General features: G+C 66.0%; 209 protein-coding genes, 1 tRNA gene, 3 rRNA genes and 1 pseudogene (2 of these 214 cut by a window edge). 120 read left to right on the forward strand and 94 right to left on the reverse strand.

Going from position 1 to position 229131, the window contains the following annotated elements; translation table 11 throughout:
* A protein-coding gene (locus LMQ14_RS06575; RefSeq protein WP_267735384.1) for a mannosyltransferase crosses the window boundary here: on the forward strand, nt 1-232 show its final stretch. It extends 1058 nt beyond the left edge of the window; only the last 232 of its 1290 coding nucleotides appear in the window; its start codon lies beyond the left edge, outside the window; it ends in the stop codon at nt 230-232.
* Here the strand turns inward: LMQ14_RS06575 and LMQ14_RS06580 are convergent, their stop codons facing one another.
* On the reverse strand, nt 233-517 hold the full coding sequence (locus LMQ14_RS06580; RefSeq protein WP_267733979.1) for a 4a-hydroxytetrahydrobiopterin dehydratase: 285 nt from the start codon (nt 515-517) through the stop codon (nt 233-235).
* Nucleotides 518-677: 160 nt separating this feature from the next.
* On the opposite strand from LMQ14_RS06580, the gene LMQ14_RS06585 reads away from it, so the two are divergent.
* The 7 genes from LMQ14_RS06585 to LMQ14_RS06615 all read left to right on the forward strand — a co-directional run bounded on the left by LMQ14_RS06585 (nt 678) and on the right by LMQ14_RS06615 (nt 8283).
* Nucleotides 678-1544, forward strand: coding sequence for a cyclopropane mycolic acid synthase family methyltransferase (locus LMQ14_RS06585; RefSeq protein WP_267733980.1), 867 nt, complete (start codon nt 678-680; stop codon nt 1542-1544).
* Between the two features lie 85 nt (nt 1545-1629).
* Entirely contained in the window at nt 1630-1827 is a 198-nt protein-coding gene (locus tag LMQ14_RS06590; protein ID WP_267733981.1) for a hypothetical protein, read from the forward strand.
* A gap of 38 nt (nt 1828-1865) precedes the next feature.
* Entirely contained in the window at nt 1866-2795 is a 930-nt protein-coding gene (locus tag LMQ14_RS06595) for a TIGR03619 family F420-dependent LLM class oxidoreductase (protein ID WP_267733982.1), read from the forward strand.
* Nucleotides 2796-2801: 6 nt separating this feature from the next.
* Nucleotides 2802-3206 carry a (deoxy)nucleoside triphosphate pyrophosphohydrolase gene (locus LMQ14_RS06600; protein ID WP_267733983.1) on the forward strand — a complete coding sequence of 135 codons (405 nt, stop codon included), beginning with the start codon at nt 2802-2804 and terminating at the stop codon, nt 3204-3206.
* 113 nt (nt 3207-3319) lie between these two features.
* Nucleotides 3320-4390 (forward strand): GGDEF domain-containing protein, encoded by a 1071-nt coding sequence (locus tag LMQ14_RS06605; RefSeq protein WP_267733984.1) that lies wholly within the window; start codon nt 3320-3322, stop codon nt 4388-4390.
* Nucleotides 4391-4457: 67 nt separating this feature from the next.
* Nucleotides 4458-6347 (forward strand): translational GTPase TypA, encoded by a 1890-nt coding sequence (typA, locus tag LMQ14_RS06610; protein WP_267733985.1) that lies wholly within the window; start codon nt 4458-4460, stop codon nt 6345-6347.
* 97 nt (nt 6348-6444) lie between these two features.
* Nucleotides 6445-8283 (forward strand): ABC transporter substrate-binding protein, encoded by a 1839-nt coding sequence (locus LMQ14_RS06615; protein ID WP_420714665.1) that lies wholly within the window; start codon nt 6445-6447, stop codon nt 8281-8283.
* A gap of 8 nt (nt 8284-8291) precedes the next feature.
* Here the strand turns inward: LMQ14_RS06615 and LMQ14_RS06620 are convergent, their stop codons facing one another.
* Complete coding sequence (locus tag LMQ14_RS06620) at nt 8292-8906, reverse strand: TetR/AcrR family transcriptional regulator (protein WP_267733986.1); 615 nt, start codon at nt 8904-8906, stop codon at nt 8292-8294.
* 93 nt (nt 8907-8999) lie between these two features.
* Here LMQ14_RS06620 and mshB point away from each other — a divergent pair, with 93 nt between their 5' ends.
* The 4 genes from mshB (at nt 9000) to LMQ14_RS06640 (ending at nt 13949) form a co-directional block, all read left to right on the forward strand.
* On the forward strand, nt 9000-9908 hold the full coding sequence (gene mshB, locus LMQ14_RS06625; RefSeq protein WP_267733987.1) for an N-acetyl-1-D-myo-inositol-2-amino-2-deoxy-alpha-D-glucopyranoside deacetylase: 909 nt from the start codon (nt 9000-9002) through the stop codon (nt 9906-9908).
* A 91-nt stretch (nt 9909-9999) separates the two neighbouring features.
* Nucleotides 10000-10464 carry a hypothetical protein gene (locus LMQ14_RS06630; protein ID WP_267733988.1) on the forward strand — a complete coding sequence of 155 codons (465 nt, stop codon included), beginning with the start codon at nt 10000-10002 and terminating at the stop codon, nt 10462-10464.
* Nucleotides 10465-10525: 61 nt separating this feature from the next.
* Nucleotides 10526-13144: a bifunctional FO biosynthesis protein CofGH gene (locus LMQ14_RS06635; protein WP_267735386.1), complete on the forward strand. Its 2619-nt coding sequence runs from the start codon at nt 10526-10528 to the stop codon at nt 13142-13144.
* A gap of 40 nt (nt 13145-13184) precedes the next feature.
* On the forward strand, nt 13185-13949 hold the full coding sequence (locus tag LMQ14_RS06640; RefSeq protein ID WP_267733989.1) for a maleylpyruvate isomerase N-terminal domain-containing protein: 765 nt from the start codon (nt 13185-13187) through the stop codon (nt 13947-13949).
* Nucleotides 13950-13961: 12 nt separating this feature from the next.
* On the opposite strand, the gene LMQ14_RS06645 is transcribed toward LMQ14_RS06640, so the two are convergent.
* A complete protein-coding gene (locus LMQ14_RS06645; protein WP_267735387.1) occupies nt 13962-14294 on the reverse strand; it encodes a hemophore-related protein in 333 nt (110 codons plus the stop codon).
* Nucleotides 14295-14731: 437 nt separating this feature from the next.
* On the opposite strand from LMQ14_RS06645, the gene fdxA reads away from it, so the two are divergent.
* From fdxA to LMQ14_RS06665, 4 genes are all read left to right on the forward strand, one after another.
* Nucleotides 14732-15058: a ferredoxin gene (gene fdxA / locus LMQ14_RS06650; RefSeq protein ID WP_025735298.1), complete on the forward strand. Its 327-nt coding sequence runs from the start codon at nt 14732-14734 to the stop codon at nt 15056-15058.
* Nucleotides 15059-15100: 42 nt separating this feature from the next.
* A complete protein-coding gene (dapC, locus tag LMQ14_RS06655; protein WP_267733990.1) occupies nt 15101-16189 on the forward strand; it encodes a succinyldiaminopimelate transaminase in 1089 nt (362 codons plus the stop codon).
* A gap of 61 nt (nt 16190-16250) precedes the next feature.
* Nucleotides 16251-18662: an amino acid permease gene (locus LMQ14_RS06660; protein ID WP_420714620.1), complete on the forward strand. Its 2412-nt coding sequence runs from the start codon at nt 16251-16253 to the stop codon at nt 18660-18662.
* Between the two features lie 48 nt (nt 18663-18710).
* A complete protein-coding gene (locus tag LMQ14_RS06665) occupies nt 18711-19958 on the forward strand; it encodes an alpha/beta hydrolase (RefSeq protein ID WP_267733992.1) in 1248 nt (415 codons plus the stop codon).
* Between the two features lie 9 nt (nt 19959-19967).
* Here the strand turns inward: LMQ14_RS06665 and LMQ14_RS06670 are convergent, their stop codons facing one another.
* From LMQ14_RS06670 to LMQ14_RS06710, 9 genes are all read right to left on the reverse strand, one after another.
* Complete coding sequence (locus LMQ14_RS06670; protein ID WP_267733993.1) at nt 19968-20660, reverse strand: GAP family protein; 693 nt, start codon at nt 20658-20660, stop codon at nt 19968-19970.
* A gap of 97 nt (nt 20661-20757) precedes the next feature.
* Entirely contained in the window at nt 20758-21906 is a 1149-nt protein-coding gene (locus LMQ14_RS06675; protein ID WP_267733994.1) for a YeiH family protein, read from the reverse strand.
* Nucleotides 21907-22052: 146 nt separating this feature from the next.
* Entirely contained in the window at nt 22053-23972 is a 1920-nt protein-coding gene (gene cysC / locus LMQ14_RS06680) for an adenylyl-sulfate kinase (protein WP_267733995.1), read from the reverse strand.
* A complete protein-coding gene (gene cysD, locus LMQ14_RS06685) occupies nt 23972-24886 on the reverse strand; it encodes a sulfate adenylyltransferase subunit CysD (protein ID WP_267733996.1) in 915 nt (304 codons plus the stop codon). The genes cysC (LMQ14_RS06680) and cysD (LMQ14_RS06685) overlap by 1 nt, the downstream gene beginning before the upstream one ends.
* On the reverse strand, nt 24883-25686 hold the full coding sequence (stf0, locus tag LMQ14_RS06690) for a trehalose 2-sulfotransferase (RefSeq protein ID WP_267733997.1): 804 nt from the start codon (nt 25684-25686) through the stop codon (nt 24883-24885). Before stf0 ends, cysD (LMQ14_RS06685) begins: the two co-directional genes overlap by 4 nt.
* 73 nt (nt 25687-25759) lie before the next feature.
* On the reverse strand, nt 25760-27265 hold the full coding sequence (locus LMQ14_RS06695) for an HNH endonuclease signature motif containing protein (protein WP_267733998.1): 1506 nt from the start codon (nt 27263-27265) through the stop codon (nt 25760-25762).
* Between the two features lie 157 nt (nt 27266-27422).
* On the reverse strand, nt 27423-27881 hold the full coding sequence (locus LMQ14_RS06700) for a DUF2834 domain-containing protein (protein WP_267733999.1): 459 nt from the start codon (nt 27879-27881) through the stop codon (nt 27423-27425).
* A gap of 52 nt (nt 27882-27933) precedes the next feature.
* Nucleotides 27934-28350 (reverse strand): hypothetical protein, encoded by a 417-nt coding sequence (locus tag LMQ14_RS06705; protein WP_267734000.1) that lies wholly within the window; start codon nt 28348-28350, stop codon nt 27934-27936.
* 154 nt (nt 28351-28504) lie between these two features.
* Nucleotides 28505-30100, reverse strand: coding sequence for a PucR family transcriptional regulator (locus LMQ14_RS06710; protein WP_267734001.1), 1596 nt, complete (start codon nt 30098-30100; stop codon nt 28505-28507).
* 84 nt (nt 30101-30184) lie between these two features.
* Between LMQ14_RS06710 and pruA the strand changes: the two genes are divergently transcribed.
* Together pruA and LMQ14_RS06720 are read left to right on the forward strand one after the other, a co-directional pair.
* Nucleotides 30185-31816 carry an L-glutamate gamma-semialdehyde dehydrogenase gene (gene pruA, locus LMQ14_RS06715; protein WP_267734002.1) on the forward strand — a complete coding sequence of 544 codons (1632 nt, stop codon included), beginning with the start codon at nt 30185-30187 and terminating at the stop codon, nt 31814-31816.
* Entirely contained in the window at nt 31816-32784 is a 969-nt protein-coding gene (locus tag LMQ14_RS06720) for a proline dehydrogenase family protein (RefSeq protein ID WP_267734003.1), read from the forward strand. Before pruA ends, LMQ14_RS06720 begins: the two co-directional genes overlap by 1 nt.
* A 95-nt stretch (nt 32785-32879) precedes the next feature.
* Here LMQ14_RS06720 and LMQ14_RS06725 read toward each other — a convergent pair whose 3' ends face one another.
* The 8 genes from LMQ14_RS06725 to LMQ14_RS06760 all read right to left on the reverse strand — a co-directional run bounded on the left by LMQ14_RS06725 (nt 32880) and on the right by LMQ14_RS06760 (nt 39616).
* Entirely contained in the window at nt 32880-33494 is a 615-nt protein-coding gene (locus LMQ14_RS06725) for a TetR/AcrR family transcriptional regulator (RefSeq protein ID WP_267734004.1), read from the reverse strand.
* 23 nt (nt 33495-33517) lie between these two features.
* A complete protein-coding gene (locus tag LMQ14_RS06730) occupies nt 33518-34693 on the reverse strand; it encodes a lipid-transfer protein (protein ID WP_267734005.1) in 1176 nt (391 codons plus the stop codon).
* Nucleotides 34690-35145 carry a MaoC family dehydratase gene (locus LMQ14_RS06735; protein ID WP_267734006.1) on the reverse strand — a complete coding sequence of 152 codons (456 nt, stop codon included), beginning with the start codon at nt 35143-35145 and terminating at the stop codon, nt 34690-34692. Before LMQ14_RS06735 ends, LMQ14_RS06730 begins: the two co-directional genes overlap by 4 nt.
* Before the next feature lie 11 nt (nt 35146-35156).
* Nucleotides 35157-36257 (reverse strand): acyl-CoA dehydrogenase family protein, encoded by a 1101-nt coding sequence (locus tag LMQ14_RS06740; protein ID WP_267734007.1) that lies wholly within the window; start codon nt 36255-36257, stop codon nt 35157-35159.
* Nucleotides 36258-36264: 7 nt separating this feature from the next.
* Nucleotides 36265-36660 carry a Zn-ribbon domain-containing OB-fold protein gene (locus LMQ14_RS06745; RefSeq protein WP_267734008.1) on the reverse strand — a complete coding sequence of 132 codons (396 nt, stop codon included), beginning with the start codon at nt 36658-36660 and terminating at the stop codon, nt 36265-36267.
* Nucleotides 36657-37127, reverse strand: coding sequence for a MaoC family dehydratase (locus tag LMQ14_RS06750; protein ID WP_420714666.1), 471 nt, complete (start codon nt 37125-37127; stop codon nt 36657-36659). The genes LMQ14_RS06745 and LMQ14_RS06750 overlap by 4 nt, the downstream gene beginning before the upstream one ends.
* A 77-nt stretch (nt 37128-37204) precedes the next feature.
* On the reverse strand, nt 37205-38410 hold the full coding sequence (locus LMQ14_RS06755; RefSeq protein ID WP_267734010.1) for an acyl-CoA dehydrogenase family protein: 1206 nt from the start codon (nt 38408-38410) through the stop codon (nt 37205-37207).
* A 3-nt stretch (nt 38411-38413) separates the two neighbouring features.
* Nucleotides 38414-39616, reverse strand: coding sequence for a cytochrome P450 (locus LMQ14_RS06760; protein WP_267734011.1), 1203 nt, complete (start codon nt 39614-39616; stop codon nt 38414-38416).
* Between the two features lie 210 nt (nt 39617-39826).
* Here LMQ14_RS06760 and LMQ14_RS06765 point away from each other — a divergent pair, with 210 nt between their 5' ends.
* Nucleotides 39827-41296, forward strand: a complete 1470-nt coding sequence (locus LMQ14_RS06765) for an aldehyde dehydrogenase family protein (RefSeq protein ID WP_267734012.1) — start codon at nt 39827-39829, stop codon at nt 41294-41296.
* Nucleotides 41293-43527 (forward strand): CaiB/BaiF CoA transferase family protein, encoded by a 2235-nt coding sequence (locus LMQ14_RS06770; RefSeq protein WP_267734013.1) that lies wholly within the window; start codon nt 41293-41295, stop codon nt 43525-43527. Before LMQ14_RS06765 ends, LMQ14_RS06770 begins: the two co-directional genes overlap by 4 nt.
* On the opposite strand, the gene LMQ14_RS06775 is transcribed toward LMQ14_RS06770, so the two are convergent.
* Nucleotides 43524-44699 carry a cytochrome P450 gene (locus tag LMQ14_RS06775; protein WP_267734014.1) on the reverse strand — a complete coding sequence of 392 codons (1176 nt, stop codon included), beginning with the start codon at nt 44697-44699 and terminating at the stop codon, nt 43524-43526. The genes LMQ14_RS06770 and LMQ14_RS06775 overlap by 4 nt on opposite strands.
* Nucleotides 44700-44803: 104 nt before the next feature.
* Here LMQ14_RS06775 and LMQ14_RS06780 point away from each other — a divergent pair, with 104 nt between their 5' ends.
* The 3 genes from LMQ14_RS06780 (at nt 44804) to LMQ14_RS06790 (ending at nt 49004) form a co-directional block, all read left to right on the forward strand.
* Nucleotides 44804-45712: an alpha/beta fold hydrolase gene (locus LMQ14_RS06780; protein ID WP_267734015.1), complete on the forward strand. Its 909-nt coding sequence runs from the start codon at nt 44804-44806 to the stop codon at nt 45710-45712.
* Nucleotides 45713-45748: 36 nt separating this feature from the next.
* Complete coding sequence (locus LMQ14_RS06785) at nt 45749-47167, forward strand: acyl-CoA synthetase (RefSeq protein WP_267734016.1); 1419 nt, start codon at nt 45749-45751, stop codon at nt 47165-47167.
* Nucleotides 47168-47747: 580 nt separating this feature from the next.
* Nucleotides 47748-49004 (forward strand): MFS transporter, encoded by a 1257-nt coding sequence (locus LMQ14_RS06790; RefSeq protein WP_267735388.1) that lies wholly within the window; start codon nt 47748-47750, stop codon nt 49002-49004.
* A 3-nt stretch (nt 49005-49007) separates the two neighbouring features.
* Here the strand turns inward: LMQ14_RS06790 and dapD are convergent, their stop codons facing one another.
* Nucleotides 49008-49961, reverse strand: a complete 954-nt coding sequence (gene dapD, locus LMQ14_RS06795; protein WP_267735389.1) for a 2,3,4,5-tetrahydropyridine-2,6-dicarboxylate N-succinyltransferase — start codon at nt 49959-49961, stop codon at nt 49008-49010.
* 186 nt (nt 49962-50147) lie between these two features.
* On the opposite strand from dapD, the gene dapE reads away from it, so the two are divergent.
* Nucleotides 50148-51224: a succinyl-diaminopimelate desuccinylase gene (gene dapE, locus LMQ14_RS06800; RefSeq protein ID WP_267734017.1), complete on the forward strand. Its 1077-nt coding sequence runs from the start codon at nt 50148-50150 to the stop codon at nt 51222-51224.
* Here dapE and LMQ14_RS06805 read toward each other — a convergent pair.
* Nucleotides 51221-53356 carry an AAA family ATPase gene (locus LMQ14_RS06805; RefSeq protein ID WP_267734018.1) on the reverse strand — a complete coding sequence of 712 codons (2136 nt, stop codon included), beginning with the start codon at nt 53354-53356 and terminating at the stop codon, nt 51221-51223. The two genes, dapE and LMQ14_RS06805, sit on opposite strands and share 4 nt — an antisense overlap.
* 99 nt (nt 53357-53455) lie before the next feature.
* Here LMQ14_RS06805 and LMQ14_RS06810 point away from each other — a divergent pair, with 99 nt between their 5' ends.
* The 7 genes from LMQ14_RS06810 (at nt 53456) to LMQ14_RS06840 (ending at nt 59090) form a co-directional block, all read left to right on the forward strand.
* Nucleotides 53456-54019 carry a TIGR00730 family Rossman fold protein gene (locus LMQ14_RS06810; protein WP_267734019.1) on the forward strand — a complete coding sequence of 188 codons (564 nt, stop codon included), beginning with the start codon at nt 53456-53458 and terminating at the stop codon, nt 54017-54019.
* Nucleotides 54020-54052: 33 nt separating this feature from the next.
* A complete protein-coding gene (fadD6, locus tag LMQ14_RS06815) occupies nt 54053-55837 on the forward strand; it encodes a long-chain-acyl-CoA synthetase FadD6 (protein WP_267734020.1) in 1785 nt (594 codons plus the stop codon).
* Between the two features lie 82 nt (nt 55838-55919).
* Entirely contained in the window at nt 55920-56744 is an 825-nt protein-coding gene (gene folP / locus LMQ14_RS06820) for a dihydropteroate synthase (RefSeq protein ID WP_267735390.1), read from the forward strand.
* Nucleotides 56741-57736 carry a glucosyl-3-phosphoglycerate synthase gene (locus LMQ14_RS06825; protein WP_267734021.1) on the forward strand — a complete coding sequence of 332 codons (996 nt, stop codon included), beginning with the start codon at nt 56741-56743 and terminating at the stop codon, nt 57734-57736. Before folP ends, LMQ14_RS06825 begins: the two co-directional genes overlap by 4 nt.
* A 47-nt stretch (nt 57737-57783) precedes the next feature.
* A complete protein-coding gene (locus tag LMQ14_RS06830) occupies nt 57784-58134 on the forward strand; it encodes a DivIVA domain-containing protein (protein ID WP_267734022.1) in 351 nt (116 codons plus the stop codon).
* The gene (locus LMQ14_RS06835) at nt 58131-58709 is read left to right on the forward strand and encodes a DNA-3-methyladenine glycosylase I (protein WP_267734023.1); all 579 of its coding nucleotides are present in this window, start codon (nt 58131-58133) and stop codon (nt 58707-58709) included. Before LMQ14_RS06830 ends, LMQ14_RS06835 begins: the two co-directional genes overlap by 4 nt.
* A 213-nt stretch (nt 58710-58922) precedes the next feature.
* Nucleotides 58923-59090, forward strand: a complete 168-nt coding sequence (locus tag LMQ14_RS06840) for a DUF3117 domain-containing protein (protein ID WP_003406247.1) — start codon at nt 58923-58925, stop codon at nt 59088-59090.
* A 22-nt stretch (nt 59091-59112) separates the two neighbouring features.
* Here the strand turns inward: LMQ14_RS06840 and glgA are convergent, their stop codons facing one another.
* Nucleotides 59113-60276, reverse strand: a complete 1164-nt coding sequence (gene glgA / locus LMQ14_RS06845) for a glycogen synthase (protein WP_267734024.1) — start codon at nt 60274-60276, stop codon at nt 59113-59115.
* A 216-nt stretch (nt 60277-60492) separates the two neighbouring features.
* Here glgA and glgC point away from each other — a divergent pair, with 216 nt between their 5' ends.
* Nucleotides 60493-61707, forward strand: coding sequence for a glucose-1-phosphate adenylyltransferase (glgC, locus tag LMQ14_RS06850; protein WP_267734025.1), 1215 nt, complete (start codon nt 60493-60495; stop codon nt 61705-61707).
* An 8-nt stretch (nt 61708-61715) separates the two neighbouring features.
* On the opposite strand, the gene LMQ14_RS06855 is transcribed toward glgC, so the two are convergent.
* The 5 genes from LMQ14_RS06855 to LMQ14_RS06875 form a co-directional block, all read right to left on the reverse strand.
* The gene (locus tag LMQ14_RS06855) at nt 61716-62390 is read right to left on the reverse strand and encodes a methyltransferase family protein (RefSeq protein ID WP_267734026.1); all 675 of its coding nucleotides are present in this window, start codon (nt 62388-62390) and stop codon (nt 61716-61718) included.
* On the reverse strand, nt 62387-64018 hold the full coding sequence (locus LMQ14_RS06860; protein WP_267734027.1) for an ABC transporter permease: 1632 nt from the start codon (nt 64016-64018) through the stop codon (nt 62387-62389). Before LMQ14_RS06860 ends, LMQ14_RS06855 begins: the two co-directional genes overlap by 4 nt.
* Complete coding sequence (locus LMQ14_RS06865; protein WP_267734028.1) at nt 64018-64935, reverse strand: ABC transporter ATP-binding protein; 918 nt, start codon at nt 64933-64935, stop codon at nt 64018-64020. The genes LMQ14_RS06860 and LMQ14_RS06865 overlap by 1 nt, the downstream gene beginning before the upstream one ends.
* A complete protein-coding gene (locus tag LMQ14_RS06870; RefSeq protein ID WP_267734029.1) occupies nt 64925-65563 on the reverse strand; it encodes a TetR/AcrR family transcriptional regulator in 639 nt (212 codons plus the stop codon). The genes LMQ14_RS06865 and LMQ14_RS06870 overlap by 11 nt, the downstream gene beginning before the upstream one ends.
* A 120-nt stretch (nt 65564-65683) precedes the next feature.
* Nucleotides 65684-66352, reverse strand: coding sequence for an O-methyltransferase (locus LMQ14_RS06875; RefSeq protein WP_267735391.1), 669 nt, complete (start codon nt 66350-66352; stop codon nt 65684-65686).
* Nucleotides 66353-66554: 202 nt separating this feature from the next.
* On the opposite strand from LMQ14_RS06875, the gene sigE reads away from it, so the two are divergent.
* The 4 genes from sigE to tatB all read left to right on the forward strand — a co-directional run bounded on the left by sigE (nt 66555) and on the right by tatB (nt 69896).
* Nucleotides 66555-67310 (forward strand): RNA polymerase sigma factor SigE, encoded by a 756-nt coding sequence (gene sigE / locus LMQ14_RS06880; protein WP_267734030.1) that lies wholly within the window; start codon nt 66555-66557, stop codon nt 67308-67310.
* Between the two features lie 119 nt (nt 67311-67429).
* A complete protein-coding gene (gene rseA / locus LMQ14_RS06885; protein WP_267734031.1) occupies nt 67430-67825 on the forward strand; it encodes an anti-sigma E factor RseA in 396 nt (131 codons plus the stop codon).
* 146 nt (nt 67826-67971) lie between these two features.
* Complete coding sequence (locus LMQ14_RS06890) at nt 67972-69486, forward strand: S1C family serine protease (RefSeq protein ID WP_267734032.1); 1515 nt, start codon at nt 67972-67974, stop codon at nt 69484-69486.
* Entirely contained in the window at nt 69486-69896 is a 411-nt protein-coding gene (tatB, locus tag LMQ14_RS06895) for a Sec-independent protein translocase protein TatB (protein ID WP_267734033.1), read from the forward strand. The genes LMQ14_RS06890 and tatB overlap by 1 nt, the downstream gene beginning before the upstream one ends.
* Nucleotides 69897-69903: 7 nt before the next feature.
* Here the strand turns inward: tatB and LMQ14_RS06900 are convergent, their stop codons facing one another.
* The 5 genes and pseudogenes from LMQ14_RS06900 to LMQ14_RS06920 form a co-directional block, all read right to left on the reverse strand.
* A complete protein-coding gene (locus LMQ14_RS06900; protein ID WP_267734034.1) occupies nt 69904-71049 on the reverse strand; it encodes an Mrp/NBP35 family ATP-binding protein in 1146 nt (381 codons plus the stop codon).
* Nucleotides 71050-71094: 45 nt separating this feature from the next.
* Nucleotides 71095-72420: a lytic transglycosylase domain-containing protein gene (locus LMQ14_RS06905; protein ID WP_267734035.1), complete on the reverse strand. Its 1326-nt coding sequence runs from the start codon at nt 72418-72420 to the stop codon at nt 71095-71097.
* Nucleotides 72421-72603: 183 nt separating this feature from the next.
* Nucleotides 72604-73113 carry a DUF1003 domain-containing protein gene (locus LMQ14_RS06910; protein WP_324291112.1) on the reverse strand — a complete coding sequence of 170 codons (510 nt, stop codon included), beginning with the start codon at nt 73111-73113 and terminating at the stop codon, nt 72604-72606.
* Nucleotides 73112-74420: pseudogene (locus LMQ14_RS06915) on the reverse strand (magnesium transporter MgtE N-terminal domain-containing protein); the annotation flags it as partial. The pseudogene LMQ14_RS06915 and the gene LMQ14_RS06910, both read right to left, overlap by 2 nt.
* Nucleotides 74421-74479: 59 nt before the next feature.
* The gene (locus LMQ14_RS06920) at nt 74480-75040 is read right to left on the reverse strand and encodes a DUF4190 domain-containing protein (RefSeq protein ID WP_267734036.1); all 561 of its coding nucleotides are present in this window, start codon (nt 75038-75040) and stop codon (nt 74480-74482) included.
* A gap of 86 nt (nt 75041-75126) precedes the next feature.
* On the opposite strand from LMQ14_RS06920, the gene LMQ14_RS06925 reads away from it, so the two are divergent.
* From LMQ14_RS06925 to LMQ14_RS06950, 6 genes are read left to right on the forward strand one after another with little or no spacing between them, the layout of a single operon-like run.
* Complete coding sequence (locus tag LMQ14_RS06925) at nt 75127-75654, forward strand: general stress protein (RefSeq protein ID WP_267734037.1); 528 nt, start codon at nt 75127-75129, stop codon at nt 75652-75654.
* A 12-nt stretch (nt 75655-75666) separates the two neighbouring features.
* Nucleotides 75667-77082, forward strand: a complete 1416-nt coding sequence (locus tag LMQ14_RS06930) for an extracellular solute-binding protein (protein ID WP_267734038.1) — start codon at nt 75667-75669, stop codon at nt 77080-77082.
* A complete protein-coding gene (locus LMQ14_RS06935; RefSeq protein ID WP_267734039.1) occupies nt 77079-77975 on the forward strand; it encodes a carbohydrate ABC transporter permease in 897 nt (298 codons plus the stop codon). Before LMQ14_RS06930 ends, LMQ14_RS06935 begins: the two co-directional genes overlap by 4 nt.
* Entirely contained in the window at nt 77965-78804 is an 840-nt protein-coding gene (locus tag LMQ14_RS06940) for a carbohydrate ABC transporter permease (protein WP_267734040.1), read from the forward strand. Before LMQ14_RS06935 ends, LMQ14_RS06940 begins: the two co-directional genes overlap by 11 nt.
* Before the next feature lie 4 nt (nt 78805-78808).
* Complete coding sequence (locus tag LMQ14_RS06945) at nt 78809-79981, forward strand: ABC transporter ATP-binding protein (RefSeq protein ID WP_267734041.1); 1173 nt, start codon at nt 78809-78811, stop codon at nt 79979-79981.
* On the forward strand, nt 79978-80583 hold the full coding sequence (locus LMQ14_RS06950; protein WP_267734042.1) for a suppressor of fused domain protein: 606 nt from the start codon (nt 79978-79980) through the stop codon (nt 80581-80583). The genes LMQ14_RS06945 and LMQ14_RS06950 overlap by 4 nt, the downstream gene beginning before the upstream one ends.
* A gap of 106 nt (nt 80584-80689) precedes the next feature.
* On the opposite strand, the gene corA is transcribed toward LMQ14_RS06950, so the two are convergent.
* A complete protein-coding gene (corA, locus tag LMQ14_RS06955; RefSeq protein ID WP_267734043.1) occupies nt 80690-81787 on the reverse strand; it encodes a magnesium/cobalt transporter CorA in 1098 nt (365 codons plus the stop codon).
* 228 nt (nt 81788-82015) lie between these two features.
* Here corA and LMQ14_RS06960 point away from each other — a divergent pair, with 228 nt between their 5' ends.
* From LMQ14_RS06960 to LMQ14_RS06970, 3 genes are read left to right on the forward strand one after another with little or no spacing between them, the layout of a single operon-like run.
* Nucleotides 82016-83005: a malate dehydrogenase gene (locus LMQ14_RS06960; RefSeq protein WP_267734044.1), complete on the forward strand. Its 990-nt coding sequence runs from the start codon at nt 82016-82018 to the stop codon at nt 83003-83005.
* A 21-nt stretch (nt 83006-83026) separates the two neighbouring features.
* Complete coding sequence (locus LMQ14_RS06965; RefSeq protein ID WP_420714622.1) at nt 83027-84223, forward strand: NAD(P)-dependent malic enzyme; 1197 nt, start codon at nt 83027-83029, stop codon at nt 84221-84223.
* Nucleotides 84220-85098 (forward strand): glycine betaine ABC transporter substrate-binding protein, encoded by an 879-nt coding sequence (locus tag LMQ14_RS06970; RefSeq protein WP_267734046.1) that lies wholly within the window; start codon nt 84220-84222, stop codon nt 85096-85098. The genes LMQ14_RS06965 and LMQ14_RS06970 overlap by 4 nt, the downstream gene beginning before the upstream one ends.
* Before the next feature lie 4 nt (nt 85099-85102).
* Here LMQ14_RS06970 and LMQ14_RS06975 read toward each other — a convergent pair whose 3' ends face one another.
* From LMQ14_RS06975 to LMQ14_RS06990, 4 genes are all read right to left on the reverse strand, one after another.
* Nucleotides 85103-85936, reverse strand: coding sequence for an SDR family NAD(P)-dependent oxidoreductase (locus tag LMQ14_RS06975; RefSeq protein WP_267734047.1), 834 nt, complete (start codon nt 85934-85936; stop codon nt 85103-85105).
* 79 nt (nt 85937-86015) lie between these two features.
* The gene (locus LMQ14_RS06980) at nt 86016-86882 is read right to left on the reverse strand and encodes an SDR family NAD(P)-dependent oxidoreductase (RefSeq protein WP_267735392.1); all 867 of its coding nucleotides are present in this window, start codon (nt 86880-86882) and stop codon (nt 86016-86018) included.
* Between the two features lie 78 nt (nt 86883-86960).
* Nucleotides 86961-90710, reverse strand: coding sequence for a multifunctional oxoglutarate decarboxylase/oxoglutarate dehydrogenase thiamine pyrophosphate-binding subunit/dihydrolipoyllysine-residue succinyltransferase subunit (locus tag LMQ14_RS06985; protein WP_267734048.1), 3750 nt, complete (start codon nt 90708-90710; stop codon nt 86961-86963).
* Nucleotides 90711-90900: 190 nt separating this feature from the next.
* Nucleotides 90901-91689 (reverse strand): hypothetical protein, encoded by a 789-nt coding sequence (locus LMQ14_RS06990; protein WP_267734049.1) that lies wholly within the window; start codon nt 91687-91689, stop codon nt 90901-90903.
* A gap of 245 nt (nt 91690-91934) precedes the next feature.
* On the opposite strand from LMQ14_RS06990, the gene LMQ14_RS06995 reads away from it, so the two are divergent.
* Nucleotides 91935-93914, forward strand: a complete 1980-nt coding sequence (locus LMQ14_RS06995; protein WP_267734050.1) for an MFS transporter — start codon at nt 91935-91937, stop codon at nt 93912-93914.
* A 16-nt stretch (nt 93915-93930) separates the two neighbouring features.
* Here LMQ14_RS06995 and LMQ14_RS07000 read toward each other — a convergent pair whose 3' ends face one another.
* Both LMQ14_RS07000 and LMQ14_RS07005 read right to left on the reverse strand, forming a co-directional pair.
* Entirely contained in the window at nt 93931-97335 is a 3405-nt protein-coding gene (locus LMQ14_RS07000) for a TM0106 family RecB-like putative nuclease (RefSeq protein ID WP_267734051.1), read from the reverse strand.
* 58 nt (nt 97336-97393) lie between these two features.
* A complete protein-coding gene (locus tag LMQ14_RS07005) occupies nt 97394-97978 on the reverse strand; it encodes an LppP/LprE family lipoprotein (protein WP_267735393.1) in 585 nt (194 codons plus the stop codon).
* Between the two features lie 156 nt (nt 97979-98134).
* Here LMQ14_RS07005 and LMQ14_RS07010 point away from each other — a divergent pair, with 156 nt between their 5' ends.
* Genes LMQ14_RS07010 through LMQ14_RS07020 form a run of 3 tightly spaced genes read left to right on the forward strand, consistent with a single transcriptional unit; the run spans nt 98135 to nt 101760 of the window.
* Nucleotides 98135-99853, forward strand: coding sequence for a DEAD/DEAH box helicase (locus LMQ14_RS07010; protein WP_267734052.1), 1719 nt, complete (start codon nt 98135-98137; stop codon nt 99851-99853).
* Entirely contained in the window at nt 99850-100992 is a 1143-nt protein-coding gene (locus LMQ14_RS07015) for an acyltransferase family protein (RefSeq protein ID WP_267734053.1), read from the forward strand. Before LMQ14_RS07010 ends, LMQ14_RS07015 begins: the two co-directional genes overlap by 4 nt.
* Before the next feature lie 51 nt (nt 100993-101043).
* The gene (locus LMQ14_RS07020; RefSeq protein WP_267734054.1) at nt 101044-101760 is read left to right on the forward strand and encodes a siderophore-interacting protein; all 717 of its coding nucleotides are present in this window, start codon (nt 101044-101046) and stop codon (nt 101758-101760) included.
* Nucleotides 101761-101785: 25 nt separating this feature from the next.
* Here LMQ14_RS07020 and LMQ14_RS07025 read toward each other — a convergent pair whose 3' ends face one another.
* The 4 genes from LMQ14_RS07025 to LMQ14_RS07040 form a co-directional block, all read right to left on the reverse strand.
* Nucleotides 101786-102367: a TetR/AcrR family transcriptional regulator gene (locus LMQ14_RS07025; protein ID WP_267734055.1), complete on the reverse strand. Its 582-nt coding sequence runs from the start codon at nt 102365-102367 to the stop codon at nt 101786-101788.
* Nucleotides 102367-103608, reverse strand: a complete 1242-nt coding sequence (locus tag LMQ14_RS07030) for a cytochrome P450 (protein WP_267734056.1) — start codon at nt 103606-103608, stop codon at nt 102367-102369. Before LMQ14_RS07030 ends, LMQ14_RS07025 begins: the two co-directional genes overlap by 1 nt.
* Nucleotides 103609-103738: 130 nt before the next feature.
* Entirely contained in the window at nt 103739-105094 is a 1356-nt protein-coding gene (locus tag LMQ14_RS07035) for an FAD-binding oxidoreductase (RefSeq protein ID WP_267735394.1), read from the reverse strand.
* A 33-nt stretch (nt 105095-105127) separates the two neighbouring features.
* Nucleotides 105128-106375 (reverse strand): MFS transporter, encoded by a 1248-nt coding sequence (locus LMQ14_RS07040; protein ID WP_267734057.1) that lies wholly within the window; start codon nt 106373-106375, stop codon nt 105128-105130.
* A gap of 72 nt (nt 106376-106447) precedes the next feature.
* Between LMQ14_RS07040 and LMQ14_RS07045 the strand changes: the two genes are divergently transcribed.
* Genes LMQ14_RS07045 through LMQ14_RS07055 form a run of 3 tightly spaced genes read left to right on the forward strand, consistent with a single transcriptional unit; the run spans nt 106448 to nt 109481 of the window.
* Entirely contained in the window at nt 106448-107284 is an 837-nt protein-coding gene (locus tag LMQ14_RS07045; protein ID WP_267734058.1) for a uracil-DNA glycosylase, read from the forward strand.
* Nucleotides 107281-108411, forward strand: coding sequence for an FAD-binding protein (locus LMQ14_RS07050; protein WP_267734059.1), 1131 nt, complete (start codon nt 107281-107283; stop codon nt 108409-108411). Before LMQ14_RS07045 ends, LMQ14_RS07050 begins: the two co-directional genes overlap by 4 nt.
* 38 nt (nt 108412-108449) lie before the next feature.
* On the forward strand, nt 108450-109481 hold the full coding sequence (locus tag LMQ14_RS07055; protein ID WP_267734060.1) for an LLM class flavin-dependent oxidoreductase: 1032 nt from the start codon (nt 108450-108452) through the stop codon (nt 109479-109481).
* A 3-nt stretch (nt 109482-109484) separates the two neighbouring features.
* Here LMQ14_RS07055 and LMQ14_RS07060 read toward each other — a convergent pair whose 3' ends face one another.
* From LMQ14_RS07060 to LMQ14_RS07070, 3 genes are all read right to left on the reverse strand, one after another.
* Nucleotides 109485-113465 (reverse strand): bifunctional diguanylate cyclase/phosphodiesterase, encoded by a 3981-nt coding sequence (locus tag LMQ14_RS07060; protein ID WP_267734061.1) that lies wholly within the window; start codon nt 113463-113465, stop codon nt 109485-109487.
* Nucleotides 113466-113579: 114 nt separating this feature from the next.
* A complete protein-coding gene (locus tag LMQ14_RS07065; RefSeq protein WP_267734062.1) occupies nt 113580-114029 on the reverse strand; it encodes a nitroreductase family deazaflavin-dependent oxidoreductase in 450 nt (149 codons plus the stop codon).
* A 10-nt stretch (nt 114030-114039) separates the two neighbouring features.
* Entirely contained in the window at nt 114040-114468 is a 429-nt protein-coding gene (locus tag LMQ14_RS07070) for an HIT family protein (protein WP_267734063.1), read from the reverse strand.
* Between the two features lie 131 nt (nt 114469-114599).
* Between LMQ14_RS07070 and LMQ14_RS07075 the strand changes: the two genes are divergently transcribed.
* Nucleotides 114600-115988 carry an amidase gene (locus LMQ14_RS07075; RefSeq protein WP_267734064.1) on the forward strand — a complete coding sequence of 463 codons (1389 nt, stop codon included), beginning with the start codon at nt 114600-114602 and terminating at the stop codon, nt 115986-115988.
* Here the strand turns inward: LMQ14_RS07075 and LMQ14_RS07080 are convergent.
* On the reverse strand, nt 115983-116477 hold the full coding sequence (locus LMQ14_RS07080; RefSeq protein ID WP_267734065.1) for a DNA-deoxyinosine glycosylase: 495 nt from the start codon (nt 116475-116477) through the stop codon (nt 115983-115985). The two genes, LMQ14_RS07075 and LMQ14_RS07080, sit on opposite strands and share 6 nt — an antisense overlap.
* Here LMQ14_RS07080 and LMQ14_RS07085 point away from each other — a divergent pair.
* Both LMQ14_RS07085 and LMQ14_RS07090 read left to right on the forward strand, forming a co-directional pair.
* The gene (locus LMQ14_RS07085) at nt 116476-117651 is read left to right on the forward strand and encodes an adenylate cyclase regulatory domain-containing protein (protein ID WP_420714667.1); all 1176 of its coding nucleotides are present in this window, start codon (nt 116476-116478) and stop codon (nt 117649-117651) included. The two genes, LMQ14_RS07080 and LMQ14_RS07085, sit on opposite strands and share 2 nt — an antisense overlap.
* Before the next feature lie 247 nt (nt 117652-117898).
* Complete coding sequence (locus LMQ14_RS07090) at nt 117899-118456, forward strand: hypothetical protein (RefSeq protein WP_267734067.1); 558 nt, start codon at nt 117899-117901, stop codon at nt 118454-118456.
* A gap of 35 nt (nt 118457-118491) precedes the next feature.
* Here LMQ14_RS07090 and LMQ14_RS07095 read toward each other — a convergent pair whose 3' ends face one another.
* Nucleotides 118492-120384, reverse strand: coding sequence for a serine/threonine-protein kinase PknH/PknJ (locus tag LMQ14_RS07095; RefSeq protein ID WP_267734068.1), 1893 nt, complete (start codon nt 120382-120384; stop codon nt 118492-118494).
* Between the two features lie 259 nt (nt 120385-120643).
* Between LMQ14_RS07095 and LMQ14_RS07100 the strand changes: the two genes are divergently transcribed.
* Nucleotides 120644-120805 (forward strand): hypothetical protein, encoded by a 162-nt coding sequence (locus tag LMQ14_RS07100; protein WP_267734069.1) that lies wholly within the window; start codon nt 120644-120646, stop codon nt 120803-120805.
* A gap of 6 nt (nt 120806-120811) precedes the next feature.
* Here the strand turns inward: LMQ14_RS07100 and LMQ14_RS07105 are convergent, their stop codons facing one another.
* The 10 genes from LMQ14_RS07105 to LMQ14_RS07150 all read right to left on the reverse strand — a co-directional run bounded on the left by LMQ14_RS07105 (nt 120812) and on the right by LMQ14_RS07150 (nt 133957).
* Entirely contained in the window at nt 120812-123163 is a 2352-nt protein-coding gene (locus LMQ14_RS07105; RefSeq protein ID WP_267735395.1) for an FHA domain-containing protein, read from the reverse strand.
* Nucleotides 123164-123373: 210 nt separating this feature from the next.
* Nucleotides 123374-125185: a serine/threonine-protein kinase gene (locus LMQ14_RS07110; RefSeq protein WP_267734070.1), complete on the reverse strand. Its 1812-nt coding sequence runs from the start codon at nt 125183-125185 to the stop codon at nt 123374-123376.
* Between the two features lie 266 nt (nt 125186-125451).
* A complete protein-coding gene (locus LMQ14_RS07115; RefSeq protein ID WP_267734071.1) occupies nt 125452-126606 on the reverse strand; it encodes a BTAD domain-containing putative transcriptional regulator in 1155 nt (384 codons plus the stop codon).
* Nucleotides 126607-126889: 283 nt separating this feature from the next.
* Entirely contained in the window at nt 126890-127588 is a 699-nt protein-coding gene (locus tag LMQ14_RS07120) for a C39 family peptidase (RefSeq protein ID WP_267734072.1), read from the reverse strand.
* A gap of 185 nt (nt 127589-127773) precedes the next feature.
* Complete coding sequence (locus LMQ14_RS07125) at nt 127774-128136, reverse strand: DUF4189 domain-containing protein (RefSeq protein ID WP_267735396.1); 363 nt, start codon at nt 128134-128136, stop codon at nt 127774-127776.
* 71 nt (nt 128137-128207) lie between these two features.
* Nucleotides 128208-128942 carry an LppX_LprAFG lipoprotein gene (locus tag LMQ14_RS07130; RefSeq protein ID WP_267734073.1) on the reverse strand — a complete coding sequence of 245 codons (735 nt, stop codon included), beginning with the start codon at nt 128940-128942 and terminating at the stop codon, nt 128208-128210.
* A gap of 359 nt (nt 128943-129301) precedes the next feature.
* Nucleotides 129302-129637 carry a DUF732 domain-containing protein gene (locus LMQ14_RS07135; RefSeq protein WP_267734074.1) on the reverse strand — a complete coding sequence of 112 codons (336 nt, stop codon included), beginning with the start codon at nt 129635-129637 and terminating at the stop codon, nt 129302-129304.
* Nucleotides 129638-129828: 191 nt separating this feature from the next.
* Complete coding sequence (locus tag LMQ14_RS07140; RefSeq protein WP_267734075.1) at nt 129829-130164, reverse strand: DUF732 domain-containing protein; 336 nt, start codon at nt 130162-130164, stop codon at nt 129829-129831.
* A gap of 134 nt (nt 130165-130298) precedes the next feature.
* Entirely contained in the window at nt 130299-132203 is a 1905-nt protein-coding gene (locus LMQ14_RS07145) for an ABC transporter ATP-binding protein (protein WP_267734076.1), read from the reverse strand.
* Nucleotides 132200-133957: an ABC transporter ATP-binding protein gene (locus tag LMQ14_RS07150; RefSeq protein WP_267734077.1), complete on the reverse strand. Its 1758-nt coding sequence runs from the start codon at nt 133955-133957 to the stop codon at nt 132200-132202. The genes LMQ14_RS07145 and LMQ14_RS07150 overlap by 4 nt, the downstream gene beginning before the upstream one ends.
* Nucleotides 133958-134142: 185 nt before the next feature.
* Here LMQ14_RS07150 and LMQ14_RS07155 point away from each other — a divergent pair, with 185 nt between their 5' ends.
* Nucleotides 134143-134694 carry a DUF3558 domain-containing protein gene (locus LMQ14_RS07155; protein ID WP_267734078.1) on the forward strand — a complete coding sequence of 184 codons (552 nt, stop codon included), beginning with the start codon at nt 134143-134145 and terminating at the stop codon, nt 134692-134694.
* Entirely contained in the window at nt 134694-135239 is a 546-nt protein-coding gene (locus LMQ14_RS07160) for a DUF3558 domain-containing protein (protein WP_267734079.1), read from the forward strand. The genes LMQ14_RS07155 and LMQ14_RS07160 overlap by 1 nt, the downstream gene beginning before the upstream one ends.
* A gap of 6 nt (nt 135240-135245) precedes the next feature.
* On the opposite strand, the gene LMQ14_RS07165 is transcribed toward LMQ14_RS07160, so the two are convergent.
* A complete protein-coding gene (locus LMQ14_RS07165; RefSeq protein WP_420714668.1) occupies nt 135246-135722 on the reverse strand; it encodes a SixA phosphatase family protein in 477 nt (158 codons plus the stop codon).
* A gap of 457 nt (nt 135723-136179) precedes the next feature.
* Here LMQ14_RS07165 and LMQ14_RS07170 point away from each other — a divergent pair, with 457 nt between their 5' ends.
* The 5 genes from LMQ14_RS07170 to LMQ14_RS07190 all read left to right on the forward strand — a co-directional run bounded on the left by LMQ14_RS07170 (nt 136180) and on the right by LMQ14_RS07190 (nt 143820).
* On the forward strand, nt 136180-136758 hold the full coding sequence (locus LMQ14_RS07170) for a class I SAM-dependent methyltransferase (RefSeq protein WP_267734081.1): 579 nt from the start codon (nt 136180-136182) through the stop codon (nt 136756-136758).
* 320 nt (nt 136759-137078) lie between these two features.
* Complete coding sequence (locus LMQ14_RS07175; RefSeq protein ID WP_267734082.1) at nt 137079-138245, forward strand: metallophosphoesterase family protein; 1167 nt, start codon at nt 137079-137081, stop codon at nt 138243-138245.
* Complete coding sequence (locus LMQ14_RS07180) at nt 138242-140863, forward strand: AAA family ATPase (protein ID WP_267734083.1); 2622 nt, start codon at nt 138242-138244, stop codon at nt 140861-140863. Before LMQ14_RS07175 ends, LMQ14_RS07180 begins: the two co-directional genes overlap by 4 nt.
* A 47-nt stretch (nt 140864-140910) precedes the next feature.
* On the forward strand, nt 140911-142497 hold the full coding sequence (locus LMQ14_RS07185) for a GMC family oxidoreductase (protein ID WP_267734084.1): 1587 nt from the start codon (nt 140911-140913) through the stop codon (nt 142495-142497).
* A 72-nt stretch (nt 142498-142569) separates the two neighbouring features.
* Nucleotides 142570-143820, forward strand: coding sequence for an alpha/beta fold hydrolase (locus tag LMQ14_RS07190; protein ID WP_267734085.1), 1251 nt, complete (start codon nt 142570-142572; stop codon nt 143818-143820).
* Here the strand turns inward: LMQ14_RS07190 and LMQ14_RS07195 are convergent.
* The 4 genes from LMQ14_RS07195 to LMQ14_RS07210 are packed head-to-tail and all read right to left on the reverse strand — an operon-like array spanning nt 143807 to nt 149250.
* The gene (locus LMQ14_RS07195) at nt 143807-145480 is read right to left on the reverse strand and encodes an ABC transporter family substrate-binding protein (RefSeq protein ID WP_267734086.1); all 1674 of its coding nucleotides are present in this window, start codon (nt 145478-145480) and stop codon (nt 143807-143809) included. The two genes, LMQ14_RS07190 and LMQ14_RS07195, sit on opposite strands and share 14 nt — an antisense overlap.
* Nucleotides 145481-145490: 10 nt before the next feature.
* Nucleotides 145491-147341, reverse strand: a complete 1851-nt coding sequence (locus LMQ14_RS07200) for a dipeptide ABC transporter ATP-binding protein (RefSeq protein WP_267734087.1) — start codon at nt 147339-147341, stop codon at nt 145491-145493.
* Nucleotides 147338-148276, reverse strand: a complete 939-nt coding sequence (locus LMQ14_RS07205; RefSeq protein WP_267734088.1) for an ABC transporter permease — start codon at nt 148274-148276, stop codon at nt 147338-147340. The genes LMQ14_RS07200 and LMQ14_RS07205 overlap by 4 nt, the downstream gene beginning before the upstream one ends.
* Nucleotides 148273-149250 carry an ABC transporter permease gene (locus LMQ14_RS07210; RefSeq protein ID WP_267735397.1) on the reverse strand — a complete coding sequence of 326 codons (978 nt, stop codon included), beginning with the start codon at nt 149248-149250 and terminating at the stop codon, nt 148273-148275. Before LMQ14_RS07210 ends, LMQ14_RS07205 begins: the two co-directional genes overlap by 4 nt.
* A gap of 163 nt (nt 149251-149413) precedes the next feature.
* Between LMQ14_RS07210 and LMQ14_RS07215 the strand changes: the two genes are divergently transcribed.
* The 8 genes from LMQ14_RS07215 (at nt 149414) to LMQ14_RS07250 (ending at nt 157427) form a co-directional block, all read left to right on the forward strand.
* A complete protein-coding gene (locus LMQ14_RS07215; protein ID WP_267734089.1) occupies nt 149414-149758 on the forward strand; it encodes a lsr2/espR transcriptional regulator in 345 nt (114 codons plus the stop codon).
* Nucleotides 149759-149762: 4 nt separating this feature from the next.
* Nucleotides 149763-150242, forward strand: a complete 480-nt coding sequence (locus LMQ14_RS07220) for an NADH-quinone oxidoreductase subunit B family protein (RefSeq protein ID WP_267734090.1) — start codon at nt 149763-149765, stop codon at nt 150240-150242.
* Between the two features lie 38 nt (nt 150243-150280).
* Nucleotides 150281-152215 carry a proton-conducting transporter membrane subunit gene (locus LMQ14_RS07225; protein ID WP_267734091.1) on the forward strand — a complete coding sequence of 645 codons (1935 nt, stop codon included), beginning with the start codon at nt 150281-150283 and terminating at the stop codon, nt 152213-152215.
* A 5-nt stretch (nt 152216-152220) separates the two neighbouring features.
* Nucleotides 152221-153171, forward strand: a complete 951-nt coding sequence (locus LMQ14_RS07230; RefSeq protein ID WP_267734092.1) for a respiratory chain complex I subunit 1 family protein — start codon at nt 152221-152223, stop codon at nt 153169-153171.
* 10 nt (nt 153172-153181) lie between these two features.
* The gene (locus LMQ14_RS07235; RefSeq protein WP_267734093.1) at nt 153182-153844 is read left to right on the forward strand and encodes a hypothetical protein; all 663 of its coding nucleotides are present in this window, start codon (nt 153182-153184) and stop codon (nt 153842-153844) included.
* Nucleotides 153844-155316, forward strand: coding sequence for a proton-conducting transporter membrane subunit (locus tag LMQ14_RS07240; RefSeq protein WP_267734094.1), 1473 nt, complete (start codon nt 153844-153846; stop codon nt 155314-155316). Before LMQ14_RS07235 ends, LMQ14_RS07240 begins: the two co-directional genes overlap by 1 nt.
* 47 nt (nt 155317-155363) lie before the next feature.
* Nucleotides 155364-156788, forward strand: a complete 1425-nt coding sequence (locus LMQ14_RS07245) for an NADH-quinone oxidoreductase subunit C (RefSeq protein ID WP_267735398.1) — start codon at nt 155364-155366, stop codon at nt 156786-156788.
* 147 nt (nt 156789-156935) lie between these two features.
* A complete protein-coding gene (locus LMQ14_RS07250; RefSeq protein ID WP_267734095.1) occupies nt 156936-157427 on the forward strand; it encodes a beta-class carbonic anhydrase in 492 nt (163 codons plus the stop codon).
* Nucleotides 157428-157439: 12 nt separating this feature from the next.
* Here the strand turns inward: LMQ14_RS07250 and LMQ14_RS07255 are convergent, their stop codons facing one another.
* Nucleotides 157440-157829, reverse strand: coding sequence for a PaaI family thioesterase (locus tag LMQ14_RS07255; protein ID WP_267735399.1), 390 nt, complete (start codon nt 157827-157829; stop codon nt 157440-157442).
* Nucleotides 157830-158018: 189 nt separating this feature from the next.
* On the opposite strand from LMQ14_RS07255, the gene cysD (LMQ14_RS07260) reads away from it, so the two are divergent.
* From cysD (LMQ14_RS07260) to LMQ14_RS07270, 3 genes are read left to right on the forward strand one after another with little or no spacing between them, the layout of a single operon-like run.
* The gene (gene cysD, locus LMQ14_RS07260; RefSeq protein WP_267734096.1) at nt 158019-158999 is read left to right on the forward strand and encodes a sulfate adenylyltransferase subunit CysD; all 981 of its coding nucleotides are present in this window, start codon (nt 158019-158021) and stop codon (nt 158997-158999) included.
* Nucleotides 158999-160852 carry an adenylyl-sulfate kinase gene (cysC, locus tag LMQ14_RS07265; RefSeq protein ID WP_267734097.1) on the forward strand — a complete coding sequence of 618 codons (1854 nt, stop codon included), beginning with the start codon at nt 158999-159001 and terminating at the stop codon, nt 160850-160852. The genes cysD (LMQ14_RS07260) and cysC (LMQ14_RS07265) overlap by 1 nt, the downstream gene beginning before the upstream one ends.
* A gap of 56 nt (nt 160853-160908) precedes the next feature.
* The gene (locus LMQ14_RS07270) at nt 160909-161391 is read left to right on the forward strand and encodes an Rrf2 family transcriptional regulator (protein WP_267734098.1); all 483 of its coding nucleotides are present in this window, start codon (nt 160909-160911) and stop codon (nt 161389-161391) included.
* Here LMQ14_RS07270 and LMQ14_RS07275 read toward each other — a convergent pair.
* The gene (locus LMQ14_RS07275) at nt 161388-161777 is read right to left on the reverse strand and encodes a VOC family protein (protein ID WP_267734099.1); all 390 of its coding nucleotides are present in this window, start codon (nt 161775-161777) and stop codon (nt 161388-161390) included. The genes LMQ14_RS07270 and LMQ14_RS07275 overlap by 4 nt on opposite strands.
* A 50-nt stretch (nt 161778-161827) precedes the next feature.
* Nucleotides 161828-162241: a VOC family protein gene (locus LMQ14_RS07280; RefSeq protein WP_267734100.1), complete on the reverse strand. Its 414-nt coding sequence runs from the start codon at nt 162239-162241 to the stop codon at nt 161828-161830.
* A 69-nt stretch (nt 162242-162310) separates the two neighbouring features.
* Here LMQ14_RS07280 and LMQ14_RS07285 point away from each other — a divergent pair, with 69 nt between their 5' ends.
* On the forward strand, nt 162311-163189 hold the full coding sequence (locus LMQ14_RS07285) for an LLM class flavin-dependent oxidoreductase (RefSeq protein WP_267735400.1): 879 nt from the start codon (nt 162311-162313) through the stop codon (nt 163187-163189).
* Here LMQ14_RS07285 and LMQ14_RS07290 read toward each other — a convergent pair.
* Nucleotides 163186-164916, reverse strand: a complete 1731-nt coding sequence (locus LMQ14_RS07290; protein ID WP_267735401.1) for an NAD-binding protein — start codon at nt 164914-164916, stop codon at nt 163186-163188. The two genes, LMQ14_RS07285 and LMQ14_RS07290, sit on opposite strands and share 4 nt — an antisense overlap.
* A 135-nt stretch (nt 164917-165051) precedes the next feature.
* Nucleotides 165052-165423: a nuclear transport factor 2 family protein gene (locus LMQ14_RS07295; protein ID WP_267734101.1), complete on the reverse strand. Its 372-nt coding sequence runs from the start codon at nt 165421-165423 to the stop codon at nt 165052-165054.
* A gap of 65 nt (nt 165424-165488) precedes the next feature.
* Here LMQ14_RS07295 and LMQ14_RS07300 point away from each other — a divergent pair, with 65 nt between their 5' ends.
* The 3 genes from LMQ14_RS07300 to LMQ14_RS07310 all read left to right on the forward strand — a co-directional run bounded on the left by LMQ14_RS07300 (nt 165489) and on the right by LMQ14_RS07310 (nt 167157).
* Nucleotides 165489-166025, forward strand: coding sequence for an NUDIX domain-containing protein (locus tag LMQ14_RS07300; protein ID WP_267734102.1), 537 nt, complete (start codon nt 165489-165491; stop codon nt 166023-166025).
* 30 nt (nt 166026-166055) lie between these two features.
* Nucleotides 166056-166586 carry a pyridoxamine 5'-phosphate oxidase family protein gene (locus tag LMQ14_RS07305; protein ID WP_267734103.1) on the forward strand — a complete coding sequence of 177 codons (531 nt, stop codon included), beginning with the start codon at nt 166056-166058 and terminating at the stop codon, nt 166584-166586.
* A 109-nt stretch (nt 166587-166695) separates the two neighbouring features.
* On the forward strand, nt 166696-167157 hold the full coding sequence (locus LMQ14_RS07310) for a hypothetical protein (protein ID WP_267735402.1): 462 nt from the start codon (nt 166696-166698) through the stop codon (nt 167155-167157).
* Between the two features lie 19 nt (nt 167158-167176).
* Here LMQ14_RS07310 and LMQ14_RS07315 read toward each other — a convergent pair whose 3' ends face one another.
* Nucleotides 167177-167449 (reverse strand): DUF732 domain-containing protein, encoded by a 273-nt coding sequence (locus tag LMQ14_RS07315; protein WP_267734104.1) that lies wholly within the window; start codon nt 167447-167449, stop codon nt 167177-167179.
* Nucleotides 167450-167729: 280 nt separating this feature from the next.
* On the opposite strand from LMQ14_RS07315, the gene LMQ14_RS07320 reads away from it, so the two are divergent.
* On the forward strand, nt 167730-168362 hold the full coding sequence (locus LMQ14_RS07320; protein ID WP_267735403.1) for a DUF1345 domain-containing protein: 633 nt from the start codon (nt 167730-167732) through the stop codon (nt 168360-168362).
* A 99-nt stretch (nt 168363-168461) separates the two neighbouring features.
* Here the strand turns inward: LMQ14_RS07320 and LMQ14_RS07325 are convergent, their stop codons facing one another.
* From LMQ14_RS07325 to LMQ14_RS07340, 4 genes are all read right to left on the reverse strand, one after another.
* Nucleotides 168462-168896 (reverse strand): hypothetical protein, encoded by a 435-nt coding sequence (locus LMQ14_RS07325; RefSeq protein WP_267734105.1) that lies wholly within the window; start codon nt 168894-168896, stop codon nt 168462-168464.
* Between the two features lie 196 nt (nt 168897-169092).
* The gene (locus tag LMQ14_RS07330) at nt 169093-169440 is read right to left on the reverse strand and encodes a DUF732 domain-containing protein (protein WP_420714623.1); all 348 of its coding nucleotides are present in this window, start codon (nt 169438-169440) and stop codon (nt 169093-169095) included.
* An 88-nt stretch (nt 169441-169528) separates the two neighbouring features.
* Nucleotides 169529-170098, reverse strand: a complete 570-nt coding sequence (locus tag LMQ14_RS07335) for a TetR/AcrR family transcriptional regulator (protein ID WP_267734106.1) — start codon at nt 170096-170098, stop codon at nt 169529-169531.
* Nucleotides 170099-170109: 11 nt separating this feature from the next.
* Nucleotides 170110-171099 (reverse strand): NAD-dependent epimerase/dehydratase family protein, encoded by a 990-nt coding sequence (locus LMQ14_RS07340; RefSeq protein WP_267734107.1) that lies wholly within the window; start codon nt 171097-171099, stop codon nt 170110-170112.
* 93 nt (nt 171100-171192) lie between these two features.
* On the opposite strand from LMQ14_RS07340, the gene LMQ14_RS07345 reads away from it, so the two are divergent.
* On the forward strand, nt 171193-172005 hold the full coding sequence (locus tag LMQ14_RS07345) for an SDR family NAD(P)-dependent oxidoreductase (RefSeq protein WP_267734108.1): 813 nt from the start codon (nt 171193-171195) through the stop codon (nt 172003-172005).
* Between the two features lie 72 nt (nt 172006-172077).
* Here the strand turns inward: LMQ14_RS07345 and LMQ14_RS07350 are convergent, their stop codons facing one another.
* On the reverse strand, nt 172078-172866 hold the full coding sequence (locus LMQ14_RS07350) for an SDR family NAD(P)-dependent oxidoreductase (RefSeq protein ID WP_267734109.1): 789 nt from the start codon (nt 172864-172866) through the stop codon (nt 172078-172080).
* 55 nt (nt 172867-172921) lie between these two features.
* Here LMQ14_RS07350 and LMQ14_RS07355 point away from each other — a divergent pair, with 55 nt between their 5' ends.
* Nucleotides 172922-173488, forward strand: a complete 567-nt coding sequence (locus LMQ14_RS07355) for a carboxymuconolactone decarboxylase family protein (RefSeq protein WP_267734110.1) — start codon at nt 172922-172924, stop codon at nt 173486-173488.
* On the opposite strand, the gene LMQ14_RS07360 is transcribed toward LMQ14_RS07355, so the two are convergent.
* Nucleotides 173475-174131, reverse strand: a complete 657-nt coding sequence (locus LMQ14_RS07360) for a hypothetical protein (protein ID WP_267734111.1) — start codon at nt 174129-174131, stop codon at nt 173475-173477. The two genes, LMQ14_RS07355 and LMQ14_RS07360, sit on opposite strands and share 14 nt — an antisense overlap.
* A gap of 100 nt (nt 174132-174231) precedes the next feature.
* On the opposite strand from LMQ14_RS07360, the gene LMQ14_RS07365 reads away from it, so the two are divergent.
* Nucleotides 174232-174876 (forward strand): TetR/AcrR family transcriptional regulator, encoded by a 645-nt coding sequence (locus LMQ14_RS07365; protein WP_267734112.1) that lies wholly within the window; start codon nt 174232-174234, stop codon nt 174874-174876.
* Nucleotides 174873-175349, forward strand: a complete 477-nt coding sequence (locus LMQ14_RS07370) for a Crp/Fnr family transcriptional regulator (RefSeq protein WP_267734113.1) — start codon at nt 174873-174875, stop codon at nt 175347-175349. The genes LMQ14_RS07365 and LMQ14_RS07370 overlap by 4 nt, the downstream gene beginning before the upstream one ends.
* A gap of 9 nt (nt 175350-175358) precedes the next feature.
* Here the strand turns inward: LMQ14_RS07370 and LMQ14_RS07375 are convergent, their stop codons facing one another.
* Nucleotides 175359-176078: a metallophosphoesterase family protein gene (locus LMQ14_RS07375; protein ID WP_267734114.1), complete on the reverse strand. Its 720-nt coding sequence runs from the start codon at nt 176076-176078 to the stop codon at nt 175359-175361.
* Nucleotides 176079-176343: 265 nt separating this feature from the next.
* On the opposite strand from LMQ14_RS07375, the gene LMQ14_RS07380 reads away from it, so the two are divergent.
* Complete coding sequence (locus LMQ14_RS07380; protein ID WP_267734115.1) at nt 176344-176976, forward strand: hypothetical protein; 633 nt, start codon at nt 176344-176346, stop codon at nt 176974-176976.
* 8 nt (nt 176977-176984) lie between these two features.
* Nucleotides 176985-177512 (forward strand): DUF4232 domain-containing protein, encoded by a 528-nt coding sequence (locus LMQ14_RS07385; RefSeq protein WP_267734116.1) that lies wholly within the window; start codon nt 176985-176987, stop codon nt 177510-177512.
* Between the two features lie 19 nt (nt 177513-177531).
* Here LMQ14_RS07385 and LMQ14_RS07390 read toward each other — a convergent pair whose 3' ends face one another.
* Nucleotides 177532-178443: an AraC family transcriptional regulator gene (locus LMQ14_RS07390; protein WP_267734117.1), complete on the reverse strand. Its 912-nt coding sequence runs from the start codon at nt 178441-178443 to the stop codon at nt 177532-177534.
* A gap of 148 nt (nt 178444-178591) precedes the next feature.
* On the opposite strand from LMQ14_RS07390, the gene LMQ14_RS07395 reads away from it, so the two are divergent.
* The gene (locus tag LMQ14_RS07395) at nt 178592-179299 is read left to right on the forward strand and encodes an alpha/beta fold hydrolase (RefSeq protein WP_267734118.1); all 708 of its coding nucleotides are present in this window, start codon (nt 178592-178594) and stop codon (nt 179297-179299) included.
* On the opposite strand, the gene LMQ14_RS07400 is transcribed toward LMQ14_RS07395, so the two are convergent.
* Both LMQ14_RS07400 and LMQ14_RS07405 read right to left on the reverse strand, forming a co-directional pair.
* Nucleotides 179289-179798, reverse strand: coding sequence for a hypothetical protein (locus LMQ14_RS07400; RefSeq protein ID WP_267734119.1), 510 nt, complete (start codon nt 179796-179798; stop codon nt 179289-179291). The two genes, LMQ14_RS07395 and LMQ14_RS07400, sit on opposite strands and share 11 nt — an antisense overlap.
* A gap of 118 nt (nt 179799-179916) precedes the next feature.
* Nucleotides 179917-180567, reverse strand: a complete 651-nt coding sequence (locus LMQ14_RS07405; RefSeq protein ID WP_267734120.1) for a TNT domain-containing protein — start codon at nt 180565-180567, stop codon at nt 179917-179919.
* A gap of 493 nt (nt 180568-181060) precedes the next feature.
* Between LMQ14_RS07405 and LMQ14_RS07410 the strand changes: the two genes are divergently transcribed.
* On the forward strand, nt 181061-182233 hold the full coding sequence (locus tag LMQ14_RS07410) for a hypothetical protein (protein WP_267734121.1): 1173 nt from the start codon (nt 181061-181063) through the stop codon (nt 182231-182233).
* Between the two features lie 259 nt (nt 182234-182492).
* Nucleotides 182493-182870 carry a hypothetical protein gene (locus LMQ14_RS07415; protein WP_267734122.1) on the forward strand — a complete coding sequence of 126 codons (378 nt, stop codon included), beginning with the start codon at nt 182493-182495 and terminating at the stop codon, nt 182868-182870.
* 290 nt (nt 182871-183160) lie between these two features.
* Here LMQ14_RS07415 and LMQ14_RS07420 read toward each other — a convergent pair.
* Nucleotides 183161-183233, reverse strand: a tRNA-Arg gene (locus LMQ14_RS07420).
* 114 nt (nt 183234-183347) lie between these two features.
* On the opposite strand from LMQ14_RS07420, the gene argS reads away from it, so the two are divergent.
* The 22 genes from argS (at nt 183348) to LMQ14_RS07530 (ending at nt 206512) form a co-directional block, all read left to right on the forward strand.
* Nucleotides 183348-185000 carry an arginine--tRNA ligase gene (gene argS, locus LMQ14_RS07425; RefSeq protein WP_267734123.1) on the forward strand — a complete coding sequence of 551 codons (1653 nt, stop codon included), beginning with the start codon at nt 183348-183350 and terminating at the stop codon, nt 184998-185000.
* A complete protein-coding gene (lysA, locus tag LMQ14_RS07430; RefSeq protein ID WP_267734124.1) occupies nt 184997-186415 on the forward strand; it encodes a diaminopimelate decarboxylase in 1419 nt (472 codons plus the stop codon). The genes argS and lysA overlap by 4 nt, the downstream gene beginning before the upstream one ends.
* 3 nt (nt 186416-186418) lie before the next feature.
* A complete protein-coding gene (locus tag LMQ14_RS07435; RefSeq protein WP_267734125.1) occupies nt 186419-187744 on the forward strand; it encodes a homoserine dehydrogenase in 1326 nt (441 codons plus the stop codon).
* On the forward strand, nt 187741-188823 hold the full coding sequence (gene thrC / locus LMQ14_RS07440) for a threonine synthase (protein WP_267734126.1): 1083 nt from the start codon (nt 187741-187743) through the stop codon (nt 188821-188823). Before LMQ14_RS07435 ends, thrC begins: the two co-directional genes overlap by 4 nt.
* A gap of 22 nt (nt 188824-188845) precedes the next feature.
* Nucleotides 188846-189781 (forward strand): homoserine kinase, encoded by a 936-nt coding sequence (gene thrB, locus LMQ14_RS07445; RefSeq protein ID WP_267735405.1) that lies wholly within the window; start codon nt 188846-188848, stop codon nt 189779-189781.
* A 268-nt stretch (nt 189782-190049) separates the two neighbouring features.
* Complete coding sequence (gene rho, locus LMQ14_RS07450) at nt 190050-191987, forward strand: transcription termination factor Rho (protein WP_267734127.1); 1938 nt, start codon at nt 190050-190052, stop codon at nt 191985-191987.
* A gap of 11 nt (nt 191988-191998) precedes the next feature.
* The gene (gene fadD1, locus LMQ14_RS07455; protein WP_267734128.1) at nt 191999-193573 is read left to right on the forward strand and encodes a fatty-acid--CoA ligase FadD1; all 1575 of its coding nucleotides are present in this window, start codon (nt 191999-192001) and stop codon (nt 193571-193573) included.
* Nucleotides 193574-193756: 183 nt separating this feature from the next.
* Nucleotides 193757-193996, forward strand: coding sequence for a 50S ribosomal protein L31 (gene rpmE / locus LMQ14_RS07460; RefSeq protein WP_085220951.1), 240 nt, complete (start codon nt 193757-193759; stop codon nt 193994-193996).
* Nucleotides 193997-194098: 102 nt separating this feature from the next.
* The gene (prfA, locus tag LMQ14_RS07465; protein WP_267734129.1) at nt 194099-195172 is read left to right on the forward strand and encodes a peptide chain release factor 1; all 1074 of its coding nucleotides are present in this window, start codon (nt 194099-194101) and stop codon (nt 195170-195172) included.
* A complete protein-coding gene (prmC, locus tag LMQ14_RS07470) occupies nt 195169-196011 on the forward strand; it encodes a peptide chain release factor N(5)-glutamine methyltransferase (RefSeq protein WP_267734130.1) in 843 nt (280 codons plus the stop codon). The genes prfA and prmC overlap by 4 nt, the downstream gene beginning before the upstream one ends.
* A complete protein-coding gene (locus LMQ14_RS07475; protein WP_267734131.1) occupies nt 196008-196661 on the forward strand; it encodes an L-threonylcarbamoyladenylate synthase in 654 nt (217 codons plus the stop codon). The genes prmC and LMQ14_RS07475 overlap by 4 nt, the downstream gene beginning before the upstream one ends.
* 35 nt (nt 196662-196696) lie before the next feature.
* Nucleotides 196697-197917, forward strand: coding sequence for a glycosyltransferase family 4 protein (locus LMQ14_RS07480; protein WP_420714624.1), 1221 nt, complete (start codon nt 196697-196699; stop codon nt 197915-197917).
* Nucleotides 197918-198141: 224 nt separating this feature from the next.
* Complete coding sequence (locus LMQ14_RS07485) at nt 198142-198606, forward strand: ATP synthase subunit I (RefSeq protein WP_267734133.1); 465 nt, start codon at nt 198142-198144, stop codon at nt 198604-198606.
* On the forward strand, nt 198599-199357 hold the full coding sequence (atpB, locus tag LMQ14_RS07490; protein ID WP_267734134.1) for a F0F1 ATP synthase subunit A: 759 nt from the start codon (nt 198599-198601) through the stop codon (nt 199355-199357). The genes LMQ14_RS07485 and atpB overlap by 8 nt, the downstream gene beginning before the upstream one ends.
* A gap of 83 nt (nt 199358-199440) precedes the next feature.
* Nucleotides 199441-199686, forward strand: coding sequence for a F0F1 ATP synthase subunit C (locus LMQ14_RS07495; RefSeq protein WP_090609504.1), 246 nt, complete (start codon nt 199441-199443; stop codon nt 199684-199686).
* 9 nt (nt 199687-199695) lie between these two features.
* Nucleotides 199696-200205: a F0F1 ATP synthase subunit B gene (locus LMQ14_RS07500; protein ID WP_267734135.1), complete on the forward strand. Its 510-nt coding sequence runs from the start codon at nt 199696-199698 to the stop codon at nt 200203-200205.
* Between the two features lie 6 nt (nt 200206-200211).
* Nucleotides 200212-201552, forward strand: a complete 1341-nt coding sequence (locus LMQ14_RS07505) for a F0F1 ATP synthase subunit B/delta (RefSeq protein ID WP_267734136.1) — start codon at nt 200212-200214, stop codon at nt 201550-201552.
* 44 nt (nt 201553-201596) lie between these two features.
* Nucleotides 201597-203270 carry a F0F1 ATP synthase subunit alpha gene (atpA, locus tag LMQ14_RS07510; RefSeq protein WP_267734137.1) on the forward strand — a complete coding sequence of 558 codons (1674 nt, stop codon included), beginning with the start codon at nt 201597-201599 and terminating at the stop codon, nt 203268-203270.
* Nucleotides 203271-203276: 6 nt separating this feature from the next.
* Nucleotides 203277-204191 (forward strand): F0F1 ATP synthase subunit gamma, encoded by a 915-nt coding sequence (locus LMQ14_RS07515; protein WP_267734138.1) that lies wholly within the window; start codon nt 203277-203279, stop codon nt 204189-204191.
* A gap of 23 nt (nt 204192-204214) precedes the next feature.
* Nucleotides 204215-205666 (forward strand): F0F1 ATP synthase subunit beta, encoded by a 1452-nt coding sequence (atpD, locus tag LMQ14_RS07520; protein ID WP_267734139.1) that lies wholly within the window; start codon nt 204215-204217, stop codon nt 205664-205666.
* A gap of 29 nt (nt 205667-205695) precedes the next feature.
* Complete coding sequence (locus tag LMQ14_RS07525) at nt 205696-206061, forward strand: F0F1 ATP synthase subunit epsilon (RefSeq protein ID WP_267734140.1); 366 nt, start codon at nt 205696-205698, stop codon at nt 206059-206061.
* 7 nt (nt 206062-206068) lie between these two features.
* On the forward strand, nt 206069-206512 hold the full coding sequence (locus LMQ14_RS07530) for a DUF2550 domain-containing protein (protein WP_267734141.1): 444 nt from the start codon (nt 206069-206071) through the stop codon (nt 206510-206512).
* Between the two features lie 25 nt (nt 206513-206537).
* On the opposite strand, the gene LMQ14_RS07535 is transcribed toward LMQ14_RS07530, so the two are convergent.
* Nucleotides 206538-207110, reverse strand: coding sequence for a cob(I)yrinic acid a,c-diamide adenosyltransferase (locus LMQ14_RS07535; RefSeq protein ID WP_267734142.1), 573 nt, complete (start codon nt 207108-207110; stop codon nt 206538-206540).
* Nucleotides 207111-207180: 70 nt separating this feature from the next.
* Here LMQ14_RS07535 and murA point away from each other — a divergent pair, with 70 nt between their 5' ends.
* The 4 genes from murA to rrf all read left to right on the forward strand — a co-directional run bounded on the left by murA (nt 207181) and on the right by rrf (nt 213896).
* Nucleotides 207181-208434 (forward strand): UDP-N-acetylglucosamine 1-carboxyvinyltransferase, encoded by a 1254-nt coding sequence (gene murA / locus LMQ14_RS07540; RefSeq protein WP_267734143.1) that lies wholly within the window; start codon nt 207181-207183, stop codon nt 208432-208434.
* A 384-nt stretch (nt 208435-208818) separates the two neighbouring features.
* Nucleotides 208819-210337 (forward strand): 16S ribosomal RNA (locus LMQ14_RS07545).
* A 275-nt stretch (nt 210338-210612) separates the two neighbouring features.
* Nucleotides 210613-213696 (forward strand): 23S ribosomal RNA (locus LMQ14_RS07550).
* 87 nt (nt 213697-213783) lie between these two features.
* A 5S ribosomal RNA gene (rrf, locus tag LMQ14_RS07555) occupies nt 213784-213896 on the forward strand.
* The 16S, 23S and 5S rRNA genes sit together here, the layout of an rRNA operon.
* 43 nt (nt 213897-213939) lie before the next feature.
* Here rrf and LMQ14_RS07560 read toward each other — a convergent pair.
* From LMQ14_RS07560 to LMQ14_RS07580, 5 genes are all read right to left on the reverse strand, one after another.
* Complete coding sequence (locus tag LMQ14_RS07560; RefSeq protein WP_267734144.1) at nt 213940-214431, reverse strand: methylated-DNA--[protein]-cysteine S-methyltransferase; 492 nt, start codon at nt 214429-214431, stop codon at nt 213940-213942.
* Entirely contained in the window at nt 214428-215915 is a 1488-nt protein-coding gene (locus tag LMQ14_RS07565; protein WP_267735406.1) for a DNA-3-methyladenine glycosylase 2 family protein, read from the reverse strand. Before LMQ14_RS07565 ends, LMQ14_RS07560 begins: the two co-directional genes overlap by 4 nt.
* Before the next feature lie 168 nt (nt 215916-216083).
* Nucleotides 216084-216206, reverse strand: a complete 123-nt coding sequence (locus LMQ14_RS07570; RefSeq protein ID WP_267734145.1) for a hypothetical protein — start codon at nt 216204-216206, stop codon at nt 216084-216086.
* Nucleotides 216191-216403 (reverse strand): hypothetical protein, encoded by a 213-nt coding sequence (locus LMQ14_RS07575; RefSeq protein ID WP_267734146.1) that lies wholly within the window; start codon nt 216401-216403, stop codon nt 216191-216193. Before LMQ14_RS07575 ends, LMQ14_RS07570 begins: the two co-directional genes overlap by 16 nt.
* A 140-nt stretch (nt 216404-216543) precedes the next feature.
* On the reverse strand, nt 216544-217422 hold the full coding sequence (locus LMQ14_RS07580) for a LysR family transcriptional regulator (protein WP_267734147.1): 879 nt from the start codon (nt 217420-217422) through the stop codon (nt 216544-216546).
* Nucleotides 217423-217512: 90 nt separating this feature from the next.
* On the opposite strand from LMQ14_RS07580, the gene LMQ14_RS07585 reads away from it, so the two are divergent.
* A complete protein-coding gene (locus LMQ14_RS07585; RefSeq protein ID WP_267734148.1) occupies nt 217513-218739 on the forward strand; it encodes an MFS transporter in 1227 nt (408 codons plus the stop codon).
* A 186-nt stretch (nt 218740-218925) separates the two neighbouring features.
* Here the strand turns inward: LMQ14_RS07585 and LMQ14_RS07590 are convergent, their stop codons facing one another.
* The gene (locus tag LMQ14_RS07590) at nt 218926-219279 is read right to left on the reverse strand and encodes a hypothetical protein (protein ID WP_267734149.1); all 354 of its coding nucleotides are present in this window, start codon (nt 219277-219279) and stop codon (nt 218926-218928) included.
* Between LMQ14_RS07590 and LMQ14_RS07595 the strand changes: the two genes are divergently transcribed.
* Nucleotides 219256-219939, forward strand: a complete 684-nt coding sequence (locus LMQ14_RS07595) for an alpha/beta hydrolase (RefSeq protein ID WP_267734150.1) — start codon at nt 219256-219258, stop codon at nt 219937-219939. The genes LMQ14_RS07590 and LMQ14_RS07595 overlap by 24 nt on opposite strands.
* Here the strand turns inward: LMQ14_RS07595 and LMQ14_RS07600 are convergent.
* Together LMQ14_RS07600 and LMQ14_RS07605 are read right to left on the reverse strand one after the other, a co-directional pair.
* Entirely contained in the window at nt 219936-220706 is a 771-nt protein-coding gene (locus LMQ14_RS07600; protein WP_267734151.1) for a PIG-L deacetylase family protein, read from the reverse strand. The two genes, LMQ14_RS07595 and LMQ14_RS07600, sit on opposite strands and share 4 nt — an antisense overlap.
* A 2-nt stretch (nt 220707-220708) precedes the next feature.
* A complete protein-coding gene (locus LMQ14_RS07605) occupies nt 220709-222322 on the reverse strand; it encodes an adenylate/guanylate cyclase domain-containing protein (RefSeq protein ID WP_267734152.1) in 1614 nt (537 codons plus the stop codon).
* 45 nt (nt 222323-222367) lie between these two features.
* Between LMQ14_RS07605 and nucS the strand changes: the two genes are divergently transcribed.
* Both nucS and LMQ14_RS07615 read left to right on the forward strand, forming a co-directional pair.
* Complete coding sequence (gene nucS / locus LMQ14_RS07610) at nt 222368-223039, forward strand: endonuclease NucS (RefSeq protein WP_267734153.1); 672 nt, start codon at nt 222368-222370, stop codon at nt 223037-223039.
* A 23-nt stretch (nt 223040-223062) separates the two neighbouring features.
* The gene (locus LMQ14_RS07615; protein WP_267734154.1) at nt 223063-223371 is read left to right on the forward strand and encodes a hypothetical protein; all 309 of its coding nucleotides are present in this window, start codon (nt 223063-223065) and stop codon (nt 223369-223371) included.
* Between the two features lie 65 nt (nt 223372-223436).
* Here the strand turns inward: LMQ14_RS07615 and mce are convergent, their stop codons facing one another.
* Entirely contained in the window at nt 223437-223904 is a 468-nt protein-coding gene (gene mce / locus LMQ14_RS07620) for a methylmalonyl-CoA epimerase (RefSeq protein WP_267734155.1), read from the reverse strand.
* A 77-nt stretch (nt 223905-223981) separates the two neighbouring features.
* On the opposite strand from mce, the gene LMQ14_RS07625 reads away from it, so the two are divergent.
* Together LMQ14_RS07625 and LMQ14_RS07630 are read left to right on the forward strand one after the other, a co-directional pair.
* Nucleotides 223982-225163 (forward strand): acetyl-CoA C-acetyltransferase, encoded by a 1182-nt coding sequence (locus LMQ14_RS07625; RefSeq protein ID WP_267734156.1) that lies wholly within the window; start codon nt 223982-223984, stop codon nt 225161-225163.
* A 178-nt stretch (nt 225164-225341) separates the two neighbouring features.
* Nucleotides 225342-226256 (forward strand): tetratricopeptide repeat protein, encoded by a 915-nt coding sequence (locus LMQ14_RS07630; RefSeq protein ID WP_267734157.1) that lies wholly within the window; start codon nt 225342-225344, stop codon nt 226254-226256.
* Between the two features lies 1 nt (nt 226257).
* On the opposite strand, the gene glgB is transcribed toward LMQ14_RS07630, so the two are convergent.
* Nucleotides 226258-228462 carry a 1,4-alpha-glucan branching protein GlgB gene (gene glgB / locus LMQ14_RS07635; protein WP_267734158.1) on the reverse strand — a complete coding sequence of 735 codons (2205 nt, stop codon included), beginning with the start codon at nt 228460-228462 and terminating at the stop codon, nt 226258-226260.
* Between the two features lie 24 nt (nt 228463-228486).
* Nucleotides 228487-229131: the 3' end of an alpha-1,4-glucan--maltose-1-phosphate maltosyltransferase gene (locus LMQ14_RS07640; protein WP_267734159.1), read on the reverse strand. Its footprint extends 1446 nt past the window's final position; the window shows 645 of its 2091 coding nt (coding positions 1447-2091); its start codon lies beyond the right edge, outside the window; the stop codon is at nt 228487-228489.

Genomic DNA, 229131 nt, shown 5'->3' on the forward strand with positions numbered 1-229131 from the left:
CTGGGGCTGGCTGGCGCTGACCATCGTCGGCGTGCCGTGGTTGCTGCTACTCGCGCAGCCCAACATCTGGCAGATCAGCCGGCCCTGGTATTTGGCGTGGGCGGGGCTGGCCTACACGGTGGCGGCAATGGCAACGTTGGTTGTCATTGCGGCCTCCGGCAAACGGTCCGCCGGGTCGGACTCGACGCCGGCTGCGCAGTCGCAAGCGCGGGCCGCGTCGACGCTGGGCTAGTTAGTCCGCGACGATCCCGTTGATATCGCGGGCCATCTCGACGTCGTTGCGGGTGATACCGCCCTCGGAATGCGTAACCAGCGCGAAAGTTACTGTACGCCAACGAATATCGATGTCGGGATGGTGATCTTTGCTTTCGGCGTGCTCGCCCACCCGGCGCACCGCGTCGATGCCGGCCAGGAAGCTTCCAAACTTGATCGAGCGGCGTAAAACTCCGTCCGCACGCTCCCAACCGTCCAGGTCGGGTAGGGCGGCATCTACTTGTTCATCGGTCAATACGGCCATCTGCAGCAAACCTTTCTATGCGAAAAACCTTGCCGGCTGCCACGTTACGCCCTCACCCCGGGCGTTTGAGTCCGGCATTTTGGGGAAAACGGGGTGAACCAGGTCAGCGGACGCTCCGTGAAGAAGTAGAGGCCCCGAGTTAGGGAGGCACGTGGCCGCCATGTCCGAGAAGCTGACGCCGCACTTCGAAGAAGTCCAGGCGCACTACGACTTGTCCGACGATTTCTTCCGGCTGTTCCTCGATCCCACGATGACCTACAGCTGCGCCTACTTCGATCGGCTCCAACCCATCACCCTCGAAGAGGCGCAGATCCGCAAGGTGGATCTGTCGCTGGGCAAGCTGGGTCTGCGCCCGGGCATGACGCTGCTCGAGGTCGGCTGCGGCTGGGGCAGCACGATCCGCCGCGCGGTCGTCAAGTACGACGTGAACGTCATCGGTTTGACGTTGTCGCAGCACCAGGCCGCCCACGTGCGAAAGCTTCTCGACGAGATGGACACCACGCGCAGCAGGCGGGTGTTGCTGCAAGGCTGGGAGCAGTTCGACGAACCCGTCGACCGGATCGTGTCCATCGGTGCGTTCGAGCACTTCGGCTACGACCGCTACGACGATTTCTTCGAGTTGGCCTACCGCATCCTGCCCGACGACGGGGTGATGATGCTGCACACGATCACCATGCTGACGCCGCAGCAAATGTTCGAACGCGGCCTGCCGATGACCGAAGAGTTGAACAGCTTCACCGACTTCATCGGCACCGAGATCTTCCCCGGTGGCCAGTTGCCGCCGATCGAAATGGTGGAGTTCCACGCCTCGAAGGCGGGTTTCAACCTGAGCCGTCGGCAGTCACTGCAGCTGCACTATGCGAGGACGCTCGACCGCTGGGCCCTGGCCTTGGAAGAACGCCACAGCGAGGCCGTCAGGATTCAGTCCGAAGAGGTCTACCAGCGATACATGAGGTATCTGACCGGCTGCGCCCAGGCATTCCGGGATGGGTACATCGACGTCAATCAATTCACGCTGCGCAAGTGAATACGATTGCAGCGCAACGCGAACTCTGCTGTACGCGACGATGAACAGCGCAGTGGCATGACCTGCTCTGCCCTACCCTGACCGCATGAAACCTGACGACTTCGTTGCGCTGCATCGCGAGTACCTTGAACGATCCGACGCCGTCAAAGTCTTCGCCGACGCGGACGGCGAATGGAGCGTTTACATCGAGATCGGCGGCCCGTACAAATCCCCCGAGCGGGCCGAAGAGGTAGCCAAACTCGTCACCGCCGACCTGAACGACGTGTACCGAAACAAGGTGTGAGGATCCGGCCGGTCGGTATCGATCGGTTAACCTGCCGAATGGCCTCGATACAGCTCTCGATGGGAATCCCCTCCTTCTCCGCCGAGGCGCCGGCGAACTGGGAGCACCTCACCGACTGGGCGCACGTGCTGGAAAGCGCCGGGTTCGACCGCGTGCTGGTCTCCGAGCACATCGCGTTCGGCATGAACATGGACGCATACGCCGATCCCGGCGTGGGGGGAACCGCCGGCGGTCGCCAGCCCACCGGGCCGGACGGGCCCTGGCTGGAACCGCTCACCGTCCTGACCTACCTCGCGGCGCGCACCGAACGCATCCGGCTGGGCACCAACATCCTGCTCGCCGCGCTACGTCCCGCCGCCGTTCTCGCGAAAACCGTTGCAACACTGGATGTTCTGTCGGGTGGCCGGGTCGATCTCGGGGTCGGGGTCGGCTGGCAGCGCGAGGAATACGACGTGGCCGGAGTCGATTTCGCCAAGCGTGGGGCGATCCTGGATCAGACGCTCGAGGTGTGCACCCGGTTGTGGCGGGAGAACGAGGTCAGCTACGCGTCACCGGAGTTGACCTTCGACCGGATTCACCAGATGCCCAAACCCCGGCAGCCCGGCGGGGTACCGATCTGGGTGAGCGGAACGGTCAATCGTGCCGTCGCCCGCAGGCTCGCGCGCTTCGGAAAGTATTGGATCCCTTGGGGTCAGGACGCCCGCGACCTCGCTGACGGAATCGGGCGGATGCGTGCGGCGGTCGACGATGTCGGCGGCGACCCGCACGGCTTCGGTGTCACCGGCTCGCTTCGGGTCAAGGCAGACGACGACCGGCCGGATCTGGCCGCCGTCGCCGCGGACGCGGCCGCGCTGTCGAAAGCCGGCGTCACGGACTTGCGGCTGACGCACTGGCCGCTGCGCTTCGGGAATCGAGAACGCGACTTGCGCGCATTCGTCGAAGCGGTTCGGGGCGCAGTGGTGGGCTGACCGCCCATGCCGACCCAGATCGTCGTCGCCGGCGCCGTCATCCGCGGCTCCGCTGTCCTGATCGCACAACGCGTCCGGCCACCGGAATTGGCCGGCCGCTGGGAACTTCCCGGGGGGAAGGTCGCGCCCGGCGAAACCGAGCCGAAAGCCCTGGCCCGCGAGCTGGCCGAGGAGCTGGGCCTGCAGGTCGGCGACGTCGCCGTGGGAGACCGGCTGGGCGGCGACATCCCGCTGAACGACACCATGACGCTGCGCGCCTATCGAGTGCGCCTGCTGGGCGGCGAACCCCACCCGCATGATCACCGGGCGTTGCGCTGGGTAAGCGCGGCCGACCTGCCCGATGTCGACTGGGTACCGGCGGATCGCGCCTGGCTGGCAGACCTGGCCGACGCGCTTTTGACGGCGTCGTAAGGCTTTCGCGATTCAGTTGTCAGCGCGGAACCGTTTGACCTACCGTTTGCTACGTTGCGAAAACAATTGTCAAGCCTGATGATTCGGGCCGCGATACGAAGGTCGTCTCATCGATGCCGCGGCTGATGTCTTGGTGGAGCCAGCCCGACCAGTTCGACTGGGTGACTTCATTTCTGCGCCAACGCGAGCTGGTTCGATCGGCGCAGGTGATTCTCGCGATCATCTCCGCCTCTGCCGCGTGGGTGCCGCTCACCGTCTTGGCCACGCAACCCAGGTTCAACGCAACAAGCGCGGTCATCGGCGTACTGACCGTCGTGTTCGCCGTCGGTTCGGTCATCTTCTGGCTGACGCGCTGGCCGACGCGCCGGCAATCGCGCATCGCGGCGATCACGGGCATGTTGTCCACCGGCGGCTGGAGTGTTGTCCAGCCGAGTGCGGCGTTCGCCGCGCTCGCGTGTGCGGCCCTGGTGGTCACCGGCGGTTACGTCGCGCTGTTTCACAGCCCACGGTTGCTGATGCTCAACGGCTTGGTCGTCGTCGCGGCCGCGACGATGGCAGCGCTGCGGTTGGCCGAGCAGGCCAATTTCGCCACCGGGGCCGCGGCGTTTTGGCCCATCTGTTATCCGAATTTCTCAGTGCCGCTGATTATTTGGGGCATGACGGGAGCCATGGCGACGTACGTGCAGCGCGCCGGGCAAGATCCGCTCACCGGTTTGTTGAACCGACGCGCCTTCACCGAGTCGGTCACCGACCGCCTGGCCCACCCCGCCGCCGCGCACACCCACCTCGCGGTCATGATGCTCGATCTCGACAATTTCAAGCGGATCAACGACACGAGCGGTCATGCCGCCGGCGATCGCCTGCTGCAAGTGGTGGCCGGGCTGCTGCGCGATCACTCTCCGGGCCAAGCACTCATTTGCCGCGCCGGCGGCGAGGAGTTTCTCGTCGCGCTGACCTGCACCACCGCCGACGTCCCACCGCTGGCCGCGCTGATCTGCAACGCGATCGCCAAACACCCGTCCGGCATCACGGCCAGCATCGGCACCGCCAGCGCCGAACTGCACCGGCTGTGCACGAGCGATCAGGGCCATCTCGTCGACGAACTGGTTATCCTCGCCGACAAAGCGATGTACGCGGCCAAACGCCGCGGCGGGAATCAGGCACTGCAGAGCGCAGGCTCCTAGCAGCGCTCTTCCGCCGATGAGCTGCTCAGTTCGCTATTGGTGGGTCCCCGCTGCCACAATCACCGACGTGCTATTCCGCAATGTCGCCATCGTCGCCCACGTCGACCACGGCAAAACCACACTGGTAGACGCCATGCTGCGGCAATCCGGCGCGCTGACCCATCGCGGCGACGACGCGGTGGAGCGGCTCATGGACTCGGGTGACCTGGAGAAGGAAAAGGGCATCACGATCCTGGCCAAGAACACCGCCGTGCACCGCAAGAATCCGGACGGGTCCATCACGGTGATCAACGTGATCGACACCCCGGGACACGCCGACTTCGGCGGTGAGGTCGAGCGCGGGCTGTCCATGGTGGACGGGGTGCTGCTGCTGGTCGATGCCTCCGAGGGCCCGCTGCCGCAGACCCGGTTTGTGCTGCGCAAGGCTTTGGCGGCGCACCTCCCGGTGATTCTGGTCGTCAACAAGACCGATCGGCCCGACGCCCGGATAGCCGAGGTCGTCTCCGACAGCCATGACCTGCTGCTCGACGTCGCCTCCGACCTCGATGACGAGGCGCAGAAGGCCGCAGAGGACGCGCTCGGACTCCCGACGCTGTACGCGTCGGGGCGTGCCGGCATCGCCAGCACCACCGAACCTGCCAACGGTGAGAACCCTGAGGGCACCAACCTCGACCCACTCTTCGACGTGCTGCTCGACCACATCCCGCCGCCGCAGGGCGACCCGGAGGCGCCGCTGCAGGCGCTCGTCACCAACCTCGACGCGTCCGCGTTCCTCGGCCGCCTGGCGCTGATCCGCATTTACAAGGGTCGGATCCGCAAGGGCCAGCAGGTCGCCTGGATGCGGGAGGTCGACGGCCATCCCGTCATCTCCACCGCGAAGATCACCGAACTGCTCGTCACCGAAGGTGTCGAACGGACCTCGACCGACGAGGCCGTCGCCGGTGACATCGTCGCGGTCGCCGGCATCCCGGAGATCATGATCGGTGACACGCTGGCCGACCAGGACCACGCGCACGCGCTGCCGCGCATCACGGTCGACGAGCCCGCGATCTCGGTGACGGTCGGCACCAACACCTCACCGCTGGCCGGCAAGGTGTCGGGTCACAAGCTGACGGCGCGAATGGTCAAGTCCCGCTTGGATTCCGAGCTGGTCGGCAACGTGTCCATCAAGGTCGTCGACATCGGCCGACCGGACGCGTGGGAGGTGCAGGGCCGCGGCGAGCTCGCGCTGGCCGTGCTCGTCGAGCAGATGCGGCGCGAAGGCTTCGAGCTGACCGTGGGCAAGCCGCAGGTGGTCACCAGGACCGTCGACGGCAAGCTGCACGAGCCCTTCGAGGCCATGACGATCGACTGTCCCGAGGAGTTCGTCGGCGCGATCACCCAGTTGATGGCCGCCCGCAAGGGCCGCATGGAGGAGATGACCAACCACGCGGCCGGGTGGGTGCGGATGGACTTCATCGTGCCCAGCCGTGGCCTGATCGGCTTCCGCACCGACTTCCTGACGCTGACCCGCGGCACCGGCATCGCGAACGCGGTGTTCGACGGCTACCGGCCGTGGGCCGGCGAGATCCGGGCCCGCCACACCGGTTCGCTGGTGTCCGACCGCTCCGGTCAGATCACCCCGTTCGCGATGATCCAGCTCGCCGACCGCGGGCAGTTCTTCGTCGAGCCCGGGCAGGACACCTACGAGGGACAGGTCGTCGGCATCAACCCGCGCGCCGAGGACCTCGATATCAACATCACCCGCGAGAAGAAGCTGACCAACATGCGGTCGTCCACCGCCGATGTGATGGAGACGCTGGCCCGGCCGCTGGAACTGGGCCTCGAGCAGGCGATGGAGTTCTGCGCCGAGGACGAGTGCGTCGAGGTGACCCCGGAGATCGTGCGGGTGCGCAAGCTCGAGCTGGACGCCACCTTGCGGGCGCGCAGCAAGGCGCGGGCAAAGGCTCGGGGCTAGCTTGGTGTTGCCCTTCGCCCGAAGCGTTCAGAAAGCCGCCGGGCAGGCGGTCGATACCCTGATGCTCGTGCTGCACCGAGCCCGCCACGTTTTGCTGATGGCCGCCGTGCTGCTCGCACTGATGGGCCTGACGCTGGCGGCCTGCACCGTCAGCCCGCCGCCGGCGCCGCAAAGCACCGATACGCCGCACAACACACCGCCGCCGCCGCAGCGGGTCACCCAGATCATCATGGGTATCGACTCGATCGGCGCCGGGTTCAACCCGCATCTGGTGTCCGATCTGTCTCCGGTCAACGCGGCGATCAGTGCGCTGGTGTTGCCGAGCGCATTCCGGCCGGTGCCCGATCCCAACACGCCCACGGGTTCGCGGTGGGAGCTGGACCCCACCCTGCTGGTTTCCGCCGAGGTGACCAACCAGAACCCGTTCACGGTGACCTATAAGATCCGGCCCGAGGCCCAGTGGACCGACAACGCCCCGATCGGCGCCGACGACTTCTGGTACCTGTGGCATCAAATGGTCACGCAACCCGGGGTGGTCGACCCGGCCGGCTATGACCTGATCACCGGTGTGCAGTCGCTCGAGGGCGGCAAGCAGGCCGTCGTCACCTTCGGGCAGTCGTATCCGGCCTGGAAAGAACTGTTCAACGATCTGCTGCCGGCGCACATCGTCAAGGACGTGCCGGGCGGTTTCGCCGCCGGATTGGTCCGGTCGCTGACGGTCACCGGCGGCCAGTTCCGGGTGGAGAACATCGATCCGCAGCGCGACGAGATCCTGATCGCCCGCAACGACCGCTATTGGGGGCCGCCCGCCAAACCCGCCCTGATCCAGTTCCGGCGTGCCGGCGCGCCCGCGGCGCTGGCCGACTCGGTACGCAACGGCGACACTCAAGTGGCCCAGGTGCACGGCGGCTCGGCGTCCTTCGCCCAGCTGTCGGCCATCCCCGACGTGCGGACCGCCCGGATCATGACACCGCGCGTCATGCAGCTCACGCTGCGCGCCAACCAGCCCAAGTTGGCCGACACCCAAGTCCGCAAAGGGATTCTGGGATTGCTCGACGTCGACCTGCTCGCCGCCGTGGGCGCCGGCAGCGACAACACCATCTCGCTGGACCAAGCCCAGATCAGGGCGCCCAGCGACCCCGGCTATGAGCCGACCGCGCCGCCCGCGATGACCAAACAGGCTGCGCTGGCACTGTTTTCGGCGGCCGGGTATCAGGTCGACAACAGCGCGCCGACGCCCGATACCACCACCCCGACGCCGACCACCGGGCCGCCGGAAGTGACCCGCGGCCGGATCAGCAAGGACGGCAAGCAGCTGTCGCTGGTGATCGGCGTGGCGGCCAACGACGCGACCTCGGTGGCGGTGGCCAACACCGCCGCCGACCAGTTGCGCAACGTCGGCATCGCCGCATCGGTGTCGGCGCTGGACCCGGTGACGCTGTACCGCGACGCGCTGACCAACAACCAGGTCGACGCGATCGTCGGCTGGCATCAGGCCGGCGGAAACCTGGCGACGCTGCTGGCATCGCGCTACGGTTGCCCCGCCCTGGAGTCCACGGCGGTACCGACCGCCCCCGCGCCGCCGACGACCACGCCCGTCGCCTCGACCTCACCCGCCCCGGCCACCACCGCTCCGACCGCGCCGAGTCGCCCGCCCGAGCCCGGCGCGCTGGTGCAGGCGCCGTCGAACCTCACCGGGATCTGCGATCGCAGCCTTCAATCCAACATCGACGGCGCGCTCAACGGCACCAAGAGCATCAACGACGTGATCACCGCGGTGGAACCCCGGCTGTGGAACATGTCGACGGTATTGCCGATCCTGCAGGACACCACGATCGTCGGGGCGGGCCCGAGCGTGCAAAACGTCAGCCTCTCGGGCGCCGTACCGGTCGGCATCGTCGGCGACGCCGGTCAATGGGTGAAAACCGGGCCCTAGCCGCCTGATCAGTCGTCCGAGGACGCCGAGGCGCGGGGCGGGATCACGGTATCGACGATCAGCGCCAGCTCGCGCCGATTCGGTGGTTCGCCGGTGAGCAGGAAGTGATGATTGATCAGGGCGGGCCCGATGCGCGCGGTCAGCGGGGTCAGCGTGGCCGGATCGATGTCGCCGGCCTCGACGGCGGTTTGCAGGATCGAGTCGACGATCTTGAGCCGCGGGCCCACCACCGCGTCGGCGAAGATGGCGCGCATCTCGGGTTCGTGCAGCAGCTGGTGAATGATGTCCAGGCCGGGAAAAGCCGTCTTGCCGGCCAGCACGTCGCGATGCGCGGTGAACACCGTCAGCAGGGTGTCGCGCGCCGACCGGCCGGATCGTGGTTCGGGCAGCGACGGCAGCGCGAAGACCAGCGCGGCGTGCACCAGGTCGTGCTTGCTGCACCAGCGGCGGTACAGCGCGGCCTTGCCGGTCTGAGCGCGGGCGGCGATGCCTTCCATCGTCAGGCCGCCGTATCCGACCTCGGCCAGCTCGGCCAGCGTCGCCTCGTAGAGCGCACGCTCGAGCACCTCGCCGCGCCGACGGCTGCGGATGCCATGCGACGCTGTTTCGGTGGCTTGCGGCATTTCTCGATAGTAGCCGTCGGCGTTCCTATTTGGCGCGCCTTGGTCCTGCACAACGACCGAGATTACCGGGTCGGCGGCGGGTAGGGTGCGTCCATGCCCGAGAGTCCGCGGCTGTTGTTCGTCCACGCACATCCCGACGACGAGAGTCTGAGCAACGGCGCCACCATCGCGCACTACGCCGCGCAAGGGGCCCAGGTGAACGTCGTGACCTGCACGCTGGGCGAAGAGGGCGAGGTCATCGGGGACCGCTGGGCCGAGCTCGCGTTCGATCGCGCCGACCAACTCGGCGGCTACCGCATCGGCGAACTCACCGCGGCATTGCAGGCGTTGGGCATCGGTGCACCCATCTATCTCGGCGGCGCGGGACGCTGGCGCGACTCCGGAATGGAAGGCACCGAGAAGCGCCGCCGCGAGCGCTTCATCGACGCCGACGAACGCGAGGCCGTCGGGGCGCTGGTCGACATCATTCGCCGGCTGCGCCCGCACGTCGTCGTCACCTACGACCCCAACGGCGGATACGGGCATCCCGACCACATCCGGGCCCACACCGTCACCACCGCCGCGGTCGCGGCGGCTGGGCCCGGGGGCAACGACTACCCCGGCGAGCCGTGGGAGGTGCCGAAGTTCTACTGGACGGTGCTCGCGGTCAATGCGTTCCTGGCCGGCTGGCACGCCCTGGGTCCCGACGACTTCCTGCCCGGCTGGACGGTCCCGCCGCAAGAGGAATTCGACTTCGGGTTCTCCGACGATGCCATCGACGCCGTCGTGGCGACTGGACCGGATGCGTTGGCCGCCAAGGTGGCAGCGCTCGCCGCGCACGCCACGCAGGTGATCGTCGGCCCGACCGGGCGGGCCTGCGCCCTGTCGAACAACATGGCACTGCCGATTATCGGCGACGAGCACTACGTTCTGGTGGCCGGCACCGCCGGGGATCGCGACGAGCGGGGCTGGGAAACCGATCTGCTCGCGGGACTGGATCTCGGCGGGTCCGCTACGCGGTAGGCTGCCAATCAGGCAGCCACGGAAGGAATCGCATGGACCCCGACCTGGACCCTAACCTGCAGCATTGGCAGGACCGGCTGGACAGTTTGCAGTGGGTTATCGGCTCGATCATGTCGAACGTCGACAGCGTCCCGACCTGACCGAAACCAAGCCCCGCGCCGCGGCCGTCGAGGATGCCGGCGCGACAGACCCCGCTATTCGTGTCGTGGTGTTGGCGCTCTTGGCCGTCGATGGGGTCTTATCCGCACTCGCCGGGGCGCTGCTGCTGCCTTTCTATATCGGCACGATTCCGTTTCCGATCAGCGGATTGATCAGTGGTCTGGTCAACGCGGCCCTGGTCTGGGCCGCCGGCCGGTGGACCCGATCGGCGCGGGTGGCGGCGCTACCGCTGTGGACGTGGTTGCTGACGGTGGCCGTGATCAGCATGGGCGGTCCCGCCGACGACATCATCTTGGGAGGTAGCGGGCTGATGGCTTACGGCGCTCTGTTGTTGATCGTGCTGGGGGTGACACCGCCGGTGCTGGTGTTGTGGCGGCGCGGCCACCACTACGGCTGACGCATTCCGGCCTGGCGCTAATGTTGCGCGTATGGCACCCGATATGGTGGCCGAAATTTCGATGTTGGGACGCGCGGATGAAATTCGATCGTGGGGAAGTTACACCAAGGTGCCGCTGACTCCGGGCGAGGAGCCCACCGCCCTGCCTAATCCCGTCGTTCCGCCGAAGGTCAGCGCGTCCGCACTGCGGCGTGTACTGCGCCGGGCGCGCGACGGTGTGGCCCTCAACATCGACGAGGCCGCCGTGGCGATGACCGCCCGCGGTGCCGACCTCGCCGACTTGTGTGCGAGCGCGGCGCGGGTGCGTGACGCGGGTCTGGAGTCCGCGGGCAGACACGGCCCCGACGGTCGGCTGCCGATCACCTATTCGCGCAAGGTGTTCATCCCCATCACTCATCTGTGCCGGGACAACTGCCACTACTGCACGTTTGTCACGGTGCCGGGCAAACTTCGCGCCCAGGGTGCCGGGATGTATCTGGAGCCCGACGAGATCCTCGACATCGCCCGGCGCGGTGCCGAACTCGGTTGCAAGGAAGCACTATTCACCCTCGGCGACCGGCCGGAGGACCGGTGGCCCGAGGCCCGCGAGTGGCTCGATGAGCGCGGCTACAACTCGACGTTGTCCTATGTGCGCGCGATGGCGATCCGCGTGCTGGAGGAAACCGGGCTGTTGCCGCACCTGAATCCGGGCGTGATGAGCTGGTCGGAGATGTCGCTGCTGAAGCCGGTGGCGCCGTCGATGGGCATGATGCTCGAGACGACGTCGCGTCGGCTTTTCGAAACGAAAGGGCTTGCGCACTATGGCAGCCCGGACAAAGACCCGGCGGTGCGGCTGCGGACGCTGACCGACGCGGGTCGGTTGTCGATTCCGTTCACCACCGGCCTGCTGGTCGGCATCGGGGAGACGCTGGTCGAACGTGCCGACACCTTGCATGCGATTCGCAAGTCGCACAAGGAGTTCGGCCATGTCCAAGAAGTGATCGTGCAGAATTTCCGGGCCAAGCAACACACCGCGATGGCCGGGGTTCCCGACGCCGGCATCGACGATTACCTGGCGACGATCGCGGTGGCACGCTTGGTGCTCGGGCCCGGCATGCGTATCCAGGCGCCGCCGAATCTGGTGTCCCGCGAGGAGTGCCTGGCGCTGGTCGGCGCGGGCGTCGACGACTGGGGCGGCGTTTCACCGCTGACGCCCGACCACGTCAACCCGGAACGGCCCTGGCCCGCTCTGGATGAGCTGGCCGCCGTGACCGCCGAAGCGGGATTCGACTTGGTCCAGCGGTTGACCGCGCAGCCCAAATACGTGCAGGCGGGCGCCGCCTGGATCGACCCGCGGGTGTCCGGGCATGTTGCGGCACTGGCCGATCCGGCGACCGGCCTGGCTCGCGACGTCAACCCCGTCGGCATGCCGTGGCAGGAGCCCGACGAGGCACAGTCGAGCGGGCGCGTCGATCTCAACGCCGCGATCGACACCGAGGGGCGTAACAGCGAAGCGCGTAGTGATCTCGACAGTGCGTTCGGGGACTGGGAGTCGATCCGTGCGCACGTGCACGAGCTTTCCGCCGCGGCCCCCGAGCGCATCGACACCGACGTGCTGGCCGCGCTGCGATCGGCCGAACGCAACCCTGCCGGCTGCACCGACGACGAGTACTTGGCGTTGGCCACGGCCGACGGTCCGGCGCTGGAAGCGGTTGCTGCGCTGGCGGATTCGTTGCGCCGTGACACCGTCGGTGATGACGTGACGTTCGTGGTGAACCGCAACATCAACTTCACCAACATCTGCTACACCGGTTGCCGGTTCTGTGCTTTCGCGCAGCGCAAGGGCGACGCCGACGCGTATTCGCTGTCGGCGGCCGAGGTCGCCGATCGCGCCTGGGAGGCGCACGTCGAAGGCGCGACCGAGGTGTGCATGCAGGGCGGGATCGACCCCGAGCTGCCGGTCACCGGCTACGCCGACCTGGTGCGCGCCGTCAAAGCCCGGGTCCCGTCGATGCACGTGCACGCGTTCTCCCCGATGGAGATCGCCAACGGGGTGACCAAGAGCGGGTTGAGCGTTCGCGAGTGGCTGATCAGCCTGCGCGAAGCCGGGCTGGGAACCATCCCGGGCACCGCCGCTGAGATCCTCGACGACGAAGTGCGCTGGGTGCTCACCAAGGGCAAGTTGCCCACGTCGATGTGGATCGACATCGTCAGCACCGCGCATGAGGTGGGTCTGCGGTCGTCGTCGACGATGATGTACGGACACGTCGACAGTCCCCGGCATTGGGTCGGCCACCTCAACGTGTTGCGCGAAATCCAGGACCGCACCGGCGGTTTCACCGAGTTCGTGCCGTTGCCGTTCGTGCATCAGAGTTCGCCGTTGTATCTGGCCGGCGCGGCCCGTCCGGGGCCTACCCATCGCGACAATCGGGCGGTACACGCGTTGGCGCGAATCATGTTGCACGGGCGCATTTCCCAGATTCAGACCAGCTGGGTCAAGCTCGGTACCGAGCGCACCCAGGTGATGCTCAACGGCGGTGCCAACGACCTGGGCGGCACGCTGATGGAGGAGACCATCTCGCGGATGGCCGGCTCCGAGTACGGGTCGGCGAAGACGGCGGCCGAGCTGGCCGCGATCGCCCACGGCATTGGCCGCCCGGCGCGCCAGCGCACCACCGACTACAGCCCGCTGGCCGCGTAACCGAGGTTGTTTGTCAGAGGCCTCGGGTATAGCCGAGGCCGTGCAGCGAGTCATCGACGCCGAACGATTCCCGGAATGGCAGCCCTTCGTCGACGCGGTGCGCCAGCGTCGCCCCGATACCGGTACCTGGTGTGAAGCCTGGACCGTGCGCGACATCGTGATCCATCAAGCCGGCAACGCCGAGGAACTCGCCCGGGTGCTGGGCGCACACCTGGGCGGCGAACCCGTCGGCACGCGCGGCTTCGAGGAGCGAGAGGGCCCGCTGCGCGATCTCGACGACGCGGACCTGTGGGACGCGCTGCTCGATCGGATGGCCACCCTGAACGACGTCGCCGCCGCGGCCGACGAGGTCTCCCCGGACACCGACGTCGCCTGGACCGGACGCACGATGAAGGTGCCCTGGTTCGCCGAGCACATGCGCGAGGAGCTGGTCCTGCACGGCTGGGACATCACCGGTGACGACGAGGCCGCCCGGGCGCGGTTGGCCGAGCCGTGGATGACGACGCACAGCGTCCTTGCGGTGGGGCGACCGCTGCTGGCCAAGGGGGTCAAGCAGCTGCGGGCGGGCGAGCGGATCGCCGCCCGGTTGCGCGTTGCCGGCGCCGACGACGTCGTGCTGGATGCGCAGGCCGACCACACCACGATTGGGTTCGCCGAACCCGAGGGGCCGGCCACACTGGAAACCGATGCCGCCGCGCGCGTGTTGCTGCTGTGGGGGCGTCGCCCCGCCGATCCAGCGCGGATCCGCAGCAGCGTCGGCCCGGAAACCCTGGGCCGACTGCGGCTACTGCTTAGCGGTTACTGAACCGGCCGAGGCTCAGTAGTTGTTACAGACGACCGCGACTTGCTGGATCGTGTTGAAGTACTTCGCGGCCGCCGGCATGCCCTGGATCTGCGCAGCCATCTGCTGGCGCTTCGGCGGCGGGGCGGCGAGGAACTGCCGGATGTAGTTCTGCGCGAACGGAGAACTGTTCAATTCCTGGGCAGTAGCCGGATCGTTCGCGTTCAGCGCGGCCATCACCTGCCCGTAGTTGCAGGTCGTGTTGATGATCGGATCCAGCGGGTCTGCCGAAGCAACCCCCGCCGCGGCGCTGAGCGCCACTGCCGCAGCACCGACCGCGGCTGCCAGTTTGCCTAACGACAGCGTCATCATGCGTGGACACCTTCCCCGGATCTATGAAGCCAACGACGGCTACGTGATCTGCCCTAGCGGCTGCCGTCTCGGACGAGGCTACCAGCCGGTGCGGACGTTCTTTTCTTTCACAGTTATTCGGACGCCCCGCCGGGAATGTAACTATCGGCAGATCACCGTCTGGGTGACGTTCGTCACACGCAGGAAATCGTCTGGCGGATTACCGGTTGGCGATCTCGCCGACACGTTCGAATGGTGAATGCGGCGACCTGCGCGGCTGCGAGACTGACCGTATGAAACCGGGCAATCACCATGGCGTGCCAAGTGGTTGACGTGTATGTGCGACGTCTAGTATCAGTAACCGAAAGCTTTGCTTACCCGGCCGGATGCGCCGCAGCGAGGCAAACAGCAGCCCACACTGAGCAGTACATCGAGAGAACGTTGAGGAGCCGTCCGTGACGTACACGATCGCCCAACCCTGCGTCGACATCAAGGACAAGGCGTGCATCGAAGAATGCCCCGTCGACTGCATTTATGAGGGCGCACGGATGCTGTTCATCCACCCCGACGAATGCGTGGACTGCGGCGCCTGCGAGCCGGTTTGCCCCGTCGAAGCGATCTACTACGAAGACGACGTGCCCGAACAGTGGAGCCAGTACACCCAGATCAACGCCGACTTCTTCGTTGAGCTGGGGTCGCCCGGGGGCGCGGCCAAGGTCGGGATGACCGAGAATGATCCGCAAGCGGTCAAAGATCTGCCGCCGCAGGGCGAAGGAGACTAAGGGGGAGCAGTGGCGCAGGAGCCCAGGGGGGGCCGACCTGCTGTGTCGGCATCTCTGCCGGAGTTTCCCTGGGACACCCTGGCAGAGGCGAAAGCGCTGGCCGGGGCCCATCCGGATGGCATCGTCGACCTGTCTGTCGGGACCCCGGTAGACCCGGTCGCGCCGGTGATCCAAGAGGCGCTGGCGGCGGCTAGCTCCGCGCCCGGGTATCCCGCCACCGCCGGCACCGCCGCGCTGCGCGAATCGGTGGTCACGGCCCTGGGCCGCCGCTTCGGCGTCACCGGGCTCGCCGAGAGGGCCGTGTTGCCCGTGATCGGCACCAAAGAACTCATCGCCTGGCTACCGACCCTGCTGGGGCTTGGCCCCGCGGATGTGGTCGTCGTTCCCGAGCTGGCCTATCCCACCTATGACGTCGGCGCCAAGCTGGCCGGCGCGCAGGTGGTCCGCGCGGACTCGCTCACCCAGCTGGGGCCGCTATCGCCGGCCCTGGTCTACCTCAACTCGCCGAGCAACCCGACCGGGCGCGTGCTGGGCCTCGACCATCTGCGCAAGGTCATCGGGTGGGCACGGGAACGCGGTGTCGTGGTGGCTTCCGACGAGTGCTACCTGGGTCTGGGCTGGGAAGCCGAGCCGCTGTCGGTGTTGCATCCCGCGGTCTGCGACGGTGACCACACCGGATTGCTGGCCGTGCACTCTTTGTCGAAGAGCTCGTCGCTGGCGGGGTACCGGGCCGGCTTTGTCGCCGGTGATCCCGGCCTGGTCGCCGAGCTGCTGGCGGTGCGCAAGCACGCCGGAATGATCGTGCCGACACCGGTGCAGTCCGCCATGGTGGCAGCGCTCGACGACGACGACCACGAGAAGGTGCAGCGCGAGTGCTACGCCCGGCGGCGCGCCATCCTCGCGCCGGCGCTACGGGCGGCGGGTTTCGTCATCGACGATTCCGAAGCCGGGCTGTATCTGTGGGCAACCCGCAATGAGCCGTCCCGCGACAGCCTCGGGTGGTTGGCGGCCCGGGGCATCCTGGTGGCGCCGGGCGTGTTCTACGGCCCGCGCGGCGGGCAGCATGTCCGCGTCGCCCTGACCGCCACCGACGAGCGCATCGAAGCCGCCGTGCAGCGGCTTACCGCATAGCCCGCGCGCTGATTGAGCGAAATCGGGCATCGGTCTGCCGCCAATCAGGCGAACCGGCAGAATGCATCGAAGGCATTACCCAACCGCTCGCTCTCGGGTAAGGAATGTTCTCGTGACAACTTCGGCTAGCAAACTGCGCCTCCCGCTGTCGGTCCAGGACATCGCTAAGCGCATCTTTCTGGGAAAGCCGCTTATCACCGAGGAACTGGCAGGCGAAAAGCTGTCGAATCCGGTTGCACTGGGCGCGCTTTCACCCGACGCGATCTCGTCGACCGCCTATGGCCCCGAGCAGATTCTGATCGAACTGCTGCCGGCCGCGGGCCTGGCGGCGTTTGCCCTCTTGCTTCCCATCACCGGCGTCATTCTGCTGATCCTGGTGCTGGTGACCGCGTCCTATCGGCAGGTCGTCATGGCCTACACCCGCGCGGGCGGGTCCTACATCGTGGCGCGGGAGAATTTCGGGCCGCGGGTCGCTCAGGTCGCGGCCGCGGCGTTGTTGATCGACTATGTGGTGACGGTCGCGGTGCAGGCGGCGGCCGGGACCGTGGCGGTGGTGTCGGCCATCCCGTCGCTGGGGCCGCACAGCCTGCAAATCACGGTCGCCGTGGTGCTGCTCATCTGCTTCTTGAACCTGCGCGGGTTGAAGGAAGCGGGATGGCAGTTCGCGTTCGCCACCTACTTCTTCATCATCATGGTCGGCCTGACGATCGTGGTTGGCGTCACGCGGGTGTTGATGGGTGATTTGCCGGTCTACGACCCGACCCAGATGCCCGGAACGGTGCCGGTTCACAAGGCCGACGGCTTGGTGATGGGCGCGACGATCCTGACTCTGCTGCGCTCCTTCGCCAACGGTGGTTCGTCGCTGACCGGCGTCGAGGCGATCTCCAACACCGTCGACCTCTTTCGAAAGCCGCAGGGCCGCAACGCACGTCGGGTCCTCACCGCGATGGCGACCGTGCTGGGATTCTTGCTCGCCGGTGTCGCCTATCTCGCCTTTGCCACGCACGCGACGCCGTACGAGAGTGAATACCCGTCGGTGCTGTCCCAGATAGCCCGCGCGGTCTTCGGTGGCGGCACGGTCGGCGACATCTTCTACATCCTGGTCCAGACGGCGACGGCCGCCATTCTGTTCACCGGTGCGAACACCAGTTTCAACGGCTTCCCGGCGCTGGCCAGCTTCGTCGCCGAGGATCGCTTCCTGCCCCGCCAGTTGATGAAACGCGGTCACCGCCTGGTGTTTTCGAATGGCATTATCGCGCTCACCGCATTGTCGGTGGTGCTGCTGGCGGTGACCGGCGGCTCGGTCAACGCGCTGGTGCCGTTCTACGCGATCGGTGTGTTCACCGGGTTTTCGATGGCCGGCTACGGCATGACCAAACACCATCTGACCCATCGCGAGCAGGGTTGGCGAACCCGGTTGGTGATCAACCTTTCCGCCGGAATCCTGTCCACGGTCGTGGTCGCCATCTTCGCGGTGGCGAAGTTCACCGAGGGCGCCTGGCTGGTCGTCATCGTCTTCCCGGTGCTGGTGTTCATCCTGATGCGGCTGAATCAGGAATATCGCGCCGAGGCCGCAATTCTCGAGATGTTCCGCACCGACCGGCCCGATTTGGTGAAGTACGCGCGGCACAAAGTTTTCGTGTTCGTGAACTCGGTCGACCTCGCGGTGATCGAGGCGCTGCGCTACGGCAAGGGATTACGGGCCGACGAAATGATCGCGGTGCATTTCATGGTCGACGCGGCCTACGCGGCGCAAATACGAAAGCGCTGGGATCACTTCGAACTCGACACCCGGCTGCGGGTGGTGGACTGCCCGGACCGGCGGATCATCCGCGCCGCGCAACTGTTCATCGCCAAGGCGATTGACGAACAACGGAATACCAATGTGACGGCGCTGCTGCCACGCCGCACCTATAACCCGTTGGTGGGACGGCTCCTGCACGACCGCACCGCCGACAAAATCGCCCGGGCGGTCAGCATGATCCCGGACGCCGCGGCGACGATCGTTCCGTACGACGTCCAAACGCGGATCGAGGAGGCGTACCCGGAACGTGTCGAGCAACGAATCGCGCACGAATTCGAGAAGTTCGGCGAGTGGGTTACCCGCGGCGAGGATCAGGACGTCGAAGCCTACGAGCATCCCGACCCGTCGCGGTCGGTGATCACCGTCGCGAGCTTGATTCCCGGGCGCCGCGCCACCTTCGAAGGGCGCGTCGGCGAGGTGGAGGACAGCAGCAAAGGCAGGCGCACCATTAGGTCGATCGTCGTCGGCGACCACAGCGGCGAGATCACCGTGGTCTTCCCGTCCGGGCATGGGGGAGCCGACATCCAGCCCGGCCAGCTGTTGCGAATCACCGGCAAGCCCAAGCAGGGCGGCAACCGGCCGATGTCGATGGTCGATCCGATGTACCACATCGTGGAGGACCCGGCGCAGGCCGGCAGGCCCGGGGCATCGGAGACCAGCAAGACCTGAGCATTAACGTGGTGGCGGCATAACCGCCGTTGCACGGAAAGGACCGCAGTGAAGCGACTGCGCGCCATATTGGCGTCCATTGTGAGCCTCACATTCACCGCCAACGGTTATCGGCCGTTGAGCAAGGGCGGATACGGCTCGGCGTTCGCATTCGCCTACGGCGTATTCGCCTCCGAGCTGCCGATGCCGATGCTCGGGGTCCAATTCACGACGCTGGCCGCGCTGTCCCACCGGCTGCCTGCGCGGACCCGGCGGGTCAGCTGGCTGCTGACGGCGGTGTCCGCGCTGGGCCTGCTGGGGTTGCGCCATTTCGGGCACCGGGCCAACGAACCGCTGACGGCCGCGCTGGATGCCGGACTGGGAACCGAGCGCCGGACCGAGTCGGGCGACTTGTGGAAACGCCCCGCGCCCGGCGGGGCCACCGCGAAGAAACCCGGCGCGGCACGAATGCTGCGGGTCTACCGCGACTACGCGCACGACGGCGACATCAGTTACGGGGAGTTCGGCTCGCGCAACTATCTCGACATCTGGCGACGGCCCGACCTCGACCGCAATGGGCGCGCCCCGGTGTTGCTGCAGATCCCCGGCGGCGCCTGGATGGTGGGAAACAAACGCGGACAGGCGCATCCGCTGATGAGTCATCTGGCTGAACTCGGCTGGATTTGCGTGGCGATCAACTACCGGCTGAGCCCGCGCTCGACGTGGCCGGACCAGATCGTCGACGTCAAGCGCGCGATCGCGTGGACGAAGGAACACATCGCCGAATACGGCGGTGACCCGGACTGGATTGCGATTACCGGGGGTTCGGCCGGCGGGCATCTGACTTCGCTGGCCGCCCTGACCCCCAACGATCCACGGTTTCAGCCGGGCTTCGAAGACGCCGACACCCGGGTGGACGTGGCCGTGCCGTTTTACGGCGTCTACGACTTCAACGCGACCGGCACCGCGATACATCCGCTGATGGCGGCGATGGTGGCCAAGAACGTTTTCAAGGTAAGTCGCACCGACATCGCCGAGCCGTTCCGTGCGGCATCTCCGATCGCTCACGTTCGCCAAGATGCCCCACCGTTCTTCGTGCTGCACGGAACCAACGACTCGTTGGTTCCGGTCGAACAAGCCCGCAGTTTTGTGGCGCAGTTGGGCGAGGTCAGCAGCCAGCCAGTCGTCTATGCCGAGTTACCTTGGGCGCAGCACGCATTCGATATTTTCGGCTCGGCGCGCGCGGCGCACGCCGCGGTGGCAGTCGAGCAGTTCCTTGCCGAAATGTATGTGCGCCGCGGTCCGCAGTGCGGGTAGCTGCCCGGGTTAGAGACTTCGCATGCCGATGAACACCAGCACACACCCCGCCGCGGCCAGCAGGCTGGCGACCTCGACGCGCCGGCGCGAGCGGATCCAGATTTGCAGCGTGACCATCCAGGCGCGTGTCTGATCGGGCGCCAGCAGATAGGCCAGCAGCGGGATCTCGACGAGCGCGAACGCCACGACATGGAACATCAGTAGCGCGCTGAACTGCGTCATGGCCGCAGTGCCCGAGGCCACGATGGCGGCCAGCGCCGCCAGATAGTCCACGGACGGCAACGCGATCCCAAGACCGGCCATACCCGCCACCCACAGCGAACGCCCGTGCACCAGTCGCCTGGAAAACCGCCCCAAGCCGTGATGCTCGTGCAGGTCCGACTCGTCGGTGGTGCGCCGTTTGAACGCGCCGACCTTGTCTCTGAGCGCGACCTGTGCCGTCAGCACGATGGCGACCAGCAGCGCCGAACCGCCAATCAGAATCTGAAGTTTCGGCAAACTTACGTGCGGAGAACTCAGCAGTCTGCGTTGCAGTCCGAACACGACGGACAGGCCCACGGTCATGCCCATCGCGAAACCGCCGCACAGGAATGCGAACAGCTGCAGCATCGGCCGGGGGCGGTTCAGCATCAACACCGTCATGCCGATCCGGAACGGCTCGACGCTCATTGCGAAGGCCATGACCAGAAGGGTGATCCACATATCAGGATTCGGCTGCCTCGACGGACGAGTGCTGCATGAGTATTACGTTACCGTCTGGCGCGCGGACCGGCGTGTTGCGCCTCGCGACATGCCCTCGCTAGGTGGTTACGCCCCAATGCAATACACGCGATGTCAGCAGCACGATGCCCAGCGAGACCGTCGCGACAACTGTGAGTCCTATCACAGCCACGACCAGCGGGCGCCAGCCGGTGCGCGCGATTTGCCGGAAGTCGGTGTTGAGTCCGACCCCGGCGAAGGTGAGCAGAAACGCCCATTTCGACACGTTGCCGAGGTTGGCAGTTTGCCCTTTGGTCAGCCAGCCCGCGGTCGCGATCGCCGATACCGCCAGGAAGCCCAGCACGAACTTCGGGAATTTCTGCCAGATGAACGCGGCCTTGGCTTTTGCGCCGGGGGCGATCTCATCGGCCTGTCCGCGTGCGGCCCAGTACAGCGCGAAACCGAGGACGACAAATCCGATCAGCGCGTTGCGGGTCGACTTGACCAGCACCGCGATCTTGCCGGCGTGGTCGGAGAACAGGTAGCCGGTGGCGGTGGTCTCCGCGGTGTTGTCCACGGAAAGGCCCGCCCACAGGCCGAATTCGTGGTCGGTGAGCCCGATCGCGTGTCCCAACGGTGGCAACACGAACAGCGACACCGCGCCCAGCGCCAGGATCGCCGCGATGGCGTAGCTGACGTCGGAGTTGCGGGCACGGATCGCACCTTTGGCCGCGATAATTGCCGACACTCCGCAAATCGACGTGCCAATCGCCAGCAGCGAGCCCAGCTTGCCCGATAGTCTGAAAGCCCGCGCCACGAGGATGATGACGGTTCCCGCGATCGTCATGTCCACCAGAATCTGGACCAGGCTGATCGCGCCCAGCTTGGCGATGTCGCCGAGCACGAAACGCGCTCCCAGCACCACGATCCCGACCTTGAGCCAGAACTCGTAGGTCTGCACACCGGGACGAAATATCCGGTGCAGGCCGATGGTGTTGGTGATCAGCAGCCCAATCACGATGGCCCACAACACGTATTCGATGTCGGGCACCCGCCAGTGTTCGTGCTTGGCCAGCGTGTTCCACCAGATCTGGGCGTATTTGCCCAGCAAGCCGACGCCGATCAGCAGCAAGATCCCCGGCACGTAGTCCAGCGGTTGCCTGCTGGTAAACGTTGGTTCGTCCAGCGTTTCGTCCGGTTCGACGCGCGTGGTACTCACGCGATCACCACGGAATCTTCGGGAGGGCATTGGCCACCGCCAACGCCACGATCACCCCGGCGAGCAGTGTCACCCACCAGTCCACCGATATCGAGCCGACCCGCTCGCGCCAATCACTCACGCACGCATACTGGCGTGCCCGGCGTCTCCGACCAAGTGATTGGCTCGCGGTGAATCTAGGAAGCGGGCCGATGCGGACTGCGTTCGTCGAGCAACGCGATGACCCGAGCGGCGAGTTCGTCGATGTCGGCATTGGTGTTTTCGAGCACCAGGTCCGGGTTTTCGGGTGGTTCGTAGGGTGCGTCGACACCGGTCAGGCCTTTGAGCTCGCCCTTGCGGGCGCGCGCGTAAAGGCCTTTGGGGTCCCGTTTTTCGCACTCGGCCAGTGAGGTGGCGACGTGCACCTCGATGAACGGCAGCTTGGCGGCATCGCTGAGGGCGCGTGCGGTTTCGCGGTCCGATTTGAGCGGTGAAACCAGCGAGGCCAGCGCGACCACACCGGCGTCGGCCAGCAGCCGAGTCAAATGTCCGACCCGCCTGATGTTTTCGGTGCGATCGCCGGGGGAGAAGCCCAAGTCGTCGGACAGCCCATGTCGCAGGTTGTCGCCGTCCAGCAGATAGGCCACCCGGCCGGATTCGACGAGTGCCCGCTCCACCGCCACCGCGATCGTTGACTTGCCGGACGCGGGCAGGCCGGTGAACCAGATCGTCGCTCCCGACTGTCCGGTGGCTTGCCAGCGGTGGCTACGGTCCAGCGCCGAGGGGTGCCAGCGGATGTCGGTGCGCGGATGGGTGCCCGGCTTGACTTCCCGCGCCTCGATGATGGTGCCGGCGCCGACGGTGTCGTTGGTGGTCTCGTCGATCAGGATGAACGCGCCGCTGTCGCGATTGTCGGCGTAGCTGTCGGCGATGACGACCGAGCTGGTCCGCAGCGTCACCGTGCCGATGTCATTGAGCGCCAACTCAATTGGTTGATCCAGCTCGTCGAGGGTCTCGGGATCCAGTCGCGAGTGTAGTTCTTGCACGGTGGTCCGCACGGTCTTGGAGGTTTGTTTGAGGGCCAGCCGGTCGCCCGCCCGCAGCGGGGTGTCGACGAACCAGCACACCGTCGCGTCGAGCTCGCGGGCCAGCACCGGCAGCACGGCGTCGTCGACGCCGCTCACCAGTACGTCACCGCGGCCCACGTCGATGTCGTCGGCCAGCTCGATCGAAACCGACAGCGGCGCAACACCTGTGGTGCGGTCATCGTCAAGGGTGTCCAGCGCGGTCACCGTCGAGCGAGTGCCGGCGGGCAGCGAGACCACCGGATCACCGACGGACAGCGTGCCCGCGGCAAGCCGCCCGGTGTAGCGGCGTCGCACGTCGGTGGTGGGTCGCGAAACCCATTGCACGGGCAGCCGTAGCAATGCCGGCTCGGCGTTCGGCGCAGCAAGTTCGACGCCTTCCAAATACTCCAGCAGGGTGGGTCCGCTGTACCACGGCGTGTTCTCGGAGCGATGCACGACGTTGTCGCCGTGCTTGGCCGCGATCGGAATCACCGTGATCTCCACGTTGCCGAGGCGACCCGCCAGTTGGCGGAGCTCGTCTTCCACGCCTGCGAACCCGGCTTGGTCAAAGTCGATCAGGTCGATCTTGTTGACGGCCGCGACGAAGTGTTTGATGCCCAACAGCTTTGCGATCCGGGCGTGTCGGCGGGTCTGCCGCAGCACCCCGGCGCGCGCGTCGACCAGCAGGATGGCCACGTGCGCGTTGGACGCGCCGGTGAACATGTTGCGGGTGTAGCGCTCGTGGCCGGGGGTGTCGGCCAGGATGTAGCTGCGCGCGGCGGTGGAGAAGAAGCGGTAGGCGACGTCGATCGTGATGCCTTGTTCGCGTTCGGCCCGCAGACCATCCGAGAGTGCGGCGAGGTCGGCGATGCCCTCCTCGTCGGTCACGGCTTCCAGGTGATCCAGCGGCAGGCTGTCGGTGTCGTGCAGCAGCCGCCCGATTAGGGTGCTCTTGCCGTCGTCGACCGAACCCGCGGTGGCGATGCGCAGCAGCTGGCGGGTGATGCCCTTGGGCGGCAGAGTTTTCGCGGTGTTTTGCGTGGCGGTCATCAGAAGTAGCCCTCTCGCTTGCGGTCTTCCATCGCCGCAGCCGACGTGCGGTCATCGGCCCGGGTCTCGCCGCGCTCGGACACTGTCGCGGCGGATATTTCGGTGATCACTCCCGAGATCTCGGTGGCCTGTGAACGGACCGCGCCGGTGATGGTCAGGTCGCCGACGGTGCGGTAGCGCACCCATTCCACGGCCGACGATTCGCCGTTCTGCGGGCTGGTGTACTCCGACACCGCCAGCAGAATGCCGTCGCGGGCGAAGACCTCGCGTTCGTGTGCGAAGTAAATCGACGGTATCTCAAGGTCTTCCAGCTCGATGTAGCGCCAGACGTCGATCTCGGTCCAGTTGCTCAGCGGGAACACCCGCACCTGCTCGCCCTTTTTGATCCGGCCGTTGTAGAGCGCCCAGGGCTCGGGGCGCTGCGCCCGGGGATCCCACTGGCCGAACTCGTCGCGAAAACTCAGGATCCGCTCCTTGGCGCGGGCCCGTTCTTCGTCACGGCGGGCACCGCCGAAGGCCGCGTCGAAGCCTCCGGCCTCCAGCGCGTCGAGCAGCGTGCGGGTCTGTGCCCGGTTGCGCGACGCTCCGGGACCGGGATCGGGAACCCGGCCGTTGTCGATGGATTCCTGCACCGACGCGACGATCAGCTTGTGCCCCTCCCCGGTGACTCTGCGGTCGCGGAACTCGATGACCTCGGGGAAGTTGTGCCCGGTGTCGACGTGCAGCACCGGAAACGGCAGCGGCAGCGGGCGAAATGCCTTCTCCGCCAAACGAAGTAGCACGATCGAGTCTTTGCCGGCCGAGAACAGGAGGACGGGCCGCTCCAGCTCGGCGACGACCTCGCGGATGATGTGTACCGCTTCTGCTTCCAGCAGCCGCAATTCGTCGACACGGGTTTCGGTCGCACTGGTCATGTCGGTAGTCCCTCTCGTTCGGCGTCCACCCGGTATCGGTCTACCCATTCGTCGGACCGCTTGTCGGCTTGACGTTCCAGCACCGGCTCGGGCGCAAGGGCGGGATCGAGACCCAACCCATCGAGGATGGTGCCCACCACTTGAGTCAGATTGCGCCACAACACCGGATAGGGAACTTCCATCGGCTTGACGTCTTCTTCGGCGAACCAATTCCGCCAGCCTTGCTCCTGGCCGCGCAGCATCGTGATGACGTGGGCGATCGCGCCCGCGTGATAGGTGGCACGCGCGTCGCGGACCGGATCGGGCCTGCCGCGCCAGACCCGGGTCTGCACCGCCCGCCAGAACGACACCGCCTGCGACACCACATCGGGCCGGTAGATGTAGACGAGCAGCGGGTCCTCGCCGACGACGTCGCGGATCGCGGACAGCAGGCCGGTGCCCGACCTATCGGGCAGGCCGCTGGCGCGCTCTAACAGCAGCGGCGTCTGGTTCCACATCAGCTTGCCGCCCCAAACGCCGTTTGGCGTTCTTCCGACCGTGCGGATGTAGTCGCGCCAGATCTCGGCCGGCGCCAGGTCGGGTTTCCCTTCGTCCAGCGGATCGAGCAGGCTCAGAATCGACTGGTCCTCGACGCCGGCGAACCACTCGCGCGGCTGGGGGGACTGGCTGGTAGTTGGCAGATACTGAAAGAACTCCTGGGGCTCGCCGGCCACGCCGGTCGCGCGCAGCGATTCGACCAGCAGCGTGCTGCCGCTGCGTTGCGAAGCCAGCACCAAATAGGACGACGGATTTTCTGCCACCAGCAAAGCCTAGCTGCACGAAAATCCGCTGCAACATGGGAATTTCGATTCATGCTGAGCATAAGTAATGCCTTTAGAACGGCGGCGGCTGACTGCGCTCGGCGACGTGCGCGGCGTTAAGCGCTCGCTCGGCATCGATGCGCCGGACGCGATCTTGGTGCCGGGTTCGGCGACGGATCGGCATCATCACGCCGCGATTCCTGGTGGGCTGATATTGGCCTGGGGGAGCGGCCAATTCGGCCGTCGGCAGACACAGCGCGGGAAACAGCAGGCGACTGCCCGGATGGGTGGTGTAGGTCTGCCCGGTCGGCGAGGTCCAGACGACAGTTCCGTCGGGCCGTTGTTCGTCATGCCAACCCGTCCAGAAGGTCTTCAGAAGGTGATGCTTTCGGCATAGGCATTTGAGGTTCGACGGGTGCGTCGGTCCCAGCGGGTAGGGGACCGTGTGGTCGACATCGCAGCATTCCGCGGGGCGGTCGCAACCCGGAAAGCGACAGGACATATCCCGGCACCTGACGAAGCGCTCCAGTGCCGCAGACGGGCGATAGGCCGACTCGGGCGGGGCAGCACCGGGGTGCCGTAACGGCCGGACCTTGGCGCCATCGCGGATCAGCTCGACCAGCCGCGGGGCCGGGACTATGCCGCCGCCGATCACCTGGGCGGCGGGCAGCTTGGCGGGCGCGGGCGGTTCGGGATCTGGAGCCAAAGCCTCGGACAGCGTGGTGTCGGAAGTGAGAGGTCGCGGCGCGGGCTCGCCCGATGTGTAGGGATCGGGCGCACTCCCGAGGGTTCCGCTTTCGGCGATGACGTGGACCACTACTGCGCCGGCTCGCGGGTCGGTGTCGATCGCGGCCGGACAATCTACTGCTCCACATGCACACGCCAGTTGCTCGGCACCGGCGGCGAGTGCACCGAGCGCGTCGGCACGGCGTTGTGCCACGGTACGCGGGTCGCTCTCGCAGACCTGGTGGACCATCTGGGCAAGCCGCCGGTCCAACACGGCTGCGTCAGTGGCGAACATGGAACCCCAAAAGGACGCGGTGCCGGATCGGCCATCGGCAGCCGCGATCACCACGTCGCGTCCGCGCGCGTTGGCCCGTGCGCGGCGCACCGCCGCGGGGTCGTGCCGGTCGACGACGGCGTCGATGGCCTGGGCGGTCTTGGTTACCGACAGTGGGCCGAATTTCGTCGCGTCGTCGGCCAGCGCGGCATCGACGGTCTGCACGGTCTCCGGATCTTTGATGAGGTCGGTGTGCCACACGATCGTCGCGGCCACCCTCGCACTGATAGAGCCCTCGGCGAACAGGGCCGCGACCCTTGGCAGTCGGTCGCGCAACGCTACCGCCAAGTACATCTGGCCCGACGCCATGCCGTGGCTAATACCCTGTGCAGCAGCAACTTCGGCGGCGATCGCGTCCCAGTTGTCGCACCACCAGCTGCCGTGGTCCACGAGGCCGTCGGCCTGGCGGTGCACCAACTCGGCGATGGCCTGCAATCGCCGCGCCGTGGCCGCCGCCTCGGCCCGGGCGAATTCGGCGATTGCTGCCACCACCGCGGCGGCGTCCATACCTTCGAACATGCATTCGATTCTAGGGATGACCGCCGGCACCCGCACTGCCGAACCAAGCCGTTGTGGATAGACGCCCGACTGTGGACAAAGCACGACAAACACTCGACAAAATGCGATTGCCCTTGGAGCAGTGCGCAATTCGCTCAGGATTCTCTGGAGCTGCGCGTCAGCCCATGTCGACCCAGGTGGTCAGGGCCAGAGCCCCAGTGCTGGACACGGCCAATAGGATCACATCGAACGGGCGAAAACGCGGAGGCTCTGCGGCGCCGATCCGCATCTCGCGAGCGAGAAGGAAGAGCGGAACGGTCACACTGATGGCGACGAAGAATCCGCCGGCAATGTAGAGCCAGACGAATCGCACTCCGTACTTTCTGGCTTCGACAACCATGAGGATGACGACGGACACGCTGAGCATCAGCGCGTCGGCGGTGATGTTGCGCGAGGCAGCATTGACCTTGGTGTCGTGCCAGAAGGTGCCGAAGAAAGCGGCGCCGCTGTGGGTGTAAGCGACGGTCTGGCTCCATGTCGCAATGAGCGCCAGGAGCGCGATCAGCGCGTAAACGGCACACAACACTTTGCGAGCAAGGGGCATCGATGCGGGTTGAACCGTGTGGGTCGTTGTCATGGAGACACGCTAGGGGAACGCCAACCCGTGGCTGGGGGGATTGACCCGAAAGCTAGATGTGACCGGGCATCCCGCCCATGTCGCCGGGGATGCCGCCACCCGTCGGTGCCATCGGTGGCGGAGCAATCGGCGCCATGGGAGGCGGCGCAATGGGTGGCGGAGCAATCGGCGCCATGGGAGGCGGGGCGATCGGCGGCGGCGGAGCGACGGGTGGCGTGGGCGGCAGGAACGGGCTGCCCACACACGCCGCATCCGCAGGATTGGACATGCATTGGGGATCGAGTGGCCCGGTGGGTGGTCCGGGAGGTGCGGGCGGCGCCACCCAATACGGACCGCCCTGACACGCGGCGTAGCCGGGATTCTGTAAGCATCGGGGATCATCCGGACCGGTGGGCAGATCGGCGGGGAAGAGGGGCGATGCGTTCGCGGGTACCCCCGCGCGGGCTGTTGCCATAATCGCCACGGCCACAGCCAGTTTCGTACACGTGCTGCGGACACCCGAACGATTCATTTCTCCCCTTGGTACGGCGTGCGGCCCCCCAGCCGGCATTCGCGTTACCGCTCATTGGACCTTCGCATCCCGGAGAGCGCGGGTCAAGCTCCGGCGCCGGTCGGTGATCGGGCTATGCCCGTTCCAACACCCGTAGCCCCAGCGAAAAGAGCAGCCGCACTTCGGGATCCCCCAGTGACGTCGACAGCAGCTTTTCGATTCGGCGCACCCGATAGCGGACCGTGTTCGGATGTACTTGCAGACGCCGGGCGGCGATGCCGACATCGCCGAAGCTGTCCAGGTAGACCCGCAGCGTTTCGGCCAGCACCGGGTCCTGCGCCCGCAGATCGCGTACCCGCGGATCGACCAACCGCTCGTCGGCTCCGACCGTCGTGACGATCTCGTCGAGCAAGACGGTGGTGCGCGCTTCGGCCAGCGAGGTCACCTGACCAATCGAAATCGGGTGTCGCTCAGCACTATCGAGCACGCGGTCGACCTCGCTGCGCGCCGCTGCGATCCCGGCCAGGCCGGCAACCGGCGCCGCGATGGCGGCCCGCAGTTCGACACCGAGCTCGGTGCGCAACGCGCCGATCGTGCCGCGGACCCACGACGTGACCGACCGGGCCGTCGACGTTTGGGGCAACAGCACATACACACGCGAGCCCTGCGACGCGATTTGCGCGTCTCGACGAAAAGCGCTGGCACTCAACGCCAAAACGTCGGTCAGCCGCGCGTGACGCGATCCGGTGCCGGTGGTGTCCCAGGCGATCAGCGCGGCGGTGCCGTCGGCGGCCAGGCCCAGCTCGCGGGCGATCCCCGCCACGTCGGACGGGTCGCCGTCGGTCAGGCCGAGCAACTGCTGCACCCGTCGCGAATGCGTGGACGGCCGGGCCGCCAGCCGAAACATGATGCGGGCGGCCAGCACCGCCGCGCCGTGCAGGATCTCCTCGGCGTCGTCGGCCAGCGGCGCCGATCCCTGTTGCACCCAGATGGTGCCGGCGAACACCGGCGGACGCCGCGGCCCGGCCGGGCGCTGATAGATGCCGATCGCGAGCCGCGGACGCAGACCCAACTCCGGGCGCTCGTCGACGCGGACCACCTCGTCACCAGCCCGCAGCGCATCGAAGATGCCCCATTGGCCGATCCACTCCAGGTGTTCGGGCGGCCCGGCCCGGCCCAGGATGGAAAGCCGGCGCAGCTCGTCGGCCTCGTCGTTGGAGGCAGAGTAGGCGAGCACCTGCGACTGCGCGTTCTCGATGCTGACCATGCCGTGGATGCGGTCGGCCAGCGACTGCGCCAAGCCGAACAGATCGGTGCCGGAGTCTTCCGTCGGATCGGCGCGATCCCCGTGGTGCTCCAGGACGTGGTTGACCAATTGGTACAGCCGCTCCCAGCGGGCTTGTGGCTCGACGGCCACCACCGCCGACCCGACCGCGACGGCCTTGGTCACCAGCGCGGTCGACGGCTCCTTGGCGAAGATCGCCACCGGCGCGCGCTCGCGTGCCTGCTTGTCGATCCAGCGCAGCGCCTCGTCGTCGTTGACCCCCAGCAGGAAGAACACATCGGCGGAGCCCGCGGCCGCGGCCAGGCCCAGCCGGACGTCGTCGGAATCGATCAGCGCCGCCGACCCCACCGGCAGGTCCAGGCCACGCGGGGCGTCGACCAGGCTGACTAGCGTCGCATCCAGCGCGAGCAGCAGCTGACCCAGTCCAACCCCAGGCACCCGCATGTTGTCCGATTTTACTACAACGACTGGCATATCTTGTCTGATCAGCCAATAAGACGAGGCGCCGCGCCGAGGATCCTGAGCAGCATGGATGCGATCACCCAGGTGCCGACACCGGTCAACGAGCCGGTCCACGACTACGCCCCGCACTCGCCCGAACGCGCCCGCCTGCATGTCGAACTCGCCAGGCTGGCCGACCATCAGATCGAACTCCCCCATGTCATCGGCGGTAGACACCGGATGGGCGACGGCGAACGCATCGATGTCGTCGCGCCGCACCGGCACGCCGCGACGCTGGGCACCCTGACCAACGCCGGGCACGCGGACGCGACGGCGGCCATCGAGGCCGCGATGGCCGCGAAGCACGAATGGGCGGCACTGCCTTTCGATGAGCGCGCCGCGGTGTTCCTGCGGGCCGCCGACCTGCTGGCCGGCCCATGGCGGGAGAAGATCGCCGCAGCGACGATGCTCGGCCAGTCCAAGTCCGTCTACCAGGCCGAGATCGATTCCCCCTGCGAGCAGATCGACTTCTGGCGCTTCAACGTTGCCTTCGCGCGTCAGCTCATGGCGCAGCAGCCAGTCAGCGGACCGGGGGAGTGGAACCGCAGCGAGTACCGCCCGCTGGACGGATTCGTCTACGCGATCACGCCTTTCAACTTCACCTCGATCGCGGGCAACCTGCCGACGGCGCCCGCGCTGATGGGCAACACCGTGGTGTGGAAGCCGTCGATCACTCAGACACTATCGGCGTACCTGACCATGCAGCTGCTCGAGGCCGCAGGACTACCGCCCGGGGTGATCAACCTGGTCACCGGCGACGGCTTCGCGGTTTCCGATGTGGCACTGGCCGATCCGCGACTGGCCGGCATTCACTTCACCGGGTCGACGGCCACCTTCCAGCAGCTGTGGCAGCAGGTGGGCACCAATATCAGCCGCTACCAGAGCTATCCGCGACTGGTCGGCGAGACCGGCGGTAAGGACTTCGTGGTCGCGCACGCGTCGGCACGCCCGGATGTGTTGTGCACAGCGCTGATTCGCGGAGCGTTCGACTACCAGGGCCAGAAGTGCTCGGCGGCGTCGCGGGCGTTCATCCCGCATTCGGTATGGCAGCACATGGGCGACGACTTCCTGGGCGCGACGGCCGGACTGAGCTACGGCGACATCACCGATTTGACCAACTACGGCGGCGCGCTGATCGACCGGCGCGCGTTCGACAAGAACGTCGCCGCCATCGAACGGGCCAAAGGTGCGGCCGGTGTCACGATCGCGGTGGGTGGCGAATACGACGACAGCGTCGGCTATTTCGTCCGCCCGACCGTGCTGCTGTCCGACAACCCTACCGACGAAGCGTTTTCCACCGAGTACTTCGGCCCGCTGTTGTCGGTCCATGTCTACCCCGACGATTCCTACGAACGCATCCTCGACGTGATCGACACCGGATCGCGCTACGCGTTGACCGGTGCGGTGATCGCCGACGACCGCCAGGCCGTGCTCACCGCACAGGACCGGTTGCGGTATGCGGCCGGCAACTTCTACGTCAACGACAAGCCCACCGGCGCCGTCGTCGGGCGCCAGCCGTTCGGCGGATCGCGCGGCTCGGGGACCAACGACAAGGCCGGGTCGGTGCTGAATCTGTTGCGCTGGACGTCGGCCCGCACGATCAAGGAGACCTTCGTGCCGGCCACGCAGTACACCTACCCACACATGGGGTCCGACTAATGGCCGGCGTCTTCGCCAACACCCTGCGGCCCGCAATCATGGCCGCCAGCCGGCGTCCGGGCTTGCGGCGTGCCGCCGAAGGGCTGCCGGTCACCCGAAAGGTGGTGCACCGCTTCGTTCCCGGCGAGACGATCGGCTCCGCGCTGAATAGCGTTGCCGCCCTGCGTGCGTCGGGCCGCCTGGTCAGCATCGACTATCTGGGCGAGGACGTCTGTGACGCCGACGGCGCCGATACGGCCGTGCGGATCTACCTCGACCTGATCGAGACGCTGGGCCGGCTCGGCGATCCTGCGGGTGACGGCATCCGGCCGCTGGAGGTCTCGGTCAAGCTGTCGGCGCTCGGGCAGTCGCTGGGGCGCGACGGAGGCAAGATCGCCCGGGAGAACGCCTGGTCGATCTGCGATGCCGCCGGACGGGCGGGTGTGTGGGTGACGGTGGATGCCGAGAACCACACCACGACCGATTCGACGCTGTCCATCGTGCGCGACCTGCGGGCCGAATTTCCTTGGCTGGGCACGGTTTTGCAAGCCTACCTGAGGCGCACGCTGGGCGACTGCCGGGAATTCGCCGCGTCCGGGGCCCGGATCCGGCTCTGCAAGGGCGCCTACGACGAGCCGGCGTCGGTGGCCTATCGCGGTCGAGACGACGTCACCGACTCCTATCTGGCCTGCCTGCGGGTGCTGATGGCCGGCTCGGGGTATCCGATGGTCGCCTCGCACGACCCCGCGGTTATCGAGGCGGTTGCGGCCATGCTCAGCGAATCAGGCCGTGGTACAGACGGATTCGAATACCAGATGCTGTACGGCATCCGCGACGACGAGCAGCGCCGACTGGCCGATGCCGGCAACCACGTCCGGGTATACGTGCCCTTCGGCACGCAGTGGTACGGCTACTTCATGCGCCGGCTCGCCGAACGCCCCGCCAACCTGACGTTTTTCCTGCGGGCGCTGGCCGAACGCGGCCACTGAGTGTCGCCGCGGCGTTGAATGTGCACCCAGGGTGGTGAGTGTGCATCCAGGCCGGCGTCAATGCACACTCGATGCGGTTTGCTTGCCCGACGCGGCTATTGGGCGCGGCGCGGTCGCGGGCGCTCGCTGGCGAACCCGCGCACCACGTGCGCGCAGACGAACTCGGTGACGACGTCGGGATCGTCCATATCCCGGATCGGCGACGGAGTACTGAACAGCGAGAACAGGATCCGGGCGAACCATTCGCCCGCGGCTTCGATGTCCAGGTCCTTGCGGACCTCACCGGTCAGCTTGGCCGCCGACAGATAGGGCGAGAGGAAGTCCACGCATTCACGCAGCAGTACGGCCGCGTCCTTGGTCAGCAGCAGGCTGATCGCGTCTTCGTCGAAGTACTCCTCGGAGGCCATGACCCGTCGTGCCTGCGTCACGAATACCGCGGCCGAACAAAGCTTGTCCTCGAGCGTGCCGGCCCCGTCCATCGCCATGGACATCTCGCGATAGAACCACTCCGACGCATGCTCGGCGCACGCCTCGATGATCGCGGCCTTGTCGCTGAAGTATTCGTAGATGGTGCTGCGGGACACCCCGGCCCGCTTGGCGATGTCGACGATCGTCGCCTTCTGCAGGCCCTGCTTGCCGAAACACCAAAACGCGGACTCGACGATGAGCTCGCGGGTATCGGCCGCCTGGGCCAACTCGGAAGCCGTCATTTGCCCTCCCCTCTACGACGCGCTTACCCGGCCGGCGCGAGAATCAAGCCACTCGTCGGCACCCCGGTGCCGGAGGTGACCAATACGTGTTCGACGTTGTCGACCTGGTTGTACGACGTGCCGCGGACTTGGCGCACGCCCTCGGTGATGCCGTTCATCCCGTGGATGTAGGCCTCGCCGAGCAGCCCACCGTTGGTGTTGATCGGGAATTCCCCGCCCAGCGACAGCCGCTCCACGGTGGCGAAGTCTTTGGCTTCGCCACGTCCGCAGAAGCCGAGCTCTTCGAGCTGAGTGAACACGAACGGCGTGAAATGGTCGTAGATGAACGCGGTTTGGATGTCCTGGGGTTTCAGGCCCGAGTCACGCCACAGCCGGTCGGCGACCACGCCCATCTCCGGGAGCCCGGTGATGTCGTCGCGGTAGTAACTGGTCATCATTTCCCCGTTGGCCGCCGCACCCTGCGCGGCGGCGGTGATGATCGCCGGCGGTTGCTTCAGGTCGCGGGCGCGTTCGGCACTGGTCACCACCAGCGCGACACCGCCGTCGCTCTCCTGGCAGCAATCCAGCAGTCGCAGAACGGGTTCGACGATCCAGCGCGATTTCTGGTGGTCTTCCAGTGTGATCGGGCGCTGATAGAACCACGCGTCGGGGTTCGTCGCGGCGTGCTTGCGGTCGACGACGGCGACGCGGCCGAAATCCTCGTTGGTGACCCCATAGGTGGACATGTAGCGCTGAGCGTGCATCGCGACCCACGCTGCGGGAGTGAGCAATCCGAATGGCGCGTAGTGCGCCATGAACAGCGGGGTCTCCCCCATGCTGCGTCCGCTGCCGCCGAACCGGAATCCCGAGCGTTCGTTGAAGGCTCGCCAGCACACCACCACATCGGCGACACCGGTTGCGACGGCCATCGCCGCATGCACGACAGTGCCGGACGCCGCGCCGCCGCCGTGATGCACGCGGGAAAAGAAGCTGAGGTCGCCGATGCCCACATTTCGGGCGATGTCGATCTCGTCGCTGGAGTCCATCGAGAAGGTGACCATGCCGTCGACGTCGCCGGGCGCCAGGCCCGCATCGTCGAGCGCGGCGCTGACCGCTTCGCACGCCAATTGCAGTTCGCTGCGCCCGGATTCCTTGGAGAACTCGGTCTGGCCGATCCCGACGATCGCAGCAGCGCCGGGCAGGAAAGAACTGCGACTCATGCGCCGGCCCCGTCGAGCAGACTGAGGATCGCGGTGCCCGAGACATGGTCGCCGAGGCTGTTGGAGCCCCTGAAGGTGACCTCGACGAAGTTCTCGCTGCCCGTCCCTTCGGTCTTGCCGGTCACGCTGCCGGTGAAGCGCAGCGGGTCGTCGGGGAAGCACGGCACGCCCAGGCGAATCGACAGATTCTTGACCATCGCTTCGGGGCCGGCCCAGTCGGTGAGGAAGCGCACGCAATACCCATTGGTGGTCAGGATGTTCATGAACAGATTGGGCGAGCCCTGCTTCTTGGCGTATTCGACATCGTGGTGCACCGGCATGAAGTCACGCGAGGCGATCGCGCCGGCCACGATCATCGTTGTGGTGATTGGGATTTCGAGCGGGCTGACCTCGTCGCCGACGGTGATGTCGGCCCACTTCAAGGTGGTGGTGCGATTTGCGGTCGTCGTCATCGGTTTCCTTCTCAGTAGGTGCTGCCGATACCGGCCAGCTGCGCGGGGGCGGAGCCAAGAGTGAGCTCGTTGTGCTTGGCCCAGAGGAAATAGCGGTGCAGGGGATAGGTGATGTCGATCCCGATGCCGCCGTGAACGTGCTGCGTGGTGGACGCGACGCGAGCACCGGCGTCGGCTGCCCAGAACTTCGCGATGCGCGCTGCCCGCTCGGCGGGGCGTCCGTTGGCGATCAGCCAGGCCGCGTGCCAGGTGGTCCAACGCATCGCTTCGACATCGATGAAGGCGTCGGCCAGCCGCTGCTGCACGGCCTGGAAGCTGCCGATCGGTCGTCCGAATTGCTCACGCCCGCTGGTGTATTCCGCGGCGATGTGTAAGGCCCGATCCGCGACGCCGAGCTGAATCGCGCACAGCCCGACCAAGGCCCGGGTGTAGAGCGATTCGATTGGGCCGTCGAGCCGGTCGATCGCGGAAACGGTTGCCCCGTCAAGGAATACATCCGCATGCGGTTCGCGGCTGGTCGTCGCTACCGGCCGGATCTCGACGCCGGGGGCATCGCAGGGCAGCAGGAACAGGCTCACCTGCCCGTCGTCGGTGGTGGCGGGCACCAGCACGGTGTCGGCGAGCTGGGCGGCCGGCACCAGCTCTTTGACCCCGCCCAGCCGCCAGTTCTGGCCGTCGCGAACGGCTTTGGTGGCCGGTCTCATCGGGTCCGAGCGGCCAGGTTCTTGCAGCCCGGCGGTCAAGATGCGAGTTCCGGAGATGACGCCGGGCAGGAACCGTTGTTGTTGCTCCGGATTCCCGTGCCGGGCGATCGGGTCCGCGCCCAGCACCAAGGTCGCGTAGGCCGGCACCGGGGCCACGCTCCAGCCCACCTCGGCCAGCAACACGCCGAGTTCCACGAAGCCGTCGCCGGCAGCGCAGGAGCCGCCCAGCGATTCCGGCAATCCGGTGCCCAGCAGGTCGACGGCCGCGAGCTCTTTCCAGAGTGCGGCGTCGTAGCGGGTCGCGCCGGCTTCGAGTTCCGTGAGTCGCTCGGGGGTGGCGCGGCGCTCGAACACCTCGCGGGCCAACTTGCCGATGGTCTCTTGTTCTTCGGTGAAGGTGAAGTCCATGAGGTACCTAGGCGCTGGGCCGGAACTGATGCAGCACAAGGTCTTCGAAGCTCTGGTAGAAGACCTCGACCGGCATTCCGACCGTGACGTCTGCGGGGTCGACCTCGCACAGGTTCGACACCAGCCGCACCCCCTCGGCGAGCTCCACCAGCACCACGATGTAGGGGTACTCGAAGAACGGGAACTTGGGTTCGTGCGGCATCACGTAGCTGTAGACGGTGCCGCGGCCCGACGCTTCGATGGCCTCCCACTCCAGCGAACGGCAGTTGGGGCACATCGGCCGCGCGGGATTGCGCAGCGTCGCGCATCCCTTGCAGCGCTGGATCAGCAGCTTGTGCTCGCGCAGCCCGTTCCAGAAGAACTCGGTGTCCGGACTGATGGCCGGTGCCAGCCGGGTGCTCATGAGTTCGCCGGCTTGAAGCGCAGCACCCGGAATCGCTGCCGCCCCAGCACGTCGCCGTTTTGATCGGAGTAGGTGATCACCCAGGTCAGGAAGAAGCCGGATCCCTTAGCGGTCTTCTTCTCGTCGGAGACTTCCTCGAACACCGACGTCGCGCTGATCACGTCGCCCAGCCGGGGATAGCGTTCGATCTCGAATTCCGAGTTGGTCGCCACCGTGCTGCTGTATCCGGCGTCGTCGAGGAACGCCGTGGGGTTGTCCTTGATTTCCATCGGCGCGCCACCGCGCTCGCCGATCCCCTCCAGCTTCGGCGACGGCATCGTCCAGGTCTGCAACATGACCGGCGGCGACACGATGCCGCCGAACCGCGACGCGGCCGCGAATTCCGGATCGAGGTAAACCGGGTTCATGTCGTCGAGCGCGTAGGCCCAATGCCGGATCATCGGCTGGTTCACCGGATCCGGTGCCACGGTGGGCTTTCCACTACCCCCGGTGGGCTGATTGACGAGCCCCCGCAATTTGGCGAGGAACTCGGGATCTTGGTTGGTCACTTGCTGGATCCTCCTGACTGTTCTGTGGCCCGAAGGTCACGAGGTGCTCGCGGCATGCCCAATCCCGCCATGGCGATGATGTCACGTTGAATCTCGTTGGCCCCGCCGCCGAACGTGTTGATGACCGCGAACCGGTACGCGGACTCCAGCGCCCCGCGCAGCGGCGCGTCGTTGCCCCGACGTAATCCGTTGTGGTCCAGCACTTCCAGCAATTGGCGGGCGACCAGCTGGGTGAGCTCGGTGCCGAACACCTTGGCGGCCGAGGCCTCGCCCATGTTGAGCACGCCCTTCGTCATCGCCGCATTGACCCGCATGTTGACCAGTTTGTACGCGGCGACCTGCGCTTCGACCCGGGCCAGTGTCAGCCGAACCCACGGCTGGTCGATGACGCGCCCATCGTCGAGCTCGGTGTTACGGGCCCAGTCCAGGGTCTTCTCGAACAGTGGCTCGAGCGCACCGAGATTGCCCAGGGCCGCGCGCTCGAAGTTCAGCTGCGTGGTGATCAGCTGCCAGCCTTGGTTCTCGCCGCCGACCAGCGCGCTCGCCGGGACCCGCACGTCGTCGTAGAACGTGTAGAAGGTGGAGATGCCCGGCATGGTGTGCAGCGGCTGCCAGGAGAAGCCCGGCGACGACGTGGGCACGATCAGGATCGAAATCCCCTTGTGCTTCTTGGCATTCGGGTCGGTGCGGGCGGCCAGCCAGATGTAGTCGGCGTACGCGGCGCCGCTGGTGAACATCTTCTGCCCGTTGATCACGTAGTCGTCGCCGTCGCGCACCGCGGTCGTGCGCACCGAAGCCAGGTCGCTGCCGGCCCCGGGCTCGGAATAGCCGATCGCGAATTCGATGCTGCCGTCGAGAATCGACGGCAGAAACCTCTGCTTCTGTTCCTCGGTGCCGCACTGCATCAGGGTCGGCCCGACCGTGTTGAGCGTCACCAGCGGGATCGGAGCGTCGACGCGGCGCGCCTCCTCGGAGAAGATGAACTGCTCTATCGCCGAGAAGCCCCGTCCGCCATACTCTTTGGGCCAGCCGACGCCGAGCAGGTCTGCCGCGGCCAGGGCGCGCACGCACTCCCGCACCGCCGGGCCGCCCTCGATCCGGTCCTTGATCGCGTCGGCGCGCTCGGGTGTCATCACCTGTTCCAGCGTGCTGCGGATCTCGGCGCGTAGCTGTTCCTGCTCGGGTGTGTACTCGAGTTGCATTGCTCAGTGGCCCGTCCCGAGTCGCACCGGCATGCGTTTCACCCCGGGCACCATCGTGGCCCGCATCCGGTCCACCTCACCCGCCAGCTCGATCGTGGGGAAGCGCCGCAGCAGCTCGTCGAACATGACCGTGGCCTCCAGGCGTGCCAATTGCGCACCGATACAGGAATGTTCACCACAACCGAACGCGATGTGCGGGTTCGGATGCCGGGTCACTTTGAATTCTTCGGAGTCGGGACCGAATATGTCCTCGTCCCGGTTCGCCGAGCCGTACAGCATCACCACGACCTCGCCCGCGCGGATCTGCTGACCGCGAATCTCGACGTCCGCCGTGGCGGTGCGTGCCATATGCACCACCGGGCTGTTCCACCGCAACATCTCCTCGACGGCGGCCGGGATCAGCGTCGGGTCCTCGACCAGCAGGCGGCGCTGTTCGGGGTGGGCGATCAGCGCCAGCGTGCCGAGCGCGATCAGATTGCGGGTGGTTTCGTTACCGGCGACCAGCAACAGGAACGCGAAGTTGAGCAGGTCTTCGTCGGTGAGTCGTTCCTCGTCGATCTCGGCGTCGGCCAACACCGACAGCAGATCGTCGCGCGGTTGGCTGCGCCGCGCGGCGATCAGCTGCTGGAAGTACTCGTAGAGTTGCCCGGCCGCCACCGAGGGGTCGAGCTCGATCTCCGGATCGGCCGTCCCGGTGGCCGCATCCGACCAGGCCCGGAATTGCTCCCAGTCGTCGGGCGGGGCGCCGATCAACTCGGCGATCATCCGGGTGGGCAGGGGAGCGGCGATCTGTTCGGCGAACTCGTGCACCGAACCCGGCTCGATGCCGTCGAGAATGCCCGCGACGATCTCGCGGATCTTCGGCTCGAGCACCGACACTCGGCGCCGGGTGAATCCCGCGTTGATCAGCTTGCGCATCTGCCGGTGCCGCGGCGGGTCGGTGAAGATGAGGCTGCCCTGCTGCACCGGGTTGGGCAGATGCGGATCGGGGATCGTGATGCCCTGCGTGGAGGTGAACAGGGCCGGGTTGCTCGACACGAAGCGGACGTCCTCGTACTTCAGCAGTGCCCAGAAGTTGGTGACGTCGTTCCAGCACACCGGCGCGCTCGCGCGCAGTTCCCGGTAGGCCGGGTAGGGATCGCCCGCATAGAAGTCGGGAGAGTGCAGCGGAAAACTCGGCGAGCGCAGCGGCGGATGAGTCTGCACGGCCAGCCTCCTGGAGCTCCGGCGGGATCGCAATCCGACATATTGCCGCAATGTGTCCTGCGACGTTGTGTCTACTCTGAGCTGCCCGACCCTGTCAATACGTCCGCAACGCGGTGTAATAGCCGGGAATTCACGAGATTGGTGATTGACGTCACAGGTGCATGGGTGTACACCAGGTGTTTAGATGACCGACCGTCGGTGAGGATGCAGATGACCGAGCTACAAACTCCGAAAACTCTTGTCGACACCTACCAGCTCTATATCGACGGCAACTGGGTCGATCCCGTCGATGGTCGCTACGACGACATCTCGCCGGCCAGCGAGCAGATCATCGCCACCGCGCCCGACGCGAGTGTCGCGCAGGTCGGCGATGCGATCGCGGCCGCGCGGCGTGCCTTCGACAGCGGACCGTGGGGCACGATGAGTGCCGAGCAGCGCGCCGGCTGTCTCAGCCAGCTGGGCGATGCGCTGATGAAGCACGCCGACGACTTCTTCGCGCTGTCTCAGGCGGAGTGGGGCTGCGTATCGAACGAGCGCATGATGCAGATCGACGGCGCCGGGTTCATGTCGATGTACGCCGCCCAGCTCGCCACCCAGCTGACCGACCAAGAGGTCAGCGGGATGGGCGCGGGAACCACGGTGCTGCGCCACGAACCGCTGGGCGTGGTGTCGGTGCTGACGCCGTGGAATTTCCCGCACTGTCTCAACGTCATGAAGCTAAATCACGCCCTCGCCGCGGGAAACACCGTGGTGCTCAAGCCTTCACCGCTGACGCCGCTGGCCGGGCTTGCCCTCGCGCGGATCATCGACGAATACACCGACATACCACCGGGTGTCGTCAACGTGGTCACACCGTCGGGCGTCGAGGCGGCCAAACTGCTCACCACCGATCCGCGGATCGACATGGTCAGCTTCACCGGCAGCTCGGTGGTCGGTCGTCAGGTCATGTCTGCCGCCGGGGACACGATGAAAAGAATCCTGCTGGAGCTGGGCGGCAAGTCGGCGAGCATCGTCCTCGACGACACCGAGATCACCGACGACATGCTGCAGCAGATGCTGTTCGACGGCTGCTCGCTGCACGCCGGGCAGGCCTGCATCCTGCACAGCCGGCTGCTGCTTCCCGATTCGCTGCACGACGACGTCGTCGATCGGCTCGCCGCATTGGCCCGCGCGGTCAAGGTCGGCGACCCCACCGATCCCGAGGTGCAGATGGGTCCGCTGATCAGCGCGGCGCAACGGGATCGGGTCGAGGCCCACGTCGCCGGCGCCTGCAACGACGGCGCCACGCTGGTGACCGGCGGCCGGCGTCCGTCCGGCCTGGACTCCGGCTTCTACTTCGAGCCGACGATTCTGTCCGGTGTCGAGCCGAATTCGACTATCGCGCAAGAGGAAGTGTTCGGTCCGGTGATGACCGTGCTGCGCTATCGCGACGACGAGGACGCCATCGCGATCGCGAACAATTCGCAGTACGGACTTTCCGGCGCGGTGTGGGGTGGTGACGTGGATCGTGCCGTTCGTGTTGCGCGTCGCATCCGGACCGGGCAGGTCGCCGTCAACGGTGCCAGTCCGGGTGGCGCGCCGTTCGGCGGCTTCAAACTCAGCGGATTGGGCCGTGAGGGCGGTGGCATCGGCGGCATACACCAGTACATGGAACCGATGGCCATCGGTCTTCCCGCGTGACGGGACCCCTTGCCGGGCTGCACGTCGTCGAAATCGCGGAAGAGATCTCAGGTCCGTACGCCGCAAAGCTGTTCGTGGATCTCGGCGCCGAGGTCACCAAGATCGAGTCGCCCGCCGGGGATCCGCTGCGCCGCTGGGGGCCGTTTCCGAACGGCGTGCCCGACCCGCAACGCTGCGGCCTGTTCGAGTACCTCAACGCCGGCAAGCGAATCGCGGCTTTGGCCGACGCCCGCGACCTGATCGCGCGGGCCGACGTGCTCGTCGAGAATCTTCCGCCGGGAACGCTGGACAGCTGGGGATTCGACATCGACAGCCTGACCAGCATCAATCCAAACCTGTTGCTGCTGCGCATTTCTCACTTCGGGCGGTCCGGCCCATGGCGGGATCGGGCCGCTACGCCGCTGACCCTGCAGGCCGCGTCGGGCTGGATCAGTGCGCGGGATCCGGACCGCCCTCCGGTGCAGGTGGGTGCCCGCATCGCGGAGTACGTCGCCGGCGCCTACGGCGCGCTGGGTGCGCTGACCGCGCTGCGACTGCCGCCCGCGGGGCGCGTCAGAGAAGTGGACGTCTCGCAGCTCGAAGCGTTGTTGTCGACACTGCCGTATCCGATGCTGATGGCGCAGAAGATGCGCAGCCTCGGCTTGCCCACCAACGCGCGCGGGGCACCCATGCTGGGCGTGGTCCGCGCCGCCGACGGCTGGGTGGGGATCAACTGCCTGACCGGTCAGCACTGGCTCGACGTGTGCGCGATGCTGGGCCTGCCCGAGTTCGCCGAGCACCAGATCGCGATCATGCTGGGCGGCCCCGAACGCGCGGAGTTCTACGCGCGGGCAGAACCGTTGCTCGCTGAGCAACCCGTTGCCGAGATCGTCGAACTGAGCCAGGCGCTGCGCATTCCGGCCGCCCCGGTCAACGACGGCGCCACGGTGCTGGACTGCCCGCAATACGCCGAGCGCGGCTTCTTTGTCGAAGGCGGTGCGCAGGGCTGGTCATTCCAACGCCCGGGACAGGCTTTTCGGTTCACTAAAAGTGCTGTGGCACAGCCTGATCCGACGCCTTGCCCGCCGCCCGAGGAATTGCCGTTTGCCGGACTGAAGGTGCTCGACCTGAGCACCTTTTGGGCCGGGGCCTATCTGACCTGCTACCTGGGCGCGTTCGGTGCCGACATCGTCAAGGTGGAGTCCATCCAGCGGCCCGACGGTTTTCGTTACTCGGGCGCGTTCCCTTTCGAGGGCGACGACTGGTACGAGCGCAGCGGGCTATGGCAGGCCACCAACCTCAACAAGCGAGACCTCACGCTCGACCTGACTTCGCGGCGCGGGCTGGAGATCGCGCGCCGACTCGCCGCTGCGGCCGACGTCGTGGTGGAGAACTTCTCACCGCGAGTGATGGAGCAGTTCGGCCTGGACTACGAGTCGCTGGTAGCGCTGAGGCCCGACGTGATCGTGGTCCGGATGCCGGGTTTCGGCTTGCACGGCCCTTGGCGCGACTACGTCGGCTGGGCGCTGAACTTCGAGCAGACCGCGGGGATGTCGGCGGCCACCGGCTACGCGGACGGGCCGCCGTGCAATCCGCAGGGACCCGCCGATCCCGTCGTCGGCGTGCACGCCGGCGTCGCGCTGCTGGCCGCACTCCAGCACCGGCGCCGCACCGGGGAGGGCCGACTGATCGAGGTGGCCCAGATCGAGGTTGCCGCATGCGTGACCGCCGAACCGGTGATCGAGTATTCGATGAATGGTGTCGTGCGTCCGCGCGAGGGTAACCGTCAACGCGGCTACCTGCAGGGCGTCTTTCCGACCGCCGAGGACGGTGTCTGGGTGGCGCTGTCGTTGCCCGACGACGGGACCCTCGACCACGACGTGTTCGACGAGCTGGTCGCCGGCTGGACTCGGACGCAGCAGCCCACGGTTGTCTTGAAAACCCTTCGTGATCAAGGCATTCCGGTGGAACGGGTGATCACCAGCGAGCAGATGTATGACCCCGAATTCATCGGGGCCCAGCTCGACGCGCGCGGCTACTACGAAGAGTTCGAACATCCGATCACCGGCTCGCACCGCTATCCCGGCTGGCCGTTTCGCATCGTCCCTGGGCCGGATCGCCACCACCGCGCCGCGACGCCCACCCTCGGACAGCACAACACCGAAATCTTGTGCGGTCTAGGCCTTTCCGACGCTGAGGTGGCCGAACTGCGTGATCAGCGGGTGATCGGCGAGCGGGTGCTGAACGCCTAGCTGCCGAACCGCACCGGCATGCGTGTTATCAGCGGCAACATCGTCGCCGGCATCCGGTCCACTTCGCCGGCCTGTGCCAAATCGGGAAAGCGATCCAGCAGCTCGCCGAAAAACACCGACGCCGTCAGGCGGGCTAATTGCGCGCCGACACAAGCGTGTTCACCGCAGCCGAATGCAATGTGCGGGTTCGGGCTCCGGGTCACCCTGAATTCTTCTGCGTCGGCACCGAATACGTCCTCATCGCGGTTGGCCGATCCGTACAGCAGCACCACCATGTCGCCCGCGGCGATCCGCTGACCGCGAATCTCGACCTCGGCCGTCGCGGTGCGGGCCATGTGGGTCACGGGGCTGGTCCAACGCAACATCTCCTCGACGGCGCCCGGGATCAGCGCCGGATCCTCGACGAGCAGCCGGCGTTGATCGGGGTGCGCGATCAACGCGCACGTGCCGAGCGCGAGCAGACTGCGGGTCGTTTCGCTCCCGGACGCCAGCAGCAGGAACGAAAAGTCAAGCAGCTCATCGTCGCTGAGCCGTCGCCCGTCGGCCTCCGCGCCGGCCAGCACCGACAACACGTCGTCGCGGGCGTCGGTGCGGCTGGCGACGATCAGCCCGCGGATGCAGTGATAGAGCCGGCCGGCGGTCTCGAAGGCGTCGAGATCGCGGTTCGTGCCGGCAGTTCCGATCACCGCGTCCGTCCAGGCCCGGAACTGCTCCCAGTCGTCGCGCCGAACGCCGAGCAGCTCGGCGATCATGCGCGCTGGCAGGGGAGCGGCAATCGTCTCGACGAAGTCGTGCACGGAGCCGGGCTGGATGCCGTCCAGAATCTCGTCGACGATCTCGCGGATTGCCGGTTCCAGCCGGACGCCAAGGCGGCGGGTGAATCCGCAGTTGATCAACTTGCGCAGCTGCCGGTGCCGCGGTGGGTCCATGAAGATGAGGCTGCTCTCCTGCACCGGGTTGGGCATGCCCAGCGCTGGGATGTTGATGCCCTGGCCGGAGGTGAACAGGGCCGGGTTCGTCGACACGAAGCGGATGTCGTCGTAGCGCGTCAGCGCCCAGAACTTGGTGACGTCGTTCCAGCACACCGGTGCGGTCGCGCGCAGCTCTCGGTAGCTGGGGTACGGATCGCCCGCGTAGAAGTCGGGGGAGTGCAATGGAAACGACGTCTGCATGGCAAAGCCTCCCTGGCCCGGTCCAGCAGCACTATAAGTCGAACGCGTCCGGGACGCCCGGGTGAGCCTTTGGTAAACCGCACGTCACATGCCAAGCTGCTGACATGGTCTTCGAAATCGCCCGCCCAAAGCTAGAAGGAAACGTCGCGGTCGGCGAGGACCGCCAAATCGGGTTCGCGGAATTCGGTGACCCGCAGGGACGGGCGGTGTTCTGGCTGCACGGCACACCAGGTGCCCGCCGGCAGATCCCGACCGAGGCCCGCGTCTACGCCGAAGACCACGGCATCCGGTTGATCGGCCTGGACCGCCCCGGAATCGGCTCGTCGACACCGCACCTCTACGAGAACATCGCCGCCTTCGCCGACGACCTGCGCACAATTGCCGACATTCTGGGCATCGACAAGATGGCCGTCATCGGCCTGTCCGGCGGCGGTCCGTACGCCCTCGCGTCAGCCGCGCGGCTGTCCGATCGGGTGGTGGCGGCCGGAATCCTCGGCGGCGTCGCGCCGTTCCTCGGCGACGAAGGCATCACCAGCGGCCTGATGAACCTGGGCAAGCGGGTGGCGCCGCTGTTGCGCCTGGGCGGTGATCCGTTGCGGATCGGCGCCAGCTTGCTGGTCCGGTCGATCCGTCCGGTGGCGAACACCGCGCTGTTTCTGTACGCCGCGATATCGCCCGAAGGTGACCGGCGGCTGCTCACCCGGCCCGAGTTCGGGGCCATGTTCCTCGACGATCTGCTCAACGGCAGCCGCAAGCAGCTGGCGGCGCCGTTCAACGACGTCATCCTGTTCACCCAGGACTGGGGATTCCGGCTCGACGAGGTCAAGGTCCCGGTCCGCTGGTGGCATGGCGACAGCGACCACATCGTGCCCTTTGCCCACGGCGAGCACGTGGTGGCCATGCTGGCGGACTGCGAACTGTTCGTCCTGCCGGGCGAAAGCCACCTCGCCGGGTTGGGCCGCGGCGAAGAGATCCTGGCCACGCTGATGAAAATATGGGATGAGCAGGCCTGACGACACCTTGCCGCCATGTGTCGGTAACCTGCTGAAGTGCTGCTGGAATCGCTGAACCCCGCTGCTGTTACCGCCACCGACATCCCCGATGCGGTCAAGATCGACGGCACGACGTTAAGCCGCAGCGACCTGGTCGGTGGTGCGACGTCGGTAGCCGAACGCGTCGCCGGCGCCCACCGGGTTGCGGTCCTGGCCACCCCGAGCGTGTCGACCGTGCTGGCGATCACCGGCTGCCTGATCGCCGGCGTCCCGTTCGTCCCGGTGCCTTCCGATGTCGGCGCGGCCGAACGCCGGCACATGGTGACCGACTCCGGCGCGCAGGCCTGGTTAGGGGCAGCGCCCTCCGAAGACTCGGCGCTGGAGGGCTTGGCGCACATCCCGGTGCGACTGCACGCCCGGTCCTGGCACCGCTACCCCGAGCCGGCGCCCGAGTCCACCGCCATGGTCATCTACACCTCGGGCACCACGGGGGCGCCCAAGGGCGTGGTCGTCAGCCGCCGGGCGATCGCCGCCGATATCGATGCGCTGGCGCAGGCCTGGCAGTGGACGCCCGACGACGTGCTGGTGCACGGGTTGCCGCTGTTCCACATCCACGGGTTGGTGCTGGGCCTGCTCGGATCGTTGCGGGTCGGAAATCGGTTCGTACACACCGGGAAACCGACCCCGGCCGGCTATGCCCAGGCCCGTGGCACCCTGTACTTCGCGGTGCCGACGGTGTGGTCGCGGGTGGCTGCCGATCAGGCGGCCGCCGAGACACTGCGGTCGGCCCGGCTGCTGGTGTCCGGTAGCGCGGCGTTGCCGGTCCCGGTGTTCGACCGGCTGGAACAGGTGACCGGGCACCGGCCCATCGAACGCTACGGCGCCTCGGAGTCGTTGATCACGGTGTCGACGCGAGCCGACGGTGAGCGCCGCCCGGGCTGGGTCGGCCTGCCGCTGGCCGGGGTCGAGACCAGACTCCTCGACGACGCCGGCAATCCCGTCGTGCAAGACGGGGAAACCGTTGGAAAGCTTCATGTTCGGGGTCCGACCCTGTTCGACGGATACCTGAATCGGCCGGAGGCCACCGCCGAGGTTGTCGATGCCGACGGTTGGTACCACACCGGCGACGTCGCGGTGATCGACGCCGCGGGGATGCATCGCATCGTGGGCCGTGAATCGGTTGACCTGATCAAATCGGGCGGATACCGCATTGGCGCAGGCGAAATCGAGACGTCACTACTCGGGCATCCGGGCGTGCAGGAAGCAGCCGTGGTCGGCATGCCCGACGACGACCTGGGCCAGCGCATCGTCGCGTTCGTCGTCGGTGCGTCGGATCTCAACACCGACGAACTGATTAACTTTGTCGCCCAAGATCTTTCGATACACAAACGACCACGCGAGGTGCGGCTCGTGGACGCCTTGCCGCGCAACGCGATGGGCAAGGTCGTCAAGAAGCAGTTGCTGTCCGAGGGCTGAACTCACGCGTTTGCGGAGGTGACGTTAGGCCGCCCTCAGCGCGCAGACCGAGGACGCACGCGACGAGGACGACGAGATATCCCGGACGCTGGCCACGGTGACCAACCCTGCCGAGACGGTCTCGGTGACGGCGACCACGAGCGGAGATGACCGCCTCGGAGCTCGCGGACGAGATACTTGTCGTCGCGAACCTGGCCGGGCAACAGGCACAGGCGATGCGGTATGCCTTCGCCGCCCGATATGCGGGTGATGTCTGCTGACCGGTTGGGCCGGCGTGTCGACAGTGCGGATGAGGTGCGCGGCCAAAGCCTTTCGCATCCCCAGGTTTTGGCGGGCCACGACACGGCTGTCACATCGGCTTGGTAACCGACACATCACAATGTGCGTTGTCAGCTGGCGCTTTGCGGGACACGCAGGATATTGCCAGGCTAGTCGGGGGGCGAGAATTCGCGCGTTCGCCTACCTTCGTTGGGGAACGACCCCAGGGACCACCGACGCAAAGGGGCACTAACGGATGGGTGAGTCGATGCGCCCAGCTGGCGCTGTGACGACGATCGCGGACCAGCCGCGCGCCACACCGATGGCGCGCGTCGCGATCTCCTGCCTGGTCGGCTCGGCAATCGAGTTCTACGACTTCCTGATCTACGGCACCGCCGCGGCGCTGGTGTTCCCCGCTGTGTTCTTCCCGAACCTCACCCCCGGCGTGGCGATGGTCGCCTCGATGGGCACCTTCGCCACGGCGTTTCTGTCCCGGCCCGTCGGTGCGGCCGTCTTCGGCTACTTCGGCGACCGGCTGGGCCGCAAGAAGACGCTGGTCTCCACGCTGCTGATCATGGCCGTGGCGACCGTGAGCGTCGGCCTGGTGCCCAGCACCGCATCCATCGGGATGGCCGCGCCGTTGATCCTGATGGGACTGCGGCTGCTGCAGGGGTTCGCGGTGGGCGGCGAATGGGCCGGGTCGGCGTTGCTGAGCGCCGAATACGCGCCCGGCGGCCGACGCGGCCGGTACGGCATGTTCACCCTGCTCGGCGGCGGTGTCGCCGGAGTGCTGAGCAGCCTGACCTTCCTGGGCGTGAACGTCACGATCGGCGAATACAGCCCCGAGTTCCTGCAGTGGGGATGGCGGATCCCGTTCCTGATCAGCGCGGTCTTGATCGCACTGGCGTTGTACGTGCGGCTCAACATCGACGAGACTCCGGTGTTCGCCGAGGAAAAGTCGCGCGACCTGGTGCCCAAAGCGCCGCTGTCCGAGGTGTTTCGCCTGCAGGGCCGGGAAATCTTCCTGGCCGCCGGCGCCATGCTGGGCACGATGGCGTTCTGCTACATGGGCAACACCTATCTGGCCATGTACGGCCACACCCACCTGGGCTATACGCGCAGCTTCATCTGGTCGGTCGGCGTGCTCAGCGGCCTGGTCAGCATCGCGTCCGTGGTGGTCTCGGCCACCCTGTGCGATCGAGTCGGCCGGCGCCGGATCATGCTGGTGGGCTGGGCGGCCTCGGTGCCCTGGGCGTTCGTGGTGGTTCCGTTGATCGATACCGGCAATAAGGCGTTGTATGCGGTGGCGATTGTCGGCACCTTCGCGATCACCGGGTTCGGCAGCGGACCCAGCGGAGCCTTCATCCCCGAACTCTTCGCCACCCGCTACCGCTACAGCGGCTCAGCGCTGTCGATAAACCTGGCCGGTGTGATCGGTGGGGCCCTGCCGCCGCTGATCGCCGGGACGCTGCTGGCGACCTACGGCAGCTGGTCGATCGGCGCGATGCTCGGCGGCCTCGCGTTGACCAGCCTGGTCTGCACCTATCTACTGCCGGAAACCCACGGAACAACGCTGTAGCCGTTAGTTGGCGTGCAGGTCCTCGTTGAGGGCGATGCCCTGGCCGCCGCGGGCCACCACTTCCACGGCGCCGCTGACCGAATTGCGGCGGAACAACAGGTTGTTGCCGCCGGAGAGCTCGAGTGCCTTCATCGTTTTGCCCTCGGGCGTAAGCACTTTGGTGCCCGCGGTGACATACAGGCCGGCTTCGACGACGCAGTCGTCGCCCAGTGAGATGCCCAGCCCCGCGTTGGCGCCGAGCAGGCAACGCTTACCGACCGAAATGACTTCCGTGCCACCGCCGGACAGCGTGCCCATGATCGATGCGCCGCCGCCGATATCCGACCCGTCACCGACCACCACGCCGCCGGATATGCGGCCCTCTACCATCGAGGTGCCCAGCGTGCCGGCGTTGAAGTTGACGAAGCCCTCGTGCATCACGGTGGTGCCCGGCGCCAGGTGCGCGCCGAGCCGGACCCGGTCGGCGTCGGCGATGCGGACACCGGTGGGCACCACGTAGTCGACCATTCGCGGGAACTTGTCGACGCCGTAGACGGTGACCTGTCCCTTGCGGCGCAGCCGCGCCCGGACCGCCTCGAAACCCTCGACCGCGCAAGGCCCGTGATTAGTCCACACCACATTGGTCAATACCCCGAACAAGCCGCCGGCGTTCAGCCCATGCGGCGCGACCAGGCGGTGAGATAACAAATGCAGCCGCAGGTAGGCGTCGTAGGCGTCGGCGGCCACATCGTCGAGTGAGCCGATGACCGTGCGCACGGCCACGGTGTCGGTATTGCGGTCGTCGTCGCGTCCGACCAGTGCGGCCAGCTCGGGCGGCACATCGGACAGCGCGAGGCGCGAGGTACCGCTGGTGTCCGACTCCGTCAGTTCCGGTGCGGGAAACCACGTGTCGAGGATCGATCCGTCGGAGGCCAGTGTCGCCAACCCGATACCTGCAGCTCCAGTCACGGCGGTCAGGTTACTTTCCTGCCCGAGCGGACACCACAAGGCCCCCGATCCATTAACTAATGCTTGCGTTACTCAGCTGTCGGTGGTTATCCTGCTAAGTAACGAATCAGTTAGTCAGCAAGGTGTGCCGCAGGCAATGCCATCGATACACGCTGGGCTGATCGTCTTGACCCAACCGCCCATTACGCTGGTTGGGTGCTGGACTTGCATGGCGATCCGATCGAGTTGACCGCGGCGCTGGTCGACATCCCCAGCGAGTCGCGAGCCGAAGCGCGCATCGCCGACGAGGTCGAGGCCGCGCTGCGCGCGCAGACGTCCGGCTTCGAGATCGTGCGCAACGGCAATGCCGTGCTGGCGCGCACCCAGCGAAACCTGCCGTCGCGGGTGCTGCTGGCCGGTCATCTCGACACCGTCCCGGTCGCCGAAAACCTGCCCAGCCATCGCAGTGCCGGCGCAGCAGGCGACGTGCTGCATGGTTGCGGCACCTCGGACATGAAATCCGGCGACGCCGTCTTTCTGCATCTGGCCGCCACGGTGGCCGAGCCGTCGCACGACCTGACGCTGGTGCTCTACGACTGCGAGGAAATCGACGCTGCGGCAAACGGTTTGGGCCGCATCGAGCGCGAGTTGCCGGACTGGTTGACCGCCGACGTCGCGATCCTCGGCGAGCCCACCGCGGGTTACATCGAGGCCGGTTGCCAGGGCACGCTGCGAGTCGTGGTCAGCGCCACCGGAACCCGCGCGCATTCGGCGCGTTCCTGGTTGGGCGACAACGCAATTCACAAACTGGGTACCGTGCTGGATCGGTTGGCCCGGTACCAGGCGCGCACCGTCGACATCGACGGCTGCGAGTACCGCGAAGGCTTGTCGGCCGTGCGGGTCGACGGCGGCGTAGCCGGCAATGTCATTCCCGACGCCGCCTCGGTGACCGTCAATTACCGCTTCGCGCCGGACCGCTCGCTGACCGAGGCGCTGCAACACGTGCACGACGTGTTGGACGGGATCGACGTCCAGATCGAGCAGACCGACGGCGCGGCGGGTGCGCTCCCCGGCCTGTCGCAGCCGGCCGCCAAGGCGCTGGTCGAGGCCGCCGGCGGACAGGTGCGGGCCAAATACGGCTGGACGGATGTGTCCCGATTCGCCGCACTCGGCATCCCGGCGGTCAACTTCGGGCCCGGTGACCCCAACCTGGCGCACACCCGCGACGAGCGGGTGCCCGTCGCCGCGATCACCGCCGCGGTGCAGATGCTGCGGCCCTACCTGGGCGGCTAAGCGCACTGCTGCGCCTGCGCGGCGGCATTGGCGGCCGCCGCATGCATACCAACGGCCGTCAGCTGCTCGGCCACCGCGCGCAGCGCGGCGTCGTCGTTGGTCGCCAGCGCTTTGGCATGCGCCAGCGCGAGCTGCCCCGCCACGCAGTCGACCTCGTCGCACAGCCGGGCCAGCGGATCCACCGCGCGGATATCGCCGAGGCGGACGGCCTCGTGCCAGACCCGCAGCGCCACGGCCGACTGCCCGCGCCGTTCGGCCATCCGGGCCGCGTCGCGGGCCGCGGCGATCGCCCCGTGCGAGTCGCGTTCGGCGGCCAGCCGCCAGGCTCGGGCCACCCCGAGCTCGGGGCTGAACAGAGCCGACTTCGTTCCATGCCGAGATTCGGCTCTGCTCAAGGCTTTTGCGGCCGCGGCGATGTCGCCCTGCTGGGCCAGCGCGGTGGCCAGCAGCATCAGCGACAGCGGGCCCCACGAATAGCCGGTGCGTTCCAGCGCGGCGGCGGCCGGGCCCAGCAGTGCCGCGGCCTCGGCGAATCGGCCGGCGGCGATCAGCGTGTGCGCCAGCAGCACCTCGCCGATCGCCCGGCCCGGCTGCTGCAATTCGGCGAAATCGGTGAACTGCTGCGCCAATTCGGTCGCCGTCTGCACCCGGCCCGCCATCAGCAGGGTCGTCGTCTCGCCCAGCCCAACCGTGAACCGCAGCAGTCCGGGGTGCTCGGCGCCCAGGGCACGCTGCGCCAGCGGCTCGACGTCGGCGAACCGGCCTTGACGCGCCGAACACAGCGTGGCCGCGCTGGCCGCCCAGGCCACCGCCTGGTCGTCGGCGGCCGGTGAATCCAGCACCCGATGCGCGATCTCGACGGCACCCTCGATGTTGCCGGCGTTCATCGCAAACGTTGCGCTCAGCGCGTCGAGCGTGAGCCGCGGGCCGACGTCGGGGACGCGATTGCGGATGGTCAGCAGGAATGCGGTGGCCCGCTCCGGCTCGCTGAGCATGAAGAACTGATTGGCCGCCCGCAGCAGGGTCCAGGTCATCAGGTCTTCTTCGGACAACGCGGCGGAGTCGACCGCGGCCAGCAGCTCCTCTGCCTCTCTGCCGCGGCCCTGAAACGCCAGCGAATTCGCCAGCGGCAGCCGCGCCGCGAGTGCCTGGGAGTCCTCGCAGCGCTGCAGCGCGGAGCGGGCCAGTCGCTCGCCCAGCGTGAGATCCCCCAGCCGCAGCGCCTGCTGCGCCGCGTCGACGACCTCGGCCACCGGCTGCGGGGCGTCGCTGTCCAGCGCCAGCGAGGCCAGCCGCAGCCGGTCGCTGAGGTGATCCGAACGATGTCGGGACCGCAGCTCGACCAATGCGGTGCGCCGCCGTCGGGCACCGTCGGCGCCCAGCGCGGTCCGCGCGCGTTCGGAGAACAGCGGGTGGGCGGTGTACACCACCGGATCTTCGGTGTGCTCGTCGCGCACCCGGGTTTCCGCCGCACCCCAGTCCTGCGCCTCGCTGACCGCGCCGTCGCCGGCCAGCACGGTGAGATCGGCCAGCGACAGCGGCTCTTCGACGGCGAGGTAGTCGAGCACCGCCCGGGCCGCCTCGGGCAGCTCGGCGATGAAGGTGTCGACCTCGGCCGCGCTGGTCGCCTCGCCGGGCGCGTCGACGTCGATCCGTTCCAGCAGACCGTCGGTCCACAGCGCCGCGATGGCTTCGGGTGCGGCGTCCGCGCGGGCGGTGACGATCATCCGGGCGGTCCCGGCCAGCGCCAACTGGTAGACGAGGGTGGCCGACAGGATGTCCAGGTCGTGGGCGTCGTCGACGATCAGCAGCAAATCGCCCTGCCGGTCTCGGCTCAGCGATGCCCGGGCCGCCCGCAACAGCGCGGCCGGCTTGCCGATATCGGCAATGTCCACGATGTGGCTGAAGGCGCCGAACGGGACCACCCGCTCGGTCGGGGTGCCGGTGACCCAGCGGATGAATGTGCCCGGGTTGCGGCTGGAGAACTGTTCGGCGGCCAGCCGCGCCAGGGTGGACTTGCCGATGCCGTCGGGTCCGAGCACCACCGCGCCGCGTCGTGCCCCGTCACTCAGGGCTGAATCCAGCTGTTCCAACGTGGACGCGTGCTGCGGGACGTTCCATCGAATCGGCACCGACAGAGTTTATTGCCGCGCGGTGTCCTGACGGTGACTAGCTAGCGCGATGGCCCCGTACGTGCACGGTTCGAAGGGCTTTGGTCTACCTTGGCGGATATGCGCCCCGACGGCGATACCTCAAGCGAATGGGCGGTCTGCGTTTACTGTGCGTCCGGCCCGACGCACCCCGAATTGCTTGATCTGGCCAGCGAACTCGGCGAAGCGATCGCCGAACGCGGCTGGACCCTGGTGTGGGGCGGCGGCAACCTTTCGGCGATGGGCGCGGTGGCCAGTGCGGCACGCGCCCGCGGCGGGCAGACCGTCGGGGTGATCCCGCAACAGCTGATGCGCCGCGAGCTTGCCGACAAGGACGCCGGCGAGCTGATCGTCACTGACACGATGCGCGACCGGAAGCGGATCATGGAGGACCGCTCCAATGCATTCATCGTGTTGCCGGGCGGGATCGGCACGCTCGACGAGCTGTTCGAGGCGTGGACGACGGGCTATCTGGGTATGCACGACAAACCGGTGGTGATGCTGGATACCTGGGGTCACTACGAGGGCTTGTTGGTGTGGTTGAACGACTTGCTTGACCGCGGGTACATCTCGCAGGTGGCGATGGATGCGCTGGTGCTGGTCGATAAGGTGAATGCCGCAATCGAGGCGTGTGCCCCTGTCTGAGGTCGGCTGCGTCAAGGGGAATCGAGGTAGGACGTGTCCGATCACGGCGGGGGAGCACGCGGACGGATCGGCCTGACCGACATCGCGTCAGGGCTGCCGAGCGTACTGGCCGACATGCCGGTGATCGTCCGCGGCGCGCTGACCGGGCTGTTGGCCCAGCCGGGCTCCCACAAGTCGATCGGCAGTGTGTTCCAGGACCGTGCCGCTCGCTACGGCCACAAGGTCTTCCTGCGCTTCGGCGACCAGCAGCTGACCTACCGCGAGGCCAACGCGGCCGCCAACCGCTACGCCGCCGTCTTGGCCGCGCGCGGTGTCGGCCACGGCGACGTCGTCGCGATCATGCTGCGTAACTCGCCCAACACGGTGCTGGCGATGCTGGCCACCGTCAAATGCGGGGCAGTCGCCGGCATGCTCAACTACCACCAGCGCGGCGAGGTGCTCGCGCACAGCCTGGGCCTGCTGGACGCCAAGGTGCTGATTGCGGAGACCGACCTGGTCAGCGCGGTCGCCGAGTCCGGTTCCGTGGGCACCGCCAACACCCTGACCATCGAAGACCTGGAGCGCTTCGCCGTCGGCGCGGCGGCCACCAACCCGCATTCGGTGGCAGCCGTACAGGCCCGCGACACCGCCTTCTACATCTTCACGTCGGGCACCACCGGGTTCCCCAAGGCCAGCGTGATGACGCATCTGCGGTGGCTCAAGGCCCTGGCGGCGTTCGGCGGACTCGGGTTGCGGCTGAAGAGCTCCGACACCCTGTACAGCTGCTTGCCGCTGTACCACAACAACGCGCTGACGGTGGCGCTGTCGTCGGTGATCAACTCCGGGGCGACGCTGGCGCTGGGCAAGTCGTTTTCGGCCTCCCGGTTCTGGGACGAGGTCATCGACAGCCAGGCCACGGCGTTCATCTACATCGGCGAGATCTGCCGCTATCTGCTCAACCAGCCGCCCAAGGACACCGACCGCAAACACAAGGTGCGCCTGATCGCCGGCAACGGACTGCGCCCGGAGATCTGGAAGGAATTCACCAAGCGCTTCGGCATCTCGCGGGTGTGTGAGTTCTACGCCTCCAGCGAGGGCAACACGGCCTTCATCAACATCTTCAACGTGCCCGGGTCGACCGGCTTCGCGCCGCTGCCGCTGGTGTACGTCGCGTACGACCCCGACACCGGGGAGCCGCTGCGCGACGCTAACGGCCGGGTGAGCAAGGTACCGGCCGGCGAGCCCGGCCTGTTGCTCAGCCCGGTCAACCGGCTGCAGCCGTTCGACGGGTACACCGACAAGGGGTCGAGCGAAAAGAAGTTGGTGCGCAACGCTTTCCGCGACGGCGACTGCTATTTCAATTCCGGCGACGTGATGAGCCCGCAGGGCATGCGGCACGCCGCGTTCGTGGATCGGCTCGGCGACACCTTCCGCTGGAAGGGCGAGAACGTCGCCACCACCCAGGTCGAGGCGGCGCTGGCGTCGGACAAGAGCGTCGAGGAGTGCACCGTCTTCGGCGTCGAGGTGCCGGACACCGGCGGGCGCGCCGGGATGGCCGCGGTGCAGTTGCGCGAGGGCGCGGAGTTCGACGGCAAGGCCCTGGCCCGCGCGGTGTACGGGCAGCTGCCGGCGTACGCGCTGCCGCTGTTCGTGCGGGTGGTCAAGACGCTGGAGCACACCACGACGTTCAAGAGCCGCAAGGTGGAGCTGCGCGAGCAGGCCTACGGGCCCGACGTGAAGGACCCGTTGTACGTCCTGGCCGGCCGCGACGACGGTTACGTGCCGTACTACGACGCGTACCCGGACGAGGTCGCGGCGGGGAAGCGACCGCAAGGCTGAAGCCCCGGCGGTGACCGGGCACTATGGACGTGTGCAGTCAACTCTGTGCGGCCGACCCGTTGCGGGGGACCGCGCGCTGGTCATGGCGATCATCAACCGCACCCCGGACTCGTTCTTCGACAAGGGTGCGACCTTCAGCGACGAGGCGGCCAGGACCGCCGTCCACCGGGCCGTCGCCGACGGTGCCGACCTGATCGACGTGGGCGGCGTCAAGGCGGGCCCGGGCGAGCACGTCGACGCGAACATGGAGATCGCCCGGCTGGTGCCGTTCATCGAATGGCTGCGTGGCGCCTATCCCGACCAGCTGATCAGCGTCGACACCTGGCGCTCCGAAGTGGCCAGACTGGCCTGCGCGGCGGGCGCGGACGTGATCAACGACACCTGGGCCGGCGTCGACCCGGCCTTGCCGGAGGTCGCCGCGGAGCTCGGCGTGGGCCTGGTGTGTTCGCACACCGGCGGCGCGCGGCCGCGCACGCGGCCGTTCCGGGTGAGCTTCGGGACAACGACCCGCGGCGTGGTCGACGACGTGATTCGTCAGGTCACCGGGGCCGCCGAGCGCGCGGTCGCGGCCGGAGTGGCCCCCGACCGGGTGTTGATCGACCCGACGCATGACATGGGCAAGAACACCTTCCACGGGTTGGTTCTGTTGCGCCACGTGGGCGAACTTGTTAATACCGGATGGCCCGTGCTGATGGCTTTGAGCAACAAGGACTTCGTCGGGGAGACTCTGGGGGTGGAATTGACCGAACGGCTTGAGGGGACGCTGGCGGCGACCGCGCTGGCGGCGGCCGCCGGGGTGCGCGTGTTTCGGGTGCATCAGGTCGCGGCGACCCGACGGGTGCTGGAAATGGTCGCCTCGATCCAGGGCACCCGCGCGCCGGCGCGCACGGTGAGGGGACTGGCATGACGGCATCGGAGTTGGTGGCCGGCGATCTCGCCGCCGGGGCCGTCGCGGCCCGGCCGGGCGACGTCTGGCTGTCCAGCCGCAGCTCGAGTCGTCCCGGCCGGACGCTGGCGCAACTGGAAGCGGCGAAGGCGGGGCGCACGATCTCGGTGGTGCTGCCGGCGCTCGACGAGGAAGCAACCATCGCCTCGGTGGTCGACAGCATTTCACCGCTGGTCGACGGGTTGGTCGACGAGCTGATCGTGCTGGACTCCGGCTCGACGGACGAGACCGAGATCCGCGCGATTGCCGCCGGCGCCCGCGTGATCAGCAGGGAACAGGCGCTGCCCGAGGTTGCGACCCGGTCCGGCAAGGGCGAGGCGTTGTGGCGCTCGCTCGCCGTGACCAGCGGCGACATCGTCGTTTTCATCGATTCCGACCTGGTCGACCCGCACCCGATGTTCGTGCCCTGGTTGGTTGACCCGCTGCTTACCGACGACGGCGTTCACCTGGTCAAGAGCTTCTACCGGCGGCCCCTGCTGGTCCGCGAGGCCGACGGTGTCGAAGACGAGGATGGCAGTGCGCAGTCCACCGGTGGGGGGCGGGTGACCGAGCTGGCCGCCCGGCCGTTGCTGGCGGCGCTGCGGCCCGAGCTGGGCTGCATATTGCAGCCGCTGGGCGGCGAATACGCGGCCAGCCGGGAACTGCTGAGTTCGCTGCCGTTCGCGCCGGGCTACGGCGTGGAGATCGGCCTGCTGATCGACACCTTCGACCGGTTGGGCCTGGACGCGATCGCCCAGGTCAATCTGGGTGTGCGGGCGCACCGCAACCGGCCGCTGGCCGAGCTGGGCGCGATGAGCCGCCAGGTGATCGCGACCCTGCTCTCGCGCTGCGGCGTACCCGACTCCGGGGCTGGGTTGACCCAGTTCTTCGCCGACGGCGAGGGCTACACCCAGCACACCTGGCCGGTGTCGCTGGACGACCGGCCGCCGATGAACGGGGTTAGGCCCCGATAGGGCCCACGCTCGCTGTCCTGTCGGCGGTATAGGGCACTATCGATTCCGTGGCGTTGGTCTTGCTGTACATCGTGGTGTTGGTGCTGGTGGCGATCGTGCTGTTCGGCGCGGCGAGCCTGCTGTTCGGGCGGGGTGAGCAGTTGCCGCCCCTGCCGCGGGGGACGACGGCGACGGTGCTGCCCGCCTACGGCGTCACGGGCACCGACGTCGACGCGGTCAAGTTCACCCAGGTGTTGCGCGGCTACAAGACCAGCGAGGTGGACTGGGTGCTGGACCGGCTGGCGCGCGAGCTCGAGGCGTTGCGGGGTCAGCTGGCGGCGGTCAACGCGGCCGGAAAGGACGCGGACACCGCCGACGTGGGCAACGGCGAGGACGCCCCGGGCGAGGATCCGGCGTGACCGATGACGGGCTGATTCGCTGCGGCTGGGCGGTGGGCCAGCCCGGGCCCGACTTCGACCTGTACCGCGACTATCACGACGAGGAGTGGGGCCGCCCGCTGCGCGGCCGGGTGGCGCTGTTCGAGCGGATGAGCCTGGAGGCCTTTCAGAGCGGCCTGTCCTGGTTGACGATCCTGCGCAAACGGGAGAATTTCCGGCGGGCCTTCTCCGGGTTCGACATCGAAAAGGTGGCGCGCTTTACCGACGCCGATGTGCAACGGCTGATGGCCGACGCCGGCATCGTCCGCAACCGGGCCAAGATCGACGCGACGATTGCCAACGCGCGCGCGGCGGCGGAAATGGGAACGTCGGAAGATCTGTCCGACCTGCTGTGGTCGTTCGCGCCGCCGTCGCGGCCCCGTCCCGCCGACGGATCCGAAATCCCTTCCGCTACCGACGAATCCAAGGCCATGGCGAAGGAACTTAAACGGCGCGGATTTCGCTTCGTGGGCCCCACTACCGCGTATGCGCTGATGCAGGCGACCGGGATGGTCGACGACCACGTCCGTGATTGCTGGGTCCCCTCGCCTCGATGAGGGCCCGGGCGATGGGCCCGGCAAACCAGGCTCCCCAGCCCCGGAACGGGCTCTAGAGACGGGTGTTGTGCATTTAGCGACCGCAATAAGGAACAATGGGGGAGTGATTTGGCAGTTCAATGTCGGGTATGGCTGGAAATCCGCTGGCGGGGCTAGCTCGCCGCCGACCAGGCTCGCGAGGACGGGCCAACTCGAATCTGGAGGGAGCACTCGATGGCGGCGATGAAGCCCCGGACCGGAGACGGTCCTCTGGAAGCAACTAAGGAGGGGCGCGGCATCGTAATGCGGGTACCACTTGAAGGTGGTGGCCGTCTCGTCGTCGAGTTGACACCCGACGAAGCCGCCGCCCTGGGCGACGAACTCAAAGGCGTCACCAGCTAGTCCGCCAAGGTGTCGGGGGCAGCTAAGAACACACCTTCCGGTAGATCTCTAGCGTCTGCTCAGCGACGTGCGCCCAGGAGAATTCCTCGATGCAACGCTGGCGTCCGGCGCGACCGTAGCGCTCGGCTTTTGCCGGGTCCGCGACGAGTTCATTGACCGCTTCAGCCAATCTCGCCTGATATCCGCTTCCGTCGTCGGCGTCGTAATGCACCAGCGAGCCGGTGACTCCGTCGACGACCACCTCCGGAATTCCGCCCACGTCGGAGGCCACCACCGCGGTTGCACAGGCCATCGCCTCCAGGTTCACGATGCCCAACGGCTCGTACACCGACGAGCACACGAAAACTGTCGCCGCCGAAAGTATTTCGCGCAGTTCCCCGATGGGCAGCATTTCCCGGATCCAGAACACGCCGGTGCGGGCGCGGGCGAGCTCGTCTACCGCGGCGCGTACTTCGTCGGCGATCTCCGGAGTATCGGGAGCGCCGGCGCACAAGACCAATTGCACGTCCGGGCTGAAGTGGTGCGCGGCAGCGACCAGGTGACCGACGCCCTTCTGCCGGGTGATCCGCCCGACGAATGCCACCATCGGCCGGTTCGGATCGACGCCGAGCTCGGCCAGCACCGACCCGGAGTCCACCGGCCCGGCCGGATGCCATACGTCGGTATCGACCCCATTGCGGATGACGTGCACCTGGCTGGGATCCAGCGTGGGGTAGACACGCAGCACGTCTTCGCGCATCCCGGCGCTCACCGCGATCACGGCATCGGCTGCCAGTATCGCGGTGCGCTCCACCCACGTCGAGACCCGGTAGCCGCCGCCGAGTTGTTCGGCCTTCCACGGCCGCAGCGGTTCCAGTGAGTGGGCGGTCAGAATGTGGGGGATGTCGTAGAGCAACGCGGTCAGGTGCCCGGCCATGCCGGTGTACCAGGTGTGCGAATGCACGACCGTCGCCTCGGCTGCGGCGTTGGCCATCACCAGATCCGTGGACAGCGTGGACAACGCGGCGTTGGCATTCTGGATCCGTGGGTCGGGCTGATGCGCGATAGCACCCGGGCGTGGTGCGCCCATGCAGTGCACGTCGACCGTGCACAGTCGGCGCAGTTGGGCGACGAGCTCGGTGACGTGTACGCCGGCTCCCCCGTAGACGTCTGGTGGGTACTCCCGAGTCATCATCGCCACCCGCATACACCGCACCGTAGTTTGCTTGCGACGCCGCTCGCGAGTCGGATGGAAAAGCCGCTGGTGAATTCCGCGGCGACGCCGCCGCGCGCCGGGCGGCACAATGGATTACGGTGAGCGGCGCGTCAAGTTTGCCAAATACCTTGACGGACAGCCCGTCAGAACGGCGGCCGGGGGGATTCCCCCTGGCAGCGGTTTGCGGCGGCCGATAGGTTTGGAGCCATGAGGGAAGCACCACACGTGCTGGGCATCGTCCTGGCCGGCGGTGAGGGCAAGCGGCTGTATCCGCTCACCGCGGACCGGGCCAAGCCCGCAGTTCCCTTCGGGGGCGCCTATCGCCTGATCGACTTCGTGCTTTCCAACCTCGTCAATGCGCGTTATCTGAGGATCTGCGTTCTCACGCAATACAAGTCGCATTCACTTGACCGACACATTTCGCAGAACTGGCGGTTGTCCGGTCTCGCCGGCGAGTACATCACCCCGGTGCCGGCGCAGCAGCGCCTGGGCCCGCGCTGGTACACCGGCTCCGCCGACGCGATCTATCAATCCCTGAACCTGATCTATGACGAAGACCCCGACTACATAGTGGTTTTCGGCGCCGACCACGTGTACCGGATGGACCCCGAGCAGATGGTCCACTTCCACATCAACAGCGGGGCCGGCGCCACCGTCGCGGGCATCCGGGTGCCGCGCACCGAGGCCTCGGCGTTCGGTTGCATCGACTCCGACGACTCCGGCCGGATCCGCAGTTTCGTGGAGAAGCCGCTCGAGCCGCCGGGCACCCACGATGACCCGGAGACCACGTTCGCCTCGATGGGCAATTACATCTTCACCACCAAGGTGCTCGTCGATGCGATCCGCGCCGACGCCGACGACGACCACTCCGATCACGACATGGGCGGCGACATCATCCCGCGATTGGTGAGTGACGGGATGGCCGCGGTCTACGACTTCAACGACAACGAGGTTCCCGGCGCCACCGACCGCGACCGGGCCTACTGGCGCGACGTCGGGACGCTGGACGCGTTCTACGACGCGCACATGGACCTGGTGTCGGTGCACCCCGTCTTCAACCTGTACAACCAGCGCTGGCCGATTCGCGGCGCCACGGAGAACCTGGCGCCGGCGAAGTTCGTCAACGGTGGCTCCGCCCAGGAGTCGGTGGTGGGTGCGGGCAGCATCATCTCGGCGGCGTCGGTACGCAACTCGGTGCTGTCGTCGAACGTGGTGGTCGACGACGGAGCGATCGTCGAGGGCAGCGTGATCATGCCGGGCGTCCGGGTCGGCCGCGGCGCGGTGGTCCGTCACGCGATCCTGGACAAGAACGTCGTGATCGGTCCCGGCGAAATGGTCGGGGTGGATCTGGAAAAGGACCGGGAACGCTTCGCGATCAGCGCCGGCGGCGTGGTCGCGGTGGGCAAAGGCGTCTGGGTCTAGCTGCCCGGCTACCAGACGTAGGGCAGTAGCCGATAGCGCACCTGCTGCGCGTACTCGGGGTATCCGGCCAATTCACCGATGAGCATTTTTTCCTCGTCGCGAATCCGGAACACGAGTGCCAGCAGGCTCGGAATGACGAGGCAAAGCCCCCAATACGAGCCCAGCGCCAACGGGACACCGATCATCATGATCACGCTTCCGAAATACATCGGGTGCCGGACGAGTCCGTAGACACCGCTGGAGACCAGGCGCTGGCCGCTCTCCACGGTGATGGTGGAAGCCGCGTAGCCGTTTTGCACCACGACCAGCATGCCGATCCCGAGTCCGATCAGCACCAGCACGTCACCGAGCACGCAGACCCATCCGGGTGGATGTGACCAGCCCATCCGATGATCGAAGGCGCTGACCACCAGCATCGCGACGAGTCCGGTGAACATGCCGGTCATCACGATCTTCTGCAACGGTCGGGCTTCGGCCTGGGGGCCGCCGTGCATCCGGCGTTCCAGCGCCGCGGGGTTGGTGCGGGCCAGGTAGGCGCTCGGCAAGATCGTCGCCACCATCGAGGTCGCGATAAAAACCCAAGCCTGCCAGTAGTTGAGCGTGCCGGCCGGCAGGAACAGCAGCACGCCCAGCACGGCCAATCCGAACAGCGACGATGCCGTCGCTCGAACACCGGTGTTCATGGGCGCAGATCCCGTCGCCGGAATGCCATGGCCCCCAATACGATCAGTGCGGCGTCGATGATCAGCAACCACAGCAGCGGCACGGCGGTGAAGCTGTCGCCGACCCGCGGAACGTGCGCGAAGGGCTCGAGATCAAGGACCCACTGCGGGAAGCCCGCCAACGAACCGATCAGGTACAAGGCGATGAACCCGATCAGTACGCCCCACGCCGCCGGCGTGAAACGCGGTGCGAGACCGAACAATGCGATCGTGACGGCCGACGCCAGCCAGATGGCCGGCAACTGTGCGGCAGCGGTGCCGATCACGATGGCCATCTTGCCGCCGACGTCGCCGGCCGCGACGCCGTAGAGCAGCCCGCCCGCCGCCCCGGCGGCCAGCATCGCCACCGCCGACCCGAGCAGAGCGGCCACTAAATGGCTTGCCAGCCAACGATTTCGGGAAACCGCCCCGGCCAGCACCGTTTCCGCGCGCAGACCGGATTCTTCCTGGTGCGGTCGCAGGGTGAGCGAGACGGCAAACGCGGATGCCACCATGCCCATCATGTTGAACGCCACCGCGATGAAGGCCTCCTCCAGCACGGAGGTACCGCCCATCCGCGTGACGATGTCGCGTGCCACGCCGCCGCTGATTTCGTCGCCGATGCCATGCGCCACGCTGCCCATCACCAGGCCGTACAGGCACAGGCCCACCGTCCACAGCAGCAGCGCGCCGCGGTCCAGCCGCCACGCCAGCCCGAACACGTTGCTCAACGCTCGCGCGGCGCCGGCCGGCCCGGCTCGCTCGGCGACGAGTCCCGCGCCGACGTCGCGGCCGGCCAGCAGCCGATACGCCACGGCGGCCAGCACGGTCGCAGTGACCAGATGCAGCAGCAGCACCCACCAGTGATCGCCCGCGTAGGGCCGCACCTGCAGCGACCAGCCCAGCGGCGAGAACGACGACAGCGTGCCGGAGCTGGCATCGCCGATCGCGCGCAGCGTGAACGCGGCTCCCAGCACCGCGAAGGCGGCACCGCGAGCGAATCGTGCGCTCGCCGACAGCTGCGCGGTCACCGCGGCCACCGCCGTGAACACCACGCCGGAACCGGCCAGCGCGGCACCGAATGCCAGCGATCCGCCCGCCGGGACGTTGGTGGAGAGCAATCCCGCCGCGCCGATCGCGCCGGTCGCGATCGAGGCCCCGAACGACAGGATCAGCGCCGCGGTCAGGCTCGCGTACCGTCCCACCCCGGTCGAGTCCACCAGTTCGGTCCGGCCGCTTTCCTCGTCGGCGCGGGTGTGCCGGATCACCGTCAAAATGACGGCGACGGCGATCAGCACGTGGAACATCCCGGCCTTCCAAAGGCCCACCGCGCCAAGGCTGTCGTTGTAGACCTGCCCATAGAGGGCGCGCTGTGCCGGGCTGGCCATGATGGTCGCCGCGAATCCGGCGCGGGCGGCCTGGGTGGCATAGACCTTCTCGATACTTCCGATGTAGACCGTCGCCAACGGGAGCGATAGCAGCAGAACCCACAACGGCATCGAGATCCGGTCGCGGCGCAGATAGAGGCGCAGCATGCTCAGCGTTCCGGTGAAATTCGAACCTCGGTGCGGGGCAAAGCGTCCCGGGCGTTCCAGGGTTGCGGTGCTCATTATGCCGAGACCTTCTTGTCGCTGCGTCCGGTGTCGTAGTGGCGCAGGAAGAGCTCCTCGAGCGTCGGTGGCTGGCTGACCAGGCTGCGCACCCCGGCGTCGCCCAGCACCCGGATGAGTTCGCCGAGGCTGTTGCTGTCGACCTGCGCACGCAGCGTGTTGCCGACGACGCTGATGTCCTCGACTCCCTTGATTCGGGTGAGATCGCCCGGATCGCCGATCATTTCGGCCTTGATGGAGGTACGGCTGAGATGCCGCATCGAGTCCAGCGAACCGCTCTCGATGGTCTGGCCGGCCCGGATGATGGTCACCGTTTGGCACAGGGCTTCCGTTTCGGCCAGGATGTGGCTGGACAGCAACACCGTCACGCCACGGTCGCGCGCCTCGGCGACGCACTGCTGAAAGATGTTCTCCATCAACGGGTCAAGGCCGCTGCTGGGCTCGTCCAACAGCAGCAGGCTGGCCCGCGACGAAAAGGCCGAAATCAGGGAGACCTTTTGGCGGTTGCCCTTGGAGTAGGTGCGCGACTTCTTGGTCGGGTCGAGGTCGAAGCGTTCGATCAGTTCCCGGCGCCGGACATCGTCGATGCCGCCGCGCATGCGGGCCAACATATCGATGGTCTCGCCACCGGTCAGCGACGGCCAGAGGGTGACATCACCTGGCACATAGGCGATTTGACGGTGCAATTCGACCGCGTCGGTCCACGGGTCACCGCCCAGCAGTCGCACGCTTCCGCCGTCGGCCTTCACCAGGCCCAACAGGATGCGGATGGTGGTGGACTTGCCGGCGCCGTTGGGGCCGAGAAAGCCGTGCACCTCACCTTGACGCACCGTGAGGTCGAGGCCGTCGAGCGCCCGCACCGCACCGAAGTTCTTGGTGAGGTTGCGGATTTCGATGGGCGCGATATCAGCTGGCATGGGACCCTCCTTGATCTTCTGCGGCCAGGAACGCGTCGTACATGGTGCGGTCTGCCATCAATCCGTCGGTGTAGATCTCCAGCGCGGGCAGCACCATATCGCGGGCGTAGTCGCGAAGGACTGCCCGCAAATCTGTTGGGGTTGGATGCATTTGGATATAGAGCAGCAGACCGCCGCCCGAGGTGATGGCCAGAAATTTAGCCCTGGCGTGCGGATCGCGGCTGGGCTTGATCGTCCCGGCCCGCACTCCGTCGGCGAAGTAATCCTCGGCATTGTCAATCATTCGCTGCCACAACATCATCGCCAGCTCACCGCCGGTCTGCAGGCTGCGCACCACGTAGCCCGTCAGCGCCGCGTAGGACTCGATCTCTGCCATCTGCGCCAGCCAACTGGCCGGATCGTTGGACGTGAGCGCCTCGGACTTGCTGTCGTGGATCTCTTCGGCGACGTAGTCGTCGCACGCCTTGCGCAGGCCTTCTTTCGACCCGAAGTGATGAATGACCAGTGCAGCGCTCACGCCGGCGGCCTCGGCGATGGTGCGCAGCCCGACGGCGAAGCCGTGCTGAGCGAATTGCTCGATCGCCGCATCGCGTATCCGAGCGGCGGCGGTCAGGTCGGCTGAACGCATGTTCAGTACGCTAAACGCTCGTTCAGTCGAAGGTCAAGGGGGCGCGCGTAAGGGATGCGTAAAAGAAATCGACCCGATGCCGGCTGGGCGTGCAGTGCGAGGTGCGCCGGGCCCGGTCGGCTAGTCGCGGACCGCGGCCAGGACGCCGTCACCGAGCGGCACCAGCGCGGGCGTCAGCCGCTCGTCCTCGGCGATCAACCGGGCGGCCTCCCGGACCGCGACCACCTCGGCGTCGCGCGCCGCGGGATCGCCGGCCCGCCCGCCCAGCGCGGAGCCATGCACGACGATGATGCCGCCGGATCTCAGCAGCCGCACGCCCTCGACGACGTAATCGGGCTGGTCGATCGCGTCGGCGTCGACGAACACCAGGTCATAGGACTCGTCGGCGAGCCGGGTGAGGACCTCTTGGGCGCGGCCGCTGATCAGCCTGGTGCGCGACGGGCCGATGCCGGCTTCGGAGAAGGCCTGCTTGGCCAGCCGCAAATACTCGGGCTCGATATCGATCGTGGTCAGCACACCGTCGTCGCTCATCCCCGACAGCAACCAGAGTCCGCTGACCCCGGCGCCGGTTCCCACTTCCGCGACCGCCTTGCCGCCGCTGAGCTTGGTCAGCAGGCTCAGCAGCGCGCCGACCGCGGGCGTCACCGCCCGGGCGCCGATGTCGACCGAACGTTCGCGGGCGCCTGCCAGAATCGCGTCCTCCGATATCGACCCCTCCGCATGCGCGGAGAGCGATTCGGCCCGACTGGGGGCGGCCTGGCCGGGGGTTTCTTCGTCGGTGCCGTCCATGCCCGCAGCGTATTCCATGGGCGCGCGCCATTCGTCAGGCGCGCGGAGAATCCGACCGTTCCGACACGCCCGACGACCCGGGCGCGGCGTAAGTCACTCCACTCCGGATATGCCCTGCTTACGCCAGGTAACGATAAGGTTTCTCAGGCAAACCTCAGACTGCTCCTATACCCCGCATACGCCGATACGCGACGGTGTCGGTATGGAACGTGGAGGACGTTGGGCGGGGAATACAGATTGGCAACTTCGTGTTGCCGCGGAAGACGAACTGCCGTCACTCGGCAGGGCAAATTATTCGGAGGATTCGATAAACACCACTCTCTTAAGCCCGAGCACCATGCCGCACGCCCAGGAATGCCCGGACGACGAATGGGTCGAACCGGCCGAGGGGTTGCAGGGCACGGCGGTGTTCGACGCGACCGGGGACAAGACGACGATGCCGTCGTGGGACGACTTGGTGCGCCAGCACGCCGACCGGGTGTACCGGCTGGCCTACCGGCTGTCGGGCAACCAGCAGGATGCCGAGGACTTGACCCAGGAGACATTCATCCGGGTTTTCCGCTCGGTGCAGAACTATCAGCCCGGAACCTTCGAGGGCTGGCTGCACCGCATCACCACGAATTTGTTCCTTGACATGGTGCGCCGGCGCGCCCGCATCCGGATGGAAGCGTTGCCGGAGGACTACGACCGGGTCCCGGCCGACGAGCCCAACCCCGAAGAGATCTATCACGATGCCCACCTGGGCCCCGACCTGCAGGCCGCGCTGGATTCGCTGCCGCCGGAGTTTCGTGCCGCGGTGGTGCTGTGCGACATCGAAGGCCTGTCCTATGAGGAGATCGGCGCCACCCTGGGCGTCAAGCTGGGCACCGTCCGCAGCCGCATCCACCGCGGACGTCAGGCTTTGCGCGACTACTTGGCCGCGCATTCCGAGCCGGAAACCCACGCCAAATCGGCTTAGGCCGGTTATCCGCACCGCCCGCGGGCCCGATTATCATGCGATTTCGCGAGATCCATAGCGGTGCTGGGCACCTTGTCGCGCTACATTCGAGGGGTACGTGGCAGCGAAAGGAGCTGGTGATGGCCGACCGGGGACATGTTTTCCGCCGCGCGTTCTCCTGGCTCCCCGCACAGTTCGCCTCCCAGAGTGATGCGCCGGTCGGCGCGCCGCGCCAATTCGGCTCGACCGAGCATCTGTCCGTCGAAGCGATCGCCGCGTTTGTCGACGGTGAGCTGCGGATGAACGCCCACTTGCGGGCGGCCCATCACCTCTCGCTGTGCCCGCAATGCGCGGCCGAAGTCGACGATCAGGGCCGGGCGCGTGCGGCGCTGCGCGACTCCCACCCGATCCGCATCCCCAGCACCCTGCTCGGGATGCTGTCGGAGATCCCGCACTATCCGCCCGACGACACGCCATCGCAGGCGGCCGACCGTTTCGCTGATCGCGATGTGCGCGACCAGCGTAAGCGCCGGTAGCACTCGGGTTGCCCCAGCTCGTGGGTTCATGCCGACCGGTTAGCCACCGTGGATACTAGGGTGGACACGGACAATTCTGTGCCTGGTGCTCGCCCTGGACAGGGTCGGCGTGCGAGGCCCGTTTCGAGCACTCAAGTAGAGGATTCATGACCTCCGACCAAGGCAACGACGGCGGCGACAACGGAGCCAACCGCCTGGCGCCGCGCCCCATTTCCCGGCCACCGGTCGACCCTGCATCGCGTCAGGCCTTCGGTCGCCCCGATGGGCTGCAGGGATCCTTCGTCGCGGAGCGAGTGCGCCCGTCGAAGTACCGGGAAGAAGGCGAGTTCAGTCCGCACGATCAACGCCGCGACCCGGTGTTGCAGGAGGCCTTCAGCAAGCCGGTCGGCGGCACCGAGACATTGCAGCGCCACCCCGTCGACGCCAGCGCGCTGGCGGCCGAGCAGAACGGTTTCGACGAGGACGAGTCGGACGATCCGTGGCGGGATCCGGGCGCCGCGGCGGCGCTGGGAACCCCGGCCGTCGCCCAGACCGCCGCGCATACGCCGTCGGGCTACGGCGGCAAGCTTGGCGTGCGCGACGTCCTCTTCGGCAAGAAGGTGTCCTACCTCGCCCTGGCCGTCCTGTTCGTCATCGCGCTGGCCATCGGCGCCGTCGGCGGGCTGATCGGCAACAAGACGGCCGAGGTCGTCGAAGCCTTCACCACCTCCAAGGTGACGTTGTCGACGAATAACAACACCGAAGAACCGGCGGGTCGCTTCGCCAAAGTGGCGGCCGCGACCGCCAACTCGGTGGTGACCATCGAGTCCAAGAGCGAACAAGAAGGCATGCAGGGTTCCGGCGTCGTCATCGACGGCCGCGGCTACATCGTCACGAACAACCACGTGATCTCCGAGGCCGCCAACAACCCCAGCCAGTTCAAGACGACCGTGGTGTTCAACGACGGTAAGGAAGTGCCCGCCAACCTGGTCGGCCGCGACCCCAAGACCGACCTGGCCGTGCTCAAGGTCGACAACGTCGACAACCTGAGCGTGGCGCGGCTCGGCGACTCGGACAAGGTCCGTGTCGGCGACGAGGTGATCGCCGCGGGTGCACCGCTGGGCCTGCGCAGCACCGTGACGCACGGCATCATCAGCGCACTGCACCGACCCGTCCCGTTGTCGGGGGAGGGATCTGACACCGACACCGTCATCGACGCCCTGCAGACGGATGCCTCGATCAACCACGGCAACTCCGGCGGTCCGCTGATCGACATGGACTCTCAGGTGATCGGCATCGATACCGCAGGAAAGTCGTTGTCCGACAGCGCAAGTGGTCTGGGCTTCGCGATCCCGGTCAACGAGGTCAAGTCGGTGGCGCAGACCCTGATCAAAGACGGCAAGATCGTGCACCCGACGCTCGGCGTCAGCACCCGCTCGGTGAGCAACTCGATCGCCGCCGGGGCCCAGGTCGCCAACGTGAAGGCGGGCAGCCCGGCGCAAAAGGGCGGAATCCTGGAAAACGACGTCATCGTCAAGGTCGGTACCCGCAAGGTCGCCGACGCCGACGAGTTCGTCGTCGCCGTGCGTCAGCTGACCATCGGGCAGGACGCCCCGATCGAGGTGGTCCGCGATGGCCGCAACGTCACACTGACCGTCAAACCCGACCCCGACAACGGCTAATGTTCGCCAATGTCGGCTGGGGGGAGATGCTCGTCCTCGTCGTGGTCGGGCTGGTAATCCTTGGCCCGGAACGACTTCCGGGTGCGATCCGCTGGGCGTCGACCGCGTTGCGTCAGGCCCGTGACTACCTCAGCGGCGTCACCAGCCAGCTGCGCGAGGACATCGGGCCCGAGTTCGACGACCTGCGCGGCCCGCTGAGCGAGCTACAGAAATTGCGCGGCATGACGCCGCGCGCGGCGCTGACCAAACATCTGCTGGACGGCGACGATTCGCTGTTCACCGGTAATTTCGAGCGGCCCGTCAACGGCGCCGCGCCGCAGCCGTCGGCCGAATCCCCGGGGCCGAACGGGAGCCCGACGTTCGGGGTCGGGCAGCACGGCCCGGCGCCGTTCGACACCGACGCCACCTGAACGGCCGCTAGTGCCGGGTCGGGTCGAGTCCCAGTGACACGCCTGCCAATCCACGCTTTCGCGCCGACAGCTTGTCGGCGATACCGCGCAGCTCCTTGCCCACCGGCGAATCGGGCGCGCTGAGCACGATCGGCACACCGGAATCGCCGGCGGCGACCAGCGCCGGATCCAGCGGGATCTGACCAAGCAGCGGCACGTCGGCGCCCACCGCGCGGGAGAGGCGCTCGGCGACCTGCTCGCCGCCACCCTCGCCGAACACCTGCATGGTCGAGCCGTCCGGCAGGACCAGCCCAGACATGTTTTCGACGACGCCGACGATGCGCTGGCGGGTCTGCAGCGCGATGCTGCCGGCCCGTTCGGCGACTTCGGCGGCGGCCAGCTGTGGCGTGGTCACGACCAGGATTTCCGCATTGGGGATCAGCTGGGCCACCGAGATGGCGATGTCGCCGGTGCCGGGCGGCAGATCGAGCAGCAGTACGTCCAGATCGCCCCAATAGACGTCGGCCAGGAACTGCTGCAACGCCCGGTGCAGCATCGGCCCGCGCCACACCACCGGGGTGTTGCCCTCGGTGAACTGGGCGATCGAGATGACCTTCACCTCGTGGGCAATCGGCGGCAGGATCATCGACTCGACCTGGGTGGGCCGGTCGGTGGTGCCCATCATCCGGGGAATCGAATGGCCGTGGATGTCGGCGTCGAGCACGCCGACCGATAGACCGCGTGCGGCCATCGCGGCGGCCAGATTGACCGTGACGCTCGACTTTCCGACGCCGCCCTTGCCGGACGCGACCGCGTAGACCCGGGTCAGCGAGCTGGGCTGGGCGAACGGGATGACGGGCTCGCTGGCGTCGCCGCGCAACTGCTTACGCAGCTCGGTGCGCTGCTCGTCGTTCATCACGTCGAGGCTGACTTTCACCGCACCGGTGCCGGGGACGTCGGCGACGGCCTGGCTGACGCGGTCGGTGATTTCGGTCTTCTTCGGGCAGGCCTCGGTGGTCAGGTAGATCCCGACGTGCACGCCGCCGTCGGACGCGATATCGATGCTCTTGACCATCCCGAGTTCGGTGATGGGACGCCGCAATTCGGGGTCGATCACCTTGCCCAGTGCGGTGCGGATGGCTGCGTTCAACTCGGCAGTGTCATGACGGGACATCACCGCCGAGTGTAGGCGTCTCGGCTTTTGCCCCGCTGGCAGGCGTCAGGCGGGCGGAACGGATGCGTGCGGAGCAGACGCCTGAGGAGCCGGCGCTGGTGCTGCAGGCGCCTGAGGAGCGGGCGGCGGCGGTGGTGCGAACGGCGGCGGTGGTACGGCCTGCGGCGCCCACGGCGGGGCGGCGTTCGGCGGCGGGGCCAGTGGTCCAAACGGCTGCGGTCCCAGCTGCGGTCCACCCGGCGGCGGGGTTTGCGAGTTGATGCAGATCACCGTGCACCCGGGCATGTGCCCCTGCGTCGGCGCCTGGGCGGGCGGTGTCATCCAGGGGAACATCGGCGACGACGGGCTGAGCTGCTGCGGCGGCTGGCCGGTCAGGTCGATCAGCGGCATCCGCGCCATCGGGTCGTCCTGCGGCAGGCCGATCATGTTGATCGGCAGGCCGGGCCCGAGTCCCTCGGGGTGCTCGTCGTGTGCGTTGCCAAGCGGGGGCGGCGGTCCCGTGATCGGCGGCAGGTCGACCGGAACCACGCCGGTGGCGTAGGCCGCGGCCCAGCCCAGCACGTTCTGCGCGTAGGGCGTCGAGTTGTTGTAGCGCAGGATCGCGGCCATCACCCCTGCGGGGTCGCGCAGGTTCAGCCCGCCGCTGCACAAGTAGCGGGCGGCCGTCAGCGTGGAGTCGAACAGGTTCTGCGGGTCGGCCACGCCGTCGCCGTCGCCGTCGGCGGCGTAGCGAGCCCAGGTGCCGGGCAAGAACTGCATGGGCCCCATCGCGCGGGCATACGTGACGCGATTGCCGACGCTGCTGGAGACGATGACCTCGTTGCCGGGCAACGTGCCGTCCAGTGAGGGGCCGTAGATCGGGGTGACCGCGGTGCCGCGGGCGTCGACCGCGCCGCCGCCGGCGTGCCCGGATTCGATGCGCCCGATGCCGGCCAGCAAGTTCCAGCTGACGCCGCACCCGGGCTCGGATATTGACATCTTTTGTTCGGCGTTGCGGTAGGCGGTCAGCGCCATCATCGGAATGCCCAGCGCGCCAGGCGCATTCACCACCCTCGGCGGTGGCGGTGCCGAGGTGGCGCCCGCCGCGACGTGGAAGGCCGTCGGCGCCCGGTCGATGGCGATGACCACTGGTCCGGACAGGTCGGGAACAGTGGGGGACACGGCGGCGACCGGGGTGATGACGGCATGCACCGACGGGATGGGGCTCTTTCCGTGTCCGTGCAACGGCTCAGGCGTGGCGCCGACGGCACCCGCGAACACCAGCGGACTGATCACGGCAACGCTGAATGCCTGTGCCCGAGTTACCGGAAGCCCCCGCTTCCGCACCGCCGCGACGGCCGGGTGTGCACTTGAGCGACCCCCTATGCGCACTCCACCGTCCTAGGTATGTGGGTCGCCGGGGACGCTGTGAGCTGCCGGAAACCTGTTCTTAGCCTCGTGAACTAGATCACCATACATAACTCTTGTGACGGGAGTGGCGCAATGGTGGATTCGGTATTCACGGGGATCTCTTAGTGGTCCGCCGCAGGTCCGCCGGGGGTCAGGACCGGGCCGTCACCGCCGCGACGGGGGCTCCTCCATCGGGATGTGCGCGTCCGGGCCGGTCAGCAGGGTGCGCAGTTCTTCCAGCTCATCGCGCAGATATTCGCGGGTGACGACCTCGCCGATCGCCAACCGCAGCGCGGCGAGCTCACGGGTTAAGTATTCGGTGTCGGCTTTGGTCTGGGCGGCGCGGCGACGGTCTTCTTCGAGTGTGACCCGGTCCCGGTTCTCTTGACGGTTCTGGGCCAGCAGGATCAGTGGCGCGGCGTAGGCGGCCTGCGTGGAGAAGGCCAGATTCAGCAGGATGAACGGGTACGGGTCGAAGCGCAAACTCACCGCGGCCAGGTTCACCGCGATCCACACAATCACGATGAGGGTCTGGATCAGCAGGTAGCGGCCGGTGCCGAAGAAGCGTGCGATCGCCTCGGTGCTCTGGCCGACGGTTTCTGGGTCCACGCGCAGTGAGATCCCGCGTGATGTCCGCGGGGTGTACAGCCGCCGCACCGGCGGTGATTTGCTCACGAGGCCCCCTCGGTCGCATCGGCGCCTCTGACAACGGCGGTCAGCTCTTGGGCGCGCGCGCGCCAATCGTGCGGCAGTAGGTGATCGAGCAGGTCGTCCACGGTGACCGCCCCCAGCAGGTGGCGTTGGTCGTCGACGACGGGTCCGCACACCAGGTTGTAGGCGGCGAGGTAACGCGTCACGGAGGCCAGGGTGGTCTCCGGCGCCAGGGTGAGCAGATCACTGTCGACGATTCCGCCGACCAAATCGCTCGGCGGTTCGCGAAGGAGTTTCTGCAGCGGGACGCAGCCCAGGTACTTCCCGGTCGGCGTGGCCGTCGGTGGACGCGTCACGAACACCATGGACGACAGCGCGGGGGTGAGGTCGGGATCGCGGACCAGGGCCAGTGCCTCGGCCACCGTGGTGTCGGCGGTCAGCACCACCGGGTCGGACGTCATCAACCCGCCCGCGGTGTCGGGGGAGTGCTTCAAAAGCCTTCGCACCGGGGCGGATTCGTCGGGGTCCATCCGGGCCAGCAGCAGCTCGGCATCGGTCGGATTCAGCTCGCCGAGCAGGTCGGCGGCATCGTCGGGGTCCATCTCCTCGAGCACGTCGGCCGCGCGTTCGGTGCCCAGGTGCGACAGCGCATCGGCCTGTTCCGACTCGGGCAACTCCTGCAGGATGTCGGCCAATCGGTCGTCGCTCAGGGCCGTGAACACCTCGGTGCGCCGCTTGGCCGGCAGCCCACGAATGGCGTCGGCCACGTCGACCGCGCGGCGTCCCTCGAATTGGTTGAGCAGTTGTGCCACCGCCTGGCCGGGCATCGCCAACGCCGACGGCGTCAATCCGTGCACGCTTTGCCAGTCGACCACGTGCGCCGGCCCGCGCCGTCCGAGCCGACGCTGGCTTCGCACGGCGATCCTGGTCACCAGCCAGTCGCGGGTCCGGGATTGTTCGATGCCCAGGTCGGTGATCACGACGTCGCGCCCGACCAGCTCCGGGAGTTCGGGGTCGTTGACCGTGACGGGAGTGTCGAGGATCTGACCGATCGCCAGCACCTCGCCCGGACGCTGTTCGAAGTGGCGCAGGGACACGCTTCCGGTGTTCAGCGTCACAGCGTTGGGCTCGATCGCGGCGACCCGCAGAATCGGGATGAAGATGCTGCGGCGCGTCGCCAAATCGACGACCAGGCCCAACACCCGTGGTTGCTGACGGACGATGCTGATGCTGATCACGACATCGCGGATGCGGCCGAAGTTTTCGCCCATTGGACCCAACACCAACATCCGCGCCAGCCGCGCCACGTACACCCTGTTGACCGATGCCATGGGAGAGAGCCTAGGCAGCCAGTCGCGCGATGGCAGCGAACCGGCTCTGGCGAGCCTCGCTAATGGGAATGCACCGCAAAAATCATCACGATCAGAGCCACGACCAGGGTCGCGATGCCGATCACAATGCCGGCGACGGCCATGCCGTATCCGTCTTGGCGCGTCCGCTTGATCTGGTCGAGCGCGATCGTGCCCAGCACGATCGCCACGATCCCGCCGACGCAGCAGAACAAGCCGGTGAACGACGAGATCAGCGCCGCGATCGCCATCCCGTTCGTCCCGGACTGGACGGCCTGAGGCGACCAGTAGTCGCCCGGATAATCCGGTGCCGGGTAATAGCCGCCGGGATACGGCGGAGGACCGTAGCCCGGTGGTGGGCCGCCGAATTGCGCCGGCCCCGGCGGGTAGGACGGGCCGCCTGGCGGCTGCTGATAGCCGAACGGTGGGGTGTACTGCGGGTAGTCGATGGTCGGCGAGTACGGCGGGGGCGGATAGTCCGCCGGTGGCGGCGCTCCCGGGGAATCCCAGGGGGCTGCCCATCCCGGCTGCTCGGGGCGCTGCCCGCCGGCCGCGTGCGGATCCGCGGCGTCTTCGCCGCTGGCACCGCCGGGAGCTGTCATGGTGTTCAACCTAGCCTGCAGGCTGCCTCGATAGGGTGGGAGGGCCGAGGTGAAACTACGGTCGCGGCGTAGGAGAATGAGCTCTAATGACAAGTCCTTTCCAGCCTGGCCAAGTCCCCGGCGCAGCTTCCACTGGCGCGGCCGCGGGGCGGCGCGGTGTGCCGCAATTGCCGACTCCGCCCAAAGGCTGGCCGGTGGGCTCCTATCCCACCTATGCCGAGGCGCAGCGCGCCGTCGACTACCTGTCCGAGCAGCAGTTCCCGGTGCAGCAGGTGACGATCGTCGGCGTCGATCTGATGCAGGTGGAACGGGTCACCGGCCGGCTGACATGGACCAAAGTGTTGGGCGGCGGTGTGCTCAGTGGGGCCTGGCTCGGTCTGTTCATCGGGTTGGTGCTCGGCTTCTTCAGCCCCAACCCGTGGGGCGCGCTGGCGACCGGCTTGGTCGCCGGGGTGTTCTTCGGCTTGATCACTTCCGCTGTTCCGTACGCAATGGCCCGTGGCACAAGGGATTTCAGCTCGACAATGCAGTTGGTCGCCGGCCGTTACGATGTACTCTGCGATCCGCAGAATGCCGAGCGGGCTCGGGATTTGCTTGCGCGCCTGGCGATCTGACGGCCGGATAATTTGGTGCTGAGTCGCCACGGGCGGGTGCGCCGGGCAAGCGCACTCGTGCTGGCGATTCTGACCGCGGTCTCGGTGCTGTCGGCGTGTGGGTCCGGCAACAACGGGCTGGTGGTCACCTTCTACACCCCGGCCGCCGACGGTGCGACGTTCGCCGAAGTCGCCCAGCGCTGCAGCCAGGACTCGGGCGGCCGGTACACCGTCGCGCACGTCAGCCTGCCCAGGGAGCCCGGCGCGCAACGGTTGCAATACGCCCGCCGGCTTACCAGTCATGACCGCACGCTGGACGTGATGTCGCTGGACGTCATCTGGACCGCGGAGTTCGCCGAAGCGGGCTGGGTGCTGCCGCTGTCCGACGACCCGGCCGGCCAGGCCGAGGGCGACGCGACCGTCGATACCCTGCCGGGCCCGCTTGCGACGGCCGGCTGGAAACACCGGCTGTACGCCGCGCCGATTACCACCAATACCCAACTACTTTGGTACCGACCAGATTTGGTGCATCAGCCGCCCCACGACTGGAACGGGATGGTCGCCGAGGCGACCCGGCTGCACGCCGCCGGCAAGCCCAGCTGGATCGCTGTGCAGGCCCACGAGGATGAGGGTCTGGTGGTGTGGTTCAACACGCTGCTGGTCAGCGCCGGGGGCCAGGTGCTCTCCGAGGATGGCCAACACGTCACTCTGACCGATACCCCCGCACACCGGGCCGCGACGATCAGCGCGCTGCGGATCCTCAAGTCGGTGGCCACCGCGCCTGGAGCGGACCCGTCGATCACCCGCACCGACGCGAGCACGGCGCGCCTGGCGGTCGAACAGGGCAACGCCGCACTGGAAGTCAACTGGCCCTATGTGCTGGCGTCCATGCTGGAGAACGCGGTCAAGGGCGGCGTGAGTTTCCTTCCGCTCAACCAGAATCCAGCATTGGCCGGCAGCATCAACCAGTTCGGCACCTTCGTGCCCACCGACGAGCAATTCCACATCGCCTACCAGGCCAGCCAACGCGTGTTCGGCTTCGCGCCCTACCCCGGCGTGGTCCCGGGCCGCCCGGCCAAGGTGACGATCGGCGGGCTGAACCTGGCGGTGGCCAGCACCACTCGGCACAAGGCCGAAGCGTTCGAAGCGATCAGGTGCCTACGCAGCCTGGCGAATCAGAAGTACATCTCGATGGCAGGCGGTCTGCCGGCGGTGCGGACGTCGCTGTACTCCGACCCGCAATTCCAGACCAAGTATCCGATGTACACCGTAATTCGCCAGCAGCTGACCGATGCCGCGGTGCGTCCCGCGACGCCGGTCTATCAGGCGGTGTCCATTCGGCTGGCGGCGGCGCTGAGCCCGATCACCGAGATCGACCCGGACCGCACCGCCGACGAACTCACCGCCCAGGTGCAAAAGGCCATCGACGGCAAGGGGCTGCTGCCGTGACCGGCGTGCCCCGACTCTGGAACCGCCCGCCGGAACAGCGGCTGGCTTTCATCCTCGTCGCACCCGCGGCGACCCTGATGCTGGCGGTGACGGCCTATCCGATCGGTTACGCGATCTGGCTGAGCCTGCAGCACAACAATCTGGCAACCCCGAACGACACCAGGTTCATCGGTCTGGCCAATTACCAAACGATCCTGACCGACCGGTATTGGTGGACCGCGCTGGCGGTGACGCTGGCCATCACCGTGGTGTCGGTGTCGATCGAGTTCGTGCTCGGTCTGGCGCTCGCGCTGGTGATGCATCACACCCTGATCGGCAGGGGCCTGGTGCGCACCGCGGTGCTCATCCCGTACGGCATCGTCACGGTGGTCGCCTCGTACAGCTGGTACTACGCCTGGACGCCGGGCACCGGCTATCTGGCCGACCTGCTGCCCCACGGCAGTGCGCCGCTGACCGAGCAATTTCCGTCGTTGGGCATCGTGGTGATCGCCGAGGTCTGGAAGACCACGCCGTTCATGGCGCTGCTGCTGCTGGCCGGGTTGGCGGTGGTCCCGGGGGACTTGCTGAAAGCCGCGCAGGTCGATGGTGCCGGCGCCTGGCGGCGGCTCACCAGGATCATGCTGCCGATCATCAAGCCGGCGGTCGTGGTCGCCCTGCTGTTCCGGACCCTGGACGCCTTCCGCATCTTCGACAACATCTACGTGTTGACCGAGGGCAACAACAACACCGGCTCGGTGTCGATCCTGGGCTACGACAACCTGTTCCAGGGCTTCAACGTCGGCCTGGGCTCGGCGATCAGCGTGCTGATCTTTGTCTGCGTGGGCATCATCGCGCTGATCTTCATCAAGGTGTTCGGCGCTGCGGCCCCCGGCGGTGACGTCGATGAGCGCTGAGCGCAGCGGCGCGCGGCGCACCGCGTTGTGGGCCGTCATCAATACGCTGGTCGTGGTGTACGCGCTGCTGCCGGTGCTCTGGATTCTCAGCCTGTCCCTGAAGCCGTCGTCAACTGTCAAGGACGGCAAGCTGATTCCGTCGTCGGTGACGCTGGAAAACTATCGCGGGATCTTCCGGGGCGACTTCTTCACCTCGGCACTGATCAACTCCATCGGGATCGGGTTGATCGCCACCGCGATCGCGGTGCTGCTGGGCGCGATGGCGGCCTATGCGATCGCCCGGCTGAACTTTCCCGGCAAGCGACTGCTGATCGGTTTCACCCTGCTGAGCACCATGTTCCCGGCGATCTCTCTGGTCACGCCGTTGTTCGAAATCGAGCGCGCCGTCGGGCTTTTCGACACCTGGCCAGGCTTGATTCTGCCCTACATCGCTTTCGCGCTGCCGCTGGCCATCTACACCTTGTCGGCCTTCTTCCGGGAAATCCCCTGGGATCTGGAGAAGGCGGCCAAGATGGACGGTGCCACGCCGGGGCAAGCCTTCCGCAAGGTCATCGTCCCGCTGGCGGCGCCCGGACTGGTGACCGCGGCGATCCTGGTGTTCATCTTCGCCTGGAACGACCTGCTGCTGGCGCTGTCGCTGACCGCCACCAAGGCGGCGATCACCGCGCCGGTGGCCATTGCCAACTTCGGAGGCAGTTCGCAATTCGAGGAACCGACCGGATCGATCGCGGCCGGTGCCATCGTGATTACGGTGCCGATCGTCGTGTTTGTTCTAATCTTCCAACGACGGATTGTCGCCGGGTTGACCTCAGGCGCCGTGAAGGGATAGCGCGATGGCCGAGATTGTGCTGGAGCACGTCAACAAGAGTTACCCCAACGGGCACACGGCGGTGCAGGACCTGAACCTCACCATCGCCGACGGCGAATTCCTGATCCTGGTCGGCCCGTCCGGCTGCGGCAAAACCACCACACTGAATATGATTGCCGGCCTTGAGGATATCTCGTCGGGCGAGCTGCGGATCGGCGGCGAACGAGTCAACGAGAAGGCGCCGAAGGACCGCGACATCGCGATGGTGTTCCAGTCCTATGCGCTGTATCCGCACATGACGGTCCGGCAGAACATCGCCTTCCCGCTGACCCTGGCGAAGATGAAGAAGACCGACATCGCGCAGAAGGTCGAGGAGACGGCCAAAATCCTTGACCTGAGCGAACTTCTGGACCGCAAGCCCTCCCAGCTGTCGGGTGGGCAACGGCAGCGGGTCGCGATGGGCCGGGCCATCGTGCGCCATCCGAAGGCGTTTTTGATGGACGAGCCACTGTCCAATCTGGACGCCAAGCTGCGGGTCCAGATGCGTGGTGAGATCGCCCGGCTGCAGCGCCGGCTGGGCGCCACCACCGTCTACGTCACCCACGACCAGACCGAGGCGATGACGCTGGGTGATCGCGTCGTGGTGATGCACGGCGGTGTCGCGCAGCAGATCGGCACGCCCGGGGAGCTCTACGAGCGTCCGGCGAATCTGTTCGTCGCGGGGTTCATCGGCTCGCCTCCGATGAACTTCTTTCCCGGCACGCTGACATCGTCCGGGCTGACGCTGCCCTTCGGCGACGTGCTGCTGACCCCGGACGTCCAGGACGTGATCGCCGGGCACCCGAAACCGGAAAACGTCATCGTCGGGGTGCGGCCCGAACACCTGCTGGACGCCGCGTTGATCGACGGCTACCAGCGCATCACGGCGGCGACCTTCGAGGTGAAGGTCGACCTGGTCGAATCGCTGGGCGCCGACAAGTACGTGTACTTCACCACCACGGGATGCGACGTGCACTCGGCGCAGCTCGACGAGCTGGCCGCCGAGTCCGAGATAGCCGAAAACCAGTTCGTGGCACGGGTTCCCGCCGAGTCGAAGGCTGTCATCGGCCAGTCGGTCGAATTGGCCTTCGACACCGCGAAACTCGCCGTGTTCGACGCCGATTCCGGGGCGAACCTGACCGTGCCCGCAGGACGGTGAGCGAAATACTGAACCGGGTACGGGCGCACCTGCGCGAGCACTTCGCGACGGCAGGGCAGTGGGGTGAGCCCGATTCGGCGAGCGTGACATTTCTGGGGACCGAGCCGATGGAGGTGCTGCGATTCCGCGCGAAAGACGGGTTGGTGCAGTACGTGTCGCTGGGGTGCTCGCGCCATCCGATGGGCGACCCCACCGAGATCGTCGTCGACGCGCAGCGCGGCCCGCGCGCCGAGATCGGGCTCTGTCTGCGAGACCCCGGGCCGGCCACCGGAATCGCCCGCAGCCTGGCGATACTGGCGGCCTCGCCGGCCGTCGACGGTGTGGTGCTCGTTGCGGACGCGCTGATAGATCTCGGCTCGCCGCTGTGGGCATTGCCGTCGCGGCGGGTGCCGTTCACGGCTGTTCTGTTGGGCCGCAGCGATATTGCGGATCTGCCGCTGGAGCCGCCGTGCGACCCGGTGGTGTTTCTCTCGGCCACGCCGATCACCGCGACCGAGGCGGCGTGGGTGCGGCTCAAAGGCGCCGAGGCTATGCGGCAGGCCTGGCGCAGCGACGGCGTCGACGTGCTGGACCCCAATCGCCGTGCAGCACAGCCGAACTGACTTCACACTCGACCGACTGTCGGTCGAGTGTGCATCCATGGCGGCGTAGGCGCACAATCCCCACCCAGGACGCACACTCGAATGCTGAAACGCGAACCGAACTGACTTAAAGCCAGTTGTTCCTGCGGAATTGGAAGTACAAGATGAGGCAGGCGGCCGTCATCAAGCCCATGATCCCCGGGTAGCCATACGTCCAGTCCAGCTCGGGCATGAAATGGAAGTTCATCCCGTAAATGGCGGCCACCATGGTGGGCAGCGCCGCGATACCGGCCCAGGCCGCCATCTTGCGCATGTCGTTGTTCTGCTGCATGCCGACGCGCGCCAACGCCGCCTGCACCAGCGAGTTGAGCATGTCGTCGTAGCTGGCGATCTGGTCTGCGGCCTCGGCGTGGTGATCGCCGACGTCGCGCAGGTAGCGCCGGACCTCTTTGGAGATCACGTCCTTGTTCTCCACCTGGATTCGATGGAATGCGGCCGACAGCGGGTTAACGCAGCGGCGTAGCTCGACGACCTCACGCTTGAGCATGTAGATCGGCTCGATGTCGAGCTTGCGGCCCGGGGCGAACGCCACTTCCTCGATGCTGTCGATGTCGGCTTCCATCAGCCGGGTCACCTCGAGGTAGTGGTCCACGACGTGGTCGGCGATCGCGTGCATCACCGCGAAGGGGCCCAGCGTCAGCTGTTCTCCGTCGGCTTCCATGCTCTTGCGCACGTCGGCCAGCCCGCTGTGCTCGCCGTGGCGGACCGTCACGACAAAATCCTTGCCGACGAAGACCATCACCTCGCCGCTCTGCACGATCTCGCGCGCCAGCGCCACCGATTCGTGCGGGACGTACTGGACCGTCTTGAGTACCAGCACCAGCGTGTCGTCGTAGCGCTCCAACTTGGGTCGCTGATGTGCGCACACCGCGTCTTCGACGGCCAACGGGTGCAACCCGAAAACGTCCGCGACTTCCTTCATCTGGGTCTCGTCCGGCTCGTGCAAGCCAACCCAGACGAACGCCTCGTGCCCCAGCATCTCGATCTGGTGCACCTTGCTGCAGGCGGCCGGGTAGGAGAACTTGCCGGGCAGCCGGTGGCCGCCGACGTAGACGGCGCAGTCGATCAGGGCCTCGTGCGGCGTGGGTTGAGGCGGGGGTTCTGGCTGCGGCTCGTGCGCGATCGTACGAAGCGCTTCCGGTAGTGCGTCGAAACCCTCGAACACCTCAACCTCCTATCCGAGTGCAGGTCTCGCGGAGCGGTGCTCCATGCTACGCGTACTGGTAAAACGCGGGATGAAAAGGCATGCGACGGCCACGGACTGACGACGCTTGCCCGACGGGCGACAGCGAATTCGCGGTGGCATCGGACCGGCGGTTTCGGGCAAGCAAGGGTGCGCTAGTTTCGACCCGAAGCCAAACGACCGAACTTTCTCCATAAGGAGCCAATCGAAGTGAGTGCAACTCCTCTGAAGGTCGCCGTCACCGGTGCCGCCGGCCAGATCGGCTACAGCCTGCTCTTCCGCCTGGCCAGTGGCTCCCTGCTGGGACCCGACCGCCCGATCGAACTGCGGCTGCTTGAGATCGAGCCCGCGCTCAAGGCGCTCGAGGGCGTCGTGATGGAGCTCGACGACTGTGCGTTCCCGTTGCTGTCCGGCGTCCAGATCGGCGCGGACGCCAACAAGATCTTCGACGGCGTGAACCTGGCCCTGCTGGTCGGCGCGCGGCCGCGCGGCCCGGGCATGGAGCGCAGCGACCTGCTGGAAGCCAACGGCGCGATCTTTACCGCGCAGGGCAAGGCGCTCAACTCGGTTGCCGCCGACGACATTCGCATCGGCGTGACCGGTAACCCGGCCAACACCAACGCGCTGATCGCATTGAGCAACGCCCCCGACATCCCCAAGGAGCGGTTCTCGGCGCTGACCCGCCTCGACCACAACCGGGCGATCTCGCAGCTGGCCAAGAAGACCGGTGCCGCGGTCACCGACATCAAGAAGGTGACCATCTGGGGCAACCACTCGGCCACCCAGTACCCCGACATCTTCCACGCCGAGGTCGGCGGCAAGAACGCCGCGGAGGTCGTCAACGACCAGGCCTGGATCGAGAACGACTTCATCCCGACGGTCGCCAAGCGCGGCGCGGCGATCATCGACGCGCGCGGCGCCTCGTCGGCCGCCTCGGCCGCCTCGGCCACCGTCGATGCCGCACGCTCCTGGCTGCTGGGTAGCCCGGCGGATGACTGGGTGTCGATGGCGGTCTTCTCCGATGGCTCCTACGGCGTGCCGGAGGGCATCGTCTCGTCGTTCCCGGTGACCACCAAGGACGGCAACTGGTCCATCGTGCAGGGGCTGGAGATCGACGAGTTCTCCCGCGGCCGCATCGACAAGACCACCGCCGAGCTGGTCGAGGAGCGCGCCGCCGTTACGGAACTGAAGCTGATCTGAGGCAGTCGATTAGGGCTACTAATGGGTAGTCAGTACCCTGGGCCCGTGTCCGAAATCGTGCCGTCCCAGATCGCCATCGGGGACGATGAGATCTTCGAGGCCCACGTAGGTGGGAAGCTTTCAGTCGAGATGAAGGCCCCGCTGGACACGCAGCGTGCGTTGTCGATCGCCTACACGCCGGGCGTTGCACAGGTCAGTCGGGCGATCGCCGCCGACCACACCTTGGCCGATCGCTACACGTGGGCGAACCGGCTGGTGGCCGTCGTCAGCGACGGCAGCGCCGTGCTCGGTCTCGGCGACATCGGGCCGGCGGCGGCGCTGCCGGTGATGGAGGGCAAGAGCGCGCTGTTCAAGCAGTTCGCCGACCTGGACGCGATCCCGATCGTGCTGGACACCAAGGACCCCGACGAGATCGTCGAAACCCTGGTGCGGCTGCGGCCGACATTCGGTGCGGTGAACCTCGAGGACATCTCCGCGCCCCGCTGCTTCGAGATCGAACGACGGGCCATCGAGGCGCTGGATTGCCCGGTGATGCACGACGACCAGCACGGCACCGCGATCGTCGTGCTGGCGGCGCTGATGGGCGCTTCCAAGTTACTCGGCCGCGACATGGGTTCGATGCGGGTGGTGGTCTCGGGCGCCGGGGCAGCGGGCGTTGCTTGCTCGAAACTCCTTCTCGCAATGGGGGTTTCGGACATCACGGTGCTTGACTCGCGCGGCATCCTGCACACCGGCCGTGACGACATGAACGTCGTCAAGACCGACCTGGCGCGCAGCAGCAATCCCCGCGGTCTCGCCGGCGGCATGGTGGAAGCACTCAAGGAAGCCGATGTGTTTCTCGGAGTGTCCGCCGGCGTGGTGCCCGAGGAGCTCATCGCCACGATGGCGTCCGATTGCGTCGTGTTCGCGTTGTCGAACCCCGACCCGGAGATCCATCCCGACATCGCGGCCAAGTACGCGGCCGTGGTGGCCACCGGCCGCAGCGACTTCCCGAACCAGATCAATAATGTGCTGGCGTTCCCCGGGGTGTTCCGCGGCGCGCTGGATGCCGGGGCGCGGCGGATCACGGAAAAGATGATGGTGGCCGCGGCCGAGGCGATTTTCTCCGTCGTGAGCGACGGCCTCGCGCCCGACCGGATCGTGCCGAGCCCGCTGGACCCGGGCGTCAGTGAGGCAGTGGCGCAAGCCGTGGCGCAGGCTGCCGACACCTCGGAGTGAAAATCGGCAAGCTCGCGGCGCTGCTGATCGCCGCTGTGCTCGCCGCCCCGCTCTGCGCCGGCTGTACGGCCGGTCCCGGCAACCCCCACCCCGCGCCGGGCTTGGTGGTCGGATCGAAGAGCGATCCGACGTCACGGGTGCTGGCCGGCGTCTACCTCGCGGCGCTGCGGTCCTACGGTTTCGCCGCGCGCGCCGAGACCACCGACGATCCGATGGCGCAACTGGACTCCGGCGCCGTTACCGTCACACCCGCCTTCACCGGCCAGACGTTGCAGACCTTGCAGCCCGGCGTGATGGCGCTGTCCGATGCGCAGGTCTACCGCGCAATGGTGGCGGCGCTGCCCGAGGGCATCGCCGCGGGCGACTACACCACAGCCGCCGACGACAAACCCGTGCTGCTGGTGACCCAACCCACCGCCAAGGCCTGGGGCGGCCAGGATCGCAGCGCGGATCTGAGCGTCCTGGAAAAGCACTGCGACGGGCTGGTCGTCGGAATCGTCGCCGGGCACCGGGCGCCGTCGGCGATCGGCAGCTGCCGGCTGCCCGCTTCGCGTGAATTCCCGTATGGCACAACGCTATTCGCGGCGATACTGGCCGGGCAGGTGACCGCGGGGTGGGCCACCACCGCCGACCCGGCCATTCCGGGCGACCTGGTGCCACTGGCCGACGGCAAACCGGCGCTGATCCAGGCGGAGAACGTGGTGCCGCTTTACCGCCGTAACGCGCTGACCGATCGGCAGGTGCTGGCGATCAACGAGGTGGCGGGCGTGCTGGACACCGCGGCCCTGGCCGACATGCGCCGCCAGGTCGCCGGCGGTGCCGATCCGCAAGCGATCGCCGGCGGTTGGCTCGCCGAACACCCGTTGGGCCGCTGAGAACCTAGCGCTTGCCGCTCGGTAGGAACCGGTGCGTGACCGGCCCGAACAGCCGCTGGTAGCCCGGCCCGGTCAGCCGGACCAGCGCGTCCAGCACTTTGGCGTCGGTGCCGACCAGCACCCGGGCCTTGTTCTTGCGAACGCCCTCCAAGATGATCTGCGCGGCTTTCTCCGGGCTGGTGCTGGCCATTCGCTTGTCGAACACCTTGGCCAATTCGGCCGCGTCCAGTCCTTCGGCGGCGGTGGCGTTGCGTGCGATCCCGGTCTTGATGCCGCCCGGGTGCACCGTGGTGACCTTCACCGGATGCCCGGCCACCCACATCTCTTGGCGCAGCGCCTCGGTGAAGCCCCGCACCGCGAACTTGGCCGCGTTGTACGCGGCCTGGCTCGGTACGGAGAACAACCCGAACACGCTGGAGATGTTGACGACGTGGCCGTCCCCGGACGCGATCAGGTGCGGCAGAAAAGCCTTGGTGCCGTTGACAACTCCCCAGAAGTCGACGTCCATCACCCGTTCGATGTCCTTGAACTGGCTGACCTCGATGTCGCCGGTGAATGCGATGCCGGCGTTGTTGTAGATCTGGTTGACCTTGCCGAAGTGCTCGTTGATCGCGGTGGCGTAGGCCAGGAAAGCCTCGCGCTCGCTCACGTCGAGTCGATCGGTTTTGACCGGAGCGCCGATGGCCTTCAGCTGATCCTCGGTCTGCGCCAGTCCCTCGGTGTTGACGTCACTGATCGCAACGCTGGCACCCGAGCGGCCGAGCTCGACGGCCAGCGCCTGACCGATACCCGAACCCGCGCCCGTGACCACCGCGATCTTGCCGGCGAATCCCTGCATGTGCACCCTCCCTCGTGTCCACAATTGCCTCGAGATTACCGGTACCAGCGGTCTCGGGTAGCAACGGGGTTACCGAGGGTCAGCTACGGCGCGCCAGCAACCGGCGCCCCAAGGTCACCGCCCGGCCCACCAGGCCCGGCCCGCCGTACAGCACTTCGCCATACCGGGCCCCGGCCACCCGCACCAGCAGGTCCGCGGATTTCGCGTCGGCACCGATCAGCACCCGGGCCTTGTTCTTGCCCACCGCCGCCAAGATGGTGCGGGCGGCCTGTTGCGGTGTCGTTTTGGCCACCTGCTGGTCGAAGTTCGCGAGAACCTCGTCCTGGTCGAGTCCCATGCCGACGGCGATCTCGGCGTTGGTGCCAAAAGAGGTTTTGACGCCGCCCGGGTGGACCACGGTCACCCCCACCGGGTGGCCGGCCACCGCCATCTCCTGGCGCAGCGCCTCGGTGAACCCGCGGACGGCGAACTTGGCCGAGACGTAGGCGACCTGACCCGGTAGCGCCATCACGCCGAGCACGCTGGAGATGTTGATGACGTGGCCGTCCCCGGATGCGATCACATGCGGGAGAAACGCCTTGGTGCCATTGACGACGCCCCAGAAGTCGACGTCCATCACCCGCTCGATGTCTTTGAAGTCGGTGAACTCGAGGGTGCCGATGTGGGTGAGCCCCGCGTTGTTGTAGATCTGGTTGACCTTGCCGAAGTGCTCGTTGACCTGGTCGGCGTAGGCGAGGAAGGCCTCGCGCTCGGTGACGTCGAGTCGGTCGGCTTTGACCGGCGCGCCGATGGCCTTCAGCTGTTCCTCGGTCTGGGCCAGTCCCTCGGTGTTGACGTCACTGATCGCAACGCTGGCGCCCGCGCGGCCGAGCTCGACGGCCAATGCCTGACCGATGCCCGAACCCGCGCCGGTCACGACAGTGACCTTGCCGGCGAACTTCTGCATGTAGACCCTTTCCCAAGTCCGCCCCATGCGTCGAGGTTAGCCGGTATCCACGGAAGTCCAGCCGGTGCGTGATGAATCTCAGCCGAACGCGGTGTCGAGTATCTCCTGCTGCTCGACCGCGTGCACCTTGGACGAACCCGAGGAGGGCGCCGACATCGCCCGGCGCGAGATGCGCTTGATCCCGGCCAGTTTGTCCGGCAGCAACTCGGGCAGCTCCAGGCCGAAGCGAGGCCACGCACCCTGATTCGCCGGCTCTTCCTGCACCCAGAAGTACTCGTTGGCGTCCGGGTAGCGGTCCAGCGTTTCGTCGAGCCGCCGCTTCGGGAGCGGCGCGAGCTGCTCGATCCGCACGATCGCGATGTCGTCGCGGTTGTCCTTGGCCTTGCGTGCCACCAGCTCGTAGTAGATCTTGCCGCTGGTCAGCAGGATTCTGCGGACCTTGCTTCGATCGCCGATTCCTTCTTCGTAGGTGGGTTCCTCCAGCACCGAGCGGAACTTGATCTCGGTGAAGTCGCGGATGTCGCTAACGGCGGCCTTATTACGCAGCATCGACTTCGGGGTGAATACGATCAGCGGGCGCTGAATTCCGTCCAGCGCGTGCCGGCGCAGCAAGTGGAAGTAGTTGGACGGGGTCGACGGCACCGCGATCGTCATCGAACCCTCCGCCCACAGCTGCAGGAAGCGCTCGATCCGGCCGGAGGTGTGGTCGGGACCCTGGCCCTCATGGCCGTGCGGCAGCAGCAGCACCACGTTGGACAGCTGGCCCCACTTGGCCTCGCCGGAGCTGATGAACTCGTCGATGATCGACTGCGCGCCGTTGACGAAGTCGCCGAACTGCCCCTCCCACAACACAAGTGCGTCCGGGTTGCCCACGGTGTAGCCGTACTCGAAACCCACGGCGGCGTACTCCGACAGTGGTGAGTCGTAGACCAGGAACTTGCCGCCGGTCGGGGTGCCGTCCTTGTTGGTCGCCAGTAGCTGAAGGGGCGTGAATTCCTCGCAGTTGTGCCGGTCGATGATCACCGAATGGCGCTGGGAGAAGGTGCCGCGCCGGGTGTCTTGGCCCGACAGCCGGATCAGCTTGCCCTCGGCGACCAATGACCCCAGCGCCAGCAGCTCGCCGAAGGCCCAGTCGATCTTGCCTTCGTAGGCCATCTCCCGGCGCTTTTCCAAGACCGGTTGCACGCGCGGATGTACGGTGAACCCGTCCGGGACGGCCAAGAACGCGTCGCCGATGCGGGCCAGCAACGATTTGTCCACCGCGGTGGCCAGCCCCGCGGGGACTATCTGGTCTGCCTCAACGGATTCGCTGGGCAGCGCGCCGTGCTTCTCCACCTCACGGACCTCGTTGAACACCTGCTCCAGCTGACCCTGGTAGTCGCGCAGCGCGTCCTCGGCTTCCTTCAGCGAGATGTCCCCGCGGCCGATCAGGGCTTCGGTATAGCTTTTGCGGGCACCGCGCTTGGTGTCGACGACGTCGTACATGTAGGGGTTGGTCATCGACGGGTCGTCACCCTCGTTGTGTCCGCGCCGGCGGTAGCACAGCATGTCGATGATGACGTCCTTGCGGAACGTCTGCCGGAAGTCCACGGCCAGCCGCGCCACCCACACGCAGGCTTCCGGGTCGTCGCCGTTGACATGGAAGATCGGCGCGCCGATCATCTTGGCCACGTCGGTGCAGTACTCGCTTGACCTGGAGTACTCCGGTGCGGTGGTGAAGCCGATCTGGTTGTTGACGATGACGTGGATGGTGCCGCCGACCCGATAACCGGGCAGCAGTGCGAGATTCAGCGTTTCGGCGACCACACCCTGGCCGGCGAAGGCGGCGTCCCCGTGCAACATCAACGGCATCACCGAGAAGCCGTCCTCGCTGTCGCCCTTGTCCAGCAGGTCCTGCTTGGCCCGAACCAATCCCTCCAGCACCGGGTCGACGGCTTCCAGGTGCGACGGGTTCGCGGTCAGCGACACCTGAATGTCGTTGTCGCCGAACATCTGCAGGTACACACCGGTGGCGCCGAGGTGGTACTTGACGTCGCCGGACCCGTGCGCCTGCGACGGGTTCAGGTTGCCCTCGAACTCACTGAAAATCTGCGAGTACGGCTTGCCGACGATGTTGGCCAGCACGTTGAGCCGGCCGCGGTGCGGCATCGCGATGACCACTTCGTCCAGTCCGTGATCGGCGCACTGGTCGATCACCGCATCCATCAGCGGGATCTGGCTTTCGGCGCCTTCCAGCGAGAAGCGTTTCTGTCCAACGTATTTGGTTTGCAGGAAGGTTTCGAACGCCTCGGCGGCGTTGAGCTTGCTCAGAATGTACTTCTGTTCGCCCACCGTGGGTTTGACGTGTTTGGTCTCTACCCGTTCTTCCAGCCAACGCTGTTGCTCGGGCTCGAGGATGTGGGTGTACTCGACGCCGATGTGGCGGCAGTACGCGTCGCGCAACAGGCCCAGCACGTCGCGCAGTTTCTTGTACTCGGAACCGGCGAAGCCGTTGACCTTGAACACCCGATCGAGGTCCCACAACGTCAGTCCGTGGTTGAGGATTTCCAGGTCGGGGTGGCTGCGGAACCGGCTGGTGTCCAAGCGCAGCGGGTCGATGTCGGCCATCAGATGTCCGCGGTTGCGGTAGGCCGCGATCAACTCCATCACGCGGGCGTTCTTGTCCACGATCGAGTCCGGGTTGTCGGTGCTCCACCGCACCGGCAGATACGGGTTGCCCAGCTCGCGGAAGATGTCGTCCCAGAACGCATCTGAGAGCAGCATCTCGTGGATGGTGCGCAGGAAGTCGCCGGACTCCGCACCTTGAATGATGCGGTGGTCGTAGGTCGAGGTCAGGGTGATCAGCTTGCCGATACCGAGCTCGGCGATGCGCTCCTCGCTGGCGCCCTGGAATTCGGCGGGATATTCCATCGCGCCCACCCCGATGATGGCGCCCTGGCCGGCCATCAGTCGCGGCACCGAGTGCACGGTGCCGATGGTGCCCGGGTTGGTGAGCGAAATCGTCACTCCGGCAAAGTCTTCGGCGGTCAGCTTGCCGTCGCGGGCGCGGCGCACGATGTCTTCATAGGCGGAGACGAATTCCGCGAACCGCATGGTCTCGCAGCCCCTGATGCCGGCTACCACCAGAGAGCGTTTGCCGTCCTTGCCTTGCAGGTCGATGGCCAGACCGAGGTTGGTGTGCGCCGGGGTGACCGCGTTGGGCTTGCCGTCGACCTCGGCGTAGTGCCGGTTCATGTTGGGGAACTTCTTGACCGCCTGCACCAGCGCGTAGCCCAGCAGGTGGGTGAAGGAGACCTTGCCACCGCGGGTGCGCTTGAGTTGGTTGTTGATGACGATCCGGTTGTCGATCAGCAGCTTCGCCGGGACGGCGCGGACGCTGGTCGCGGTCGGCACGTCCAGCGATGCCGACATGTTCTTGACGACGGCCGCGGCGGCGCCGCGCAGCACCTGCACCTCGTCGCCTTCGGCGGGCGGGGGCGTCGGGGGCTTCGGGGCGGGCGCGGTGGGAGCAGGCGCAGCGGCCGGTGGCGTCGCGGCCCCGTTGCCGGCCGCAGCGGTGCTGGCGGGCGGAGCGGGAGCCGCGGGCTGAGCGGGGGCGGGTGCGGCGGCCGGTGGCGCGGCGACGACGACCGGCGTGGGTGCCGCTGCGGCCTGCCCGTCGGCCGGGCTCGGGGTGTCCTGGGCTGCTGCGTAGGTGGGCTCGGGGTTGTAGTCCACCAGGAACTCGTGCCAGCTCGGATCCACTGACGCGGGGTCGTCGCGGAACTTGCGGTACATCTCCTCGACCAGCCATTCGTTTTGCCCGAATGGTGAACTGCTGTTGCTCACGGCCGCTGTTCGCCTCAATTCTTATGTCTTGCAGGCTCACTAAGCGCAATTGCTTGGCGCCCGCGATTCTGCGCACCTTTGGTTGACGAGGTACCTCACACCCGCGGCGGACTACTACGTTTCCGCCCCATAAAGGCTAACCCTTCGCCGGTGATTCGCCAGCGAGACCACCGAACCGGGGCCCGGACGGCTACCGGCTCACCTCGCGCGCCGTCGGCAATACATGCAAGGGATTCGGCCAGCGGGCCGGCGGGGCGCCGAACGCCTGGCGGGCATTGCTGACGATCTTCTTGCCCACGATCCGATTGCCGGCGCCACCGATCGCGGCGCCGATGCCGACGGGCAGCATCTTTCCGAACATCAAGGCACCGCGTCGCAGCGCGTACCGCTTTACGAAGTATTTGAGCATTCGAGCGTTGAGCCGCCCCAAACTCGACAGCGGCAGCGAGGCCATGCCCTCGGCCAGCCATCCGCCGTTGGTGCGCGCCGGACCGATCAGCTCGCCGATGGCGCGCTTGCTGTCGTCGCCGGCCAGGACGGCCAGCACCAGCGCGCGACGCCGCTCGTAGTGATCGGCGGGGATGCCGTAGACCTGTGCGGTCGACAGCACGAAGATCGCGGTCGCTTCGAGGAAGAACACGGTTTCGCCGGCACCCGCCGACAGCGCCGCCAACGTCCCGATCCCGGGAAAGGTCGCCGCCGAACCGACCGCCGCGCCGCTGGCCATCAAGGCGGCCAGGTAGCGGTTCTCCAGCTTGGTGACGATCTCGGCGGGGCTCGCGCCGGGGTGTGCCCGTCGCAGCCGGGCCACCAGGGCCTCCGCGGCCGGGCCCTGGATCCGCGAACTACGCTCGATGACCTGCGCCAATGCGCGCGTAGAAGCCTTAGGGCGACCGGACCGTCCGGACGGCACGTTCTCAGGTGATTCCTCGGACCGTTTCAGGGACCAAAGCCCTGACCTATTGCGTCGTGCGCTCATAGTGCCTCTCCTGCCAATGGCGTCCCTTCAGGCTAACGCGAGTTTGCTGAACGCGGGGCCAGCCGCATTGCGTGCGCGTCAATCCGACCGCGGACGGCGGCCGGTCGCCCGTCGCGGAATAATGCAGGCTGGACACAGCTCGAGCCGTTTGTCGGCTGCGGCTGGGGGAATCGTTGCGTGCGGGCGGTATCACACCCTGCTCACGGCGGTAAGCCGGCCGTCGGGCGCTGAAGCGAGGTGAGTGCATGACTACGGCCACGTCCGGGTCGTCCGGGGAAACCCGGCGCGCGGGGCCGAGTCGTGCCGATATGGCCACCGACCGCAAGTTCCTGCCCCCATCGGGCCCACTGAGGAGCGGAAACCCGTGGCACGCACTCTGGGCGATGATGATCGGGTTCTTCATGATCATGGTCGACTCGACCATCGTCGCGATCGCCAACCCGACCATCATGGCCGACTTGCACATCGGGTACGACGCCGTGGTCTGGGTGACGAGCGCCTACCTGCTCGGGTATGCGGTGGTGTTGCTGGTGGCCGGTCGCCTTGGTGACCGGTTCGGTACGAAGAACCTGTACCTGATCGGTCTGGTGGTGTTCACCGCCGCCTCGATGTGGTGCGGGCTGGCCGGCAGCGCCGGCATGCTGATCGCCGCGCGGGTCGTGCAGGGGATCGGCGCCGGGGTGCTCACCCCGCAGACCTTGTCGACGATCACCCGGATCTTCCCGCCGCAGCGGCGCGGGGTGGCGGTCAGCGTGTGGGGCGCCACCGCCGGCGTCGCCAGCCTGGTCGGTCCGTTGGCCGGTGGTGTGCTGGTGGACGGGCTGGGCTGGGATTGGATCTTCTTCGTCAACGTCCCGATCGGCATCGCGGGGGTGGCGCTGGCGGTATGGCTGGTTCCGGAGCTGCCCACGCAGGCGCACCGGTTCGACCTGGTCGGCGTCGGCTTGTCCGGGGTGGGCATGTTCCTGATCGTGTTCGGTCTGCAACAGGGCCAGTCCGCCCATTGGCAGCCGTGGATCTGGGCGACGATCGTGGCCGGCGTCGGGTTCGTGTCGGCGTTCGTCTACTGGCAGTCGGTGAACACCCGGGAGCCGCTGATCCCGCTGGACGTGTTCGCCGACCGTGATTTCAGCCTGTGCAGCGTCGGGGTGGGCATCACCTCGTTCGCCGCGACGGCGTTGATGTTGCCGGTGACCTTCTATACGCAGACGGTGTGCGGGTTGTCGCCGACGCGTTCGGCCCTGCTGATCGCGCCGATGGCGATCGCCAACGGTGTGCTCGCGCCGTTCGTCGGCCGGATCGTCGATCGATACCACCCGCGGCCCGTGCTCGGTTTCGGCTTTTCGGTGCTGGCGATCGCGCTGACCTGGCTGTCGTTCGACATGGCCCCGGACACGCCGATCTGGCGGTTGGCGTTGCCGTTCACCGCAGTTGGTGTCGGGATGGCGTTTGTGTGGTCGCCGCTGACGGCCACCGCCACCCGCAATCTGGCGCCGGAGCTGGCCGGCACCGGATCCGCTGTCTACAACTCCGTCCGCCAGCTCGGGGCGGTGCTCGGCAGCGCCGCGATGGCCGCGTTCATGACATGGCGGATCGGTGCCGAGATGCCGCCCGACGTGTCCGATCAAGACGCGGGGGCCGGTGCTATTCCACTGCAATTGCCCGAGTTCGTGCGCGAGCCCTTCTCGGCCGCGATGTCGCAGTCGGTGCTTTTGCCCGCGTTCATCTCGCTGTTCGGGATCTGCGCGGCGCTGTTCCTGGTCGGCTTCGCGTCCTCGATGATGTCCCGCGCGGGCATCGGTGGTGCGCCGTCCGACGATGACGATCGCGATGACGATGACGATGACGACTATGTCGAAGTCATCCTGCGCCGCGAGCAGAGCGAAGAGCCGGCGCCAAGCGCGCCTGCGCCCGGCGCCGCGATCGCACCGGCCGAGGAACGGCACAGGGACCCGGTCGAATCGCGCCGCCGACGTCGTGACGACCCGCCGTCGCGACCAGAACCGATTGGTTTCGCGCACAACGGCTCTCGTGCTGACCGCGAAAAGCGTTTTCGGCCTATCGTCGAGCTGCCGCCGCACTGGCACGGTCCGGCCACCCGCAGCGATCGCAGCGCGCCGTCGCCGGGTCGCCGGGTGAACGGCTCCACGCGGGCGGCGCGCGGCCAGCGTTACGGCCCGGATGACGACCCCACCGGCCGCGGCCGGCCTTCCCCGGGCGGGTAGGCCCGACCGGGCGTCCTCAGCCGTCCGCCGTCAACGCCAAGAAGCCGCCCAACTCCAGCAGGCCGGCCGGTGTGCTGGGCAGGTACTCGGTCAGCAGCTCAGAACGCACGATGACCGCCGTGTACTGCGCGCGGCTGACCGCGACATTGAGCCGATTCCTGTTGAGCAGGAACGAGATTCCGCGTGGCACTTCGTCGACCGACGATGCCGTCATCGAGATGAAGACCACCGGCGCCTGCCCGCCCTGGAACTTGTCGACGGTTCCGACCCGCACCGCGTCCAGACCCGCGGACGTCAACCGCTGGCGCACCAGTGACACCTGAGCGTTGTAGGGCGCCAGCACCAGCACATCCGAGGCGGCCAATCCCCGGGTGCCGTGCTCGTCGGTCCACGGCGATCCGAGCAGCCGCCGGATCTCGGCGACGATCGTGTCGGCTTCCTCGGAGCTTTCGATTGAATTACCTTGGTGGCGAACGGAAATCACGCGTACGCCGGGCTGACAGCCGTCGAGGCGGCGGGCGGCCGTGCGCTCGGTGACCGAATGCAGTCTGCCCTCATACGACAGCTCGGAGACCGCGGCGCAGACCGCCGGATGCATCCGGTAGGAGAGGTCCAGGAAGTAGCCGCGCTCGTCTGGCAACGTGCGCTGACCGTCGACCAGCCAATCGAGGGCCGAGGTGTCGACGGGTTCGGGATGAGTGCCCTGACTGACCTGCGGCAGCTGCTGCGGGTCCCCGAGTAGCAGCAGGTTGCTGGCCGCCGGCGCCACGGCGATCGTGTTGGCCAGGCAGAACTGGCCCGCCTCGTCGATGACGAGCAGATCCAGGCTGCCCGGCAACACCCGATTCGCGTTGGCGAAATCCCAAGCCGTACCGCCGATCACGCATCCGGTGCTGGCCGAGATGAATGCGGCGTACTCGCTGCCGTCGATCTCCTGCCAGCGCGGCGCGTGGTGGTCGTACTTCTTCTTCGCGACCCGGCTCGGTTCCAGCCCGGCATCGATCACGGCGTCGAGCAAGTTCTCCACCGTGGCGTGCGATTGTGCTACCACACCGACGCGCCAGCCGTGTTCGGTGACCAAGCGGGCGATCACCTGGGCGCCGGTGTAGGTCTTTCCGGTCCCCGGTGGGCCATGCACCGCCAGGTACGACGATTCGAGATCCAGTGCTGCTGCGGTGATATCGGCGATGGTGTCGGTGCTGCGCGGCAGCGCGGCGCCGCTTCTCGTGCGGGGTGCCCGGCGCAGCAGCACATCGATCATCGCGGTGCCGGGTAGTTGCGGGAGCCCGGCGGCCACCGCGACGGCGGTGGCTTCGATCGACTCGCGCAGCGCCGTCGTGGGAAGCGGCGGCCCGGGCGTCAGCGCAAAGGGGAGTTGCTGAAAGGCGGTGCCGTCACTGCCTATTCGTTCCAGGATGACGACTTCGGTGGGTACCGCCGGATCGTCGATCTCGACGACGGTGGCCCGTCCGGCCGCCCGCCGGTCCGGATTGTCGCTCATGCTCGGCGGCGCCGGCGCCTCGTAGAGCGCGAAGACGTCCCTCATCAGGTCGCCGCGGGCGAGTTCACCGCGCAGCGCCACCCGTCGCTGCGGCTTGCGGGCCCGCGGCGGCGTGTGCCAGTCCACACTGACGGATGCCTCGTCGGCGACGAACACGTCGGTATTGTCCGCCCATTCGTCGACCGGGAAGTTCAGCCGGTCGAAATGCGCCCACCAGAACGGTTTGTCCTCACGGCGGTGGTAGCCGCGCGCCGCGCTCACCAACGCGACGGCGATCTGCTCCGGGGTGCGGTCGCCGACGGCGGCGTCCCCGGTGAACGCCGACAATGCGGTCGCCAGCTGATCATGGTCGTCGACGGTGTCGCCACCGGAAACCGGTTGGGCGCCAACCGGTGTGACGCCGGATTCCCAGGCGCGCACCAACAGCCAGTTACGCAGTTCCTGCGTCGACCGGCAGTCGTAGTGGTTGTAGTCCTCGATCTCTTTGAGCACGGTTTCGGCTTCGTCGGCGCGGCCGTTGTCGCGCAGTTCGCAGGACTTGGCGTAGGAGGTGATCGAATCGGCGGCCGTGGTGACCTCCCCAGAGCGCAGCTGTGTCCCCATGTACAAGGGCTCCAGGGCTTTGAGGCTGAACGACTCGGCACCGGACTGAATACTCTTGCGCACCAACGGATAAAGGTCGACCAGCGTCCCGCTGCGCAGCAGGTCGTCGACCTCGTCCTCGCCGACGCCGTAGCGTCCGGCAAGCCGCAACAAGGCGGTCTTCTCATACGGCGCGTAGTGGTAGATGTGCATGTTGGGGCGGCGCTTGCGGCGCTTTTTCACCATCGCCAGGAAATCGACCAGGGCCTTGCGCTCCTCGACCCGGTTATGCGCCCACAGCGGGCTGAATTTCCCCGCGGCGTCCAAGACACCGAACAGGTACTCCAGGCCCCAGTCGTGGCCGTCGGCGGTCCACAGCGGATCGCCCTCGAAGTCGAAGAACAGATCGCCGGGGTCGGGCTCCGGTAACAGCGTCAGCGGCTTCGGATCGACGACCTCGAACTGCGCAACCCCGGTATCACGTTGCCGTACTTGCAGTTTGGCCTGGGCGGTCAGCTTGGCCACCGCGCTGGGCGCCAGGTCGGGCACCGGACCGCGGTGTTGGGCCAAGTCCGCGACCGTGCTGATCCCGGCGTCAATCAGCTTGTCCCGTCGGCTGACTCGCATGCCCGCCACCAGCAGCAGATCGTCGCGTGCTTGCACCTGCTCGGCGCACATCGGACAGCGAAAACATGCCCGCACGCCCTCGTCTTCCCAGCGCACCGGGGCTCCGGCGGCGTGGTGCTCGTCGAGCAATCGCTGCAACAGTGCGCGCTGGGATCGAAAGACGGGGATCAGATCGCAGACTCGATACCGCAGGACCGAGCCGTCGCCCAGCCGCAGCTCGGCCTCGTCCGCGACCGACACGCCCATCCCGGTCAGCGCGTCGGCGTAGGCCGCCAGCTGCAGCAACGCGGTGACCTTGGGTGAGCGGGCCAGCTTGGTGTCGATGAGCCGATACTGCGCGGCGTCGGCAACCAGGAAGTCGGCGAACCCGACGAAGCGGCCGTCGAACATCGCGGCCTGGTACACCACCGGAGCGTGGTTGGCGATCGCGCGCCGGGTCGCCTCGGCGGCAGCGGTCAGGCCCGCCAGCGTGTAGGCCGGACGGCCGATGACCGCGACGCCGTCCGCGAACTCCGTGCGCAGCCGGTCGAGTTCGCGTCGCTCGTGGTCGTCACCGAGGGCCGCGGTGCGAGCCAGCAGTTCGTCCTCGACGTCGACAGCGGGGCCCCAGCCCAGCTTCGCGTCGAAATTCCGTAGCAGCGCGTACTCGCATCGGGCGGCCGCGGCCAGGTCCGACGCGCTGTACACGATGCTGTCGTCGGTGACGAACACAGCAGCCACTGTAGGTGAGGCGGCCGACAGCGCGGCGGTTCTGCGAAGGTGTGCCGGGTCAGTGCGCGGGGACGTTGCCGATCAGCTCGACGGTGTTGCCGTTCCAATGGAATCGGACGTTGGTGTTCAGGCCGCTGATACCGCTGGGGTAGGTCAATGCCACCGTGTCGCCGGTGGTTTGCGCCGCGTCGATGCCGTTGAACCCGTAGGTGTCCGGCACTCCCTGCGGGATGAACTGACCGAGATGAAACAGCACCGCCCGGGTCGTCGCATTGACGGCGTTGGTATTGGCCTTGATGATCACCGCGGAAAGCTGGGCGCACTGGTTGTAGTTACCGGCCAATGGCTCCGGGTTCCAGGCCTGTTGGCTGCGTGGATCGCGGGGCAAGTCGGAGACCACTTTCGCGATCGTGGGCGAGGCCAGATTGACCGCGCACGGGTCGGCCGGCGCGCTGGAACCGGGCGACACGATTTCGGTCGGTTTGGGCGTGGCGGGTGCGGTGATGGACGCGGTCGCCGTGGTGGCTTGCGGTGTCTTGGCGACGGTCGAATCTCCAGAACCGCAGCCGGTCAACGTCGCGGCGAGCAGGACGCCGATGGTCAGTGGCTGGACACGGCACGGTAGGCACCACACATCGCGCAACCGTACCGGCACCGCGTACCCCGGTGTGACAGGCATGCCGCGGTCGCCCGATGAACACCGCTGCGCTGCGCTCGCGGTCACCACTGGGCCCGATGCGTGGTGACCCGCCACGCCCAGCTGCGCTGCGCTCGCGGTCACCACTAAACTTCTTGCACGATGACAGTCCCCGACGGCTCGCCTGAACCGGCCGCTACTACCTTTGCCGACCTGCAGATTCACCCCTCGGTCATGCGGGCCATCGCCGACGTCGGTTACGAATCGCCGACCGCGATTCAGGCGGCGACGATCCCGGCCCTGCTGGCGGGCTCCGACGTCGTCGGGCTGGCGCAGACCGGCACCGGCAAGACGGCGGCGTTCGCGATCCCGATCCTGTCCAAGATCGACGTCAACAACAAGGCGACTCAGGCCCTGGTGCTGGCGCCCACTCGCGAGCTGGCGTTGCAGGTCGCCGAGGCATTCAGCCGGTACGGGGCCCACTTGAAGCAGATCAACGTGCTGCCGATCTACGGCGGGTCGTCCTACACCGTGCAACTGTCCGGTCTGAGACGCGGTGCACAGGTGGTGGTCGGCACCCCGGGCCGGGTCATCGACCACCTCGAGCGTGGGACGCTCGACCTGTCGCACGTGGACTACCTGGTGCTCGACGAGGCCGACGAGATGCTCACCATGGGCTTCGCCGAAGAGGTCGACCGCATCCTCTCCGAAACTCCGGAATACAAACAGGTGGCGCTGTTTTCGGCGACCATGCCGCCGGCCATCCGCAAGCTCACCACCAAGTACCTGCACGATCCGCTGGAAGTCACGACCAAATCGAAAACCACCACCGCGGAAAACATTTCGCAGCGCTACATCCAGGTGGCCGGACCCCGCAAGATGGACGCGCTGACCCGTGTCCTCGAAGTCGAGCCGTTCGAGGCGATGATCGTCTTCGTGCGCACCAAGCAGGCTACCGAGGAGGTCGCCGAAAAGCTGCGTGCCCGAGGGTTTTCCGCGGCCGCCATCAACGGCGACATCGCTCAGGCCCAGCGCGAGCGGACCATCGCCGCGCTCAAGGATGGAAGAATCGACATCCTGGTGGCCACCGATGTGGCGGCGCGCGGGCTCGACGTCGAGCGCATCTCGCACGTGCTCAACTACGACATCCCGCACGACACCGAGTCCTACGTCCACCGGATCGGACGCACCGGCCGGGCCGGACGTTCGGGAAACGCGCTGCTGTTCGTCTCCCCGCGCGAGCGCCACATGCTCAAGGCGATCGAAAAGGCGACCCGGCAAACGTTGACCGAGGTCGAATTGCCCAGCGTCGAGGATGTCAACGCGCAGCGGGTGGCGAAATTCGCCGATTCCATTACCGATACGCTCGGCGGTTCGGGAATCGAGTTGTTCCGCAGGCTGGTCGAGGACTATGAGCGCGAGCACGACGTCCCGATGGCCGACATTGCCGCGGCGCTGGCCCTGCAGTCGCGCGATGGCGAGGCGTTCCTGATGTCGCCCGAACCGCCGCCGCAGCGACGTGAGCGGCCCGAACGCAACACCGAGCATCGGGATCGCACGGACAAGCCAAGGCAGACAAGAGATTTCGCGACCTATCGAATTGCCGTGGGCAAGCGTCACAAGATCGGACCGGGGGCCATCGTCGGCGCTATCGCCAACGAGGGCGGACTGAACCGCAGCGATTTCGGCCACATCGCGATCGGACCGGACTTCTCGCTGGTGGAGCTGCCGCCAAAGCTTTCCCACGCGACGTTGAAAAAGCTTGAAAAGACCCGCATCTCGGGTGTGCTGATCGACCTGAAGCCGGACCGCTCGTCCGGCAAGTCCTCGGACAAGCCCCGGCGCGGTGGGCCCAAGCCGCGCAGAAAAGACGCTGGATGACCCTGTCCGACGAACGGGACACCCAAGGCGGACTCGAGCAGGTCTCACGCGTCGACCGGGTCGCCTCCCTGACCGGTGTCCGCGCGGTCGCCGCGATCCTGGTCGTCGGCACCCACGCCGCCTACACCACCGGCAAGTACACACACGGCTATTGGGGACTGGTCGGTGCCCGGATGGAGATCGGCGTGCCGATCTTCTTCGTGCTGTCCGGCTTTCTGCTGTTCCGTCCCTGGGTGAAGTCGGCTGTCAGCGGCGGGCCGCCACCCTCGGTGAGTCGGTATGCGCGGCACCGGGTTCGGCGCATCATGCCGGCCTACGTCGTCACGGTGCTGATCGCCTATGTGCTGTACCACTTTCGCGAAGCCGGACCGAACCCCGGGCATTCCTGGCTCGGATTGGTCCGCAACCTGACGTTGACGCAGATCTACACCGACGGCTACCTCGGCAAGTACCTGCATCAGGGTCTGACCCAAATGTGGAGCCTGGCGGTGGAGGCGTCCTTCTACGTCCTCCTGCCGTTCTTGGCGTACCTGCTGCTGGTGGTCATCTGCCGGCGAACCTGGCGCCCGCGGCTGCTCGTGGGCTCCTTGCTGGCGATGGCGTCGCTCAGCCCGGCCTGGGTGGCGCTGGTACACGTCGATCACTGGTTTCCCGACGGCGCCCGGCTCTGGCTGCCCACCTACCTGGCCTGGTTTCTGGGCGGCATGTTGCTGACGGTGTTGCAGGCGATGGGGGTGCGGTGCTTCGCGTTCGCCGCGATACCGCTGGCGGTCATCTGCTACTTCATCGTGGCCACGCCGATCGGGGGTGCGCCCACCACCTCGCCGGCGTCGGCGTGGGAGGCGGTGGTCAAGACCGTCTTCTACGCGGTGATCGCCACGCTCGCGGTGGCACCGCTGGCCCTGGGCGACGAGGGACTGTACTCGCGCTTACTCGCCAGCCGGCCGATGGTGTGGCTCGGTGAGATCTCCTACGAGATCTTCCTGATCCACCTGGTCACAATGGAATTCACGATGGTCTACATCGTCCGGGCCCACGTCTACACCGGGCCGATGCTGTACCTGTTCGTCGCGACGCTGGTGGTGACGATCCCGCTGGCCTGGCTGCTGCACCGATTCACCCGCGTGCCGGCTGAGTGACATTCCGTCTTAGATAGGTTACCCTAACCTAACTTCGATGTTGGGGAGCCTATGAGCGAACACAAGGCATCACGCGGCTGGACGGGCACGGTGCTCAAGCTGATGGGCGCCGGGGACTATCGGCTGACGGTCACCGGACGGCACCAGGTCGGCCGGCACTACCTGCAGCTGAACTTCGACGCCGGCGGAATGCTCGCCGCCCACCCGGTGCATCCGACGATGTGGATCCGCATGTGGTTCGCCTACGGTGACAAGCTGCACCAGCGCGGCTACACGTTGGTCGACCCCGACCCGGTCGCGGACACGGTGAGCATCGAATTCGCGCTGCACGACGGCGTCGCGTCGCAGTGGGCGCGCGCGGCCCAGCCCGGCGACACCATCGAGGCGACGGTGCTGGGCAGCAAGTTCGCCATTCCCGAACCGGCACCGGCCGGATACGTCATCGTCGGGGACAGCGCCTCACTGCCGGCCATCAACTCCTTGCTCGCCTCGATCGGCGACGCCCCGGCCCAGGTGTTCCTGGAGGCCGGCTACGACGACGACAAAGACCTGCCGGTGGTGGTCGGCCCCGACATCACCTGGGTGGACCGCAAGGACGCCGGTCAGGGCTTGCTGGAGGCGGTGCGGTCGGCGGCCTTTGACGCCGGTGACCACTTCGGCTGGGTGGCCTGCGACAACCGCACCACCCGCTCGATTGCCAAGACGTTGCGGGAGGACTTCGGAATCCCACGCAAATCCATTAAGGCGCAAGCCTATTGGGTGGCCTGATTACGAAGAGGGGGATGGCTGCCAGCTAGCGGCGGGCGCTTGCCGGGGCGATGATCGGGACGACAAATTCCTCGATCATCGCCCGCTCCTCGTCTTCGTCGCGGCCGGGATAGGTCAGCAGCGAGACGATCACCCGGACCGCCCAGCGGGCGCGGCGTTCGATGACGGCGGGATCGTCGGGCCCCAGCGAATGCAGAAACGCCGCCGCCAGGGCCGCGATCACGTCGGATTGTCCGGCCAACTCGCCGCCGACCGGCGGGCGGGTGGTGGCAAACCACGACGCGAGTGCGGGGCTCTCGCGAACCATCCGCAGCGTGACGAGGATGCTCACCACCAGCTTTTCGCGGGGGTGCTCGATGCCGCCGGTCCGCGCGATGATGTCGCGGCCCAGGCGGTGCGTCTCGCGGTGGATGTACGCGGTTCGCAGCGCCTCGCGGTTTTCGAAGTACCGGTACAGCGTCGCGCGCGAACAGCCTGCGGCCCTGGCAATCTCGTTCATGCCGATCGAATCCGAGTCGCGCGCGGTGTAGAGCTGCCCGGCTGCGTCGAGGATGCGGTCTACCGCCGCTTCGCTGCGGCTCGAGGCGAGCCAGTCGTTACCGGGCATCAGGACTTCACGGTGATCGGCACCGACACCGGACGCCGCACGTAGCTACCGCCGGCCCACACGACCGAATTCTCGTCGACGTCGAAGTCCGGGCAGCGGGCCAGCAGTTCGGTCAGCGCGACCCGGGATTGCATCCTGGCTGCCGCCGCACCCAGGCAGTGATGGGCGCCGTGGCTGAAGGTCAGGATGTTGCGCGGGCAGCGGGTGACGTCGAGCTCGCCGGCGTCCGGCCCGTATTGACGTTCGTCGCGGTTGGCAGACCCGTACAGCAGCAGCACCCGGCGATCGGCCGGGACCGTGGTGTCGCCGATCGTCACGTCGCGGGTGACCGTGCGCGCCAAACCCTGCGCCGGAGCGGTCAGCCGCAACAGCTCCTCGACCGCGTCGGCGATCAGTTCGGGCTTGTCCACCAACAACTCTCGCTGGTCGGGCCGCTGGTGCAGCAGCGGCATCGACCCGCCGAGCATCCCGGTCACCGTGTCGTTGCCGCCGGTGACCATCGTGAAGGTGAATGCCAGGATCGACAGCGTGCCGGAGATGTCTCCGTCGGCGCCGACTCCCGCGGCGACCAGGTGGGAGATGGTGTCGTCCTCCGGCTCGGTCCGGCGCCGCTCGATCAGCCCGGTGAAGTAGGCCATCATGGATCCGACCGCGTCGCCGACGGTCCCCAGCGCGCCCGCAACGCCGCCGTCGGCGGTGTTGGCCGCAACGATGGCCTGCGTCCAGCCGTCGAATTGGGCCCAATCCTCTTCGGGCACACCGAGATAATGCGCGACCACCATCGACGGCAGCGGTTTGAACAGCTCCGCGACGATGTCGCCGCCGCCGCGGGCGCGCAACCCCTCGATGCGCTCCACGACGAACTGGCGAACCTTTGGTTCCACCGCCTCGACCTGTCGGGGGGTGAACCCGCGCGACACCAGCTTGCGAAACTCGGTGTGTACGGGCGGATCTTGCATCACGAACGGCGGGTTATCTTGCAGCCCAATCATTTCCAGGTCGCCGTAGTTGACCGTCAGGCCCTGCGCCGAGGAGAACGTCTCGTGGTCGCGGGCCGCCGACCACACATCCGCGTGCCGGGACAGCACGTAGTAATCCTGCTCGGGATGCTTCGGCGGAACGACGTGGTGCACCGGATCGTGGTCGCGCAACGCGCGGTACATCGGCCACGGATTCGGCCAGGTGTCCGCATTGGCCAGCTCGAACATGACCGGTGGGTTGTGAGACATAACCGCAGTCATGTCTCATTCGTACGACAATGGCAGGCAGATGTCAACCGTCGGCCGCGCTCGAGTGTGCATCCAGGTCGACGTCGATGCACAAACACCGCCCTGAGCGCACACTCAACGGCCCAGGCAGAGGCGCGAGAAACTAGATCGCCGCGCCGGGGTTGAGGATCCCCAACGGGTCCAATGCCTGCTTGATGCGCTGAGTCAGCGCCATCACCTCCGGCCCGAGGTAGCCGTCCAGCCAGGGCCGCTTCAGCCGGCCCACCCCGTGCTCGCCGGTGATCGTGCCGCCCAATCCGACGGCCAGATCCATGATTTCGCCGAACGCGACCTGGGCGCGCTTCGCCATCGCGGGATCCGCAGGGTCGTACACGATCAGCGGATGCGTGTTGCCGTCGCCGGCGTGGGCGATCACCGAGATCATCAGGTCGCGTTCCGCGGCGATGCGCGCAATCCCGGTCACCAGCTTGCCCAGCGCCGGAAGCGGCACCCCGACGTCTTCGAGCAGCAGCGATCCCTTGGCCTCGACGGCCGGGATGCAGAACCGGCGCGCGGCGACGAACGCCTCGCCCTCGTCCGGGTCGTCGGTGGTGAAAACATCCGTTGCATTATTTTCGGCGAATATCGCCGCGATCAGTTCGGCGTCCTCACCGCTGGCGCGGCCGCGTTCATCGGAGCCGGCCACCAGCATCGCGGCGGCCCCGCGATCGAGGTCCATGCGCAGGATGTCCTCGACGGCATTGATCGCCACCGAATCCATGAACTCCAGCATTGCGGGCCGCAGCCGTGACGCGACCCCCAGCACCGCGTCGACAGCCGACTCGACCGAGGCGAAGCTGGCCACCACGACGCTCGACGTGTTCTGCGCGGGCAGCAGCCGCAGCGTCACTTCCGTGACGACGCCCAGCGTGCCTTCGCTGCCGACGAACAGCTTGGTCAGCGAAAGCCCCGCCACGTCCTTCAACCGAGGACCGCCCAGCCGCACCGCGGTGCCGTCGGCCAGCACCACCTGCATGCCCAGCACGTAATCGGTGGTAACGCCGTACTTCACGCAGCACAAGCCCCCGGCGTTGGTGGCGATATTGCCGCCGATGCTGCAGATTTCGTACGACGACGGGTCCGGCGGGTACCACAGGCCGTATCCGGCGACGGCCTTCTTCACCTCGGCGTTGAGCAGGCCGGGCTGGCATACCGCGGTCCGGGTGACCGGGTCGACGATGATGTCGCGCATCTTCTCCGTCGACAACACGATCCCGTCGGCCAGCGCCGTCGCCCCGCCCGATAAGCCGGTGCCGGCCCCCCGGGGCACGACGGGCACCCGGTGGGCGGTGGCCCAGCGCAGCACCTTCTGCACGTCTTCGGTGCAGCGCGGCCGGACCACGGCCAGCGGTGTGCCCGCCGACGGGTCGAAGGCGCGGTCGTGTCGGTAGCCGTCGGTGATGGTCGGGTCGGTGACCACCATCCCGTCCGGCAGGTCGGCGATCAGGCCGGCCAGCATGTCTGCATTGACTGTGGCGCTCACGTGCCGATTTTACGGCGCGGAATCCTCAGCAAACTCCGGCGCGCGATCGAGTTCGCGCAGCGACGGCAGCGCGCACGCGATCAGGCCGACCACAATGATGGGCACCGCCAACGTCAAAAACGTCACCCGCAGCCCGGCGGTATCGGCCAGGGGACCGGCCACCAGCAAGCCCAACGGGCCCGCGGCGTACATCAACCCCGTCATCACCCCGACCACTCGGCCGCGCAGCTGGTGCGGGGTCCGGGTCTGCATCACGTGGTTGTAGATCGGCTGAATGGGCCCGTAGACCAAGCCGGTCACCCCGCACAGCACCAGGATCACCGGCAACGGCGGTAGGAACGCGATGCCGACCGACGCGGCACCGAAGGTCAGGGTCGCGATCAGCAAGGCCGTGCGCCGTCGCACGTATTTCGACAGCACGGCATAGCCGAGCGCGCCCACCACACCGCCGACCCCGAGCGCCGCCAACGCCCAGCCCAGCTGCGCGGGTTGCTGACGGTCGCTGAAGTATTTGGGAAACAGCACGCTTTCCATCGGCAGATACAGCGCGGTGACGACCAGGTCGATCAAGCCGAGGGTCCGCAGCACCCGCAGGTTCCAGACAAATCGCAGGCCTTCGGCGACCCCGGACACCAGCCCGTCGGGCCGGGCCGTGTGGTGCGGCTTGCCGGTGCCCTCGAGTCGCAGCGCCCCAATTGCGATGAACGACAACCCAAAACAACCCGCGGTGATCCACATCGTGTTGACGCCGCCGACCGTGGCGATCATCAAACCGCCGATACCCGGGCCCACGATGTATGCGAGGTTGAGAATCGCTTCGTAAACGCTGTTGGTGCGGTCCAGCGACCAGTCGGCGCGGGCGGCGGCCTCGGGCAGCATCGACTGGCGTGCCGTCGTCCCGGCCGGGTCGAAAGCGGCCGAAAAGAATGCCAGCGCGGCCAGCTCGGCGACGTTGATCGCGTTGGCGCCGAATAGCCAGGCGATCAGCGGCACCGCCGCCACTGCCGTGCCGGACAGCGAATCGGACACCAGCGAAACAAGGCGGCGCCCGAAGAAGTCGACCGCGGTGCCGGCGACCAGCGTGGATCCCACCAGCGGCAGCGTCATGGCTACGGCCACGATCGACGCGTCGCCGGCGCTGCCCCGGTGCTGCAACGCCAGCCAGGGGAAAGCGACCAATGAAATGCCGGTACCCGCGGTCGCCACCAGCGTGGCGAACAGGATCAGAATTGCCGGACCGCGGCTGGAATGTGTCATAAATATCGCCGGGAGAATCTAACCGCAAAGCTTTCGCGGGAGCCACCGAATTTCGTGGTCACCAGCGGCTGAATGCAGGATGTTCATGTGCTTGTTCATCCGAATACCGGATTGGCATTCGATTCGCCGGTCGAGCCCGGCTCCGGATGGCCCGGCGATCCGGCCACACCGCTCACGCCGCGGGCCGCCGACGCGGCGCGGGTTCGGGCGCTGGCCGGTGCGGTCGGTTCGATTCCGGAATTGGACGCCGCGGTCAGCGTTTGTCGTGCCTGCCCGCGGCTGGTCACCTGGCGTGAGGATGTTGCGGTGGCCAAACGGCGGGCATTTGCCGACCAGCCGTATTGGGGGCGGCCGGTGCCGGGCTGGGGATCGCAGCGGCCGCGAATCTTCATCGTCGGGTTGGCGCCGGCCGCGCACGGCGCCAACCGGACCGGGCGGATGTTCACCGGCGACCGGTCCGGCGACCAGCTGTACGCCGCCCTGTACCGGGCCGGACTGGTGAACCAGCCGATCAGCGTGGACGCCGCAGACGGGTTGCAGACCAAGCAGATTCGGATCTCCGCGCCGGTGCGCTGTGCGCCGCCGGCCAATGCCCCGACCCCGGTCGAGCGGGACACCTGCTGGCCCTGGCTGGAAGCCGAATGGCGGTTGGTGTCCGAGCATGTCCGCACAGTCGTGGCCTTGGGCGGGTTCGGCTGGCAGATCGCGCTGCGGCTGCCGGGCGCTACCGCGGTGCGAGGAACGCCCAAGCCGCGGTTCGGCCATGGCGCCGTCGCGGAGTTGTCGTCGGGCGTGCGACTGCTGGGGTGCTACCACCCCAGCCAGCAAAACATGTTCACCGGTAGGCTCACTCCGGCAATGCTTGACGACATCTTTATTGAAGCCAAGAAGCTGGCAGGGATTAAGTGACCGAGGTATTGATTTCCGGGGCCAGCGTCGCCGGTACAACGTTGGCGTATTGGCTTGGACAGCATGGCTATTCGGTGACGGTCGTGGAGACGCACCAAGGGCTGCGCCCGGGCGGGCAGGCGATCGATGTGCGGGGTCCGGCGCTGACGGTGCTGGACCGCATGGGTCTGCTGGCCGCCGCCGCGGACCGCAAGACGGGCATTCGCGGCTCTTCGGTCGTCGACCGCGACGGCAACGAGCTGTCCCGCGACACCGAATCGACGCCCACCGGCGGTCCGATCGACAACCCCGACATCGAGCTGCTGCGCGACGACTTGGTCGAGTTGCTTTACCAGGCAACCCTGCCCGCGACCGAATACCTGTTCAACGACAGCGTCGCCACGGTGGTGAACCGCGGCACCGCCGTCGATGTGACCTTTGAACGTTCGCCCGCGCGCAGCTTCGACCTGCTGATCGGCGCCGACGGCCTGCACTCCAACGTGCGCCGACTGGTTTTCGGTCCCGAGGAGCGGTTCATCAAGCGGCTGGGGACACACGCCGCGATCTTCACCGTGCCCAACTTCCTGGATCTGGACTTCTGGCAGATGTGGCACTACGGGGACGCCACGATGGCCGGGGTCTACAGCGCCCGCAACAACACCGAGGCGCGCGCCATGTTGGGCTTCATGGACACCGAGTTGCGTATCGACTACCGCGACATCGAAGGGCAATTCGCCGAGGTGGAGCAGCGGATGTCCGGCGACGGCTGGGTGCGCCCGCAACTGCTGAAGTTCATGCGCGACGCGCCGGACTTCTACTTCGACGAGATGGCGCAGATCGTGATGGATCACTGGTCGATCGGCCGGGTGGCGCTGGTGGGCGACGCCGCCTACTGTTGCTCGCCGCTGTCGGGCCAGGGGACCAGTGTCGCGCTGCTGGGCGCCTACATCCTGGCCGGCGAGCTCAAGCGAGTCACCCAAGGCAACTGGGTCGACCACGGGGTCGGCTTTACCAACTACTTCAAGCGCTTTCACGGCTACACCGAACGCACCCAATTTCTGGCCACCGACAACATTCCCGGTGGTGCCCCGATATCGCAGGAGCAGTTCGAGGCGGTCGTGAATTCGATAACGCCAAGCAACTACTGACCGGGAACGAACACCGCGCCGAATGCGTTGAGGTCACCGTGCGTCTATCTGTCCTCGATCTCGTCCCGGTACGCACCGACCAGTCGACCGGCGACGCGCTGGCGGCCACCGTGGCGCTGGCGCAGACCGCCGACCGGCTGGGCTTTACCCGCTACTGGGTCGCCGAACACCACAACATGCCCTCGGTTGGCGCGACCAGCCCGCCGGTGCTGCTCGCCTATCTGGCCGCGCAGACGTCGCGCGTGCGACTGGGATCCGGCGGGGTCATGCTGCCCAACCACGCGCCGCTGGCCGTCGCCGAGCAGTTCGCCCTCTTGGAAGCCGCCGCCCCGGGCCGAATCGACCTGGGCATCGGCCGGGCGCCCGGCTCCGACCCGGTGACGTCCTACGCGTTGCGTGGCGCCCGCGACGATCGCGATATCGAGAACTTCCCCGAATACCTCGACGACGTGGCGGCATTGATGAGTGCGCGCGGCGTGCTGGTTCCGCTGCGCTCGGGCGATTACCGCCTCAAGGCCACCCCCGCCGCGGCCAGCGAACCACGCCTGTGGCTGCTGGGCTCGTCGATGTACTCGGCGCATTTGGCGGCGGCCAAGGGGCTGCCCTATGTATTCGCACATCACTTCTCCGGCAACGGAACCGAAGAGGCGCTCGAGGTCTACCGCACGCGATTTGTGCCGAGCACGTTGACCGCCGAGCCCGTGACGTTCCTGACGGTGAACGCCGCGGTGGCCGAAACACGAGACGAGGCAACGGCATTGATGCTGCCCAACTTGCAGATGATGGCACGGCTGCGAACCGGGCAGCCGCTGGGCCCGGTCCCGCTGGTGGAGGAAGCCCAAGTGGCGGAACTGACGGCGGCCCAACAGCACATCGTCGACAGCGGGCTAGAGCGCGCCGTCCTCGGTACGCCGGCCGAGGCTGCCGACCAGTTGCGTGCGCTGGCCGAGCAGTTCGGGGTCGACGAGGTGATGGTGAACCCGGTCGCGTCGGCCCACCGCGGCACCGACCCCGCCAGTGCACCGGGGCGGGTGGCGACGCTGGAGCTGCTGGCTAAGGAATTGTTCTAGCGCTCAGTCCGCCACGCCGGCCTGCTCGGGCGCTTTCGGATTTTGTTGCTGCACATGGCGGCTGATCCACTCCTCGAGCTCGGCCGGTGGCAATGGCGGAGTGTGCACGAACCCCTGGGTGATGGTGCAGCCGAATCGCTGCAGTGCGCTCAACGTGACCTCGTCTTCGACTCCCTCGGCCACCAGGTCGGCGCCCAGACTGTCCGCCAGCGCCACAGTGGACCGCACGATGGCGACCGATCGAGCGTCCTGAGCCAACCGTGAGACGAATATTCGGTCGAGTTTCAGCTCATCGACCGTGACATCCTGCAAGCGGGCCAGCGACGACCACCCGGTGCCGTAGTCGTCCAGCGAGATGCGAACGCCGAGGCGTTGCAGTTCGGCCACCGTATCGCGGGATCGCACCGAGTCGACCAGGGCGCCTTCGGTGATCTCGACGATCAGGGCGTCCGCGGGCAAGTTGTGAGTCTGCAGTAGCCATCCGATCGTGCCGACCAGTTCTAGATCAAGCAGATTCGACGTCGCCAGGTTCACCGCGACGGCTGAGGCGACGCCCTCGTCGCGCCAGGATCCGATCTGTTTGAGGGCGAGCGCGAGTGCCCGATTTGCCACCTTGCGCATCAGCCCGGCGCGTTCTGCGGCGGGCAGAAACTCCTCGGGCTGCAACATTCCGCGGCTGGGGTGGTTCCACCGCAGCAGCGCCTCAACGCTGTGCACACTGCCGTCTGCGTTGATCTTGGGCTGGTAGTACAACGTCGGCTCGTCGCCCTCTAGTAGCGCGGTGCGCAACTCCTCGATGAGGGTGGGCTCGTTTTCGCGATATACATCCAACGTCGCCTCATAGAAGGCGATCCTGCTCAGGGCGGATTTGGCGTTCGGCACAGCCGCTTCGGCGCGACTGAGCAATTCTTGCGGAAGCTCACAATGCTCGGGGCACAACGCAATAGCGACACATGGGTCCACTCCCAGAGTGATCGGACCCAACTCGAATGGTTCACGCAGGGCCTCGAGCACCAGGCCCGCCTGGGCGCGTGCGCCGGCGAGGTTTGCCCCCTTGGTCAGCAGGATCGCGAATTCGTCGTCACCCACTCGGGCCAGCAGGTCCTCACGTCGGAGGCTGTTCGCAAGCCGATTCGCGATGTGGCACAACAGCTCATCGCTGAGATGGCGATCGATTGAGTCGTTGATCTCGCGAAGCCCGCAGATATTCACCACTAACAGTGCGGTCTGTGACGGTGTCCTGGGTATCGAGTCCGACGCCGCAAACGCAACGCCGGGCAACGCGGTCAGGGCCGTCGCCAGTGACCGCCGGTTGGGCAGCGTGGTCAATTCGTCGGTCATAGCGTGCTGATAACTGTCGGCCTTCATGCTGACATCACGGAAGGTCAGCGAGAATCGCACGGCGACCGTGATCAGACTCAACCCGGCCAGAGCCGCTGCGAATCGCGAGTTTTGATCCCAGACGGCAACTGCCAGCGCCACCAGTGCCCACGCTACCGGCACGGCGTAGGTGTGAAGCCCACGTTTCATCGCGGTGGTCACCGATGACCCGGGCGCCCAGCTCGCCATTGCCAGCAGTAGCGACGATGCGGGCCATACGGCGTCGAGCGTGGTGCCAACCCGATACGAGTCCGCAGCGGTCTCGAAGAGATAGACCGCGTCTGCGAGGGCAAACCCGATCAAGCCGGCACTGAGCAGAACCCAGCGGAATTCGTTGCGCCAGCCAACTATTGGCAACATGCTCGCGGCCAGCGTCAACAGGACCAGGTCCCCCCACGGGTAGAGCAGGCCAACCAGCACGGTTTGGGGTGCGCGAGTCGCGGCCGCGTCCAAGGTTCCGGCCCGCACCGACACGGCCAGCGCGGCCATGGCCAAACCGCATACCAGGGGATCAAGCCGGATCGGTAGCGGTATCGAGAGCATGCGTGCCCGCATCAGCAACAGCAGCCCGACGTAGACAAGCGGATAGAACGCGAGGTACTCCGGGTCGGCCACCGAGGGGGAGTGTCCATCGGGCACCCGCAGGGCATAGACGACGTCACCGATGGCCGAAGATGCCATGCCGGCCGCGATCAGCAACCAGGCCAATCGATCGGCAGTGACGCGGTAGGCGCGTACGGCAATCAGCCCGGCCGCCAACAGGTTCAACCCCGCATACAGAGAATTGGTGACTGATACGTTTTTGGCATTGAGGCCGGAAATACTCGTCGCTGTGAAAATGATTACGCCAATTGCCAACAGCACCAACGCAATCCGGATCGGATTCGGTGGCCATCGGAGACCGTCGTCCGAATCCTGCGGTGGGTCGGGTGTCGTCTTGGCAGATTTTGGCGCTCTCCGCGCGCCGCGTGGCGGGCCGGACGCGCCCGCGGTGGCCGGGTAGCCCGAGGCGGCCGCCGAAATGGGCAGCCATTCCATAAGTTTGGCCGGCAAGTCCGACACCGGCGAGTCGGTCGACCGCGGGAACGTATAGGAGAACGGAATATCGGGCACAAAGCTACGGACGCATTGGCCGCCCTCGCGTTTGGCGGTGTACATGGCCAGGTCGGCGTGCCGGAGGAGCTGATCGACGGTGCACGTCGATGCGGCGGTGGACACCGTGAACCCGATGCTCGGCCGAACCGCGACGGGAACGCCGTCGATCACGATCGGCGCGCTGAACGCCTCGAGCACATCGTGCGCGGCCGCGTCCGTCTCCTCGACTGAACTCTCGAGCAGCACCGCGAATTCGTCACCGCCGAGGCGGGCAATGAAGCCGTCTTCGTGCAGCGCGGCCGTGAGCCGTCCGGCCACCCGGATAAGTAGCTCGTCGCCGGCGGGGTGTCCCAAGCCGTCGTTGACCGCTTTGAAGTTGTCGAGATCGAGGCATAACACCGCGATCGGCGCGCTGTCGCTTTGTCTGGCGGCGATGGCGTCTTCCAGTCGATGCAGGAAATGAGCCCGATTCGCCAGGCCGGTCAGGCTGTCCCGAAACGCTTCCCGCGCGACTTCGGCCAACAGGTCCTGGTTCTCGGTGAGCGCAATGAATTGCCGGACGAGCACCGCGCCCACGAGAATTCCCAGCAGGGCGGTCAACACTCCGTGCTGCGCACGGACTATTGCGCCAAATCCGACGACGGTGGCCAGCGACAGCGGCAGGTACGGCAACCACAGCAGGGCGCGCGACAACACCTCACTGCGCGTTGCTTCGGCGGGGGAGGATTCATTCACACTGGCCAAGGCGGCCAGCGCGATCATGCACAAGCCGGCCAGTCGCCCCAGGTCACCCAGATCACTGACGTGATAGCTGCCTATCCCGGTGTCGAACACCATCGTGATGTCGGCGACGCTGATCGTCGCGACTCCGCAGGCCGCCAGGCTGCGGCTCGGTCGCTCGCCGGGGCGACCCCGCGACAGCATCAGGATCGCGGTCGTCAAGAGGATGCCGTCGTTGACCACCTGCGCGACCGTCGCGGTCCGCGACCCCGTGGTGTCGCGCAGCTGCTTTTCCAGGACGAATACCCACGACACGACGAGCAGCGAGGTAACCAGGATCAGCCCGTCGAGCACCACCCGCCGCGAGCTGTGCGGAGAGAGGTTGGACAACAGCACCAGCGACGTCATGGCGCCGAATGGCCACAACAGCAGCACAATCTCGGCCGCGGCCGGGTGTGCGGCGTGATCGAGTTGTGAACGCACGTCGTAGAACGCCCAGATGAGTTCGCCGACCGCCCACCCCAACTGGGCCGTCACCATGGCCAGCCAGCCGAATCTGCGACGCCCGTCGGCGAAGCGCGCCGCGCGCAGGCCACACGCCGCACCGAAAAGCAGACTCACCGCCAACGCGATTTCGTCGACCGGCCGGGTCGCGTAGATGCCTTCCCAGTCCCGGATGGAGGCGATGATGATCATCACCCCGGCGACGCCGTATCCGGCAACGACGACCCGACCCACGCGTGCGGACAGCCCGAATCGCTGCCACGGGATCCCCGTCCAGCGCTTCATTGCTGCTCCAGCCGATCTGTCCCCCGGCGGTGAACGCATGAAGGCTTCACCACTGCTAGGGCAGAATAAACGTCCCAGGTGCGTTACCTCGTGCTTTTGTGCAGCTTGGTACCGCTAGGCAGGCGTCAGCGCGACGATCGGGATCGGCCGTGACGTCCGGCCCTGGTAGCCGTCGTACCGGTTGGCGTTGTTCTTGTTGACGATCTTCCACAGTCGCGCATAGTCGGGGTCGTCCGGACCGATGCTGCGTGCGGTGACTCCGAATCGTTTGGAGCCGAGGTTGATCTCGCACTCCGGACGTTTGCGCAGGTTGTGATACCAGCCGGGGGCGCTGTCGCTACCGCCGTAGGACGCGACGACCAGGTAGGAGTCACCGTCCTTGGCGTAGGTCAGGGTGGAGGAGCGCTGCTGACCGGTCTTGGCGCCGACCGTGTGCAGCAGCAGGCTGTCCGGCATCCCGGGTACGTGGTGGCCGATCCGGCCGTCGGTCTTCCGGTATAGCGAGTCGTGAATACGCAGCAGCGGGGCGAGAAACAGCCGCTCTAGCGTGGTGAGGTTGCTCATGAATTCAGTTCTACTGACTGGCGTCGATGCGTGCCAGCGCGTCGCGCAGGATCTGCCCGGTGGCTTCCCGGTCCGGGTCCCGGCGCAGCAGCATCCCTTTGGCCACCGAGAGCTTGTCGCCGTTGCGGCGGGGCAGCACGTGCAGGTGGATGTGGAACACCGTCTGGAACGCCGCGCTGCCGTCGTTGATCCCGATGTTCGTGGCGTCGGCCAATTCGGTGGCCCTGGCGGCGCGCGCGATCCGCTGACCGATGGTGATCATCTCGGCCAGCGTCTGCGGCGGGGTATCGGTCAAATCGACGCTGTGCTGCTTCGGGATCACCAGGGTGTGGCCGCGCGTGAACGGGCGGATGTCGAGGATCGCCAGGTAGTCGTCGTCTTCGTAGATCCGGATGGCCGGAGCTTCCCCGGCGACGATCGCACAGAACACGCAGGACATGTGGCCACGGTACTGGCTGCCTCGACCCGGCCGTCTCGCGACCGAGCCGCGGAACGCACCCGTTCATACGGTTCGCGCAGATGATCAACCGGCCGGGGCGCGACCGAGGCCGCGCGGGCTACGCTGCGGCAATGGACGCTCGCGAACTCGCTTTCGCCGGTGCGGGCGCACTGGCACAGATGCTGGCCGACGGTGAAATCAGCGCCCCGGACCTGCTCGAGGTCTACCTGGACCGGATCGCGCGCCTGGACAGCGACCTGCGCTGCTATCGCGTGGTGCTGGCCGACAGCGCCCGCGAGGACGCGCATGCCGCCCAGGAGCTGCTCGATGCCGGTGAGCGGCTGCCGCTCCTGGGCGTGCCGATCGCGATCAAGGACGATGTCGACGTCGCCGGAGAGGTGACCGCGTGCGGCAGCGGTGGCCACGGTCCGCCGGTGCCGTCCGACGCGGAAGCGGTCCGCCGGTTGCGCGCGGCCGGCGCGGTCATCATCGGCAAGACCAATGTGCCCGAGCTGATGATCTTTCCGTTCACCGAGTCGCTGACCTTCGGCGCGACCCGCAACCCGTGGAACCTCGGGCGCACCCCGGGCGGAAGCAGCGGCGGCAGCGGCGCCGCGGTCGCCGCCGGGCTGGCCCCGATGGCGCTGGGATCCGACGGCGGCGGCTCCATTCGCGTCCCGTCGTCCTGGTGTGGCCTGTTCGGCCTGAAGCCGCAACGCGATCGCGTCTCGCTGGAACCGCATGACAACGCGTGGTACGGGCTGAGTGTCAACGGTCCGATCGCGCGGTCGGTGGCCGATGCCGCACTGTTTCTCGATGCCACCTCGACGATCCCGGGCGCCGAGGGCGAATTCGCCGCCGCCGCCAAGCGTGATCCCGGCAAACTGCGAATTGCGTTGAGCACCAAAATCCCCACGCTCCCGCAGCGGGTCGGGCGCGAAGAGTTGGCGGCCGTAGACCAGGCCGGCGCGTTGCTTCGCGATCTGGGCCATGACGTCATCACGGCCGACCCCGACTATCCACTGGCCCAGCTCTACGCCAACTTCCTGCCGCGTTATCTGCGGGGCATCAGCGACGACGCCGCCGCGCAGGCCCACCCGGAACGGCTCGAAGCCCGCACCCGCACTCTGGCGCGCATGGGCTCGTTCTTCTCTGATCGACGGATGGAATCCGTGCGGGCGGTCGAGGAGCGGATGAACGCCAAGATCCAGTCGATCTTCGACGATGTCGACGTCGTCATCACGCCCGGCACCGCGGACGGTCCGTCTCGCATCGGTGCCTATCGGCGCCGCGGCGCGGTGTCGACGCTGCTGTTGGTCGCCCAGCAGGTGCCGTACTTCGCGCCCTGGAACGCCACCGGTCAGCCCGCCGCGGTGGTGCCGTGGGACTTCGACGGCGACGGCCTGCCATTGTCGATACAGCTGGTCGGCCGGCCGTTCGACGAGGCGACGCTGTTGTCGCTGTCCGCGCAGATCGAAGCGGCACGGCCGTGGGCGCACCGGCGACCGCCGGTGTCATGAGGGCAATAGCTCCCGCCAGGCCGCCAGCTTGACGCCCGGCCGCGTGGCATGCGCGGGGCTGCTGGACGGCAGCCGCTCGAACGTGAGCCGCTCATCCGGGGGTGCCAGCCTGCGGTACAGCTCGGCCGCCTTGGCGCCGTTGAAGTAAACCCGGGTGATCCTCGGATAGTTGGCGAACAACTCGGCAAAGTCGTTGACCACCAAGCTTTTCGGATCGAACGCGGAGTCCGCGCTACCGGCTCGGCGGCAGCTGCGCAGCACGTCCCACAGCGCGACTCCGTGGGTTCGCAACGCGGCCAGCCGGGATTCGTACGGCCCGTCGGCGTCGAACCCGAAAAGCTCACCGGTGATGGCCCAGAACGCATTTCGTGGATTGGCGTAGTACTGCTGTGCCACCAGCGACTGCACACTCGGAAACGAGCCCAGGATCAGCATCCGGGCGCGGTCGTCGACGACGGGCGCGAAGCCGTGCAGCAGGGGAGGGGTCATCGCTTCACATCATGGCCCGTCGGCGTTGTACGTTGACCACGTGGACGACGCGGTCGACCGGAACATCGATGATCTGCTCGACGGACTCGAAGGCGCCGCGCGCACGGAACGTGCCGAGCTGGTGGCTTGGCTGCTGGAACAGGGCATCACCGCCGAGGAGATCGCGGCCACCGACCCGCCGCTGCTGCTGGCCAGTCGCCGCATCATCGGCGACGACGGCAGCTACGTGTCGGCGCGGGAGATCAGCGAGCAACACAGCATCGACCTGATGCTGCTGCAGCGCGTGCAGCGCGCGATCGGGTTGGCCAGGGTGGACGACCCCGACGCGGCGATCCACATGCGCGCCGACGGGGAAGCGGCCGCCTACGCCCAGCGCTTCGTGGAGCTGGGGCTCAACCCCGATCAAGTCGTGCTGGTGGTGCGGGTGCTCGCCGACGGTCTGTCCCACGCCGCCGAAGTCATGCGGTATGCCGCGCTGGCGGCGATCATGCGTCCGGGAGCCACCGAGCTGGAGATCGCCCAGGCGTCGAAGGCGCTGGTGAGTCAGATCGGCCCGCAGCTGGGCCCGATGATCGAGCAGATGCTGTTCATGCAGCTGCGCCACATGATGGAGACCGAAGCGGTCAATGCCGCCGAACGGGCCGCGGGCAAGCCGCTACCGGGCGCGCGCCAGGTCACCGTTGCCTTCGCCGATCTGGTCGGCTTCACCCGGCTGGGCGAGGTGGTGTCACCCGAGGAGCTGGGGCAACTTGCCAGCCGGCTGGCGGCGCTGGCTCGCGACATCACCGCCCCGCCGGTGCGGTTCATCAAAACGATCGGGGACGCGGTGATGTTCGTCTGCCCCGAGCCAGCGCCGTTGCTCGATGTCGTGCTGAAGCTCGTCGAAGCCGTCGATACCGACAACGACTTTCCGCGGCTGCGGGCGGGGGTGTCGGCCGGGATGGCGGTGAGCCGGGCCGGCGACTGGTTCGGCAGCCCGGTCAATGTCGCGAGCCGGGTTACCGGGGTAGCGCGCGCGGGCACCGTGTTGGTCGCCGATTCCGTGTGGGACGAGATCGGCGAATCCGGGGAGTTCTCCGGGTCTTTCGCGGGGGCGCGTCGCCTCAAGGGCGTCAAGAATGAAGTCAAGCTCTTCCGGGTGCGCCGGGGCGGCGAGGCCCGCAACAACGACTGATTTCGCCAAACGTATAGGCAGGCCCGGGCGGCTCTGGGGGGCGTCTGACACGGTCCGACGCGGCCGGCTCCTTCCCCTCTGCCGGCGCTTTGATTCGGCCGCTTCCGGGCCTGCTTCGCTCCCAAAAATACGCCGATGAGCGGGCCATATCAACGGTTTTGCGGGTCCCGAAGAACTTTCGCGGCGCTGCGTTCGCCGCGAGCGAACCCCCTTCGCATTACACGTGTAACGGTGTAATCATGTAATTATGAAATCGCATCACAGTCAGCGGCGGTACGGCCGCCCCGGGGGCTGGCAGCAAGCCCAGCAACCCGATGCCACCGGCGCGGCGGAATGGTTCGCCGGACGCCTGCCCGAAGCCTGGTTCGACGGCGACCCGACGGTCGTCGTCGATCGTGAAGAGATCACCGTCATCGGCAAGCTGGCGGACGCAGCGGAAGAGAGCGAGGCGCGGGCCGAGGGCCGGGCCTCGCGTTTCCGCGAGGAGACTCGTTCGGAGCGGATGCGTATTGCCGACGAGGCGCAGGATCGCTACGGGCGCAAGGTTTCTTGGGGCCTGGAGATCGGCGGCGAGCGAATCCTGTTCACGCACATCGCAGTTCCGGTGATGACACGCTTGAAGCAACCGGAACGTCAGGTGCTGGACACGTTGGTGGACGCAGGTGTCGCCAGGTCTCGGGCCGACGCCCTGGCGTGGTCGGTCAAGCTCGTCGGCGAACACACCGAGGAATGGCTGGCCAAGTTACGCGACGCGATGTCGGCGGTCGACGATGTGCGCGCGCAGGGGCCGGACCTACCGGCTTAGTTCAATGCCACAGTGCCGCTTAGGCATTGGTGTCGCTAGCTGTTGTTGACTTTCTCGACGATCTTGTCGGCGATCTGGCTCGACTGATCGCTGATGTGGTATCCGCAGGCGTTGACGTCGACGATCACGTTGTTCGCCACGCTCATCGCGTGCTCGCACTGCCAGCCGTCGGCGCCTTCCTGACTCTGCAGCACCGATATCTTCGGTGAAGTGCCTTGGATGGGGGCAAAAGTCCACCGATAGGTCTTGCCCGACGAATTCGTCACGGTCACCGTCTGGCCGACGCAGGTCTTCCATTTGTCCAGCGAGCTCTGCAGGAACGCCTTGGCCTTGTCGGCGGTCGGAAATGCCACCACCGCCTGGTTGACCCAGTGGTCGTTGTTGTCTCCCGGCTCGGCGGAGACCAGTCCGTTGATACCGGTGTAGCCGCTTCCGGCGTACGCGGCATCCTGCGTCGTGTACAGCGCTCCCTGACAGGCCGGTACCGACACATTCATCTCGGAGGTGCCCATCGATGTGATGGGTTTCCCGGGCTGGATGTTCGTCGCACCCATGATGGCGTTGATGTCCGAGGCGTTCAGCAGCAGCGTGTTCAGATGCGTCGACGCTATCGGTTCGGGTGGCGGCTTTGGATCGGGGATGATCAGCCAAATAGCCACCGCGCTGACGACGACCACGAGCACCACCGCGGCCGCGGCGATGATCGGCCAGGGATTGCGCTTGGGTTTGGGTGGCGGCTGCTGTCCCAGGGTCCACGGGCTGACGGGCTGCGAGGGCGGGCCGCCCCAGTTACCGCTGCTGCCTTGGTAGTACTGCGGGCCGGAGACGGGCTGACCCGGGGTGGGGACGGGCCCGCTCTCGGGTGCCCAGGGCCGCGGGCTGGGTGCGTGCTGCGGTGGCACCGGTGGAGCACTTGGCCCGGGGCGCGGGTACGGCGTCGGGGTCGGCGCCGGCGGCGGGGGTGTGACGGGCCGCTGCACGGGAGGCGCCGCCGCGGTGCCCGCGATCGTCGGTGGCTGCTCGAGCTTCTCTTTGCCGGGCAGGGTGGCTTCCTGGCTGCGGCGCAGGATGTCGTCGGCGTGGTCTTGATCGGGGTTGCTGAGCGCCTCATGGGCGGCCAGCGCCATGTCGCCGGCACTGGCGTAGCGGTCCTCGGGTTTTTTCGCCATGCCGCGCGCGATCACCGCGTCGAAGGCCTTCGGAATGCCCGAGCGCACCGCGCTGGGCAGCGGAATGGGATCGCTCATGTGCGCCTTGACCAGCACGCCCGCGCTGTCGGCACGGTACGGCGGGGCCCCGGTCAGGCATTCGTGCAGCACACAGGCCAGTGCGTAGATGTCGGCGCGGTAGGTCACCTCGTCGTTGGTGAACCTCTCCGGGGCCATGTATTTCCAGGTGCCGACCGCCGTGCCGAGCTGGGTGAGCTTCTCGTCGGTGGTGGCACTGGCGATGCCGAAGTCGACCAGGTAGGCGAAATCGTCGCGGGTGACCAGGATGTTGGGCGGCTTGACGTCGCGGTGCATGACCCCCGCGGCGTGCGCCGCATCCAGCGCCGAGGCGATCTGGGTGATGATCGCGACCGAGCGCGGCGGCGTCAGGGGGCCATACCGCTTGAGCAAGCTGTCCAGGTCGGTGCCCTCGACGAGGCGCATCTCCATGTACATTTTTCCGTCGATTTCGCCGTAGTCGTGGATCGGCACGACGTGCGGCTCCTGCAAACGGCCCGCGGTGCGCGCTTCGCGCTTCATCCGCTCGCGAAAGACGGGGTCCGAGCTGAATTGGTCGGACATCAGCTTGACCGCGACCGTCCACTCTTTGACGGTGTGCTCGGCCTCGTAAACTTCGCCCATCCCGCCCCGGCCCAGCAGCCGTTTCAGGTGGTAGGGCCCGAACGTCGAGCCCTCGCGTGAGGCCTGCCCCTCGCTCATCGCTGATCCTCCAAACCAACCGCAGACCCGCCGACCATATCAACAATTTCCCGCCCACCCCGTCGGCCGCAACCCCCGGTAAGCACCCATGACGGTATGTGCCGGCCGGCCCGGCCGCTCGACAACGGCAAACATCGACGGGCTGCCCACTCGTCGATCCCGGCCCCCAAATGTGCGCTGCGTTCCAAGAATTCATCAAGGATCTCCGCAGTACGCGGGCAGGCCCTTTCTCCATACGCACCCGGGTTACAGCGAAGGGATGTCAATGCTCACTGCGATGTCGCCCGTCCAGTGGCGCGCCGGCGCCGAGCGAGCATGGTCGTTCGGCGTGTACTACGTCGGGTATCGGCTGCTGTCGGTTCAGCTGACGTGCGGCTCGTGGGCAGTCAGCGCGCTAACGCTGGTCGCCAAACACGCGTAGACAACATCACTTGGCCGCTTTGCGTTGTGGGTCAAGCTGTCTGAGTCGCAGCGCGAGCAGGATGATCAGCACGATCGCCTGTACGGCGCAGGCACCCACGGCCAGCCACCAGTTGCCGGGTTCGTACTCCCACAGCGGGTCTTCGTCGCCGCCCGCCGTCCGGCGCAGATCGTCGAGATCGATGGTCGAGGCGCCCATCGCATAGGCCCAGCGGGACGGCGACAGCCACGCCAACTGCTCCAGCGGGATCCGGCCCCTGACCCCAAACATGCCGCCGCACAGCACGAGTTCGGCCATCACCACGAGCACGAGCAGCGGCATGCCCCGGTCGGCGTTGCCGATCATCGCCGAAATCAGCAGACCGATCATCATCGAGACCACGGTGACGGCGACGACCGCGAGCGCCACTTCGACTCTGGGCCAAGGCAAGACGACGGCCTGGTCCGGCGGCGGCAGGCCCACCACCCCGAGGAAACCAAGAATGAGGCCTTGCAGCGTGGTCAGCGCGGTGAGGACTACCAACTTCGAGGCCAGATAGGCGGCGCGCGACAGCCCGATGCCGTGCTCGCGCTGATAAATGGCGCGTTCCTTGACGATCTCGCGGATCGACGCGGCGCAGCCCATCAGCGCCCCACCGATGATCAGCAGCACCAGCAATTGGGAGGGCTGAGTGGACTTCATCTCGATGGCCTTGGTCAGCGACAGCCCGGCCTGGCCCGGGACGGCGTGCGCGAACAGACTCAGCAGCAGCGGCAGCACCAGCAGCGTCACCGCGTACTGGCGATCGGCGGCGATGACCGCCAAATACCGCCGGCACAGCGTGGTGAACTGGGCGAACGCGCTCTGCTGGGCGACCGGCTTCGCGGCGCGCGCCGCAGGTGCCGGGGCTTTCAGGGCGGCGTGCGGCCCGGTGAGGGCCCCGTGGATGGGCGATGCGACGTAACGGCCGGTCCAGTCGGTGGTGGTGTCGTGTTCGAGGAGGTTGAACAGGTCGGCGAAGTCGTTGCACTGGAAGTAGTTCAGGGCTTGTTGCGGCGGACCGAAGTACGCCAGGCGACCGCCCGGCGCCAGGATGAGCAGCCGGTCGCACAGATTCAGCTGCGCGGTGTTGTGGGTGACCACCACGACGGATCGGCCGTCGTCGGCCAGGGCCCGCAGGGTCTGCATGACGGATTTCTCGTAGCCCGGGTCGAGGCCCGACGTGGGCTCGTCCAGGAACAGCAGGGACGGTTTGGTCAGCAGCTCCAGCGCAACGCTGGTGCGTTTGCGCTGACCGCCCGACAAGCTGTCGATCCGTTGATTGGCATGCGCCGCCAGCCCGAGCTCGCCCAGCACCTCGTCGATGCGCTGCTTTCGTTCCCGGGTGGAGACGTCTTGCGGAAACCGAAGCTGCGCAGCGTAATTCAGCGCCCGTCGCACCGTCAGCTGAGTGTGCAGGATGTCGTCCTGCGGCACGAAGCCGATCCGGTGTCGCAGCTCGGCGTAGTTCTGGTAGAGGTCGCGATTGTCGTATCGGACCTCGCCGCTACCGGCCGGACGGAATCCGGTCAATGCGCTCAATAACGTGGATTTCCCTGCGCCGCTTGGCCCTACCACCGCCATGAAGCAGCGCTGCGGCAGGGCGAAACTGACGTTGGACAACAACACCTTGCCCTTGTTGGAGACCACCCGCAGGTTCGATGCCTCGTAGGACACGTCGCCGGTGTCGGTGTACTCCGCGAGTTGGTCACCGGACAGGTGCAGCAGCTGATGGCCGATGCCGACGATGTCGTTCGGTCCGATGATCGCGCGGGCGATCCGGTGGCCGTTGACGTAGGTTCCGTTGGCGCTGTTGCTATCTACCAGCTCCCACTGATTCCCGGAGCGACGCAACACCGCGTGGTGGCGAGAGACCAGCAAGTCGTCGAGCACGACGTTGTTGTCGGTTCCCCGGCCAATCCCGATGGTTACCTGATCCATCGTGTACACCGCGGTCGGTGGCCGGGCAACCGTGGTCTCGCCGACCGGTTGCGTCGTCGGCGCGACGGTTTGTGTCCTAGCGGGGCTGGGCGGTGGGGCGATCGGGTAGAGCTCGAGTGTCTGCCCGGAGGACGCCGACCCCAGCACGACGGTGATCGGCTGGCTTATCGGCAGGCTCTCGACTCGCCGCCCGTTCACGAACATCCCGTTGTTGCTGTGGTTGACCAGGACCCAGCCCGCGGGAGTCGGTTGCAGCACCGCGTGCTGGCGCGACACTCTGGGGTTGTCCAGCTGGATGTCGGCTTCGTGCGCGCGGCCAATGCTCCAGGACCGGCCACCGGTGGCCTGCCAGGTACGCCCACCCGCCCGCAGCTCCAACCCGGGAATGGTGGTGACCATTTCGGTCCTGTCTTCCACTCATTGCCTCCGCTGTGTTAGCTAGCCGCCCCGGGTACCGTCACGACGTCCACCACTTGTATAGCTGATCTTGGTGCGATCCTGGCGTTTTTACCACCCGAGCGCGGTTTGCTGATCAGATTCGGATCGCGTGGCGCTCGCCGTCTCGGACATCCAATGCCGTTGGGCTGGTTGATCTTTGGCTACTGCGGCTCAGCCACCGTATTTGGTCCACCAGGTGTGCAGCTCCTCGATGGTCGGCGGGTCCCCAAAGACGTCACACAGCAGCAGCTTGACCTGGTTGCTCCACACCATGTTGGGGTGGTTGTTGTAGGTGCCGCAGGCGACCACGCCGACGTCGACCTTCGGGTCGTTCGGGTGCTGCCAGGTTTCCGGGTTGTTGGCTTCTCCGGGGCAGGTCACCAGCGTCAGAAGCTTGATGTCGGCGTCCGTTGCGTCTTTCAGGACACTCGGATTCGGGAAGAGTCCGTAGCGCGCTTTGGACGGGCCGCCCGGATTGGTGTTCTGGTCGCAGTCGAGCACGGCCAGCGCATCCGACCAGACGGTGTTCGGTTTTGCGGTGGCCGGTGTGCATGCGCCGCTCGGGTAGCCCGGGGGCACCAGGCTGAGCAGCTGGCCGTCGACGTCGCCGGACGCGGTGGTCGTGGTGGTGGTCGGTTTCGAACTCGTGGTCCTCGGCGGGGTTGTGGTGCTGGTCGCACTGGGATGCGGCTGGGGGTTGTCGTCGCCCTGCGTGACGACGTAGACGACGATGGCGCCGACCACCAGCACCACGACCAGGGCGACGGCACCGATCACGATCGGCCAGGGGCTGCGTTTGGGCTTGGGCGGGGGTTGCTGCCCCAGGGTCCACGCCGTGGGTCCGGCGGGCGGGGGTGCGCCCGGCGGCGTACCGCCCCAGTTGCCGCTGGTGCCTTGGTAATACTGCGGGGCGGAGACGGGCTGGCTCGGGGTGGGGACGGGTCCGCTCTCGGGTGCCCAGGGCCGCGGGCTCGGTGCGTGCTGCGGTGGCGCCGGCGCAGAGCTCGGTTGCGGGTACGGCGGCGGCGGTGTGTTGCTCGGCGGTTGTGCCGTGGCGGGGGCGGTCGGTGGCGGGATGTGCGGGGTTTCGGCGGCCAGGGTGGCTTCTTGGCTGCGGCGCAGGATGTTGTCGGCGTGGTCTTGATCGGGATTGCTCAGTGCCTCGTGGGCGGCCAGCGCCAGGTCGCCCGCGCTGGCGTAGCGGTCCTCGGGCTTCTTGGCCATGCCGCGGGCGATCACCGCGTCGAAGGCCTTGGGGATGCCCGAGCGCACCGCGCTGGCCAGCGGTATGGCGTCGGCCGTGTGAGCTCTGACCAGCTCGCCGGCGGTGCTCGCGCGATACGGCGGGGTGCCCGTCAGGCATTCGTACAGCACGCAGGCCAACGCGTAGATGTCGGCGCGGTAGGTCACCTCGCCGTTGGAAAACCGTTCGGGCGCCATGTATTTCCAGGTGCCGACCGCCGTGCCGAGCTGGGTGAGTTTTTCGTCGGTGGTGGCACTGGCGATGCCGAAGTCGACCAGGTAGGCGAAATCATCACGGGTGATCAAGATGTTGGGCGGCTTGATGTCGCGGTGCATCACGCCGGCGGCGTGGGCCGCGTCGAGCGCCGAGGCGATCTGGGTGATGATCGCGACGGCGCGCGGCGCGGTCAGTGGGCCGAACCGTTTGAGCGTGTCGTCCAAGTCGATGCCCTCGATGAGGTGCATCTCCATGAACATCTGCCCGTCGATCTCGCCGTAGTCGTGGATCGGCACCACATGCGGTTCCTGCAAACGGCCGGCGGTACGCGCCTCGCGCCGCATCCGCTCACGAAAGACGGGGTCCCGGCTGAACTCCGCGGTCATGACCTTGACCGCGACCGTCCACTCTTTGACGGTGTGCTCGGCCTCGTAGACTTCGCCCATCCCGCCGCGGCCCAGCAGCCGTTTCAGGTGGTAGGGCCCAAACATCGACCCCACTCGCGAGTTTTGCTCCTCGCTCATCGCTGATCCTCCAAACCGGCCGCAGACCCGCCGACGATATCAACAATTACGGGCGAATCCTCGCTCGTAACCTCCGCGACTAGCAACCATCACGGTAAGCCGTCGCGAACTCGGACGCGTGACAATCGCGAGATCCCGGCGCGGTCGCGTCGCGTACCGACGACGACGCCGTCCGGCGAAAAGCCTTGTGGTGATTGGTCATGCTGTAGTCAAGCATGCTGCATCCATGAAATTCATTGCGCAGCAATGCTATTCGTTCGATTAATTCAGTTCGCTGCGTCGCTGTTGTAGCCGCGGGGGATCTCGAACGTGAATTCGTGGTCGCAGATCCGGACGTGGTCGCCGTCCTTGAGCGTCGCCGCGGAGCGGATGCGCTGGTGTTGCACATGTACGCCGTTTGACGAGCGCAGGTCGTTGATGATGTAGCTGGTGCCGGTGTCGACGATGACGGCGTGATGGCGGCTCACATTGGCGCTGGCCAGGATGATGTCGTTGTCGCTGAGACGTCCGATCCGGGTCTCGGCCGCGCGCACCGGGTAGCTGCGACCCGACGCTTCGTGCAGGTACGCAGCGGGCTTCCCGGCGGGGACCTTGGTGCGCTGGTCCAGCAGGGTGACGGTACCGACCGCCGTGGTCCGGGCCGATTTCTTGGCGTCCAGCGGTTCCTGGCGCAGGATTTTTTCGTTGAGATCACGCAACTTCGGGCCGGGGTCGATGCCGAGCTCGTCGGCCAGTGTCGTCTTCACCCGGCGGTACGCGGCCAGCGCGTCGGATTGGCGGTCGGTCAGGTAGTAGGCCGTGATCAATTGGGCCCACAGCGGCTCGCGGTAGGGGTGCTCCGCGATCAGGGCTTCGAGATCGACGACCACGGAGGCGCCACGTCCGCAAGCGATTTCGGCCTCTGCCTTCGCGGTGTGGACCAGAATTTTCTCCTCCACGAGCGAGGTGGCGAAGGTGTCGACGAACTGAAAGTCGCGCAGGTCCTCGAGCACCGGTCCCCGCCATTGCGCCAGGGCCGCCGACAGGTGCTGGCTTGCCTGCTCGAACCGGCTGACCGCGGCTGCGTGCACGCCCGCGGTCTTCTCGGTGATGAACCGTCCAAGGTCGCAACTGTTTTCGTCAACGGTGAGCCGGTAACCCGGCGGCGCCGCGGCCAGCACCACACGTGGGTCGATGCCGGCACCGCTGAGGAGCTTGCGCAGATTGGACACGTAGGAGTGGATGCTGGCCCGTGCACCCGACGGGGGCTCGTCTTCCCACAGAGCGGTGATCAGTCGTTCGACGCCGACCGGGCTGTTGCGGTTCATCAGCAGCATGGCCAGCACCGCCCGCTGTTTGGGCGTGCCCAACGGCACCATGGTGCCGTCAACAGTCATCTCCAACGGCCCGAGCAGGCCGAGTTCGAGACTTTTGTCTACCATCGTCGCTAACCAGCCCTTCCGGGTTCTCTGCGCGGCGTTACCTGCCATACGGTGTCATTCCTTGTAATTGTGATACGAACCCGCCCGGATTCGTAATACCCCGCAAGATTGGTGTGCCGTGGCTTCGACGGCCACGTGCGTTTGCGAGGGGCTGAAATGCGTTCCCTGCCAGCGTGATCATCGATTGTTCGCGCGAATCCGATTGGGATTCATCGAAAACGCAAAAGGCGGGCAGCCGACGCGGTGTGGTGCACCACGTGACTGCCCGCCGCCTGTTGCCGGCTCAGCCGGTGACGATCATCAGCTGCTTGCTGGCCTCCCACGCCTTGACGAAGAGCGCCATCGGGATCTGCTCGTCGCGGCCGTCGCGGGAGCCGCTGTCGTTGAGGTGCACCACGTTATTGGCGGTGTCCACACCGGTCACCACCACCGCGTGGTCGCCGCGCGGGTCTCCGTTGTCGTCCTTGTTTTCGACGGGCTGGTGCCAGATGAGCTCGCCGTTGACGCTGACGATGACCGTGTGACCCGCACCCAGGATCTGCTCGAGACCCTCCATGCCACCCGGGATGCCGTCCTTGGCGGCGTGCTCCTTGTTGGTGATCATGGCTTTCACGCCGTAGGACGCCAGCAGTGTGGGGACATCCCCAAAGCTGGTGCCCATACCCGAATTCGGCTTCTTGGTGTCGGCCGGCGTGAAGTAGATCGAGCCGGGGTGGATCACGCTCGGCGTGGATTCCGCCTTTTTGATGATGGCCCGCTCCGAGGGCTCTTCGCCGGTGATTTGACCGATCACGTCGGCGGCCGACATCAGGACGCAGTCGTCGTATTTCTGGTAGCGCCAGTACTCGGCGGCGGCCGCGGGGTCTCCGTACATCGTGCCGGCGGCCGCTTGCGCCGGCCCGGCCAATCCAAGTGCGACCGCACCCGCGACGACCGAAAGCGTGGCCATCTTGGCGACCGTGGCAATCTTGTTGATCTTCATGGGTTGTCCTTTTCTCGTCCCGCGGTGTTACGGGTGGTTGAGAAAAGGTTCCGATCGTGGCCTATTTGTTATCTCCACGAATTCTTGGAGTGACCTCGCGGCGGTGGACCGGCACGCTCGCCGCGATAAAGCCCCTGTTCAGGCCGCGTTTAGCGACATCGGCGGAGTCGCCGACCGCAGGAGAGCTAGTTGCACGCCCAGGTGTCGATGGAGCCGCCACCGAGTTTGCTCAGCGCGTCCTTCATCGCGGCGGCCAGGGTGGTGCCGACCCCGCCCTGGAATGCCCTGCCATTGGTCGCGACGGCGCCGCAATCGGTGAAGCTGGTGAGCACCTTGCAGTCCGTGTAGGCGCAGTTTTTGACGGCGGTGGCCTCCGCGGCCGGCCGGGTTGGGTAGTCCCAGGAGCGGCCCCAGGAACCGTTGCTGGAGTAGGCAATCGCGCCGTATTGGTCGGCCGCGCCGGCCGCGGGAGCCAGCGCGACGCTGATTGCGGCGGCGGTGGCCATACCGGCGACGGCCACGGTGAACCGCCGGCGACGAGTAACCATCCTCATTGGTGATTCCTTTCCGAATGCCGGCGGTCCGGCGGTTTTCACGGGTTGCGATTCCACGCCGATGGCTAGACGGGCTTGGTGGCGGTGACTGTCTTGCCCCAGTCGGACATCGTCAGCGTCACCGAGGTGTCATTCGTCGGATGGACCTGAAGCTGGACGAGGTGTGAGGAGCCGTCGGAGGCGATCCAGACCGTGGTGGGCACCGTGGTCACGCTCTGGGCGGTCAACTTCGAGCCGGCCAGCGTGGCGACGTCGTCGGCCGACGAGCTACCGGTGATCTTGGTGGTCGCGACGCCGTTGACCTGCTCGGTGCCGGTCACCGCGCCGCCCTGCAGCTTCGACAACAGGTTGGCCAGCCCCTTGTTGGGGTCGAGCAGCACCGACACGTTGTAGATCGAGGCGCCATTGCCGAAGTCGGTGTAGGTGCCGGGCTGTCCGAGGTCGGAGTAGAGATGGCCGTCGACGTAGACGAACTTCGCGTCCTGCGGGGATTTGCCGACCAGCAGCGTCGCGGTACCGGTGGCAACCGTTTGCGGGGAGTTGGAGATGTCGCCGTCGAGCTTGGTGACCCGCAGGTTGGGCACGTCGCCCTGCACCGCCACGCTGACGTGCATCCCGGTGACCTTGGTCATCGCGTCGGCGGCCTGCTTGAGCAGGGTGGCCGCTTCACTGCTGGAGGTGGTGGCGGTGGAGCCGGGCGATTTGCCGGTGCTCGAGTTACTTGAACAGCCACCGATGGCGAGTACGAGGGCGAGCGCGGCGGCAGCGGCGGCGGTAACGGTGCGAGGCGAGAGCTTCATCGACGTCTCCTTCAGTGTTGGCCACAGCTGCTTCCTGCATAGCAATCGCCGCGCAGCAAATCAACAGCCGACCTCCGAGCTTAGTGAGCCCGATGTCGGATTCGGAAGGCTTCAACGTGATCCCGCCTTCGACGGGTGTCGGCGCGCGGTCAGATGCTCGGTCACCTGGGTGATGAATTGCCTTGATTGACAGTGTGTTCGAATGCCGCTACGGTGTCGGCCCGGCGTTGCGGGCGCGGCGGCGTCGTCGAGCGCGACGGGTGGCCGGCGTGCAGGAGCGTCCGCCACTGCAGCTCGAGAAATGGCGAATGGGGGGATCCCGGTTACCGAGGTCCCCCCATCGGGGTGGGTGAGTGCGACTAGGTGAGCTGGCCGCCGAATTGCGGGCAGTACGCCGTGGCCGCGTTGACGACGAAGTGGGCGGCCTGGCTGCTGGTCAGGTTCGTCTGGCCGATGACCTCGTTGGCGATGTCGACGCCACTTTCGCCGGAGGCCAGCGCCTGGCACACCTTCTGGCCGTTGTTGACGGCCTCCGCGGGTGAGGTGAAGGTGACGCCCACCTTGCTCATCTGCGCGATGAAGGCTTCGTCGACTGTGCTGGCACCCGCAACGCCGGCGGTGGCGAGTGCGGCGAGTCCGATGGCGGCGGCGCCGATCGCAGTGCTGGCAACTGTGCGGATACGGTGAGTGAACATTGCTGTGATCCTTTGCGGGTGTGCGGTCGGGGTGCTGATGAACACAGCGTCGCGCCCACCCCTAAAAGGATTCTCAAAGGCGGATTACCGGCTCGACGGCGGCGCGAACGAGAGCCCACCGCGGCAGCGCGCAAATGGCGAATGGGGGGACCCCGGTTACCGGGATCCCCCCATCCATTGGGTGGGTGCGTTTAGGTGAGCTGCGGGGCGAGTTGCGGGCAGTAGGCGTGGGTCGCGTCGACTACGAAGTAGGCCGCCTGGTGGCTGGTCAGGTTCGTCTGGCGGAGGACCTCGGTGGCGACGTCGGTCCCGCTTTTGCCGGCGGCGAGTTCCTGGCAGACCTTGTGGCCGTCGCTGATGGCGTCGGCGGGCGAGCTGAAGGAGATGCCGAGCTTGTCCATCTGGGCGAGGAACGCTTCGTCGGCGCTGGTGGCCCCGGCGGTGCCGGCGGTGCCGACCGCGACGATCCCGATGGCGGCGGCGCCGATGAAGGTGCTGGCGATTGTGCTGATGCGGCGAGTGAACATTGCTGTGGTCCCTTTCAGGTGTGCGGTTGGGGTGCTGATGGGACTAGCGTCAGCCGCACTTCTAAAGGGATCCTCAATAACTTCTTGGCGTCATTTCAGTAACGCCTCAGGTTCGCGGCCGGACCCGGGAAAGTTCAGGCCCGGGTCATCGCGTAATAGGCACCCCGGCGGGCGATGAGTTCGGCGTGGTTGCCCTGTTCGACGATCCGGCCGGACTCGACCACCACGATGCGGTCGGCAGCACGGATCGTCGAAAGTCGGTGCGCGATAACGAAACTCGTGCGGTCGCGGCGAAGCTCGTGCATGGCCCGCTGGATAAGAGCCTCGGTGCGAGTGTCGACCGAGCTTGTCGCCTCGTCCAGGATCAGCAGCTGCGGACGGGCAAGGAACGCGCGTGCGATCGTGATCAGCTGCTTCTCGCCGGCGCTGATGTTGGCGCCGTCGCCGGTGACCCGGGTCTGGTAGCCGGCCGGCAGGGTGTGGACAAACCGGTCGACATAGGCCGCCTGGGCGGCTTCGACCACCTCATCCGTGCTGGCCTCGGGCCGCCCGTAGGCAATGTTCTCCGCAATCGTCCCGTCGAACAGCCAGGTGTCTTGTAGCACCATGCCGATTCGCGATCGCAGCGTTTGTCTGCTGATCGTGGTGATGTCGACGCCGTCGACCAGGATCCGGCCGGAATCGACGTCGTAGAACCGCATCAGCAGGTTCACCAGGGTGGTTTTGCCCGCGCCGGTCGGTCCGACGATCGCCACGGTGCTGCCCGGCTCGGCCGTCATCGACAGGTCTTCGATCACCGGCGTGCCCGGCTGGTAGGCGAAGCTGACGTGCTGGAACTCGACGCGCCCGCGCGGCTGCGGGGCCTGGCCGTTGGGCGGCATCGGCGCGGGGTCCGGTGCTTCCTCGGGCTCGTCGAGCAGGTCGAACACCCGCTCCGCGCTGGCCACCCCGGATTGCAGGGTGCTATACATCCCGGCCACTTGGCCCAGTGGGTTGTTGAACTGCCGGACGTACTGAATGAACGCCTGGATGTTGCCCAGGGTGATGTGTCCGGCGGCCACCTGCAGACCGCCGAGCACCGCGACGGCGACGTACCCGAGGTTGCCGATGAACGTCGTGGCCGGCGCCACCAGGCCGGAGAAGAACTGCGAGCCGAAGCTTGCGTGGTAGACGTCGTCGTTGAGGCTGCGGAATTGTTCACGCGCCGCGTCCCGGTGACCGAAGGTCTTGACCACCGTGAACCCGCTGTACGTCTCCTCGATGTGGGCGTTGAGCCGTCCGATGCTGGTCCATTGCGCCACGAACAGGCGTTGTGAACGCCGCGCGATCGCTCGGGACGCCAATAGGGACAGCGGCACCGTCAGCACGGTGATCAACGTCAGCAGCGGGGAAATCGACAGCATCATGCCCAGCACCGTGACCACGGTCAGGATCGACGTCAGCAGCTGGCTGAGCGTCATCGACAGCGACGACTGGACGTTGTCGATGTCGTTGGTCACCCGGCTCAGCAGCTCGCCGCGCAGCCGTCCGTCGAAGTAGGACAGTGGCAGTCGGTGGATTTTGTCCTCGACTTGCGCGCGCAGCGCGATCATGGTGCGCTGCAGGGTGAGGTTGAGCAGCCGGGCTTGTGCCCAAATCAAGAGCGCGGCAACGGCATACAGGGCCAGGGCAATGGCCAGTGTTGTTGCCACCGCGCCGAAGTCCACGCCTTGGCCGGGCACCACATTCATACCCGACAGCAGGTCGGCGAACGCCCCGTCGCCGCGCGCTCTCGCTTGGGCGACGGCCTGCGCCTTGCTGATTCCCGCCGGGAGCCCGCGCCCGATCACGCCGTTGAAGAGTAAATCGGTTGCGTGGCCGAGGATTCGGGGAACAACGACGCCGATCACCGTGCCGGTGAGCCCCAGGACGATCACCGTGATGCTCAGCTTACGTTGTGGCGCAAGCCGTTTCACCAGCCGGGCCGCAGTGCCCCAGAAGTCGCGGGATCGCGTGCTGGCGGTGGCTGCGCGGGTGCGCCCGTTCGTCGCCGTGGTCACTGCGTGCCACCGGATCGTAAGGCGCCGACCGACTGCGAGTCGGCGAATTCCGCGTAGGTGGTGCAATCGGCCAGCAGTGACTCGTGGGTGCCCGATCCCACCATTTTCCCGTTGTCGACCACGATGATCTGGTCGGCCTGCGCTGCCGTCGAAATACGCTGTGTGACAACGATGATGGTGGCTCCACCGGAGATCTCGTGCAGTGCGGCCCGGACGTGCGCGTCGGTGTGCACGTCGAGCGCGGAGAACGCGTCGTCGAACAGGTAGATCGCCGGGCGCCGAATGACTGCCCGGGCAATCGCGAGCCGTTGCCGCTGGCCGCCCGAGAAATTCATTCCGGCCTGGGCGACGCGCATCTGTAACCCGTCGGCGTGCGACCGGACGAATTCGTCGGCGGCGCCCACTCGCAACGCTTCCCACATCTCCTCGTCGGTCACCACCTGGCCGGGGGCCGCGCCCATTCGCAGGTTCTCCGCCACGGTGCCGGAGAAGAGGTACCCGCGTTGTGGGACCAGGCCGATCGCCGACCACAGCCGCTCGGTGTCGTAGTCGCGGACGTCGAGGTCGTCGAGCAGGACCGCGCCGTCGGTCACGTCGTAAAGGCGGCAGATCAGCGACACCAGCGTCGATTTTCCCGAACCGGTGCTGCCGACGACCGCGGTGGTGGTTCCGGGCCGCGCGGTCAACGAGATATCTTGCAGCACAGGGCGATCAGCGCCCGGATAGGTGAATGTCGCACCGTCCAGGCGGACGACGCCGGTGATCCCCGCGCTCGGAAGCCTGGGGTGTTGCGGGCTGGCGATAGCGGGACGGGTGGACAGCACCTCGGTGATCCGCTCGGCGCACACCGACGCCCGCGGCAGCACCACCAATGTCATCGTCGCCATCAATACGGCCATCAGGATCTGGGTGAAATAAGCCAGGAAAGCGGTCAGCGAGCCGACCTGCATCTGGCCGCGATCGATGCGCAGCCCGCCGAACCAGATCAGCGCGACGCTGGAGACGTTGATGGTCAGCGTGGTCACCGGCAGCATCAGCGCTTGCCAGTTGCCCGCCGTCAGGGACGCATTCGACAGTGCGGTGTTGGCGCGAGAAAACCGTTCGCGCTCAAAGCTTTCGCGGGTGAACGCCCGGACTACCCGCACCCCGGACAGCTGGTCGCGCATCACCCGGTTGATGCCATCGATCAGTGCTTGCATGCTGCGGAACAGCGGCAGCATGTGCGACATGATCCAGTAATTCGCGACGGCCAGCACCGGGACGCTGACCAGTAACAGCCACGTCAGCGCGGCCTCTTGATGGATGGCCATGAAGATTCCGCCGATGCACATGATCGGCGCGGTGATCAGTACCGTGCCCGTCATCTGAACCAGGTACTGGATCTGCCGGACATCGTTGGTGCTGCGGATGAGCAGCGTCGGCGCGCCGAATCGGGCGGTCTCGGGCTCGGAGAAGGTGGTGACCTGTTCGAACATCGCCAGGCGCAGGTCGCGGCCGAACCCCATCCCGGTTCGCGACCCGAAGTAGGTGGCCCCGATCGAGCACAGCACCTGCAGCCCGGTGACCGCCAGCATCACCATGCCGAGCCGGACGATCGTCGAGGTGTCGCCCTTGGCGACGCCTTCATCGATGATCGCGGCGTTGACCGTCGGCAGGTACAGCGTCGCCAGCGTGCTGATCAGTTGAAGCGCCATCAGCACCGCCACCAGCCGGCGGTACGGCCGGATGTACTGGCGCAGCAGTGCCAGAAGCATTTGGTAACTGTCGCATACGGCACGCGTCGCGGCGCTGAGCACCGCCGGCCGGTTGGGTGCGCGTGCGGCGTCCGGCAAACACTTTGAAATGCCTGCTCAGGTGGCGCGTCGGTGGTTGACCCGCTGGGCTGCCGCTACAGTGCATCGTGTGGACCAGCAACAGGCTGAGCAGAAGCAGCGTAGCGGTGCGTCGTAATCTCACGGCGCTAGCCCTTGCGGCCATCACGATCTTTATCCCGGTGGTTGCGGGCTGCTCGAGTTCCGGCGACAACAAGGCGGGCGGCACGTCGTCGACGACGCCGGGCAACGCCGAGGGCCACCACGGACCGATGTTTCCGCAGTGCGGCGGCATCGGCGACCAGGCGGTTGCCGAGCTGACCAAGGTGAGCGGGCTGACCAACACGGCGCGGAATTCCGTGGGCTGCCAGTGGCTCGCCGGCGGCGGCATCCTGGGCCCGCACTTCTCCTTTTCCTGGTACCGCGGCAGCCCGATCGGCCGTGAGCGCAAGACCGAGGAGCTGTCGCGCGCCAGCGTCGAAGACATCAATATCAACGGCCACAGCGGTTTCATCGCTGTCGGCAACGAGCCGAACCTGGGTGACTCGCTGTGCGAGGTCGGCATTCAGTTCCAGGACGACTTCATCGAGTGGTCGATCAGCTTCAGTCAAAAGCCCTTCCCGCCGCCGTGTGACATCGCCAAAGAACTGACTCGTCAATCGATTGCGAATTCGAAATGATGACCAGACGTGTCCGGACGGCGCTGGTCGTCTTGATCAGCGCGCTGGTGCTGGTGACCGGCTGTTCGAGGTCGATCGGCGGTAACGCGGTCAAGGCAGGTGCCGGCGGCGTCCCGCGCAATAACAATTCCCAGCAGCAGTACCCCAACCTGCTCAAGGAATGCGAGGTCCTGACCAGCGACATCCTGGCCAAGACGGTGGGCGCCGACCCGCTCGACATCCAGAGCACGTTCGTCGGTGCGATCTGCCGGTGGCAGGCGGCCAACCCGGCCGGCCTGATCGACATCACCCGCTTCTGGTTCGAGCAGGGCAGCCTGAGCGAAGAACGTAAGGTCGCCGACTTCCTGCATTACAAAGTGGAGACCCGAACGATCGCCGGTGTGAGTTCGATCGTGATGCGCCCGGACGACCCGAACGGCGCCTGTGGTGTGGCCAGCGACGCGGCTGGTGTCGTCGGTTGGTGGGTCAACCCGCAAGCACCCGGTATCGATGCGTGCGGGCAGGCCCTCAAGCTGATGGAGCTGACGCTCTCGACGAACTCTTAGCGGGGTTCAGCGCGGGACGTGGAAGTCGATCAACGCGGCGCCGCCTGGTTGCAGGTCTTTCCAGTCGCCGGTGAGGCTCAGCACCGCGATCGCCGATGTCGCGAATTTCTCCGAAATACGTTGCACCGCATCCTCGTCAGTGCCTTCGGCACCCGCAAGGCCGAGCGCCAGGGACGACACGGTCGGCTCGTGCCCGACGACGAGCAGGGTGTCGACGCCGTCGGCAACCTCGTTGATTTCGTCGATCATCGTGCCCGGGGTGGTGTCGTAGAGCCGCTCGCGGTATTGCACGGGGGCGTCGATGCCGGTGTTGGCCAGGGTCTCGCGGGCGCGGGTGGCCGTCGAGCACAGCACGGCGTCGATGCGGGGTTGATTGGCGCGCAGCCAGTCACCGCCGATCCCCGCTTCCCGGATGCCGCGGGTGGCCAGCGGCCGGTCGTGGTCCACGACGCCGGGCGGGTATCCAGACTTCGCGTGCCGCATCAGCAGCAGGGTGCGCTCTCCAGTCACGCGACTCACGCTAATCAGTCCGGAAGGATGCGCGCGACCCGGCACGCGCGACAGCGGCCGGAGCCGTGCCAGGAGCGGTGCCACGTTCCGCGCGCCTGCGACATCACTTCACCATTGGGGAGTCGGGGCATACGCTCGCATCGTTGTGCCTCGAGTGTTCCACAGGAGGTGAACCCCCTAGTCCGCTCGACAGGAAAGACTATCGAAATTGGAAAATGAAAGAATTCTGTACAGTGCATGTCCACTGTGCGACTCCGTTGATATCCGCCCAGCGTTGACCATAAGTTGCAGCGGCCATGCGATGTGGCGAGCGCCATTGGAGCCATCAATGTCTTGGGTGACGTGCGGGCAGTGTGAACATATATTCACTGAAGGATATTTTACTGACGAGGCATTAAGTATACTGTTCGAGAACACGTTACATCGACAAGTGGTCGGCACCGATCTAGAATTCAACCGACTTATTTCAGCAAAGCTGGTAGACCGAGTGGTTGCCAAACTCGGATCGCCAAACAGCAGGCTGTGGCTCGACGTTGGATTCGGCAACGGATCGCTGCTGATGACCGCCGATGAGTTCGGCTTTGAGGTGTTTGGCGTCGATTTGCGAAAAAAGAATGTCGAGGACATCCGCGACTTCGGGATTTCCGCCTATCACGGCACCCTGGAATCCGCGGCGGAAAATGTCGCGTTCGAGTCGAAGCCAACGGTCATCAGTATGGCCGATGTTGTCGAACACGAGCCGTTTCCGCGAGATGTTCTGCGTTGTGCGAGGAGCCTGATATGCGATCCCGGTATTTTGCTAATTTCCATGCCAAACGCGAGTGCACCACTGTGGCGCTACCTGAATGCGAGCAATCAAAACGCCTACTGGCGCGAGATTGAACATTACCACAACTTCACGCGGGAAACGCTCTATGCTGAATTGGAAAAGGCTGGATTCAGGCCATTGCATTACGCTGTTAGCGACCGATATCGTTGTGGCATGGAAATCCTGGCGGAGCCGGTATGAAATCCTGAAGGTATTTAGTGAATAGCGGCAGTCCTTAATCGGCCAGAGCGGCTCGAACGCAGCGCTCTTCGGACGTCCCGCGGCAAAGGACACGCCGTGGCCCCTGGGTGGTACTGGGCGAAACGGACGCGGGGCGAAACTTCTGGCGATCCCGGTCAGCCGGTGCCGGTCGATCGATGTTCGGTCGGTGTCAAACGGCTGTGGCATCCGGGTTCGGACCGCGCGAAGGCATGCCGATGCAGGTCCCAAGAGTTGTCGGTCAACCCACCTAGACTTCGCGGTGCCTTGATAGCCACGTCATTTCCGAAGGGGGCGCCGGGATGCGATTCCTGCACACCGCCGACTGGCAGTTGGGCATGACACGACACTTCCTGGCCGGTGACGCCCAGCCGCGATACTCGGCCGCCCGGCGCGACGCGGTGGCCGGCCTGGGCGCCCTCGCGGCCGAGGTGGGCGCCGAGTTCGTCGTCGTCGCGGGTGACGTCTTCGAACACAACCAGCTCGACCCGAAGGTGATCGGGCAGTCGCTGGAAGCCATGCGCGCCATCGGTATTCCGGTCTACCTGTTGCCCGGCAACCACGACCCGCTCGACGCGTCGTCGGTCTTCACCAGCGCGCTATTCTCCCGGGAATGCCCGGACAATGTCATCGTGCTCGATCACCCCGGTCCGCATCAGGTGCAGCCGGGCGTCGAGATCGTCGCTGCGCCATGGCGGTCCAAGGCCCCGACCACCGACCTGGTCGCCGAAGTCCTCGAGGGGCTTGACGCCGGCGCCGTCACCCGGGTGCTCGTCGCGCACGGCGGCGTCGACGTGCTCGACCCCGATCGCGACAAGCCGTCGCTGATTCGGCTGGCCGGGCTCGAAGAGGCCCTGACCCGCGGCGCGGTCCACTATGCGGCGCTGGGGGATAAGCACTCGCTCACCCAGGTCGGCGAGAGCGGCCGGGTCTGGTACTCGGGATCGCCGGAAGTGACGAATTTCGATGACGTCGAATCCAACCCGGGTCACGTCCTCGTTGTCGACATCGACGAAGCCAACGCGGTATCCGTGACGCCACGGCACGTGGGCCACTGGCGGTTTGTCACCCTGCACCGTCAGGTCGACACCAGCCGCGACATCGCCGACCTGGACCTGAATCTCGATCTGATGACCGAGAAGGACCGCACCGTGATCCGCCTGGCGCTGACGGGTTCGTTGACGGTCACCGATCGGGCCGCGCTGGATGCGTGCCTGGATCGATACGGACGGCTATTCGCCCACCTGCGCACCTGGGAACGCCACACTGACCTGGCGGTGATACCGGCCGACGGCGAGTTCACCGATCTCGGCATCGGCGGATTCGCCGCCGCGGCCGTCGAAGAGCTGGTGGCCGCGGCACGCGGGGACGACACCGAATCCGCGACCGACGCCCAGGCCGCGCTGGCACTCCTGCTGCGCCTCACCGCATCGACAGAAGTGCGGCCTGCCGACCGGAGGTCGGCATGAAGCTGCACCGGCTGGTCCTGACGAACTACCGCGGAATCCGGCACCGCGAGATCGATTTTCCCGATCACGGCGTGGTTGTGGTGAGCGGCGCCAACGAGATTGGCAAGTCGTCGATGATCGAGGCGCTGGACCTGCTGCTGGAATCCAGGGACCGCTCGACGAAAAAGGAAGTCAAGCAGGTCAAGCCGACCAACAGCGACGTCGGCTCCGAGGTGACCGCCGAAATCAGCAGCGGCACTTACCGTTTCATATACCGCAAGCGCTTCCACAAGAAGTGCGAGACCGAATTGACCGTGCTGGCGCCGCGCCGCGAGCAACTGACCGGCGACGAAGCCCACGAACGGGTCCGCAGCATGCTCGCGGAGACAGTGGACAACGACCTGTGGCACGCCCAGCGCGTGCTGCAGTCCACATCGACTGCCGCGGTGGATCTTTCCGGATGCGACGCGCTTTCCCGCGCGCTCGATGTCGCTGCGGGTGACGAGGCGGCGCTGTCCGGGAACGAGCCGTTGCTCATCGAGCGGATCGACGCCGAGTACGCGCGCTACTTCACCCCCACCGGACGTCCCACCGGGGAATGGGCCACGGCCATCACGCGACTGACCGACGCCGACAGTGCGGTCGCGGAGTGCACGGCGGCGGTCGCCGAAGTCGACGACCGGGTGCGGCGCCATGCCGTGCTGACCGAACAAGTCGCCGAGCTCTCCCAACTGCGGCTCGCGGCCGGTCCGCGGTTGGCCGTGGCGCAGGCCGCGGCCGACAAGGCCGCGGAGCTCACCCGCCAAGCGCGAGAAGCCAAGCTGGTCGCGGCCGCCGCCGCGGCGACCAGCGCCGCCGCCACCGCCGCGCACAACGGCCGGTTACGCCTGGTCGCCGAGATCGAAACTCGCACAGCGGCTGTCGCGGCCGCCGACGCGGAAGCGCAACAAGCCGCCGCCGCGCAGACGGCAGCGCAGGCCGAGGCCGAGACGGCCGGTTCGGCACTGCAGGAGGCCACGCAGGTTCTGGCCGACCTGCAGCGCCGGGTCGCATCCGCCCGCCGCACCGTCGACCAGCTCGCCGAGCGCGAGGAGATCGACCGGTTGAGCGCCCGGCTGGCCAAGACCGACGCCGCGCTGCGAGAGCGTGACCAACTCACCACGGAGCTTTCCACGGTCGTGCTCACCGACGAGCTGCTACGCCGAATCGAAAGCGCCGCAGCGGCGGTCGATCGCGCCGGCGACCAGCTGACAATGGTCTCGGCGGCGGTCGAGTTCACCGCCGTGGCCGACATCGAGCTTGCGGTCGGCGAACAACGGGTGTCGTTGTCGGCCGGCCAAACGTGGTCGACGACGGCCACCGGTCCCACCGAGGTCGAGGTCCCCGGTGTCCTCACCGCGCGGATAACTCCCGGCGCGACCGCGCTCGATGTTCAGGCGAAATATGCTGCGGCACAACAAGAGCTGACGGCAGCATTGGCCGAAGGTAAGGTCGCCGACCTCGCCGCGGCCCGATTGGCCGACCAACATCGCCGCGAATTGCAGAGCAGCCGCGACCAATTGATCGCGACGCTGTCCGGCCTATGCGGCGATGAGGACGTCGAGCAACTCCGGGGGCGGCTGGCGCAGCTGCGAGCCGGCCAACCCGCCGGGCCCGAGCTGTTCGCCACCGATATCGCTTCCGCCCGTGTCGAACTCGATGCCGTGCGGGCCGCTAGCCTGGCCGCCGAAACCGAATGCGAGTCCCGCCGCCGGACCGCGGCGGCAGCCGACTCCCGGCTGGCCGAGACCTCAACCCGGGCAACACTTTTGCTCAACGAAACGGCAACCCAGCGGGTCGAGCTGGGCAGAGACACCGATCAGCTGGCGCAGGAGCGAGTCTCGGTGGGTGACGAAGACCTGGCGTCGTCGGCGGATGCCGGACAGCGGGCCGCCACAACCGCCGAGCGCCGGGCCGCCGAACTGGACGAAGAATTGGCCGCCGCGGCGCCCGACGCGGTGACCGCCGAATTGGCCGCGGCCAGACAGGCCGCCGAGTCGCTGGGCGCTCGCTACGAGGACGCTGCCCGGATGTTGCGCGAACTCACCATCGAACTCTCGGTCTTCGGTAGCGAGGGCCGTCAGGGCAAGCTCGACGCCGCGGAGATCGAGCGCGAGCACGCCGCCAGTCAGCACACCCGGATCGGCGGCCGGGCCCGCGCCGCGGAGCTGCTGCGTTCGGTGATGGCCCGCCATCGCGACACCACCCGGCTGGGGTATGTCGAGCCCTACCGCACCGAATTGCAGCGACTCGGTCGTCCGGTGTTCGGGCCCAGCTTCGAGGTGGACGTCGACACCGACTTGTGTATCCGCAGCCGAACCCTCGATGGCGTCACGGTGCCCTACGACTCCCTATCTGGCGGGGCCAAGGAGCAACTCGGGATCCTGGCGCGGTTGGCCGGTGCCGCCCTGGTCGCCAAGGAGGACTCCGTTCCGGTTGTGGTCGACGACGCACTCGGGTTCACCGACCCCGACCGGCTGGCCAAGATGGGCGAGGTGTTCGACACGGTGGGCGCTCAGGGCCAAGTGATTGTGTTGACGTGCAGTCCCGATCGTTACGACAGCGTGAAAGGTGCGCACCGTATCGATCTCAATGTGTAGGACCCGGGGGTCGTCCCGTCTTACACTCACCCCGAAACGGGGTGTAAATGGATATTCAGTGCGACTACCTGGTGGTCGGTACCGGCTCGGCCGGCTCTGTGGTGGCCAGTCGACTGAGCGCCGATCCGGCGACTTCGGTACTCGCGCTCGAGGCGGGTCCGCCCGACAAGAATAGGTTCATCAAGATCCCGGCGGGCTACGTCAAGCTGCTCCGCAGCGAGATCGACTGGGGCTACCTGACCGAGCCGCAGAGTGAACTGGGCGGACGCGAAATCTATTGGCCCAGAGGCAAGGTGCTGGGTGGTTGCTCATCGATCAACGCGGGCATGTGGGTACGCGGATTCGACGCCGACTACGACGAGTGGGCGAGGCGAGCCGGACCGCAATGGTCATTCGCCGAGATGATCGGATACTTCCGCCGGATCGAGAACGTCACCGAGGCGTGGCACTTTGTCAATGGTGACGAGAGCGGGGTGACCGGTCCGGTGCACATTTCCCGGCAGCGCAGCCCGCGGACTTCGACTGCGGCGTGGCTGGCCGCGGCGCGCGAATGCGGCTTTCCCGCCGCGCAGCCGAACTCGTCACGGCCGGAGGGCTTTTGCGAGACCGTCGTCACGCAGAGCCGGGGCGCCCGGTGCAGCAGCGCCGACGCGTATCTGAAACCGGCGATGCGCCGCAAGAACCTCACCGTGCTGACCGCGGCCACCACTACCCGGGTGCTGTTTGACGGAACCCGGGCAGTCGGTGTGGAATTCGAGCGCGACGGCCACCTTTGCGTTGCCCACGCGCGCCGCGAGGTAGTGCTCTGCGGCGGTGCCATCAACAGCCCTCAGCTGTTGCTGCTATCCGGCGTCGGCGATCGCGATCATCTCGACGAGCACGGCATCGACCTCGTCTACCACTCGCCGCAGGTGGGGCAGAACCTGATCGACCACCTCACTACCCGGCTGGGTTTCCATGTCGACGCCGGCAGCTTGTTCGCCGCCGAAAAGCCGAGGGAGTTGATCAATTACCTGCTGCGGCGCCGCGGCATGCTGACCTCCAGCATCGCCGAGGCGTATGGGTTCGTCCGCAGCCGACCGGAATTGGACCTCCCCGACCTCGAGCTGATGTTTTGCCCGGCGCCCTTCTACGGCGAGGGATTTGATGAGCCGGACGCGCACGGGGTGGTGTTCGGGCCTGTCCTGGTGGCACCGGAAAGCCGCGGCCGGATCACGCTGCGGTCCGCCGATCCGCACGACAAGCCGGTGATCGATCCGCGCTACCTGTCGGACCCGGGCGGCGTCGACCGGGCAGCGATGATGGAAGGGCTGCGAATGTGCGCCCGGATTGCCGCGGCGCCCGCGTTGAAAGGCCTGCTGGGCCCCATCGCGCAGCCGCGGGACTGCACCGAGCTGGACGAGGCCGCCCTCGAAAGTGTGCTCGACAACAGTGCCCACACTTTGTATCACCCACTGGGCAGCTGCCGGATGGGCAGCGACCAGGCCAGCGTGGTGGATCCGCAGCTGCGGGTGCGGGGCGTCGACGGGCTTCGGGTGGCCGACGCCTCGGTGATGCCCGGCACGATTCGGGGCCACACCCATGCGCCGTCGGTGCTGATCGGGGAGAAGGCCGCCGACCTGATCACCGGCTGAACCGCCGCCACGAGTTCCCGCAGGAAGCTGCCGCGCTGCTGATCGCGAGCGACCCCGGCAGAATGGGCGGCGATGACCATGAACGCGAAACGGCGCCGGGTGCACGAAAGGCTTGCGGGAATGCCCGGCGTCCGCCCGGTGCGCAGGCCGATATCGCCAGGCAGCGCGGACGAATTCGATCTGTACTACGTGCGCACCGGGCGCAAGTCCGCGCACCCGCTGGTCATCATCCCGGGAGGGCCGGGGGTGGCGTCGATGCAGGTCTACAAGGGTCTGCGGCGGCGCGCCGCCCTCGCCGGTCTCGACGTCATCATGATCGAGCACCGCGGGATCGGCATGTCGCGTCATGACGACTCCGGCGCAGATCTGCCGCCCGAAGCGATCACCGTCGATCAGGTTGTCGACGACATCGCTGCCGTGCTCGACGACGCCCATGTGGGCTCCGCCGTCATCTACGGAACGTCGTACGGCTCCTATATCTCGGCGGGCTTCGGCGTACGCCATCCCGGCCGGGTGCACGCGATGATTCTCGATTCGCCGCTGCTGTCTCGACACGACATCGTGGCCGTGCGCGACGCCGTGCGCGGCCTGCTGTTCGACGGCGATACTCCGGAAACCGCCGCATTGGCCCCCAAGGTCCGCAAGCTGATCGACACCGGGGTGATGGCCGGGACGGCGGGAGAGATCGCCACCACCATCTACGCCTACGGCGGAGCTCCGCTGCTGGACCGCGAACTCGACTTGTTGCTCAGTGGCCGAAAGACGTTGTGGCGGATGCTGTCCCGCTTCTCCGGCGTCGTCAGTCTCAATGTCGCATACCGCCACGAAATCGATCTGGTGAGCCGCATCGCCTTCCGCGAACTCGACTACGGGGCCGAACCCGACGGTCTGCCGCTCGATCCGGCTGTAGCTTTGCGCGAAATCATCAGTGAGACAGATGCTTTCGAGGCAGAGCCGTATGATCTCGTGGCGGAGATGCCGAAGTTCACGTGGCCCACGGTCGTGGTTTCCGGCGGGCGCGACATGGTGACACCGCGGGCGGTGGCAGAGCGTGTGGCATCGCTGGTGCCGAACGCGCTGTTATTGGCGTTGCCGACGATGGCGCACAGCGCGATCGACTTTCGTGAGTCCGCCGCTCTGGTGATCGCCGAGGCGGTGTGCCGCGGCGAAATCGATCAGCTGGCCGGTCGGGGATCGGAGCTGGACGCGCTGCCGGCCCGCCCCGCCATGCGCTTGCTGTGGAAGGCAGTCGAGGTGGCCGCGATCGCCGAGGGTGCGCTGCCGGTGGTGACGCCGCTGTGGCGGCGGCTCAGGTCCGCATGAATCCGATTGCGGTGTAATCCACGTCGGCCAGGCCGGCTGCACCGTAGTTGGCCAAATCGTGTCGTACCGCCCTGTTGCCGGGCGACTGGAACAGCGGCAGGTTGAAGCCTTCCTGCCAGATCATCGCGTCCACCTGATTGGCCAGAACCCGCGCCTTGTCCTGGTCCAGCTCCGACAATGTCTCGGCGATCTTCGCATCGATCGCGGCATTGCCGATCCTGCCGAAGTTGCTGTCACCGTCCGAGGTGTAAATCTGCGGAAGTGCGGACAACGGGAAAGCGTTTCCTTCCCAACCGAATTGAGCGATATCGAAGTCACCGACGCCGATGTATTGGCTGAAGAAACCATTGCCGGCTTTGAGGTCGAGCACCAGCTTCACGCCGATCTGCGCCAGGCTGTTCTGCGCAACCATGGCAATCTGCCGGTTGGACGGTGCGTCGAAGAGCACGTCGCGCACGACGAGCTGCTTGCCGTCCTTCTCGCGTATCGCGCCGTTGAGCTTCCAGCCCATGGCATCCAAGTCTCTGCGGGCCTTATCCGGGTTGTAAGCGCCTGGTGCACTGTTGTTTTGGTAGCCGACCTGTCCGGCCACGAAGACGTGGTTGTTCAGCGGCACGGGGTGTGTGGTCAAACCGTGCTCGACGACGTCGACGACGGCCTGGCGATCGATACCCTGGCACACCGCCAATCGCAGCCGCTCGTCGGCCATGATCGACCCCTCGGCGCCATTGAACGTGAAGTGGAACCAGGTGGGGGCCGGCGCGCGCCGGATCACGATGCCCGGCGTGCGCTGCGCCGTCACCATGTCGTCGAGCGTGGTGATGCCCGCGGCATCGATCGCCTTGTTCTGCAGCGCGGGAATGATGGCGGAGACGTCGAGCACCAGGAACGTGATCGAATCCAGCCTCGGCTTGCGGCCCCACCATCGGGGGTTGCGGGTCAGCACGATGCGCTGTGCGGTCCGGTCGAGCGTGGACACGATGAACGGCCCGGCCGACGGGCCGGGGGCCTCGAGCTGGCCCTTGTTGAAGACCTCCGGGTTGGCCGTCATGCTGCGAGGTTGTATCCCGCCGGCGAACATCCCCCGCCATTCGGCGTACGGATCGGAGAAGGTGACCACTGCTTGTCGGTCGTCGACACCTCTGGTCACCGATTTCACGCGTTCGAACCCGGCCCGGCTGGCGATCAAGAACTTCTTGTCGCGGCCGTTGCACGCGTCAACCTCCGACTTGAGATCTTCCCACGTGATTGGAGTTCCGTCGCTCCATGTTGCTTTCGGATTGATTGTGTACGTGACGGTTTGGGGGTTGGTCCCGGTCAGTTCGGCACCGGTGAAGTAGTCGGTATTGAGATTCAGCGTCCCATCCGCCTGGGTCATGAACGCCCCGGGCTGCGTGGCCCCGAGCACCGCGGCGGTGTCGGAGGTATTGCCGTCGATGTTCAGCTGATTGAAGTTGTCCGGGAATGCTGTCAGCGGGAGTCGCAGGTTACCGCCGTCACGCAGCGTGGCGGGGTCTCGCGGGTTCATGTCACTGCTGGCCCCGAGCTGAGCGGCCCGGGTCTCCGGCAGCTCCTGATAGCCACTCGAGCAGCCGGTGACCAGCACCACGAGCGCCAAGGCCAGCGCCGCGACCTTGCGGGCTCTCGGTAGGCGTGTCACCCCGACGATGTTAACCGGAGCCGCCTTCGGGATGCGCTCGCGGAACGGCGTCGAGGAGTCGCCGGGTGTATTCGTGTTGTGGGTTGGCGAAGACCTCGTCGCCGTCGCCCTGTTCGACTATGGCACCCCGGTACATCACCACCACCTGGTGCGCCAGGTGTTTGACGACGGAAAGATCATGTGAGACAAACAGATACGACAGACTGAACCGCTCTTGCAGGTCGAGCAGCAGGTTGATGATCCCAGCCTGGATCGAGACGTCCAGCGCCGACACCGGCTCGTCGAGCGCCAATATCTTGGGCTGTAACGCCAGCGCGCGCGCGATACCGATGCGCTGTTTTTGTCCACCGGAGAACTCGGCCGGATAGCGGGCTGCGTCGGCGTGCCGCAACCCGACGATGTCCAGCAGCTCGGCCACTCGCGCGTCGGTGTCGCCCTTGCGGAATCCGTTCGCCTGCAATGGTTCAGCGATGACTTCGGAAACGGGTAGTCGTGGGTCCAGGGACGCCACCGGGTCTTGGAACACCACCTGAATATCGCGCCGCAGCGCACGCCGGCCCTCCGGATTCAACGCGGCGACGTCGGCGCCGAGAACCTCAATCGAACCCGATTGTGGCGCGTTCAGTTCCAAGATCTGTTGCAGGGTAGTCGATTTACCCGAACCGGATTCCCCGACGATCGCCAGCGTGCGGCCCTGTTCCAGGGTGAAGCTGACGCCGTCGACCGCGCGCACCTCACCCACCCGCCTGCGAAAGACCACGCCCTTGGTCAGCGGGTAGGTCTTGGAAAGGTCGACAACGCGTAGCACCGTTGCGTTTTGGTCTGCTGCGCTATCGATGGCCGGCGGCGCGGTGGTCACGTGGAAGATTTCGGCGGCAGCGCGACCCGCGACGTCGTCGGTACGGATACAGGCCGCCTGGTGGTCTTCGGAAACTGTGATCAGAGCTGGCTCAGCCGAACGACATTCGTCGAGCGCCAGCGGACAACGGGGCGTGAACGGACAGGCATCGGGTGCCAGCGTCGCCAGGTTGGGGGGTGCACCGGGAATCGGAACCAGCCGTGTGCCCTGCGGGGCGTCCAGCCGCGGCACCGAACCGAGCAGCCCGACCGTGTAGGGCATGCGACGGTCTCGGTACAGATCGTCGACGGTCGCGATCTCGACCTCACGTCCGGCGTACATGACCAATGCCCGGTCGGCGAACTCCGCGACCACCCCCAGGTCGTGGGTGATGATCAATACGCCCGCGCCGGTGACATCGCGCGCCGTGCGCAGCACGTCGAGAATCTGGGCCTGTACGGTGACGTCGAGCGCGGTGGTGGGCTCGTCACAGATCAGCAGGTCCGGATCGTTGGCGATCGCGATCGCGATCACCACCCGCTGGCGCTCGCCGCCGGATAGCTCGTGGGGGAACGCTTTTGCGCGGCGGTCCGGCTGCGCGATACCGACCAGCTCGAGTAGCTCCACGGCCCGCGTCCGGGCAGCGGCCCGGCTGACGTCACGGTGGTGCACCCTGATGGCTTCCGCTATCTGGTCCCCGACGGTGTAGACGGGAGTCAACGCCGACATCGGGTCTTGGAACACGGTGCCGATCGTCTTGCCGCGGATCCGTGACATTTCCTGGTCTCCCAGCCCGAGCAGCTCCTGGCCTTCCAGCCGAACCGAACCCGATACCTCGGCGTATTCGGGCAGCAACCCGACTACCGCCATCGCGGCGGTGCTTTTGCCGGAGCCCGATTCACCGACGATGGCGAGCACTTCGCCCGGATCGATGTGGTAGGTCGCCCCGCGCACCGCGGGCACCCGCGCATCCCCGGTGTCGAAGGTGACGCTGAGGTCGGTCACCTCCAGCAGTGCCGTCATTGCGGCCGCCCAACTGGCTTCCGCCTTTTACGGCGTGATGGCTTCGCGCTCGGATCGATCGCGTCGCGCAGTCCGTCACCGGCGAGGTTGGCGCACAACACAATCAATATCAACGCCGAGCCCGGGAACAGGAAGACCCAGGGGAAGGTGGTCACCGAGGGAGTGCCTTCCGCGATCAGCGTGCCGAGCGAGACGTCCGGAGGCTGAACACCGAATCCCAAGAAGCTCAACCCGGTTTCGGCCAGGATCGCGAAACCCACGTTGAGCGTCGCGTCGATGATCAGGATCGAGGCGACATTCGGCACGATGTGATGCATGATCACCCGTCGGCTTGACACTCCCATATATCTTGCCGCGCGGACGAATTCGCGTTCCCGCAGGCTCATCGTCAGGCCGCGTACCATCCGTGAGCTGACCATCCAGCCGAACGCCGCGAGGAGCACGATGAGCCACAGAACGCTGTTCGAATGTTTGGTGCGCGGCGTGACGATGGCAATGAGCAGGAAGCTGGGCACCACGAGCAGCAGGTCCACCAGCCACATCAGGGCTCGGTCGCGCCAGCCGCCGAAATAGCCCGCGATCGATCCGACGGTGGCGGCGATGGTGGTCGAGATCGCCGCCACGCAAACGCCGATCAGTAGCGACTTCTGCATGCCGGTCAGCGTGCGGGCCAGCAGGTCCTGGCCCAGTGCGTTGGTGCCGAACCAGTGTCGCGGCGACGGTGGCTGCAGCAGTGCGTGCAGGTCCAGCTCGGTATAGCTGTGCGGCAATAGCGGCGGCAACGCGTAGCAGCCGATGAACGCCAGCGCCAGCAGAATCAGTGCCACCGCTGCGGGTTTGTTGCGAAAGAAGCGGCGTATCAACAGGGTTCGGCGCGACGTGAACGTGGCGACCGGGTGGACGCCGGAGCGCACCGGCGCGGCCTCTGGACTCATGAAACCCGCACCCTCGGATCCAGGGCCGCGTAGATGACGTCGGACAACAATCCCGCCAGCAGAACGGCCGCGCCGGAGAAAAGCGTGATCGCGGCGACGACGTTCGCGTCCTGGGTCGCGATTCCTGACACAACCCATTCGCCCATGCCGTGCCAGCCGAAGATCTTCTCGACGAACACCGCGCCGACAACCAGCCCGCTCACGCCATAGGCGAACAGGGTGGCCATCGGAATCAGTGCGGTGCGCAGACCGTGTTTGAACAGCGCCTCGCGGCGGGTCAGGCCCTTCGCCCGCGCGGTTCGGATGAAGTCCTCGCCGAGCACGTCGAGCATCGCATTCCGTTGGTAGCGGCTGAAACCCGCGATGGCGCCCAGGGCCAGGGTGAGGGTGGGCAACACGATGTGCTGCAAGCGCTCGATGAGCTCGTCGACGGTTCCGCTGGGCGGCAGCGGCGAGGTCTCGCCGGTGTACTGGAAGATCCCCACTCCGGCGAACATGTTGACCCGCAGCGCGCCCAGAATGAGCAAGCTTGCCAGCACGAACGACGGGATGCTCAAGACGACCAGCGACAGCACCGTGATCACCCGATCGCTGAGCCGGTACTGCCGGACCGCACCCCAGGCGCCCACGATGACGCCGATCAGCGTGCCCAGCACCGAACCGGTCACCACCAGTCGCAGGCTCACCCCGACCCGGCGCCATAGCTCTTGGGACACCGGGTGACCGCTCACCGTCACGCCGAAGTCACCTTGGACCACGCCGGAAATCCAATTTGCGTAGCGGATGACCACCGGTTGGTCCAAGCCCAGCGCAACGGCCTTGGCGTGAATGGCCTCCGGTGGTGGCGTCGGGTGGCGCTGCACAAAACTGTCGAGCGGATGAAACGTCTGCGAGGTCAGCAGGAAGGTCAAGAAAGACGCCAGCACCAGCAGGACGACGTAGTTGAGGAAGCGCCGGGCGAGGTACCGGATCATGCCCGGTTGGCCTGCCTGCATCGCATTGGGACAGGTTAGCGAGATACGCGAGGCGCGTCGCGCTGCGCCTGGCGACCACCGTTCAGCAACGGCGCCACGTCAGCCGTATGATGAATTCTTCAATTGATAAACTGTCGTAATAGCGAAGTCTTCAGGAGCCAAGGTGGAATCGAAGCCCCTTTACAAGCTCAAAGCCGATTTTTTCAAGACACTTGGGCACCCGGCGCGAATCAGGATTCTCGAGCTGCTGGTCGAGCGGGACCGCTCGGTGGGGGAGTTGCTGGTGTCCGATGTCGGACTGGAGGCATCGAACTTATCCCAGCAACTGGCCGTGTTGCGTCGGGCGGGAGTTGTCGTCGCAGACCGTGATGGCAACGTCGTGACCTACTCGATCGCGTCACCCGATATTGCCGAGCTGCTCGCGGTGGCGCGCAAGGTACTGGCCAGGGTGCTCACGGATCGGGTCGCGGTGCTGGCGGACCTGCGCGTGGACGGTACGCCGAATTAGCGCCATGGGCTGGTTCGTCAAGATTCTTCGCGTCGGCCGGATCGCAGAGCCCGCGGCGCCCGCGCCGCCGTCGGCGACACAACCGCCGGCGGGAGTGCGAGGTTCGCTGCAGATTCGGCATGTCGATGCGGGTTCGTGCAACGGGTGTGAGGTGGAGATTTCGGGCGTGTTCGGCCCGGTGTACGACGCGGAGCGGTTCGGGGCTCGACTCGTGGCCTCGCCCCGGCACGCCGATGCGCTGCTGGTGACCGGAGTGGTGACGCGCAATATGGCCGGCCCGCTGCGCAACACCCTTGAGGCGACGCCACGCCCGCGCGTGGTGATCGCGTGCGGAGATTGCGCCTTGAATCGAGGGGTGTTCAAGGACGCCTATGCCGTCGCCGGCGCGGTGGGTGAGGTGGTGCCGGTCGATATCGAGATTGCGGGATGTCCGCCCACACCCGCCGACATCGTTGCGGCCCTGCGGTCGGTCACGGGGAAATGACGACCACATCGACAGTCGCCGTAACGTCGGCGCCAAACATGCTGTCACAAAAGGGTTTCGGCCCGGCCGCCGGCGGGATTATGACATCGGGCATCGGCATCGTCGGGGTGTGGCTGGGCTTACAGGGGATGTTCGGATCGGTGCGGCCGGTCGACATCGACTGGCTTCTTCCGTTGTCCGGAGTACGGATCGAGCTCGACCCACTCGGCGGATTCTTCATGGCGATCACGGGCGCGGTGGCGGTCCCGGTCGGCTGCTATGCGATCGGGTACGCGCGACGCGAACATCTGAGCTTGGTCACGATGGCGATCTTGCCGGTGTTTGTCACGGCGATGTTGTTGGTGCCGGCCGCGGGATCGGTGACGACGTTTCTGCTGGCGTGGGAGTTGATGGCGATCGCATCGCTGATGCTGGTGCTGTCCGAAGATGTCCGCCCGCAGGTCCGATCGGCGGGCCTGTCGTACGCGGTGATGACCCAGCTCGGGTTCGTCGCCATCCTGGTCGGGCTCCTGGTGTTGTCGGCTGCCGGTGGCGGGGACCGGTTCGCCGACATCACCGGGGTGTCTGCCGGGGCCCGCGCGGCCGTGTTCGTGCTGACACTGATCGGGTTCGGTTCGAAGGCGGGATTGGTGCCGCTGCACGCCTGGCTACCGCGTGCCCATCCGGAGGCGCCCAGCCCGGTATCGGCGTTGATGAGCGCGGCGATGGTCAACCTGGGGATCTACGGCATCATTCGCTTCGATCTGCGGTTGCTCTGGCCGGGCCCCCGCTGGTGGGGGTTTACGCTTCTGGCCGTCGGCGCGATGTCCGCGCTCTACGGTGTGCTGCAGGCCTCGGTTGCTACCGATATCAAACGGCTGCTGGCCTATTCGACGACCGAAAACATGGGCCTGGTCACGTTGGCGCTCGGTGCGGCAACGCTTTTCGCGAATACCGGCGCCTACGGCCCGGCGACGATAGCCGCAGCCGCCGCGGTACTGCATCTGATGGCGCACGCCGCATTCAAGAGCCTCGGGTTCCTGGCCGCGGGGTCGGTGCTGGCCGCGACGGGCCTGCGCGACCTCGACCTGCTCGGCGGCCTGGCCCGCCGGATGCCAATGACCACAGTGTTTTTCGGCGTGGCCGCGCTGGGCGCATGCGGTCTGCCGCTCGGCGCCGGTTTTGTCAGTGAGTGGCTGCTGTTCCAGTCACTGATCCACGCCGCTCCCCGACACGATCCCATGGTGGCGCTGACGACACCATTGGCGGTCGGCGCGGTTGCTCTTGCCACCGGGCTGAGCGTGGCGGCGATGGTCAAAGCGTTCGGGATCGGGTTTTTGGCCCGTCCCCGCTCCCTGCGGGCCGCCGACGCGCGTGAGGCGCCGGCCAGCATGCGTGCCGGCATGGCGATCGCGGCGGGTGCCTGCCTGATACTGGCGGTGGCGCCGGGGCTTGTCGCCGCGACCGTACATCGAACCGTCGCGACGCTGCCGTTCGCACACGTTGTCGGGTTCACCGATTTCGGCACCGTGGTGCGGCTGCCCGGGGTGTCGGGGTCGATCGCGCCCGGCGTGATCGCCGCGGGCGTCCTCGCCGCGGCCCTGGTGGCGTCCGGGCTGGCTCGATCGCGTTCCCGCCGGCGCCCCGCACCGGTCGTCTTGCCCTTATGGGCATGCGGCGCAGACGATCTCACCGAGCGCATGCAATACACGGCGACGTCGTTCGCCGAGCCACTCCAGCGAGTCTTCGATGATGTGCTGCGCCCCGACACCGACATCGAGGTCACCCACACGGCCGAGTCACGGTACATCGCCGACCGGATCACCTACCGGACCGCGATCACCGACACGATCGAACAGCGTCTGTATGCTCCGGTGGTCGCTGCGATAGTCGCCGCGGCCGGGTTGATGCGGCGCGCCCATACCGGCAGCGTCCACCTCTATTTGGCCTACGGGGCGCTGGGTGTGCTGATCGTGCTGGTGGCGGCGAAGTGAACGCGATGTCCTACGTCGCCGGGGCGGCTCAGCTTGGTCTGGTCACGCTAGGTGCGCCGGTAGTAGTCGGTATGACGCGACAGGTGCGGGCCCGCTGGGAGGGACGAGCGGGTGGCGGCGTGCTGCAGCCGTGGCGGGATCTGCTCAAACAACTTGGTAAGCAACAGATCACGCCGACAGGAACGACGGTCGTGTTCACCGCTGCGCCCCTGATCCTGGCCGGGACTACCCTTTTGATCGCGGCGATCGTACCGATCGTCGCGACCGGGTCGCCCCTGGATTCCAGCGGGGACTTGTTCGCCGTGGTCGGCTTGCTATTCCTGGGAACCGTTGCGCTCGCCCTGGCCGGCATCGACACCGGCACCTCGTTCGGCGGTATGGGCGCAAGCCGCGAGATCACTATCGCGGCCCTGGTAGAGCCGACGATCCTCTTGGCGGTGTTCGCACTTTCCATTCCGGCCGGATCGACCAATCTTGGTGCGCTGGTGACGAATACGATCGCAAACCCTGGCCATGTCATGTCCTTGACCGCTGTGCTCGCCCTCGTCGCGCTCGTCATCGTCATCGTCGCCGAGACCGGGCGGCTACCGGTCGACAATCCGGCGACGCACCTGGAACTGACAATGGTGCACGAAGCGATGGTCCTCGAATATGCCGGCCCCCGGTTGGCGCTCGTCGAATGGGCGTCGGGGATGCGCCTCACGGTTCTCTTGGCGCTGTTGGCAAACCTGTTCCTGCCGTGGGGGATTGCCGGTGCTGCGCCCACCGCGCCCGCAGTGTTGATCGGTGTGGCGGCGGTAGTCGCCAAGGTTACGGTTCTCGCGACGCTGCTCGCGACATTCGAGGTGTTCATCGCCAAACTTCGATTGTTCCGGGTTCCCGAACTGTTGGCTGGTTCGCTTCTGTTGGCCCTGCTCGCGGTCACCGCCGCCAACTTCTTCACGATCCGCACGTGAGGGCCCAGCAATGACCGACGCCAACTTCTCGATCTTGGTCGACTTCGCCGCGGGTGGGCTCATGCTGACCGCGGTATTGATTGTCTGGCGCCGCGAACTGCCCGCGATCGTGCATCTGCTGGCCTGGCAGGGGCTGGCACTGACAGCGATCCCGGCGTTGCGCGGTATCCATGACCGAGATCTCGCACTGATCGGAGTGGCTGTTGCCGTACTGGTGCTACGCGCGGTGGTGTTGCCGTGGCTGCTGGCCCGCGTTGTCCGTGCCGAAGTCGCCTCGCGACGCGAGGCCACCCCGCTGGTGAACACGACCAGTTCGCTGTTGATTGCCGGCGGGTTGACCGTCGCCGCCTTCGGGGTCACCCAACCGGTGGTCGACCTGGCACCGGGCCCCAGTACCAATGCCGTACCTGCCGCGTTCGCGGTAGTGCTGATTGCACTGTTCGTGTTGACCACCCGCCGGCATGCGATCTCACAAGCCGCGGGATTCCTGATGCTAGACAACGGGATTGCTGCGACCGCGTTCCTGCTCACCGCCGGAGTTCCGTTGATCGTCGAACTCGGCGCCTCATTGGACGTGCTCTTGGCCGTGATCGTGATCGGCGTGCTGACCGGCCGGCTGCGACAAGCCTTCGGCGACGCCGATCTGGACAAGCTGCAGGATTTGCACGACTGATGACCGTGTTGCTGCTCACCGCGATCCTCGCGCCACTCGCTGCATCAATCGCCGGCATGGTCGCCGGGTGGCGGCGCGTGACCGCGGCGCTGACAGTCCTGTCGGCCGTCACCATTCTGGGGTGTGCCGCGGCGTTGGGCTTTCGGGTCGGGTCCGGTACCCAGCTCGCGCTGGGTGGGCTGCTCCGGGCCGACGCGCTCACGGTGACCATGCTCATCGTCATCGGGATAGTCGGCACGCTGGCTACCTTGGCGAGCATTTCTTACATCGACGTCGAGCTCGCGCATGCTCACATCGATGAGCGTGGTGCCCGCCTCTACGGCATATTGACGCCGGCATTTTTGGCGGCGATGGCTCTCGCGGTGTGCGCCAACAACATTGGCCTGGTATGGGTGGCGATCGAGGCCACCACCGTGATCACCGCTTTCCTGGTGGGGCATCGCCGCACCCGCACCGCGCTCGAAGCGACCTGGAAGTATGTGGTGATCTGCTCGGTCGGTATCGCCGTCGCATTCCTGGGCACCGTGCTGCTGTACTTCGCCGCGCGCTATGCCGGTGCACCCGCCGCTGACGCGCTGAATCTCGATGTGCTTGCCGCGCACGCTCACGGCCTGAATCCCGCTGTCGCGCGGCTGGCCGGCGGGCTGCTGCTGATCGGTTACGGCGCCAAGGCCGGGCTCTTTCCGTTCCACACTTGGCTGGCGGACGCACACAGCCAAGCTCCCGCCCCGGTGTCGGCGCTGATGAGCGGGGTGCTGCTGTCGGTGGCGTTCTCGGTGCTCATCCGACTGCGGCCGATTGTCGACGCTGCTGCCGGACCCACCTTCCTACGCGGCGGGCTGCTGGTGGTCGGGTTGATGACACTGCTGGTCGCGGCGCTGATGCTGACCGTCACCGGCGACATCAAAAGGATGCTGGCGTATTCGTCGATGGAGAACATGGGCCTGATCGCGATCGCGGCGGCCGCCGGCACCACGTTGGCGATCTCCGCGCTGCTGCTGCATGTGCTCGCACATGGAATCGCCAAGACGGTGCTGTTCCTGGCGGGCGGCCACTTGCAGGCCGCGCACAACTCCACCGCGATCGCCGATATCACCGGTGTCATGCACCGGTCACGGCTCATCGGTCTGTCGTTTGCCGCCGGCCTGATCGTGCTGCTGGGCCTGCCGCCTTTCGCGATGTTCGCCAGCGAGCTGGCGATCGCGCGCTCGCTGGCCAACGCGCGGCTGGCCTGGGTACTCGGCGCGGCGATGCTGCTGATCGCGATCGCCTTCGCCGCTCTGGCCCGCAATTCGGGGCGTGTACTGCTCGGTGTGCCCGCAGTGGGCGCGCCATCGCTTGCCGTGCCGGCCACAGCCGCAACGGTGCTGACCCTTGGTGTCGCCGTCTCCGCGACCCTGGGTGTCACGGCCGGCCCACTCACCCACCTGTTCACCGTCGCCGCCAGCAGCAACGTGGGAGCCTCACGGTGAACCGAAGCTGGTTGCGGCACAGGGTTTCCCAGCACGGACTCACCGAAATGGCCGAACAACTCCTGGACGATTCGTTTCGGCTGGCGTTGGTCGCCGCGCACGACGATGGCGACACTCTGCGGCTGGTCTACCTGTTTCTGGCCGGCTGCCCGGACCGCCGTGTCGAGCTCGAATGTGTTGTACCCGTGGATAATCCGACTGTCCGGTCGCTGTCCTATGTATCGTTTCCGGCGAGTCGGTTCGAGCGTGAGATGGCGGACCTGTACGGGATCCGGCCCGCCGGCCATCCCAAGCCGCGCCGCCTGGTCCGCCACGCGCACTGGCCCGACTGGCATCCGATGCGCACCGATGCGGGGCCCGCGCCCGAATTCGCCGACGCCGGCGCGTTCCCTTTCCTCAACGTCGAAGGACCAGGGGTTTACGAGATCCCGGTCGGTCCCGTTCACGCCGGCCTGATCGAACCCGGCCATTTTCGCTTCTCTGTTGCGGGCGAGACCGTCGTGCGGTTGAAGGCCCGGCTGTGGTTTGTGCACCGCGGCATCGAGAAGCTGTTCCACGGCCGTGCCGCCGCCGAGGGGGTCGAGCTCGCTGAACGTATCAGCGGCGATACGTCGGCCGCTCACGCCCTGGCCCACAGCCTGGCCGTCGAAGACGCTCTCGGCATCGAGCTGCCCGACGAGGTGCATCGGTTGCGCGCCCTGATCGTCGAACTCGAGCGGCTTTATAACCACGCCGCCGATCTCGGCGCCTTGGCCAACGACATCGGCTACGGCATCGCCAATACGCACGCCCAACGCATCCGCGAAAGACTGTTGCGGCTCAACGCCAACGTCACCGGCCACCGGCTGCTGCGCGGCGCCATCCGCCCGGGTGGCATTGCACTGCAAGGCCTTCCCGACACCGAGGAACTTCTACTGCTCGCCGCTGACGTGGCCGAGGTCGCCTCGCTGACATTGGCTAACGCGGTCGCTTACGACCGCTTCGCCGGTACCGCCATCCTCCGCTCCGAGGACGCCTCGGCCCTGGGCTGTCTGGGGTACGTCGCCCGTGCCAGCGGCCTGCGCACCGACGCCCGGGTAGAGCACCCAACCGTCGAGCTGCCCATTGTGGAAATCGGCGCGGCAGATGGCGACGTTCTCGCCCGCTACACCGTACGGCGAGACGAGTTCGCGGCGTCCGCCGTCCTCGCCCAACACATCGTCGAGTCACACAGCGGCCCAATCGAATACATCGCCAGAGCCGACGCAACGACGACGCCGAGCAGCGGTGTCGGCATCGTCGAAGGTTGGCGCGGCACCATCGTGCATCGCGTCGAAGTCGACACGACCAACCGCATCACCCGCGCCAAAATCGTTGACCCGTCCTGGTTCAACTGGCCGGCTTTGCCTGTGGCGATGGCCGAGACGATCGTCCCGGACTTCCCGCTGGCTAACAAAAGCTTTAACCAGTCGTACGCGGGAAACGACCTGTAGCAGAGGCACCTCAAGATGCCTTGTGGCCTGCCGTCGAGGGATTAAGAACCGCAGAGCGAAACTAGACGCTGCGCCAACCGAAAGCGATACACTCCGGCACCGATCCTGTAGCAAATTCCATGCCGCGATGCTCAGAGGAGACGTGCAATGACGGTTACCGATGACTACTTGGCCAACAACGCCGGATACGCAAGCACGTTCAACGGCCCACTGCCCTTGCCGCCGAGCAAACACGTCGCCGTTGTCGCGTGTATGGATGCCCGGCTCGACGTCTACCGCATTCTGGGACTGAACGAGGGCGAAGCCCACGTCATTCGCAACGCCGGCGGGGTCATCACCGACGACGCGATTCGATCACTGGCCATCAGCCAGCGGCTGCTGGGCACTCAGGAGATCATCCTGATTCACCACACCGACTGCGGGATGCTCACCTTCACCGACGACGAGTTCAAGCGCGCCATCCAAGAAGAGGCGGGCGTGAAGCCACCATGGGCGGCCGAGGCCTTCCCGGACCTCGCCGAGGACGTGCGGCAGTCGTTGCGCCGCATCGAAAACAGCCCGTTCGTCACCAAGCACGTGTCGCTGCGCGGCTTCGTCTTCGATGTCGCCAGCGGCAAGCTTGAGGAGATAACCCTCTAGCGCCGACGCCGGTCAGCCGACTTTGTAAGTAGCGAGGGCCTTGGCGATCAGCGTGCCCTTCGGGTCGATGATCTCGGCCTCGCAGTTGGTCAGCGACCGACCCCGGCGCAGTACCCGGCCCACCCCGATCACGTCGGTGGCCCGGGCCGGCGCCATGAAGTCCACTGTCATCGACACCGTGACGCCGCGCAGGTCGGGCGGTGCCTCGGCGCCGCACCATGCCGCCGCCATCACGGTGAGATCGGCGAGCGTGGCGATCGCGCCGCCGTGCACCATGTCGCCGAGGGTGACGTTGGAGGGATCCCACGGCAGCCGTAGTCGTACTTCGTCATCGCCGAGCTGATCGGCGACGATTCCCAGCTTGACGACGAACGGCGATTGGGGCAGAAATTGCGCGATCACGTCGCGCCCGCTGGGGGGAGCGGAGGGGGTGGTCATACGTCCATGCTTTCGCATCGATCGGCCGCGGCGGAAGGGCCGGCGTCGCGACCTGGCGCGATGTGTCCGGTGTTCGGCCCGCGCGCCACCCGGCCCAACGCCCATTGACACGACCGGGGCGGACTGGTTCTATAAACGTCAATGACCGTAAACATGGTCAGTTCTACCAAGTTTATCCGGATAAACGGTTTGGACAAGGAAGCAATGACCAGTGGTGTGACGGCGGCCCCCGCGGCCGGCCAGTACGAACTGAGCCATCTGCGCTCGTTGGAGGCGGAGGCCATCCACATCATCCGGGAGGTCGCCGCGGAGTTCGAGCGGCCGGTGCTGCTGTTCTCCGGCGGCAAGGACTCCATCGTGATGCTCTACCTGGCGCTCAAGGCGTTCCGCCCCGGACGGCTGCCGTTCCCGGTCATGCATGTCGACACCGGCCACAACTTCGACGAGGTGATCTCGACGCGCGACGAACTCGTCAAGGAGTTCGGGGTGCGCCTGGTGGTGGCGTCGGTGCAAGAAGACATTGATGCCGGCCGGGTCGTCGAGACCATCCCGTCGCGCAACCCGATTCAGACCGTGACGCTGCTGCGCGCCATCCGGGAGAACAAATTCGACGCCGCGTTCGGCGGGGCGCGACGCGACGAGGAGAAGGCTCGCGCCAAGGAGCGGGTGTTCAGCTTCCGCGACGAATTCGGCCAATGGGACCCCAAGGCCCAGCGGCCCGAGCTGTGGAACATCTACAACGGCCGGCACCACAAGGGCGAGCACATCCGGGTCTTCCCGCTGTCGAACTGGACCGAGTTCGACATCTGGTCCTACATCGGCGCCGAAAAGATCAAGTTGCCGCCGATCTATTACGCCCACCGGCGACAGGTTTTCGAGCGCGACGGGATGCTGCTGGCGGTGCACCGTCACCTGCAGCCGCGCGCCGACGAGCCGGTGGTGGAGAAGACGGTGCGGTTCCGCACCGTCGGTGACGTCACCTGCACCGGCTGCGTCGAATCGGAGGCCGGCACGGTGTCGGAGGTCATCGCCGAGACCGCGGTGTCCCGGCTGACCGAGCGCGGGGCCACCCGGGCCGACGACCGCATCTCAGAGGCTGGAATGGAAGACCGGAAACGGCAGGGTTACTTCTGATGGCTGCACCAACAACGTTGCTCCGCATCGCAACTGCCGGCTCGGTCGACGACGGCAAGTCCACCCTGATCGGGCGGCTGCTGTACGACTCCAAGGCCGTGATGGAAGACCAGTGGGCCGCCGTCGAAAAGACGTCCAAGGAACGCGGCCACGACTACACCGATCTCGCGCTGGTCACCGACGGCCTGCGCGCAGAGCGTGAACAAGGCATCACGATCGACGTCGCTTACCGCTACTTCGCCACTCCCAGGCGGAAATTCATCATCGCCGACACCCCGGGTCACATTCAGTACACCCGCAATATGGTGACCGGCGCGTCGACCGCCCAGCTGGTGATCGTGCTCGTCGATGCCCGCCAGGGCCTGCTCGAGCAGTCCCGTCGGCACGCCTTCCTGGCGTCGCTGCTGGGCATCCAGCACATTGTGCTGGCGGTCAACAAGATGGATCTGATCGACTGGGACAGGGCGAAGTTCGAGGCGATCAAGGATGAGTTCCACGCCTTCGCGGCACGTCTGGACGTGCAGGACGTGGCGACCATCCCGATTTCCGCGCTGCTCGGCGACAACGTGGTGACCAAATCGGACAAGACGCCCTGGTATGAGGGCCCGGCGATGCTTTCGCACCTCGAGGAGGTGTACATCGCCGGTGACCGCAACCTGGTCGACGTGCGGTTCCCGGTGCAGTATGTGATCCGGCCGCAGACCCACGAGCATCGCGACCACCGCAGCTACGCCGGAACGGTGGCCAGCGGAGTGATGCGCCCGGGCGACGAGGTAGTGGTGCTGCCGATCGGCAAGACGAGCCGGATCGCCGCGATCGAAGGCCCGAATGGTCCTGTGGAAGAGGCGTTTCCGCCGATGGCCGTCTCGGTGAGCCTGGCCGACGATATCGACATTTCGCGTGGCGACATGATCGCCCGCACCAATAACCAGCCCAGAGTGGCGCGGGAATTCGACGCGACCGTGTGCTGGATGGCCGATGGTACGGCGCTCGAGCCGGGCCGCGATTACGTCATCAAGCACACCACCCGAACCACCCGTGCTCGGGTCACTGCGCTGGATTACCGCCTCGATGTGAATACCCTGCATCGCGACAAGAGCGCTACGGCGTTGAAGCTCAACGAACTTGGCCGCGTTACGCTGCGCACGCAGGTGCCCCTGCTGCTCGACGAGTACACCCGCAACGCCAGCACCGGTTCGTTCATTCTCATCGACCCGAACACCAACGGCACGGTCGCGGCGGGCATGGTGTTGCGCGACGTCGCGGCGCAGAAGGCCAGCCCGAACACGGTGCGACACGAGTCGCTGGTCACCGCCGAAGACCGGGCAGCGCGAGGGCGGACGGTGTGGCTCACCGGCCTGTCGGGTGCGGGTAAATCGTCGGTGGCGATGCTGGTCGAGCAGAAGCTGCTCGAAAAGGGAACGCCCGCTTATGTTCTCGACGGCGACAACCTGCGGCACGGGCTGAATGCCGACCTGGGCTTTTCGATGGCCGACCGTGCGGAGAACCTACGCCGGCTGGCTCATGTCGCGACGCTGCTCGCCGATTCCGGCCAGACCGTGCTGGTGCCCGCGATCAGTCCGCTGGCCGAACACCGCGAGATGGCTCGTAAAGTGCACGGCGACGCTGGATTTGAGTTCTTCGAAGTGTTCTGCGATACGCCGCTCTCGGAATGTGAGGCGCGTGATCCCAAGGGGCTGTATGCCAAAGCCCGCGCAGGCGAAATCACACATTTCACCGGGGTCGACAGTCCATATCAGCGGCCGAAGAATCCGGATCTGCGGCTGATCCCGGACCGCTCGCTCGAGGAAATGGCACAGCGCGTCATCGAGATGCTGGAGTTGGGCGCCTAGCCCGCAGACCCACGCGTTCGCATCGTCACCGCGCCGGGGGTGGCACAATCCTCAACGTGCGGATGTCGGCGAAGGCTGAGTACGCGGTGCGGGCGATGATTCAGCTCGCCACCGCGGACAGCGGCGCGCTGGTCAAGACCGACGACTTGGCCCAGGCGCAGGGCATACCGCCGCAGTTTCTGGTCGACATACTGACCAATCTGCGCACCGATCGCTTGGTGCGCAGCCACCGCGGTCGCGACGGGGGCTATGAGCTGGCCCGGCCGGGCAGCGAGATCAGCATTGCCGACGTGCTGCGTTGCATCGACGGGCCGCTGGCCAGCGTCCGTGACATCGGGCTCGGTGACCTGCCGTACTCGGGACCGACGGCGCCGCTGGCCGACGTCTGGCGTGCGCTGCGCGCCAGCATGCGGTCGGTCCTGGAGGAGACGACCTTGGCCGACGTGGCGTCCGGCACCCTGCCCAAGCACGTCGCGAAGCTCGCCGACGACTATCGGGGTCAGGAGAGCCGCAGGCACGGCGCGCCGCGCGCCGACTAGCTCCCCGAGCCGTAGGGCCGAGTCAGGATCTCCAGGGCGTGGCCGGAGGGATCCAGGAAGTAGACGCCGCGCCCACCGTCGTTGTGGTTGATCTCGCCGGGCCGGCTTTGGCGCGGATCGGCCCAATGCTGCAGGCCGCGCGATTGGATCTTGCCGTAGATCGTGTCGAACTCCGGCTCGGAAACGAGGAACGCATAGTGCTGCCGCCTGATTTCCTCGCCCTCGGGGACGTCGGCGAAATCGAGGCTCGCACCGTGCTCGAGCGCGACGACCATGAAGTGGCCGAATGGCTGGGGGCTGGGCAGGTCGAAGAGCTCGGCGAGAAATTCCGCGGACTCGCGTTTGTCGCGTGCGGCGACGATGGTGTGGTTGAAACTGATGGACATAGTTCCTTCCAGTGAACCACTGGCGCCGCGAGCCGACAACGCGCGAAATGTTACTTGGGCGCGGTCAGCTCCAAGGCGATGTTGTCGGGGTCTCGGAATTCCAGAATGTAGGACGGCCCAATGTCTTTGACCGGCTCGTGCTCGACCCCAACTTCATCGAGATGTGCTGCGGCGGTGTCTAATTCGTCCTTACTGCCAAGTCGGAACGCGATGTGGTCAAGACCGCAGCGGTCTTCGTGAAAGCGGTCCGAGGCGACCGGCCGCAGCCCGAGCAGCGTGCCGCCGAGGTCGTAGACGACGCCGCCGTACAAGAAGGAGAACTGGTTGCGGGTTGCCTCGTCCGCATTCTCGGGAACTTCCAGCAACACCGGCCAGTCGAACACGCTCTCGTAGAACTGCCGCGATCGCTCGATATCGGTGACCGTCAGGCGGACATGTGCGATGGACGTACTAGCTAAGGGCACTCACCCCATGCTGCCACTTGAGGGACCACATGTTGAGGGCATGCCAGAATCGCCGTCGTGCGGATAGCAATGACGATGCCGGTGATGGAACCGGATTTAGATGCCACGGTGCTCGAGACCTGGGCGCGCGCGATCGACGAGGGCCCCTTCTCGTCGCTGTGCTGGGGCGAGCGCATCGCGTTCGAAAACCCGGACAATCTCACGCTGCTCGGCGCGCTCGCCGCCTGGACGAAACGGGTGCGGCTGATGACGACGGTGATCGTGCCGCAGCTGCACGATCCGGTGATGCTGGCGAAAGGGCTGGCGACCGGCGACATGCTGTCCGGCGGGCGGTTGACCGTCGGCGTCGGCGTGGGCGGCAGGCACGAGGACTACCACGCGGTCGGCGCCGACGCGGCGACGCAGACCATGCGCGACATGGCCGAGCGGGTCGCGGTGATGAAGCGGGTATGGGCCGGCGAAAAGATCACCGAGTCGGTGCTGCCGGTCGGGCCTGCGCCGGTTCAGCCCGGTGGTCCGCCGCTGTTCGTCGGCAGTATCGGGCCGAAGACCGTCCGCAGCGCGGCAGCCTGGGCCGACGGGCTGGCCGGCACCACCCTGGACCTGGATGTCGACAAGCAAAATGAACTCTTCGACGTCGCGCGGCAAGCGTGGGCCCAGGCCGGCAAGCCCAAGCCCCATCTGGTGACGTCGTTCTGGTTCGCCTTCGGCACGCCCGAGCAGTCGCGCGCCCAGGTGCATCGGCACCTGCGCCGCTATATGAACTGGATACCGGCGGAGTACGTCGACGCGATGGCCCCGATGACCGGCTGGGCCGGCAGCGAAGACGAGCTGGCCGCGGTGCTGCGCAAGTTCGAAGAGGTCGGCACCGACGAGGTTCAGCTGATTCCGACCAGTTCGAACCTCGACCAGGTGCGCCGCGCCGCCGACGTGGCCGGGCGGCTTTAGGCCGGCAGCCGCTCGCGGCCGACTTCGGGTTGCGGGGGTTGCCCCTTTTGCAGAGTCGCCACCAGTTCGCGGTAGGGGCCCACGACGTAGACGGTGTCGCCGCCACGCAGCCGGGCGTCGCGCCGCGGGTGCAGCTGGACCGCAGCGTCCTCCCGGGTGATCGCGATGACGCGGGTCTGCGTGGACAGTTCGAACATCCGCAGCCCGTCGAGCTCGCTGCCCGCCGCCACATGCATGCCGCCGACCATGAAGTAGCGCTGCCCGACCGAAAACGTCCCGAGCACCTGCAGGCCCATCGCGGCGCCGACGAACCACGGCGCGGCCAACGCGACGGTCGAACGAACGGTGTCGAAACCGAACCGCTCGGCCACGGCGCCGCCCAGCGCATGGTCGTAGATGCGCAGCACGATCGGTACGTCGGGCCGGACGACGTGCGGCATCACTCGCGGGCCCAGCATCTCGCGCAGCACGATCCCGGTCTCGATGTTGGTCATGTCATCGTGAGTCAGCACCGCGATCGCGCGGGCGTGGTCCACGCGGGCCGCTTCCAGAGTCTGGCGCAGCGTCGCGTCCCCGAAGATCACGGGAATGTCGAATTCGGCCGCGGTCGACAAATAGCGGTTGTTCTCATCGATTTCGATCACCGCGACGTCGTATCCGGCGGCGCTCAGATCGGCGGCGACGCGGCTGCCGAACGAGCCCAGCCCGACGACGACGATGTGATTGCGCAGTTGGCTCGCCCGCCGGCGGCCGGACGTATACGCGAAGCGGCGCGAGATCAACAGGTCGGCGATGAACGCGACAAGGACGGCGGTGGTCATCAAGCCGCCGAACATCAATCCGATGCTGAACAGTCGCAGCCAGGTGGGTTGCGCGAGGAAGCTGAAGTCGCCGTAGCCCACCGTCGCGATCGTCTCGGTGCTGAAGTACAGCGCGTCGACCCAGTTCATCTTCGCGTGCGGCTGATAGCTGTAGCGCAGCAACACCGTCGAGCCGATCAAGACGGTCAGCACCGCCGCTACGGCACGCATGAACATCGGGTTGACGTCGTTGCGCAGGCTGCGCACGACGTCAATGGCCCGCCGCAGCCGGCGCTGCGGGATGCGTGTCGTGTTGGGCCGCGGGGCTTTGATGCCCCGCCCCGCCAGCTCTTCGACGGTGCCGATCATCGCGGTCCAGTCGCCGGCGTGGACCTTCAGGTCGCGGCCCGGACAAGTCTCGAGCAACCCGGGTGCGGGCGAGTTCTTGCCGTGGATCACCGCGACCGGCGCCAGGTCGGCGTAGATCTCGCGCAGCGTGGCGTCATAGGGCGCCTGCGCGCCCGAGACGAGGAACTTGATGCCGGCCGCCTCGAACGGGTGCGCCGTGTGCGCCAGGCACGCCTCGACGACCGACGGTGCCGCCAGCTCGGCGACGTCGAGGATCGCGCCTGGGCCGTTGTCGACGGCGACCGCACCGCGCAGCACATCATTGGCCAGCCGGGCAACCACTCGCACGTGCGGGTTGGCTTTCCTTGCCAGTAAGGCTATTTCGAGATTTACCGCGTCGTCATCCCCGGCGCAGACCACGGCGGCCGCCCGCACGATCCCGGCCTCGACGAGGTCGTCCTTGGTGTCAGCGACAGTGTCATCGACGAGCTTGACGACGGTGGCGCCGGCGGTTTCCAGCTCCTCGGCGATCGTCGTCGCCAGCGCGTCGTCACCGCTGACGATGATGTGGCCGTGCATGTTCACCCCGCCTCCCAGGACGTCACATTTCTATGACTATCGGCTACTGCGCCGATTTGTGCCAGCGCAACGTCGGGGAGCGCGACGGCTCGTCCCGGGCGCGCCCGTATTTTCTTCGGCTGTAACGGCTTTGCGCTAGAGGACACGAACGTCGGAAGGCGACCAGAACGCCCGCATCGACGTGATCTTCCCGTCGTCGTCGAACGTCATCACCGAGATGGGCGAGATCCGGGTACGGGTGTCGCCGGCATCGAGCGTCAGGTGCCAGAAGAACGCCGCCTCATTGCCGCCGACGCGAATTTCGGCGAGTTCGGTTTCTTTCTTGGCATCTTGGAATGCCGCATAGAACTCACGGACCGCATCCCGGCCGCGCCGCACATCGGTTCCGGCTGGATCCTCGATGGTGGCGTCGGCGGAGTAGAGGTTCACCACTTCTTCGGTGGCGCCGTTGGCGACGTGCGTGAGATAGCTGTTGACGGCTTGGGTGATGGCTTCTTGGGAAGGCATGGCTTCGGACGCTACCCGTTCGCCATCGCGGTCGCGACGGGTTGGTCGCATTCATACTGAGCTGCGTGCCTTTCATCGAACGACTCGCGTCGCGCGAGATCTACCGGAACCCGTGGCTGATCTTCCGGGAAGACGACATCCGTCGCCCGGATGGCAGCCCCGGCATCTACGCCGTGGTGGACAAGCCGACCTACGCGCTGGTGATGCCCTACGACGGGGACCGATTCCGGCTGGTCGAACAGTTCCGTTATCCGGTGGGCGCGCGCCGCTGGGAGTTTCCGCAGGGCACCGCACCCGACCTGGCCGACACCGAGCCCGCCGAGCTGGCCGCGCGCGAGCTGCGCGAGGAAACCGGTTTGAGCGCGACGTCATTCGAGGCACTTGGTCTGCTCGACGTCGCCCCCGGTATGACCAGTCAGCGTGGCTGGGTGTTCCTGGCCACCGGTATCTCCGAGGGGCAAGCGGCCCGCGAGCACGAGGAGCAGGACATGCGCAGCGCGTGGTTCGCGCGCGACGACGTCGAGCAGATGATCCGCTCGGGAGTGATCGCCGACTCGCAGTCCATTGCGGCGTACGGTCTGTTCCTGCTGCATGGGCGATGAGTTTTGCGGGCGGCTTCGGTCAACACTGCTATGACGATCAAAGCGCGCAATCTCGACGGCTACGGAGCGCCGACGATTGAGTGGGCCCGGGTGAAGACGGTACTGGACGGCCAGCTGACGCAGGCGCCGGGCACTGGTGGTCCGCAACGACATACGGCGTGGCTCACCACAATCAATCCCGACGGCAGCCCGCACGTGCGGCCGGTGGGGGTGGTTGTGCACAACGGCAGCTGGTATTTCACGTCCGGATCCGCGACCCGGAAGTCTCGCAACCTGGCCCGCGATCACAGATGTGTGGTCAGCGTCGCTACCGATCAGTTCGACCTTGCCCTCGAAGGCACCGCCGATCGGATCGGCGATGGCGACGAATTAGCCTCCGTCGCAGCGGCTTTTGTCCGTTCTGGATGGCCCGCCCAGGTTGCCGGCGACGCGCTCACGGCCGAGTACAGTGCGCCGTCGGCGGGCCCGCCGCCCTGGCATGTCTATCGCGCGCGGCCGTCGGCCGTGTTCGCGATGGGCACATCGGAACCGTTCGGCGCCACGAAGTTTCAGCTGGACTGAGGCATCACCGCGCGATCGTGTCCGGGCCGATACCGCATCGCGTCATCGAGTGCGCACCATTGGCACGGTGTGTTTGCGTTCGAGGTTCGGCGTGGCGGTGGCGCTCGGCATCGTGACGATCCTTGCTGCACCGGCGATTTCGACGCACGCCGCAACCCCGGTGTGGAATGGAAAGTACTCGCTGGTGAGATATGCGGTGAACAAGACCGGCACCAGCGTGGCGGCCGGTCAAGCCGAACCCACGTTCAGCGCTTACTACGTCTTCGTGACGTCGTGCTCGTCAGGCCAGTGTGTCGCGACCGCCACCAACGGGCCGGTCCCGAAGAACCCGACGCTGCCCCAGCCATCGCACTACGTCTGGGACGGAACTCGGTGGGTGGAGCACTTCGACTTTCAGTGGGATTGCTATATGGGCGAAGGGATTACGAAAGTCTGGGCGCCCGCGAAGTCGTGGGCGTTCTACGCACCGCAACCGGACGGGTCGCTGCGTGGTACCTGGCACACCGACATCTCCAGCGGCCCATGCCGTGGAACGGTGGAGATGCCCGTGGCGGCGTTTGCTACCGGATGACTCCGGCGGCGCCGGCTAGTTAGGGGCAGTAGTTGGATTCCGCGGCGCTGACGACACCCGTCGCGTCACTGAGGCTGATCCCCGGGTTTTGCTTCTGCACCACCTGGGCCAGCTGGTCTGGGGTATCGCCGTTGGCGCGGTCGGCGCAAATCAAGTGCCCGAGCTGGATCAGGGCGACGCTGTCCCCGGTGAGGCCGATCTTCTTGATCTGCGCGAGGTACCCGTCGTCGTCGGCGACCGCGACCCCGGTGCCCACGGTCAACGAGGCGGCAACAATAGCGGGGACGCTCAACAAGTAAAGTTTGCGAGGAGAGATCACGGTCGGCTCCTTGTCTTGGCGGGGCGGTACAACGGCATCATTATGCGGCGCACGAAGCGCGAGTGCGCGGCGAATTGACGAACCGGGCGCGAAAGCAGCAAACGGTCACGCTGCGCCGTAAAATGCGTTCTTTTCCAATACTCACGAAATAGTGACCGGTGGCAACCATGTCTTTTTCGGAGTTTCTCCCGAGTGTCGCTATCGGACGACGGGTGCTGATGGTTAGGTTCCGGTGGTGACGTCCCTGGTGAAAATGTTCCGCGACACCGTCGCGGTTCGGATGACAGTTGTCGTGGTGCTCGGAGTTGTCGTCGCCATCATGGTGGGAAATGCCTTGGGTGGGCGCTACGCGCTCGTCGGTTGGATCACCGCCGCCGGCGTGTATGTGGCGTGGACGCAGCTCATCCTGCGCGGGATGGATGCCGAGCAAACCCGGATATGGGCGACGCGTGAGGACCCGACCCGGTGGCTGGCCGACGCGGTCATCCTGACCGCAAGCATCGCGAGCCTGGGTGGGGTCGGGTACGTGGTGGCCGCCGGGTCGCGCTCCGGCGGCGAGGCGATCCACGCCGCCATCGTCGGCATTCTGAGCGTGGCGGCGTCCTGGTTCGCCGTGCACACGCTCTACACCGTGCACTACGCGCGGCTGTATTACTCCGACGATCCGGGCGGGATCGATTTCCATGACCCGGAGCCGCCGCGCTTTCGGGACTTCGCGTATGTCGCGTTCACCGTCGGCATGACCTACCAGGTGTCAGACACCGAGATCAATCTGACGTCCATCAGGGCGACGGTGTTACGACACGCGATGGTGTCCTACCTGTTGGGTGCGGTGGTGCTCGCCGTCACGATCAATTTGATCGCGGGGCTGAGCTCCAAGGTGTGACGGGTCCGAGCGCGGTCACACCAGCACCAAAAAGGTTGGACTAGTTGAACTTTGAAACGCGATATCGCATTCGCTATCGCGTTTCGATGTCGGTAGTCGCTAGCCGATTTTTGTGAGCGTAAAGGTGTCGTGCGGGTCGGTGAGGCCGCAAGGCGCGGTGCTGTCCAGGAAGATCGCCACCCCGGTGAGCGTCAGCGGGTCCCACGATTGGTGAACAGTCACCGGGTGCAGGCTGTTGTCGTTGGCGCAGATCGCGGCTTCCGGGATGGTGCGCGTCACGGTGTATTGGCCGTCGAGCAGCGGGGCGTTGAACCCCATGCCCGGACCGGTCGTCACGTGGGCGACGCAGACCTGCTTGCACGTGGTGTTGATGGTCCAGACTCCGGTGTCGCCGTCTTCGTCCGCGTAGTTATAGACACCGTTCATTTTCGTGTCGTCGCCCGTGGCCAGTGGCTCGGCCGAGGCTAGGGATGCTGGCAAGGTTGCCGCGCCAGCAAAGAATGCAGTCGCCGCGATAAATGTGCTGATCCTCATCTTTTCCGCCCTCATATCGTGGTTTTACCGCCGCGCGGGCCACCAGAGGTGAACGTATCAGCAAACTAATAAGGAGTATCCCGCCGCTCTTAAACGCATATCGAATTGAAAGACAAAATGGGCGGTAGAGCCGAAAAGTTCTATGAAATCGACATGCGTTCGAGCTTGGCCGGCCTGTCGCAGCAAGCCGCAGCGCTCAGCAGTGCGGCGCCCAGCACCTCTGGTTGGGGCAATAGGTCCGATGCGCGATGCCGACCATGGAAGCGACGTCTCCGACCGCGATGCCTCGCGGATCCAAGTTCGCATGAACGTCCTGGGCGATCTGGTCTGGCAGCCAGCCCCAGCCGAGGTCGTCGCAGATAAGCTGCGCCATCCCGATCAAGGCGCCTTCGTGTCCGGGCGGCCAGGTGAGGCCCGCGGCGCGCAGCTGGGCAAGGTAGCCGTCACTGACCGGATCGGCAGTCGCAATCGGAGCGCTGGTCACGAGGGCAGCAGCAACCAGTGCGGGGACGGTCAATCGGGCCAGCCAGCGAGGGGAGCGCATGACTCAGTGTGCGGCGGCAAAGCGACAGAAATATGAAGAACTGACGAATCCCACGGACGCCGGCCGCATCGGACGGGTACGCCGTGGCTCAGGCGCGGCCGAAAAGTCCGGCGGCCGCACGGATCTGCCGGCGCGCCGCAACGCGATCGGTCTCGGGAAATATGTAGTGGCTCAACGCGGTCCGCGCGATGGCGCCGGCCAGGTCTCGCGGATCCGCCCCCGCGGCGAGCGCGCCCTCGTGGGCACAGTGCTGCAAAACCGTCACCAGCCCTTCGACGAGCATGGGTAGCGCCGCGGCCATCTGGTCGTAGGCGAAGCCCGGCTCGAGGTCGAGCAGCTGCCCCGGCGGCTGAGCCTCGAGGAAGGTCGCGACGACGTCGACCGCGGCCTCCAGCCGTGCGGCGCCGACGACTCCGGAAGTCGCGTTCTCCATCGCCGCGTAGAAGCGACGGCGTTCACGCTTTCCCATCGCGTCGATCAGGTCTTCTTTGGAGACGAAGTATCGGTAGATGGTGGGGCGCGATACCCCGGCCAGGCTTGCCACGTCCGACAGCGACAACTTGCGGGCGCCGGTCCGGAATACCAGCCGCTGGGCCGCGTCCAGGATCCGATCGGCCAGATCTCCATGATCTGAGCGGCGCGATTCGGCGGTCGACACCGTGGCAGCCCCTACAGCTTGCCGAGTTTGCGTAGCCATGAGATCAACAGTCGTAGACCGTCGTCGAAGGACATCGGCGCATACCCCAATCGCCGCGCGGTCAGGTTGTTGTTGCTTCTGGGCTTGCGATCGCTTTTCGCCGCGGCCTTTGCGATGGCCATCAAGGTGGGCCCGAATTCGGCAGTCAACGCCTCGGGGTCGGTGCGGTAGTCGAGATCCTCGACACGGTGGTCGATTTCGGCGACCTCGCAAGCGCGGTTGATGCCGCCGGCCGTACTGAAGGTGTCTTCGGGCCGGCCGACCAACAGGTAGCGCTCACCCGCCACGCCCTTGTCCAACGCGGCGATCGAGCCCTTCGCGACGTCCGCTCCGGCGACCCAGGTCACCGGAAAGGCCAAGTAGCGCTTGATCTTTCCGCGCATGCCTGCCAACAGCACGCGGTTGAAACTGGTGCGGTGCAATGCGCGTTCTACGACCAGGCCAGGACCGTAGATGGCGCCCGGGTGGCAGGTGAGCACGTCGTCGCCCGCGGCCGCGCGGTGGTGCGCCTCCAGAAACGCGGCGAGCTTGGTGACGGTGTAGGGGTCGTTGGGTGGGTTCCCAAGAACGGGCGCCTCTTCGAAGTCGACGCCGGCGTTCAGATTCAGGAAGGTGGCGGTGCTCAGGGCGACGACCCGGCGCATGCCGTGCGCTTTCCCGGCATCCAGGACGTTGGTCGTGCCGACCAGGTTGACGGCCTTGAAGTCTTCGAGGTCCTGACTCGCGCCGCCGAGCAGGGCCGCACAGTGAATAGCGGCCTCGGCGCCCTTGGCCGCGCGAAGCACGTCGTCGGCGTCGCTGATGTCGCCCTTGACCAATTCGACGCCGATTTCGGCCAGCGCCGTGGCGGCGTCGGGATCACGAACCAGGGCGCGAACCTGGTCACCACGCTCAATCAACTGCTCGCAGACGTTGCCGCCGGTCTGACCGGTCGCGCCGGTGACGAAGATCGTGCTGCCCATCTCGGGCCTCCCTGCGCTTGCTTGACGTTACATATCGAACATATTTAGTGAGGACTGTAAACCTTGAAGTGGGATTGTTCTATATTCGGTGTCATGGCACTCGATCCGTCAAGCGTGCTCCTGACCGACCGCGTCGCGGTCGTCACCGGTGGTGGCGCAGGCATCGGCCGCGGCATCGCGGCGGGGCTGAAGGCATTCGGCGCGCGAGTCGCGATCTGGGAACGAAATCCCGATACCTGCGCGTCCGCCGCCGATGAGATCGGTGCTCTCGGCATTCCGGTCGACGTGCGGGACAGCGCCGCGGTGGACGCCGCGCTGGCGCAGACCTCGGGCGAGCTCGGGCCGGTGACGATCCTGGTCAACAATGCCGGGGGAGTCTTCTGGTCGGGGATCCTCGACACCACCGAGAACGGGTGGGACGCCCTCTACAAGTCGAACCTGCGCCACGTCTACCTATGCACGCAGCGGGTGGCCCGCAACCTCGTCGAGCAGAAACTGCCCGGCAGCGTCATCAGCGTGACGTCGATCGAGGGTGTGCGCGCCGCGCCGGGTTATGCGACCTACGCGGCGGCCAAGGCGGGCGTCATCAACTACACCAAGACTGCCGCCCTCGAACTCGCCCCGCACGGCATCCGGGTCAACGCGCTGGCCCCGGACATCACCTGGACCGAAGGCCTCGAGCAGATAGCGCCGCCGGGATCCCGGGATCGGGTCGGCTTCACGGTTCCGATGGGGCGCGCAGGGCACGTCGACGAGATGGCAGGAGCGGCAGTGTTTCTCGCGTCGGACATGTCCAGCTACGTCACCGGCCAAACGATCCACGTCGACGGCGGCACGCACGCCGCCAGCGGTTGGTACCACCACCCGGAGACCGGCGTATACGCGCTCGGGCCGACAACTCAATAGGGCGAGAAAGAAATTCGCTAATTCACATCCGCTGATCGCATCGGCGCTGGTGTCGATAATGGCTGCAATTATTTAGTCGCCGGTGTTCATCGCGACGTGCGCCGACATTCCGCCGTCGATCGAAATCATTTGTCCGGTGATGTAGCGGGACTGCTCGGAAGCCAGAAAAACGACGAGGTCCGCTACGTCTTTTGGTTGCCCGACATAGGGCGTCAACGTGGCGCGGCCCAGGCCGTCGAGAATGTTCTCGGACAGGTGCGCGCGCACCGCGTCGGTGAGAATCAATCCGGGCACGATGGTGTTCGCGCGCACGCCCTGCTTGCCTTCGCTGGTCGCCACGTACATCGTCAAGGCGTGCACCCCGGCCTTCGAGACGCCGTAGGCCAGGCGGGTCCGGTCACCCGACAGGGCCGCGCCCGACGACATGTTGATGATCGAACCCCCACCGCCGCTACGCATTTCGGGAACAGCGTATTTGCACATGAGCAGCTGACTTCCGAGGTTTACCTCCATTGACCGGTGCCACACTTCGAGAGGCATCTCGGAGACCGTGGTGTCGCGGGACAAGAAGCCGCTGGCGGTCAATGCGGCGTTGTTGTGCAGGACGTCGACGCGGCCGAGCTCTGCCACCGTGGCAGCCACCACGGATCTCACCACGTCTTCCTCGGCCAGATCGCCACCGAGGGCGATCGCTGCGGCCCCGGTTCGTCGAATCTCGTCGGCGACGTCGTTGGCCTTCGCCTCGTCGATATCAACGACGGCAACCGCCGCGCCTTCGCGGGCCAATTCGTGCGCCGTCGCCGCACCAATACCGCCGGCACCTCCGGTAACTATCGCCACTTTTCCGGCAAGTCTGGACATCGAATTCTCCCACTCGCTTCTTCTCAGTAACGCATAAAAAAGATAGCCTGAATTAATGCCGCGTATTGCACCAATCCCGATGGAAGAGCTCAGCTCGCGCTCCCGCGAAATCGTCGACGCCGGCGTTGCCGCCGGGCTCTATGCGACGCCGGTGCCGTTGCAGATCTTCGCCTATCGCAGCGCGCAGCTCGAACAGGTCAATATGGCGCGGACCCACCTCGGTGCCGGCACTCTGCTCGGCGGCCGGATCCTGGAGTTGTTGCGTATCCGCAGCGCTCAACTCGGCGAATGCGAGCCCTGTAGCCAGTCGCGTAAGCATGACTCGATCACCGACGACGACGTCGCGTGCCTGCTCGCGCCGGGCCACGGCACGCTGACGCCGCAGGAGCAGATGGCCGTCGAGTTCATCGACCTGCTCTCGGCCGACCACCACGCCATGGACGACGAGTTCTACAAGCGGCTGGGCGAGCATTTCACCGCTGCACAGATCATCGAGCTCGGTTTCACCTGCGCGGGCGTGATGGGATTGCACCGGTTCATCCACACCCTCAACGTGTACGGCGACTCGGCGCCCGTCATCGAATACGACCGGGATCAGATCGACGGCGCTAAGCCGGTGTGAGCGTCTCGAGGCGCCCCTCGGCGCGCTGATACCGCGGGGCCTTCGACAACAGGAACACATAGAGCAGATCGAGAACCAGAATCTCGACGTAGATCACCAGCCAGACAACGTTTCCCGGTGAGTAGAGGTACTGGGAGATGGCAGCCGTCACGGTGCCCAGCAGCTTGCCCCAGGCTATCCACATGCTCTGGCCGCGCCGGTCACCGCGACGCATGAGCATGCTCAGGAACAGTGCCGACATGATCAGGTTGTCGACGTAAGCCGTGTAGACCGAACCGTTTTCGCGCCCGAACACCGACACTATGGCGACCATCATCGGGGTCACCATCACAAAAGCAAATACGAACATGGGCCAAAAGTAAGACTGGGGAAGGTTTTTCGGGTAGTCAGAGCGCCAGTACTTCAGGAAGACCGCGAGGATGGCGATATCGGCGGCGAACCAGATCGCGTTGATGACCTCCTGCATTATCCCGCCGACCGATGGGTAGACGAACGTGAACAGGAACTCCCAGGTGATGTTCATTGCCAACGCGAGAAAGGGCATCGCGTAGCTGCGGTCGAGCAGACCCTGCCGTATCACGCACGCGTAGGTGAGGATCCAGAAGATCCCGCTGGCAAGCCCGAACATGTCGATCAGGGACACAGGAGACCTCATTCCGCCGCGGCTAGATACAGACTAGTAGTCTATATCTTGTGGCGCGGTCGAACGGACGACACAGTTCCGAACATCGGAGCGTCGGCCGATGACGAGACGAACCCAGGCCGATCGCCGTGCCGCGACCCGCACGGCCATCGTGACGGCCGCCCGCGAATTGTTCACCGAGCACGGCTATCACGGGTGCAGCATCGACGCGATTCTGGATCGCGCGGGATCCAGCAAAGGGGCCTTCTACCACCACTTCTCGGACAAGGCGGCGGTGCTCGAGGCGCTGCTCACCGACTTCGAGGAGGAGGGCGTTCGCCGAGCCAGAGAATGGAGTGCCGGGGTATCGTCCCCGCTGGAGATCATGCGGGTGTCGGCGCGCAACCTGTTGGATTGGTGCACGGATCCCTACATTCGGCAGGTCGTGCTGACCGACGCGCTGTCGGTGCTCGGCTTCACCCGGTGGCATCAGATTGACGACCGCTACACGCTCGACGTCCTGGATCACCTGCTGCAACGCGGTGTCGCCGCCAAACAGGTGCGACCGATGCCCTCGACGCGGATGACCGCCCGGCTGATCATCGCCGCAATAAACGAGGCGGCACTGTTCGTCGCAAACGCGGTCGACGTCGACGCCGCCCGCGCGGAGGCACTTGCGTCCATCGACTTCATGATCACGTCGATCGCGGCCCCGGGCCCGGCCGGTCGGCGCGTCAATCGCAAGTCATCCATACTGTCGCAGTGAGCGTCCTTCTGGCCTTGTGCGCTGACCTCCCTCAGCAATCTTGGCAGGCCGGTGAACTCATCATCGAAGCAGACGAGATGGTGTCACACATCTACGTGCTGTCGTCAGGCTCGGTGACGGCCGAGCGCGACGGTGTGCCCTTCGCCCGTATCGACACGCCCGGCGCGGTCTTCGGTGAGATGTCAGTGGTGCTCCGGCAACCCGCGAGCGCGACCGTCCGGGCGAGCTCCGAGACGCGCTGCTACGTCATCGACGATCCCGAATCCTTTCTCACCGAACAACCCGGGGCCGCCCTCGCAATACTGAGCATGACCGCCTCGCGGCTGGACGCCATCACCCGCTACCTCGTCGACGTCAAACAGCAGCTGGCAGATGAAGGCGGGCATGTGAGCATGCTCGGACAGATCGTCGACACGTTGGTGCATCATCACGGATCGGTGCGGCCCGGCTCGGTCCGCGACCCCGAGTGCTGATGATCGTCCTCATCTGAGGCCGATCGATTCGTCGCGGTCCACCCCGAACCAATCGGCGGTGCCGGTATCGGTGTCGAACATGATGTGTGGCGGCACCTTGCCCTGCTGCTTGCCGGCATTGAAGATCAGGGTCTGGCCGAGGCGATCGTGCCAGGATCCACCATCGACCCAGGGCGCCTGGTGAATATGGCCGCTCAAGACCATGTCGGGTTGGTATTGGACAATCCACGCCGCAAGATCCTCGTCGGCGAAGATCCGCCGACCGTCGTTACATAGGACCGTGCCGGCAGGCGGCGCGTGATACAGCCAGACCCAGCGCTCAGGTCGCTCGATGGCAGCTTCGGCCAATTGCAGCCCGACCGCCTCCCTGGTCACGTCGCCGTCCCACCAAGGGCACATGGTGAAGCGGTACCCGTCAATGTCGACACTCTGCCCGTCGGAAAAGATTCGGCCGGGCCGCGATCGGCGCAACCATGAGGCGATTTGTTCGCCGTGCTCGCCCGGCCCGTCCAGATCGTGATTTCCGGAGACAACGAGAACGACAGCGATGTCTGCAAGCCGATCCAGATAACGTTCGAGCACGACGATCTGCACCTCGAGCGGCACGGGACTGCCCACGTCGGCGAGATCGCCGATGAGCGCCACGATGTCGGCTGAAGGCGCCCGCGAAACGAGCCAGTCGTAGTGACCGAGTCGGTAGTGCAAATCAGACGCGGCAAGAATCCGCACGGCGTCAGGCTACGCGTCTGGCTGCAACGCCCGGGTTATCGGGTGGCTGAAGTTGAGCCGGCCGAGCTATCGCTGCCCGTAATGGCATTGCAGCACAGAGGATTACAGATTTCCGGATTCCGCTCGACTCGCGCTTCGGGCACGGAGGAGGATGGTTCACATCGTTGGATCATCATGGAGCACCAGCAAATCCATTGGTTAACGACCAGGGGCCAAAGGATGACCAGCACGAACATGGTGAAAATCGAGAGGGAATGGATTGGAAATGGGCTTATCACCGATGGTCAGGTCTCGTTCGCTCGTCGTAATTATCGCCCTGGTCGCAGGCACCGCCGTCGCAGCGTGCAGTCGAGGCCACGAAGTGCCCGCGGCCGACTACGCGGTCTACGCCGAGTACGCACTGTCGAACAAGCCGATCCTCGCCGGCTGGAACGCGCGTGTCTTCAACAAAAAGGAAGTTCAGGAGGGCGGGAACATCGGCCTCGACGATCGGACCGGCGTTGTGACGCTGCGGGCTGGTCTATATCACGTCACGGCTATGTCGCTGATCAACTCCTACGACGTGGCGAACCCGACCATCATCCCGATGTCGTTGACGCCACCGGCCGGCTACGCGCGCCTGCGATACCTCGAGGATGCCCTGAGCCCGGACGTCGTCCCCACGGTCGACGTGATCAACGCCAGCAACGCCAAGGCGCTCTCTGTCGGCACCGGAAGCGACGCCAACGCGCTGCCGAGCTTCATGGACACGTACGTGCGAGTGAAGGACAAGGCCAACCTCGTTGTCGAGCACCAGGTTGGCGCTGAGGTGAAGGGTCTCTATCTGCAGGTCAATGCGAACGGCTCGGTCTGGCACGTCAACGCGCGAATCTCGATCCAACGAATAGATGCAGGTTAGATGGACCCATGAGGCTCTCAACAGGCGCGGCCGCCATGGCCATTGCCGCGGCACTCGCTCTGCCGGCAGCGACGAACACGACAGCGGCAGCCGTGCCATGGTGTGGGGCCGATTCGCTGAAACTCGGTACCAGTCCGCCCATTTCGCCCGGCCAGCAGGTCTATCTGCACTTCTACGTGATTTTGACGAATGTCTCCCAGCAGACCTGCACCCTGCGGGGCTATCCCGGGGTGGACCTCGTTGGCCCTGACGACCCGACGTTAGGCCCGACCTACAGCCTGCCGAGGGAGAGCGGCGATGTGCAGCCGGTCGTCCTCGCGCCGGGAGCATCCGCCGCCAGCCTGCTGGCCTTCCTCCCGAAGATCGGCCCGAACGGCCCGGAGCCGGCCTGGCCGCCGACCACGATCGTGGTGACTCCGCCGGACTCGACGGCACAACTGCAGACCCCGTGGATTCCCGGCGGCTTCACCGTGCTGCGACAGGGCGACGGGACACACCCAGGGGGCCATATCGGGCCGCTGCAGCCGTACGCGTAAGTCCCGCGGCGCTACTCGGTCATTGCTGTTGTCGGTAGGCGCTCGGCGTGAGCCCGCTAAATCGCTTGAACGCGTTGGTGAATGCGCCTTCCGAGGAATATCCGATTTCGGCCGCCACCGAACTAACGGTGCGTGCGGTGGACCGCAGCAGCCGAGACGCGGCACGCATGCGCAGTGCGGACAGGTAGGCCAGCGGTGATACCCCGACGCCGTCGGTAAACCGCTGAGCAAACGAGCTCCTGGACATGTTGGCGGCTGAGGCGAGTTCGGCGACGTTCCAGTTTCGGCCGGGGGTCACGTGCATCGCTGCCAGCGCCGGGCCCAGGTTGGGATCGCGCATGGCGCGTAGCCAGCCATCGGTCTCGGTGCAGTCCAGCAAGGTCCGAACCACCTGCACGAGCAGGATCTGCGTCAAGACATTGCGCATCACGGTCGTCCCGGCCGCGTTGTCGCGGGTCTCCCGCTCGAGTATCTGCAGTGCCGGTCGCAATGCCTCGGCGCCGTCACTGCCGGCCGCGATCCTGGCGCTACTCGGAATGTAGTCGAGCAGCAACGCCGCGGTCGTCTCGTCGAACTTCAGACTGGCGCACACCTGGACGAATCGATCCGGATCGTCGTCAATGACGTTGAGCCGCAACACTGTCGAGGGCCAGATCTCTTTGTACAAGGCCGTCGCGTCGCGCGGCGCAAGCGACGGATCCGAGGCCGCCTGAAACGGCCGACCGCTGGAAATCAGGTAGCAGTCACCCGCTTTCAGCCGCACCGGGGCGGCGTCATCGGTGATCAACCAGCTCTGGCCGGAGAGGACGGCACCAACCTTCACGTGGCGATATCGCGGGAGGCTCAATGACCATGGACCGCTGGCCTCGAACCGACACGATTCGGCGACTTTGGAGCCGAGCATCTCGACAACGGCAGTCAGCGGGTCCATCCAAGCTCCTGGACGATCGAGTAAGTAACGCGGACTCACGGCCATGGCCTAGCCCCCTAATCCTGCTTTAACTGGTTATTGCGTGGATTTATTGCATCGAGGCGGCCTTGCGTTGCTTGGCGAGCCCAAACCTGTTGTGGGGGAACCGTTGACTAAATTCGTCTTTGCTCATGGGTCGTGGCACGGATCGTGGTGCTGGGAGCGCGTCCGGCCCATCCTTGTCGGCGCGGGCCACGAGGTGGCGACGGTCGATCTTCCCAGCGGGGATCCGTCGGCCGATGTCATGGACTATGTCGCCGCGATCGAAAAGTCCATCGAGCCACCCTTGAATAGCGTTGTGTTAGTGGCACATTCGTCGGCAGGCATCGCTGCGAGTGTCGCTGCCCGCCGGATGGCGCTGCGTGAACTGGTGTTGGTGGCCGCATTCCTGCCGCAGCGCGGCGTTAGCGTCCTGGAACGCATCGCCGGTGGCGAGCCCATGTTGGTCGACGCGTGGGCCCAAGTTTTTGCTGGGATGCCGAGAGACGAGTTCGGCGGGACGGCGTTGACTGCGGCGATCGCGGAGGAATTCTTCTACCAGGATTGCCCGGCCGACGATGTCAGCAGCACTGTCTTGCCGCATCTGACGGTGGAGCGTGCCACCAAGCTGTTCTCCGAGCCGATCCCGCTGCCCGAGGAAAGACTCACGCCCAGCCGCTATGTGGTGTGCACCGCGGACCAGGCCCTCAGCCCGGAATGGGCGCGCGAGGCAGCCGGGCAGTTCTGTGACGAGGTGGTCGAGATCGATGCCGGGCATTCACCGTTCTGGTCGAAGCCAGCTGAGTTGTGCCAGTTGCTGACTGCGGCTACCCGGTGAAGGTGACGACGTTCCCCGCGAACAACTGCCCGCCCGGTTGTGGCGGCCGTGGACCGCAGGATCGGTCCTGGCTCGCCCAACAGTTCACCGAGCTGGTCCACACGTCATTGCCGCCCGTGTCGAACGCGATGTCCATGGTGGCCATCCCGGCCGGGATGTCGGAGCCTGCGGCGTTGAAGGTGTGGAAGTTGGCCTTGATCGTGGTGCGCCCGTTATACCGCTTGTCCTGTCGGCTGCCCTCCATCTGGCGAAGGGCGAAGGTGAATTTCTGCCCCGGCTTGGCACGGTCGCCGTGATTTGGACCTGTCTGTGGGTACTTGTCAGTGGTGCTGTAGTCCCAGAACACAAGGTCGTAGTTGGTGTTGTTCACGATGTCGAAGGGACTGGTGTTGTAAAACGGGTCGGCGGCGGCGGTTCCGGAACCGCCTGCGGTGCAAGCGATACCGACGACAGTTGCGAAAACCCCTACTCGCATCAGCTGATTCACCGACGATTTCATCGTTGTCCTCCTGGAAGCGCGTAGTCGCCGTGCGGTATTACCGTGAGACAGTACGGCTTCGTCAGGAGTGTCGCTGCGAGATGCCCAGCGCTACACCCAGCCGCGACAAGGGCTTTGACTATGAGGGCGGCGCCACCTCAACCAGAGTGCCGCTGGTTATGAGATCGGTGACTCTGGCGTTTCCGAGCACGTACTGAATTCCGCCGCCAGGCTGCCCAAAAGCTCCGGCAATCTTCCCGCGCCGTATCGTCAGCGGCTTCAAGAAGCAGTAGGCGTGGTAATTGGCCTCCGGGTTGCCTTGCTGGGTATTAAGGGACGTCGGCGGCAATGCCCGAGCCGCGAACGGAGTATTCCTCTTGTTGGCGAGGAACGTTCCGTAAATGCTCCCAAACCGGTCGACGACGTCGCCGGGGTTAAGCGTCCACGGTTCATCTGGTCCGTCAAACCCCCAGTTCGTCGGATAAATCCAGTCGCCCGTCCCGTCTGGGTTGACCCTGAGGAACTGGGTGAGGAAATCCTTTTCGGTTAAGGGCGGTGTGCCCAATCGGTTGTAACCCACTAGCAGTTTCGCCACCAGCCCGGTGGGCAATGTGTTGGGTCCCAGCACGCCCGCGGGATACCCGTCTGGGACTTTGTAGGGCGCGGAGTCCGCGGTTGCCAGGGCCGGACTGACTTGGGGCGGGCAAGAAGCCGCCTTCGCGCTGACCGGCAACAACACGGACATCGTCAGCGCTGTCAGCGCACCGATGGTGAAAGATCGGCACCGCATACGAGGGCTCCTTGGGGTTTGCTGGAAAGTCTGACAGGGACCCTAGCGGATTCCACCGCCGCCGTCTCGCTATTCGCGGCAAGCTCTCCGACTGCTCAATCAGCAAGTCGCCCAACGGTAAAGGGGGCGTGCGGGTCCGACGTTCGGCGCGAACGGAGCGACCGGCAAGCGGGATATGCCGGCCAAAGTTTTCGCTGCAAACAATCCGGGCGCACCATGGGGCGACCGGACTGCGCGAGGAGTGGAGCCTACACAACTCTGCGTCGATCGCTCGATGGTCTCGAATGGTGTTCGGGCGGAACTCGAATCGTCGATGTTGGCTCGCCGATTCGCCCGAAGGGCACCCGCGCAATCCCGCAATCCTTCGAAAACCAGCGGCGACAACGCGGGGCACGTATGTTGTGGGTTCTGCGCCTGACCGCCGTGGGCGTCCACGGCCCCGCGGGCGGGCCACGTTCGGACACTGCCAGCGCACGACGAGCAAGGAGTAGCAATGGAGTCGCCGAGACTGCGTCGACGTTTTGTTGTGCCAGCCTTGGCCTTTGGATCGGCCGTTGCCGTGTTTGCCGCGATGACATGCTTCGGACCGCCTTCTTGCTCGCTGGCAGACCCGGACCCAGGCCTGAGCACAGCAGGGTTTGTCATCCCGTTTCCGAACGCCCTTCAGCAAGAGATAAAGCGTCTCAACGGCGAGGCGGACAGTGAGACGGACAAAGTGAAGAAGGATAAACTCGTCAAGAAGGCCTGGATCCTTGACGCTGCCTTGGCCGATTTATTGCCGCAGCCTTTCACGAGCAATGCATCGCTGTACGGCCTGAATTCCTTAAAAGACTATCAGTTCGACTTTTCAAAAACGTTCGGCGACCCGGCATTTTACCCCAAGTATTACGCTAGTCCGTTCAAGAACAACGTTGTTACCGTAATCAAAGAAGGCGGTGGCCACTATAACTACCTTGGCGACGAGGTTTGGGTCGATTTCGCCAACTATGAGCTCGGCGGCGGCGTTTTTGGTAATGGGATGGTCCAAGAAGAAACCATGGCCCTGACCATGCCCCAACTCGCGAACGCGGCCGCCAACCACTATCACACCCGCTCTCAAGGCCACCCGGGCGTGTTGGGGAGCAACCCAGATCCGATAGTGCTGACGAACGTCCAGCGCTCAATAGAGCTCGACCATGGGCTTTATAAAGACGGTTGGTTGACGGTGCCGCTGGACCAGATCAAGAACACCACCAAGCCCCAAAGCCCTAACCAGCATTTGAACGTCCTGGCGATTGCGGTGGAAAAGCTCAACGGTACGTGGGAAGAGCAATCCGATATAAAGACGCTCGACGACCTGTTCAACACGTTTGTCGCCGGCTTTACGTTGGCCAAGAATATCAAGCCTAACGTGGTAATTAACACCGGTCCCATTGGTACCGGAGACTTCAAGAACGATCCCAAAGTCATCTATGTCATGCAGAACTTGGCTGCACAGCAGGTCGGCGGAATCACGTTGCGGTACTGGGGTTACAACCCAGATGATAAAAAACATCACCCGGAGCAGCAGAGCTACGACCCAACAGTCGCCCAGATCATTGACAAATGGAAAAAGGACCCAGACAAGAAGGTTATCAACCTGCTACTGATCGCATATGGGTGCCTTACCGGGAAGCCCTCGGGATAAGTAGCACTACGCCATGCTAATTAGGAACAGGCCGACCTGGGGGCGGGTCCTGATCACATTGGCCGCCGCAACGATCGTCGCTGCCGCCGCCGTTATCGACGGGCGGGTAGTGATGAGTCCAGCTGTAGGGCGAACACTTGCCGTGGTGCCGGTAGATACTTCTGCGCCGGGGCCTCTGTCTCCGCCGCCCCCCGGATTTCCGGACTTAACTGGGTTCACCGACGTGTCGCACAGTCACGAAGTAACCCGCTCTTACGTCTTGGCAACCTTTACCAGCCCGACCGGATTGCAGTGCGCGATGTGGAGCAGCCTGGGAGATACAGCGGCGTTCTGTTTCGGAGCGATTCCTGGGCTCGATCATCCAGCAAACCAGGTCTATGCCGGCGACCATAGGTCAGCTTTCGACCAGGGCGCACCCCCAGACTCCGACAAGCTCAATGGGAAGCCCCTGGCATCGGGCGAGAAGGTGATACTGGGTGCCGGGGGGACCCTGATGGGCGGCGATCAGATCACCTGCGGTGTTCAAAATGCTCTCGTCGCGTGCATATTGATTGAAGGATTCAGCCAAAACCACGGCGACGACAGTGCCCAACGGCACGGCTTCGTCCTCAATTCCCAACGCAGTTGGACGTTTTGAGCTAGCCATTTCGCGACGTCCAACCCCGATGTGTCGGACCCGCCTGCGTAGCGGCTCGAGCAGGCAGCGAATCCTGTCACAGGGGCAACCTTTAGAGCGGCACTGGATGCGGGCGCGCAGCGTGAAGCCGAGCTGGACGCGGATGACGCGGAAGCCGCCGCGGCCCCCAACGGCGCGATCTTGATTCATCGCGACCCGGTCGAGTAGGCGGCCGGCCGGCCGGCGACAACGAGATCGGTTGCGGATAGGTAAGCCCGCTAGATTTCGAGTATTTCCGCTGCTGGAAAGGGTGCCCCCGGCAGGATTCGAACCTGCGGCCTTCTGCTCCGGAGGCAGACGCTCTATCCCCTGAGCTACGGGGGCGCACGATATACATACTGCGCCAATGGGCCCCGACAGACTAACGCATCCGGGTGGCTGCGCTGACATCGGAATGGATTCGGGGCGTAGGCACGCTAACCAATAGGATGGACGCTCGTGACCCCCGCTGACCTGGCTGAGCTGCTCAAAGTCACCGCATCCGCGGTGCTTGCCGAGCATGGTCTCGACGTGTCCGCGCTGCCGGCGACGGTCACCGTGGAGCGCCCGCGCAATCCCGAGCACGGCGATTACGCGAGCAACCTGGCGATGCAACTGGGCAAGAAGGTCGGCGCCAACCCGCGTGAACTGGCCGGATGGCTCGCCGAGGCACTGGCCGCCGCCGACGGTGTCTCCTCGGCCGAAGTGGCTGGCCCCGGCTTTATCAATCTGCGCCTCGAGGCGTCGGCTCAGGCCAAGGTCGTCAACGACGTCATCGACGCGGGCGCCGGGTTCGGTCGCTGCGAGGCGCTGGCCGGCCGGAAGATCAACCTGGAATTCGTCTCGGCCAACCCGACCGGCCCGATCCACATCGGCGGCACCCGCTGGGCCGCCGTCGGCGATGCGCTGGGCCGGTTGCTCACGACGCAGGGCGCCGACGTGACACGCGAGTACTACTTCAACGACCACGGCGCGCAGATCGACCGATTCGCCAACTCGTTGATCGCCGCGGCCAAGGGGGAGCCCACCCCGGAAGACGGCTACGCCGGCACCTACATCAACGACATCGCCGCGCAGGTTTTACAAAAGGTGCCCGACGCGTTGAGCCTGCCGGACACCGAGATGCACGAGACCTTTCGCGAGATCGGCGTCGACCTGATGTTCACCCACATCAAAGAGACGCTGCACGAATTCGGCACCGATTTCGACGTGTACACGCACGAGGACTCGATGCACACCAGCGGGCGCGTCGACGAGGCCATCGCCCGGCTGCGCGCGTCCGGCAACATCTACGAAAAGGATGGCGCATCCTGGTTGCGTAGCAGCGCTTTTGGTGACGACAAGGACCGCGTCGTGATCAAAAGCGATGGCAAACCCGCCTACATCGCCGGGGACATCGCGTACTACCTGGACAAGCGCCAGCGCGGCTTCGACTTGTGCATCTACATGCTCGGCGCCGACCATCACGGATACATCGCGAGGCTCAAGGCCGCGGCCGCCGCGTTCGGCGACGACCCCGCGACCGTCGAGGTGCTGATCGGGCAGATGGTCAACCTGGTTCGCGACGGGCAGCCGGTGCGGATGAGCAAACGGGCCGGCACCGTGATCACGCTCGACGACCTGGTGGACGCCCTCGGCGTCGACGCCGCGCGCTACAGCCTGATCCGCTCGTCGGTGGACACCGCGATCGACATCGATCTGGCCCTGTGGTCCTCGGCGTCGAATGAAAACCCGGTCTACTACGTGCAATACGCTCATGCCCGGCTCTCGGCGCTGGCCCGCAACGCCGCCGAGCTCGGCCTGATCCCCGACACCGGGCACCTCGAGTTGCTCAGCCACGACAAGGAGGGTGCGCTGCTGCGCACCATCGGCGAGTTCCCGCGGGTGCTCGACAGCGCTGCGTCCCTGCGCGAACCACACCGGATCTGCCGTTATCTGGAAGATCTTGCCGGTGACTACCATCGGTTCTACGACTCGTGCCGGGTATTGCCCCAGGGCGACGAACAACCCACGGACCTGCACGTCGCCCGGCTGGCGCTGTGCCAGGCCACCCGTCAGGTCATCGCGAACGGACTGGCAATACTCGGCGTTAGAGCCCCGGAGAGAATGTGAACGTCCATCCTGCCGGTCCCCGGCACGCCGAAGAAATCCGTCATACGGACAGCCCGCCGCGGCCGCAGTCCCCGGAGGAGCTGCTGGCGTTGGCGCCGAATGTCTGGCCGCTCAACATGGTTCGCAACGATGCCGGCGTGGCCGTCATCGCCGGCATCCCCGTAACAGAGCTTGCCCAGGAATACGGAACCCCGCTGTTCGTCATCGACGAGGACGACTTCCGATCCCGCTGCCGAGAGATCGCGGCCGCGTTCGGCGGCGGTGCCAATGTCCACTATGCCGCTAAAGCGTTCCTGTGCACCGAGATTGCGTGCTGGATCGACCAAGAGGGCCTTTGCCTGGACGTGTGCACCGGCGGGGAACTAGCCGTTGCGCTGCACGCCAACTTCCCGCCGGAGCGGATTACCCTGCACGGCAACAACAAATCTGTCGCGGAGTTGACGACCGCGGTCAAAGCCGGGATTGGCCACATCGTGGTGGACTCGATGACGGAAATCGAGCGTCTCGAGACCATCGCGGGTGAGGCCGGCGTCGTCCAGGATGTCTTCGTCCGGCTCACCGTCGGCGTCGAGGCGCACACCCACGAGTTCATCTCCACCGCGCATGAGGACCAGAAGTTCGGCCTGTCGGTCGCCGGCGGCGCGGCCATGGCAGCGGTGGAGCGGGTATTCGCCGCTGATCACCTGCGGCTGGTCGGCTTGCACAGCCACATCGGTTCGCAGATCTTCGATGTCGCCGGCTTCGAGCTGGCCGCGCGCCGTGTCCTCGGCCTGCTGCAGGAGGTCGTCGGTAAGTTCGGGGTGGAGAAGACCGCGCAGATCTCGACGGTCGATCTCGGTGGCGGCCTTGGTATCTCGTATCTGGCATCCGATGACCCGCCTCCGATGGCCGAATTGGCGGCCAAACTGAGCACGATCATCAGCAATGAATCCGCGGCGGTGGGTCTGCCCACGCCCCGGCTGGTGGTAGAGCCCGGACGGGCCATCGCCGGACCCGGGACCATCACGCTCTACGAAGTCGGCACCGTCAAGGACGTCGAGGTCAGCACCACGGCAATCCGGCGCTACGTCAGCGTCGACGGCGGCATGAGCGACAACATCCGCACCGCGCTCTACGACGCGCAGTACGACGCCCGGCTGGTGTCGAGGGTCAGCGACGCGCCCGCAGCGCTGGCTCGTATCGTCGGAAAGCATTGCGAGAGCGGCGATATCGTCGTGCGCGACACGTGGGTGCCCGGCGATCTGGGACCGGGCGACCTGCTGGGGGTGGCCGCGACCGGTGCCTACTGCTATTCGCTCTCGAGTCGCTACAACATGATTTGCCGGCCCGCCGTGGTAGCGGTTCGCGACGGGCGGGCTCGCCTGATCCTGCGCCGGGAGACGGTCGACGATCTGCTGAGTCTGGAAGTGAGGTGAACTGTGTCCGATAATGGAAAGCCGGTCGGCGTAGCGGTACTCGGGTTCGGCAATGTCGGCAGCGAAGTGGTCCGCATCATCGAAGCGAGCGCGGACGATCTCGCGGCCCGTATCGGGGCGCCTCTTGCGCTGCGCGGCATCGGGGTCCGGCGCGTCGCACCCGATCGCGGTGTCCCCGTCGAGCTGCTCACCGACAACATCGAAGAGCTCGTGTCGCGCGAAGACGTCGACATCGTCGTCGAATTGATGGGGCCGGTGGAGCCGTCGCGCAAGGCGATCCTGGCCGCGCTCGAGCACGGCAAGTCCGTCGTCACCGCCAACAAGGCGTTGTTGGCGACGTCAACCGGAGAGCTGGCGCAAGCAGCCGAAAATGCACATGTCGACTTGTATTTCGAGGCGGCGGTCGCGGGCGCGATCCCGGTGATCCGCCCCCTCACCCAGTCGCTGGCCGGTGACACGGTGGTGCGGGTGGCCGGCATCGTCAACGGCACTACCAACTACATCCTTTCCGCGATGGACAGCACCGGCACCGACTACGACAGCGCCCTGGCCGACGCGAGTGCGCTGGGTTACGCCGAGGCCGATCCCACCGCCGATGTCGAGGGCTACGACGCCGCCGCCAAGGCCGCGATTCTGGCGTCCATCGCCTTCCACACCCGGGTGACCGCCGACGACGTCTACCGCGAAGGCATCACCAAGATCACCCCGGCCGATTTCGCGTCGGCACATGCGTTGGGCTGCACCATCAAGCTGCTGTCCATCTGCGAGCGCATCGCAGGAGACGATGGCCAGGAACGGGTCTCGGCGCGTGTCTACCCGGCACTGGTGCCGCTGGCACATCCGCTGGCCACCGTCAGCGGGGCGTTCAACGCGGTGGTGGTGGAAGCCGAGGCGGCGGGCCGGCTGATGTTCTACGGCCAGGGCGCCGGCGGGGCGCCCACCGCATCGGCCGTGACCGGTGACCTGGTGATGGCCGCGCGCAACCGGGTGCTGGGCAGCCGTGGGCCGAAAGAATCCAAGTACGCCCAACTACCGATCGCACCAATGGGTTTCATATCCACCCGCTACTACGTCAGCATGAACGTTGCGGACAAGCCCGGTGTGTTGTCCTCGGTGGCAGCCGAATTCGCCAAGCGCGAGGTCAGCATCGCCGAGGTTCGTCAGGAAGGCGTCGCCGACGAAGGCGGACGCCGGGTGGGGGCCCGCATCGTGGTGGTCACGCACAGCGCCACCGATGCAGCACTCTCCGAAACCGTTGATGCGCTGGCCGATTTGGATGTCGTGCAGAGTGTGGCAAGCGTGCTGAGATTGGAAGGAACCAGCATATGAGCGCGCCGCGAACTGCCGTCCACAAACCCTGGCCGGGTCTGATCACCGCCTATCGCGACCGGCTGCCGGTCGGCGATGACTGGACGCCGATCACCCTGCTCGAGGGTAATACCCCGCTGATCCCCGCGACCCGGCTCTCGGAGAAGACTGGCTGCACGGTCCATTTGAAGGTCGAGGGACTCAACCCCACCGGCTCTTTCAAAGACCGGGGCATGACGATGGCCGTGACCGACGCGGTGGCGCGCGGGCAGCAGGCCGTGTTGTGCGCGTCGACCGGAAACACCTCGGCGTCCGCGGCGGCGTACGCGGCACGCGCCGGCATCACCTGCGCGGTGCTGATACCCCAGGGCAAGATCGCGATGGGTAAGCTCGCGCAGGCGGTTATGCACGGCGCCAAGATCATTCAGATCGACGGCAACTTCGACGACTGCCTGGAACTGGCCCGCAAGATGGCCGCCGACTTCCCGACGATCTCGTTGGTCAACTCGGTCAACCCGGTGCGCATCGAGGGGCAGAAGACGGCAGCGTTCGAAATCGTGGACGCATTGGGCACCGCGCCGGACGTCCATTCGCTGCCCGTCGGCAACGCCGGGAACATCACCGCGTACTGGAAGGGCTATACCGAGTACCACCAGGAGGGCGTGTTCGAGAAGCTGCCCCGCATGCTGGGTACCCAGGCAGCCGGAGCAGCGCCCCTGGTACTCGGCAAACCGGTGCCCAACCCCGAGACCATCGCGACCGCGATCCGCATCGGCTCACCGGCGTCGTGGTCGGCGGCCGTTGCGGCCCAAGAACAATCCAACGGGCGTTTCGTGGCCGCGACCGACGAGGAGATCTTGGCGGCCTACCATCTGGTCGCCCAGTCCGAAGGCGTGTTCGTCGAGCCCGCATCCGCGGCCAGCATCGCGGGTCTGCTCAAGTCCGTCGAAGACGGTTGGGTGGCCCGCGGATCGACCGTGGTCTGCACGGTGACCGGCAACGGCCTCAAGGATCCCGACACGGCGCTGAAGGATATGCCGAGCGTGTCCCCGCTGCCGGTGGATCCGGTCCTCGTCGTAGAGAAGTTGGGGCTCGCGTAGTGGAAGCTGGCCGGTGAATCAGCTGCTGCCCGCCGGGCTGGTGGCCAGCGCCGTGGTGTCGGCGTCCAGCGCCAATCTTGGCCCGGGTTTTGACAGCATCGGTCTCGCATTGAGTCTGTACGACGAGATCGTGCTGGAGACAACCGATTCCGGCTTGGTCGTGGAGGTCGAGGGAGAGGGCGCGGGCCAAGTACCGCTGGGCCCCGAGCATCTGGTGGTACGCGCCATCGAGCGCGGGCTACAGGCTGCGGGCGTCCGTGCTCCCGGCATGGTGGTGCGCTGCCGCAACGCCATCCCGCATTCGCGTGGTCTCGGTTCGTCCGCTGCAGCGGTGGTCAGTGGTCTTGCTGCGGTCAATGGCCTTGTCGCACAAACGGAGTCGACCCCGTTCAGCGACGCCCAGTTGATCCAGCTGTCCTCGGAGTTCGAGGGTCACCCCGACAACGCCGCGGCTGCGGTACTGGGCGGTGCGGTGGTTTCGTGGACCGAGCGGACCGGCGAAGCGCCCGGCTACGCGGCCGTCCCGCTGGCGCTGCACCCCGATATCCGGCTGTTCTGCGCAATCCCGGAAGAGCGCTCGTCGACCGCCGAGACCCGGGTGCTGCTGCCCGCCCAGGTCAGCCACGAGGACGCACGATTCAACGTCAGCCGCGCCGCATTGTTAGTGGTCGCCCTGACCAAACGCCCGGATCTGCTGATGGCGGCCACCGAAGACGTGCTTCACCAACCGCAACGGGCTCCCGCCATGCCGGCGTCGGCGGAATATCTGCGACTGCTGCGACGTCTTAACGTGTCGGCGACGCTTTCGGGGGCTGGTCCGTCGGTCATTGCCTTGACGACAGAGCCGGAGCTGCCCGCGGAGGCGCTGGACTGCGGCGTTGCCAACGGATTTACCATCACCGAGATGACAGCCGGCGAAGGGGCTCGCTGGAGCCCGGGTGTCACAGTCGCAGGTTGATCCACAGGCTCACCGGAGGGTTTGCTTGCTTCAAGCACAGATGCGGGCTATCCTCGGCATCGTCCAGCAATCGCAGTAATCTGCATCTGCATACACACTGCCTTGCCGCTGGTACAACACCAATTCTTCTCGTGGACGAGGTTCGCCGTTTTCTCCGCCCATCCAGGCGATCACCGTTGCAGAGTCGATTTTTGGGCGCACTCGGCTATTTAGCTGAATGCAACGAACCCCTCGTATGACGTGATCAGCGAGGGAAGAAAGGAAATCCGTGACTGATACGGACCTGTTCACGGCTGACGAAAACACCGACAGCAATCAGCTGCCGGACGCCGTGACCACAGACACTCCAGACGTGAAAACCAACGTCTCGGCCGGCTCCCTGTCCACCATGGTGCTGCCCGAGTTGCGTGCGCTGGCTAACCAGGCCGGCGTCAAGGGCACGTCGGGGATGCGCAAGAACGAACTCATCGCCGCGATCAAGGAAATCAGGGGACAGACCAACGGCACATCTGCCGGCGCCGCCCCGACCGAGGACACCGGCAAGTCCGAACAGGACAAGAACCAAGAGAAAACTGCGGCCGAAGAACCGACTGCCCAAGGGGAACAGAAGGATTCGGCGACCGAGGGGGGCCCACGCCGGGAACGACGCGGCGCCTCCCGCGAAGCGGGATCGGCCGCTCGCGCCGCCGACGAGGCGGACGGCGAGGGCTCGGAGAGTCGCAATGGCACCGCGCCTCGCGAGGGCGACAAGCGCGAAACAAACCAACGCGACACAAACCAACGCGACACAAACCAACGCGACACAAACCAACGCGACACAAACCAACGCGACGGGGGCCCCAAGGAAGCCAAGACCGACGAGCGTTCCTCGGACGGTGGCGACCAGCAAGGTTCGGGCGGCCAGCAGAACCGTGGCGGCTCGAATCAGTCGAATCAGCAAGATGACGACGGCGACGGGCGTGGGGGCCGGCGTGGCCGGCGGTTCCGCGACCGCAGGCGCCGCGGTGAACGCTCCGGCGAAGGCGGCGGTGGCGGCGACACCGAATTGCGGGAGGACGACGTCGTCCAGCCGGTAGCCGGCATTCTTGACGTCCTCGACAATTACGCCTTCGTGCGCACTTCCGGCTATCTGGCCGGTCCGCACGACGTCTACGTGTCCATGAATATGGTGCGCAAGAACGGCTTGCGCCGCGGTGACGCGGTGACCGGCGCGGTGCGGGTGCCCAAGGAGGGCGAGCAGCCCAACCAGCGGCAGAAGTTCAACCCGCTGGTCCGCCTGGACAGCGTCAACGGTGGACCGGTCGAAGACGTCAAGAAGCGTCCCGACTTCCAAAAACTGACGCCGTTGTACCCCAACCAGCGGCTGCGTCTGGAAACCACTCCCGACCGGCTGACCACGCGGATCATCGACCTGATCATGCCGATCGGTAAGGGCCAGCGGGCCCTGATCGTGTCGCCGCCCAAGGCCGGTAAGACGACGATCCTGCAGGACATCGCCAACGCGATCACCAAGAACAACCCGGAATGTCACCTGATGGTGGTGCTCGTCGACGAGCGCCCTGAAGAGGTCACCGACATGACGCGTTCGGTGAAGGGCGAGGTCATCGCCTCGACCTTCGACCGCCCGCCGTCGGACCACACGTCCGTCGCCGAGCTGGCCATCGAACGCGCCAAGCGGCTCGTCGAGCAGGGCAAAGACGTCGTGGTGCTGCTGGACTCGATCACCCGCCTGGGCCGCGCTTACAACAACGCGTCACCCGCGTCGGGCCGGATCCTGTCCGGTGGTGTCGACTCCACCGCGCTGTACCCGCCGAAGCGATTCCTCGGCGCAGCGCGCAACATCGAAGAAGGCGGATCCCTGACCATCATCGCCACGGCGATGGTCGAGACCGGATCCACCGGTGACACGGTCATCTTCGAGGAGTTCAAGGGCACCGGTAACGCCGAGCTCAAGCTGGACCGCAAGATCTCCGAACGGCGGGTCTTCCCGGCGGTCGACGTCAACCCGTCCGGTACTCGTAAGGACGAATTGTTGCTCTCGCCCGACGAGTTCGGCATTGTGCACAAGCTGCGCCGCGTGCTGTCGGGTCTGGATTCCCACCAGGCCATCGACTTGCTGATGTCGCAGCTGCGCAAGACCAAGACCAACTACGAATTCCTGGTCCAGGTGTCCAAGACGACCCCGGGGAACATGGACAACGACTAGCGTCGCAAGCTGTGGCGGAGACGCTTCAGCAGTTGCTTCGTGAGCGTTTGGACCAAGACGCGCCTGCGCTGAAGTACGGCGAACGGGTCTGGACCTGGCGCGAACACCTCGCCGATGCCAGCGCTACTGCCGCGGCCCTGATCGACGCGGCCGATCCGGACCGTCCGCTGCATGTCGGCACCTTGCTCGGCAACACACCCGACATGCTCACCGCCATGGCGGCGGCCGCACTGGGCGGCTACGTGCTCTGTGGGATCAACGACACCCGCCGCGGCACCGCGCTGGCCAGCGATATCTTGCGGGCCGACTGCCAGATTCTGCTCACCGATCCAGCCCACCAGGGCTTGCTGGACGGGCTGGATCTGCCCGGTGTGCGGGTGTTCGACGTGGCCAGTGAGTCCTGGTCAAAGCTGCTGGCCGGCGCCGGGCCGCTGACCCCATACAGCGAGGTCGCGCCCACCGACACCTTCATGATGATCTTCACCTCCGGTACCGGTGGCGACCCCAAGGCCGTGCAGGTGATGCATCTGACCGTTGTTTTCGCCGGCTCGACGCTGATCGAGCGGTTCGGCCTGCATACCCACGACGTCTGCTACATGTCGATGCCGCTCTTTCACTCCAATGCGCTGCTGGCCGGCTGGAGTGTGGCGGCGTGCGCCGGTGCCGCGATGGCCCCGGCGACGTTCTCGGCTTCCCGGCTGCTTCCCGACCTGCGCAGGTACGGGGCCACTTTTATGAACTACGTCGGCAAGCCGCTCGCATACGTGCTCGCCACGCCCGAGCAACCCGACGACAGCGACAACCCGCTGCGGGTGGCCTTCGGCAACGAAGCCGGTGATCGGGACATCGCCGAGTTCAGTCGCCGTTTCGACTGCACGGTGTGGGACGGCTTCGGCTCCACCGAGGGCGCGATCATCGTCACCCGCGAAGTCGGCTGCCCGCCGGGGTCGCTGGGCAAGGGCTTTCCGGGCGTGGCCGTCTACAACTCCGAGACCGGCGCGGAGTGCCCGGACGCCGTGTTCGGTGACGACGGCGTGCTGGCCAACGCCGACGAGGCGATCGGCGAGCTGGTCAACACCACCGGCGCCGGACTGTTCGCCGGCTACTACAACGACCCCGAGGCCACCGACGCACGCCTGCGGAGCGGGATGTTCTGGTCGGGTGACCTGGCCTATCGGGACGCTGACGGGTGGATCTACTTCGCCGGTCGCAGCGGTGACTGGCTGCGCGTCGACGGCGAGAACATGACGACCGCGCCCATCGAGCGGATCCTGGAACGGTTGGCGCCGATCAGCCAGGTGGCGGTCTACGCGGTTCCGGACGAACGCGTCGGCGACCAGGTGATGGCGGCGATCGTCCTGCAGGACGACGCTGAGCTGACGCCCGCGGAGTTCGGGCGGTTTTTGGCTGATCAGCCCGACTTGTCGGCCAAGGCGTGGCCGCGATACGTCTGGCTCACCGATCGGCTGCCCACCACGGCGACCAACAAAGTCCTCAAACGCGAGCTCAGGGCGCGCGGAACGACGCCGGAGGGTGGCCGGCTGTGGACCCGAAACGGGCAAAGCAGGGCCTACACACCGGCCTGACCCGGGAAGCCGGGGGGCCTCGGGCCGCCGGGAATGTGCGGGCGCATCTCGGTGTTTGGGGAGAAGGTAGTTGACCTGGCATAATCGAGCGTCGACTGCCCGGAGCCGCTTCAGGTTCTGAGTTCACGCCCGACGGCCGGATCCCTGCGGGGGACCAGGGCGACAACGATCGAAGAGGACATCATGAAGGCTGACATTCATCCCGCCTACGGAGAGACCACCGTGCTCTGCGGATGCGGCAACACGTTCCAGACGCGCAGCACCAAGGACGGCGGGCACATCACCGTCGAGGTTTGCTCGCAGTGCCACCCGTTCTACACAGGCAAGCAGAAGATCCTGGACAGCGGTGGCCGCGTGGCGCGCTTCGAAAAGCGCTACGGAAAGCGGAAGGCCGGAGCCGACAAGGAATCGGCCGACAAATAGCTGCCTTACCGACGCCCGAACTGTGCACGAAACTGCGCAGGCCGGGCGTCGGTTCGCGTTTGCGGCAAATATGCTCGCAAAGAACGGGGGAGGAGGTGTGTGATGACGCAACCGGTACAGACGATTGACGTGCTGCTTGCCGAGCACGCCGAACTGGAGCAGCGACTGGCCGACCCCGAGTTGCACAGCAATCCCGACGAGGCGCGCAAGGCCGGCCGCCGATTCGCCCGGGTGGCCCCGATCGTCGCCACCCATCGCAAGCTGGAGGCGGCGCGCGGAGACCTGGAGACCGCACGCGAACTGGCCGCCGACGACGAGTCGTTCGCCGACGAGGTCGTCGAACTCGAAGCACGCGTCGCCGAACTGGACACGCAGCTCACCGACATGCTGGCGCCGCGGGATCCGCATGATGCCGACGACGTGGTGCTCGAAGTCAAATCCGGTGAAGGCGGCGAGGAATCGGCATTGTTCGCTGCCGATTTGGCCAGGATGTACATCCGCTATGCCGAGCGGCACGGCTGGACCGTGACGGTGCTCGACGAAACCCACTCCGACCTGGGCGGCTACAAGGATGCGACGCTCACGATCGCCAGCAAGGGCGACTCGGTCGACGGGGTGTGGTCGCGCTTGAAGTTCGAGGGCGGGGTGCACCGCGTGCAACGCGTCCCCGTGACGGAATCCCAAGGCCGCGTGCATACTTCGGCGGCCGGCGTGCTGGTCTATCCCGAACTCGAGGAAGTCGGCGCGGTGCAGATCGATGAATCGGATCTGCGCATCGACGTCTACCGCTCATCCGGCAAGGGCGGGCAGGGCGTCAACACCACCGACTCAGCGGTGCGAATCACCCACCTGCCCAGCGGAATCGTCGTCACCTGCCAAAACGAACGATCGCAGCTGCAGAACAAAATCCGGGCAATGCAGGTGCTGGCCGCCCGGCTGCAGGCACTCGCCGAGGAGCAGGCGTCCGCCGACGCGTCGGCGGACCGGGCCAGCCAGATCCGCACCGTGGATCGCAGCGAACGGATTCGCACCTACAACTTTCCGGAGAACCGGATCACCGATCACCGAATCGGTTTCAAGTCACACAATCTCGACCAGGTTCTCGACGGCGACCTGGATGCGCTGTTCGACGCGTTGAGCGCCGCTGACAAACAGGCCAGGCTGCAACAGGCATGACCGTCCTACGGCGCGCCATCGACTCTGCTGCGGCGGTGCTCGCCGAAGCCGGAATCGATTCTGCGCGTTGGGATGCCGAGGAATTGGCCGCTCACGTCGCAGGTGCCGAACGGGGGCGGCTGACCCTGATCGAGTCGATCGACGACGAGTTTTTGGTCCGATACCACGACGTCGTCGCCGCCCGCTCGCGGCGCGTGCCGTTGCAGCACCTCACCGGGACGGCGGCATTCGGGCCGGTCGTGCTGCACGTCGGCCCCGGCGTCTTCATCCCGCGCCCCGAGACCGAGGCCGTCTTGGAGTGGGCCACCGCACAGCGCCTCGCTGGGGCACCGGTGATTGTCGATCTGTGCACCGGATCAGGTGCTTTGGCGGTGACGCTGTCCCGGCACTGGCCGGCGGCGCGGGTCGTCGCCATCGACGACTCCGATGCGGCCCTGGAGTATGCGCGCCGCAACGTCGAGGGCACCGCGGTGGAACTGGTCCGCGCCGACGTCACCGCCGAAGGCCTGCTTCCCGAGCTGGACGGGCGAGTCGACCTGGTGGTGGCCAACCCGCCCTACGTTCCGGACGGTGTCGAGCTGGATCCCGAAGTCGCCCAGCATGATCCATCGCACGCGGTGTTCGGTGGTCCGGACGGGATGGCGGTGATCGACGCGGTGGTGAACCTCGCCGGACGCTGGCTGCGTCCCGGCGGCCTGTTCGCCGTCGAGCACGATGACACCACGTCGTCGCGGGCTGTCGAATTGATCAAGGGCACCGGGCTTTTCGATGACATCCAGGCGCGGCACGATCTCACCGGCCGGCCAAGATTCGTGACTGCCAGTAGGAGCGGCTCGTGACCGAGGTGTTCAATTGTGCTGAACCCGAACAGCGTTCCTCCGGAATCGCCTCGGCGGTAGGCGCGCTCAAGGGTGGACGATTGGTCGTGATGCCGACCGACACCGTGTACGGCATCGGCGCCGACGCGTTCGACAACACCGCGGTGGCCGCACTGCTGGCGGCGAAGGGGCGCGGACGCGACATGCCGGTCGGGGTTCTGGTCGGCTCCTGGCACACCATCGAGGGCCTGGTCTACACAGTGCCGGACGGGGCCCGCGAACTGATCCGCGCATTCTGGCCGGGTGCACTGAGTCTGGTTGTGGCACAAGCGCCTTCGCTGCAGTGGGATCTCGGGGATGCCCGTGGCACCGTGATGCTGCGGATGCCGCTGCACCCGGTCGCCATCGAGTTGTTGCGCGAGGTCGGGCCGATGGCGGTATCCAGTGCCAACGTCTCCGGTCGCCCGCCCGCGGTGAACGCCGCCGATGCGCGCGACCAACTCGGAGATCTCGTGGACGTCTACCTCGACGCGGGACCGTCCGAACAGCAGGCCGCCTCGACGATCGTCGACCTGACCGGCGATACCCCGCGCCTGCTGCGCGCCGGACCGGTCAGTGTCGAGCGCATCGCGGAAGTACTCGGAATGGATCCCGGACGGTTGATCGCCTAGCCGGCGGCCAAGTGCGGACTCTGGTCTGAAGGAAGGTGGCGTACGGTCTCGTGGTGTTTAGCGCTCCAGCCAGTGATCTCGTCAGTCTTGCCGCTGGTCTGCACGCCCTGTCCGATCGCGGCGCCGGGGTCCCGCTGCGTGAGCTGGCGTTGGTCGGACTGACCGCCGCGATCATCACCTACTTCGTGACCGGACCGGTTCGGGTGCTGGCCACTCGTTTGGGCGCGGTCGCCTATCCGCGGGAACGCGATGTGCACGTGACGCCCACCCCACGCATGGGTGGGCTGGCGATGTTTGTCGGCGTCGCGTCCGCCGTGTTCTTGGCATCCGAGCTTCCCGCGCTCACCCGCGGGTTCGTCTATTCCACCGGTATGCCCGCGGTCATGGTGGCGGGCGCGGTGATCATGGGCATCGGACTCATCGACGACCGCTGGGGCCTGGACGCTCTGACGAAATTCGCCGGCCAGATCACCGCCGCCAGCGTGCTGGTCACGATGGGTGTCGCCTGGAGCGTGCTGTACATCCCGTTCGGTGGCGTCGGCACCATCGTGCTGGACCAGGCGTCGTCGATCCTGCTGACGCTCGCGTTGACGGTGTCGATCGTCAACGCGATGAACTTCGTCGACGGACTCGACGGGCTGGCCGCCGGGCTGGGACTCATCACCGCGCTGGCGATCTGCATATTCTCGGTCGGTCTGCTCCGCGACCACGGCGGCGACGTGCTGTTCTATCCGCCCGCGGTTATCTCCGTCGTGCTGGCCGGCGCCTGTCTTGGCTTCCTGCCCCACAACTTCCACAAGGCCAAGATCTTCATGGGCGACTCCGGCTCGATGCTGATCGGCCTGATGCTTGCTGCCGCATCCACCACAGCGGCCGGCCCGATCTCGCAAAATGCCTACGGCGCCCGCGATGTCTTTGCCCTACTGTCACCGTTCCTGCTGGTGGTCGCGGTGATGTTCGTACCGATGCTCGACCTACTGCTGGCCATCGTGCGGCGCACCCGCGCGGGCCGCAGTGCATTCAGCCCCGACAAGATGCATCTACACCACCGGTTGCTGCAGATCGGTCATTCGCATCGACGGGTGGTACTGCTCATCTATTTGTGGGTCGGCATCGTCGCGTTCGGCGCCGCCAGCACGATCTTCTTCAACCCGCGCGATACCGGCGCGGTCATGCTGGGCGCGATTGTGGTTGCCGGCGTAGCGACGGCGATCCCGCTGTTGCGCCGTCGCGACGACTACTACGACGAAGAGTAGTAGTAGCGCTGACCTTGTGATACGGTGCTGGTAGAACCCCAAAAAGAATCTTGAGGGTTGCCGGCCAATCGGCCCGCCGGATCGTTTTCCGGCAGCGCCGATCGACGACCGACAGAGGGAGCTACCCCTTGAGTGAATGCCCTGTGACGTGCGATACGCTCGGCGGGCTACCGATCAGTCAGTCGGAAGTTTTCCGCTCCACCAATCCGGATTGAGGTGCTGCAGTGACGACACCAGCGCAGGACGCGCCGTTGGTGTTTCCCTCTGTTGCATTCAATCCGTCCCGGCTCCTGCTGGTCTGCGCTGCGATCACCGCGGTCGTGGTAGCTGCCGCCGGTTTCTCCGGTCACCTGATGGTCGGAGTGTTCTTCGGCGTCGGATTGCTCTTGGGTTTGCTCAACGCGCTTCTGGTGCGCCGCTCGGTTGCATCGATAACTGCGAAAGAACATCCGATGAAAAGCTCGATGGCGCTGAACTCAGCGGCTCGGCTGGCGATCATCACCGTCATCGGCCTGATCATTGCTTACATTTTCCGGCCCGCCGGCTTAGGCGTGGTGTTCGGCTTGGCTCTGTTCCAGGTGGTGCTGGTGCTCTCGACCGCGCTGCCGGTATGGAAGAAGCTGCGCGCCGGCGACTGGTCGGAGTCGGCATCGGAAGGCACGGAAAGAGGGAACACCAGCGATGAGTGAGACGAGGTTCCTGGCCGAAGGCGCAATCGAGGTCGGCGAGCACAAGCACGCCGTCTGGCTCGGGCTGACCGTTAACACCGACACGATTCTGTCGACCGGAATCGCCGCCGTCATCGTGCTCGCGCTGGCCTTCTACCTGCGCGCGAAGATCACCTCGACCGGTGTCCCCAGCGGAGTTCAGCTGTTCTGGGAGGCCATCACGGTCCAGATGCGCGATCAGATCGAGGCCGCCGTCGGTATGCGGATTGCGCCGTTCGTGTTGCCGCTGGCGGTCACCATCTTCGTGTTCATCCTGATCTCCAACTGGCTGTCGGTGCTGCCGCTGCAGTACACCGACAAATCCGGGCGCACCACCGAGTTGCTCAGCTCGGCGGCGGCAGACATCAATTACGTGCTGGCGCTGGCCCTTTTCGTATTTGTCTCCTACCACGTGGCCGGCATCTGGCGCCGCGGCATCGTGGGGCACCCGCTGGCGGTGCTCAAGGGCCACGTGGCGTTCCTGGCGCCGATCAACCTCGTCGAAGAACTCGCAAAGCCAATCTCGTTGTCACTGCGACTTTTCGGCAACATCTTCGCCGGTGGCATCCTGGTCGCGCTGATCGCGCTCTTCCCGCCGTACATCATGTGGGCGCCCAACGCGATCTGGAAGGCGTTCGACATGTTCGTCGGCGCCATCCAGGCGTTCATCTTCTCGATTCTGACCATCCTGTACTTCAGCCAAGCCATGGAGATCGAGGATCACCATGACTGAGATCGCAATGAATCGGCCTGAGCCACACACCATTACAGAAGCCTGGTAGATCACTACCAGTTATAAGGAGGAAAAGAATGGCCCTGGACCCCCAAGTCGCTGCCGCTGCTCTCATCGGCGGTGGAATCATCATGGGCGGCGGCGCAATCGGTGCCGGTATCGGTGACGGTATTGCCGGTAACGCGCTGGTTGCGGGTATTGCCCGTCAGCCGGAAGCGCAAGGCCGGTTGTTCACGCCGTTCTTCATCACCGTCGGTCTGGTTGAGGCGGCGTACTTCATCAACCTGGCCTTCATGGCGCTGTTCGTCTTCGCCACCCCCGTCGGCTAGTTCGCAGTGATGGGTGACGCGAGTCGCAGCCTTCTGGCGTCCAGCCAGTTAGCAGCCGAGGGGGGCAATAACTTCCTCGTCCCCAACGGCACTTTCTTCTTCGTGCTGGCGATCTTCTTGATCGTGCTGGCCGTCATCGGCACGTTCGTCGTGCCGCCGGTCATGAAGGTGTTGCGCGAACGCGACGCGATGGTCGCCAAGACAGCCACCGACACCAAGAAGGCGAACGAGCAGTTCGAAGCCGCGCAGGCCGACTACGAGAAGGCGATGAAAGAAGCCCGAGTGCAGGCGTCGTCCTTCCGCGACAAAGCCCGCGCGGATGGCCGCAAGGTCGTCGACGACGCGCGCGCAAACGCCGAGCAGCAGGTGCTGGCGACTTTGCAGCAGACGGGCGAGCAATTGAAGCGGGAAAGGGACGCCGTGGAACTGGATTTGCGTGCCAACGTGGCTACCATGTCGGCGACGTTGGCCAGTCGCATCCTCGGCGTCGACGTCACAACTTCTGCCGCGACAAGGTAACTATCAATGTCGACGTTTATTGGACAGCTGATTGGGTTCGCGGCCATCGTGTGGTTGGTGGTGCGCTACGTCGTGCCGCCAGTGCGCAATTTGATGGCCGCTCGCCAAAACACGGTGCGCCAGCAGTTGGATGACTCGGCGGCGGCCGCCGAGCGGCTGACCGAGTCGACGACCGCCCATAGCAAGGCTGTGGAAGCCGCCAAGTCGGACGCGGAGCAGGTCGTCGAAGAGGCCAAGGTAGACGCGGTACGGATTGCCGAACAGCTAGGGGCCCAGGCCGCCATCGATGCGGAGCGCATCAAGGCACAGGGTGCGCGCCAGGCGGAGCTGTTGCGGGCCCAGCTGAGCCGTCAGCTGCGGCTGGAGCTCGGGCACGAATCTGTGCGCCAGGCAGAGGAATTGGTGCGCAACTACGTCGCCGACGCCCAGCAGCAATCGTCCACCGTCGATCGGTTTCTGGACGAGCTCGATGCCATGGCGCCCGCTGCGACTGACGTCAAGTACCCCTTGATGGCGAAGCTGCGCTCGGCCAGTCGGCGTGCGCTGAAGAGCGTCACGGATCGGTTCGACGCCGTCGCAAAGGATCTCGACAATCCAGGACTGGAAAAGCTGGCGGCCGAACTGGTTTCGGTGGCCAAGATGCTGAACGGCGAAATCGTCGTCACCCGGTATCTCACGCTGCCTTCCGAGGACGCCGCACCCAGGGTCAGGTTGCTCGAGCGCTTGCTGTCCGGCAAAGTCGGCGATCCCACTCTTGAGGTGTTGAGGACCGCCGTCTCGGAACGGTGGTCCGCTAACTCGGATCTGATCGACGCCGTCGAACACGTGGCGCGGCAAGCGCTGCTGGAGGTCGCCGCGCGCGAGGATCGGGTCGACGAGGTCGAAGACCAGTTGTTCCGGTTTGCCCGGATCCTTGAGGCACAGCCGCGCCTCGCAGTCCTGCTCGGCGAGTACGGGGCTCCGGCGGAAGGCCGAGTCGGGTTGCTACGCAATGTGCTCAAAAACGCGACCGGCCAGAGCAACCGGATCACGAATTCACTGCTGTCCCAGACGATTGAGCTCTTGAGAGGTCAATCGGCCGACGACGCCGTGATGTTCTTGGCCGAAGCGGCGGTGGCACGGCGCAACGAAGTCGTCGCGCAGGTGAGTGCGGCGGCCGAGCCCAGCGAAGCACAGCGCACTCGCCTGACCGAGGTGCTCAGCCGCATCTACGGGCACCCGGTGGCCGTGCAGCTGCAGATCGACGCCGCACTGCTGGGTGGGCTCCTGATTTCCGTGGGCGACGAAGTGATCGATGGGACGCTCTCGTCTCGCCTGACCGCAGCCGAGGCTCAACTGCCCGAGTGAACACGAACTAGTCAGCAATAACCGAAGTAGGAAGACGAAAAGCTATGGCCGAGTTGACGATATCCGCTGCTGACATCCAGAGCGCGATCGAAGAGTATGTAGATTCCTTCACCTCCGACACCTCTCGCGAGGAGGTCGGCACCGTCATCGATGCCGGAGACGGCATCGCGCACGTCGAGGGTCTGCCGTCGGTGATGACCCAGGAGCTGCTCGAGTTCCCGGGCGGCGTCCTCGGTGTCGCCCTCAACCTCGACGAGCACAGCGTCGGCACGGTGATCCTCGGTGACTTCGAGAAGATCGAACAGGGCCAGCAGGTCAAGCGCACCAACGAAGTGCTGTCGGTCCCCGTCGGTGACGCTTTCCTCGGGCGGGTGGTCAACCCGCTTGGCCAACCGATCGACGGCGGCGGCGACATCGAAGCCGAGACGCGGCGCGCACTGGAGCTGCAGGCACCCTCGGTGGTGCAACGGCAAAGCGTCAGTGAGCCGCTGCAGACCGGCATCAAGGCCATCGATGCGATGACACCGATCGGCCGTGGCCAGCGTCAGCTGATCATCGGCGACCGCAAGACCGGCAAGACCACAGTCTGCGTCGACACCATCCTCAACCAGCGGCAGAACTGGGAGACGGGCGACGAGAAGAAGCAGGTGCGCTGCGTCTACGTGGCCATCGGCCAAAAGGGCACCACGATCGCCTCCGTCCGGCGCGTTCTGGAAGAGGGCGGCGCGATGGACTACACCACCATCGTCGCGGCGCCCGCCTCGGATGCCGCGGGCTTCAAATGGCTTGCGCCGTACACCGGTTCGGCGATCGCTCAGCACTGGATGTATCAGGGCAAGCACGTGCTCATCGTGTTCGACGACCTGACCAAGCAGGCCGAGGCCTACCGTGCGATCTCGCTGCTGCTGCGCCGCCCGCCGGGCCGCGAGGCATACCCCGGCGACGTCTTCTACCTGCACTCGCGGCTGTTGGAGCGCTGCGGGAAACTGTCCGACGAACTCGGTGCCGGTTCCCTTACCGGCTTGCCGATCATCGAGACCAAGGCCAATGACATCTCGGCCTACATCCCGACCAACGTCATCTCGATCACCGACGGGCAGTGCTTCTTGGAGACGGACCTGTTCAACCAGGGCGTCCGGCCGGCCATCAACGTCGGTGTTTCGGTGTCCCGAGTCGGTGGTGCGGCGCAGATCAAGGCCATGAAAGAGGTGGCAGGAAGTCTCCGTTTGGACCTGTCGCAGTACCGCGAGCTGGAAGCCTTCGCCGCCTTTGCCTCCGATCTGGACGCCACCTCGAAGGCGCAGTTGGAGCGCGGCGCGCGATTGGTCGAGCTGCTCAAGCAGCCACAAAACCAGCCGATGCCCGTCGAGGAGCAAGTGGTTTCCATGTTCCTGGGCACCGGTGGACACGTGGACTCGGTGCCGGTCGAGGATGTCAAGCGGTTCGAAACCGAACTGCTGGACCACATTCGGGGCTCCGAAGAAAAGATCCTCGCGGACATCCGCGAGAGCAAGAAGCTCAGTGAGGAAAACGAGAAGGCGCTCACCGACGCCATCAATCACTTCAAGAAGGGCTTCGCGGCAACGGGCGGTGGGTCGGTGGTGCCCGACGAGCACGCCGAGGCCAAGGCGGACGACGGCAAGGAATCGGTGAAGGTCAAAAAGCCGGAACCCAAGGACAAGGACGCCAAGAACGAGTCCAAGAAGGACAAGAAGTAGCTAACCATGGCTGCCACACTTCGCGAACTACGCGGGCGGATCCGCTCCGCGGGCTCGATCAAGAAGATCACCAAGGCCCAGGAGCTGATCGCCACATCGCGCCTGCCCAAGGCGCAGAATCGGCTCGAATCCGCGCGGCCCTACGCCTTCGAGATCACCCGGATGCTCACCACCCTGGCCGGCGAAGCTGCTCTGGACCATCCGTTGCTCGTTGAGCGTGCGGAACCGACCCGGGCCGGTGTCCTGGTGGTGTCCTCCGACCGCGGTTTGTGCGGCGCGTACAACTCGAGCATCTTCCGTCGCTCCGAACAACTCTTCGCCCAGCTTCGCGAGGAGGGAAAAGAACCGGTCCTCTACACGGTGGGCCGAAAAGCGCAGGGCTATTACACTTTCCGGAATTGGGACATCGCCGAGTCGTGGTCGGGCTTCTCCGAGCAGCCTCAATACGAGAACGCCGCCGAGATCGGCTCAACCCTCGTCGAGGCGTTCATGAAGGGCGCCGGGGATGACGAGCAGGCCGACGACGTTGCGGGCGTCGACGAACTGCACATCGTGTATTCGGAGTTCAAATCGATGATGTCGCAGACGGCGGTGGCCCATCGGATGGCTCCCTTGGTTCTGGAGTATGTCGAGGAAGACACCGGACCGCGCACCCTGTATTCATTCGAACCGGACGCGACGACGCTGTTCGATGCATTGCTCCCGCGGTACCTGACCACGCGGGTCTATGCGTCCATGCTCGAGTCCGCCGCGTCGGAGCTGGCATCGCGCCAGCGGGCGATGAAGTCGGCCACCGACAACGCCGACGACCTCATCAAGGCCCTGACGCTAGAGGCCAACCGCGAGCGGCAGGCCCAGATCACCCAGGAAATCAGCGAAATCGTCGGTGGCGCAAACGCGCTCGCCGACGCCGCCAAGTAGCCCCACAAGGAAGCGAAAAAGATATGAGCGCTACTGCCGAGAAGACCGACAAGCCGACTAAATCGGACACCAGCGGCCGTGTGGTACGGGTGACCGGGCCGGTCGTCGACGTCGAGTTCCCGCGGGGCTCGGTCCCCGAACTGTTCAACGCACTGCACGCGGAGATCACGTTCGAGGAGCTCAAGAAAACTCTGACGTTGGAGGTGGCGAACCACCTCGGCGACAATTTGGTGCGCACCATCTCGATGCAGCCCACCGACGGCCTGGTGCGCGGCGTCGAGGTGACCGACACCGGCAACTCGATCACCGTGCCGGTCGGTGAGGACGTCAAGGGCCACGTTTTCAACGCGCTGGGCTACTGCCTGGACAAGCCGGGATACGGAGAAGACTTCGAGCACTGGTCGATTCACCGCAAGCCGCCCGCTTTCGAGGACCTCGAACCCCGCACCGAGATGCTCGAGACCGGACTGAAGGTGGTGGACCTGCTCACTCCGTACGTGCGTGGCGGCAAGATCGCCCTGTTCGGCGGCGCGGGCGTGGGCAAGACGGTGCTGATCCAGGAGATGATCAACCGTATTGCCCGTAACTTCTCCGGGACCTCGGTGTTCGCCGGCGTGGGGGAGCGCACCCGTGAGGGCAACGACCTCTGGGTCGAGCTCAAGGAAGCCAACGTGCTCAAGGACACCGCGCTGGTCTTCGGTCAGATGGACGAGCCGCCCGGCACTCGTATGCGAGTGGCGCTGTCCGCGCTGACGATGGCGGAGTGGTTCCGCGACGAGGCCGGCAAGGACGTGCTGCTGTTCATCGACAACATCTTCCGGTTCACGCAGGCCGGATCCGAGGTGTCGACACTGCTCGGCCGGATGCCGTCGGCGGTGGGTTACCAGCCCACGCTGGCCGACGAGATGGGCGAGCTGCAGGAGCGCATCACCTCGACGCGAGGCAAGTCGATTACCTCCATGCAGGCGGTCTACGTGCCGGCCGACGACTACACCGACCCGGCACCGGCGACGACGTTCGCCCACCTGGACGCCACTACCGAGCTCTCCCGGTCGGTGTTCTCCAAGGGCATCTTCCCCGCCGTGGACCCGCTGGCGTCGAGCTCGACCATCCTCGACCCAAGCGTCGTCGGTGACGAGCACTACCGCGTTGCGCAGGAAGTCATTCGAATCCTGCAGCGGTACAAGGACCTTCAGGACATCATCGCGATCCTCGGTATCGACGAACTGTCGGAAGAGGACAAGCAGCTGGTCAACCGGGCCCGGCGCATCGAGCGATTCCTGTCGCAGAACATGATGGCGGCCGAACAGTTCACCGGTCAGCCCGGTTCGACGGTCCCCGTCAAGGAGACCATCGAGGCGTTCGACCGGCTGAGCAAGGGCGATTTCGACCACGTGCCCGAGCAGGCCTTCTTCCTGATCGGTGGCCTGGACGACTTGGCGAAGAAGGCCGAGACTCTTGGTGCCAAGCTCTAACTGCTGGCCGAGTCGAAAGGTGGTGTGAGATGGCTGAATTGAACGTTGAGATTGTCGCCGTCGACCGCAAGATCTGGTCGGGGGAGGCAACGTTCCTGTTCACTCGAACCACCGCCGGCGAGATCGGCATCCTGCCCCGCCATATCCCGTTGGTGGCGCAGCTGGTCGACGACGCGATGGTGCGTGTCGAACGCGAAGGCGAGGACGATCTGCGGGTCGCGGTGGACGGCGGTTTCTTGTCGGTGACCGAAGAGAGTGTCACGATTCTCGCCGAGTCCGCCGAGTTCGAGTCGGAGATCGACGAGAGCCAAGCCCAGCAGGATTCCGAGTCCGACGATCCTCGCATTGCCGCCAGGGGACGCGCCAGATTGCGCGCCGTCGGCGCGATCGTCTAGCCCGCCGATGAGCGCGCCCATGGTTGGCATGGTCGTGCTCGTCGTATTACTGGGCGCTGCGGTCCTGGCGCTGAGTTATCGGCTGCTGAAGCTGCGGCAGGGCGGAACCGCGGGAATCATGCGGGACATCCCTGCGGTCGGAGGCCACGGTTGGCGGCACGGCGTGATCCGTTACCGCGGGGGTGAAGCCGCGTTCTATCGGCTCTCCAGTGTCCGGCTCTGGCCGGATCGCCGGCTGAGCAGGCGAGGCGTCGAGATCGTGGCCCGGCGTGCGCCGCGCGGCGACGAGTTCGACATCATGACCGACAAGATCGTGGTGCTGGAACTACGCGACACGACGCAGGAACGCAGGTCGGGTTACGAAATCGCGCTTGATCAGGGCGCGTTGACCGCGTTCTTGTCATGGCTGGAGTCACGTCCGTCACCGCGCGCACGCCGTCGCAGCGTCTGACCAAAAGCCCAGCGGTTCAACCGGTTTAGGCGCCGCCGCCCGGCTTCCACAGCACATCGCCGTCCGGGTTGGCCGCCCGCGACATGATGAAGAGTAGATCCGACAACCGATTCAGGTATTTCGCCGGCAGCCCGTTGACCTGGTCCGGCGCGGAATCGACTGCCGCCCAAGCCGATCGCTCGGCGCGACGCACCACGGTGCGGGCGACGTGCAACAGCGCCGACAATGGCGAACCACCCGGCAGCACAAAGGAGTTCAGCGCCGGCAGGGGTTCGTTGTATTTGTCGCACCATCCTTCGAGCCGGTCGATGTAGGACTGGGCGACTCGCAACGGCGGATATTTCGGGTTCTCCACCACCGGTGTGGACAGATCGGCGCCGGCGTCGAACAGATCGTTTTGGATCTGGCGCAGCACGTCCGCGATTTCGGAATCAGGCTGCCCCAGGGCGATGGCGACGCCGATCGCGGAGTTGGCCTCGTCACAGTCCGCGTATGCCACCAGGCGGGGATCGTTTTTCGAAACCCGGGAGAAGTCGCTCAATCCCGTGGTTCCATCGTCGCCGGTCCGGGTATAGATGCGGGTCAGGTGTACTGCCATGAATAAACCGTACTCGGCGAAGTGAGTTAGCTGACTGACAAGCCGATACCGCTTCACTAGACTGACGCGGGTGTCTGAGCGATTCGTGGTAACCGGCGGCAACCGGTTGTCCGGCGAAGTCGCCGTGGGGGGCGCCAAGAACAGCGTGCTCAAGCTGATGGCCGCGACCCTGCTGGCCGAAGGCACCAGCACGATCACCAACTGCCCCGACATTCTCGATGTGCCGTTGATGGCCGAGGTGCTGCGCGGGTTGGGCGCCACCGTCGAACTCGACGGCGACGTCGCCCGCATCACCTCACCCGACGAGCCCAAGTACGACGCGGACTTCGCGGCAGTGCGGCAGTTCCGCGCGTCGGTGTGTGTGCTGGGCCCGCTGGTCGGCCGATGCAAACGGGCCAAGGTCGCACTGCCCGGCGGTGACGCGATCGGATCGCGTCCACTGGATATGCATCAGGCGGGCCTGCGGCAACTGGGTGCCACTTGCAACATCGAGCACGGCTGTGTCGTCGCTCACGCAGATAGGTTGCGCGGCGCGGAGATTCAGCTCGAATTCCCCTCGGTGGGCGCCACCGAGAACATCCTGATGGCCGCCGTCGTCGCCGAGGGTGTCACCACGATCCACAATGCGGCGCGGGAACCCGACGTCGTCGATCTCTGCACGATGCTCAACCAGATGGGCGCGCAGATCGAGGGTGCGGGTTCGCCGACGATGACGATTACGGGGGTACCGCGGCTGTATCCCACCGAGCACCGGGTGATCGGTGACCGCATCGTGGCCGCCACCTGGGGGATTGCGGCCGCGATCACCCGCGGTGACATCTCGGTCAGCGGTATCGATCCGGCGCATCTTCAGGTGGTGCTGCACAAACTGCACGACGCGGGGGCCACCGTCACCCAGACGGACACCAGTTTTCGTGTGACGCAGTACGAGCGTCCGAAGGCCATGAACGTTGCGACGTTGCCGTTTCCCGGTTTTCCGACGGATCTGCAACCGATGGCGATTGCGCTGGCGTCGATCGCCGACGGCACCTCGATGATCACGGAGAACGTGTTCGAGGCGCGCTTCCGATTCGTCGAGGAGATGATCCGCCTCGGCGCCGACGCGCGCACCGACGGCCATCACGCCGTGGTGCGGGGGCTGCCGCAACTTTCCAGCGCCCCGGTCTGGTGTTCGGACATCCGGGCCGGTGCCGGCCTGGTGCTCGCCGGACTCGTCGCCGACGGTGACACCGAGGTCCACGACGTCTTTCACATCGATCGCGGCTACCCGTTGTTCGTGGAAAACCTCGCGATTTTGGGAGCGGAGATCGAGCGGGTACAGTAACCAAAGTCAGTGCCCCACAGGCGCGGTCACCACATCGAAGGAGACCGAGACCGGGGCTTGACTCCCTCGCCGGATTGGTACTAACCTGGCACGGCTGCCCTCGCAGCGATCACCACGATCGCAAGAAATTTGGGGGTTGACGCCTCTGCCGGAATTGTATTAAGCTGGCAGGGTTGCCCCGAAGCGGGCGAAACAAGCAAGAGTGTTGTTTGAGAACTCAATAGTGTGTTTGGTGTTTTTGTTTGTTGTTGTTTTTTTGACTACACCGTAAACACTCCCCGTGTGATGGGTGTGGTCGTTTTATTTTGATGCCAGTTTTTGGTGTCTTTTTGTTAGGTCAGATTTTCTCTGATTGTAAATTCACCTCGTTTATCGAGGAGTTTTTGTTTGGAGAGTTTGATCCTGGCTCAGGACGAACGCTGGCGGCGTGCTTAACACATGCAAGTCGAACGGAAAGGCCTCTTCGGAGGTACTCGAGTGGCGAACGGGTGAGTAACACGTGGGTAATCTGCCCTGCACTTCGGGATAAGCCTGGGAAACTGGGTCTAATACCGAATATGACCACGAGACGCATGTCATGTGGTGGAAAGCTTTTGCGGTGTGGGATGGGCCCGCGGCCTATCAGCTTGTTGGTGGGGTGACGGCCTACCAAGGCGACGACGGGTAGCCGGCCTGAGAGGGTGTCCGGCCACACTGGGACTGAGATACGGCCCAGACTCCTACGGGAGGCAGCAGTGGGGAATATTGCACAATGGGCGCAAGCCTGATGCAGCGACGCCGCGTGGGGGATGACGGCCTTCGGGTTGTAAACCTCTTTCAGCAGGGACGAAGCGCAAGTGACGGTACCTGCAGAAGAAGCACCGGCCAACTACGTGCCAGCAGCCGCGGTAATACGTAGGGTGCGAGCGTTGTCCGGAATTACTGGGCGTAAAGAGCTCGTAGGTGGTTTGTCGCGTTGTTCGTGAAAACCGGGGGCTTAACCCTCGGCGTGCGGGCGATACGGGCAGACTGGAGTACTGCAGGGGAGACTGGAATTCCTGGTGTAGCGGTGGAATGCGCAGATATCAGGAGGAACACCGGTGGCGAAGGCGGGTCTCTGGGCAGTAACTGACGCTGAGGAGCGAAAGCGTGGGGAGCGAACAGGATTAGATACCCTGGTAGTCCACGCCGTAAACGGTGGGTACTAGGTGTGGGTTTCCTTCCTTGGAATCCGTGCCGTAGCTAACGCATTAAGTACCCCGCCTGGGGAGTACGGCCGCAAGGCTAAAACTCAAAGGAATTGACGGGGGCCCGCACAAGCGGCGGAGCATGTGGATTAATTCGATGCAACGCGAAGAACCTTACCTGGGTTTGACATGCACAGGACGCCGGCAGAGATGTCGGTTCCCTTGTGGCCTGTGTGCAGGTGGTGCATGGCTGTCGTCAGCTCGTGTCGTGAGATGTTGGGTTAAGTCCCGCAACGAGCGCAACCCTTATTTCATGTTGCCAGCGGGTAATGCCGGGGACTCGTGAGAGACTGCCGGGGTCAACTCGGAGGAAGGTGGGGATGACGTCAAGTCATCATGCCCCTTATGTCCAGGGCTTCACACATGCTACAATGGCCGGTACAAAGGGCTGCGATGCCGCAAGGTTAAGCGAATCCTTTTAAAGCCGGTCTCAGTTCGGATCGGGGTCTGCAACTCGACCCCGTGAAGTCGGAGTCGCTAGTAATCGCAGATCAGCAACGCTGCGGTGAATACGTTCCCGGGCCTTGTACACACCGCCCGTCACGTCATGAAAGTCGGTAACACCCGAAGCCAGTGGCCTAACCTTTTGGAGGGAGCTGTCGAAGGTGGGATCGGCGATTGGGACGAAGTCGTAACAAGGTAGCCGTACCGGAAGGTGCGGCTGGATCACCTCCTTTCTAAGGAGCACCACGAGAAACACTCCAATTGGTGGGGTGTGAGCCGTGAGGGGTTCTCGTCTGTAGTGGACGAGGGCTGGGTGCACAACAACAGGCAATCGCCAGACACACTATTGGGCCCTGAGACAACACTCGGGTTTTACCTGAGTGGTGTCCCTCCATCTTGGTGGTGGGGTGTGGTGTTTGAGTATTGGATAGTGGTTGCGAGCATCTAATGAATGCGTTGCCCTCGTGGTGACGTGTTTATTTGTGTAATTTCTTTTAAAATTTTGTGTTAGTAAGTGTTTAAGGGCACATGGTGGATGCCTTGGCATCGAGAGCCGATGAAGGACGTGGGAGGCTGCGATATGCCTCGGGGAGCTGTCAACCGAGCGTTGATCCGAGGATTTCCGAATGGGGAAACCCAGCACGAGTTATGTCGTGTTACCCGTACCTGAATATATAGGGTGCGGGAGGGGACGCGGGGAAGTGAAACATCTCAGTACCCGTAGGAGAAGAAAACAATTGTGATTCCGCTAGTAGTGGCGAGCGAACGCGGAACAGGCTAAACCGCATGCATGTGTAACCGGGTAGGGGTTGTGTGTGCGGGGTTGTGGGATTGATATGTCTCAGCTCTACCTGGCTGAGGGGCAGTTAGAAAGTGTCGTGGTTAGCGGAAGTGGCCTGGGATGGTCTGCCGTAGACGGTGAGAGCCCGGTACGCGAAAACCCGGCACCTGCCTTGTATCAACACCCGAGTAGCAGCGGGCCCGTGAAATCTGCTGTGAATCTGCCGAGACCACTCGGTAAGCCTAAATACTTCTCGATGACCGATAGCGGATTAGTACCGTGAGGGAATGGTGAAAAGTACCCCGGGAGGGGAGTGAAATAGTACCTGAAACCGTGTGCCTACAATCCGTCAGAGCCTCCTTGTGGGGTGATGGCGTGCCTTTTGAAGAATGAGCCTGCGAGTCAGGGACATGTCGCAAGGTTAACCCGTGTGGGGTAGCCGCAGCGAAAGCGAGTCTGAATAGGGCGCTTGAGTGGCATGTTCTGGACCCGAAGCGGAGTGATCTACCCATGGCCAGGGTGAAGCGCGGGTAAGACCGCGTGGAGGCCCGAACCCACTTAGGTTGAAGACTGAGGGGATGAGTTGTGGGTAGGGGTGAAAGGCCAATCAAACTCCGTGATAGCTGGTTCTCCCCGAAATGCATTTAGGTGCAGCGTTACGTGTTTCACCACGGAGGTAGAGCTACTGGATGGCCGATGGGCCCTACTAGGTTACTGACGTCAGCCAAACTCCGAATGCCGTGGTGTATAGCGTGGCAGTGAGACGGCGGGGGATAAGCTCCGTACGTCGAGAGGGAAACAGCCCAGATCGCCGGCTAAGGCCCCTAAGCGTGTGCTAAGTGGAAAAGGATGTGCAGTCGCAAAGACAACCAGGAGGTTGGCTTAGAAGCAGCCACCCTTGAAAGAGTGCGTAATAGCTCACTGGTCAAGTGATTGTGCGCCGATAATGTAGCGGGGCTCAAGCACACCGCCGAAGCCGCGGCAACCGCAAGGTTGGGTAGGGGAGCGTCCTCCACGCAGAGAAGCTGTCGGGTGACCGATGGTGGAGTGTGGAGGAGTGAGAATGCAGGCATGAGTAGCGATTAGGCAAGTGAGAACCTTGCCCGCCGAAAGACCAAGGGTTCCTGGGCCAGGCCAGTCCGCCCAGGGTGAGTCGGGACCTAAGGCGAGGCCGACAGGCGTAGTCGATGGACAACGGGTTGATATTCCCGTACCCGTGTATGAGCGTCCCTGACGAATCCATTCTGCTAACCACCCAAATGGTGGTCTATCAATCCCTTCGGGGTGCGAGGACTGCCGGCTGCGTGGGACCCGGATGGGTAGTAGTCAAGCGATGGGGTGACGCAGGAAGGTAGCCGTACCAGTCAGTGGTAATACTGGGGCAAGCCTGTAGGGAGAACGATAGGCAAATCCGTCGTTCATATTCCTGAGAGGTGATGCATAGCCGATTGAGGCGAATTCGGTGATCCTCAGCTGCCAAGAAAAGCCTCTAGCGAGCGCATACATGGCCCGTACCCCAAACCAACACAGGTGGTCAGGTAGAGAATACCAAGGCGTACGAGATAACTATGGTTAAGGAACTCGGCAAAATGCCCCCGTAACTTCGGGAGAAGGGGGGCCGGCTTACCGTGAACAGCCTTGCGCTGGGAGCGGGATCCGGCCGCAGAAACCAGTGGGAAGCGACTGTTTACTAAAAACACAGGTCCGTGCGAAGTCGCAAGACGATGTATACGGACTGACGCCTGCCCGGTGCTGGAAGGTTAAGAGGACCCGTTAATCGTAAGGTGAAGCGGAGAATTTAAGCCCCAGTAAACGGCGGTGGTAACTATAACCATCCTAAGGTAGCGAAATTCCTTGTCGGGTAAGTTCCGACCTGCACGAATGGCGTAACGACTTCCCAACTGTCTCAACCATAGACTCGGCGAAATTGCACTACGAGTAAAGATGCTCGTTACGCGCGGCAGGACGAAAAGACCCCGGGACCTTCACTACAACTTGGTATTGGTGTTCGGTACTGTTTGTGTAGGATAGGTGGGAGACTGTGAAACTCTAACGCCAGTTAGAGCGGAGTCGTTGTTGAAATACCACTCTGACCGTATTGGACACCTAACTTCGAACCCTTATCGGGTTCAGGGACAGTGCCTGGCGGGTAGTTTAACTGGGGCGGTTGCCTCCTAAAATGTAACGGAGGCGCCCAAAGGTTCCCTCAACCTGGACGGCAATCAGGTGTTGAGTGTAAGTGCACAAGGGAGCTTGACTGCGAGACCTACACGTCAAGCAGGGACGAAAGTCGGGACTAGTGATCCGGCACCCCCGAGTGGAAGGGGTGTCGCTCAACGGATAAAAGGTACCCCGGGGATAACAGGCTGATCTTCCCCAAGAGTCCATATCGACGGGATGGTTTGGCACCTCGATGTCGGCTCGTCGCATCCTGGGGCTGGAGCAGGTCCCAAGGGTTGGGCTGTTCGCCCATTAAAGCGGCACGCGAGCTGGGTTTAGAACGTCGTGAGACAGTTCGGTCTCTATCCGCCGCGCGCGTCAGAAACTTGAGGAAACCTGTCCCTAGTACGAGAGGACCGGGACGGACGAACCTCTAGTGCACCAGTTGTCTCACCAGAGGCACCGCTGGATAGCTACGTTCGGACAGGATAACCGCTGAAAGCATCTAAGCGGGAAACCTTCTCCAAGATCAGGTTTCTCACCCTTTTAGAGGGATAAGGCCCCCCGCAGACCACGGGATTGATAGGCCAGACCTAGAAGCTCAGTAATGAGTGCAGGGAACTGGCACTAACCGGCCGAAAACTTACCAACACAATCGCAACCACTATTTGTGACTTTTTAGTCGCGCCAAATACCACACCCCCCATCAATACACTTGAATGGAAAAATAAATAGAGTTACGGCGGCCACAGCGACAGGGAAACGCCCGGTCCCATTCCGAACCCGGAAGCTAAGCCTGTCAGCGCCAATGATACTGCCCGATCGGGTGGAAAAGTAGGACACCGCCGAACATACACAAAAACACCCCCTGCAAAGGGGGTGTTTTTGCATTCTTCAATCGAATAACGTCAAATTCGACCGCTGCTTTTCTAATTCGAGCAGTGTCCGCTTTCGGCCGAGCCCGCCGCCGAACCCGGTGAGGCTGCCATTCGCGCCGATGACGCGATGGCAGGGGACGACGATAGCGATCGGATTGTGGCCGTTGGCCAATCCGACGGCGCGCGCGGCGCCGGGGGCCCCGATTTGTTCGGCGATTTCTCCGTACGACCGGGTCTCCCCATACGGAATTGTCAGCAGCGCCCGCCAGACCCGTCGCTGGAATTCGGTGCCCCGCAGGTCGAGCTCCACGTCGAAAGTAGTGAGCTCGCCGGCGAAGTACGCCACGAGTTGATCGACGGCCGCGCTGAATGCTCCCGGATCGGGCGACCAGTCGGCGCGGCTCGGTTCGTAGGTCTGATCGACCATCCGCAGATTGGTCAACACCGAGCCGTGGCCGGCCAGCGTCAACAGCCCGATCGGGCTGTCGATGGTGCGGTACTGGATCACGCGACCTCCTGTGGCGGCCATTGATTTACCGGGTGCTCGAGGGTGGTCCACAAATGCTGGGTGGCATAAGAGCGCCAAGGGCGCCAATGTGCGCTGTGCTCAATGAGTTTGCGTTGATTCGTCGGCAAGCCCAGCTGCTTGGCGGCGAGCTGTAACCCGAGGTCACTGGCGGGAAAGGCGTCCGGGTCGCCGAGGCCGCGCATCGCGATCACCTCTGCCGTCCAGGGGCCGACCCCCGGCAGGGCCAACAGTTGGGTGCGCGCGCTGTCCCAATCGCTTCCGGCGTTCAGGACCACGCTGCCGTCGAGGAGCCCGGCGATCAGCGCACTCATCGTCCGTTGCCGGGCCTTGGGGACCGCCAGATGGATGGGATCGATCTCGGCGAGTTGCTCGATTGACGGGAAGGCATGCGTCAGTGCGCCTTCGGGGTCGTGCACCAGCGACCCGTACGCGGTGACCAATCGGCCGACGTGGGTGCGTGCGGCCTTCGTCGAGACCTGCTGACCCAGCACCGCGCGCACCGCGAGTTCGGCCTCGTCGACCGCGCGCGGAATGCGTTGTCCCGGCGCCTTGGCCACGACGGGAGCCAGCAGCGGGTCGCGGCTCAGTGTGTCCACGATCGCTTCCGGATCGGCATCGAGGTCCAGCAGCCGCCGGCAGCGGGCGATCGCGGTGGTGAGATCGCGGAAGTCGTCGAGCACGAGTAGGCAGCGGACGTGATCGACGGCCGGCGTCAGCGCGACCACGGCGTTGCCGGCCGGAAGCCGCAGGCTGCGCCGGTACGAACCGTTGCGCACTTCCTCGCAACCGGGAACGGCGCCCGCGGCCAGATGGCCGAAGACGCCCTCGTACGCGAACGGGGTACGCACCGGCAGCCGAAGGCACAGTGTCCCAGGCGAAGTCGCGTTCGACCCGAAGCGGGTCGCCGCACGCTTCCGCAAATCGCTCGGTGTGCTTTCGAACACCAGGCGCACGGTGTCGTTGAACTGGCGGATGCTGGAAAAGCCCGCGGCGAACGCGACATCGCCGAACGGCAGGTCGGTCGTCTCGATCAGCAGCCGGGCGGTCTGGCTTCGTTGCGCGCGAGCCAGCGCGAGCGGGCCGGCGCCGACTTCGGCCTGCAAAAGCCGCTCCAGCTGCCGGGTCGTGTATCCAAGGTGGGCGGCCAGACCGCCCACGCCGTCGCGGTCCACCGTGCCGTCGGTGATGAGCCGCATGGCCCGCGCCACGACATCGCCGCGTACGTTCCACTCGGGCGAACCCGGCGAGGCGTCGGGGCGGCATCGCTTGCATGCGCGGAAACCCGCCCGCTGGGCGGCCGCCGCGGTCGGTAAGAACCGCACATTGCGAGCGAACGGCGGGCGCACCGGGCAGCTGGGCCGGCAGTAGATGCGGGTGGTCAGCACAGCGGTGACGAACCAGCCGTCGAACCGGGCGTCCTTGGACTGGACCGCCCGGTAACAGCGTTCGAAATCGTCATGCACGCTTCCACAGTTACACCCGACCACCGACAAGACTGGCGGAAAAGCGACATGATGGTGGGGGCCGGCGGTCAACAGGTCATACGAACAGCATGATGCCGGCGAGGACAGCCCGAACTCCAAGCCGAAGATGAAATTGTCGTCGCTGCGGTAGCGCGTGTCGGCCAACCCTTACTGCCACCACAGCCACTTCCACCCCGGATCGGTGGTGGCTCCCCACAGGTTGAGCGGATGGCCGATCAGAAACGGCAACTCGTAGGTGAGCTGGCTGCCGGCGGTCAGCGGTATGTACACATCACAAGCTCGGCGGCCGGCGCCAGTTTGGATCGCTGTTCCCCCGGTGCTTTCCAGATCAAGATGAACGGCAACAGGATGACCGGTGTGCCGAAGATCAGGTTCGCGATCACGTCCACGGTCATAGTCGGGGCGACCAGTCCGGCCGCGGACGCGATCGTCATGAAGACGAAAACGGCCCCGACAAACGAGGACATGACGGAAAGATCTTCAGCCGATGCGGCGCGAACGGACGAGCGAGATCGGGGTGGCTTGGCTCCATTGCATAACCTCGCCTAGGCAAGTATCAGGTACTTGATATTAAGCATGCGGTCGTTCTGTCTAGCCCTGGGCTCGATCAAACGGTCCGCGTCGTCGCGGCGGAAGCGATGAAGTCCCGGGCGGCGCGGGATAACGGTCGACCCGAGTCCCAGATCATTCCGATGTCGCGGTAGGCGTCGGCGTCGGCCAGGCGCAGCACGCTAAGCCCGGGCGCCCGCTCGCTGCCGTCGATCGGCGTCAGGCTGATGCCCAGACCCGCGGCTACCAGCCCCGCGGTGGTGGTCAGGTTGGCCGATTCCAGGACGATGCGTGGCTGGAATTGTGCTGCGGCACAAAGCTCATCGAGTAGTTGTCGCATGCCGTATCCGCGATGCATCGCAACGAAGGGCTCGTCGGCGAGGTCTGTCATCGACACCGTCGGCGCGTCGGTCAGCCGGTGGTGATGGGGCACGGCGACGCCGAGGCGCTGGCGAAACAGGCTGCGCCAGGCGAGGGTTGGCATTTTCGGCCGCGGCGACACAACTCCGACGTCGATCACCCCGGCCAGCACGCGGTCGTTGATCAGCTCGGCAGCCCCTTCCTCGAGCGTGAACGTCACGCGCGGCGAGATCTGTGTAAACGCGGCGATCAAACGGGGCACGACGATCGACCCGAACGACCTCAAGAAGCCAAGGCGGATGTCGCCGGCGGCGGGGTTGCTCAGGTCCTCGATTTCGCGGCGGGCCGAGTCGAGCTCCAACTGGGCCCGGCGGGCGTGCTCGTAGAAGATCCGGCCGTAGGTGCTCAGCGAGAGCCGGCGGCCGTGGCGATCGAAAAGTTCCACCCCGAGGCGGCGTTCCAGGCGCGCCAGCATACGGGTCAGGGTCGGCTGCCCGATATGAAGTTGTTGAGCCGCCGCCGTCACATGTTGAAGCTCCGCGAGTGTGAGGAACCACTCGTAATCGCCATCGGCCATGACTGCCACCTCTGCTTATGCCGTAATTGCATCATAGATTGAGTAATAATTCATTTCCGATTCTGCTGGCCGGCGCGGAGCATCGTTGCTATGCCCCAGCTCGCCGCGACGCCTGCCGCGCACCACGCCGGTAGCCGCGGATACCGGCGAGTGACCGCGGCGCTGTGCGGTGCCGGTCTGGCCAGTTTCGCCGCGATGTACTGCACCCAGGCGCTTCTTCCCGCGTTGTCCGCGTACTACCGAATCTCCCCGGCCACCTCGGCGCTGACGGTCTCACTCACCACCGGGATGCTGGCGCTGTCCATCATCCCGGCCAGCGTGCTCTCCGAGCGCTACGGGCGCATCACGGTGATGCTGATCTCGGGCATCACCTCCAGCGTGATCGGGTTGCTGCTGCCGTTCAGCCCGACGCTCGGTGTGCTACTGGTCGGGCGGGCGCTGCAGGGCGTCGCGCTCGCCGGGATTCCCGCGGTCGCAATGGCGTTTCTGGCCGAGGAGGTGCACGCGTCGTCGCTGGGATCGGCGATGGGACGCTACATCGCCGGGACGACGATCGGTGGCTGCGCGGGGCGCATCGTTCCGGCGCTGGTCCTCGAGGTCAGCGGCTGGCGGGTCGCGCTGTTGGTGTGTTCGCTGATGACGCTGGCCGCGACGGTGGTATTCGCCCTCCTGGTGCCCCGGTCCCAGTTCTTCACGCCGAAGACCGTGAGCATCCGCGTGACCACGCAAAGCCTACTGGCGCATCTGCGAAATCCGTTGTTGCTGAAGCTTTTTGTCCTGGCTTTCACGCTGATGGGCGGATTCGTCACCGTGTACAACTACCTCGGCTACCGGCTGGCCGCAGCGCCGTTCGGGCTAAAACCGTCGCTGGTGGGCCTGCTGTTCCTGCTGTACCTGGTGGGCACCTGGACGTCGGTCGTGGCGGGACGGCTCGCGGATCGTCGGGGGCGCATGCTCGTGCTGGGCGGCGCCTTGCCGATCACGGTCGTGGGCCTGCTGATGACACTGCCGGATGCACTGCCCGTGGTCGTCGTCGGGACCGGCGTCTTCACCGGTGGGTTCTTCGCCGCACACGCGGTGGCCAGCGGATGGGTGGGCGCGGTGGCACGCCGGGATCGCGCCGAGGCCTCCGCGCTCTACCTGTTCAGCTACTACTTGGGCGGATCGGTGGCCGGCGCGTTGGGCGGGCTCGTCTACGGCGTGGGCGGCTGGCCGGCCACCGTCTGGTTCGTGGGAACGCTGCTGATCCTCGCCCTGCTACTGGTGGCCTCGCTGGTGAGAGCCGCTGTGCCGGTTCGGGTTCGCAGTCTGTCCTAGGGTGTAGCACCTTCCGGCGCGGCGCAATGTGGCCAGAATGCTGCGCACTCCGGCTAACCGCTTGCTGCCCGGCGTCCTATTAATGGAGCCTGGGGCATAGAGGAGCGTGCGTGTCACATGTCAAAAGCCAAGTCCAGATTGACGGTAGCCGTCGACAGAGCGGCAAACAGCTTGGGTGCCAGGGCATTACCGGCGGTACCAGATCTCGTTAAGCGAAAGCTGATAGGCCGGCGGGCGATCACGATCGACGGAAATGTGCTGGACCCTACTCTGCAGATAATGCTTGCCGCGCGCAAAGCGATGGGACTGGAAAACCTCACCGACGGCGATCGGCCGACGGTCGTGCGGCAGAACATCCGCGAGACAATAGCGCCGTTCAATCGCAATCCGATAGCGGGACCTCTGGTCACCGATCTGACCATATCGGGAGCTGAGGGTCCCATCGCCGCAAGGCATTACCGGCCCGAGCAAGTTGGACGTGCCCCACTGTTGGTCTTCTACCACGGTGGCGGCTTCGTGTTCGGCGATCTCGATACGCACGACAGGCTGTGCCGATTGATACGTCGCGATGCCGGGATCCAGGTGCTGTCAGTCGATTACCGACTCGCGCCCGAGCACCCCGCTCCGGCTGCGCTGGAGGATGGTTATGCGGCCTACCGATGGGCTCTTTCGCATGTGGATGACCTGGACGCCGACCCCGGCCGAATCTGCGTCGGTGGCGACAGTGCGGGCGGCAACCTGGCCGCCGTCGTCGCGCATCAAGCTCGCGACGACGGTATCGCGCCGGCACTACAACTGCTGCTTTATCCGGCAACCGATCTGGGCGGCGATACTGCTTCGCACAAGCTGTTCGCAGCAGGCTTTCTTTTGACCGCGAAAGACCTCGGACTGTTCTGGTCCTCCTATCTGGACGACAGCGGAATCGACGTCGCCAACCCCCGGGTTTCCCCGCTGCGCAGTGAGAATTTTGCCGGCTTGGCGCCGGCCATCGTGGCCACAGCAGGGTTTGATCCACTTCGTGACGAAGGCGAGTCCTACGCCGCGGCGCTCGAAGCGGCAGGCAATGTTGTCGATTTACGCCGATTCGGCTCATTGATTCACGGGTTCGGCCAATTCGACGCCCTCGGCGGCGCGTGCGCATCGGCGCTGGCCGAAATCACCTCGGCACTGCGAGCCCACCTCCGGCACCCCTCGCCCTAGAAAAGACTGCGGCGCACGGTGCCCGGCGGCGCCTCCGGATCGACGAACCATTCGTGGCTGAACACCAATCCGAAAACCTGGGGCGGCACCAGCATCAGCAACCCGAACAGACGCGCGCTGCGCCCGTCGCCGATCTGCGAGCGATGGGCGGCGAAGGCATCGCGCTTTTGCCGGGCGAACCGCCGGACGTCGATCCGGTGCGTGATCGTCGCTTGCGGGGCGTAGGCGGTGCGCACCGTGTCGGCATCGTAGGGCGCCGGAATCCGTAGCAGCCGACACAGATTGCCGACGCGACGCAGTAACTCGCGTGGCATCGTCACCTCGAGCACCCGCGGGGTAGCGGCCAACTCGGCGGCGCGCTTGCCGACGTGATGGACCTGCACATGATCGCGGTGCCCGTAGCCGCCGTTGGGCTGATAGCTCAGCAGCAGCTGCGCCTCCTCGTCGCGAAGGATGGCGGCCAGTTGCTGTGCCGCCGCTTCGACTTCCGCGCGCGCGAACCTGACCCGGCCGGGCGGGTCGGGGTAGCAGACAGGTCCGAAGCCACTGTCGGCGTAGCCGAGGCATTCGACTCGGTGTACGCCGAGAATGCTTGCGCTCGAGCGCAATTCATCCAATCGGGTGTCGTCGTCCTCGTCACTTACGCGTCCGTCGGTCGCGGTCACGAGGACTACTCGATGACCCGCGGCCACTGCTCCGGCCAGCGTGCCACCGGTGAGCACCACCTCGTCGTCCGGATGAGCGTGAAAGGCGACGAGGGTTGCCATGGCTACTCGCTGTTCACCGGCGAGGCCAGCCGGGTGGGGTGGTCGTGCCCGCGAAGTGTCACGGTCTCACCCAAAGACCAACGGGCACGTTCGCTTTCGCTCGCGCCCCGGATGGTGTCCGAGGTCGCCAACAATCCGCCCGGGTGCGACTTGGCCAGCTCACACAGCCGGGCAGCCTCGTTGACCGGTTCGCCGATCACGGTGTATTCGAACCGCTCCTTGGCGCCGACATTGCCGGCGACGACCTGGCCGGCTGCCACGCCGATACCGGCCTCGAGATCGGACATTTCGCCGGCCAACCGATCGCAGATCGCGCGTGCGGCGCCCAGCGCTTCGTCTTCGGGACAGTCGAGATGATTCGGGGCGCCGAAGATGGCCAGCGATGCGTCGCCTTCGAACTTGTTGACCAGTCCGTGGTGTCGATCGACTTCCTCGACGACGATCGCGAAGAAGCGGTTGAGTACCTGAACGACCTCGGCGGGCGGTCGGCTGGTGACCAATTGCGTGGAGCCGATGATGTCGATGAACACGACGGCAACGTGACGTTCTTCCCCGCCCAGCTTCGGATTCTCGCGCTCGGCGGCCGCGGCGACTTCGCGTCCGACGTGGCGGCCGAACAGGTCGCGCACCCGCTCGCGCTCACGCAGGCCGTCGACCATGGAGTTGAAACCGCGCTGCAGCTCGCCCAGTTCGGTGCCGTCGAACACCACCAGATCGCCCCGCAGATCGCCCTGCTCGACGCGCTTGAGCGCCGCGCGCACCACCCGCACGGGTGTCGCCGTCAGCCAGGACATGATCCACATCAGGATGGCGCCGAAGATGAATGTCGCCGCCGCGATGATCAGCACGCCCACCCCTAACTGGGTCTGGGTCAGGTTCTGCAGCACCAGCGCGAAGAAGGCCAACAGGCCGATTCCGATTACGGGAACGCCAGAACCCAGGAACCACACCATCATGGTGCGGCCCATGATGCCCGGCGCCAACCGATTGGGCGGCGGACCCGCCTCGAGGGCCTGCGCGGCCACCGGACGCAGCGCGAACTCGGTGAGCAGATAGCTGCCGGTCGAGACCAGCAGGCCGCAGAACCCCACCGTGATCACGAACCGCGGGATGAACTGTGAATTCACCATGCCGTAGAGCGTGGCGAGCAGTACGGAAGCGGTCACCCACAGCGCCAGGACGCCGAGGGCGACCCGCCACGCCGCCAGAAAAGTATTGCGCTCGTCGTCGTGGGTCGGCGCGCGCTCCTCGATCGCCCAGCGCAGCGCGATCACCGTCCGCCGGGTGATCGCGTAGGCGCCCAGCGCCAATGCAAAAGCGATGTAGCCGGGTACGACGCCGAAGGTGAGCCAGCCGGGCGCGTCGTCGAACACGCTGGGTTCGGGCACGGCGACCGTCACCAACAGCACGTTGACGGCGATGCCGATCAGGTTCGCCGCGACGATCATCACGGTCAGGATGATTTGGATGCGTACCCGTCGGCGGGCCTGGCTCTCGCTCACTCGTCCGAGCAGCCACGAGCCATACGCGGGCGTCTCTGGCAACCGGCCGCTCTGGCGGGTGACCCGTTCGAGCACCCGTCCCAAGCGTTGCGCCATGCTCTTGTTCGCCGACATGGTGGCGTCAGCCTAATTCGTGGACGACGCTCTAAGGTGAGTCGGGTGCGTCTAGTGATCGCCCAGTGCACCGTCGACTACGTTGGCCGGCTCACCGCGCATTTGCCGTCGGCGCGAAGGTTGTTGCTGTTCAAGGCCGATGGGTCGGTGAGCGTGCATGCCGACGATCGTGCCTACAAGCCGTTGAACTGGATGAGTCCGCCGTGCTGGTTGACCGAAGAGGTCATCGGCGAGACGCCGGTGTGGGTGGTGGAGAACAAGGCGGGCGAACAGCTGCGTATCACCGTCGAGGAGATCGAGCACGACTCCAGCCACGACCTTGGTGTTGATCCCGGGCTGGTCAAGGACGGCGTCGAGGCGCACCTGCAGGCATTGCTCGCCGAACACGTCCAGCTGCTGGGTGAGGGATATACGTTGGTCCGCCGCGAGTACATGACCGCGATCGGTCCCGTCGATCTGTTGTGCCGTGACGCCCACGGTGGCTCGGTTGCGGTGGAGATCAAACGACGCGGCGAAATCGACGGCGTGGAGCAACTGACCCGCTACCTCGAACTGCTGAATCGCGACAGCGTTCTCGCGCCGGTCAAAGGTGTATTCGCCGCGCAGCAGATTAAACCGCAGGCGCGAACTTTAGCCACTGACCGCGGGATTCGTTGCCTCACACTGGATTACGACAAGATGCGGGGAATGGACAGCGACGAGTACCGGCTGTTCTGATTTGCCCGATTAGACTTGGCGACATGGCTCGCCGCCGCACACCGCCTCGCCGGCAACAGCTGCCTTCGCTGTCGCCGGCCCTGCGGCGGGTGGAGACCGGGCCCGACGGTCACGACTACGAAGTGCGCCCGGTCGCGGGCGGGCGTGCGCTCAAGACCTACCGCTGCCCCGGCTGCGATCACGAAATCCGTTCTGGTGTGGCGCATCTGGTGGTGTGGCCGGCGGACTCGGCCGGAGGCGAATTGCAAACGAGAGAAGAAGACCGCCGGCATTGGCACACGCCGTGCTGGACGAATCGGGCAAATCGCAGCCCGACCCGAAAGTGGTCGTGAATCGGTGGCACGGCTCGGAAGCCGGCTCGACCTTCTTGAAAAAGTAGCCTGAATTCGGTGGACGGCTAGGAAGCCGGCTCGACCAATTCGATCAGGACGCCGCCGCCATCCTTGGGATGGATGAAGTTGATCCGCGAGTTCGCTGTGCCGCGCCGGGGTGCCTCGTAGACCAGCCGCACGCCCTGCTCGAGAAGCCGCTCGCAGACGGCGTCGAGGTCGCTGACCCGGACGGCCAACTGCTGGATGCCCGGACCGCGCTTGTCCAGGAACTTCGCGATCGTCGAGGACTCGTCGATCGGAGCCATCAACTGGATCTGCGCTGGGCCGCCGTTCGCGCCGGCCACTGACAGCATTGCTTCGCGAATTCCTTGGTCCTCGTTGACTTCCTCGTGCACCAGGATCATGCCGAGGGTGTCGTGGTACCAGGCGATGGCTGCGTCGAGGTCGGGGACAGCGATGCCGACGTGATCGATCGCCGTCACCAGCGAGGTGGCCAGCAACTGACGGGCGTCAACTTGATCGGTCGTCATCACATAAAGGTAACCTGGCGGCAAAGATTGCGCTTCTCGGGGGGCCGAATGGGCCGTCCATGCGTCGCTAGGAGGTTGTTATGACGACATCGGTGATCGTTGCTGGAGCACGGACCCCGATCGGCAAGTTGATGGGTTCGCTGAAGGATTTTTCGGCCAGCGATCTGGGTGCGATCGCGATCGCCGGTGCGCTGGAGAAGGCCAATGTGCCCGCCTCCGCGGTGGAGTACGTGATCATGGGCCAGGTACTGACCGCCGGTGCCGGCCAGATGCCCGCCCGGCAAGCCGCGGTCGCGGCCGGTATCGGCTGGGACGTCCCGGCGCTCAGCATCAACAAGATGTGCCTGTCCGGTATCGATGCCATTGCGCTGGCTGACCAGCTGATTCGGGCCGGGGAGTTCGACGTCGTGGTGGCCGGTGGCCAGGAGTCCATGACGAAGGCACCCCACCTGCTGATGGACAGCCGTGCGGGCTACAAGTACGGGGACGTGACGGTGCTCGACCACATGGCCTACGACGGCCTGCATGACGTGTTCACCGACCAGCCGATGGGGGCGCTGACCGAGCAGCGCAACGACGTCGACAAGTTCACCCGCGCCGAGCAGGACGAGTTCGCTGCACAGTCGCATCAGAAGGCTGCTGCCGCCTGGAAGGACGGCGTCTTCACCGACGAAGTGGTGCCCGTGAACATCCCGCAGCGCAAAGGCGATCCGTTGCAGTTCACCGAGGACGAGGGTATTCGGGCAAACACCACCGTCGAGTCGCTGGCCGGTCTCAAGCCGGCTTTCCGAAAAGACGGCACGATCACCGCGGGCTCCGCGTCACAGATCTCCGACGGGGCCGCCGCGGTCGTGGTGATGAACAAGGACAAGGCGCAGGAACTGGGCCTGTCGTGGCTGGCCGAGATCGGTGCGCACGGAGTCGTGGCGGGGCCCGATTCGACACTGCAGTCCCAGCCCGCCAACGCGATCAAGAAGGCACTCGGCCGCGAGGGCATCACGGTTGACCAGCTCGATGTGGTGGAGATCAACGAGGCGTTCTCGGCGGTGGCACTGGCCTCCACGCGCGAACTCGGCATCAACCCCGAGATCGTCAACGTCAACGGCGGCGCGATCGCGGTGGGACACCCGATCGGCATGTCGGGCGCCCGGATCACGCTGCATGTGGCGCTGGAATTGGCGCGGCGCGGGTCGGGCTACGGCGTCGCGGCGCTGTGTGGGGCCGGCGGCCAGGGCGACGCACTGATTCTGCGGGCCGGCTAAGCGCGGCTGACCACTGGTCAGCGTTGCTGGAAGATCGGATTCGGTGCTCGTTGTGATGTTGCTCTCATGAGCCGAGCAGGGATCTTCGCGGGGCCGCTTTTCGCCCGAATTTCCTCGTGCGGAAGCCCCCGCGCCACCGGGTGGGTTGGCAATCAGCGCGCATGACAGACTTGACGGCGTGACACGTCCGAGATCCTCGATCGGGCCCGCGCTGGCTGGTGCGGTCGACTTGTCCGGTCTTAAGCAACGTGCTCAGCAGGGCCCACCGGCCGCCGGTGCCGCGGCCCGGCCGACACCTGCGGGGCCGGGAACCACTGAGGTCACCGAGGCCAATTTCGAAGCCGAAGTGCTGATGCGCTCCGACGAAGTGCCCGTCGTGGTCGCCCTATGGTCGCCGCGCAGCGAGGCCTGTGTCGAGCTGGTCGACACGCTGTCCGGCCTGGCCGCCGAGGACGGCGGCAAATGGTCATTGGCGACGGTCAATGTCGACGTGGCGCCCCGGGTGGCCCAGATCTTCGGTGTCGAGGCGGTTCCCACCGTCGTGGCCCTGGCCGCCGGCCAGCCACTGTCCAGCTTCCAAGGCTCGCAGCCCGCCGACCAGTTGCGCCGCTGGGTGGACCAACTGCTGTCGGCGACGGCCGGAAAGCTCAAGGGCTCAGCCGGTTCCGAGGACGAGGTGGAGGTCGACCCGGAGTTGGCCCAAGCCCGCCAGCAGCTGGAGGCCGGAGACTTCGACGCGGCCAAGCAGTCCTACCAGGCGCTGCTGAACGCCAACCCGGACAGCGTCGAGGCGAAGGGCGCGATCCGTCAGATCGACTTCCTGACCCGCGCAACCGCACAGCGTCCCGATGCGCTCGCCGTCGCGGATGCCGCCCCGGCCGACATCGAGGCGGCCTTCGCGGCAGCCGATGTGCAAATCCTCAACCAGGACGTGGCCGCGGCATTCGAGCGCCTGACGGCGTTGGTGCGCAGCACAGCCGGGGATGAGCGCACCCAGGTGCGAACGCGGCTGATCGAGTTGTTCGAACTCTTCGACCCCGCCGACCCCGAGGTCATCGCGGGTCGGCGCAACCTCGCCAACGCGCTCTACTGATTTACTCGGGTTCCAGCCACAGCGCCGACGTGGGCGGCAACACCAGCTGCGCCGAGGCCGGGCGACCATGCCACGGGTCCTCGGTGGCGTCCACACCGCCGAGATTGCCGATGCCCGAACCGTTGTAGTCTGTCGCGTCGGTGTTGAGCACCTCGCGCCAGCGACCGGCGCTGGGCAGACCGAGCCGGTAGCCACTGTGCTCCGCCCCGGAGAAATTGAAGACGCACGCCATGACCGAGCCGTTCTTGCCGTAACGCAGGAAGCTCAACACGTTGTTGCCGGAATCATTGGCGTCGATCCAGGAATAGCCCTCGGGCGTGGTGTCGCGGCTCCACAGTGCCGGCCGGTCGCGGTAGATGGCGTTGATGTCGCGCACGAAACGCAGCATCCCGTTGGAGAAGCCCTGCTCGTCGAGCTGCCACCAATCCAGGCCGTTTTGCTCTGACCACTCGGCGCGCTGCCCGAATTCCTGGCCCATGAACAACAATTGCTTACCGGGGTGGGCCCACTGGTAGGCCAGCAGGCTGCGCAGCCCGGCGGCCTTGACGTGATTGTTGCCCGGCATCCGGCCCCACAGCGTGCCCTTGCCGTGCACGACCTCGTCGTGACTGAGCGGCAGCACATAGTTCTCGCTGAACGCATACAGCATCGAGAAGGTCATCTCGTGGTGGTGGAAGCTGCGGTAGATCGGGTCGCGGCTGATGTAGTCGAGCGTGTCGTGCATCCAGCCCATGTTCCACTTCATCGAAAAGCCCAGGCCGCCAAGGTTGGTCGGCCGCGTCACGCCGGGCCACGACGTTGACTCCTCGGCGATCGTGACGATGCCCGGCGCGGCCTTGTGCGCGGTGGCGTTCATCTCCTGCAGGAACTGCACGGCTTCGAGATTTTCTCGCCCGCCGTAGATGTTGGGTGTCCAGCCGTCCGCGGGACGCGAATAGTCCAGGTAGAGCATCGAGGCCACCGCGTCCACTCGGAGGCCGTCGATGTGGTATTCCTCGAGCCAGTACAACGCGTTGGCGACCAGGAAGTTGCGTACCTCGCGGCGGCCGAAGTCGAAAACGTAGGTGCCCCAGTCGAGTTGCTCACCACGCTTGGGGTCGGAATGCTCGTAGAGCGGGGTGCCGTCGAAGCGGCCCAGTGCCCACGCGTCCTTGGGGAAGTGTGCCGGAACCCAGTCCACGATCACGCCGATGCCCGCCTGGTGCAGCGCGTCGACGAGCGCGCGGAAATCGTCGGGTGTGCCGAATCGCGATGTCGGCGCGTAGTACGAGGTGACCTGGTACCCCCAGGATCCGGCGAAGGGGTGTTCGGCCACCGGCAGCAGCTCTACGTGGGTAAATCCATGTTCGATGACGTAATTCGTCAGATCGGTGGCCAGTTGGCGGTAACTGAGTCCGGGTCGCCACGAGCCGAGATGCACCTCATAGGTGCTCATCGGTTCGAAGACTGGATTGCGCTGGGCGCGTTGTGTCATCCAGTCCCCGTCGGTCCAGGTGTAGGTGCTCGTCGTCACCCGCGAGGCGGTTTGCGGAGGCACCTCGGTGGCGAACGCGAACGGGTCGGCCCGTTCGGTGACGACGCCGTCGGCGCCGTGTACGCGGAACTTGTACAGGCCATCCGTCGCGAACCCGGGCCAGAACAACTCCCATACCCCGGTAGAGCCCAGCACTCGCATCGGAGCCTCGGTGCCGGTCCAGCCATTGAACTCGCCAATCAGGCTGATGCCCTTGGCGTTAGGCGCCCACACCGCGAACGACACGCCGTTGACGACGCCATCGGCCGTGGTGAATGAGCGAGGATGGGCGCCAAGGACTTCCCAGAGTCGCTCGTGCCGGCCCTCGGAGAACAGGTGCAGGTCGACCTCGCCCAGGGTGGGCAGGAAGCGATAAGCGTCGGCGGTCACGTGCGCGCCGGAACCGTAGTCCACCTTCAGTCGGTAATCGATAAGGTCCGCGAACGGCAACGCGACGGCGAACAGACCGGATTCGAGATGCTGCATGGGGAATTCGTCGTCACCGACGAGCGCGACGACGTCCTGCGCATGCGGGCGGAAGGCCCGGATGACGGTGTGGTCGTCGTATTCGTGAGCGCCCAGGATGCTGTGCGGGTTGTGGTGCGTGCCGGCCACCAGCCGGGCCAAGTCGCCCGGGTCAGGCGCCAGGTGCGTCCTGGCGACTTGCTCGGTTCGGCTCTCGGTTCGACTCATGTTGGTATCCCCTTCCGGGCCCTCTTACCTCCTGCGCAGCAACGTGTTTCGAGACTCCTGCGGGATGATTGGCATATTGATGATGTGGGCGACTGCGTATCCGGGATCGATGCGAACGTAATTTGACTGCCCCCACTGGAATTCCTGGCCGGTTATCTCGTCGCGCACCCAAAACCGCTCATAGGACTCCATACCCAATGCAGCCATGTCTAACCACAGCGTGCCTTCCTCGGGCCCGAATGCGTTGAGCGTCACCACCACCAACACGCAGTCTCCGGTGGCCGGGTCGAACTTGCTGAAGGCCATCAGCGCGTCGTTGTTGACGCCGTGGAAGTAAATGGTGCGCAATTGCTGCAGGGCGGGATGGACGCGGCGAATTGCGTTGAGCTGTTTAAGGAATGGTGCCAGCGACCTGCCCTCGGCGAGCGCTGCCGCGTAGTCGCGGGGGCGCAATTCGTACTTCTCCGAGTCGAGGTATTCCTCGCTGCCTTCGCGTACCGCACGGTGCTCGAACAGCTCGTAGCCCGAGTAGACACCCCAGGCCGGACTCATGGTCGCGGCCAGCACCGCGCGGATGGCGAACATACCCGGTCCGTTGTACTGCAGGATCGCGTGCAGGATGTCGGGCGTGTTCACGAACAGATTCGGCCGCCGGAAGTCGGCGAGGGC

It is taken from the genome of Mycobacterium sp. Aquia_213 (assembly GCF_026625985.1).
In the GTDB taxonomy this organism is placed as follows: Bacteria; Actinomycetota; Actinomycetes; order Mycobacteriales; family Mycobacteriaceae; genus Mycobacterium.

Excerpts from the sequence above, each read along its gene's own strand:
- LMQ14_RS06580 (WP_267733979.1), bottom strand. The coding sequence starts at position 517 with ATGGCCGTATTGACCGATGAACAAGTAGATGCCGCCCTACCCGACCTG.
- LMQ14_RS06585 (WP_267733980.1), top strand. The coding sequence starts at position 678 with ATGTCCGAGAAGCTGACGCCGCACTTCGAAGAAGTCCAGGCGCACTAC.
- LMQ14_RS06590 (WP_267733981.1), top strand. The coding sequence starts at position 1,630 with ATGAAACCTGACGACTTCGTTGCGCTGCATCGCGAGTACCTTGAACGA.
- LMQ14_RS06595 (WP_267733982.1), top strand. The coding sequence starts at position 1,866 with ATGGCCTCGATACAGCTCTCGATGGGAATCCCCTCCTTCTCCGCCGAG.
- LMQ14_RS06600 (WP_267733983.1), top strand. The coding sequence starts at position 2,802 with ATGCCGACCCAGATCGTCGTCGCCGGCGCCGTCATCCGCGGCTCCGCT.
- LMQ14_RS06605 (WP_267733984.1), top strand. The coding sequence starts at position 3,320 with ATGCCGCGGCTGATGTCTTGGTGGAGCCAGCCCGACCAGTTCGACTGG.
- LMQ14_RS06615 (WP_420714665.1), top strand. The coding sequence starts at position 6,445 with ATGGCCGCCGTGCTGCTCGCACTGATGGGCCTGACGCTGGCGGCCTGC.
- LMQ14_RS06620 (WP_267733986.1), bottom strand. The coding sequence starts at position 8,906 with ATGCCGCAAGCCACCGAAACAGCGTCGCATGGCATCCGCAGCCGTCGG.
- mshB (WP_267733987.1), top strand. The coding sequence starts at position 9,000 with ATGCCCGAGAGTCCGCGGCTGTTGTTCGTCCACGCACATCCCGACGAC.
- LMQ14_RS06635 (WP_267735386.1), top strand. The coding sequence starts at position 10,526 with ATGTTGGGACGCGCGGATGAAATTCGATCGTGGGGAAGTTACACCAAG.
- LMQ14_RS06645 (WP_267735387.1), bottom strand. The coding sequence starts at position 14,294 with ATGACGCTGTCGTTAGGCAAACTGGCAGCCGCGGTCGGTGCTGCGGCA.
- LMQ14_RS06660 (WP_420714620.1), top strand. The coding sequence starts at position 16,251 with ATGCATCGAAGGCATTACCCAACCGCTCGCTCTCGGGTAAGGAATGTT.
- LMQ14_RS06670 (WP_267733993.1), bottom strand. The coding sequence starts at position 20,660 with ATGTGGATCACCCTTCTGGTCATGGCCTTCGCAATGAGCGTCGAGCCG.
- LMQ14_RS06675 (WP_267733994.1), bottom strand. The coding sequence starts at position 21,906 with ATGCCCTCCCGAAGATTCCGTGGTGATCGCGTGAGTACCACGCGCGTC.
- cysC (WP_267733995.1), bottom strand. The coding sequence starts at position 23,972 with ATGACCGCCACGCAAAACACCGCGAAAACTCTGCCGCCCAAGGGCATC.
- cysD (WP_267733996.1), bottom strand. The coding sequence starts at position 24,886 with ATGACCAGTGCGACCGAAACCCGTGTCGACGAATTGCGGCTGCTGGAA.
- LMQ14_RS06695 (WP_267733998.1), bottom strand. The coding sequence starts at position 27,265 with ATGTTCGAAGGTATGGACGCCGCCGCGGTGGTGGCAGCAATCGCCGAA.
- LMQ14_RS06700 (WP_267733999.1), bottom strand. The coding sequence starts at position 27,881 with ATGACAACGACCCACACGGTTCAACCCGCATCGATGCCCCTTGCTCGC.
- LMQ14_RS06710 (WP_267734001.1), bottom strand. The coding sequence starts at position 30,100 with ATGCGGGTGCCTGGGGTTGGACTGGGTCAGCTGCTGCTCGCGCTGGAT.
- pruA (WP_267734002.1), top strand. The coding sequence starts at position 30,185 with ATGGATGCGATCACCCAGGTGCCGACACCGGTCAACGAGCCGGTCCAC.
- LMQ14_RS06720 (WP_267734003.1), top strand. The coding sequence starts at position 31,816 with ATGGCCGGCGTCTTCGCCAACACCCTGCGGCCCGCAATCATGGCCGCC.
- LMQ14_RS06725 (WP_267734004.1), bottom strand. The coding sequence starts at position 33,494 with ATGACGGCTTCCGAGTTGGCCCAGGCGGCCGATACCCGCGAGCTCATC.
- LMQ14_RS06730 (WP_267734005.1), bottom strand. The coding sequence starts at position 34,693 with ATGAGTCGCAGTTCTTTCCTGCCCGGCGCTGCTGCGATCGTCGGGATC.
- LMQ14_RS06735 (WP_267734006.1), bottom strand. The coding sequence starts at position 35,145 with ATGACGACGACCGCAAATCGCACCACCACCTTGAAGTGGGCCGACATC.
- LMQ14_RS06740 (WP_267734007.1), bottom strand. The coding sequence starts at position 36,257 with ATGGACTTCACCTTCACCGAAGAACAAGAGACCATCGGCAAGTTGGCC.
- LMQ14_RS06745 (WP_267734008.1), bottom strand. The coding sequence starts at position 36,660 with ATGAGCACCCGGCTGGCACCGGCCATCAGTCCGGACACCGAGTTCTTC.
- LMQ14_RS06755 (WP_267734010.1), bottom strand. The coding sequence starts at position 38,410 with ATGCAACTCGAGTACACACCCGAGCAGGAACAGCTACGCGCCGAGATC.
- LMQ14_RS06765 (WP_267734012.1), top strand. The coding sequence starts at position 39,827 with ATGACCGAGCTACAAACTCCGAAAACTCTTGTCGACACCTACCAGCTC.
- LMQ14_RS06775 (WP_267734014.1), bottom strand. The coding sequence starts at position 44,699 with ATGCAGACGTCGTTTCCATTGCACTCCCCCGACTTCTACGCGGGCGAT.
- LMQ14_RS06780 (WP_267734015.1), top strand. The coding sequence starts at position 44,804 with ATGGTCTTCGAAATCGCCCGCCCAAAGCTAGAAGGAAACGTCGCGGTC.
- LMQ14_RS06790 (WP_267735388.1), top strand. The coding sequence starts at position 47,748 with ATGGCGCGCGTCGCGATCTCCTGCCTGGTCGGCTCGGCAATCGAGTTC.
- LMQ14_RS06810 (WP_267734019.1), top strand. The coding sequence starts at position 53,456 with ATGCGCCCCGACGGCGATACCTCAAGCGAATGGGCGGTCTGCGTTTAC.
- folP (WP_267735390.1), top strand. The coding sequence starts at position 55,920 with ATGGCGATCATCAACCGCACCCCGGACTCGTTCTTCGACAAGGGTGCG.
- LMQ14_RS06825 (WP_267734021.1), top strand. The coding sequence starts at position 56,741 with ATGACGGCATCGGAGTTGGTGGCCGGCGATCTCGCCGCCGGGGCCGTC.
- LMQ14_RS06840 (WP_003406247.1), top strand. The coding sequence starts at position 58,923 with ATGGCGGCGATGAAGCCCCGGACCGGAGACGGTCCTCTGGAAGCAACT.
- glgA (WP_267734024.1), bottom strand. The coding sequence starts at position 60,276 with ATGCGGGTGGCGATGATGACTCGGGAGTACCCACCAGACGTCTACGGG.
- glgC (WP_267734025.1), top strand. The coding sequence starts at position 60,493 with ATGAGGGAAGCACCACACGTGCTGGGCATCGTCCTGGCCGGCGGTGAG.
- LMQ14_RS06855 (WP_267734026.1), bottom strand. The coding sequence starts at position 62,390 with ATGAACACCGGTGTTCGAGCGACGGCATCGTCGCTGTTCGGATTGGCC.
- LMQ14_RS06860 (WP_267734027.1), bottom strand. The coding sequence starts at position 64,018 with ATGAGCACCGCAACCCTGGAACGCCCGGGACGCTTTGCCCCGCACCGA.
- LMQ14_RS06865 (WP_267734028.1), bottom strand. The coding sequence starts at position 64,935 with ATGCCAGCTGATATCGCGCCCATCGAAATCCGCAACCTCACCAAGAAC.
- LMQ14_RS06870 (WP_267734029.1), bottom strand. The coding sequence starts at position 65,563 with ATGCGTTCAGCCGACCTGACCGCCGCCGCTCGGATACGCGATGCGGCG.
- LMQ14_RS06875 (WP_267735391.1), bottom strand. The coding sequence starts at position 66,352 with ATGGACGGCACCGACGAAGAAACCCCCGGCCAGGCCGCCCCCAGTCGG.
- sigE (WP_267734030.1), top strand. The coding sequence starts at position 66,555 with ATGGAACGTGGAGGACGTTGGGCGGGGAATACAGATTGGCAACTTCGT.
- rseA (WP_267734031.1), top strand. The coding sequence starts at position 67,430 with ATGGCCGACCGGGGACATGTTTTCCGCCGCGCGTTCTCCTGGCTCCCC.
- LMQ14_RS06890 (WP_267734032.1), top strand. The coding sequence starts at position 67,972 with ATGACCTCCGACCAAGGCAACGACGGCGGCGACAACGGAGCCAACCGC.
- tatB (WP_267734033.1), top strand. The coding sequence starts at position 69,486 with ATGTTCGCCAATGTCGGCTGGGGGGAGATGCTCGTCCTCGTCGTGGTC.
- LMQ14_RS06900 (WP_267734034.1), bottom strand. The coding sequence starts at position 71,049 with ATGTCCCGTCATGACACTGCCGAGTTGAACGCAGCCATCCGCACCGCA.
- LMQ14_RS06920 (WP_267734036.1), bottom strand. The coding sequence starts at position 75,040 with ATGACAGCTCCCGGCGGTGCCAGCGGCGAAGACGCCGCGGATCCGCAC.
- LMQ14_RS06925 (WP_267734037.1), top strand. The coding sequence starts at position 75,127 with ATGACAAGTCCTTTCCAGCCTGGCCAAGTCCCCGGCGCAGCTTCCACT.
- LMQ14_RS06940 (WP_267734040.1), top strand. The coding sequence starts at position 77,965 with ATGAGCGCTGAGCGCAGCGGCGCGCGGCGCACCGCGTTGTGGGCCGTC.
- LMQ14_RS06945 (WP_267734041.1), top strand. The coding sequence starts at position 78,809 with ATGGCCGAGATTGTGCTGGAGCACGTCAACAAGAGTTACCCCAACGGG.
- LMQ14_RS06965 (WP_420714622.1), top strand. The coding sequence starts at position 83,027 with ATGGGTAGTCAGTACCCTGGGCCCGTGTCCGAAATCGTGCCGTCCCAG.
- LMQ14_RS06975 (WP_267734047.1), bottom strand. The coding sequence starts at position 85,936 with ATGCAGGGATTCGCCGGCAAGATCGCGGTGGTCACGGGCGCGGGTTCG.
- LMQ14_RS06980 (WP_267735392.1), bottom strand. The coding sequence starts at position 86,882 with ATGCAGAAGTTCGCCGGCAAGGTCACTGTCGTGACCGGCGCGGGTTCG.
- LMQ14_RS06990 (WP_267734049.1), bottom strand. The coding sequence starts at position 91,689 with ATGAGCGCACGACGCAATAGGTCAGGGCTTTGGTCCCTGAAACGGTCC.
- LMQ14_RS06995 (WP_267734050.1), top strand. The coding sequence starts at position 91,935 with ATGACTACGGCCACGTCCGGGTCGTCCGGGGAAACCCGGCGCGCGGGG.
- LMQ14_RS07010 (WP_267734052.1), top strand. The coding sequence starts at position 98,135 with ATGACAGTCCCCGACGGCTCGCCTGAACCGGCCGCTACTACCTTTGCC.
- LMQ14_RS07015 (WP_267734053.1), top strand. The coding sequence starts at position 99,850 with ATGACCCTGTCCGACGAACGGGACACCCAAGGCGGACTCGAGCAGGTC.
- LMQ14_RS07020 (WP_267734054.1), top strand. The coding sequence starts at position 101,044 with ATGAGCGAACACAAGGCATCACGCGGCTGGACGGGCACGGTGCTCAAG.
- LMQ14_RS07025 (WP_267734055.1), bottom strand. The coding sequence starts at position 102,367 with ATGCCCGGTAACGACTGGCTCGCCTCGAGCCGCAGCGAAGCGGCGGTA.
- LMQ14_RS07030 (WP_267734056.1), bottom strand. The coding sequence starts at position 103,608 with ATGACTGCGGTTATGTCTCACAACCCACCGGTCATGTTCGAGCTGGCC.
- LMQ14_RS07035 (WP_267735394.1), bottom strand. The coding sequence starts at position 105,094 with ATGCTGGCCGGCCTGATCGCCGACCTGCCGGACGGGATGGTGGTCACC.
- LMQ14_RS07040 (WP_267734057.1), bottom strand. The coding sequence starts at position 106,375 with ATGACACATTCCAGCCGCGGTCCGGCAATTCTGATCCTGTTCGCCACG.
- LMQ14_RS07045 (WP_267734058.1), top strand. The coding sequence starts at position 106,448 with ATGCAGGATGTTCATGTGCTTGTTCATCCGAATACCGGATTGGCATTC.
- LMQ14_RS07060 (WP_267734061.1), bottom strand. The coding sequence starts at position 113,465 with ATGAAGCGCTGGACGGGGATCCCGTGGCAGCGATTCGGGCTGTCCGCA.
- LMQ14_RS07065 (WP_267734062.1), bottom strand. The coding sequence starts at position 114,029 with ATGAGCAACCTCACCACGCTAGAGCGGCTGTTTCTCGCCCCGCTGCTG.
- LMQ14_RS07070 (WP_267734063.1), bottom strand. The coding sequence starts at position 114,468 with ATGTCCTGCGTGTTCTGTGCGATCGTCGCCGGGGAAGCTCCGGCCATC.
- LMQ14_RS07075 (WP_267734064.1), top strand. The coding sequence starts at position 114,600 with ATGGACGCTCGCGAACTCGCTTTCGCCGGTGCGGGCGCACTGGCACAG.
- LMQ14_RS07080 (WP_267734065.1), bottom strand. The coding sequence starts at position 116,477 with ATGACCCCTCCCCTGCTGCACGGCTTCGCGCCCGTCGTCGACGACCGC.
- LMQ14_RS07090 (WP_267734067.1), top strand. The coding sequence starts at position 117,899 with ATGAAATCGCATCACAGTCAGCGGCGGTACGGCCGCCCCGGGGGCTGG.
- LMQ14_RS07095 (WP_267734068.1), bottom strand. The coding sequence starts at position 120,384 with ATGAGCGAGGGGCAGGCCTCACGCGAGGGCTCGACGTTCGGGCCCTAC.
- LMQ14_RS07100 (WP_267734069.1), top strand. The coding sequence starts at position 120,644 with ATGTCAATGCTCACTGCGATGTCGCCCGTCCAGTGGCGCGCCGGCGCC.
- LMQ14_RS07105 (WP_267735395.1), bottom strand. The coding sequence starts at position 123,163 with ATGGTCACCACCATTCCCGGGTTGGAGCTGCGGGCGGGTGGGCGTACC.
- LMQ14_RS07110 (WP_267734070.1), bottom strand. The coding sequence starts at position 125,185 with ATGAGCGAGGAGCAAAACTCGCGAGTGGGGTCGATGTTTGGGCCCTAC.
- LMQ14_RS07115 (WP_267734071.1), bottom strand. The coding sequence starts at position 126,606 with ATGGTAGACAAAAGTCTCGAACTCGGCCTGCTCGGGCCGTTGGAGATG.
- LMQ14_RS07120 (WP_267734072.1), bottom strand. The coding sequence starts at position 127,588 with ATGAAGATCAACAAGATTGCCACGGTCGCCAAGATGGCCACGCTTTCG.
- LMQ14_RS07125 (WP_267735396.1), bottom strand. The coding sequence starts at position 128,136 with ATGGTTACTCGTCGCCGGCGGTTCACCGTGGCCGTCGCCGGTATGGCC.
- LMQ14_RS07130 (WP_267734073.1), bottom strand. The coding sequence starts at position 128,942 with ATGAAGCTCTCGCCTCGCACCGTTACCGCCGCCGCTGCCGCCGCGCTC.
- LMQ14_RS07135 (WP_267734074.1), bottom strand. The coding sequence starts at position 129,637 with ATGTTCACTCACCGTATCCGCACAGTTGCCAGCACTGCGATCGGCGCC.
- LMQ14_RS07140 (WP_267734075.1), bottom strand. The coding sequence starts at position 130,164 with ATGTTCACTCGCCGCATCAGCACAATCGCCAGCACCTTCATCGGCGCC.
- LMQ14_RS07150 (WP_267734077.1), bottom strand. The coding sequence starts at position 133,957 with ATGCTTCTGGCACTGCTGCGCCAGTACATCCGGCCGTACCGCCGGCTG.
- LMQ14_RS07160 (WP_267734079.1), top strand. The coding sequence starts at position 134,694 with ATGACCAGACGTGTCCGGACGGCGCTGGTCGTCTTGATCAGCGCGCTG.
- LMQ14_RS07165 (WP_420714668.1), bottom strand. The coding sequence starts at position 135,722 with ATGCGGCACGCGAAGTCTGGATACCCGCCCGGCGTCGTGGACCACGAC.
- LMQ14_RS07175 (WP_267734082.1), top strand. The coding sequence starts at position 137,079 with ATGCGATTCCTGCACACCGCCGACTGGCAGTTGGGCATGACACGACAC.
- LMQ14_RS07180 (WP_267734083.1), top strand. The coding sequence starts at position 138,242 with ATGAAGCTGCACCGGCTGGTCCTGACGAACTACCGCGGAATCCGGCAC.
- LMQ14_RS07185 (WP_267734084.1), top strand. The coding sequence starts at position 140,911 with ATGGATATTCAGTGCGACTACCTGGTGGTCGGTACCGGCTCGGCCGGC.
- LMQ14_RS07190 (WP_267734085.1), top strand. The coding sequence starts at position 142,570 with ATGACCATGAACGCGAAACGGCGCCGGGTGCACGAAAGGCTTGCGGGA.
- LMQ14_RS07200 (WP_267734087.1), bottom strand. The coding sequence starts at position 147,341 with ATGACGGCACTGCTGGAGGTGACCGACCTCAGCGTCACCTTCGACACC.
- LMQ14_RS07205 (WP_267734088.1), bottom strand. The coding sequence starts at position 148,276 with ATGAGTCCAGAGGCCGCGCCGGTGCGCTCCGGCGTCCACCCGGTCGCC.
- LMQ14_RS07210 (WP_267735397.1), bottom strand. The coding sequence starts at position 149,250 with ATGATCCGGTACCTCGCCCGGCGCTTCCTCAACTACGTCGTCCTGCTG.
- LMQ14_RS07220 (WP_267734090.1), top strand. The coding sequence starts at position 149,763 with ATGGGCTGGTTCGTCAAGATTCTTCGCGTCGGCCGGATCGCAGAGCCC.
- LMQ14_RS07225 (WP_267734091.1), top strand. The coding sequence starts at position 150,281 with ATGCTGTCACAAAAGGGTTTCGGCCCGGCCGCCGGCGGGATTATGACA.
- LMQ14_RS07230 (WP_267734092.1), top strand. The coding sequence starts at position 152,221 with ATGTCCTACGTCGCCGGGGCGGCTCAGCTTGGTCTGGTCACGCTAGGT.
- LMQ14_RS07235 (WP_267734093.1), top strand. The coding sequence starts at position 153,182 with ATGACCGACGCCAACTTCTCGATCTTGGTCGACTTCGCCGCGGGTGGG.
- LMQ14_RS07240 (WP_267734094.1), top strand. The coding sequence starts at position 153,844 with ATGACCGTGTTGCTGCTCACCGCGATCCTCGCGCCACTCGCTGCATCA.
- LMQ14_RS07245 (WP_267735398.1), top strand. The coding sequence starts at position 155,364 with ATGGCCGAACAACTCCTGGACGATTCGTTTCGGCTGGCGTTGGTCGCC.
- LMQ14_RS07250 (WP_267734095.1), top strand. The coding sequence starts at position 156,936 with ATGACGGTTACCGATGACTACTTGGCCAACAACGCCGGATACGCAAGC.
- cysD (WP_267734096.1), top strand. The coding sequence starts at position 158,019 with ATGGTCAGTTCTACCAAGTTTATCCGGATAAACGGTTTGGACAAGGAA.
- cysC (WP_267734097.1), top strand. The coding sequence starts at position 158,999 with ATGGCTGCACCAACAACGTTGCTCCGCATCGCAACTGCCGGCTCGGTC.
- LMQ14_RS07275 (WP_267734099.1), bottom strand. The coding sequence starts at position 161,777 with ATGTCCATCAGTTTCAACCACACCATCGTCGCCGCACGCGACAAACGC.
- LMQ14_RS07285 (WP_267735400.1), top strand. The coding sequence starts at position 162,311 with ATGACGATGCCGGTGATGGAACCGGATTTAGATGCCACGGTGCTCGAG.
- LMQ14_RS07290 (WP_267735401.1), bottom strand. The coding sequence starts at position 164,916 with ATGCACGGCCACATCATCGTCAGCGGTGACGACGCGCTGGCGACGACG.
- LMQ14_RS07295 (WP_267734101.1), bottom strand. The coding sequence starts at position 165,423 with ATGCCTTCCCAAGAAGCCATCACCCAAGCCGTCAACAGCTATCTCACG.
- LMQ14_RS07305 (WP_267734103.1), top strand. The coding sequence starts at position 166,056 with ATGACGATCAAAGCGCGCAATCTCGACGGCTACGGAGCGCCGACGATT.
- LMQ14_RS07320 (WP_267735403.1), top strand. The coding sequence starts at position 167,730 with ATGTTCCGCGACACCGTCGCGGTTCGGATGACAGTTGTCGTGGTGCTC.
- LMQ14_RS07325 (WP_267734105.1), bottom strand. The coding sequence starts at position 168,896 with ATGAGGATCAGCACATTTATCGCGGCGACTGCATTCTTTGCTGGCGCG.
- LMQ14_RS07330 (WP_420714623.1), bottom strand. The coding sequence starts at position 169,440 with ATGCGCTCCCCTCGCTGGCTGGCCCGATTGACCGTCCCCGCACTGGTT.
- LMQ14_RS07340 (WP_267734107.1), bottom strand. The coding sequence starts at position 171,099 with ATGGGCAGCACGATCTTCGTCACCGGCGCGACCGGTCAGACCGGCGGC.
- LMQ14_RS07345 (WP_267734108.1), top strand. The coding sequence starts at position 171,193 with ATGGCACTCGATCCGTCAAGCGTGCTCCTGACCGACCGCGTCGCGGTC.
- LMQ14_RS07350 (WP_267734109.1), bottom strand. The coding sequence starts at position 172,866 with ATGTCCAGACTTGCCGGAAAAGTGGCGATAGTTACCGGAGGTGCCGGC.
- LMQ14_RS07355 (WP_267734110.1), top strand. The coding sequence starts at position 172,922 with ATGCCGCGTATTGCACCAATCCCGATGGAAGAGCTCAGCTCGCGCTCC.
- LMQ14_RS07365 (WP_267734112.1), top strand. The coding sequence starts at position 174,232 with ATGACGAGACGAACCCAGGCCGATCGCCGTGCCGCGACCCGCACGGCC.
- LMQ14_RS07380 (WP_267734115.1), top strand. The coding sequence starts at position 176,344 with ATGGGCTTATCACCGATGGTCAGGTCTCGTTCGCTCGTCGTAATTATC.
- LMQ14_RS07385 (WP_267734116.1), top strand. The coding sequence starts at position 176,985 with ATGAGGCTCTCAACAGGCGCGGCCGCCATGGCCATTGCCGCGGCACTC.
- LMQ14_RS07390 (WP_267734117.1), bottom strand. The coding sequence starts at position 178,443 with ATGGACCCGCTGACTGCCGTTGTCGAGATGCTCGGCTCCAAAGTCGCC.
- LMQ14_RS07400 (WP_267734119.1), bottom strand. The coding sequence starts at position 179,798 with ATGAAATCGTCGGTGAATCAGCTGATGCGAGTAGGGGTTTTCGCAACT.
- LMQ14_RS07405 (WP_267734120.1), bottom strand. The coding sequence starts at position 180,567 with ATGCGGTGCCGATCTTTCACCATCGGTGCGCTGACAGCGCTGACGATG.
- LMQ14_RS07410 (WP_267734121.1), top strand. The coding sequence starts at position 181,061 with ATGGAGTCGCCGAGACTGCGTCGACGTTTTGTTGTGCCAGCCTTGGCC.
- thrC (WP_267734126.1), top strand. The coding sequence starts at position 187,741 with ATGAGCGCGCCGCGAACTGCCGTCCACAAACCCTGGCCGGGTCTGATC.
- rpmE (WP_085220951.1), top strand. The coding sequence starts at position 193,757 with ATGAAGGCTGACATTCATCCCGCCTACGGAGAGACCACCGTGCTCTGC.
- prfA (WP_267734129.1), top strand. The coding sequence starts at position 194,099 with ATGACGCAACCGGTACAGACGATTGACGTGCTGCTTGCCGAGCACGCC.
- prmC (WP_267734130.1), top strand. The coding sequence starts at position 195,169 with ATGACCGTCCTACGGCGCGCCATCGACTCTGCTGCGGCGGTGCTCGCC.
- atpB (WP_267734134.1), top strand. The coding sequence starts at position 198,599 with ATGAGTGAGACGAGGTTCCTGGCCGAAGGCGCAATCGAGGTCGGCGAG.
- LMQ14_RS07500 (WP_267734135.1), top strand. The coding sequence starts at position 199,696 with ATGGGTGACGCGAGTCGCAGCCTTCTGGCGTCCAGCCAGTTAGCAGCC.
- LMQ14_RS07505 (WP_267734136.1), top strand. The coding sequence starts at position 200,212 with ATGTCGACGTTTATTGGACAGCTGATTGGGTTCGCGGCCATCGTGTGG.
- atpA (WP_267734137.1), top strand. The coding sequence starts at position 201,597 with ATGGCCGAGTTGACGATATCCGCTGCTGACATCCAGAGCGCGATCGAA.
- LMQ14_RS07515 (WP_267734138.1), top strand. The coding sequence starts at position 203,277 with ATGGCTGCCACACTTCGCGAACTACGCGGGCGGATCCGCTCCGCGGGC.
- atpD (WP_267734139.1), top strand. The coding sequence starts at position 204,215 with ATGAGCGCTACTGCCGAGAAGACCGACAAGCCGACTAAATCGGACACC.
- LMQ14_RS07525 (WP_267734140.1), top strand. The coding sequence starts at position 205,696 with ATGGCTGAATTGAACGTTGAGATTGTCGCCGTCGACCGCAAGATCTGG.
- LMQ14_RS07530 (WP_267734141.1), top strand. The coding sequence starts at position 206,069 with ATGAGCGCGCCCATGGTTGGCATGGTCGTGCTCGTCGTATTACTGGGC.
- LMQ14_RS07535 (WP_267734142.1), bottom strand. The coding sequence starts at position 207,110 with ATGGCAGTACACCTGACCCGCATCTATACCCGGACCGGCGACGATGGA.
- LMQ14_RS07575 (WP_267734146.1), bottom strand. The coding sequence starts at position 216,403 with ATGTCCTCGTTTGTCGGGGCCGTTTTCGTCTTCATGACGATCGCGTCC.
- LMQ14_RS07580 (WP_267734147.1), bottom strand. The coding sequence starts at position 217,422 with ATGGCCGATGGCGATTACGAGTGGTTCCTCACACTCGCGGAGCTTCAA.
- LMQ14_RS07585 (WP_267734148.1), top strand. The coding sequence starts at position 217,513 with ATGCCCCAGCTCGCCGCGACGCCTGCCGCGCACCACGCCGGTAGCCGC.
- LMQ14_RS07600 (WP_267734151.1), bottom strand. The coding sequence starts at position 220,706 with ATGGCAACCCTCGTCGCCTTTCACGCTCATCCGGACGACGAGGTGGTG.
- LMQ14_RS07605 (WP_267734152.1), bottom strand. The coding sequence starts at position 222,322 with ATGTCGGCGAACAAGAGCATGGCGCAACGCTTGGGACGGGTGCTCGAA.
- LMQ14_RS07615 (WP_267734154.1), top strand. The coding sequence starts at position 223,063 with ATGGCTCGCCGCCGCACACCGCCTCGCCGGCAACAGCTGCCTTCGCTG.
- LMQ14_RS07625 (WP_267734156.1), top strand. The coding sequence starts at position 223,982 with ATGACGACATCGGTGATCGTTGCTGGAGCACGGACCCCGATCGGCAAG.
- glgB (WP_267734158.1), bottom strand. The coding sequence starts at position 228,462 with ATGAGTCGAACCGAGAGCCGAACCGAGCAAGTCGCCAGGACGCACCTG.